This window comes from Vibrio sp. QJM3NY_15, assembly GCF_057785995.1.
The window spans coordinates 173,015-403,700 of record NZ_CM173518.1; the positions used below are offsets into that span (position 1 = coordinate 173,015).

Below are 230,686 nucleotides of genomic sequence, written 5' to 3' on the forward strand. Positions count from 1 at the left end.
GCTTCAATATTGGTAGACACAAACTGAGGTAAGAACATCACAAAGAAAATCAGAGCCTTAGGGTTAAGTAAGTTACTAATCAATGCTCTTTGGTAGTAGGTTTTCGCAGCGGAGTTATCACTGAGCTCAGGCGCATTCCCCTGTTCGGTTCGCAGGCAATCCCAACCCATCTTTAACAGATAAGCACCACCCAACAAGTTCAAGGCTTTTAAGGCAATAGGACTCATGGCGATCAACGCTGACACGCCCATAGCTGCCAATGCCGTCAGAATAATCCCTGAGGTTGCATTGCCTAGACTTGCAAACACACCGACTTTTCGGCCATAACTCATGCTAGAGCTGGCAATAAGCAGCATATCTGGGCCAGGTAAAAGAAGAAGTGCAACAACGGCAGTAAGGTAGACAGGTAATATTGCTAAATCGATCATGGGTTTCAGTATTGATAAAAACGGAGGCGGATTTTATATCAATTACCGACACCCTTCCAGATGCAATCAGTTGTCATGAGTTATTTATTTCGAATTAAACACCACCAATCAACAATAAAGCCAATTTATTAACTTTGGAAATTAGGCTAATTAGCTCGCTACCCACTCAATTTCAATCAATGTAACTTCACCGCACTTTAGGCGACCAAGGAATATATCACCTCGATGAACTTCACCAACGCCCTTAGGAGTGCCCGTCATCACTACATCACCGTCTAGCAGCGTAGTGTAAGAAGATAACTCTTCGAGGATAGTTTGAGGAGCATAAAGCATTTGTTCAACATGCCCTTTTTGCACACGGACACAGTTGATAAATAGCTCTAGATTTAAATCCGAGAGATCCAAGTTAGTGGTGGGAACAAAACGACTTAGAACAGCCGAACCGTCGAAGGCTTTGGCTCTCTCCCAAGGTAAACCTTTGGCTTTCAAAGTACTTTGCAGTTCACGCTTAGTCAGGTCTAAACCTAACCCTACTGCGGAGTATTCACCATTTTCAACAATGAAACAGATTTCCGCTTCGTAATGCAGAGCTTCTTGGTGGAAGGAACTTAGAGAGGAGGTGACGCTCGTACTCGGCTTGTTGAAAACAACCATAGCGTCAGGGATAGCATTGTTGAGTTCTTCAATATGATCCACGTAATTGCGCCCAACACATAATACTTTTGTTGGTACTGCCGTTCGTTTGGAGTTCATCAACTGTTCTTGATCTACAACGCTGCTCATAGTTTATCCCTGAACTATTTTTAGGAATTCAGAGTTTAGCGCATCATAAAATGAGAGTCTTCGACAAGATGGTTACCAATATCTAAATTCTGATCTTTAGCTCAATTAAATGATTTAAATACTTTTATCCGAAGATCGCGACATATATGAACTGATGACAAGAGCCATAGCTTCGTAGATCATAACTACGTAGATAAAATGAATAGCTGGGGAACATGAAGGAAAAGCTAAAACAGATGCGTATAGAACGAAAGAAGCCCTCTCAAACCAAAAGGCTGGAGAGGGCTTAGCATGGTGTCTAGGACAGTATCCGAAAAGGTAAATTTAAGGAGTAAACACTATGCTAAATAAGTCTGCGACTTATAGGTAGTAACGAGCACCCATTAACCATTGGTCGTCAGCTTTTTCTTTGTACACGCCAGAACCTTGTAGGTCGAACTGGTAACCAGCAAAGCCTACGAACTGAGATGTGAAGTTGTATTCAGCTTGTAGAGCAGTTGTAGCAAATACTGTTTCGCTCATCTTGTCGTCTTCTACAGCTTCGTAGTTAACGCTTAGGTTAAGGCTGTTTGAAAGTGCGTAAGAAGCTAGCAATTCAACTGCAACTGACTCTTCAAGAATCTGGCCTTTACCAGAGTTCATGTAGTTATTCATTGCGTATACACCAGCAAGGTAAAGACCTTCCGCGCCGTATGAACCGTAAGTTGCACTCAATACGTGAGAGTCAGCAGTTTGTGAGCCAGCACCAAAGTACTTAACATCACCGGTGTTGTAAGCGTAGTTTGCAGTAACGTCAGCAATCGCGTAGTTCAATGCAACTTGACCACGGTTACCGTATGTAGTTGCGCCATCAACCTTACGACCTTGCCAAGCAACAGCTGCGCTTAGAGAGCCTGCGTTACCGAAATCGATAGCGTTGCCGTAGCTCACCATCTCTTCACCACGACCAGTACCTAGGTTACCGTGATCTTCGTAGATGAAGTCATTCGCGAATGCGATTGGCATATCTGCTACGCCAGCAACGTTGTAGTAAGGTGCCCATTGAGTACCTACTGCTGCACGACCGTAATCGTCGTGAGAAAGACCAACGTAGCCAAGACGAGTTGTGAATGACTCTTCACCACCGTCAAGCATGTTTAGCGCCCATTCACCTTTAGCGTCAGCAGTAAAGCCGTTGCCAAGCTCGTGAGTTGCACCGAAGTTGATACGTGGAGAAACAGACTCTACACCGATGTCATCGCTGTTTTGACGCTCATCACTGTTTACGTCACCAACTGCAACTGAAACGTGGCCGCCAACTGAGAATGTTGTGCCGTCTTCGTTGTAAAGTTCTACTGCAACTGCCTGTGTACCAAATACTGCACCAGAAATTGCTAGCGCTAAAAGTTTCTTATTCATTGTCATATCCATTATGTAACTGGGTGAGTTATTCACTAACAACCTCGTGCTTACGGAGAAGTTGTTACCTGCATTTAACAAGTAGGCAAACCCTAATATACGAATGACAAGAAAGTTGCATTAAAATATATAAAATAAAAAAAATCGCACCATAAAAAACAAAAAATCATTTAAAAACAATGAAATAATACAGTAATCACTGGAAGTTCTTTTCATCTTTTGAGATAAGTGCTTTGATTATTTTTGATTTTATAGTCACTAAAAAAGCATTAAAAATCTAAAGACAAGATAACTCATCAGACCATCTAGAGGTAAGCTTTTAGTCCTGAAACATTTTGTAACATGCAGAACTCAACTGAAATATTTAGCTTTGTGAAACAAATCCCAGTTTGAGCTAGGAAAAATCGCTTAATTGAAAGTTCACTAGAGAAAAGACCAAAAAAGGGCAACCAATCAGCGACTGGTTGCCCTTCGGTTGCCCTTCATAACTCATCATTGGACTCTTATTTAAAGCAAACCTCGGCCCAACGTGCCAAACCTGCCGTTACCGAACCAAAATAGTTTCCACTTACGATTGGAACATTCGGCACCGCTTGCTCTACAGCTTCACGTAATATTGGAGAACGAGCAGACCCCCCCGTCATATAGATAACGTCTGGTTTTTTCTGACCTTGTTGGATTGCTTCTTTTACCAACTCAATCATTTTTGATTTCGGAGTTTCGATAGCATCCACCATCTGCTCAACTGAGATGTCGACTTCAACTAACTCAGAAGCGACATTAATCGCAGCTCGATACTGAGCACACTCCGCCAACGCAATCTTAGCTTCTTCCGCTCTGCGCACAATGCTATAGCCTAACGTGTCGTGATAAACCTTCATCAAGCGATCCAACTTTTGGGGCTCTGCCGCTTCCTTACGAAGTAGCTTCAAAGCTGCAAGGTTTTCTCGAGAATAGAAGTTCTTCTGAGCTTCAACGTTATTGATTGCGATCGGATTCCAGAACTGGGTCAACGGCATATCGATACCAGAAGTCCCTTTACTGCCAATGCCAAAAGGTGACATCAATTGTTTGAAAGCAAGATAGATATCGAGGTCATTACCACCAACTCGCTGGCCACTGTGTGCCAATAGACTCTGAGTTCGATCCGATTTACCCGACCACGTCGGTCCCATTTCAAGTAATGAGCAATCCGTCGTACCACCACCAATATCGACAACTAAGACGGTTTGGTCTTGAGTCAGTGTACTTTCATAATCAAGTCCCGCAGCAACCGGTTCAAACTGAAACGCGATATCTTGAAAGCCAGCACGCTTAGCTGCGCGAGACAAAATATGTTCAGCTTGTCTGTTTGCTTCTTCCCCGCCACGACCGTGGAAGTTGATTGGTCGGCCGATAACGGCTTGTTTGATTTGCTCTTGAGTCGTCAGCTCAGCCTGATTTTTAATATTCGCCATCATGGCACATACTAAATCTTCGAAGAAGCTCACCTGAACATCATGTAAGCCGCTAGCACCAAGGAAAGACTTAGGGGACTTAACGTAATAAACGTCACGTGGATCTTCTAAATAGAGGTTCAACGCTGCCTGACCAAATGCCATGTCTTCCGGCACCAAGTCGATACTCTCTTCACGGTTCAATGCAATCGCGCGACGCAACACTTGTTCACCAATAGCATCACTGGGCTTGATATTTAGATGACGAAATAGATGCTCAGAAACGCTTTCTCTAGTCGGTGCAAACACGGTTGAGGGAATATAATGACTCTTACCTTCTAGCGGTAACAAGCTAGGTTCTCCATTAACCATAGCTGCAACGGAACAGTTAGCTGTTCCATAATCAAATCCAATAAACATAATATCCCCCACTCAACAAAAGGGGCGAGATGCTACATGAAAAGCCTAAAAATTACGAGGTCATTTCTAAATTTAACTGAGTAATTTCTTAGCCTAACGGCTCTTCAAGAAGAAACAAATGTGCTACATTTCAGCACAAATGAATGACGGGTCTGATAGATGAAAACACCTTGCTTAGCGGCTTGTAAAAATAATGGTGGCATATGCAGCGGCTGCCACAGAACAATGGATGAGATTATAGGTTGGAAAGGCTTATCTGAAAGCGAAAGAGATTCAGTAATGGATAGCCTTAGCGGAGCGAGTTCAACTCACCAGTGTCCACAATGTAATGCGCCAGCTCAGTGTGATATCAGCGCGGGTAAAGAAACCTGTTGGTGCTTTGAGCTAGAAAAACGTGATACGAGTAGTATCCCTAAAGGCGATGTTTGCATGTGTCGCAAGTGCTTGTCTGCATTACCTATTCAGTAATGAGTAAACCTGTCTCAACATCTAAAACATCAAAAGAAGCGAGATATCACTTTCTCGCTTCAAATAGTAATGATTCCGAGTTCTAGTTCTAGTTCTAGTTCTAGTGCTTCAGAATACATATGTCAGTCTGGTCAGTGTTTACTTCGCTTTTGCAATCAGCGCCGGCTGAGAAAACTGTACACCACTCCAACCATGAACCATAAAGTTACGAATATTTTGATGGTCGGTATTCTCGGGAAAGCCTAATACATCATTGCGATAAAACTGACCAAAACAAGCCAGTGTTTGCTCGGGAGAAAGCTCTTGAGCTAAACCAAAAGCAAAAATCTTACACGAACCATTGTTCTGTCCCGCGACATTCACTACATCACCATTACGAAATTCACTCTCAGAAAAGTCATAGTTCGCCTCAATCACCTGCATTGTATCTTCAAATTGAATGCTTTCTGGGGCTTGAATCAGCGTATTTAGTAAAGTTTCCAGTTCCATTTAATATTTCTCCATCAGTACATGATTAACGACAGCAGTGTATCGTGTTTTGAGATAAGAGTAAGCTGAGTTTTGGTTTTGGAAAGCCATTCACTTTTTGACCCAACTTTTACAATTACTTAAATGAAACTAATGACATACATTTATCAGGACGTTATATTATTTGAACAGATGATTAACATTGTTCATTGAAGAATATGCATAAAGATAAAAACTTAGAACTGTTCAGATACCTGAAACCCGGTACAAGAACAGCAGGTGTGTTGGAATTTGGCCCAGATGACTCTATTCAGATAAGCACGCTGTATATCGGACACAAACAAGATCAGTACCTGATTCTGGAGCTTTCACAAAAAGCAACGGAAGCACTGACGCTAAGAAAGCTTAATAATGTCGACGTCATTATTCGAGCGATTACCGATACAGAGCTTGGTCACATTGTCGCGTTTAAAACCAATGTACTGGCTCACATCACCTCGCCTGCACATCTCATATTTCTTCGCCCACCCTCTAGCTTTGCGACAAAACCTATTCGCGAGCACGAAAGGTACAAAGTACGTCTCGAGTGTGAAGTCACCTTTGACACCTTGTCATTGGATGCAACCTTGGTGGACTTTTCTGCATCAGGTTGCGGCATCTATATTACCCAGCAATCGGATATCGATATCGGCTGGAAGATCAAGGTGGACTCGATGCTGACTGAGTATTTAGATAGCGAACTTGTCTACAAGGTTGTGAGTAAAAAAAGACAAGGCCAAGGTTGGTTGTTGGGGGTACAGTTCCCTAAACATATAGAGATGAATGACGAATTGAAAACGTTGCTGTTGGAGCAAGCCTTTACAGCGGGTTCTTTATAAAGACAAGAACGCTCTGTTAGCCCGGTTGCTCCATGTCGCCTGAGTAAACGTTTTTGAAATGCACAAAAGCTTGGTGCAACGATTCCTCTTTGATCGGCTTAACTATCACATAATTGGCTCCAGCGGCCATGAAGTTGTCTCGCGTCGACTGTTGTGCATCGGCTGTACAGGCATAAATCGGTGTTGATATTCCAATTTCACTTCTTAATTGCAGAGTCGTTTCTACGCCGCCTAAATTCGGGAGCTGGTTATCCATCAAAATAAGATCAAACGCCTCGGCTTTCGCCAACTCTATCGCTTCTAAGCCATCTTTAGCCCAAACGACAACCATCCCATACTTCTTACAAAAAGCTTGTGCGATAAACGCGTTCGTGTGGTTGTCTTCCACCAGCAATACTTTAAGGGAATGACTAAACAGCGCTTGAGGGTCAATCTGAGGTTGCAGAGGCGATCCTAATAATGGTTGTGAAGATAGCTCTACAGGGATCTCGATAACAAACTCAGATCCTTCACCTTTAGCGCTTCGCACTTGGATATCACCTTCCAGCATATCAACTAGGTTCTTAACGATGGTAAGTCCTAAACCGGTTCCGCCATACTCGCGAGTTGTGGTTTCTTCTTCTTGCACGAAAGGTTCAAACACGGCGTCTATCTTGCTCTCATCAATGCCGATACCGGTATCTTGAACTCGAATGATCAAACCAGCGTTGTCTGAATTAAAGATACTCTCCAATTCGAAACTTACTGAGATGCTGCCTTGATGAGTAAACTTGAGAGCATTACTCAGTAGGTTAAACATTATCTGGTTCAATCGAACTTGGTCTGTATAGAGTTCAATATCATTAACTAGATTGTTCACGATGCTAAAGTCGACCGATTTATCTTTACACAGCGGACGATAGATACTGTCGAGCGTATTGATAAGCTCGACTAAGCGAAAATCTTTCTTCTGAATGTTGAACTGTCCCTGCTCAATTTTAGAGAAGTCCAAAATATCGTTGAGTACCGCGAGTAGATGTTCGGCACTGTTACAAAGTACATCAACCTGCTCTCGGTTATCTTCGCTCTGAATCGAACGTTTAAGCAGCTGAGAAACGCCGAGAATGCCGTTTAGCGGAGTCCGAATCTCGTGGCTCATCTTTGCTAAGAAATCGGCGCGAACGTTAGCAAGATGCTCGGCTTCTTCACGAGCGCGATCGGCCTGTCGCTCAGCTTCAATGAGCTTCGTAATATCTTGACCTTGTACCACCACCCCTGTAATACCGTGTTCTACTCGGATTGCAGACATATTCCATCGAAATACCTTCTCTCCGATCGGCACATTGATACCCGTGAGCTTTGATCCTTGAACCACCATTTGAATATTAGGCAGCATTCGTTGTTCGAACTCCTGAGCTATCACACCATAGCTATCATCTTCATCATACAGCGCCATACGTGCAGCCGGATTCATCTGGATCAAGTCGCCTTTGTCAGACCAAACCAATATCGGTGAATGAGCAAAGTTAAACAGGTCTTGGAATTTTTGATTTTGTTCAGACAATCGTTCAAAAGTATCTTCTAACGTGCATCCAATATGATGAAATTCGAAGATATTAGAACCATCAAACTTGTTGTAGTCTTCATTATCGCCACTCGCAGAGCGAGTAAAGTCCATTAACTTATCGAGTTCAGCCGCGACCTTTCTCTGTATCCAAGCTTTAGCAAAGAAGGACATGAGTATGATCACGACAATCACAACAATGATTGCGCGTTCATAGTTTTCTTCTAACGCAATAAAGTTGGTGTTCTTTTGAACCGCTCGGATAATGAGTGGTGTATCGACCGCATTGATCTTAATCGTCGCGATAGTCACAAAATGACTGGGAAGTTGATCATGTTGTTTGTAGTTGAGGATATCCGTTATCGTATAACTTTCATCCCCACTGAATGTAGAAGTCACTGGCGTACCGTGAGCCTCTATAACAATGTTTTCGCAGTTACTGCCCTGTTGAATAGATTCAGCAAGAGAGAAGTTGTTATCCAAGACAATGGCGATGTATAACTGACCAAGCACCTCTCCAGTTTCATTATCAACAATCGGCGTACGTCGAGCTAATAAATGGCGATCTCCAATCTCCGTCACCAGCTTTAAAAAATGCCAGTTACTGCTGAATGCGACTTCACCAGAAATGTTTTCCAGATTGGACTGATCCAAACCGTAAAACCGACCATTACCATCATCCCAAACGACACCGTCATGAGTAGAAACGAAACGCAAGTCCGGTGCATGATCTGGCTCTCGCTGGTCAACACCAAAGAAAAAGTAACTCAGCGCTTCTTCATCATCATTGCTGTTAAAGTATTCTCTTAATACCGCACTGTGCGAACTGCTATCTTGGTGAATTTGTAACACCGACAAGCGGTAATCAAACATGTTCTGTATCAAGCTAGATGTCTGCTGAACCGTACGGTTCGTCTCTTGCTTTACAATGCTACTGCTGGTTTCATAATTATGAATAAGCACGCCAAGTGCCATAACCCCTATCACTAAAATAATGATACGGGTAATCAGTTTGGCTAAGGTGTTCCTAGGTGTACTGGCGTAGCTTTTCTTCATTATTGACCTGAGTACCTAAATGCTCGCTGTTTGAGTTCAGAAATTCGTTCGGGGGAATCTTCTTTGGTGACTAATTCAAAATCGCCAGAATATACGGTCGGTACAGCTAAACCCGTCAGATCCCATTTAATGGCTTCTGCCATGGCAATACCTGTGTCGTCATTCATCCGCATCACAGTCACGTCTAAATCACCTCTTTCGATGGCTTCAAGCTCGGCAGAACCGCCTCCCCAACCATTAAGAAGAATATCTCGCCCTGATTCACGAATGGCATCTGCGGCACCCAATGCCACATCAGTTGCACATGCATAAATAAAGTCTAGGTCTTTATCTTTCGCTATGCTGATTTTCGCCGCTTGATAACCGCTTTCTTTATCCGATTTAGTGTAAAAAGAAGACTTAAGTGCAAAGTTAGTATCGGTGTTCACGTCATGGATAAAAGTGTCTCCACGAGCATCACTGATATAGCCTTCTGAACGATACAAAACCGAATATTGGCTGTCTGATTTACTGTTACTTTTAAAGTACTCGGCCAGCTTCAAGCTGCCTGTCGCATGGTCGAAACCCACATACATAAATGGCTGTCTGTCAGCCCATGATCGAACTGGGGTAGTAATATTTTGGAGAATCAGCTTAGTATCCGTTGACGTCAAAACGTGTTCAATAAATTTACGATGACGAGTGGTGTCAAGAGTGAAAATTAAGTAGTCCGTTTTGTTTTCAATGGCTTCTTGTAGTGAAATACTTTGCTGGGCGATATCCGCGTTAACTCGCGTAAATACCTGATTTATCTGATAGTTAATTCTCAGCTTATCGAGCCTTTTTTCGAAAGCTTCGATATTGCGAACCCAATAGTCTGAGATCTGTTGTCCTGGATACACCACTGAGATTGTGATGGGTTCGTCTTGGATTTTTCTCAAGGGAACGGGGTGATTTTGCACAGCCTCGATCATTTTGTCGGTCAGTGCTTTTTGCTCTGGAAATTTAGAAAGGTAATCTTGGTATTCCCAATAACCATTGAGGACATGGGTACCATGGGAGAGAGCGGGCGCAGAAAATACGGCAAGTCCCAACAACATCAGTAAACGTTTCATATTTTTCTCGTTTCATATGAGCTACTTTGGCTCACTTTTTAACCTAGCATGACACCATATCTTTGTATGGCTACAAGATATTATGTAGGACAACGATGATAAATGATAGCGTCTAACGCTAATTAGAACGACATTCTAAATGTGCAATATGTCAATTTGGAAATGAGACTGTAATGAGTGAGTTCTATGATGAGATCGAGCCGATCAAATAAGATTAAATTACCCTTTACATTCAGTAATTTAAGTTATTTACATAGAGAGAATTGCATTATTAAGATTCAATCAATAACGAATATTTTAGCTATGAATTATGAGACTTCGATATATTGAATTTGGTCTTCTTGCCACTCAATAATTAGTTTGAGTGATACCAATTTTTCTTTGCGAGGCTTAGGTAATTGTTTGATAGCGTATTCGGTTTTCAATGCCTCACTTTTTGACCCAACATCAAAACTCCAAACTAGCTCAAGAGGGCCTTTGCCTTTAAGGGCTTTTGCACCTTTACCGGTTTGATGTTGCTCAAATCGGCGTTCTAAATTATTCGTTACACCGCAATAAAGAGCGTTGTGACGATTGCGGATCAAGTACACCACCCAACCCGCATTTTTATCTAACGTAGACATCTAAAGTAGTGATTCAACCATTTCTTTAAGCTCAGCAACTTCCGCCTTTAGGCTCGCCACTTCGGTTTCCAACTCTTCAAGTCTTCCGCTATTCGCAGTTGGTTGAGAAGCTCCTACAGACGCAGTTGCAAATGACTCAACATCCACTTCACCACTCAATAAATGTTGGTAACGCGATTCACGTTTACCCGCTTCACGTGGCAGCTTCACCACTAAAGCACCCGCTTCTCTTACGGCTAATTTGTCTAGCGTAGCTTCCACTTCCTTAACATCGCTGAAATTTGCAAGACGACCTGTTCTTGTGCGCAGTTCACCAGGCGTTTGTGCGCCACGAAGAAGCATACAGCAGATTATCGCACGCTCTTGCTCAGTAAATTGCAAATCACCAAATTCAGTATTACAGAAACGGTGCTGATACTTATTCACGCGACTATTGAAGCTGCTTTCGTCACTGACAAGACGACGCGCTATTAATCCATCAACAGCGTCTAATACTTCAGACTCAGAAAGAGAGAGCACAGGCTCACGGTTACTCTTTTGGTTACATGCAGTGGTTAAGCTGTTCAACGTTAACGGGTAATGATCAGGAGTGGTAACTTCTTTCTCGATCAAACAACCGATAATTCTCGCTTCAATTGGGGAAAGTACTGTGTTCATCATTTTTCCTTTTTATTATTTTGATTACTCCGTCTCAACACTGAAGAATGCAGCCAATGATGACTAGTGCTCAGACAAAATAGGTACTCTTTTCTTTCTGCCTTGTTCATCAATCATTATGATTTTAGAACGGTTCAGCTCTATTTCCACGACTTCCAGATAAGTACGCTCTTTGACATACGCCTCTCGAAGCTTGCTTTGTTCTGCTGAAGATTCGGTAACACCCTCTACCAGATCGTCTGTTTCTAATTGTTGTTGATTCATTTCACATTTCGTATCAATGAAGTATCTATACTGGATACTAACTTGAACTCTTAGATAAAAACAATCGCACTTGAGCGAGAGTGTCGAATAATTATACAACCTTACTTTTGCTTTGATCTAAAGACTGTTACAACACCAACTGATGTGCTTTAATCAGAACCAGACAACGTATTTGACGATTAGGAAAAGGAATCTATGAGCAGCGTATTTGAAATTGTTAACCAAGCACGACGTAAGAACAAACTTAAGCGTGAACTTTTAGACAACGAAAAGAAAGTTCGTGACAACCGTAAGCGTGTCGACCTTCTTGATAACCTACTTGACTACGTCAAGCCAGAAATGACTCATGACGAGATCCTAGGCATTATCAAAAACATGAAAGCTGACTACGAAGACCGCGTTGATGATCACATCATCAAAAGCGCTGAGATCTCAAAAGCTCGTCGCGACATCAGCCGCCGTATTCGTGAACTAACAGAAGAAGACAAGCAAATCCAAGGTAAGAAGTAATCTAACCTAGCGAATTTACTTGCAACAATGTTAGTAACCCACTCTTTGTAGTGGGTTTTTTTATACCCAAATACTACCGTCTATACTTAAGCGAACGTAAATAACTGAGTGAATATAAGTAGCTGAGTGAACCTAAGCAATGGAGTGACCTTATGTATGCGAGTATTCTGATTACCTTAGCGCTATCAACGGCACAACCCTACCCTGAAGAATTTGAGAAGCTTTATACCGAAGAACAAGAAATCACTTATGACGACCTCGTGGTCGATGTTCATGGTTACAAAGTTCCCACGAGATCAGCATTCCGAGGCTGGATGCTTCTTAATCATGCACAGGACAAAGTCAAAGCAGTCGGACAACAATTCAAAGACAACGGCATCACACAAAGCATGCCTCTGCACTTAGTTCTGTTGCAAGGAACCGACTGGGCGATGAGCAACACCACGCTGTTTACCCTTCCCAATAAAAAGCACGTTCCCAACATGATTAACACCCTCAAATACATCCAACAATATATTGAACCAGAAATCGGGGTTGTTATCCCTGTGTCAGGGGAGCGAACCGATATCTATAATCAACAAGCGGGGGGTGCGCTACGAAGTAAACACTTGGAATTTTGTGCCTTAGACTTAGTGCCCGCGAATGATATTACTCGCGAAGATCTCCACGTGAAGCTTAAAAAAATTCATGCTGAATTTGGGCAAAAGAATAACGTTGGACTGGGTTTATATTCTGGTGTTCGATTCCATATTGATACTTGTGGATTCAGACAATGGTAAATACACACAATAGAGTCAAAATGACAATAATAAACACCATGTCAATTTGACATTAAAATAAAAGATAAAACGATAACAAATTGATTTAAAACAATAAATAAAAATGGAACGCTAATTGCTATTGATAAGTATCATCATTATTAATAGCAATTAGGAATTCACATGAAGACGATGACTCAACGCTTTCAAACTCTACTTTCTGTTTCAAACTTCAGTTTAGCAATAACGGCTCTGCTTATGCTTCTTAGCATCATAGTGGCTTATCCTATGGCAGACCATTTCTCACTGCCAATTCAAGTCGTTGCGCACATCAGTACGATATTGGTGGCTGCCTTGCTAAAGATTAGTTATGTCGGTCGATGTCTTGCTCAATATAACCTAGGGCTAGAAGTTAGGTAGAAATAGAACAACCATTAATAACAGCACCATTTACATTCCACGCACCTCGGATCATTGAAGTACGCTCAACGTCTTCATCAAAGAGGTGTTCGTTGGCTTAAACGATATCTAAGTTGCTAAAAAGGTCATAAAGTTGGTGGGATTTATAAGGTTTAGGTAAGTAAGCATTCATACCGGCTTCAAAGCAATCTTTGATGTCCTCGTCCAGCACGCTGGCTGTAAGGGCAATGATCGGTAATGGCGTAACGCCCTGCTCTGTTTCCCAATCTCGGATCGCTCTAGTTGCGGTAATACCATCCATGACAGGCATCATACAGTCCATTAGAATCGCATCAAACTGAGCGCCTTGAGTAATCACATCTACCGCTTCTTGACCATTGCTGGCAATCAGATATTCATAGCCAGCTTTCTCAAGAAAGAAGCTCGCTATCTTTTGATTCATCAAGTTATCTTCGACAATCAATATACGTCGATTCAACGAGCGAATTTCTTCCGTCTCAAGTTCCTCTTGCTCAACTTCTTCTTCACCGATATCGAGCGACAATAAACTATTTAAAAATCGTTTACCTAAGAAAGGTAAAGTGTGAGAGGAGTGAACAGGTTCCGTGATCAAGTTCGTTTTAAATAGGTGATGTTGACACACGATCACACGAGAAAGAGGATAGAGCTCCTTCAGCACAGCAAGATCTTTGTCCATGGAGTGATGTAACGTATGGCAATAAAGTATCAAGTCACTCTCGGTAATACTTGCATCCAGTTCAGAGATCGATGGAACCACCTGCGCTCGGATATTAAAACGCTCACACTCTTTTACCATCTGATCTAAGTAATTAAAGGAATTTGAGATTATCGTTGCATGACTCAAATTTTCGAACGTTTGAACGTGGCTTTCTATAATATCAACATACAGACAAAACGAGAACGTGGAACCTTCGCCTTTCACCGATTGGGCGCTGATATACCCTCCCATCAAATCAACAAGCTGTCGACAAATCGCTAGCCCTAAACCTGTGCCTCCAAACTGTCGAGTGATACTGCCATCTTCTTGTGTGAAAGGTTCGAAGATCGACTCTAGTTTCTCTGGTTCAATCCCTATACCTGTGTCAGTCACAGTGCAATCCAGCTTACCTCGACCTAACGACATGGGCGTATAGGCAATATCTGTGGTGATTGATCCTTTAGACGTAAACTTAATCGCATTCGATAGTAAGTTGGTGAGCACCTGCCTAACACGATACTCATCAAAGAAGAGCTGTGGTGGCGTTTGGGGGTCAATATTAATGTCGAGTTCAATATCTTTACTCATCGCTTTCGACAGAATCACACTCACAGAGTCATAGACAGCCTCTCTCAAGTCGGCATTATGCGGCGACAACATCAAGTTACCCGACTCAATTTTTGAAAGATCGAGAATGTCATTGAGTAGAACCAGCAAGGAGTGGGAAGACGATTCGATATCCCCAAGCACTTCTTGCTGATTAGCGCTCAGTTGGCTCTGAGATAAAATCTCCGCCATACCAATAATTCCATTGAGCGGCGTACGTATTTCATGAGACATGTTTGCTAGAAAAGCACTTTTGGCTTTGTTTGCTGAAACCGCATCTTCTTTTGCTTCAATCAACTCTTGGTTGTGATGATAATTACGCTCCATCACACGGTTTAGCGTTTCAGTGAATTCAGAAAGCTCGTCGCTCCCTTGAGTGTGAATCATCTTAGGCTTGCCATAGCTATCTGCGCACTCCGACACCCCTTTTAGAATCAGCGATAAGTTTCGATTCAAACGCAAAGAAGTAGCGATACCGAGCCACAGCAAAACACCTGAAGCAACCAAAATCAGCAGCGTCATGACCAAGGTCTGCCGTTTTTGCAATGCGATGTTCTTTGTCAGATCTGATTGCAATTGCTTGGTGTAAGCACCAATCGCTTGTGAAATAGCCCTTTTTTTCAGCTCTAAACCTTTCAAATGGTCATAGATTTCGGGTGACGAGAAGTCCCCTTTGAGGATTCGTGAGGTGAAGTTGTCTTGAAGTTTATCTTTGGCGACAGTGTTTAACAGTTGTCTAATATTTGAAGAGCGAGTGCCCGAACGAAAAAACGTGTCTAATAACTGTTGTTGTCTTTCCAAAGCACCAACATAACTCAGTAGATATTGGTCTTTCAATTCTGGAGAGCGATACAAACTGTAGCTTAACCACGCCTCTCTCTGAGTCCAGAACACGTAATTAGTCAAATGGACAAACATCGCCTCTGCTTGGCCGATATCTTGATCTACCAAGGTCATTTGATATTCAGACAGCTCCATCAACACGGCTTTTAGCAAATCGAAGGCGCGTTCTGTGAGCTGTGTGTTGTCGGTGCTTTCTGTCGCTTGAGCAAGGCTCATCAAAACTTTTTTAAGTTCGACCAACTGTGGTTCTACACTCCAGTTAGTATCGAACTGTTGAAGTCTTATCTCATACTGAGTGAGCCGATCCAGTTCTGATTGCAACTTTAAAAGCAGCTGACCTTTCTCAGGAGAGTCATTAGACAGAACCAACCATCGATAGGCATTACTTGAAATAGTATTGAAAGATTGAAGCGCTTCGACCTTAATACGTGTTGTTTCAAGGTAGTTCATCTTCTTATCGTTCTTTAGCACTTCATTGACTGTAAACCCAAACATAATGAATACAGAAACCGTGGAAAGAAAAATAAGACGCCATCTAATTGACATGTTTATCATTTTTATAACGACTCCCTTCCCGACAGTAATTTTACCTAGCCCACGTTAAGGATAGGACATTAACAGAGGTTATTGATCAAATTGGATATGAACTGACGATACTCTGAGCCCAGAATAGACATTTATATCAACTGGCATCGCTTTCGGTGATCCAAGAGTGGGAGGTATTTATTTGAGTCAGTGAGGTGTAAACCCATGAGGTCTACTCAAGAGAGGTACAAACAAGTTAAGTGAAGCTAGATTTATCTAGTTATTATCACTCGCATAACAAGTGAAAAAGAAAGCCTATCGGTCCCACAAGGCAGTGAGTAACAACTCTAGACATTAATAAAGTCGACAATTAGGTGAAATTTGTGAGATCTAATCGTTTGCGTCATGCACTTTTCGCACTCTACCTAAGCTTATGCCAAGGTCGAACAGGAAAAACGGTCGGTTTGCTTATCTGTTGTTTACCATTTACGTGTAACTTGAGTTAATGATCACATCTTTAATGATCACTATGACCTTTATTACATATCATATTTTGATTTGAGTATTTTTTGGCGAAAATTAAGTGCTACAGATTGTTAAAGTCAATAGCCTTTATTAACGCTAAAAGCTTGATTTATGACTAATATAAAGCCAGGTTTCAGATAATTTATCTGCATTTATTTTTCCTAGCAGAATAACCCGTCGTACCTTACAATCCTGCCACATAAAAATTACAAGTTACACACAAGGCATATCAAGCGCATTTAAAGTGGCGTTAAAGACCACAAAAGCTTAGATAGCTCAACTCCCCCATGCACTCATGGCTACCCTACATTCGCTATGATTGCAGAAATTAACGTGAAAGGTCCCGAGTAAAGATGAGTCCCGAAAAGCACCTCCTAGACTGGCAAACTAGTCAAACTATTGCTGAATCAATCGCTCCTACTTTAGGTCAGTTGTACCGCCAAAAAGGCGTTGAAGTTATCCTGTTCGGTAAAACACTGGTTAACGCAACAACTATCGACATCATCAAAGCTCACCGCATCGCAAAACGTTACACAGGTTCTCCGCTTACCGCAGAACAGACTCAACCAATCATTCAACACCTTCTCTCTATGGACTTATCTCCATGTCGTATCGATGTTGGTCGCCTTGCTCATACATTCTGGCAAGATCGCGAAGACACACACGGGTTGGATGATTTCCTACAAACTGCGCTTTTAGAATCGCTTGAAGGCGATGCGATGACAGAACCTCGCGATGTTGTCTTGTACGGTTTTGGTCGTATTGGCCGTTTGCTCACTCGTCTATTGATCGAGAAAAGTGGCCCAGGTTACCCACTGCGTTTACGTGCAATTGTTGTTCGTGGCGGCAAAGACGGTGACTTAGAAAAACGTGCAAGCTTGCTACGTCGTGACTCTGTTCATGGCCAATTCAACGGCAGCATCGTTGTAGACCAAGAACGTAAAGCGATCATCGTTAACGGTAACTTCATCCAAGTTATCTACGCAAACAAGCCAGCAGAAGTGGATTACACATCTTACGGTATCGAGAATGCACTTGTGGTTGATAACACAGGTGTGTGGCGTGACGCTGAAGGCCTGAGCCAGCACGTTGCGTGTAATGGTGCGAAGAAGGCTCTACTGACTGCGCCAGGCAAAGGTGAAATCAAGAACGTTGTATTTGGTGTAAACCAAAATGACATTCAACCAGAAGATACGATCATCTCTGCTGCAAGCTGTACAACCAACGCCATTACGCCAGTATTAAAAGCGGTTCACGACAAGTTTGGTGTCCTATCAGGTCACATCGAAACGGTTCACTCATTTACCAATGACCAAAACCTAATCGACAACTTCCACTCAGGTGATCGTCGTGGTCGTGCTGCATCATTGAACATGGTACTGACATCGACTGGCGCTGCTAAAGCGGTATCAAAAGCGATGCCAGAAATGGAAGGTAAGCTAACAGGTAATGCGATTCGCGTACCTACGCCAAACGTTTCAATGGCAGTAGCAAACCTAAACCTTGAGAAAGGCACAAACAAAGAAGAGTTGAACGAATACCTGCGTGAGATGGCGCTATCTTCGGCTTTATCTGCACAGATTGATTACACCGACTCAACCGAGATTGTATCTACCGATTTGGTTGGTTCTCGCCACCCAGGTGTGGTTGACGGTGTTGCAACTATCGCGCAAGACAACCGTGCTGTTCTGTACATTTGGTACGACAACGAGTTTGGCTACAGCTGTCAGGTTGTTCACTGTATGGAACAGATGATGGGCGTACGCTACAAGACTTACCCTGAAGTTTAAACGATTTCAATCTTGTAACTAACTCAGCGCAAACGGCTCCACAACATAATAATTATATCTGCGAAGTCTGTAATGGGCTTTGCAACCCTTCTTGTTTTACTCCCCCGTATAAACAGGAAGGTTGCCACTTAGATCTGCTCTCTCTATCTGATCTAAGTGGCCTTTTTACATCTGTTACTTTAATTTTGGTCTCTATTACGCCAACTTTGTTTTTACCGTTCTAACAAAGCTCGACTTCACATCTGTTACAGCTCAACCTCAACATCCGACTGAATCGTACTCGAACACGCAAGGACATAACCTTGCTCAATCTGTTCTGGCGTCAATGTTTCTTGGCTGCTTGATTCCACTGAACCTTTGGTTACTTTGCACTTGCATGAACCACAAATCCCACTGCGACAGGCAATAATAATCGGAACACCAGCTTTCTCTAATGAATCAGCCAGTGGTGTACCCGCTTCCGCTTCTACTTCTGCGCCAAATGCAGGTACAAACACCTTAACGGCACCATTTGAATCTGCAGACGCTTCCGCTTGTGACTCTTCTGAAGCTGTATTGCTATTGGCTAGTGAATCCGTGTTTGGGTTCGCTGGCGTGAAACTTTCTTGATAGAAATTTTCCATGTTGAATTCTAGTTCTTTCAGGTAGCTTTCTATGTTTTGCATAAAGCCAACTGGGCCGCACAGATAAACAGTTCGGTCTAAAATATCTGGGCTTAGTTTTACTAACCAATTCTTATCTAATCGACCTTGAGGAGCTAATGTTCCTTCACTGTCTTTTAGCAGCAATTTAAGATTGAAGTTGCTGTGCGCCTCATCTAATTGATGCAGTTCTTGAAAGTAAATGGTCTCACGCTTATTGCGTGCCATGTGGACGAAGTCGATCTCAATATCACTGCCTTGAGCCAGCCAATATTTTGCCATCGCCATCACAGGTGTAATACCACAACCTGCACTCACTAGCGTCACTTTTTTCGTTGCTGTCGGCATGCAATCAATACAGTTAAACGCGCCAGCAGGCTTCAATACTGAAACCTCATCACCTTCATCAAGCTCATCAACAATAAAGTTCGAAACCAAGCCACCTTCCACACGTTTCACCGTGAGCTTCAGGCGATTATCTTCAGGACAAGAAGCCACAGAATAGGCGCGATAATCGGTTTTCGTCGGCATATCTAAACCCAGAGTAATGAATTGCCCTGGCTTAAAATTGAAATGTAAGTCTTGTGGAATACTGCCAAGCTCAAAACTGACCGTATCTGGCGTCTCGTGCCATTTCTTTAAACACACTAAATTGATTGAATCGCTATCCGACCATGCATACATAGTTCACGCACCTTACTGATGATTAAATGACTAAAGATTTAAATCTAAAAAGCCCCGCAGCTGTTTGTTTTATTAAAACGTCACAACAACGAGGCTTCAGGTTGGCTTAAATTAAGCCGCTAAGATTGTTTTAAGATCTTGTTCTGGCGTTGAAATAGAACGCATATCGAACTCGTCTTGCATAATCTTAAGTAGATTTTCAGTTAGGAACGCAGGTGCTGTAGGGCCTGTGTAAATACCTTTCACACCTAGAGCGAACAGAGTAAGCAAGATAACGATCGCTTTTTGCTCGAACCAAGATAGAACCAGCGTTAACGGAAGTTCGTTGATACCACAATCAAACTCTTGAGACAGTGCGATAGCAAGTTGAATCGCAGAGTAAGCATCGTTACATTGGCCAACATCTAACAGACGTGGGATACCGTTAATGTCACCAAATTGGTTTTTGTTGAAACGGAATTTACCACATGCCAATGTCAGGATTACTGAATCTTCTGGCGCTTGAGCTGTGAAATCTGTGTAGTAGCTACGTTCAGATTTGTCACCGTCACAACCACCCACTAGGAAGAAGTGTTTGATGTTACCTTCTTTAACTTGCTCAACAACTGCAGGTGCCGCTTCCATCAAGGCGTTACGACCAAAACCGACAGTGATCATTTGCTCGATCTCGTCGTGTTTGAAACCTTCTTGCGCTAGTGCACAATCAATTACTGCGCTGAAATCGTCGCCTTCAAGGTGATCAACACCCGGCCAGCCTACGATGCTGCGCGTAAATAGACGGTCTGCGTAAGAACCTACATCAGGGTTAAGCAGGCAGTTAGACGTCATTACAATTGCGCCAGGGAAGTTAGCGAATTCTTTTTGCTGGTTCTGCCAAGCGCTGCCGTAGTTACCCGCAAGGTGTGGGTACTTGTTCAGTTCTGGGTAACCGTGTGCTGGTAGCATCTCACCGTTAGTGTAAACGTTGATGCCCTTGCCTTCAGTTTGTTGAAGAATCTTTTCTAGATCATGCAAGTCGTGACCAGAAACAAGAATACAGTGACCTTTTTTAGTCTTCACATTCACGGTTGTTGGTTGCGGGTGACCGAAGGTATCTGTCTCGCCTTTGTCTAGCATTTCCATTACTTTGTAGTTCATCAAGCCAATCTGCATTGATGTATCAAGTAACTGTTTTAGATCTGATGGATCTGTACCTAGGAACGCCATGATTTCATGGTATTCAGCAAAAATAGCGTCATCAGTTTGACCAAGAACACGAGCGTGCTCCATGTAGGCTGCCGCACCTTTTAAGCCGTATAGGCAAAGAAGACGAAGACCAATCACATCTTCGTGTTGAGAGTCGTGACCACGGTTTACAGCAGCTTGAGGCGCAAGTGCCAATAGCTCTGAAGAATCTGTTGGAAGATCGAACTGTGCTGCTGCAGAAAGCTCTGGAATTTCAAAACCAATCAATGTTGCTGCTGCACGAACTTTTTGCTCTAAACGCTGCTTGAATTCATGAGACTGTTGTGCGAATTCGATAATACGAGCAGGGTCGAAGTTAACGTTAGTCAGTGTTGCGAAGAACGCTTTTGGCGCCCACTCATCAACTTCTGTATCAATAACATCGCAAGCGCGACCTAGGCTTGCCCAAAAAGAAACACCTTGAAGAGAATGCACCAACACGTCTTGAAGGTCGGATACTTCCGAGGTTTTTCCACACATGCCTTGTGCGAAAGAACAGCCTTTTACGGTTGGGGTTTGAATCGTTTGTTCACATTGAATACAGAACATAAAGGGGCTCCAGTAATTTTTTATTAGCTGTAAGTGCTTTGCTTACAGTGACTTATTCCAAACCCTATACAGCATCAAGCGTGCCAACTTTTAAGTTATTGATTTTTATAAACTTAAGTAAATTCCATATTTTTAGTGCGTGAATATGACTACATATAAACCCGAAAACCACACACACCTGTGTCATAGTGACTCTTGAAGAATATTTTACGGTGTTCATGTTTCGTTCAGAATAGAAGCGATAAAGTAACAACATAGAAAGAGAGGAATGAATATGAAAAATATATTAGTTACGATTGTTGCATTGTTTACCGGCCTTTTGGCACTATTCACAAGCTTGATTCTTGCTATTCCTTTGGCTATCGCAGCTTTAATTACTGGCAAGCGCATTCAGAATCAAATGAAGAAACAAGGTTTCGCAGCTCATATGCACACTCGTCAGTCATCAACCAATGATGCCGGTGTTATTGAAGGTGAATACGAAGACCTTTCGAGCAGAAAGTAATCTAAACTTTAGTTTCAGACATAGTGAAAGCACAACAGAGACAACATTACATAATGCAAAGAAAACCCCTCCTAGCACTGCTAGCCTTAACGACTTTAAGTCTCGTTGGTTGCTCCAACGAGACCATCGCTCCCGCTTACGAAACGTCTCCTAACTTGCCTGAATATCAGCAAGACAGCTTTGATGCTTACGTCAACGATACTCAAGATTGGTTACTGAAAAACCGTGTGTTCATGACCAAAGACAAGCAGCTAGAGATTCAACTCAATTCACCTACCGAATATCAACCTGCGAAACCTAACGGTAAGGCAGTTTTATTGGTTCATGGGTTAGGTGATTCACCCTACTCGTTTAAAGACATCGCAACGCACTTAGCAGAACAAGGCTACCTAGTGAGAACGGTATTGCTACCGGGCCACGGCAGTCGTGTTGGCGACTTAATGCAGCCAAACTTAGAAGATTGGCAGGGCGTGGTGGCTCATCATACGAAGCTATTGGAGCAAGAGTATGATTCTGTTTGGCTTGGCGGTTATTCAACAGGTGCGAACCTCGTGACTTCACAGGCGATGAACGATCCTAAGATCTCTGGGTTGCTGTTGTTCTCTCCTGCGTTCCAACCGAGTTCGTCTGCGGTTCAATATGCAGGGCTAGCAAGCTACTTCGTTACGTGGGCGGATCAAGATCCTGAAGACAATGTATTGCGTTACAACTCGTTGCCAATGAACGGCGCCTCTGTTTACTACGAGACATCAGAAGTGGTTCGCGAAGACTTACAAGATAAACACTTCGATAAGCCCGTATTTATTATGATGAGTGAAGGCGACAGTGTGATTGACACCAACTTCGTTCAGCAGGCATTTACTGAGTCTATGCCAAACCCAAACAATGTCTTAGTTTGGCAAGGGGAAACCACACTTGACGATCCTCGCGCTGTTCAATACAGCATGAAGATCCCAGAGCAACGTATCTCGAACGGCTCTCATATGGGCTTACTGTTCTCACCAAGCAATCCTTACTACGGGATCAATGGGAGCGAGAAGATCTGCTCCAATGGTCAAGAGGAAGGTTTAGAAGCACAGTGCAACGCAACAAGTGAAGTGTGGTACTCAGCGTGGGGATATCGTGAAGAAGGTAAAAACCATGCGCGTTTGACCTACAACCCGTACTTTTCAGACTCGATGGAAAAGCTCGATGCGGTTCTGAATTCAGAAGGCTAACAAGCTCAAGACTGTCGAAGCCAATCCATAGAAGTCAAAAAGGCTCAATAGATAACGTCTAGTGAGCCTTTTTAATGGATGTCGTTTCTGGCCAGTATATGAACTGCCGCTATATCGTCCACACCACACGCACAGCAAGCAGAATCAACACCACGCCAGACAATCGATCGATCAACTGCGCTTTTGCTCGAATGCGCTCTACAATCAAGGGGCTGGAGAGCACCAAAGTAATAAAGGTATACCAAAGGCCGTCAACAATCAGTGGCGTTGAGACAATAATCACTTGATTGCTCAGTTCGTTACCTAACGCCACAAATTGGCTAAATAGAGCGATAAAAAACAGCGCGATCTTTGGGCTCAAGATAGAGATCAAGAAAGCCTCGCGAGCAGACTGCATGTAGCTCATCTGTTCGCCCGCTTCCAATTTCGCGGCAACTCCACCTTTTGAGCGTAAGGCATTCACGCCAAGGTAAAGTAGATAAGCTGCACCCGCCAAGCTGATGCCTTTAAATATCATTGGCGATTGCTCAAGTAACACCGCTAAACCGACAATGGTTGCGAACGCGTAAATACCTATGCCCGCCGCGTGTGACCAAGCTGCGATAAGTCCGTTCATACGGCCACCAGCCAAACTGTGCTTAGCGATCATCGCCAAGCTTGGGCCCGGAGACATTGCACCCAACAAGCAGATAGCTAATAAAGAAAACCAAATTGTTACTGTCATCATTCCATTCCTAGTAAAACAAAGCGTTCCAGCTGAACACTCTACAATTAATACTCAATACTTAGCGCTTACAATAAGCCGCAGTAGGTATTATTTGAAATCAAAGATTATCATCACTGGTATGATTTGAAATCATACTGATATTATAACTCGACTTTTGGATGGCTTTAAACGCTTTCTCTCGAGCCCATTTATGGGCAGAGTCGTTGTCATACTTAGGATGCCACATAAGCCAATAGGTATGCATTTCTGTCTCAAACGGCAGCGAAAAGTAAGCGACATCGAGATGTCGACCCAAGTTGTAAGCAATATGCTCCGGTACAATCATCAAGTAATCGTCTTGCATTAACACGTTTCCCGCCGATGAAAAGAACGGTACCTGCAATGCGATTCTGCGTTTGTGTCCCTGTTTCTTTAACGCAATATCCGAATAGCTGTCTTTGTCTCCCCCACCCGTTACTTTGATATGTGAGTAACTCACGATGTCTTCCGCGCTTATGGCTGATTGCTTAGCCAACGGATGAGAGGCTCTCATCAAACACACGGACTTATCCTCTCCGAGCTTGATACTTGAGACATGATCCGGCTTTTTGGGGAACATACTCGACGCCAAGTGAATACCTGATTCATTGAGCGTTTCAAGGAAGTTAGGCTGCCATAAACGATAAGCCAAGTTGATATGAGGCGCGTCCTTCGACACCTCGGACACAACAATGGGCAAGATATACTGAGCAACATAATCACTCGAAGCCAACACCAATTCACCTTGCCAGTCTTGTGGATCAAATGGCTTATCATCTAAGAGGTGGTCAAACTCGCCCAGCAAGTCATCGAGCTTGCCTTTAAGCAACAAAGCACGGTTGGTTGGAACCAGTTTGTTCCCATCACGAACCAGAAGAGGATCACCACATAGATCTCTAAGCTGAGCCAGTTGACGGCTCACCGCCGACTGCGTGATGTGCAGACGCTGAGCGGCTCGGCTTACATGGCACTCTTCAAGAAGCACATGCAGCGACCGCAGTAAATTTAAATTGATATTACCTAACATCAGCAACCTTAGAGTGAATAAGAATAAGTTGAGTAATTACGGACAAATGACGACACAGTGAAGGTAAGCGGCACTCACTCAAGACATATTAAAAGACGAAGTTTGCTTGTTGAAGAATTCCGTTAAGACAGTATGAGTCATAAGATGTCGAAGTTCAGGATAGCCTTGCAGCTGGTCGCGAATTTGGTTCAAACGCTCCATGCTTTCAACTTCAACATAAAGCATCATGTCGGTCTCACCGCTAATAGAGTGGCACCACTGCACACCATCAATGGCGTAGATATTTTTAGCGTAAGACTCACAATTATGATTGCTGCTCGACATGTCAAACTTCAAAGAGATATAAGCGCCAACGTTCTTCGGTAAATCAGGCTCGGTCACCTGTGCACAATATCCTGTAATGATCTTATCGTTTTCCAGCTTCTTGATCCTGGCGTTCACCGCAGAGCGAGACAGGCTGACATCTCTGGCGATATCGCTCACTGAGCATCGAGCGTTAATTTTTAGAATATCTAAAATTTGGCGATCAAATTTATCCATACTTCTGATTCTTTCCAGTTATTGTTCTATTTATAACACCTAATTTGACACAACTTTCTTACTTATAACAGCCATTATGACAGCCGACACTTTCACGCTTAATCAAATTAATACCGTTAAATTGACGGTGTCTTAAGACGTTTCGCTAGCTGTATTATTGATGTCGACAATGTATGCTTTCAATCTCAGCCTCACAAGACTGCACCATAAAGCCGATATCAAAGCCAATAGCAAGGACAGCGAATGACACAACTCAAACAAGAAATCACGCTTATTTCAGGAATCGGACAACTCTCTACGACCTTGCTTGGCACAGGATTGTTTATGATCCCAGCTATCGCGGCAGGCATTGCAGGACAGTTATCGCTACTAGCATGGTTAATCCTGTTTATTGCTATTTGCCCGATTGCACTAACCTTTGCTGCATTAGGGAAACGCTACCCCAATGCAGGGGGCACGGCCTATTTTGTGCGCCAAGCATTCAGCGAGCGATTAGAAACCAGTGTGGCTTGGTTGTTTGTGAGTGTTATTCCTGTCGGTATTCCGGCGGCGATTGCATTGGCAGGTGGCTTTGCTCAACAACTGTTACCCGCACCACTCGACACACCATTAGGTGCTCAGTCCTTTACCGTCGCTCTGCTTATTGCCGTCAATTTGATGGGCAGTAAGTCTTCAGGCCGCTTGCAAACCGTGATTGCATTATCGATTTTTGCTTTAGTCAGCGCCTTTGTCTGGAAAGCCGACATCACTGCTGCTGACATCGCAGTTCCGACTATGACATCCGATTCAATGTGGTCTATTGGTGCTGCACTGGCGGTTATGTTTTGGTGCTTTGTAGGAATCGAAGCCTTTGCTCACATGGGAGAGGAATTTAAGAATCCACAGCGTGACTTCCCCATCGCCATCATTGCCGGGTGTTTTGTCGCAGGCCTAGTGTATTGGGCTTGTTCAGTGGTTATTATCAAGCTAGGCGCTTATGGTTCACCAGAATTTGATGCTGCCTCTATCCCGTGGGTGACAGAGCAGCTGTTTGGCAATGGCTTTAAAACCGTCATCAGTGTACTTGGCTTCTTTGCTTGCTTTGCTAGCCTAAACCTTTACACCCAAAGCTTGTCTCGCATGATTTGGGCTCAAGCTCGCCAACACACTCCGACCAGTAAAATGGCGCAGCTTAATAGCCGTGGCGTACCACTTTATCCAACCTTAGCAATTGGCTTTATTGCGCTTATTTCGTGTGTAATCGGCGAGTTGTCTAATTTGGATCTCGAATTCTTTCTTAAACTCGCCAATGGCATTTTTGTTCTAGTTTATCTGCTTGCGATGTTAGCGGCCTGCCGATTACTGACTGGCGCATCGAGATACACAGCCATGATTTCACTGGTCATCTGTACCTTGGTGTTTATCTGCCTAAGTTGGTCTATGCTCTATGCTGTGACTGTTTTTGTGACATTGTCACTCCCTTGGCGCAAGTGGCTGGGCAAACCCACCGTCTCTATCGACAAGTTGTAATCCAGCCCATAAATATTATTGATAAAAAAGCCGAGCGATCTGTTTGATCTTCGGCTTTATGTCAGCCAGTCGGATATTACCAAACCCCAAAACTGCACCACTCCAATCACGAGCATCACTTGATCCATATTCATAAAAGTCAAAAGGACGAATGATGATATTTTCAAGCTCTGCTCTACGGCTCCACTCATGTTCAGATATACCTTGATACCACTTCACTGTCACATGTAGCCCAGCAGCCTGACTGATCACTTCAAGATCGCCATGAAACTCACTTTTAATCGCTTCTATCATCGCTTCATGCTTGAGTTTGTATGAACGACGCATCTTTCTGATATGACGCAATAAATCGCCTTCGCGAACAAAATCCGCCAGCGCTTCTTGTGTATGTGACGCCGTGTCTCCAGTGAGCGCATCTTTAATCTCAAGACACTTCGCCACCAGACTTTCTGGCACCACCAAATAACCTAGTCGCAAGCCATTGAACATCACCTTACTCAGGGATCCGACATAGATGATGCGATCATCGAACCCTAACTTTCCCGCTAACCCTTGCATGCTGGTATAAGGACGATGAGCAAACTGGAACTCACTGTCGTAGTCATCTTCAATGATCCATGACTGATGTTTGTTAGCCCAATCGATCAACTTGAGGCGTTGCTCAGTATTGAGGGTCGTGCCCATTGGGTATTGATTGCTTGGGGTGACGTACAATGCCTTAGCATTACTGGACAACACTTTTTCAATATCTAACCCAACCTTTTCACGCACACTCACACCGTCTAACTCTAACCTCAACAGATCGATAATTTTATGCACTTGTCGATAGCCGGGCTCTTCCACAAGGATTTTGTCGCCCATAGCTAACGTCGCCATCAAACCAATTGAGATGGCTTGCTGCGCACCTGCGGTGATGATGATTCTATCGGCACTGCAGTGAACCGAGCGACTACTCGCAAGATACCCGCTCAATGCTTCCCTCAAGGCCAAGCTTCCCTGAACCTCTTGATTACCCGCAATGTTCTGACGTGTAGAGTGGCGTTGCAGCAGCCTCTGCCATTTCGCAAAAGGGAACGCTTCTAAGTCAGGAACTCCAGGGGCAAAGCTACGGTTAATGCCGTTAGGTTTCGCTATGTTTGCACTCGGTTTACTGACGGTTTGTTGAATCTTCGCATCCTGAACACACTTCGGTTGAGACAAACTTAGAAAGTGTTCTGGTTGTTCAACCGAGACATAAAACCCTGAGCCTTGCTTGCTCTCGATATAGCCTTCGGTGACCAGTTGCTCGTACGCATAAATCACTGTATTTCGACTCACCGATAACTCGACGGCTAGCTTACGTGTTGAAGGTAACTTACTGCCCTTACTCCATAAATCTTGAACAATCTTTTCTCTGATCGCGTGAAACAAGGCGGTTTGGCGCGTGTCGTGTTGTTCATCTAACCGTAGGTCACCGACATCAATAGGCTGCATAACTGGATCCAAGTAGCGTTTAAAAGTGGCTCTATTTAGTAGACCAGTTAATCGCTACATTAATCAAAAGGCAATGATTAAGGAGCGATTATGTTATCTAACACGAAAAGAACCACGATTAAAAAAGGGGCTCACAAAGCCGTATTTGAACAAGAGAAACTTCATCAAATCATAGATGAGAGCTTAATCGCACACATTGCATTACAAGGCGAACATGGACCAATGGTTATTCCAATGCTCGCGTGGCGAGTGGATGACAAGGTCTACATTCATGGCGCTAAAAACAGCCGCTTATTGAAAGGCTTAAAAAAAGGAGAGCCAACCTGTTTAACGTTCACTTTGTTTGATGGTTGGGTGTTAGCTCGCTCTGCATTTCATCACAGCGCGCATTATCGTTCTGCTGTGGTGTTGGGGTCATTTTCAGTCATCGATGACAACCAAGAAAAGGATCGTTTGTTGAATATCTTTATTGAGCAAATCGCGCCGGGCAGAACCGACGAAGTCAGGCTCAGTAATGAAAAAGAACTCACCGCGACCGAGTTATTGGCGATACCTTTAACGGAAGCATCCGTGAAGATTGGTAAGCATGGCGTGAATGATGATAAAACTGATATGGATATTCCAGTATGGGCTGGCGTATTACCTTATCGAACGGTCGTAGGGCCATTAGAAACGGTGCCAGAGCAAGAAGGCGTTATCGATAAGCCTGATTATCAAGCAGCCTATGGCGAACGTTGGTATCAGAATTAGCACGACAAGGTGGTCAGTAAAGGATAATTGTATACAATCTGGTTTATCAAATTTTTAACATAACTAAATAGTTAATCAGACAATGCAGAAGAATAAGGAAACTCTCCCACTTCAAGGCTTGCTCAATGGTATTGGGCAAGTCTATTTCACGTCATCTGTCATGACGTCCTTTCTGCTATTGCTCGCCATTTCAATTGAGTCACTGTCACTGGCTTTTCTTACCTTATTCGGTGCGAGTTGCAGCTACGGATTTGCCTTACTGACCAATAAACCGTCTCATGATATTGAGAATGGCATGTATGCGCTAAATGGCGCACTGATTGCTTTGTTCATCGGGAATTTTTTTGAAGTAAATGGGTGGCTGATTATAGTAGTAGCCCTCGGCTCGCTGATAACCGTACCCATCGCCAAGATCGTGTTTAGCTTTAAGAAGTATCGCGGTTACACAAGTGCCTTTATTGTCACCTCTTGGTTTATCTACATGCTTCAATCAGGCTTGAACCTCCCTTTTTTCACACCCTCAAACACTACGCTACAGTCGACAGCGTTTTTAACATTCAACGATTGGTTGAACCTACCAAGCATGGCCATAACGTTGTTAAAAGGCATCAGCCAAGTCAGCTTCATCAACAATGAGTTATCGGGGTTAGTTATCTTGGCTGCGATTGCGTTCAACAATATCAAGCATGCGCTATGGGTCGTGCTTGCGGTGACCGTCGGTACCGCTTTCAGCTATTTAATCGGTGTCTCCGACGAACTGATCAAACAAGGCCTGTATGGTTACAATGCTGTGCTTGCGACCTTAGCACTTGTGCTATATCAACGCGTCCCTTGGCCACTGATTATTCTATCCATGCTTCTAACCTGCTTGGTCACTTTGGGCTTTCACAAATTACAGCTCGTTCCCCTTACCGCACCATTCATTTTAAGCACGTGGGGCATGGTTTATTTTGCCAGTCTGCTTAGAAAGAAAGGTTCGAACAGTACAAACTCTACTCCAGCTAAATAATCATGGTTATGGTTATGGTTAACGATGCTTATTACTGATAACGAAGCTAACTATCCAACTGAAAGCGCTCTGTATATTGCTTAGGCGTCAAACCTCGATGCTTTTTGAACATACAATTGAAGCTCGCCACGTTGGTATAGCCTAAACGTTTTGCTACCTCTTCAATGGGCAATGAATACCTCAACAACTCAACCGCGATATTGCTGAGCACGTAACCAGTGATGGTTGAAAAGTTAACGCCGAGATCGTGTAACCGACGCTGAAACTGCTGCTCAGACAACCCCAATAAGCTGGATACCTTATTTAAAGTGGGCAAGCCAAAGTGGCGGCTGTAATTAATCATTTCATAGGTGACTTTATGGTCATCGGCGGCATCAGGCATATTTAGATAGTTATCCAAATCATGAAAATTCATGGCCAGGCTCATTTTACTGACGGACGGAGATTGGTTAGTAGAGAGCCTTAACTTACTTGGTAACCACACCTCGGTTCTCGGTTTGTCCCACTGGATATTGCAACCAAAGTACTCATGATAAAGTGCAACATTCTCTCGACGCCCCGCAATTGTCACGGCTGCAGGCTTAAAGTCCTCGCCTAGGTAACAACGCAATATCTTCATCATAAAGATAGCGACTCGAACCGAGTCATGAACCTTCCCCGCCTCGGAGTAAGATGGGTTGTGATAACACCACTTGATAAGGTTCCCCACTTGAGCCCCATACAGGTAAGCCCCAGACTGTAAGCAGTGTAGCCCGGTGTTCACTCGACGGATCGTCGAGGCCAAATCGTGACCAGAGAAAATCCAATTCGATAGTGGGCCAAGCTTCTCAATTTCTACACGGTCAGCAAGCTTTAATATGATGTCAGGATCGTTGGTTTGTTGCTCAAGGCCCACAAACCAACGGTCTACTTCACGTACAGGAATGAGGTTCATCGGGTTCTTAAATACCGAGCTTGGAATACCCAATTGTTCGGCATCAACACCATCGTAAGCAACTGCGTACTGGTATATTCCCCAAATACCTAATGCTCTCAGGAAGTTAGAATTATTCATATGAGCGTCTTTCCTTACATATCAAATACTAATCACGTCATTTAATATCGATTATTAACGTAATCTGTGAAATTACAACCTGTAAATTTGCATTCCATCACACTCGGCGTTCAAATTTTACTTAGGGTTGATCAATGAGTTTACTAAGTGTCCCATTCGTTGGAACAGGCGCAGATACCGCATTACACGTTGTAGCAGGCGTTGTGTTGGTCGCAACAATCGCAGCAGCCTGTTACGGCTTTTGGCGTATTCATGAATTACCAATCAATAAAGCTCACAGTAAAGAGCACCACCAGCTCGGTTTAATCACCGCTTTAACGTGGATTGGCTTCATATGGCACTGGGTATGGGTACTCGCAGTAATCGTGTCGTTTGTTGATATGGAAAAAGCCATTATCAACCTTAGAGATACATGGCGTGCGCCAAGCAACAGCAGCGCAGAAAGTACGAGTAATAACAATGCGAATACTGTCGGCAACGTAAACAGCACTCAATCGGTTGATAATAAGGAGAACCCAGCATGTTAGAAGGTTTGGCTGTATGGGCACTCTTTATTTATTTGCTGCGCTTAGTGGGCATGCCGTGGAACAAAGGTACTAAGGCGTTTGCTTACTTAGGTGGCACGTCTTGGTTACTGTTCGTCTGGGTTGGATTGGTCAACTTTACCCCTATGGATCTGTCTGGCGGGTCGGTTGTTCAGTCTCCCCATATTCAGCTGCGTCCAGACTCAACATCGGTCAGCGGCAAAACCACCAAGGTTCACATCAGTCCAAACCAAGACGTGACGAAAGGTGAGTTAATCTACGAGATTGATGACACCAAATATGTCATCGCGAGAGACAAAGCGAGCGTTCAACTTGAATCTGCTCACGTAGCCTTAGATACCGCTCGACAAGAAGTCAGCATCGCAGAGATCAGTCATCAGTCTGCGCTTGAAGACATCAAAGCGTCTATCGCACAAATTGAATCAGCAAAAACAGACTTAGTCCTTCAATCGAAGACTCTCTCTCGTTACCAGCGACAAAACAATGTTGTTGAACATACGATTACTGAGACCGACATAGACCAGCAAACGGCCAAGGTAGACTTAGCAACACATAACGTCACCACTTTGGAATCTCAACTGAGTAAAAAAGAAGTCGACGCCGAGAACGCGAAGTTAAACATCCACAAAGCAGAAACGAACGTCAGTAAAAAGCAAACTGAAGTCGACTCTGCAAAGGCAACCTTAGCCCAAGCGCAATGGGACCTTAACAGCACCAAAGTCACTGCCCCGACAGATGGTTTTGTGACTAACTTTATTCTTCGTGAAGGGCAACGAGTCTCAATGATGCCTCGTATCCAGATGTATACAGAAGAGAAGTACGTGCTAATGCGGGTTAATCACCAAGCGATTCGTAACGTAAAAGTGGGCCAACCTGCTGAATTTGCGACACCGGTTTATCCAGGAAAGGTTTTCTCTGCAACCGTCGAAGGCATTGTTGAAGCGACAGGTGAAGCACAAGCCAGTTTACTTGGTATTGATGAACAGGTCCGAGTCACAACCGGACGGAATCTTCAAAACAAACACCACTTCGTGAGACTGAAGATCGAAGAAACAGAAGGCTATGATATCCCAGTAGGCTCTGTTGGACTGGCATGGGTGAGTGGCGAAAAGCCAATCAGCTTTATGGCATTCTTAGATGTTATCCGTGGAATCATTATCAGAATGAAGTCGCAACTGTACTTCTTCTATTCGATATAACACGACTTCAATAGATTAGAACCAATAGTAAGCCCACATAGACTGATGTCATGTGGGCTTTTTTTAGTGCTTACGTTGGCTTTAGTCTCTGTCTTGGTTTGAGTATCAGCTGGCTTCTTGTCTTTATCGCCTACTTACCACACTTGAAAATACTCAAATTCCCTTACTGATAAAATGTAAAATTGGTTGCAGAGCATCAACAATTAGCAAAATGCATTTTCATAATGCAAAAACACCATTCAAATACGCACCAAATTGCTGTAAAACAGCCCAATTCGTAGGTTTAAAAGTTGGCACGCTATCTGCAATGTATATATTGACCCTTCTTAAGCCGAGGGTCACCTAGCCAACTGACGTTGTTAGTGAACCTTTCTTGTTCACGATATATATAGGCCAATTGCGAATATTGCGATTGGCCATTTTTTTGCCTGCAATTTAAGAAATATCGCCCGCCCAATATACAGACACCCATTCACAGCTATAATCGCTAGCATTCATAGTGAAGTTCAATCCTGACTCATCATCTACGTCATAGAAAACGTTTTCTAATTATTTTTAAAAAATAAATTTAAAAAGTAACCTTATGTTTTAAATATCTATTTTTAACAAAGCTGCTTCAATAGCTGACTTATTGACAAAACCAGCATTGACTATGTGATTTATATCACCATAATGCGCTCGTTTGCCTGCAATACGGCGACCGTTATTTTTAATTTTGATCAATTGCGGAGGTAAAAAATGGCTGCGGATAATAACTACAGTCTTGGGCCGGTTCCAACATCGGCTAGGAAAGGAGTTGCTTCACTCACCATGGTAATGCTTGGACTCACTTTCTTCTCTGCAAGTATGTGGACAGGTGGTTCACTCGGGACAGGTCTTTCTTTCAACGATTTCTTCCTCGCCGTTCTCATCGGCAACCTAATTCTTGGTATTTACACTTCTTTTCTTGGCTACATCGGCTCATCTACTGGCCTCTCTACTCACCTCCTTGCTCGTTTCTCTTTCGGTACTAAAGGCTCATGGCTTCCTTCTGCTCTACTTGGTGGTACACAAGTCGGTTGGTTTGGTGTGGGCGTTGCCATGTTTGCGATTCCGGTACAGAAAGCCACGGGCATTGATACCAACACCTTGATTGTTGTATCAGGCTTATTGATGACAGGTACGGTGTACTTCGGTATTAAAGCGCTAATGGTACTCTCAGCAGTTGCCGTTCCTGCGATTGCCATTCTAGGTGGTTACTCAGTGCTGACCGCGGTAGACAGTGTTGGCGGGCTAGAACAGCTACAACTCATCGAGCCGGAAACACCAATGGACTTCTCAATGGCGTTAGCAATGGTTGTCGGTTCATTCGTGAGTGCAGGTACTTTAACTGCCGATTTCGTTCGCTTTGGTAAAAAGCCAGCGAGCGCAGTATTAATTACAATGGTCGCGTTCTTCATCGGTAACTCACTGATGTTTATCTTTGGCGCAGCCGGTGCAGCAGCAACGGGTCTCTCTGACATTTCAGATGTGATGATTGCGCAAGGACTACTTCTTCCTGCCATCATCGTTCTAGGCTTGAACATCTGGACAACCAATGAAAACGCACTTTATGCGTCAGGTCTTGGTTTATCCAACATCACTGGTCGCTCAAGTACTACAATGTCTATCATTAACGGCATCGTAGGTACGATTTTCGCGCTTTGGTTATACAACAACTTCGTCGGCTGGTTAACCTTCCTTTCGCTGGCAATTCCACCGATTGGTGGCGTAATCATCGCCGACTTCTTTGCGAACCGTAAACGTTACAAAGATTTTGCAAAAGCAGAGTTCCAAACCGTTAACTGGGCTGGCATTATCGCGGTAGCAACAGGCGTAGCCGCTGGTCACTTCCTTCCTGGCATCGTTCCTTTAAACGCCGTGTTTGGTGGTGCGATCAGTTACCTCGTGCTTAACCCTCTATTGAATAAAAACGCTCTGAAATCTCAGGCCGCTTAAGGACACACTATGACAACCTTATTAATCAAGAACGCGAAGCTTCAAGACCAAGATGGCTTGAAACAAATCCTGATTGAAAATGGTCAATTTTCTCGCATTCTCGATAATGACGCGCCAATCAATCATCAAGGTGAGATCCTTGATGCTGAAGGTGGCATTGCAGTTTCTCCTTTCTGTGAACCGCATATTCACCTAGATACTACACAAACCGCTGGTGAGCCTAACTGGAACATCTCTGGCACTTTGTTTGAAGGTATTGAGCGTTGGGCTGAGCGTAAAGAATTGTTATCAATCGAAGACGTAAAGTCTCGTGCGAAACAAACACTAAAATGGCAGATTGCTAACGGTGTTCAACACGTGCGTACTCACGTTGATGTATCGGATCCAACGTTAGTTGCGTTACGAGCAATGGTTGAAGTTCGTGAAGAGATGAAAGAGTGGGTCGACATCCAGATCGTAGCATTTCCTCAAGAAGGCATTCTTTCATACCCTAACGGCAAAGAATTGCTTGAAGAAGCCGTGAAGATCGGTGCTGACGTTATTGGTGCTATCCCTCACTTCGAATTTACTCGTGAGTACGGTATTGAATCTCTGCACTATGCGTTCGAGCTTGCACGCAAGTACGACTGCCTGATCGACGTTCACTGTGATGAAATCGATGACGAGCAATCTCGCTTTGTTGAAACACTGGCGGCTCTTGCTCATAAATTCGACATGGGTGAAAAAGTAACGGCAAGCCATACTACAGCAATGGGCTCTTACAATGGTGCTTACGCATCTCGCCTATTCCGCTTGCTAAAAATGTCGGGGATTAACTTCGTCGCGAACCCGTTAGTAAACATTCACTTACAAGGTCGTTTCGATGACTATCCGAAGCGCCGTGGCGTGACTCGCGTTAAAGAGATGCTAGCGGCTAATATCAATGTGTGTTTCGGCCATGATGATGTGTTTGACCCATGGTACCCACTAGGTACAGCGAATATGCTGCAAGTTCTGCACATGGGACTGCACGTAACACAAGTTATGGGCTACGACCAAATCAACACCTCACTTGATTTGATCAGCAAGAACTCAGCTCGTACTTTGAACATTCAAGACAACTACGGTATTGAAGAAGGTAAGCCTGGTAGCCTACTGATCTTACCTGCGGACAATGGTTTTGATGCTGTTCGTCGCCAAGTGCCAGTTCAATACTCGGTACGACACGGTAAGGTGATCGCTGAAACGCAACCTGCGAAAACAAAAATTAACTTAGATCAGACAGAAGATATCAACTTCAAGCGTTAATATCGTCTATACTGATGAAGAAAAGGAAGCTACAGGCTTCCTTTTTACTTTGTCATAACGTGTAACTTTATAAAACTATCAACTATTAAGGGTGGTTTTGTTAACGAGCACAACATGACAAAAAAACTCGCTGATTTCTCAATCAATGAGTGTACAACCGGAAAGACTGTGTTAACATGCACTCGCTCTGTTAGCCGGAGTTATTTAAGTTAGATAAATAGTAAAAAATGACATGTAAAATCGTTACCCGTTTTTGTAAGTAGTTTTTCCTTATTTCTTAGCAATATTAAATAATTCAATTATCAGCGCATTGCAGTAATGCAATCAACAATTAAAAAATTTATGAATAAGGGACAAATTATGTCTAACACAAATACTGGCACTGTAAAATGGTTTAACGAAGAGAAAGGTTTCGGTTTCATTTCTCAAGACAACGGCGGTGCTGACGTATTCGTACACTTCCGTGCAATCGCTTCAGAAGGTTTCAAAACTCTGAAAGAAGGCCAAAAGGTTTCTTTCGAAGTTGAAAACGGTCAAAAAGGCCTACAAGCAGCAAACGTTGTTGCTCAATAATTAGCTTTTAGCTAAAAAGAATTTTAAAGCGCTGATTTTTATCGGCGCTTTTTTATGCCTGCAGCAAAACTTATTACCTGAAATAAAGCCTCTGTCCCCGTTATCATCACCTCCACACTGCGTCATATTACCTACTTTTCAGCTACCTGCTTTCCCCAAACTCTCTCGACTCAACCTACCTATCTAAGCTCATCTTCTATTGATTCTCAAAGCACGTAGAAGACAGCCAATCAATCTATCAAAAACATAGCGATTCTTCTTAGCAGTTACCAACTTTATGCTAAACCCTCATCAATCGACTTAGTGAAACTCCAAATCTAACCTTCTCCTCTTTGGTCAAAGAACAATCGATTTAATGTTCTATATAAATATGCAATCGATTTCCATAATAAAAATGATTGATTTATCCAACCCTTATCCATTAATTATATAATTTTTAAAGCAAATACACGTAAAATCCGCTAACCTAGCGACAAGTGGCTTTAGTTGGTTTGGTATCTGTAGTAAAAATAATGAACAAAGATGAATTTCAGAAATCCACCGCTAATTTGAAAAAAGCGGTGCCTCTTATGATGAAGAATAGAGTGTCGACAACACCTGCAAATTACGCACTTTGGTACACCTATGTCGACAACGCTATCCCGCAGCTCACCAAAGATATGGATGGTGTGTTAGAGCACTACGGTATCTGCCCTCCTGCGGTAGGTGAACAGCTCTACAACAACTACGTTGCTAGCAAATCCGAAACGAATATCAATGACTTACGAGCAAACCTAGAACTGTTAGTTTCTGAGGTTTCTAACTCAATGAACGATACTCTCACCGACACTTCAGCTTTCTCTGAGATGATCGATAAGAGCTTCGAAGACTTATCTCGCGTCGACAATGAGAGTTTGTCTATCGATGAAGTGATGTCGTTGGTTCGTCAGCTGGTTTCAGAATCTCGCAACATTCGACACTCGACTCAGTTCTTAAGCTCTCAACTGAACTCTGCAACGTCAGAAATCAGCAAACTCAAGACACAACTTGTCGAAGTACAGAAAGACGCGCTATTTGATAGCACGACCACGCTTTATAACCGACGCTCTCTGGATCGTGATTTAGAGACGTTGTGCGAAGCTAAGCAGTCGTTATGCCTCATTCTTCTCGATATCGACCATTTTAAAAACTTCAACGACACCTATGGCCACTTGTTTGGCGATATGGTTCTTAAGGGCATTGCTCGTAAGTTAAAGCAAATGTGTCGCGAAGGGATTTCCGCTTACCGATTCGGTGGCGAAGAGTTCGCTCTCATTGTACCGAACAAATCATTACGCATTGCACGTCAACTTGCTGATACTAATAGACGATCTCTGGAAAAACTGTCGATCAAAGATCGCCGCAGTGGACAACAGGTCGGTAGCATCACCGCATCGTTTGGCGTTGCTGAACTTGAACCTGGTGAATCAGCGGAATCACTGATCGAGCGTGCTGATAAGCTACTTTACGAAGCAAAATCTCTCGGCCGCAATAGAGTGATGCCGCTGTAGTCTGCAGTCACCTAAACAAATTTACAGTTAAACGGCGTACTTACTAAGCCCTGAGCTCTAGGCTCTAGGCTCTAGGCTCTAGGCTCTAGGCTCTAAAATAGACTCGCAGTTAACATCGAAAAGCAAAAAGCCCCAATCAATAACCAGTAGGTTAATCATTGGGGCTTTGTCGTTTAAGCACAGTCGTAAAGACAACCAAAATCGCTAACTCATGACTCAGCATCTTTCATGAGTACGAAAGACTAAAGTGCGTAGCAGTAATTAAGGCAATAATCTTCACCGCTCTTAGCTCTGAACTCTTTGTCTTCGCTGCATGCTTTTGGTTTACCTTTCTCATCACCTTGAACTAGGCTGATCCAGTGACGTATTGCTGTCGTGATTCCTTGACGCTCAGTATTCGCTTGTACCGATTCCATTGGTGACTGGCCAAAAGTAGTGCATGACTCTAGCTGAATATCATCGATATCAACCAGTTCAATACAACCTGTCCCTTTATGACAACCAAACATCACTTCTAAATGGCTTCCACTGCTATCTCGGAACAAGATTGAGTCTGGGTCACACTTCTCACCCATGTAAGCCACAAACTGCTTAGGATGCTTTAGACCGCTGTGTTGGCCATCTTTGAAATAAGCCATGATATGGCGGTAATCAACTACGTAGCTCGTTACATCTTGATGTGAACCGTTCTCTAGTGGGAATAATCGGTCTAGCAGTTGCTTCGCTTTTAGTTGCTTCTCAGTTTGCTGTTTGGCACTGATAGTCTCCACGGCAAAGACAGCTTCAGCGATAAATGGTTTTGTTTGTTTTTGGATTTCTGTTTTATCGAATGTAAGCATATTCATAGTCTTTCCCTCTTGACTAACCCGGTGAACATTCACCGATTTTTAAAGCAAAAATGTGTCCTAGAGCAATTATTCCAAACTAACGTTTAACTTATTTGTCATTTTGTGAATTGCTTAGTTTGTAGATTAGCGCTTTTTTACATACAATTTCACAACAAAAATTTTACAATGTGAATTTTACAAATATGGCCTTGTCAAAAAGTTTAGTTCGTCAGTCACATTTCCTAGGTACTAAGATCCGTAACCTAAGGAAGCGTAACCATTTAACCATGGAAGATCTGTCTGCGCGTTGTATAAGAATCAACCCAGAATACGCACCTTCCGTTTCTTACCTTTCAATGATTGAACGTGGAAAGCGAGTTCCAAGCATCGATATGCTGGAAGTCATTGCGCAGGTCTTTCAGAAGAACCCCACGTGGTTTCTTGACGATGAATCAGAACAACAAGCCATTGCGCCTGACAAAGGGAATCGTGGCGGGATAAGTGGCATGGCACTCGAGCCGAGCTTTCTTTTCTCTAACGACATCCTGCAAATTGCGATACCAGAGATGTTGTCGCAAACCGGTATCTCTGGTCGTCAATTTGCCCACCTCTTGATTCGAGCTCACCAAGAGAGCAATCAAAACCACTTCCCTGATCTAGAACGAGCAGCAGAAGAAGTTGGCTTGAAACGCCTTAACCTTGGCGTCGAAGACCTTATCGACATCGCGAGAAACTTAGGTATTCAAATTCGCTGGGTAACACGCACGCCTCAAGACGTGGTGGATGAGCTTGGAATCAATGCTAAGCAATTGGTGACTTCGTTCTTCGAACCACCCGGTACGATTTTCTTGAACGAAATCCTCAAAGAGTACCCGACTCGACTGAAATACGATTTGTCGGTTTATATCGGCCATTGCATTTTGCACAGCAAGGAAGGGCTTAAGAGTGTGTTGTCGGTTGGGAACAACAACACATGGGACGATAACCAGATATCGGGATCTTCTCAGCTCAACTCTCAAGACATTCTTCAAGCATGGCGAGACTTCGAATCTAGCTTCTTTGCTGGCGCATTGCTGTGTCCAAAAGTTCCATTTAGACAACTGCTAGATCGTACTGGTTACGAAATCGACGTTCATAAAAGAGCGGGGGTTTCCCCCTCTGTTGCGATGCGCCGAATGACGGTAGTATCGCCCTACCCTCACTGGCATTACTTTGATGCTTATGGGCCGGGGAAACTCAAGGCGGTATACCGCGGGAACGGGATTCCACTGCCTTGGGGGAATATGAGAACGGTCGCCGACCCATGTCAACATTGGGCTGTGTTCCGTCGATTATCTGAACCTAGAGCAGGTAGCTCAGCTCAAATATCTATTTTGAATGTGGGCGATGAGCCAAGAATCTACTGCTGTGAATCCATCAATATGACGGATCCTGCGGGTAACAATCGTGTGTTGTGTGCTGGTATAGATTTAAACCCGGCGATTGATGCCCAAGGTGGTAATTCAAGAGATATCGCAGAGCAGCTTAAGGCTTCATGTGTCAGCAATGGTGGCTCGGTAGCAATACCACGTAACATCAAGAAAGATCTCACGACAGTAGCCAAGATTCTAAATATAAATTGGATTGAACGCGGGATCGAAACAGAGGCGAGGCTTATCTGCTCCAGAGGAGGAGAATGCCCACGCCAACCAAGCTGCTATTCAAAGTGTGGTGGGGATTAGCGACCTTTTAGCGAGTCTAATGCAGCAAAGCAACAATATGCTCTCAAATAAGAACACGCTCTCAGATAAAAACATAGTGAATTCGTTTGCTATGTTCGATTCACGAGCTTAGTAAAAATAACCAATAGAACTCAAAATTCAGGCAAAAAAAAACCAATCACAATAAAGGTGATTGGTCATATATTTTGTGTGAACAATATGGGTTCACTAACAACGTCAGTTGGCTAGGTGACCCTCGGCTTAAGAAGGGTCACCATTACTAATGCAGTATGCGTGCCAACTTTTCACCTACGTATTTACTACGCATCTGGACACGTATTAGACACGCATTGCTGTTTATTTTGCAAAGTGGAATTGCAAATTGCAAATTAAAACAAAAACGCTAGTGATTATGTTGTTATTAAATAATAATTAACGTTTGATTAATCCTCTCAGAGCCTGCCATCTTCCATTTCCTCAGCCTATTTTTAAACTAACTACCCATAAAAATTCCATATAACACGCATAAAAAAACGCGAACATTGAATATCAACATTCGCGTTTCATTGGGTTCGACTCAAAGCTTCTAACGTATCGCTTCTAGTTTCTAACTGCTAATTGCTAATTGCAGAAGGTAGCTTTCTAAAAAAGCGACCTTCGCAGTAATCAACTTAAACTGAACTCGTCTTTATTTTTGAGCAGCAGGCTTAGAGCGATTTCTAGATGGCTTGTTACCAGACGGTTTGTTAGACGCCGATTGGTTTGATGAACGGCCAGGGCCATAGCTACCACCGTAACCTGATTTCTTCGGCTTACCAGCACCGTTTTGGCCGCCTGAATTGGTGTTCTTCTCAGCGCCTCCAGCAGAATTACCGCGCTTGTAGTTGCTACCATTGTTTCTTACAGACTTATCATCACCAGCAACTGCAGAGTTGCTGTCAGAGCCTTTGTTACCTGAATTAGGCTTGTTCGTATTTGGCTTACGCTTAGGAGCAGAGCCTGAACCAGAAACATGACGCTTGTTCTTGCCTGCTGGTTTGTGCCCGCGAGCATTCTCACCAGAACGTTGACCATCAGAGTGTTCACGTGTCTTTTTCGGCTTCTTAGGCTTAATCGGACGCGAATCCAAACGAGATTCAGGCAGTTTGTTTACAGGTGCAAAACCTTCAAGTTCACGGCGCTCCAGCACTTGCTGAATAAGGCGCTCGATACCAAATAGCTCACCCACTTCATCAGCACATACCAATGAAATTGCTTTACCCACTTCACCAGCACGGCCAGTACGACCAATACGGTGAACGTAATCTTCTGATACGTTTGGAAGATCGAAGTTCACTACTTGAGGCAGTTGCGGAATATCGATACCACGCGCTGCAATATCTGTTGCCACTAATACTCGTACTTTACCCGTTTTGAAGTTCTCTAGGGCTTTAGTACGCGCGCCTTGGCTCTTGTTGCCATGAATAGGTGCCGCAGAGATGCCTTGCTCATCAAGGAAGTGAGAAAGCTTGTTCGCACCGTGTTTCGTTTTGCTGAACACGAGCACTTGTCGCCAATCATTATCTTTGATCAGCTTAGCGAGCATTGGTGCTTTTTTCTTTTTATCTACTGGATAAATGCTCTGTTCAACGGTTGGTGCCGTTGAGTTTGCAGGGCTTACCGAGATTTCAACTGGGTTGTTTACTAAGCCTTTAGCCAAGCCACGAATATCATCAGAAAACGTTGCCGAGAACAGTAGGTTCTGACGTTTCTTAGGCAAGAAAGCCAAGATCTTACGGATGTCGCGAATGAAACCCATGTCTAGCATGCGGTCGGCTTCATCTAACACAAGGATCTCTAGCTGATCAAAACGCACTGCATTTTGATTGTATAGGTCAAGTAGGCGACCCGGTGTTGCCACCAGTACATCACTACCTTTACGCAGTTTTTGCATCTGAGGATTAATTTTCACGCCACCAAATACAACCGTAGAAGTCAAAGGTAGATTGATACCATACTTAACTACGCTGCCATTCACTTGCGCAGCAAGCTCACGAGTCGGTGTTAGTACTAACGCACGAACTTGATTCTGACGTACGCGAGGACCTTTTGATAACATTTCAAGAATAGGTAGCGTGAAGCCAGCAGTTTTACCTGTACCTGTTTGAGCAGCGGCCATTACATCTTTGCCCGTTAGGACAGCTGGTACGGCTTTCTCTTGGATTGGTGATGGCTTATCGTAACCTTGTGCTTCAATAGCTTTAAGGATCGGTTCAGAAAGGCCAAGGGAGGTAAAACTCATAGATTATTTTCTCAGTTGAATAACATTTAGTATGAGCAACGCGCAGAAAGAAGTCGTTGCTACAGCTTTCGCTCATCAATAGAATTGATAAGGAGCAAAGCGCGGTATTCTGAGGCTTTTCCCCACATTCAGCAACTAAATTCTAATCACAGTTCTAATTCAACCTACATAACTTGTCGCTTCTGTTCGTACATTTTTTCATCAGCCGCTTTCAAGAGCGCATCGACATCATCGTAGTTATTGTCATGAATAACCCAACCAACACTAATTCTAAGGTAAATTGAGTGTGTCTCGTAGACAACTGGCGTCGTACATATCGCCTTTCGAAGTTTAGCCACAATCGACGATACATGTTGATCATCGATGATGCGTGGCAACAAGACTAAGAACTCGTCCCCTCCTATCCTTGCGACGATATCTGAACCGCGCAATTCACTCTTTATACGCTTAGCACATTCAACTAACACCTGATCGCCAGCCGCATGACCAAACGTGTCGTTAATTGCTTTAAACCCATCGAGATCGATATTTACAACCGCAAAAGTTCTCGCTCTCTGCTTTTGAGTGGTGGTAAATGCCTGCCTAAGGCTGTACATGAAGTATCGACGATTCGGTAGCATGGTTAGCTCATCATGCATAGAACGGCTGTCTGCAATGCGGTACAGACGATAAATAGTAAAGAATGCAATCGCTAACACAAGCATGATGGAATAACCCACCAGCCTAACCCCGTGTATTCGATACCAAGGCACGTCCATCAACACATGTTCGTTCCCGGATAGCGCCAAGAACCACCCTCCATAAGGGAAGTTAACTTGCTCAGTGGCAAACGCATTGGCAAATACGTGTTGTTCACCATAGAAGATAGGGCCATCTTTGCCTGAACTATTCGCACCCCGAATCGCGAGTTCGTACTTGTTCTCGATTTTCCCAATTCCGACATCTTCAAACAGTTCAGCTAAGTCAATAACAGCGCTAGATACACCCCAATAGTCCTGATTAAAAGGCGGATCTCGAAAGATAGGAGTGCGCGTGATGAGGGCTTGGCCACCTTGAAGCAATTCAAAAGGCCCAGCAATAAAGGTGTTGCCAATATTTCGAGCTATCTCAACAGATTCCCATTGGTTGGGATAATCACGATAATTAATACCGAGAATCTGCTCATTACCTTCCATTGGGTAAACGAAATTAAGGATGTCATCTTTGGCGAGTCCGATAATGCGAATGTGGAATCCATCTCGAATGATGTTTTCGGCTATCTTGTCCCAGCTTTTCATATCGCTTTCCGGGTTTATCGTCACAAGCGTGGAGAAATTATTGAGGATATACATATCCGATACGATCGCGGCTTCTATACGAGATCGAATGATGGAAAGCTGCTTTTTTGCCTCAGAATATGATTCATTTTTGAGGAAAGTTAATTGCTTGGCGTGAAAAACCTCTATGGCTGTCACGACAACCAAGAACAACAACAAAGATAATAATTTGGCAGGCCACTGCTTACTCGAACCACTTGGCATTTACGAACCTCTAACACATTTGTTCTGTTTACTGCCTTGAATCGGCTCATTTCTGGCTAATTCTTTCAGTATGCCGACAAGCTATTAAAAATCCACACTTTGCGTCGGGTCTCATTTCATTATTGAGCGATTCATCACTTCATAGTTAGTTAACTACACTGATTATTAAATCAAAAAACCTTAATGAACCTTATAAAGCTTACATTGTATTGACCCAAACCTTACACTGAAGGATTCATCAGTGTTATTTTATACTTACGATCAATCAGCTTGGTACCTTACGAACATGAAGCTAAAAACGCTAACTCTGTGCACATTGTTATCAGCCTCCGCTACAGTTGCGGTTCACGCACAAGCGACTTCTGATACGCAAACGGCTTTTGACACACAACAGACTGTTAACATACAAGAGAACAAACAAGCAACAAGCGTACCAAGTGTTCAATCACAAGCTGATGACCTCTACTCTCAAGAACAATCTTTTAAACAGTCTGCCGATCTGATACGCACAACCTACGAAAGCCAACTTTACACTCTGGCTGCATTCAAAGAGGGTCACTATGGTTTACGTATGTATCGACAAACATTAGACGATAAGTATTCCGCCGCCGTATGGAGCGACATGGCACGTGTTGCTAGTAAGCTTAGCGGCCTGTCGAATGACGTTCAAACCATGGAACAAATCGTACTCTACTCAGAAAAGCGCGTAGCTTCGTATGTGGGCGACAACGATGAACGCAGTGTGCGCCGTTACAACATCACTAAACATATGCCTGAATACCTTTATCTCGGTGTTGACCTACTCGGCTCTATGGCACGAGCCAATGAATACGGTTTAGAGCACAAGAACGATGCCAAGCTTCGTGAGATTATTCGTCGTTACGACTTTTCACGATACGTGACCAATGAAGATATGGTGAAAGCGTGGGCAGCCCAACTCGCTAATCAAGTTTACTGGCTACGCCAATTGGGTGAGCAAGATGTGGTTGATGAGTTTGTCGAAACCTTCAAAAAAGCCTACCCAGATTTGCAAGACAGGAAGCTTTCAAGCCAGCAATACGGCAATAAGATCTATGGTATGACACATGTAATCTTTGGTGATTCAGAATATTACCAACATCAAGTAAGTGAGCAAGAACACCAATGGATCTACGATTACTTCAGAGAAAACATTGATACCATTCTGCTGCGCGCTAAAGAAGATGTGATTGCAGAGGTTGGATTAACCTTCTTATTGGCTGGCTTAGAAGATGACCCTGTTGTCGAAAAAACACGACTCGCTATCCAAGCTTCTATCGACAAAGACCACGGCATGATCCCTTCTATCACAGGCGATTTTGACCTTGAGTACGGCGAACATCGCAACGTGTTGGCGATCATGTTACTCGATTGGCAACAAGTGAACGAAGCACCGACGTTAAAAGGTAACCCTAAGGTGTTTACTACGATTCCGTATGGGCTAATTGAAAACCAGCCATTGAGTAAATAGAAACTCCGGAGTTCATCTATAAAACCTAAAAAGCCGCAAACCTCTCAAGGTCTGCGGCTTTTTAATTCTTACCACACCAACACTTCATTCTGGCTTAGGTTTAAGTTCAGGGGCAAACTTTGTTCATCACTATCGTGAAATCCCCTTCTGCATATCCTTCTATCAAGGAAACATCGTCACAGAGTGTTTTACAGAATCGATATACGCCTTGAGGGTGATAACTCATCAAGGTATTGCGTGATGGATAATAACTTGAGTTCAACAGGTTGAAGATCACCGTATGATTCGCAAGATCAAACATGCGGGTGATCATATCAGTAAGGTAATCTGAATCGCGTGAGTTGTAATTGAGCGAACCACTGGCGATGACTACATCGTGTGCTTCGAGGCTCATCTTACTCATGTCACCCGATAAAAACTGGCAGCGTTGTTCTGTGTAGTTTTGCTTGGCGTTTTTGAGGAAGTCTGCGTGTTGATCAACGCCGGTGTACGATTGAATTCGATAGATGCTGTCGAGCAGTTCAAACAGCTCGCCATAGCCACAACCCAAATCTAAGACACTCTTCCTTTCGAAATCAGCCGAACGAGCGATCACTTCAAAGCGACACAATTGACTCTCTTCGCTCGTCCAACCTAGAGCTTTAGCCTTGTCACCATTAGAGCGGCTAGTCTGTTTTCGATGATACCAGTACACCTTAAAACGATCACGCCAGTGCATTACGTAAAGTCCACCTGAACTTTTCGACCACCAGCCTGTTCTTGATTGTGGTATTGCCAATCATATTGTGCGAGTAGCCTTTCTGTTAATTCTAAGCCGAGGCCAAAACCTAATTCATTATCTTCGATTGAGCCATCCGTATTGCAATTAACAATAACGACTCTTGAACCCTTTTGGACAATATACACAGTACCATTCCCTGTGTGCTGATAGGCGTTCCGAATCAAATTGGTCAGCACAATGCGTGTTAGGCCGGCTGGTAGCTGATATTGTGATTCATCACTCACTAAGCTAACCGTAACTGGTTTCCCATTGAGTAAGTAGGTTAAGTCGTGGTTTATCTGTTGCAACATATCGCCAAGATGAATGTTATCAAGAGGCAGGTCTTTGTCTTGTTGTCGAGTGAGCCATAATAAGGTTTCCGTCAAATCTGTCATGGTAAAGCCCGCACGCTTGATTCGGTCGACAACTTCTAATTGCTTTTCCGGACTCTTACCCTTTTGAATCAGCTTCTCTAACAGTTCACTATTGGTTCTTGTGACTGCAATGGGCGTTCGTAGCTCATGGCTCGCGTAACCCAGAAATTTCTGCTCTCGCTCTAAGCTGCTTTGAACCGAACTCAAGCTATCACGAATGATACTAGCCAAGGTGTTCAACTCACTAAAATGAAAATCTGGAGTGGGTTCATTGAGGTTATCTTTATCTAACGACTTAGCCCAATTCTTTAACTGTTCAACAGGCGATGCCACTTTACGTAATATCAAAACTAAAATAGCGAAAAACAGAACAATCGCGGCTAATGCCGTCAGAAAAATTGTCACAAAATGAGGCAGTGCTTTGTCTTCTAAGAAGTGGTCTTGTGTTTGGTCAAACACAGCCGAAACGTAACGCACTTCATCTCCTTTCATCACTTTCATGACAAAGTAACCTTCTTTTGGCGGAGCAAAGATTGACTTACCAAGAACCTTTTTTGAGATGACATTTAACTCAACGTTACTCTGTTCAATATAAGTTTGAATGCCTTGTGGTAAATCGCCCCATTGCGTTGCAACCGTAAACTCTTGATTGGTCACAGGCTTGCCCGGCTTGACAACATCTTGTTGAGCTTGAGCAATCATAGAGCCACGCATAGCTACGTCCATACCTGAAATAAAGTAATTTATACTCAATGCTGATAGAACCAAAATCGTCGTTACGCCCGTAACCAGAATCGCCAACAAAACATAGATTCTTAAACTTGGTCTAATCTTCATCCTTCTGGTAACTCCTTAATCGCAAACCCTTTGCCCGCAATGGTATGCAGCAGTTTGTTGGCTTGTTCTGCATCCACTTGTTTACGTAGATTGAAGATATGCACTTTTAAGCTATTGCTGTCTGGTTGATCATCGCCCCACACTCCCTGCATGATGGTTTCTCGTGATACCGGATTGGGACTAGAACGCATCAGGATTTCTAATATTTTCAGAGCCGTAGGTGAAAGTTTTAGGGGAGTATTCGCTCGAGACGCTTGATGTTGCTTCAGGTCGATTTCTAGATCGCTCACCGATAAGCGGCTCACTTGACCACTGCGACGTTTTGCCAGAACTTGAGAGCGAACAATAAGCTCTTCCATTGCAAAGGGCTTCACCAAATAATCATCAGCCCCTTTTGAAAAACCGGTCAGCTTATCATCGAGGGTGTCTCGTGCTGTGAGCATCAATACTGGCGTATCAATACCTTGCGCTCTGAGATTCTCGCACACCTGCAATCCGTTCATTTTAGGTAAGTTAAGATCGAGGATCACTGCGTCATATCGATTACTCTCGATTAAGTTGAGCCCTGCTAATCCATTAGCAGCATGATCACATTGGATGTCTTCTAAATCGAGGTAATCAATAACAGCAGTGGCTAAATCAAGGTCGTCTTCAACCAAAAGTAATTGAAGCTTGTCTGTGAGTTTATTGGTGACGGATTCTGCCATCATGACGACCTCTATTTTTAGTTAAATTGTGGCTTGTACTGCGCGCTTCTGTAATGCGCTAGCCTATAGAGCCTTAACTGTAATGAACCTAGACCGAGGTTGCTGAGCCTCACTCAGCAATCATCAACCTAGATATCATTAGCTTAGCCATTATTAAGCCGTTTGCTCAACGCCTTTGACTCGATTCGATACTTTAAGGATAAGCGACTTAATCTCACACTGAATCATCAATAACGATGGAGTAAGAATCAGCGTAATGAAGGTCGCAAACAAAATACCGTAGCCTAGCGCTGCTGCCGCTGGAATCAGGAACTGAGCCTGCAAAGACGTTTCACTTAATAGTGGCGTCAAACCTGCGAACGTTGTTACCGATGTGAGTAGTACGGCTCTTAGTCGACCAGAACACGCTTCAACAATCGCATCGTGAACCGACTTACCCTGCTCTTTGATTAGCTCGTTAAAACGAGAAACCAACAACAAGCTGTCATTCACTACCACACCGCTCAACGCTAGAATACCGTTTAACGATAGGATACTGATTGTTAAGTCATTCCACCAGTGCCCTAAGATTGCGCCAACAATACCAAATGGAATCGCCGTCATGATGATCATTGGCTGTATGTAAGACTTCAGCGGGATAGCAAGCAGTGTGTAAATAGCGATCATCGCAAGCACAAACATACTCATCATGGAACTGGCCGTCTCTTCTTGCTCTTCCGTTTCGCCTGCAAAGTCGACCGTTAACCCTGGGTATTGCGCTTCTAAATTAGGTACTAAATCCTGTTGTAATTGATGCACAAGTTCAGCAGGAGCCACTAAGTCTTTATCTAATACCGCGCTGATGTAAACCGCGCGCTGACTATCAATACGAGTAATCTCTGATACTTGGTAATCTGAATGTACTTCGGCAACCGAACTCAAAGGCACAACCGTACCATCGTTGGTTCTCACGCTCGATTGCTTAATATCCGCAATGGTTTGACGATCGGACTCTGGGTATCGAACTCGAACTTTCACCTCATCTTTACCGCGTTGGAACTGCTGAACAATGTCGCCACCAAACGCTTGTAACACTTGTTGTGAAAGGCTTGCCGTGTCAAAACCTAATGCGCGACCCTGTTGTGTTAATTCAAAGCGATACTGAGGTTCACCGAGGTCCAAGTTGTGATCAATGCCACTCACACCATCAATGGTTTGCAGTTTTGCTAAGAACTCATTGCCCGCAGCCGTTACTGATTCTTCATTCCACGCTTTCAGTTCAACTTTGAAGTTGTCGACCATCTCCATTTTAGACAAGACTTTAAGCTTCTTAACGCCCTCCATTTGGCCAACGGTTTCTTCCCACAAATCTGCAAATTCATTGGATGTGTAAACACTGTTGCTATCGAGCTCAATTCTTACCTGACCCGTATCATCGGCATCAGCGATAACTTGAAGGCTAAGCAGTTCAGATGGTTCAGCTTGAGCACCGTATTGCGCTCTCAGAGTTTCATCCGTTTTTGCTGCCGCTGCTTCAAGCACCAACAAGTTTTGTTGTGTTTGACCAAAGCTCGCGTCGTTTTGCATCGACATGTCGGCAGTTACCGTATCGCCCGGCATATCAGGGAAGAAAGCCACACGAACCGCGCCTGTCATTGGTAATCCAGCTACTAAGATTAGTAGTGACAAGAAAACCATCACCACGGCATAACGCAGTTTCAGCGCCCATTCGATCACAGGGCAGTAGATGCGCTTATTGAACCAACCTAATCCTGTATCGGCAGCATGTTGAACACGAGCCCACAGCCCCTTCTTATCACTACGCTTGGTATTAATGTGTGCGAGGTGCGATGGCAGAATGAACTTAGATTCAACTAAAGACAGCAACAAACAGATAGTCACAACCGTTCCGAATTGAGCATAAATCTGCCCCATTTTGCCTTCAACATTAGCGAGTGCTAAGAAGGCAACAACCGTCGTTAACACACCAAATATGGTCGGTGATGCCACCTTCATGGTGCCTCGAACCGTACTGCCTATCGAATCCCCTTCTTCCTTACGCGTGGAGTAAATGCTTTCCCCGACGACCACCGCATCATCAACGACTATTCCGAGCGCCATAATGAAACCAAAGGTGGTCATTTCATTAATGGTTAACCCCATAAAGGTGTCGGTCATGAAAAACATGGTGCCAAAAAAGACAAACGGTAAGCCCGCAGCTACCCAGAAAGCGACGCGCACGTTTAAGAATACCGCTAACACGATGAATACCAGAGCAATACCCGTTAACGCATTCTTTACCAATAGGCTCAAGCGATCTTTGATCATGGTACTTTTATCGTACCAAGTTTCGATTTCGACATCGCTAGGCAGCATGTTGCTATTTTCCCAGCGATCTACCACTTGTTGAGCCTGTTCAACGATGCTGACGACGTCTCCGTATTCATCCATCACGATCTGAATCGCCATCGCATTCTGTTGGTTATAACGAGAAAGCATGAAGGTATCATCGGCAAACATGTCTTCAACGTTGGCAATGTCACCCAGTGTAATTTGCGTACCATCAGTCGTCGTCATCACCGGAATCGCGTTGAAATCTTGGATCTCGTACGCCTGCTCAGACACCTTCAAACGAACCGTTTTTTCGCCATTACGAAGGCTCGTCGAAATAGCCGCAGAAGATTCCGCATTGATCGCTTCAGAGACGTCAGTCAGGGTTAATCCATAAGCTTGAAGTTTATTCTCATCAACCTCGACCGAGATCATAGGATCGGCTTTAGCCTTAATCTCTAAGTCACGAATCGCCGATTGGCTCAGTAAATCCGACTTAAGTTGCTCGGCTAAGCTCTGTAACGTTGCTCGATCTGCATCCCCATAAAGCTGCACCCATAAGGCGTGGTCTTGCATGCGAGCCTTATCAATCACAGGATTGTCAGCGCCCGCAGGCAAGTTATTGATCGCATCAACCTTAGTTTTAACGTCGGTTAACAGGGTATCAAGGTCATAGGTGCTCGTTTTCTCAATCGAGACGTGGCTGCCGTTCGCATCAGAAGTAGACGTAATACGCTTAATGCCCGGCACAGTTTCTAACGCGTCTTCGATCTTGATTGCTAACCCTTCTTCCGCTTGAACTGGGTCACCACTGTCATAAGTGACTGAAACTGAGACAACATCGGGTTCAAGACTTGGGAAGGCCTCTTTTCGTAACGTGTTAAGCGATAACATGCCAATAATAATCACACCCACTAACAATAAGTTCGCTGCCACAGAGTTGTTAGCAAACCATGCAATAGCGCCTGTATGCTGCTTGTTTGACATGATTAACCCTCCACCTTAGCCAGAACGACCATGCCCGCTTTAAAGCTGCTTAACGGACGCTTTACCACTTGCACACTGTCGCCAAGTTCCACGTTCAGTTTGGTAGGATCGATGTAAATCAAACCGCCCTTTTCAAATTCAACATCCGCGTTGGATTTAGAGAGCTGACTGTTGTTATCTACGAACCACAGGTCGCCTTGCTGAGAAAGAGCTGAAGCCGGAAGCTCCCACAATTGAGTGAGTTGCTTGCCCGAAATAGTGGCTTGCACGAAAGTGCCAGGATAAAGATCTTTCTCTTGCTCCAAAGGGCTATCGACTTTCACGATCAATGAGCGCTGACGCGTGTCTTGTTGTAAGTGCTGCTCTACTCGCTCGACATAGCCTTGCCACTGGTATTGGCCATCAGAACTCGACAGAGTTACTGGCCACGGCTGCTCTTTCAATTGCGTGTTATCGCTGTTGGGTAGGCTCAACCATTGGTTTTCAGACAGGGGAACAGAAACTTCAACCTCATCAACGCTGTATAACGTGGCTATCTGAGCGCCCGTTTGTGCGTAGCTTCCCGGCTGAACATCACGGCTCACGACCAACGAATCAAAAGGGGCAACCAAGGTTGTTTTTTCGAGGTCTTGCTGAGCCTTGACCAATTCAAGCTTGGCGTTCTCTAAGGCTGCTGTTACTTGTGCCAGTTGTGGTTCGCGTAATACTAAAGGTGAATCCGGCTCTCCAGACAAACCCGAACGCTGCCACTCAGACTTAGCTTGCTCGCCTTGTCTCTGCTCTTCCAATAAATCCAGTTGAGCTTGAGCAACATTCGCCTTTGCTTGCGTCACCGCTTGTTGGTAACTGGTCGAATCGATATTGGCGATCACTTCACCTTGGCTTATCACTTGCCCTGTTTCAAACTGCGAGCTTATTGTTTCTACTCGGCCGCCAACTTCCGTCGAAAACATCAATTCATAACGTGACTTCGCTTCCCCGTAACCCACAACCTCTGCTTGGTAGTCACCAAGAGTGGCAAGTACCACTGACACTTGTTGCTGTTGCGATGCAGCAGGCAAAGTTGTCGTTTCAATAGAATTAGTGTCAACAACCTTAGCTTGAGGTTCTGAAACCGTGAGTTCATTGGCTTTTTCTGGAGCAGGAGCCACCTGAGAACCGTTGTAAGCTAGGGCTGCAAAGATGCTTGAACCAGCCACTAGAGTGATGGCGATTGTGATGGTATTCAGTTTCATGAAGATACTCCCAAGCCCAGAGCTAGGCCTAAATCAATTCGGTTTACGAGACGGTTATAAATGGTTTGTGTTAGCTGCGCTTCAAGGTCATAGGTTTGTTGCTGAACAGAAAGTAGATCAAAAATGTCGACCAAACCCTGACGGTATTTCTCTTCATAACTGGTGAAGCTGCGTTGTGCGCTCACCAAGGCGTTCGTTAGGTGTTGCTGTTGAAGTGTTAGTGACGACTCTTGTCCCATCGCGTTTTCCACTTCATTCACCGCATTGAGCAGTGTTTCTTGGTAAGCCCAGTAGCTGGTTTCTGTGGTTAGGTCAGCAATCTCTGCTTGAGCTTTCAGCTTGCCACCTTGAAACAATGGTGCCGACACTTGGCCAAGTGCGCTCCACAGAGGCCCAGTCAGCAAGGCTTCACTTGGTGAGTCCGCCATGTCAATTAGGCTCGCTGATAAGCTGATAGACGGTAGCATCGCCTTATATGCAGCATCAGTGCGCAAAGTTTCCGCTTCGATATTGAAGAAAGCCGCTTGAAGATCGGGACGACCTGCCAGATCTTGTGTCGGCATGTTATCTAGCGGGTTAATGATGGTTGGGAAAGAACCAAGTTCAGTAAGCGATAACTCGTCAGATTCGCCACTCCACTGCCCGGTTAACAAAACCAACTCACGTCGACTTTGTGCAAGCTGCTCGCGGTAATCGGCTAAGGTTGCTTGAGTCGATGCACTGCTGGTTTTTGCATTATCTAAATCTTCAAGGCTACCTAGCCCTGCTCGGTATCGTTCTAGAACAAGTTCTTCGTTGTTTTCTAGAATCACTAAGCGCTGCGATTCGATATCGACAAGCTGCTGCTTCAAGCTGATATCAAGCCAACCTCTCATCACACTCGCGGCCAAAAGATCTTGAGCGCCCTGAAGGTTAGCTTGAGATGTCGCAATGTCTTTTAAAGCGGCGTTGTTTGTGTCTGCTAGTTTCTGCCATAAATCCAACTCCCAACCAACCGTCACATCTGTGGTGTAGGTTTCAGTGGTGCTTGAACCGTTGGTACCTTCGTCAGCTTTTCCTGAAAAGCTCGCATCGACGGTTGGTAAGCGATCGCCAGACGTCACACCTTGCTGTGCATAGGCTATTTTGAGTGCTGTGATGCTTTGTTGGAGGCTTGGACTGTTCTGCAGAGCGCGCTCGATATAGAGGTCAAGCTCCGGCGCATTCACTAAATCGGTGAGTTGCAGGCTCTCAGCGTCTGAGTTCTTGTTGAGTAGACGCTTGATCACTAGAAGCCTGTTGGATCAGATCTGAGAGTAAGCTTTGCTGTGTCTGATTAGTATTTTGTTCGGCTAGCGATACGTAATCAGCCTGACTGGTTGAAGTACAACCGATCAAACCAATTAGAGCGAGCGCGATAACGGAATGTTTTAAAGGAAGATTCAATTTCATCTTCTTGTCTCCTGTAAGAATGGAGACAAGATAACGAGCTGGAGGTTAAGAGAGGGTTAAGGCGAACGTTAACCTAAAAGAAAATGCAAAGAGCTTATGTTAGTACTTCTGATTTACGCTTGTGACTTGCTAGAAAAGAGCCCACCGATTTTATAACCGATCGCATAGCTAACCACCGCGACAGTCACAAACACCAAAGCTGAGAAGACATAAGCCACCGATGCTGCGACGCCAGCGCCCCATACTACGCTAAACACCAAACCGAGATACGCTTCTTGCGGCCACTGATAGATAGGAAACTGAGTACCACCAGCAATAAGATAAACCATCGCAAACAAGCCAATGAAGGTAGCAATAAGACCGATGAGAACGCGCATGTTCATGGAGAGACCCTTGGTTAATTTAATCTTGGTTGCCGTACTATTAGTCGGAACGGAATATTCTTAATCGAAACCGAGTGTTCTTAATAGAAACCGGATTTTCTTAATTGAAGCCGAATGCTATTAATCGCAACCTAATGATATTCAAGTATATCGGATAAAAGGCACTGGCTCTATTACTCTTCAGAGTGAGCCTGAAACGTAATAGAAATAATGAGAGAAGTGGTTAAGTCCGAATAAGCTTAACGAGTAGGCACAAAAAAGCGGACACCCTTCTTACGTAAACTCCGTAAGTAAGGTGCCCGCTTTTAGTGAATCTAACTGTTTTTGCTAAATCTAGATTAAAGCAGGATGAAGATACCCGCTAAACATGCACTCATTAGGTTTGCAAGCGTACCAGCAGCGACTGCTTTCAAGCCTAAGTTTGCCACTTCAGCACGACGCTCTGGTGCCATAACACCGATTGAACCCAGCTGAATTGCGATAGAGCCAATGTTAGCAAAGCCACATAGAGCAAACGTCACGATGACTTGGCTGTGTTCAGATAGCAGCGCTTTGTTCTCAACGAAATCGATGAAAGCAACAAACTCGTTCATTACGATCTTCTGACCAATGTAAGAACCCGCCATTAATACTTCATCACTCGGGATACCAATCAGCCATGCTAAAGGCGAGAACAAGTAACCGAAGATAGCTTGTAGCGTGATACCCGCAAAACCGAACGTCTCACCTAAACTTTCTAGGCCAGTGTTGACCATTGCAATCACACTCACAAATGCAATCAACATAGTACCAACTGCTACCGCTACCTTCATACCGTTCATCGCGCCACTTGCCAGTGCATCGATCACGTTGCTTTGGTCAGCTTTATCGAGTTCGATATGGTCGTAGTCACTTGGTGTGCTGCGCTCAGGAACGATGATTTTCGCCATTAACAGACTACCCGGAGCAGCCATGAAGCTTGCTGCGATAAGGTATTTAAGTTCAACACCTAAACCAGCATAACCACCAAGCACACTGCCCGCTACCGACGCCATACCGCCCGCCATTACAGCAAACAATTCAGAACGAGTCATAGACTTTAAAAATGGACGAATAAGAAGAGGAGACTCACCCTGAGAAAGGAAGATATTACCTGTCGCAACCAAAGATTCAGCTTTACTGGTGCCCAGCAGTTTTTGCACCGCCCCACCAAGAACTTGAATCACTTTCTGCATGATGCCTAAGTAATAAAGTGCCGAGATCAAAGCGCTAAAGAAGATGATAATAGGAAGTACGCGAATCGCGAAAATGAAACCATCAGTAGCAAGGTCACCGAAAAGGAAAGCGATACCAGCGTCCGCAAAACCAAGCAGGCTTGAAACACCATTGCTCATGCTCGTTAGTGCCAATTGTCCCCATGGGAAATACAACACTAAGGCTGCAAAACCAATTTGAAGTAACAATGCACGAGACACGGTTTTCCAGTTAATAGAAGAGCGACTCTCAGATAACAGACATGCGCAAGCAATCAGTGCAATAACACCGACAAGACCAAATAGAATATTCATAATGTGTCCTAGTAATCCTTAAAGAGTGAACATGAGCCAAACAAATGACATCAAAGGAATAGGACAAAGAACCGCAAGCAAAACGCTACGCGATGAAGGAGCTAACAAGGTTAGCGAGTGTGACAACGAGTTGTTCATGTAAAAATCACCTTATACAAGCAGTGGAACGTAGCTGGTCCGGTCCGTGGGGTCATTCACATATCCATGTGACGGCTTGTATTGGCTAAGCACCGGCTTAAAACCGGAAAAGAAGTATAAACAGTTAAGTGAGACTTTCATCACATTTCTTAACGCAAACGTTCGCGCGGTCAAGGATTAAACAAAACGCGGTGTTTATCATCATCTACGTGCTTCAAAAGCTGTAAACAATCTGTATGAGATTGATTTTGGAATGTTAAATCTTTAAGAGTAATCGAGTAATCACTCGGTTAATTCTGTGTCATTCTTTAAGCTTTTCTGTGCTCTACCTCATTTCCGAACACTTCAATATTCATCTTGAGTTTAGATACGTATATACTTTGTTTGATCTCACAAAATAATTATCTATAAAATTCCAATAGAGCTGATTAGATATAACGGCCTTCGAGACTAAGAGAGGAAACACGTGAAGAAAATGGACGCTCCACACGACATGACGAACGGAGCTAAATTCAAAACAAATAGACATGGCTATGTGACAGTAGTTGAATATTATAATACCCATACTGTTATTGTCGCGTTTGAAAACACCGGAAATATCCGCGCTATCAGTGCGGCGAAATTACGTACAGGTCAACTTACCGATCGTTCTATTGCGCCTGAATCAATTATGATTGGTGAAAAAGTTGAATCCGTTAAACATGGCATTCTTACAATCACTCAAGTTGAATCTGAAAATATTGTCGTACTCACAAATGCTAATAACGAAGAAATTAGAATGTTATTACCCGCTGTGCAAAAAATGAAAGATAAAGTAGAAGAAATCGACAATGAGAAAACCGAGACGCCAAAACCAACCTCTCTGAGTCAATTAACCAAAAGAAATAAAAAGACCAAAGACGTTAATAATATGCTTAAGAAGATGCTTACCGACTATGGTCGATACGATTAGTGCATTAATTCCGCTATAAACTCCACAATATTCACATTCCGATAGACAAATAAAATAAGCCCTGCCTTTCTCAATAAAATACGTTGCATATTCGAGTGAAAAGTTAAATTTGATCAAAGTCTCACTCTGGATCTTTGCTGCAAATTAACGAGACTTGCATCACAATCTCATTTTGACTTTGTGATGCAAGTCTTATTGGAATCTCAATATTTCCATTACTATGCTCTCACACAATAAGAGAACGAAGCTTCTCAACCCTTAAAATCCAATTGAGACAAATATTATGAAAAAGATTCTTGTAGTTTGCGGTAACGGCCTTGGTACTTCACTTATGATGGAAATGGCAGTAAAAGAAGTAGCTAAAAAAATCGGTTTCGAAGCAGAAGTTGATCACGAAGATCTATCATCTGCAGCATCAAGCAATGCTGATATTTGGGTAGCAGCAACAGACGTTGCAAACCAACTAAAAGAAGGCGGAAAAGAGAACATCATCAGCCTTAAAAATATTTTTGACAAAGCATCAATCGAAGAACAACTAAAAACTTTCATGTAAGGTCAAAATTATGCAAAACTTTTTCGAGTTCATGCTCGGCTTATTAAAAGAGCCAGCGATCATGGTAGGTTTAATTGCTTTCATTGGTCTTGTTGCACAGAAAGCAGATATTTCTACCATTCTAAAAGGCACAATTAAAACCGTAATGGGTTTCCTAATTTTAGGTTTTGGTGCTGGCGCTCTTGTTGGCGCTCTAAATAACTTCTCAGTTGTATTTACAGAAGCATTCGGTGTACATGGTGTTATTCCAAATAACGAAGCGATTGTGGCATTAGCACAAGAAGCATTCGGTTATGAAATGGCTCTAATCATGTTCTTTGCATTCGTTGTGAATATTTTATTGGCTCGTTTAACTCCTTTAAAATATATTTTCTTAACGGGTCATCACACCATGTTTATGTCGATGCTAGTGGCAGTTATTCTGTCTTCAGCTGGCATCGAAGGAACCGTCTTAGTCGCTATTGGTGCAATTCTTGTCGGCACACTGATGGTTGTGATGCCTGCACTGGGCCAGAAGTACACTGAAAAAGTAATGGGTACAGACCAACTGGCTATCGGTCACTTCTCTACCCTTTCTTACATCGTGTCTGGTTTCATTGGTAGCAAGTTCGGTGACACATCGAAAACAACGGAAGACATTCAAGTTCCTAAAAGCCTGATGTTCCTACGTGACACGCCAGTTGCAGTGGCAACAACCATGGCTATCTTCTTCATGCTTGCGTCTATTATTGCTGGCGGTGAGTTTGTAGAAACAGTATCAAGCGGTCAAAACTGGGTTGTATTTACCTTCATGCAATCTCTCATCTTTGCGGGTGGTGTTTACATCGTACTGCAAGGTGTGAAGATGCTAATTGCTGAAATCGTTCCTGCATTTAAAGGTATTTCGGACAAACTAGTACCGGGTGCAAAACCTGCTCTTGATTGCCCTATGGTATTCCCAGTAGCGCCAAACGCAGTACTTATTGGCTTCTTATGTTCTTTCGGTGCTGGTCTACTCGCAATGGCAGTACAAGGCGCACTTGGTTGGACAATCATTGTAGCGGGCGTGGTTCCTCACTTCTTCGTTGGTGGCGCGGCTGGTGTTTACGGTAACGCAACAGGCGGTTTACGCGGTGCAATCCTAGGTTCATTTACGCAAGGTCTGTGTATCTCTTTCCTACCGATGCTGCTACTTCCAGTACTGGGTGGCCTTGGCCTTGAAGCAACAACGTTTGCTGACTTCGACTTCGGTGTGGTTGGTCTGATTCTAGGGTGGATTGTTTCATGAGCCTGTTTGATTTAGTGGGTAACCAAGGCGTTATCATCAACTCTGAAGAAAACCTAACGGTTGATGCGGCTATTGATGTGACATGTTCAACACTGCTAGCGAGCAAGAAAATCGAAGCAAGCTATGTTGAAGCTATCAAGCAAAAGCATAAGGATATTGGCGCGTACTATGTTCTTGCACCAAAGATTGCGATGCCTCATGCTCGCCCTGAAGATGGTGTAAACGAAGCATCACTGCAAGTAACAGTATTTAAGAAGGGTGTTGATTTAGAGTCGGAAGACAACGGTGACGTTTATCTTTCAATCACTCTGGCGGCCATGGATTCAGATAGCCATATTCATACCATTATGGCGCTGTCTGAATTGTTCCAAAATGATGATGACATCGATGCCATTATCGCAGCGGAAACAGAGCAAGCGATCATCGAGATCTTAAAGCGATACTAGCTTCAATTTTTAGGTCTTAACCTTTAGCTCCTGCTGATGTTTATCTCCTAAAAGCCCCATTAAAAAAGCGATAGCCTCGGCTATCGCTTTTCTGGTTCTGGTGCTTAGTCATTTATCTTCTAACATGACTTGCCAATACGTGGTTTACAAAAATACATGGTTTACAATTACACGACTAACAAGTGCATCACAGCAACGCTTCACAACCAATAAGCATTCACTAGCGTTAAAACGCAAACATTCTTTTATCGGTCGATAATTCAAAGCAGTATTGCGCGTGTTTTTCAAGGCATTCAAACACTTCTCTATCTAACTTATAGTTTTCAACATGGTCTCTCAAAATCGCCATCGTCTGTTCTAACGTCATACCAGCACGATACGGACGTGACTGAGATAATGCTTGGAATACATCTACCACAGCGACGATCCGACTCGGTTGATCCAACTCTTCTGCCGTTTTGCCCATCGGATAACCTGAACCATCTAATCTTTCATGATGATTGGATGCCCACTGGCACACCTGAGGAGAACTAAACAACTCTTGCAGTGCAAATCGAGTATCCGTTGCATGTCGCTTAATACAACAGTACTCCTCTTCGGTCAGCAAATCCGGCTTATGAAGAATGTCATTAGGTGTTTGCAGTTTGCCGATGTCATGAACTAGCCCTGCTAAATAGAGTTTGCGCTGAGTTGTGTATGAATAACCCAACTGCTTGGCGAGATATTCTGAAAGTTGCCCAACCTTCAAAGAGTGCTTAAAGGTAAATGAACTCTTGGTATCAACCACATTGGCAATGAATTCGGCAAAAGCCACGGTTTCATCCAGAGACATTTGTTGAGAGAAGAACGGCACAGGCTCAAAGTTATCTCTCATGTTTTCAATGTAAGGGATCTCCATCGAAAACCAGAAATCGTCCAGATCGACCAACTCACACATATGTTGCACGAGATTGGTTTCGAACATCTCGTCCGCTTGTTCAGTTAAACGTTCAATAATGCTCGCTTTACCATCCGGTGTTAGGTTTCCATACCGATCTGAAGAAGTGATGCCGTAAAGGTAGTCCACTCGATCTGCGAGCATGACAATCGCAGCCAACTCTTTTTCTAACTCACTGATCGGCATCGCTTTTAATTCAACCCAAGGGGTATGGTGATAAAGCACCGGCTTAGCGAATATAGAAAGAACTGGGCACTCTTTTAGGATTTGGTAGCCCTTTTGACAATGGTGATAGCTCGCATCAGGAACAAACCCAGAAGTCAGGCTGAGCTGCTCATCAATTTGCGATACGCCACAGTCGTGAATTAACCCCAATGAGAACGCAAGTTGCGCCTGCTCTTCTTCCCACCCGACACTCAGAGCACATCGATACGCGATGTAACCCACCCTCTGTCCATGATTCTTGCTTTCAAAACCGACGTTATCAAGCGCCTTCGCAATACCAAATAGAGCCTTTCTAAGGTCTACGGTTACATTCTGGCAATGTTGATTCATTATTTAAGCCTAGCATTTTTATAGTTTTTATATATTTAGGTTGCCAATACTAATGCATAGTTAATGATTATATACACAACTATTGTAAGGTTTAATGAGTTTCGTGATAGAACTAACGTATCACGTAATATTCGTGCTACAAGTTGTTGCATATTGTTTATTATGCGACATTATATCCTGCTGTTAATCGTACATTTTCAAACCAACCGAGGACAAAAACACGTATGTTCGAAACTGTTATAGACGAAGAACTCTCCATCGCATTGGTCGAAGAAAGCTTCGCTACCCATTACGCTGACTATTCACAAAGCCAAAATGAGTATCTTAGCCAGTGGTTAGCATGGCCACCGCACTGTAAAACAGAGCAAGATTTTAGGATTTTCATCCAACGCTCATTACACGATTATGCTGAAGGGAAAAGCATGACATGTGCCATCGTGTATCAAGGAAAGATCGTCGGTAACTGCAGTTTCAATACCATCGACCACAATACCAAAAAGGTAACGATTGGTTATTGGTTGTCACAGTCTCAACAAGGCAAAGGCATCGTCACTCGCGTGGTTCAAAAACTGATTGATATTGCTTTCAATGAGTTAGATATGGAAAAGATTGAAATATCAGCCGCTACTGAGAACATGAGTAGTCGTAAAGTTTGTGAGCGCTTACATTTAACATTGGAAGGCATCATCACTTGTAACGAGAACTTGAATGGTCGCATCATCGACCACGCTATTTATGGCCTGCATCGTTCAAAAAGATAAACGATAGCTATTTGAAAGTTCTAGAGAGTCGCTAGCAAGTTCACGACAAACACCTGTAGATTAAAAATAACAAAGCCACGGCATTCGACAGTGGCTTTGTTATTTTACGAGCCTAAGTAGAGCTTAGAGTACCCAGTTATACGACCTTAGGAATCACGATACTAAATTTAGCGCCACCGTGATTGCTGTCATCGATCTTGATATCCCAAGCAAGCTTCTTAGCCGCCGAAATGGCAATCGCAAGGCCTAACCCCGAGCCTCCCGTACTCGACGTTCTGCTTGAATCTAGGCGAGAAAATGGCAGAAAGACTTCATCGCGTCTATCTTCTGGAATCCCAGAACCGTTGTCTTCAATAACCACCAGCCAACTCTCCGAGTTTTCATCCAGAGTCATCCAGATTTTATCTTGTGTGTAGTTACCCGCGTTCTTGAGAATGTTATCGAACACCAAACGAGCCATCATGCAATCGCACTTAATATTGAAGTCTCGCGTTATCTTAGATTCAAAGATGATGTTGTCTAATTCCGAGTAACGAATCCTATCCAAGCAATACTCAGCAAGATCCGCTCTCACTTTCACCAACTCAAAGAAAGAGTTATCCATCACGTTCAACTTCGACAGCATGATAATTTCTGAGGTCAGCTCGTTGATATCTTCAATATAACCATCAATGTCATCAAACAAGGCTTGATGATGACTTGGTGCCCCTCTCCTCAATAGGTCCGTTGCTAGTTGTATACGGCTCAACGGCGTACGAACTTCATGTGGGATGGCTTGGGCGAAGATATGACTTTGCTTAACTTTACTTTCGATCTCTTCAGCCATGACGTTAAAGCTGCAAGCAAGATCAGACACTGGATGTATCTCATCCATACTAGAACGGGTACTCAACTTACCTCGACCAAACTGCTTCTGCTTCTCAACGAGTAACTCGATTCTTTCCTGAAAGCGTCTCACAGGTAAGTAAACACTTGCACCAATTGCCACGATAACCGCCAGCAGTAGCCCTAATAGGAAATGCCTTTCAGAATCCTCATACCATTCAATATCAGGCGAGAAGAAATCCCCTACCTCACTGAATGCAAAGCTAAATTTAGAGTTCGGTAGTTGAAATACAGCCGAATAGAGATTGTTCTCGCTGAGGTAAATCGGAACACCATTTAACCTTGTATATAACTCGCATTTTTGGCAAGGAGCCTCTCCCGACCAATTTTCTAACAGGCGTAAATTGAAGATATAAAATTGTTGGTAGCCTGTTTTATCGAGTTCTTGGTATAGCGAGTTCTCTTGATTGCGCTGGCGGATATATTGTTCAACAAAGTAAGAACCATCGTTAAGAAACGTTTCTATCTCGGTTCTTCGCATGTGCCCTTCACCAAGATTTAAGAACAAGAAGATCGTCGCCGACATCCCAATGACTATACCGAGGTATAAACGAGCGAACATAGAAACCGAACGAAACTTGGTAACAATAAACTTACGCAACCAGCATGTACCCCTTGTTACGAACCGTACGAATCAACTGTTTGTCTTTTGCATGTATACGAAGCTTGCGACGTAATCCTGAAACTCGCATATCAATCGAACGGTCATTAAACGCGTAATCAATCCCTCTGAATAGCTGACAGCACTGATCGCGAGTCACGACCTGACAGATGTTATTGACAAGAAGGTTGAGAATTTCAAATTCAGCAGAGGTTAACTTGAGATTTTGACCATATAACGTGGCACTTTGAGCCGTATTATTAATGACAATATCACACTGTTTTTCAGTACCGGTATCCATTGTTTCAACCGCAGGTGAAGCTCTACGCAACAAAGCTTCAATGCGAGCTAACAGCGCGTGTCCACGAATAGGCTTAGTCACGTAATCGTCTGCGCCAAATTTAAATAAGCTAACTTCACTCATCTCATCTGCTGAAGCGGTAAGCACCAAAATGATTCCGTTGTAAAATTCACGAGCCTGGCGGCAAATTTGAGCACCACTCAAGCCTGGTAACATCAGATCCAACAGAACAAGATCAGGTTCAGTATTACGAATCGCTTCAAGTGCTAAATTCCCATCATGAACAACGCTGACATTGTAACCTTCCGCTTCGAGATAAAGCGTCGTTAAACGAGCGATCTCTTGGTCATCTTCGACAATGAGCACTTTGGTTTTCGACATTCCTATCACCAGTATTTATTAAAAGCGAAGGCAGTATATATACTGGTCATATATCATCAATGTTGTTATTAGAGCCTTGAGTTTACCGTACGCAAAATATTGTAATCACTTTTGTACATACACGTTTACAAAACACGTCGTTCAACAACCCGTACGCCTGAGTTTATGAAGGCTCAGTTCAACTGGAAGAATCACTCTTAGAGTTTTACATACTCATCCAATGCTTACATTTGCTTTATTTTCTTACGCGTACTTACATTTAAGGCATTTACAAATCACAATCAAATCAACCATCTGCGCGCTTCCCACCCATCAGTTGATATTACTGGTAATGAACCAAAAAGCAGCCTAAAAAACCACTACATCAATAATTAATTCAAAAGAAATCGATTACCTTTTCGGGTCACCAGTACTTTCCATTTTTAAACACATGACAAATCCTGTTAAGCGACGGGCTCTTAACGTAACATTCACCCAACTAATAATTCGAACCGATATTAGCCATTAATCACTTCTTCACAGGGCTCACGTTAAGATGAATAAATCGCTTTCACTGTTACTTACAACCACAGCATTAATGTCAACACCGCTTATGGCTGATGCCAATAAACATGAAATGGTAACTAAAATTCAAGAACAGGTAAGCGCTTGGATAGATATTCAAGTCACACCACAAAACAGCATTATTCAGAAGATGGTTTTTAACTGTGAGTTTTACAGTGCCACCCCTTACATCAAATCGCCAGACGGCAATGAGAGCAGCAGTGGCTCATACCTCTTTTACTCACACAAAGGCGTATTAGGAACCGTGACAGAACCTTATACCACTCAACCTTTGCCTGAGTTGACCATGTGCCTTAAAGAAGACTTCGTCATCACCAACCAAGATGAAGCGCAACTGTTGTTCGAAGCCATCGAAACTGTCTATCCAAATTATTCGATGTTCGATGATAATTTCCCTAAAGAGATCACCAAGACGACCAATGGATGGCAATTAATTGATGGTGAGATATTTGATGATAAAAAAGGTTATGTCATCGAAACAACACCGCAAGGTAAAGTGACAAAGATCATCCGCTCACTGAACCTGTAACACGTTGTTTTCACTTTAATGCATCGCTTCTTCTTTAACACAGTCTTTTACTGACTGTTAAAAGCCAGATTCCAATTTGATCAGCGGTCTACTGAATGCATGAGTTCAGTAGGCATCGATCGCCCCAAATATCAGTTCACCGAGTTCAATATGATGACAAGTTATCAACCTTTCGAGTATCTCCAGTGTCCAATTTGGATATATGACATTGATAATAAGAGAATAACTTGGGCAAATAGCAGCGCCCTCCCTCTCTGGGAGTCTGAGTCCTTATTTGAACTGACATCGCGCGATTTTAGTGTCGAGATGTCCAAGGCGATAGAAGCCACTCTTGAAGAGTATCAAAGACAGTTTTTACGAGATGAAAGCATCAAGACATGGTGGAACTTCACACCCAAGTACATTGCTAAGCGGGCACTGTGTTTGTTCTCTGGGATCCCATTGCCAGACGGCCGTACCGGAATGCTGGTACAGGTCATCGCTGAAGAAGGCAGCCTAAAGCACGATCTCGCTTGCTCTGATGGCTCAAACCTCTCCCTTCTATTTGATAGATCGGGAGCGGTAGTGAGTGCTAACTCTGCATTTTGCCAAAACTATGGTTCACCGTTTACCACCCTCTCCGATTTCGTTTCAAGTGAAGAAATAGCCGACCAATGGTTATTCTCAGCACGTAAAGGCCGGGAGATTTTAGAAGAAGTTAGCTGTCAGATTGGTGATAAAGCTCATCATTTTGATGTACAGGGAAAGTGGTTATTTGATAAGAGTGAACTGCTGTTAGAGCTGACTTGCACAACCAAACAAAAAGAGAAGCTGATAAAGGCCAGATACAACGCGGAGCACGACTGCTTAACTGAGCTTTATAACCGTCGTGGCATCACCAACCTTCTGGAAACCAGTATCGCCTATCGCTCCCCCTTTGAGTTGATGTTCGTTGACCTTGATGGCTTCAAACTGGTTAACGACACGTATGGACACAATGTCGGCGACCAACTACTCAAACAAGTGGGTGAACGTCTCAAACAGCTCGTTGATGAAACCTGCATGATTGGTCGATTTGGCGGCGACGAATTCATCGTGATCGCCCACACCTGTCGAAACCACAACATCCCGTTACTTTGCTCGCGTATTATCGATGCCTTAAACCGCAGTTTCCATATTAGAGGGATTGGCACCTTGTCTGTGGGTTGCAGCATTGGTACGGCACACTTCCCAGACAATGCCGTCGATCAAGAGTCATTGCTGAAACAAGCAGGGATGGCAATGCACATTGCCAAAGCGAATGGTCGAAATCGTTTCCAAACTTTCACCCCTAACTTAGCTCAGATCCTTCATCGGAAAGTAGAAATCCGCCATCGATTGACTCAAGCCTTAGAAAACGACGATCTTAATCTGCATTATCAACCGATCATGAATATCAACAATGACAAGGTGAAAGGGTTTGAAGCGCTACTCCGATGGTCAGACAAAGAGCTGGGTAACATTGGCCCTGATGAATTCATCACATTAGCGGAAGAAACGGGTCAAATCGTACCGCTAGGAAAATGGGTGCTCAATTCAGCACTCAAGCAGTTATCGATATGGCATCGGGAGTTTGATAGTGAATTGATGATGAGTATAAATATCTCGAGTATTCAGATGCATGCAACCTTTGCTGAACAGCTGTCTGCAATGCTTAACTTCTACAATATCAACCCTCAAAGCATTGCCCTTGAAATCACGGAATCTTCAATGATTTTCAAACACGGTGAAGTTAGGCAAGCGCTGAACGATATATCGAAACTGGGTGTTGAGCTTCACCTCGACGATTTCGGGACCGGCTATTCTTCTCTCTCTATGTTGCACGACCTGCCAATTAGCACTGTTAAGCTCGATAAAAGCTTTGTCCACGGTTCACACAAAGGGAGTAAAGCGATCGTCCGAGCAGCTCATGCGATCTGTGACAAATTGGGGTTAAAAGTGGTGGCAGAAGGCGTCGAGACAGAACAACAAAAAGCGTTCCTTATCGACTGTGGCTACCGCTACCTTCAAGGTTTTTTGTTCAGTAAGCCTATTCCCTCAAATGAAGTCGAAAGTCGATTTTTATCCGCTTGATAAATAGACAACTAAAGATTTATTTATCAATACGTTAGATCTTTGGTTGCTTAGTGAACAACATAGCGCTGTCTTTGTTAACGCTTACGCAAGCTTACATTGCACCAACCAAGAAAGGAAACAATATAACCTATTGTTTATTATGAACTTAAATAACATCACCCGTTAATATAGTAGTACGCACTTATACCTACTAACTGTAATGATATCAGTATTTCGTTTACCCTACGCCAACACTTGCATAAGGCTCTAAAGCTACCAATATGAGAACACAACGCGGCTTTACTATTTTGGAACTGATCACTTGTTTAGTTATTCTAGGACTGGTTTCTGCTACCGCAATGGTAAAGTTCTTAGATGTTCAAGGAAACGCACGAGCAAGTAAAATACACGACGTGGCAGGTAACCTTCGTACTGGTATAGACATGATCTACGCTAAATCAGCAATCGCGGGCGTCGAGGGTGAATGTAACTACGTGGAAAAAACTGAAATCGAGACCTACTACGTGTGCCATGGTTACCCAATCGCTTATGTCGATTCGTTAAGGCGCTTGCTTAGCATTGACCCAACGGAGCTATACGTAAACAACAAAGAAGTCGAGGATGGCAGCAATGCAGAAAGGGTCGCCGTTATCTCTTTTGATACGGAAAGTTACACCTATTCACCTATAGGGGACTTTTGTCAGGTGCTGTATCAACCAGAAAAAGAACCACAAATCGTCGTGCTTGATGGCGCATGTTAATCACCATTCACAGCTTTCTGCCTAGCCATAAAACTTGGCCTTAATCGCCATTTTTGGGTGAGTATTGTTCGCTTTATGTCAGTTCTTCTTTAGCTCATTCTTGACTCTGTCACGACTCATATTTGAGTCTCGTTCTTTTGTAAACTTTTTCCATCTTAACCAAATGAGAAAGAGAATCATGAAAAAGAACACCTTCGTTTTACCAGCCATCGTAATTTCAACGGTATGTATGTCATTGTCTGCATTCGCAAATAGCCGTGACAACTCTATCGAAGCTGGTGTGACCTTCATCGGAAATCAAGAACTGGCAAGCTTCGGCTATAGTAAAGAGTTGTCGAACAACATCGTTGTCGGTGGCGGTTTCTCATTAGGAACGGAAGCGGTAGATTTAGATGAGCCAAACTCACAAGATGCATGGGGCTTATACTCCAACATTGGCTACAAATTTGAAATCGCTGAGTTCGATATTATCCCTAAGATCGGTATTAACTATCTGAATGCGGATGTGAGATTTGACGACTCAGCATCTAACGACATCAATATCGACAATGTCTATGGCTCAATAGGCACAACGGTTAACTGGCGCATGATAGGCTTAACGGTGGATTACGGTAAGATCAATGATTCGGCAATGGTGCCAATGGGTACAAGCCCTAACTCTAGCACAACACCATTTGAAGAAGACGTAGTACGTGTTACCGCAAGCTTCAATTTTTAGCCTTTAGCTTTCTACCTCTCACCAATAGAAAGCAATCGAGAGCTCCTATTAGTCACTAATTAGGAGCTTTATTTTTAACCTTATACGGAAATCTACGTCTTTTCCCCTAGGGGGATTTATGATGGTGTTTGTTAAATAATCAAAAGCCAATTTCACTTCTAATTATAACTGACTAAAAAGTAACACTAATTGAGTCAAGTCGTTAATATATCTACGTTTAATTAGAGATCTAAGCATTTAACCAACCTAACTCATATCAAATCACAATATTCATCAACAAAATAGAGTTCAAACACTAACCAAAAACAGGTTAACTATGGAATAAAAATCACAATTAAAACAACGTATCGCTTTAGATTTAATCCTTCCAGGTAAAATAAATCGATTAGGTTCTTATCCGAACAGGTTAATTTATAAACCCAAATTAAAAACCTTTTTAAAATCCCACTATTGATGATTTAATTAATTTAAATTCATATTCAATAATAAAAAATAGTATCTATATTAAATGATATTAATATCACCTAAGTTCTTGTAATTAAATTTCATCCTGAAAAATCCTGATAAATCTGCCTCATCAATAGCTACCACAAATACTACGACCATCTACATTAGCAACTGCTAAACTTACGATTAAAACCGCTAGTATAGAAGCTTATAATTGGATAAATACCAAAACAAATGGATAAATCCCCCTTCTCTCTTGTAAAAAATCGCCTTTCATTTATAAATTCAAGTTTTGGGTGAACATCTCGATAACCTTTCATTACAGCCCAGATTCTGCGATTAGTATCAATATCTTGAGAGGAAATGGTGACATTTTAGTTATGTTATTTTGAAAGGACTCTTGGGTTGAATGACAATCTCAGCCACCACATATCAATTACACGAATATAATAACTATCGCTTAGGAGTTGAGCTATGCACTGTTCTTTCAATATAAATAACAATAATGAGAGCTTGCAACTTATTTATAATGAAGAAAAAATATACATCAAAAGAAACAGTAATAAAATATCAGAGGAAAGTCTAAATAGTAAAGAGAGTTTTGTACTTAAATATCTTGTTGAGCACTCTTCAATATCGAACCCTCAATCAGCACGAGACGTTGAAGAATCGTTTAAATTACACTTTGATGAAGAGTTTAGTTTGTACGCATTAAAAAACATTATCGCTTCGATAAGAAAGAAGTATCGAAGTTTATGTAAAAAAGCAAAGATTGATAATAATAACGAGCTGATCACCAACTTATATAAGGTCGGCTACTTTATTGATTTAGATAAAAGTCCGACAGATCGCATCAAACCTAAGCACAACATCAACCAATTCAAGCCCAGCCATATCGATGTGCTAAAGCTGATGTACCGCTCTTACCACAAAGAACTGATACGCTCTTTCATACTCATGCTGACTGTTTCTTCGTTTATCTTATTCGTTATCTACTTTTCCCAAATCTTTTACACAACGAAGATTGCCGATGAATACAGCCTCAACACTAAGCAGGTCGCAGAAGAAGTGATGAGTGATGGTTGTTACAGCGACGTCGCTGTCTACGCGCTAAGGCACTCTCTAAACTTTGACTCCGTCATCATGACAACACCAGATGGCTCATGTTACATATCCAAGAGCCGCTCCAAGTTCATAGAGCCAAACCAAGTTGATGAGTTCTACGACAGCCTAGATTTTGCTTACTCACGTTTTACGTTGCCTGAAAACGGCGTTTACCTTACCGCTCGCATTTCCAAGAACTCAATAGAAGCTCGCTATAGAAACTCATTATTACCGCTGTTCATAGATTCAGTCTCGATACAAAAAAATGGCTATTACATTCTGAATCTCGGAGAGCAAAGCCAGCCCATTTACCAACACTCACTGCCAAGCGGTGCGACTATCACTTTTTATAGTCACAATATAATCGCATTCTGGATCGGGTTAACTTTACTGTTAACTCTAATATTTTATCGTTCTTACCTGTTGGGCTTTGTCGTTTATCTGTTTCGCTGGAAGAACATCTCCTTTGAAGAAGAGCCTATCATCAACACGGAAGACAGCAGCGTCTTGTACTATGAACTGTTGTCCAGAGTGCGCAATGTCGGCGTGCTAGATTTCATCAATGCCATGAGACGCACCAACCTATTGACCTTCCATACCATTTTGCTGATTGAGACGGTTAAAAACGCCAAATCAAACAATAGCCATGAGATCTATGGCGTCAACGTATGCCCGAGTGCGTTAGTGGGTACTAACTTTGCTAAAATTCAGTACCATTTAGCGGCAATGGAAGCGAACGAATTTGTTGTCGAGATCACCGAATACTCGAACATCGGGTATGGGTGTGAGGTGATTGATAACATCAAAGAAATTAAAAAGTTGGGGATTACTATCGCGCTGGATGACTTCGGTACCGGGAACAATAATATCGAAATTATTAGCGTTATTTCTCCGACGTACCTGAAGTTAGATCGCTGCTTTGTCAAAGACATTGAATCAGGAGAACATCATCAAGGAGTGTTGCTCAACATATCCGAAATTGGACGCTTATCTAACATCACTATGATTTACGAAGGTGTCGAAACTCGCCGACAACAATACATCTTGTGTCAACTCGGCTACAACCTGCAACAAGGCTACTTGTACAGCAGGCCTCAAAGCACCACGACTTGATCACCCTATAGACATTTAACTACCTGTGAGCTCATTTATCCTGAATGACATTAGGCTCAAAAAGACAATCATGTCAGAGCTCACAGGGAAAAGATTACCTACCCTAAAATCAAACAGACAACAGCTTATCGAAGTAATCACCAAGTGATCAGCCGAAGTGAAATAACCACTATTTCAGTACCTTATCTATGTTTCACGCCTCTACCTTAAAGCACTTCTATTCCGTCGATAATAATTATTTCCAATAAAAACCTTGCCAATCTGAATAAAAAGGTTAGTGTTATACATATGTATATCACCATGCAGTTTTAATTATGACCGAATGGAAAGACGACCAACCGATCTTTAGGCAGCTAGCTGCAAAGATCAGTGACCAAATTCTTCAAGGTGTTTGGTTAGAACAACAAGCATTGCCCTCAGTGCGTGCTGTTGCCGCCGATCTTAAAATCAACCACCTTACTGTCATGAAAAGCTATCAGTTACTGGTTGATGAAGACCTAGTCGAGAAAAAACGCGGCCAAGGTATGTATGTCGCAGAAGGGGCTCTTCAAAAATTGAAAGAGTCCGCACATCAATCATTCATCAACACACAGATCCCAGCCATCGCTGAGACGCTAGGCATCATTGATATGAGTGTCGAAGAACTCGTGAAACAGCTAGAACAACATATAAAGGACAAGTCATGAGTACTTTACTTTCAGTGAAAAACGTAACCAAAACCTATTCAAATCAAGTGGGTGTCGAGAACATCAGCTTTGAGTTAAAGCCGGGGCAAGTGCTTGGGCTGCTAGGTCACAATGGCGCAGGTAAATCGACCTTGATCAAATCACTGCTTGGTGGGCACAACTATCAAGGTGAGATTGAAGTAAATGGCTACCACCCTATCCACCAGCACGCTGAACTCATGCTGCACTTATCGTACATTTCAGATGTGAACGTATTGCCTGAGTGGATGACAGTAAAGCAACTGCTTCGATACACACAAGGCGTTCACCCAAGCTTCAATAAGCAAAAAGCAGAACAGACGTTAAGTAGCACCAACATTAAGCTATCTTCAACGATCAAACAGCTTTCTAAAGGGATGAAGGTACAGCTTCACCTTGCAATCATTATCGCGACTGACACTCAAGTGTTGATCTTAGATGAGCCAACGCTAGGTCTAGATCTGCTCTACCGCGATACTTTTTATCGCCACCTCCTAGAGTGGTTCCACGATGGCAAACGCGCGATGATCATTGCTAGCCACGAGGTTTCAGAGATTGAACACCTATTAACGGATGTACTGATTTTAAAGCAAGGCCATTGTGTACTGCAAAAGAGCATGGAAGACATCGAGAACGACTATTTCATTATCGATGTCGCAAACAACCACTCAAACGAAATCCAGAAACTCAATCCACTGACCTCACAGCCTGGGCTAGGAACCACTAAGTGGTTATTGGAAGGCCAATATAAAGCGCAAGTTGAATCATTGGGTAACATCTACAACGTTGGTCTCGCAGACCTATTCCTTGCAACACAGACGGAGAAGGCATAATGCACCCAACTTTTTATATGCTAGAAAAAGAACTGATCGAGCACAAAATTAACACTCGATTACCTCTATTTATCGCGTTATGTGGTTTCTTGCTGTTCGTTAGTTTGTTTTTCAATGGCGCAGCGCAGCATGAGTTTTTCTTCCAAATGGAAGTCAACGGCGACGTGAGTGACATCCACAGAGAGTTCGCACAAGACCTCAACTCAGTGATCTACTTTGGCGCTGGCCTTATTTCACTCATACTTTCGACGCTTTACATCCCTAAAACACTGCGTAAAGAGCGCCAAGAAGGCAGTTCGATGTTTTGGAGAAGTATGCCAGTATCCAATGCCATGACTCACAGCGTGAAGCTAGGCTTCGGTCTAGTGGTTATTCCGGCTATCTGCGCGCTATTAGTTCTATTCGCTGACTTCTTGTTTTGGGTACTGAACGTTTCAAGCGAACAACAATTGGCATTGATAGTAGAGCAGCAATCACTGTTTTATGTGCTGAGCAATTGGTTGGTGTTCTTTGGACGAATGATGTTAATTGCGTTAGTTCTGCTGCCATTAGCAACGGTTACTCTGGCGATTTCACAGCTGGTGAACTCTCCATTACTTGTCATTTTCATCTCAAGCTATGCGATTAAGTTTCTGTCTGTCGCCGTGTTTGGATTTTATGGCATCAATGACTTCTTCTCTCTCATCGCTTCACTGCCGATGAATCTACTCACAGCAAGCAATCCATTCAGCGTGATTGCAGAAGCGCCGGTTTTGTCTTTGGGTATTTATGTACTGATTGGTGTTGGCGGCTATCTGCTGAGCCTAAAGCTAAATAGAACGGACGATGTGAGCTTGAAGACGCTGTTCCAACGATAGAGTCACTTATTCTGAGGCCTCAACGGGTAACCAAATCAGATATCTAAATCAAAGCTTCTGAGAAATCAGGAGCTTTTTTATTGGCTGCTGTTTTATTGTTAGGTGCTTTGAATTCTAACAACGGTTTTCGTGATAGAGGCAAAGATACGGATTGGTGGTTGGTTTTGGTTTTGCTTCAGGGAGCTGAGTACTGAGTGAGGTAAGGATAATCTAGGAGGTATTAATGAGCTGACATTGAATTGCATTATTGTTAATGCCTGCCAGCTCTTTGGGGGATGATTTCTTTAGTCGCTGACCAGATGAAGGTCCTTGAGAGCGCTATTGAAATCGGTTTGTTGCGTTTTACATTTGATTAAGCTGTTCAGCTTTTTTAAAGCTTTACGATTTAAAGCTTATTTCTTTGAAGCTTCTTTCGCTGTGTCTTTCCAGTATTGGATGCGAACGCGATGAAGCTGTGCTCTTCTCATTTTTTTCATAAGGGATATTTCCTTTTCTTTAACTGCTCTTCATGAGCTATTTTTATTGCCAACTATTCGAATCTAACGGTGTTTGACGGCCAGATCAATGATACAAATCACAAAATATATAGAGTTTTGAGTACCATTTACATCAAAGTATGACCTAGTTATCAACTATGGCTCAATTCAATCTCTTAAGCCGTTGTTCGAAATTTAGATTAGTTATCTCAGATGACAAATTCATTTCAGTATCAATACAGTTCAGTGATACGTATGTAATAGACCGGACTAACACAGATTTAGTTCCCAATAATTTGCCTTTCCTACTCCTGCCATTAACTGGCCTTTCTCGCGTAATACTTGTTTTCCTCCCGACCTGAGTTACAGTGTAACTAGCGTGCTTTTTGTATTGACTATTTTTTATTCACATAAGCCTATACGACACAAACTCAAAATGGGATTATGTTTGTAACGGAAGAGCTTTTAATAGAAAAAGACAGTAATGGATAAAATCAAATGGACGTGATCATGAGTAAAGTCATTCTACAAGGGCATATTCTTGTGCCAGACAACGACCTAGAAGCCGTCACACAAGCACTGGTTGTTCATAAGGAACTCACACTCTCAGAGCCCGGTTGTATCGTGTTTCGAGTCAGTCAAAGCTCACTTCAACCTAATCGTTTTGAAGTTTATGAAGAATTCACTAGCCGTGAGGCGTTTGAAGCGCACCAACAGCGAGTAAAAACTTCTGAGTGGGGTGAAACCTCCAAGAACGTGACACGTCATTACCAAATCACCGATATTCCGACACCATAATGATTGACCCGCTAGCCAACCGTATCATCACATTGATCAAACAAGATCCCTTGCGAATGAGGGTTTTAGACTGTGTCGCTCAACTGAATTTACCGCAGTGCTATGTTTCTGCGGGCTTTGTGCGAAATCTCGTTTGGGATCAAATACATAACTATGCCTCCCCGACTCCACTTAATGATATTGATGTGATCTACTTTGATCCCAACGATACCTCTTACGAATCGGATCTTCGATACGAGGCTCAGCTTCAAGAGTGGTTACCTGAATTGAATTGGCAAGTTCGCAATCAAGCCAGCATGCATGCTCGAAATGGGGATGAGCCTTACCAAGGTTCATTGGATGCGATGAGTTACTGGCCAGAGAAAGAAACCGCCGTCGCCGTAAAGCAAAGCCCGACAGGAGAAATCGAGTGTATTTCCGCTTTTGGTTTAGAGAGTTTGTTTGATTTGAAGATCACACCGAACCCCAATCGCAGCAAAGACGTGTTTGACCAACGAGTTCAGTCTAAGAACTGGTTAACTCATTGGCCCAAATTAACGATTGATCACAGTTAACGATTAGCCACAGTGAGTTAATGAGCGGCTACAGTCAACTAGCGGCCAGATTCAAAATGAAAACCATTGACTAAAAGCCCAATCAGATCGAACATGCCCCCACTTGCTTAGCTTATTAATTTATTAGCCTAGTAAGTTTGTAACTAACTCATCAACCGCGCCTGGCGACTAACTGCTGCGCTCTCTCGTCATACTGAGTAACGACTATGAACCAACAATACATGCTGCAAGCTCTTGAAGCTTCGCGCCAAGCCCTACCCAATTGCCAACCAAACCCACCAGTGGGCTGTGTTTTGGTTAGGAACGATAAAGTGGTGTCTGTTGGATATACGCAAAAGGTCGGTGGAAACCACGCCGAGATTGAAGCACTGAATGGCTATGACAGCGAAACGGACGGAGAAATGGAAGGCGTTACCGCTTACGTAACTTTAGAGCCATGTTCATTTGTTGGCAGAACACCCGCTTGTGCCAATACATTGGTTAAAGCAGGTGTAAAACACGTAGTAGTGGCGATGCTAGACCCAGACCCTCGCAATAATGGTCGTGGTGTGGCGATACTCGAGTCGCACGGCGTGAAAGTCGATGTAGGGCTATGCCAAGAACAAGTGAGCGCTTTTCTAACCCCGTATCTTGGTAAATCTTAGTTCTTAAACAGCCAACGCTAGCTCAATTTGACTCGATAAAGCGGATTGACTGACTTATCGACAAAATACGACCAAATATGATCGTAGACGGCATGTTGGTTGGGGAACGGTGCAAGTGCTTTCGCTTCCTCTAAATCGCACCAGCGGTACTCTGTATGTTCGTCATTCAGTTCAATCGTTTGGTTGGGCGAGCATAGCACCGCAAACACTGGGATTAGCTGAATCACATTAACGTGAGCCTCGTAAAACTGCTCCAGAAACTGCGCGTTATACAAAGCTTCCACTTTAATTTGGGTCTCTTCTTCAAACTCGCGCACGATAGCCTGCCAACCTGTTTCACCCGCTTCAATCGAGCCTGCGACATGGCACCAAAACTCGCCTTTCACACGTTTCATTAATAGCATTTTCGTTTGTCCGTCGATCTCAGAAATTGCGACACCGGATACAATCGAAGTATTGAGTGGAATCATAACGTTACCTTAGATTGAGCAAGAGGGCGGCAAGGCTACCACCCTTCGTTTGTGAAGTTGTCTTCTTTGATTAAAAACGAGAGGCCACTCATCAATTTGTAAACATCAAGCGCAACTCTTGAGGTTTGTATATCTAATAACAACCTTTGTACCCAGTCATTGAGCGATTCTTATTTGAGGCGTATTTCGATAAAGAGTAGAATCGCCGCCTTGTACTGTGTTTCTTCACTTTTGTTTTTAGCGCATCAGTTTTTAGACTCTCACACAGTAGACTCACAACCATTTATCACCACGATATAAGTATTAATACGACTATGCACTCATCAAAATCAACGCACGACTCAGAAAACAGCCATACTCCTGAGCATTGCTTCACTCGTTTTCAACAGCCGATCGAGTCATATTCGTTGCCTGAGCGTTTCACATTCCCGTTCTACTACGAACCGCACCCACTGTGTGAAATCGCCTCTCATCAGCTTCAACAATATCTAGAAACTCAAACCGACTGGCAGCATGACTTCGGACTGGATTCTGACGCTGGCCGCGGCAAAATGTTTGGTGTGTTACTGGTGAAAAGCCCAGAAAGTGAGCTTGGTTACTTCTCTGCTTTCTCTGGAAAAATCGCCGACCAAAACCTACTGCCTCACTTTGTGCCACCCGTATTCGACATGTTGAGCAGCGACAGCTTTTTCCATCAAGACACAGCCGACATGATGGCTGTGAATGCGAAATTTAAAGCGCTGCAAGCAAACGCTGATTACCTTGAACTGTGCGAGCAACTGGCACAACAAAAAGCACAAGCTGAACAAGAGATTGAAGCTCAGCGTTTATTAATTATAGAAGGCCGAAAAACACGTAAAGAACAGCGTGAACAAGGTAAAGAAAAACTTGATGAGCAAGCCTTCGAACAGCTAAATAACGAGTTAAACAAGGCCAGTGTTGCCGACAAAAATCAGCACAAATATCTTAAGCTCAACTGGGAACAGATCCTAAACGAGTTACAAATCAAAGTTGATGTGTTCACTAATCAATTAGCTGAACTAAAAGAGCAAAGAGCGCACCTTTCTCATCAGCTTCAGCACAAACTGTTTTCACAATACGCTTTCCAGAATGCGGAAGGTAACATTGAGGATCTCAACCAGATCTTTGAAGACACGCCAAACAAGATACCACCAGCAGGTTCTGGCGAGTGTGCCGCACCCAAACTTCTGCAATACGCGTATTTAAACGGTTACACACCATTGGCACTGGCTGAATTTTGGTGGGGTCGTTCACCGAAATCGGAGATCCGTAAACACAAAAAATACTACGCCTCTTGCCAAAGTAAGTGTGTACCGATTTTAGGCCACATGATGAAAGGCTTAGAAGTCGATCCCAACCCATTGCTAGAGAACCCAGCAGAAGGCAAAGAGCTGGATATCTTATTCCAAGACGATCACATCGTTGTGGTACACAAACCAGCAGGTTTTCTATCCGTTCCGGGTAAAACCATAAAAGATTCGGCCTACACTCGCGTTCAAGAAATGCATCCCGATGTTGAAGGGCCATTTGTTATCCACCGCTTGGATATGGCGACCTCTGGCATTCTAATATTTGCGCTTACACGACGTGCGAACAAAAGCTTACAGAAGCAGTTCATTACTCGTGAAGTTGAGAAGCGTTACGTGGCAATGATAGAAGGCGTTTTAGAGCAAGATGAAGGCTATGTTCGCTTACCACTGCGTGGAGACTTATACGATCGTCCTCGTCAGATTGTCTGCTTCGAACACGGCAAGCCTGCTGAAACGAAATGGGAAGTGATTGAGCGAAACCAAGACACCACTAAGGTTTATCTGCACCCTAAAACAGGCCGCACACACCAATTACGTGTTCACTGTTCACATGAAGAAGGGCTTAACATGCCTATCGTGGGTGATGGCTTATACGGCAACAAAGCCGACCGACTACACCTACACGCAGAAAGGCTAGCACTGCACCACCCAGTCACCAAAGAGTGGATGGAGTTCCAGTTCGACGCTGAATTCTAAGCGTTAAGCCTATTTTCTACGTTAAGATTATTTTCTGCGTTAAGCCTAAGAGATAAACCAGAGTCACAAACCATTTGTGACTCTGCCTCCCTCTTTCTACTACCCCTTTCGGATAATTCTCCACGCTTATTGCACTACATCAAGGTTCACTTTCTTGTGACGAGTAGCATTCGCCTCTTCTTCTTTCCTTGAGGCCTTTGATATGTCATCAGCTGCTTTGAATATACAACCCAACACAACGACTTCTTCCGTGATCGCTTCGCAAGCACTAAGCTTGAAACCACTCACAGACAAAAAGCCAGACTTAAACTCGGCAATGCTCAATCTGATTGAAGAAGTTAAAAACGAACTCCCTCTTTATGAGTCGGAGACGTTTATCTGTGGACCGAAAGGAAACTGCTCTGGTTGCTCTAAGAAATTATTGGAGATGGTCGACAGTGAATTGATGTACTGGGAACACAGTATTTCAATCGGCCAAGGCCCTAACTTCGAAGAATTACGCCGTTTTGGTAAGCTATGCAGTAGTGTTAGACGCGGCCTAGAACGCAACGGCTTGGTAGAAAAGCGCCCAAAGAAAAGATAACCAGCTAGCTCACAGCCACTACAAGCTTTCGATAAGCATTACAAACTATCGATCCGCATTACAACCTATCAATCATCATTGCAATCCAGCCTAGCCACTAACAGGTTGAACTCGTTCACTATAAGAGTGATAATGTTTTGTAATACAATAAGTACCAAGACAAACCATTAGAGATTTTCCGCCAAGTTCTTGAGCGAATCCATCCTTCATGTCTAGCGTGTCTTAAACCTTCTGAAAGCCAACATCACATCCATTAAGAACCTTTATTGGATAGCGGGGAAATACCTTGAAGAAACCACAACCAATACTGGGTAAGACCGGTATGCTATTTTTCCTCGTCATCATCAGTGCGTTTCCTCCATTGACCATCGACTTGTATTTGCCAGCCCTTCCACAAATGGTCGAGGTGTTCAATACCGACCAATCGATGGTCAACCTAACCCTGAGCAGCTACTTCGTGACCTATGCGGTTGGCCTGTTGTTCTGGGGACCACTCAGCGAAAAGTTCGGGCGTAAGCCGATTCTACTCATTGGCATCGCGAGCTATATGGTGGCGAGCATCTTATGTGCTATGACCAATAGCATCGAGCAGTTGATTGGTGCCCGTATATTTCAAGCCTTTGCGGGCAGTGCTATCACCGTTATCGCAACCGCCATTGTGAAAGACCTTTATGACGGCCGAGAACGTGAAAAGATCATGGCAACTATCATGTCGTTGGTGATCATCGCACCGATGGTCGCGCCTGTATTTGGTGCTTTCCTGCTGAAAATAGCGTCTTGGCGAATGATGTTCGTCACTCTCGCTATTTTTGGCTCATTCGCATCAGTATTGGCGCTTTGCTACCGAGAGACGCTTGAAAGCAAATACCAAGGCTCCATTTTCCGCTCATGGGGAAGACTGGCCGTGGTCATGAAAAACCGCTCATTCATAAAACTGCTGGTTATTTTTTCTATCACACCAATGGCGCTAATGGGCTTTCTTGCCGCAGGTTCTTATATCTACATCAATGACTTCGGGTTGACCGAGCAGCAATTCAGTTACGCTTTCGCGTTCAATGCATTATGTGCCTCATTTGGGCCAACGCTTTATATGAAGTTGTCCTACCGAGTGTCGGTTCAAAAAGTGATTTCAGCGTGTTTTGCTCTACTGGCGATTGCCGGAATCTTTACGCTGACAGTCGGTGGTTTGTCACCTTGGTTCTTTATGTTTATCGCAGCACCAGCGACGCTGATGGTTATCATCATGCGAGTACCGGGCACCAACTTAATGTTGAACCAGCAAGATCATGACACAGGATCTGCCGTCGCATTGATTCAGTTCTTCAGCATGATTTGTGGTTCACTTGGTATGGTTTTGGTTTCAATCCGCCCAGATTCGTTAATTGAAAACCTAGGCTTTATCCAATTATCGGTGGGAATCCTAGGCGGCTTGATGTGGCTGATGGTCAGAAACAAAGAGTGCGTGACTAAGAAACTGAATTAGGCACATCCAAAATAGCTAAGTTTTGTACTCAAACACGATTTAGGGCGTCCTCGATCGTGTTTGAGGTCTCGCCCTCACTGGCTTTAGCGCATATTGGCTCCAATTCCCTCAATTAGAGTAAACCTCATGAAATGGGCACATTTACTGTTCGCATCCCTGCTTTCCTTTTGTACTTCTGCCATCGCTTCCGATGTCGGATTCACTCAAGTCACCCTAACTGACGATCCTAACCGCCCGCTAAACACTTCCATTTGGTATCCCACACAAGATGCATCAGACACAACCTTGATTGGCGATAACCCAGCCTTCATCGGTACGCAAGTCATCAAAGATGGAGAGATTCAATCCGGCACTTTTCCAATAGTACTGTTATCACACGGTTACCGAGGAAACTGGCGAAACCAAAACTGGTTGGCGACCGAACTTGCGAGTCGTGGCTACATCGTAGCGGCCACTGACCATCTGGGAAGCACTTCTTTCGACCAATCTCCAGAGCAAGCGGCGAAATGGTGGGAAAGGCCAAGAGATGTGTCACGAATTCTGGACTACTTGTTATCCGAAACCCCGTGGAAGCAATTTGCTAACGCTGAAAATGTTACCGCAATCGGACACTCTCTAGGTGGCTGGACCGTAATGCAATTAGCTGGCGCTAAATTGGATAGACCAACCTTTGAAGCTAATTGTTTGGTATACCCGAACCCACGAACTTGTGGACTATCTGATGAATTAGGGCTATCACAAGTCCAACCCTCAGAACCAAGCAATAAAGACCTTTCAGACCCTCGAATTCAACGTGTAGTTAGCCTTGATCTAGGGCTTGCACGGAGCTTCTCAGTCGGCAGCTTAAATGACATTACAGTGCCAATCTTAATATTGGCGGCTGGGATTGATATTGGAGACCTACCTCAGGCATTAGAATCTGGCTACATGGCGGAGCATATACCTATTAGTTCGAGACAATACAAAGTCTACGAAAACGCCACTCACTTCAGTTTCATTCAACAATGCAAACCTGGGGCAGTACCGATGCTTGAAGAGGAAGTGCCGGGTGATGGCATTATTTGTAAAGATGGCGTTGGCACATCACGCGACCAGCTGCATCAATTGATCTTAAACGACATCGTTAGCTTTCTGAATTGATAAACGGAAAGCAAACACACTCAATCTAACACTTGTGGCGAACTTCGATACTCACTCGGAGTTTGCCCAGTTATCCTTGAAAACTCGCGATTGAAATTGGACTTGGTCTGAAAGCCGGAACTAAGGAAGATATCAGTTACCGCTTCATCACTTTGCATCAGGAGAGTCTTAGCGTGCTCTATTCGATAGGCGTTAATCACCTTTGAAATGTTCTGGTGGTGAGTTTGATTAACCGCAGACGATATTTTTCGAGCTGGGATACCTAGCTTTCTCGCCACTCGATTCAGGGACAAATCTGGATCTTTAAACACCTGATGATCCTTCATTAATGCATCAAACTTAGCGACTATCTGCGTGACTTCTTCATCTACTTTTTGGCTTGTCGACGATATCGCAGATACATCAATTACTTCAGGATAATGGTTTGGCGCTGTCAGTTCACTCTGCTGTTGGGTTTGTTCCTGAATTGGTGCCGAGCTAGTACTCACAACGACTACAGCCCCAACAATTGCGGGAATAAGAACTAGGTAACCAATAGACAGAATTAAGTCGGTGTGTTGTGCGTTAAGCAGCAAAATATCATACGAGATAATACCGTCCACGAGAGCTGAAAACAGCAAAGCAAAACCAGCAACACGTTCAGCAAGCAAAACATTCGATACATCACTCAGCCTGACGTGCTCTGGGAAGTTAAACGATGATTTCAACAACAAGCAGCCATAGCCGAGATATAGCGAGATCAACAATAGATCAATCGTTCCCCCCCAAATATACGAATAAGAAAAGGAGCTAACCAGAACAACCACTGGGCCTAAGCAATGCAAAAGAGACAAAGGTTTACTTCGATGAGCTCCCGTAAAGCAGAGCCATGCAGCCACCGGTACACTTGCCCCTAGAACCGGTTGTAAGAAACGGAACAGTGCAATATCAAACGTCCAACGTAACCCAACAACAGTAATCATCAACGCACACAACATAATAAACCAAAACGGTTTTTGGCTTGTTTGTGGGTAACGATATCGAAGCAAAACAGCCGTGATAAATAACAACAGCGCAGCAACAAATGGCAAGGGAATGGCAAGCATCAAAATTCCATTTATGTTCGAGAAAAGATCATTTCAATATCACGTCACCTATTCCGTAAGTAAACCATTGAATCAATGCGAGTGATAAGTAATGAATATCAATCTATGGTAAATCATTCCTCAGAGAGAAATCTAGAACGAAATCTTGATGGTGTTAAGCCAATGATTTTCATGAAGACCTTACGAAAGCTATTTACGTCCTCATAACCAACTAGGTAGCTGATCTGCTCAACCGATTTATGGGAGCTTTCCAATAACTCACATGCACTTTGAATACGTACGTGTTGGATATAGTTAATCGGCGTAAAACTGGTCGCCTTGGTAAATTGACGAATAAAGGTTCTTCGAGTCATAAACGCTTCTTCAGCCAATTGATCAAGAGACAACGAAAGGTGATGGTTCTTTTGAATAAAACGCTGCACCGAGACAATCTTATCATTGCCGTGAGCATAGTTCGGCACAAAGCTCTGATAGTAACGTTGCTCTCTCAACCCCGTATCAAGCACCAAATATTTACCTAGATTACGAGTGTTGGTCGGTGTCGTGTATTTGGTCAGGATAAACAAAGCGAGATCCATCCACGACATCAAACCACCAGCGGTCATCACATCCGTATCATCAATCAAGATTTTGTCGATATCGACTGCGATCTGTGGGTAAAGCTCCGTAAACTTCTGCTGCGCTTGCCAGTGTGTGGTCACGGTTCGCCCTTCTAACAAACCTGTTTTTGCCAAAATGAACACGCCTGCACAAGCTGAACAAAGTATCGCCCCCCTTTGGTGAGACTCAATCAGGTACTCAAGCAAGGTGTCACTCGGCTCTAGATAGTAACAACCATCTAAATTCGGTGGGAGTATGATGATATCGGCGTTCGACACGCTAACACTGTCATGCGCTTGGATCTGAACGTTGAATTGAGTCTTCTTAGCCGAAGGTTCAAGAGAATTTGCCATCTGCAGAAACTCTTTCACGCCAAACACGGCACTTTGCAGAGAGCCTGGATAGTCGATGATTTCGACCATTACTGATTTTGTCACTATTGCCATAGAGTCTGTCATTTTTGACGTGCGATAAAAACTACAGAGTATTCATAATATCCCTACACCGCAACACACTAAATACAAAGGTATAGACTATGAAGAACACAGCCCTGCTACTTATCGACTTTCAAAATGACTATTTCCCTTCATACGAAGGTGCAAAATGGGCGCTGTCTAAAACAGAGAAAGCAGCCGAAAAAGGTGCACAGTTATTATCCGCTTTCAGAGACAAGCAATTTCCTGTGGTTCATGTACGTCATGAGTTTCCGACGAATGATGCTCCTTTCTTCTTGCCAGAATCAGACGGTGCTCAAATCCACAGCAGCGTGACTCCGCTAGAAAGCGAGCCAGTCATCGTAAAGCATCAAATCAATAGCTTTAGAGACACCGAACTGAACAAGGTGCTAAAAGAGCAAGGCGTTGAAAAGCTGATCATCGTTGGCGCAATGAGCCACATGTGTATCGATGCTGTAACTCGTGCAGCAACCGACTTAGGCTATGAATGCCACGTAGCGCATGACGCTTGCACAACCTTAGACATGGAGTTCAATGGCGTTAAGGTTCCAGCAGCGCATGTCCATGCCGCATTCATGGCAGCGCTTAGCTTTGGTTACTGCAATGTCGCAACGGCCAGTGAGCTTGAAAGTATTCTTTAACAAGTACGCCGAAATTTTCAATCTGTTCATTACAAACACAAAAAAGGCTCCTATTAAGGAGCCTTCTTATCGAAGCCAGTTACGACTGAGTTTGGACAATTACAACTAAGCGTTAGCCACTTGGCGTGCCGGGTGTTTGATAAACACAGCAACCACAGCCACGATTGCAAGAGCAAAACAGTAGTACGAGTTAGCTACAATATCCAAAGGCGATAGGTTAAATACCGAACCTAATAGCAATACCTGCGCACCGTAAGGCAACACGCCTTGAATCACACAAGAGAAGATATCCAACAAACTTGCAGAACGACGTGGAGACACATTGTTCTCTTCAGCCAACTGACGAGCCACACTACCAGACACAATAATCGCTACTGTGTTGTTTGCAGTACACACGTTAACCATAGATACCAAGCCAGCAATGCCTAGCTCACTCGCACGGCCATTCGCTTGCTTAGAGTGTGAAGAGCCAAACGCACGAATCACACCGCTTACCAAGTTAGTCAGAAACGCCAATCCACCTTGACGACGCATTAGCTCACTCAAACCACCAATTAGCATCGACAGTAGGAAGATTTCCTGCATATTACCGAAGCCTGCATAGATATCTTGAGCGTAATCAGTCATACCGTAGTTCTCAACAGAACCTAGGCTCACACCACCCGCCAGCAAGATACCAATCGTCAGCACAACGAACACATTCATGCCCGATACCGCAAGAATCAGGATGGTGATGTACGGCAGTACTTTTAGCCACTCAATTGGACCCGTTTCAGGCACTTGAGTTGCCGTGCTGTTGAAAGCAAAGATAACGATCGCGATAAGAGCAGCAGGCAGTGCAATGCGGATGTTCTCTTTAAACTTGTCTCTCATCTCACAGCCTTGCGAACGGGTCGCGGCAATCGTGGTATCAGAGATAATAGACAGGTTGTCACCAAACATCGCGCCACTTAAAACAACACCAGCCGTCAGTGGAATGCTCATGCCTGCTGAATCTGCAATGCCTAACGCAACAGGGGCAACCGCAGCGATAGTACCCATCGACGTACCCATTGCTGTCGCGATGAAAGCTGAAATTAGGAAGATACCCGGTAGAATCATGCTTGTCGGAATCGCCGATAGACCTAGGTTTACGGTCGCGTCAACGCCACCAGACGCTTTAGCCACAGCCGCAAAAGCACCCGCCAATAGGTAGATCATACACATTGCGATAATGTCTTTGTGACCTACTCCACCTAAGAACTGTTCGATAGCACGGTTCAATTTATCTTTGCTTAGCAACAACGCTAGCATCACTGCAGGCAAAGCCGCAATCGGAGCTGGAAGCTGATAGAAAGCAAAATCGACGCCTTGCAGTGACAAGTACGTACCTACACCAATAAACAGCGCTAGGAACACGATCAGAGGGATAAGCGCAACTGCCGAAGGGGCAATTACCGCATTAGAATTTTTCGAATTGGACATGGAACATCAACGCAATAGAACAGGAAGGTGAGCAGACTAATGTCACACTTAGAGCTTGTCAACGTCTAGACGTCTAAACGCCCAATTTAATGCAAAGTAATAAGCACGCCATTGAACATCACATAATAGAAAAGGCTACTTACTAACCAAGTAAGCAGCCTTTAGATAACAGATCATGTAGATAACAAGCTTTACAACTTTTGCTTGAACGTCACTTGGTATTCACCAATGCCTTCGTAATGGAAGGTCGTTGGCTTATCGAATCCCATCTCTACGATACCGCAGTAAGAACCCGTTATGATTGCTTCACCTGCTTGGAAATCTACGCCACGACGAGTCATATAGTTAATCAGCCAGTAAATTGGGCTTGGCGGTAATGTATTTGGGTGCTTACCTGCGAACGCTTGAACTTGTTCGCCTTGGGTCACTTCAATGTTGATCTCAGCAGAAGTGAACGCTTTTTCACGGTCAATCTCTGGGCCAATGAACAGACCTTGGTTTACTAGGCCATCGGCAAGCTTTTCGTAGAACTCAGCACCGCTGTCATCAGCAAAGCGAGACTGCATCAGCTCAAGTGCCATATGGCAAGAACCAATAGCGTCATTGATTTGCGCTTCGCTGTAACCTTCTTGGTTTGCTGGTAGGCTCTTAGCAAGCGTAAATGCAATTTCAGGCTCAACACGTACTACGTCGTTGTCTGCAAACAGTTCACAAACTTCGCCTTGTTGAACGCTGCCCGAGAAGATTGGCGCAACAATGAACTTGTCTTCAGCTAAAGGAAGCAAACACTTCCAACCACCGACCTTGTCGCTCTTGAGATCGATCATTGATGATTGGATCTTTAGCGCATCTTCCAAGTTATTCGGACGGTACTGTTCGTCCAATCTTGGTGCTTTGGTTCCCGCAACGCGGCGACTTAGCAGTTCTTCAGCTGCTTGCCTAAATACATTTGTCATATAATACCACCTTTATTTTTATGACCAGTATAGTATCGGATTTCTTGAAGCTTGAATAGACAATTAAGCAACGAAGCAACACCGCAAATTCAGCCATTAATTTCCGCATATTCTAGACGCAAACAACTGAAACTATGTTGATTTAAGCCAGTAAATTCATTACTGGTTTTTCGGTGTGTTACTGATGATTAGGCTTTACTGCCCTTTCAACGTCTTCTTGAGGTTTTGCATGAAGTTTCTAAAGTGAGGCATGAAATCAACAAACAGAGGGTGCTTTCTATCTTGCATCATCATTGGGCCAAGTAAGCGAATGCTCACCCCTAATCGCGCTGCAGATTGCTCGTCTAAACCGCTGTCTTGTTTGATCTTCTCAACAATCGCGAACATGTTTTCTCTGTCTTCAACTTCAAACTGCATGGTTTGCAGTTCACGATCTTCTTTGATGTTCACTTCTTCGATAGTGATGCGGTAGTTGTTATGTTTGCCTGTGAATGCTGTCATGTGGATCTCCTACAATGCTTAAAAAGTGTGTTGGCTAGCTCTTCATGAATCGTTCGAGCTTAGGTTTAACCGTCATCGACATCACGACCATGATCGTAAGGCCAATAGGAAGCGCTGCAATAAATCCATTAAACCATCCACTGGTAAACGCCGATGTATCCGAAAATCCAATGTTATTTGCCGCTGTTACAAATGCCATGATGGACTCCATGATAAAAGCCATAATCAATCCCACGATTAGGTTGCGAGCTTTCTCACCATAATTGGGTAATACCTTGGCGACCAACTTAGTCACCAAAGTCATCATCACCATGCCAATTGGCATCATAATCACGACAACTAGGGCTAACGAAGAGAGCCATTTGCCGATGAATGCCTCACCGAATCCGACATTCATGTAGGTCATCACGGCCGTTAAGCTGCCGCCAATGGTTAGCATTAAGCTCATCATGACCATAATTTTGTATAAAACGGGTGTGCCTTTTTGCTCAGGAAGAGTTGGCGTTAGTGTTGCTTGAATCGTCATATCTATTTCCTGCCTTGAATTTACGAACAATTAAGTTGATAATGTCAACTATAAATATAGTGGTTGATAATGTCAACTACTTTCCTGAGGATCGTTTATGTCTGATAACACATCACTAGAGTCTATCTTTCGCTTAGTGCACTCTTTGAAACGTCAAATGAGCGAGCAGATTGAGAGCTTGGACTCTGAGATCGCACCAATGAACATTCGCGTCATGAAGATCATTACCAAGAAGTCTCCATGTACGGCTATCGATATCGCACACTTCCTAAATCGCGATAAAGCACAGGTCACTCGATTGATTAACGCTTTGATCAGTCAGGAACTTGTGAAGAAATCTCCGAACCCAGAAGACAAGCGCAGCCAGTTATTGGTTCTGACCGATAAGGGTCAAGAGATCATGAGTAAGGTATCGAATATTGATCGAGAGATGCTGCAGAGAATGACCAAAGGCATGGCCGACGATGAGTTAGAACAGTTCCGAAAAATCGCGAACAAAATGGCTAAGAATCTCGAAAGTTGCTCTAAGTAGAAGAAGCCCTTTCGAATAAGCCACTCGTGTCAAAAAGCAAAAACGCCACCGAATCGTAAGACGGTGGCGTTTTGTGTATAAGCTGGGTTTGTCCAGCTTAACGGTTTAGCTATGTCTATCTGGATACAAGCTTTAATTCGATGCTAGTTTCCACCATGCTTGAACAGGTACTGGTTCTGAAATCACCAAACGCTCACCCATCACAGGGCTCACCATCTGCACATCTCGCTCTTTGCTTATCGCGAGAGCTTGTTCCATTGGGTCTTGCCAATCGTGCATAGAAAGATCAAACGTACTGTTGTGAATTGGCATCATCACCTTACCTTGCAGGTCGATGTGTGCTTGAACGCTCTGTTCTGGGAACATATGAATATCCGCCCAAAGTGAATTGTATGCGCCCGTTTCGACCATGGTTAAATCAAACGGCCCGTAGCGCTCACCAATCTCTTTGAAGCCATTGAAGTAACCAGAGTCACCACTAAAGAATACTTTCTTATCTGAAGCCTTGATAACCCAACTCCCCCACAGTGTTTGGTCACGATCAAGTAAGCCACGACCAGAGAAGTGCTGTGTCGGCGTCAAAGTAAACTCGATATCGGCGGCTGTTGCTGATTCCCACCAGTTCAACTCAATGATCTTTGCTTTATCCACGCCCCACTTTTCAAGTAGCGCACCGACTCTGAGTGGCACCAAAAACGTACCTACTTTATCGGCTAATACCTTAACCGCGCCTTTGTCTAAATGGTCGTAGTGATCATGGCTGATCACCACCACATCAATATCAGGCAGTTCTTGCAGTGAGATTGGTGTTGGATGGAAGCGCTTTGGCCCCATCCATTGCACTGGCGATGCGCGATCACTGAACACAGGATCGGTCATCACTAGCTTGCCATCCAGCTTCATCATCACACTTGAGTGACCCAAGCGGTAAGCAACGTCGTCTTGTTCTTCGATCAGTTGCTCGGCTGTCATCGGTATCAGAGGCAATGCAGCACGCGGCACCGGCTCATTCCTTTCCACTGTCACATAAGCTTTCAGGATTGAAAAAATATCAGACATACCCGATTTGTATTCCAGCTCACTGTTAACAAATTTCTTCGGAAGCTTATCTAGATTGTCGTTTGATTGTGAACCTGTGCTTACGATAGCGACCACGGCAAGTACTCCTAAAATCGGTAATAGATATTTTTTCATTGGTATCTCTTTAATCATTGGGTCTATCCCAACGCAAAAACTACACTGTATAGTTTACATATCAAAATTAAAAAGTAAACCAATGAGTGTAATTTTTAATTTGCGAGACGAGAATGTATAGAACTCGGCTTCGAAAGTACGAATAAGAATGATCTTCCATATTTGTACAAATATCGTTCAACTCTCACTTCTATAATTCGTTTATTGACCAAAGAGTCAGGTTTTATTTAACATTATATTTACAAATGAACATTAAACGTTTTTAGAAGGGACTCTAAATTGCAATTTACTATACGAACTAAGGCAATATTGGCGACGATCATCGCAGCTCTCGCCATTATCAGCGTGATGGGGATTTATTCTTTTCAATCGAGCCGAGCCATTTTAATTGATAGAACCTTTGAAAGAGAGCTACCTGCTTCGCTTGGCGAGGTGAGTAATGAAATCAACCTTAAGTTAGAAACCCCTATTCTTGCATCAAAGATGATGACGCTGTCTCCTTTGATGAAGCAAGCCTCACTCTCAGAGAAAAACCTCCGCGCCTATCTTGAGTCGGTCAAAAACGAATTCAATGCCATCAGTGCCTATTACGTATCAAACGAAGCAAGTACTTACTACACACACAATGGCGTTCTAAAAACTATCTCAGCCAACGAACAAAGTGACCAATGGTTCTACCGTTTCATCCAGTCAGATAAAGCGTTTGAGCTCTCTTTAGATATTGATGCCGGCACTGGAATCCCAGCGCTATTTGTCAACTATGTGGTTACTCGAAACGGCGAGCGTATCGGTGTAACTGGCATCGGCTTGACCTTGGAAAGTATTACCCAATTGATCAGCAACTACAGTGTGGGTAAAAGCGGTATTGTTTTACTAGTCGATAAACAAGGGACCATCAAGGTTCACCCTGACAAAAACCTAATTGGTCAGTCACTGAACTCTGTCGGGATTGAAAGTAGCCTGCTACTCGGTAGTCAGCAAACCATTGTTCATGAGGGTATTGTTGACGGGCAGCCTCAAATTCTAGGCTCCAAAGCGATGCCGGGGATTGGTTGGACTCTGATTACTCAGATCCCCAAGCAAGATGTATTAAGTGAATTAAACGGCTTCAGTCAAACCATTATCTTTATGGCTTTACTCATCGCTGCAATCTACACACCAATCGCAGCGTGGGCGACCAACAAACTGTTGCTGCCTTTCGTTGAAGTTGCTGAACTATTGCAGCAGATAGGAAAAGGCGGTGGCGATCTAACACTTCGCTTGGATGACTCCCGTCATGATGAAATAGGCCAGATTGCGAAAGGATATAACCAATTTGTTCAATACCTTAGCGACCTGCTTAAAGACGTGTCGAATACGGGTCAGCAAATATCAGAATCCATTCAGAGCGTGGATCGAATGGCTCAATCGATGGAACAAGACATCAAACAACAAACTAGCCAAATAGAACAAGTCGCCACAGCCATTCACGAGATGGGAGCCAGCTCTGACGAAATCGCCCAAAACGCTAACGGTGCAGCCGATAGTGCGAGCAGAGCTTCAGGTGCAATAAACATCGGCCAAAAATCGGTTACTGTCACCTCAGAAAGTATCGAACACATGAACCAACAACTCGACGACACCACGGCCATCGTTAATCAACTCGCTCAAGATGCTAACTCTATCGACACTGTGTTGGATGTGATCAGCGGTGTTTCTGAACAAACGAACTTATTAGCACTGAATGCCGCAATCGAAGCCGCTCGGGCAGGAGAACAGGGCCGAGGGTTTGCGGTGGTTGCAGATGAAGTAAGAACACTCGCCTCACGAAGCCAAGCATCAACTGAAGAGATACGCGGCATCATCGAGCAACTTCAACAACGCACGCAACAAGCTGTGGCAGCGATAGAAACGAGCACCACATTAGGAACTAACTGCCGAGTAGAGGCTTCCAATTCAGAGCAACAGCTATCGAGCATTTCTCATAGCGTCGATGAGATGAATGCTATGAACATGCAGATTGCCTCTGCGACAGGGCAACAATCTAATGTGATCAACGAGATATCACCGCACATCTCCGGTATTTCTGAAATAGCCAGAGAGAGCGATAACATGATTGAGCGAACGGCGCAGGAGTGTCAGCACTTACGCACCAAAGCGATGCATTTAACGAATCTGGTTTCTCAGTTCAAATGCTGATCTCACAATTTAAGACTTCCTAGAAAAACTAGTGATCTAAGCTTTGTCAGTAAAACTTAAAGCTAATCAGCAGACCATACATTCTTGAAATCTGGCCATCCCCAGTTGGTGATGGCTACGTTTTTCAAAATGCCTTGGAAACGCACGGTTTGTAGGTGATGGAACATGGGCACTAACCAATAATCAGAAATCAACGTCGATGCAACGGGCTCCAACTCTGCCAAGTAATTCGGCAGTTCAACCGAAGCTTTGTGATGATCTAAGCGCTGTTTGAGCCAATCACTGTTCATCTCACCTAGTGCCGAGTGTAAAACAGGATCGTTCATCATCCACGAAAACAGTGAAGAAGGGGCATTGTCATCGAGATTGAGGTTGCACAACACCAAGTCTTCTTTTAAATCACCACTCTGAGAAAGTTGTGCCAGTTCTCGGAAGCTGTAGGTATTCACCTCCACTTCAACACCATACCGTTTGAGTATGTCTGATACGCAAATAGCACATCTATAGAGCGCATAGTAATTGTAAACGGCGATGCTCATCTTTTTCGGCAATTGTGTTTCTTTCGAAGGCGTTCGATACAATTTCTGCCAACTTGGCAGTATATTTTGAGCAAAAGAGACGCTGAACAACCCCTTGTTATGTTCCAATTGAGACAAGATATCTTGTGGATTAGCAAGCCCTGAAACGTACTTGCGTTGTTCGTCGCTTAACGGGTTCGCCGCAGAGTTTTGATTGAAAAGGATAAACAGACACCCATCCTCGACTCGGCTACGAAGGCCATCAGTTTCAGCCGACACCAGCTTCGCGTCGCTTTTTCCGAGTTGATGAAAACAAGACGAATCTTCATAAGGTGACACCTGCATTTGGCTGTCATCAAAGCGAGCATTGCCCGTCATCGACTCTTCGAATTGCCAAATCGTCACTTCATCCGTCAGGGAACGACAACCGTAATAATGTTCGAATGCGGTAAGTTTAATACGTTCGTTATTAGTCTCAACCACTTTGAAAGGGCCTGTTCCAATCACGGCATGAGACACCGAGTTTAATGGCGATGGCTCACGAGTCACTTGCGCAGCAGGTTGAATCGAATACTTAACGCCTGCCAATAAGCCCGCAAAGCCGGTGTCTGCTTTGGTCAATTGGAAGCTGATCCTTAACGGCTGTTCACTGTAAACCGAAGCAACATGGGCTAACTCTGTCTGATAGAAAGGTAGCGGTTGTAAGGCGGTAAATAACGACACGAGTTGCTTGGCGTCGACGGGTTGACCATCGTGGAAGGTTAAGCCAGGGCGCAAATAGAAAGTCCAAACTAATTTTTCAGCATCATATTCCCAATGGTGCGCCAGTTCAGGCTTCAACTTGCCCTTGCCATTACAAGTGACTAAGCAACTGAACACTTGCCTGATCAAAAATCGTTCGCTACTGCGGTGAATATGATGCGGAAATAGGTCTTCAAACTTACGTTTATAGGTTAATTGAACGTGCAGCAGCCCTTCACGCATCGTCGCACCAGAGGTTTCTTGGAGGAGAGAGCCAAATATCGCGCGGTCGTTGTCTAGAATTGAGAGTGCTTTTTCGTATTTGCCCTGCTCTATCAGTTTACTAGCAACATGTTGAGTCAACTCTTGATTGCTAAAACGTAAAGTCAGATTAGAACGTTGATTCCTGCCGACTTTTGGCTCCCACACCAACCATTCAGCCTGATGCATCTTGCCTAACAAGGTTCGTGCATGGCGCAAGCTGGTGAACAGCTTGTCTGCCACCTCAGTTAAGGTAACTGAATGTGAGAGGTTAGGCTCAAACGAATCTAGCCTTGTGTAGTAACGCATCATGTTTAGATCAGACAAATAATGAACCTTTTTAGAAACAACCCTTCCTGATTAAGCCCATTATAAAACACATCAGCCCAAAAGTAGCGCTAAAAGACAAAAACAGGAACAACTTAGTAAAAACCCATCTGTTTATTACTTCCTATTAATTAACCATAATTAATGGGTCAACAAGGAACTTTGAGTTCCCACCAAAGCCTAATACAAGAGAAGTAATCATCATGAGAAAATACTATCTTAATAAGCTTAAAAGCACCTGTAGCAAGCTCGAAAGAGAAGCACTACGAACACTTATAGAGCTATGTAACTGGCGTTATTAGTACACTTTTAAGCACCGAGTTAACGCGAGTTGAGTACTACCTAATATGCTCCTACCCCCAATATGAGTTAGGTCTCAACTCGCTTTTCCATTCAAAACGTCTTCTAAACCCTGCTGTACCAATCACTCACACATACGATAAATTTCTGTTGTCGACTCGACAAATTTAATTCGTTTTCTTAGTTAAACGAAAAGCCTTAAGGTTCGCCCCGAAGCAAGCAAGGAGCCTCAGAAAAACTGAAAGCTCAGCTAACAACTAATTTATTTGCAGTTACCAATCAGGTATTAACTAAGGAAACGCCATGCGTATCGCAATTCTTTCTCGCAACGAAAATCTATACTCTACTTCTCGCTTAAAAGCGGCAGGAGAAGCTCGTGGTCACCAGGTCGATGTTATCGACACGCTGCACTGTGATATAGATATCGCGAGTAACAATCCGAAGATTCGCTACATGGGTGAAGAGCTACCTCAATACGATGCTGTTATTCCACGTATTGGCGCTTCCATTACCTTTTACGGCACTGCGGTTGTTCGCCAATTCGAAATGATGGGCACTTTTTGTATCAATGAGTCAGTAGCAATCAGTCGTTCTCGCGACAAACTGCGCTCACTACAATTGTTGTCTCGTAAAGGTATTGGCTTACCAAAAACAGGTTTCGCTAGCCGCCCAGACAAAATTCAAGACTTGATCAAAAACGTAGGTGGTGCGCCACTGGTTATCAAGCTTCTTGAAGGTACTCAAGGTATCGGCGTGGTTCTAGCAGAAACAAACAAAGCAGCTGAAAGCGTTATCGAAGCATTCATGGGCCTAAAAGCGAACATCTTGGTTCAAGAGTTCATTGAAGAAGCTAATGGCGCAGACATCCGTTGTTTTGTTGTGGGTAACAAAGTTATTGCAGCAATGAAACGCCAAGCTGGTGAGGGTGAATTCCGCTCTAACCTACACCGTGGCGGTACAGCTCAATTGGTTAAACTAACCAAAGAAGAGCGCGCTACAGCGATCAATGCAGCTAAAATCATGGGTTTAAACCTATGTGGTGTCGATATTCTACAATCTAAGAATGGCCCTGTTGTAATGGAAGTGAACTCTTCTCCAGGCCTAGAAGGTATCGAGAAATCAACAGGCAAAGATGTGGCAGACATGATTTTCGAGTTCATCGAAAAAAATGCAAAACCAAACGCTAACCGTACTCGTGGCAAAGGCTGATTAAACGCCGTTTACTCATGATTGGAAAAAACATGAACAATAAAATGATCATAGGGAATACAGAAGCACTTTGCTTACCAGAGTTAGGGATAACTGGACTACATACGCGTGTTGATACAGGGGCTCAAACCTCTTCTCTACACGTAGACAATCTACTATGTGTAAAAACAGATGGTGAAAACTTCGTTGAGTTCGATCTTCACCCAGACGTTTACCACTTAGAAGAGACAGTGCGCTGCAAGGCGAAACTGAAAACGAGTAAAAGAATCAAATCATCGAACGGCGAAGTTGAACACCGTTGTGTGATTGAAACCATGCTAAAAATTGGTGGTCAGGAATGGCCTATCGATATCACACTAAGCAACCGTCAGGATATGACTTATATGATGCTGCTTGGTCGTCAAGGCATGAGTGACAAAGTGATTGTTGACCCTGCGGGCGAATTTCTAATTTCTCACTAATTGAACTGCTCCACAGCTCAAATAGTGAGTCAACAACACGTATTAATTAAGGCCAGTCTTTGAGACTGGCCTTTATTATTTATGGCGATTTTTTTTATCTTTAAACCCAAATCGCCAAACAGATTTAACCAAACCTTTGAGTTTGATTTTAGTCACTCGCCAATGTGTCACTGGTCTTCTTGGCGCACTCATCAACAGATGTTCAAAGGCTTGCTCACTCAAATTCACTTGTCCCCCATGCGCCACCAGCAAGGTGTCAAGCTGCATGTCATAGATACGAGATACCGACTCTCAGTACTTGTTAGGATGAAAGATAGGGAAAGGCGGGATCAGCTTCTTTTTCACTTCTACCATTAGGTCTGCCACATAGGCGACACTGTGTGATGGGCAATAGACGGAAAGATCTCTGTCAGTGTGACCTGGTGTTTCTAGAACTAACCAGTCATCAAAGCCAGGAATGCTATCACCATCAGACAACTTGTAGTCCGGCTTTAATTTTCTTGAATACCATAGGTTTGCTTTGGGCTTGCCCAATCGATTTGCCATCCATCGTGCCAATGCCAGATCGGTCAAGTGCATCAATATGCCATCGATGCCGTGATACCAGTCTTTGTCTCGGTTTGCTGCAACCAAATTACAATTTGTCAGCTTTCTGAGCTTGTGCGCTGCCCCTGCGTGATCTGGATGCATGTGCGTAACCACAACCGTATGTAGATCAGCAAAATCACGCATAAGCTCTGTTTCGATGAAATCTTTCAAATGCGGGATGTCGGCTCGACACGCACCATCAAGCAAGAGCAACCTGTCAGGGTACTCTACGAGATACATGTCTTGGATATAGCCTTTGATGGTATGCAGCTGCAAACCCACTCCTTGTGATAAACCAACTGGTCAGACCTATACCATAGCAAACTCACCATCAATTGTGATCATTTTGTTAAAAGCAACAATCTAAAACCAGATAGATAGCTCGAATCAAGATTTCCATTGGTATCTACTAAGATTACTCAAATCCAACGTTACTCAAAATCAATGTTACTCAAGTCCAATTTAACTCAGAATAATGAGGGCACATTCCAAAGATGATCATCAATTTCATCCGATATTTTTCAGCATTATCGAATGCTCACATAACCGAAAACCTTGCTCAACAAGCCTTGCGCTTTAAGCACTGAGCATCATTTGTCGTGACGACAAAATACGTGATTTGGTGACTTGAGTTATTCGGACTATATATGCGCCTCTAATTTATTGTCTGAGTGCTATACATGAACCAACTTATCGATGCTCTTTCTACCCAAGGTTACTTTGTTTGGGATGACTTCTTAACTCACGAAGAAGTAGTGGCATTGAGGGATTGCATTCCAGAGAACTGGAAAAAGGCTAGGATCGGCCGTAACGATGACGTAGCACGAGAAGCAACGATTCGTAGTGACAAAATTCAGTGGGTACGCCGTGATATGGGCGAACCAGCATCTCTGTTCCTAGACAAAATGGAACAAATTCGTTTAGAAGCAAACCAAGCATTCTTTTTAGGTCTATTCGAATACGAAGCGCACTTTGCAAAATACGAAAAAGGCGACTTCTACCAGAAGCACTTAGACTGCTTCAAAGGCAACGAGAATCGCCGCCTGACCACCGTATTCTACATGAATGACGAATGGTCTGAGGAAGACGCTGGTGAGCTTGTGGTTTACGATCTAAAAGACAATCACATCGCAACCATTCCGCCAAAGGGTGGTCGACTGTTGGTATTCTTGTCTGAACAGTTCCCACACGAGGTTCTGCCAACCAACACAGAGCGATTCAGTATCGCAGGTTGGTTCCGTATTAACGGCGTGAAAGATAACCAATTGGACATCGCGCACTAAGCTAAACCAATCTTTATCTTATCTAGAGCCTATTTCATCGAAAGCCTCTCCATCGAGAGGCTTTTTCGTAGATGAGAATCACTAGACGTGACAAGTCTAATCGACCGCTTTCATTAGCAGAGTCACAACACGGCTATTTGGCTTCACGATTGCTCTGGCGTAATAGAGAAAACTGATATTTAATAAATATTTACGATGCGTCTTAAAGAAGGATTAATTATGTCGTCTATCATCGTAGGTCATCGTGGTGTAGCGGGTACTCACCCAGAAAACACCAAAGTAAGCATTGAACAAGCCGCTAATCTTGGCTTGAAGTGGGTCGAAGTCGATATTCAAGTGACTCTCGACGACCAACTTGTCGTTTGTCACGATCACACACTAGAACGCTGTAGTGATGGTAAAGGCCGTGTTGATGAACACACCTTGGCAGAGCTGCGCCTGTTAGATTTTGGTCGCTGGAAATCAGAACAGTTCACCGGTGAAAAAATACTGACTCTCACTGAGTTGTTGAGCTTGGTTGAAGCCCATGATCTGAGTGTTAATCTGGAAATTAAAGTCGATAGCAAACACCAAGCGCCTCATGTGGTCGATCTTCTGCACACTGAACTGATCCGCTCAACGCTGGATACCGACAGGATCTTACTTTCAAGCTTCAGTCACCAAGTCGTTGCTGAAATGGCTCACCACTTACCGAGATACCGAGTTGGTGTGATAACAGAGCAACTGACCCAAGCCGATCTTATGCTTATTAATGAGGTAAAAGCGTTCAGTTGTCACATGAACTATGAACATGTCGATCAGAACGATCTCGACACGTTAAAAGAAGCGAATATTCAAACGTGGTGCTACACCGTCAATGATCCGTCTCAGTTCAAATTTCTCTCAAAAGTAGACGCTGTATTCACTGATTTTCCGAATCAATTTAGCTCTATAAATTGACCGGGCGAATACCGAAAAAGCACGCCTCAAGAGACATTAAAATTAACCCCAATAAACCTGAAAATTAGGTAGCAAACACAAGTGAGTAGGAGTACATTCCGCTACTCACTTGGTTTCATTAGCTCGCTCTATACAGACAGCTTCATTGGTTACTTAATTTATGGATCTCATTTTTAGTCCAACTTACCCAATTTTGGGTGCAATCTTCATTTTCGCCGCTATTGTTCGTGGTTTTTCAGGTTTCGGTTTCACCTTAGTGGCATTGCCGTTAAGCGCGCTATTCGTGCCTGTTATCGAACTGGTTCCTGTTTTCATGTTGATCGACCTACTCGGCAATATTCAATTGCTGCCTAAAGTTCGAAAGCACGTTAACTGGCGCTGGGTTTCAAAGGTGTTTATCCCTTGTTTGGCCTTCACTCCAGTCGGCTTACTCTTACTCAAATCGGTTAGCCAAGACACGATCATCTTGATCATCAGCGCTTTTATCTTTGCGTCTGCACTTATGATCTACAAAGGCTTTCAATATCGAAGTGAACCTAGATTTGCGCCTTATATTCTCGGCAGCCTTGCTGGGGTAATGAATGGTGCGGCTTCAATGTCTGGGCCTCCAGTTGGCACGCATGCATTAGCAAGCCCAGTCGAACCTCACATTGCCAGAGCGGGTCTTATCGCGTTCTTTGTGTTGGCTGATTCCAGTGCGTTTGTCTCGGCATCGATAGCGGGATTAGTCGACCGTGATGTGGTCTGGCTTACAATTATACTTTTACCAAGCAGCATGTTTGGTGGCTATGTCGGGTCTAAATTGTTCGAGAGATTTGGCGGAGAGAAATTCAAGCCAGTCACTATTGCCCTGCTGGTAGTGATAGCCATATTCAGTGCAGGGCGAGTACTCGTCTAAATTGGGTAAGTGAACACCTAAACTCGGTAAGTGAAACATAATCTGGGTAAGTAAAAATCTAAACTGAACGAGTAAAAACAATCTGGGGGCTACCATTCGATATGGATAGGAGTGCCCATTTTAACTAGTTCAATAAACGCATCCATATCTTGATTCGTTAAAGCAATACAACCATCCGTCCAATCAAAACTTTGAATAAAACTAGGTGAACGACGCTCACCATTTTTGATGCCGTGGATTTTGATATTTCCTCCCGGACTCAGATCATGTTTTTCGGCCCACTCTCTGTCGGCGGATTGTGGGTAGTTGATATGTACTGAACGATAAAAATCAGACTCTTCCATAATATAATCGAGCTTGTATTGCCCTTCTGGGGTTCGATTATCCCCTTCAAATCGCTTATGCCCTTTGGGCTGCTTACCCAAGGCTATCCGAAACTCTTGTACGACCTCATCGTCTTTAAATAAGTACATTCGACGTTTCGATTTATCGACCTTAACCAAAGTGACTACTTGAAGTAGCGGGTCTATCTCTGAAGCAATATTAGGTACGTTGTAAAACTGTTGAGATGAGCTTTGAGGTGGGCGCTTCGATGAACCTTGAGAAAGCTGAGCAACCTTATTCTTATTGTCGTTAGAATTGTCGTCAGAGCCACTTTCAAGAACGTCACCCACAACAACCACATTGTTTGAGTTCGCGCTCGTAGGAGACGTTGAGAGAGCTTGGGAATGAGAAGGAGCCGACTCAAACACGATGGTTTCTATCGCCGTTGCATCGGAAACGATTTTCTCGACTACAAGCTTCTGTGCTTCTGATTTCGGTACTACTGGCGGCTTTACATATTGCGGCGTATCAGTAGCAAAGGAAGTCGCTGAATAGACTAGAGAACTAGCAAAGAGTAAGTACAGTGATAAAGGCAAAAACAACCGCACTCCTAAATCCCCTCTAAGCTCATAGACATGGTTCGAGACTGAGTTTCCATTCCTAACGATTCATAGAAACTCTGAGCTTGCTGGTTAAACTCCATCACTTCCAAACGAAGCTCTATCGCTCCTCTGGCCTGCGACCATTGGTTGAATGATTTCATCAACGCCTTACCGACACCTTGGCTTTGAATCTGATCGTTGACCACAATCGTATTCACCCGCGCGACTTTATGCGGTTGAATAAAGCTCACCCCTTTGTTCTGCGTCACTTTGCCGGCAAGAAAGCCAACGACCTGTTCGTCTTGAACCGCAACAAAGAAGGAACCGAGCGGGTCTATCATCAACCCTAACCAATACTCTTCGCTGTCGCCAAGGCTTCGTGACGGTGGTGCAAACACCATAGGTGCACCAAGATGATGTTGACGGTTTATCTGCTCAGAAAGCGCTAAAATAGAGCGGATGTCAGTTACCTTTGCGGTACGAATTTGCATATCATCACCTTGTTTGAATTCCATAATACCTTAGCAAAAATGACTTACTTGTGCACCGTTGTCCTAGCCAACTCAGGTATGTTTTTGACGGCGAAAATGGATATTAGGCTGCATTTAAACGGGAATTGTTCCGCAAATCTAAGGCACATTAGCGACCTTTGAATGCTACTATCTCTGCAGAATCAATACACTAACGACTGGATACCTATATGATTAAGTTTGCTGTAATTGGAACCAATTGGATTACACAAAAGTTTGTTCAAGCTGCCCATGAAACTCAATCGATGCAACTTGCTGCGGTTTATTCACGAAACTTAGATAGCGCGGCACAGTTCGCCCAAGAATTTGACGTTGAAACGACTTATGACTCTCTCGAAGCATTAGCCAGTGACAGTACAATAACAGCGGTTTACATCGCATCTCCAAACTCAATGCACTGTGAGCAATCGATCTTGATGATGAAGCACGGCAAGCATGTAATTTGTGAAAAGCCTGTCGCGTCAAATATTGATGAAGCCATTCGAATGTTTGAAGTCGCAAAACAAAACGGCGTGGTGTTGTTTGAAGCGTACAAATCCCAGTTCCTACCGAACTTTAAACAAATCCAACTTGGGTTAGAAAAGATTGGCAAGGTACATAAAGCACACATCAACTACTGCCAGTATTCATCGCGCTACCAAAAGTACCTCAACGGTGAAAATCCAAATACGTTCAACCCTGCCTTCTCAAACGGCTCAATGGTCGACATTGGTTTCTATTGTGTCGCCGCTTCCGTGGCACTGTTTGGCAAGCCTCAAGCAGCTCACGCTTCTGCTAAATTGCTTGATTCTGGCGTGGATGCTCATGGCTGTGCGATCTTCCAGTACCCTGAGTTCGATGCCACTCTCGCGCACTCTAAGGTCAGTGATTCCTATGCGCCTAGTGAGATCCAAGGTGAACAAGGGGCGATCATTATCGATCACATCGCTGAATGTACGGATGTTAAGATCCGCTATCGCGATGGTTCGGTAGAAAGCCTCACGCAACATCAAAGTGAGAACTCAATGAGTTATGAAGCGCAAGCCTTTGCCGATTGTATTCATGGCGATCAAGCAACCAAAGCTCAAACAACACAGCGCGCTTTAACCGTTTGCAAGCTAATTACAGAGATGCGTCAGCAAGTTGGTGTCGTTTACCCTGCAGACAAATAGGCACCACAAATACGCTAATGGTCTGATAACTAAGAAATAGTCATTTATACATAACCAAATTTAATCTTTACGACAAACAACTGGATTAGTTGATTAGAGAGTCATCTGTTTAAATCCGCGTTCGATATCTATCGTACTTATTTAATTTATTGAAGGTGTGTAAAGTGTTTTCAGTTGATGATCGCGTTGTAGCAACAAAAGGTGTTGAACTTGGTGAAATGGTAGTGACTGGCCTAAGCGCTGGTGGCGGCTACGTTCACGTTACAACTGTAGAAGGCGCAATGACGCTTACTTACCCAGTGCAAGATCTTAAAAAAGCATAGTTTAACCACTTTGCTCTTTTAGTAGACCATCTGCTAAAGGTAACAAAATACAGGCTTTGGCTGATCTCACTCTTCTGCATTAGAGGGGATTGCCAGAGCCTTTTTTGTACCTGCTATTTCCCAGTAACCTTCCCATTAGTTTACTCATTGCAGTAAAGCCGAATCCAACAGACAATAGAACTAATAAAATAGTATTAATACCAAGTGCTTATTGTCGGTTGATGCTCACTATTTTGAATCTTAGGGTTTATTGACACTTAACGTTATCGACGCTTAATGTTCGCAATACTTTCTGATATATTAGCATTAACTTATATTTATAATGACCTGAACTAAGGGAAGCTATGAAGCTTTACATTTACGACCACTGCCCTTTCTGTGCAAGAGTGGCCTACATCGCTCAATCTCTAGGCTTGAACATCGAACTTGTTTCTGTGGATTATGATGATGCCCAAACCCTTATCGATTTGATCGGTAAAAAGATGGTACCAGTCTTACAGAAAGACGACGGTTCTATCATGGCTGAAAGCTTAGATATCATCGCTTACTTCATGGACTTGAAATCAAGTGATGAACAACGTGTACCATCAGAACAAGTTACTCTGTTCCAAAGCCGCGCATTCCCGCTAAGCCAACGCATTGGTCTGCCGCGTTGGTCGAAACTGGACCTTGCTGAATACCAATCAGAAGCCAGTAAAGCAGCATGGCGCGCAGCCAAAGAAACCGAAGAGCTCAACTTCGACAAACTGATTGAGCAAACGCCGCAGTTCGTTGAACAGATTAATCCGCTATTGAAAGACGCCGAGCTTCTACTGAACCTAGAAAATGGTGAGTCGGCACTGCCGCTTATCGATCAAGCGGTGTACTTCTCTATGTTGCGCGGTTTCTGTGTTGAACCAAGCATCACATGGCCACCAGCGCTTGAACGTTGGTTAGAGAAGCAAAGTGAAACGCTAAAGCTGTCTTTACTTCGTTAGAAAGCCGCCTCAATTTCGCTAAAACGCTTTTCCTAAAAGAAGCTAGGAGCTGTGACCAGCTTTTAGCTTCTATTTCGTTCTATTCTCTATCTTAATCAATTCCAACAATACCATTCACAATTCATTCATACTGACACCCGTACGATATATGCAATCCTGTATTGTTAGAGCCCTGTATGAGCACATTAAAAACCACACTGCTAACCCTATTCGTATCACTATCTATCTGGTTCATATTGCCTGTTGAGCTCGAACTAGCACGAAAAGTCCCTGCATTTTTTGCCGCAGTCTCAATGTTAAGTATGGCGATGGCAATGCTCATTAGCTGTCGAACTAAATGGCTAGACCGCCTGATTGGTGGGATAGATAAGGCTTATGTTTGGCACAAATGGCTAGGCATTTCAGGTGTACTTGGTGCTAGCTTCCACTGGTTATTGGTTCCAGGCCCCGCAGGTAATGGTATTGATCCAACCTTTGCTGATTTTGGAGAAGAAGTGGGACAGTGGGCGATGTATGGCCTCATTTTATTAGGAGCTATTAGCATGGTCCGTCAGATCCCATACCGAATTTGGTATTACACCCATATGCTAATGGGGCCGATTTTTATGATCTCGGTTTATCATACTTTCTTCTCAGACGTGCCGTTTAGCCTAACCAGCGTAACTGGTATCACTCTGCTAATGGTTTCCGCTATCGGCATTGTAAGTTGGGTCTACAAAATCATCTTTAAGAAGCGAAATTTCTGCGCCTACACGGTTAGCGATATTAAACAGATAGACAACGCTGTTGAGGTAACCCTTGAAGCTGAATCCAAAACAATTGATTACCAAGTAGGACAATTTGCTTACCTCGACTTTAATTTGGATAAAGTATCCCACTTTCATCCTTTTACTATTACGTCTCATCCCAGTGAGCAACAATTGAGCTTTATTATTAGAAACTTAGGCAAGCATACTCAGGCGCTACAAACACAGCTAGCCATAGGCCAAAAGGTAACCGTTGATGGTGGTTATGGACAACTCATGCGTAAAAAGAAGGCAAGTCAGCCACAAGTATGGTTAGCAGGAGGTATAGGCATCACACCTTTTATTTCTTGGATAAAGGCAACGGCTAGTCCAGAGCAAGAGGTTCACCTATTTTTTGTTGGCCGAGGAAAGTTTTACCGCTTAATGGTTCAAAAGGTGACGGAGATAATTGGAACTAAGAACATTCAATTACACATACAAGATAGTGAACAAGAGCGCCTGACTGCTGATGGTATTAGTGAGAAACTATCTTTGCCACTGTCCATGTATCAAGTGTTCGGTTGTGGGCCGACCCCAATGCTCAGCTCATTAAAAAAGCAACTGGTAAGTAAAGGATTAAAGCCTAGCCATTGGCACAATGAAAACTTTGTTATGAGATGATAAGACGCCAATCAACAAGGCTCGTTGTTGGTCACAAGTGGTAAAACCAACAACGAGTAGCTCTCGGCAGTTAGAATCAAAGCAAGCGGCGTCGCAACCCTGTACGTTCCAAGATTCGTGTCGAAATCTCTTCAACAGACAGTGACGAGGTGTTGATGTATGGAATGGCTTCACGTCTGAACAAACCTTCTACCGTTTGCAGCTCATACAAACATTGTGAGTCACTTGCGTACTCACTGCCTGCCAATCGATTTTCACGGATCTCGGTCAGCCTTTCCGCATCAATCGTCAAACCAAACAGCTTATGACGATATATCTCAAATTCCGGTAGCAACCTTAAGCGAGCAATATCATCATGGATAAACGGATAGTTTGCGACGCGTAAACCAAACTGCATTGCCATGTACAAGCTCGTTGGCGTTTTACCGCTGCGAGAGACTCCCAACAAGATAATGTCTGCCTCTTCCAAGCCTTTTAAAGTAATGCCGTCGTCGTGCGCTAACGTGTATTCGATAGCAGCAATACGGTCGAAGTATTTGTCCGAGTCTTTATTAACGCTACGAGAACGCTGCAGCTTCGGCTTAGGCGCCATTTTCGTATCATCTTGCACTTTCTGCACGATACTCTCTAACACGTCATAACAATGCGCAGGCGCATCTAACAGCTTGAGTTTTATCTCCGGAATCACAATCGAGAAAAAGACCAAAGGTTCATGACCTGTTGCTCGATATGAAATCTCGATCTCTTTCAATAAATCAGAAAGTTTGTCTTCACTTTCGACAAACGGGAAGGTTTTTTCATTAGCTTCGAATGGGAATTGACCTAGAACAACATGCCCTAAAGTCTCACATGTTATGGCCGTTCCATCAGAAACATAGAATACATCACGACTTTGGATATCAATTTGCATTTTTTATTTAATGTTTAAAATTATTTTGAGTAGGATGGGAACCATAATATATATAACGAAACCCTGCTGACTATTACGTCCCCCACAGCTTTAGAAAATAATTTACATTTTTTTAAACTGATACGTAATCGTTTGCCTTTAAATCCCTACAATGCTTGCTATGTTTCTGGAGAAATAAATGCAAAATAACACCCTATGGTTCAATGGCCTTTCCATGGAAGATGTCGACAAAGTCGGCGGTAAGAATGCTTCACTTGGCGAGATGGTTTCTAACCTAGCCAACGCTGGCGTATCAGTACCTAATGGTTTTGCTACCACATCTTATGCGTTTAACAACTTTCTTGACTACAAAGGTCTTGATGAGCGCATTCACCAACTCCTTGATGAACTTGATGTTGAAGACGTTGACGCACTGCGTAAGACAGGTGCAACAATTCGACAATGGGTTCTAGACGCACCCTTCCCAGAATCACTAGAGCAAGATATCCGTGATAACTACCGCGAACTGATTGAAGGCAACGAAGAATTGTCTGTTGCGGTTCGCTCATCGGCAACAGCTGAAGACCTTCCAGATGCTTCTTTTGCAGGCCAACAAGAAACCTTCCTTAATGTGAAAGGTATCGATGCGGTTATCGAAGCAACGAAACACGTATTCGCTTCACTGTTTAACGATCGCGCTATCTCTTACCGAGTACACCAAGGCTTTGATCACCGTGGCATTTCATTGTCTGCGGGCATCCAGCGTATGGTTCGCTCAGACAAAGCTTCTTCAGGTGTGATGTTCACGCTTGATACTGAATCAGGCTTCGACCAAGTGGTATTCATCACCTCTTCTTGGGGCTTAGGTGAAATGGTCGTACAAGGCGCGGTGAACCCAGATGAGTTCTACGTTCATAAGCCAATGCTAGAAGCAGATCACTACCCAGTAGTTAAAAAGACGTTTGGTTCTAAGTTGATCAAGATGATCTACTCAACCAACCAAGAGATCGGCAAGCAAGTTGATATCATCGATACGGATACTCAAGAGCGTAACGAGTTCTCACTGAACGATGAAGAGATCAAAGAATTAGCAAAACAAGCGATGATCATCGAGAAGCACTACCAACGTCCGATGGACATTGAGTGGGCAAAAGATGGCATCGACGGCAAGCTTTACATCGTTCAAGCTCGCCCTGAAACAGTATGTTCTCAAAGCGACCAAAACGTTATCGAACGTTACGAACTAAACAACAAGGCAGATGTCTTAGTTGAAGGCCGTGCTATCGGTCAACGTATCGGTTCTGGCCCGGTTCGTTTGGTTGACTCTCTAGACCAAATGTCACTGGTTCAAGAAGGCGACGTGCTGGTAACTGACATGACAGACCCGGACTGGGAACCTGTGATGAAGAAAGCCTCTGCGATTGTTACTAACCGTGGCGGCCGTACTTGTCACGCAGCAATCATTGCTCGTGAACTAGGCATTCCTGCCATTGTTGGTTGTGGTACCGCGACAAGCAGCCTAAATGACGGCGACACCGTAACAGTGTCATGTTCAGAAGGCGAAACAGGCTACGTTTACAACGGCGAACTCGACTTTGAGATCAAACGTTCTGAAGTTGATGAGCTACCAATGCTGCCAACTAAAGTAATGATGAACGTGGGTAACCCAGATCGTGCCTTCGACTTTGCTCAAATCCCGAATGAAGGTGTTGGCCTTGCTCGTCTTGAATTCATCATCAACAAGATGATTGGTATTCACCCTAAAGCTCTGTTGAACTTCGATGAGCAAACGGATGAGATCAAAGCAGAAATCAACCAGCGTATTCGTGGCTACAAAGATCCTATCGATTTCTACGTAAGCAAGCTAACAGAAGGCATTGCTACAATCGCTTCTGCATTCTGGCCTAAACGTGTGATCGTACGTATGTCTGACTTCAAGTCGAACGAGTACAGCAACCTTGTTGGCGGTAAAACGTTTGAACCACATGAAGAGAACCCAATGCTGGGCTTCCGTGGTGCATCTCGTTACATCTCTCCAGTATTTGAAGACTGCTTCGAGCTTGAAACTCAAGCGCTAAAACGTGTTCGTAACGAGATGGGACTGAAGAACGTTGAAATCATGATCCCATTCGTTCGTACTCCGAGCGAAGCAGCATCGGTTATCGATATTCTGGCTAAGTTTAACCTACGCCGTGGCGACCAAGGTCTGAAAGTCATCATGATGTGTGAGCTTCCATCGAATGCGATTTTGGCTGAGGAATTCTTGAAGTACTTCGATGGCTTCTCTATCGGTTCAAACGACATGACACAGCTGACACTTGGCCTAGACCGGGATTCAGGTGACGTTGCTCACTTATTCGACGAGCGTAACCCAGCGGTTAAAGCGATGCTGAAAATGGCTATCGATGCAGCGGCTAAAGCCGGTAAATACGTGGGTATCTGTGGCCAAGGCCCATCTGACCATGACGACCTAGCGGAGTGGTTAATGGAGCAAGGCATCAGCTCTGTTTCACTAAACCCAGATACGGTTATCGACACGTGGTTGAAGCTTGGTAACGTTACGAATAAGTAACGGTTAGCGTCAACAAGTAGATATAGAGTCAACAAAGCCAGTCATCGCGACTGGCTTTTTATTTACTGCATTTTAGGACGAGACATCGAACACTTTAGAAGTAGTATCTAACGCCTACCCAAGCTTCGGTCTGCCACTCACTTGGCATAGATAAACCGTTCACATCGATATCGCCTTTGGTGATGTCGTAACGAGTATTCAACCACCAAGTACGCGCACTGTTCATTGGTACATTCAAAGATGTTTTCAATGAGAAGTTTTGCATGTTGATATCGCTACCAGATAAGTCTTGCCACTCAGGAACCAAAGAAACATAAGCGCCTGAATCACCCAAGTGTTTTGCCGTGATAAGCCCAAGTGAATATCCCGTTAAGTCGTCTTTAGACGAGCTGACACCTGAAATTTCCATGCTTCCTGTCATCAGCCCAGCTCTTGGAAAGACTAAGAATCCTCCTGTGTAAGCCGGATTGATGGCAACAACACCACCGACCGAGAGCAAATCATTCTTAATGTTGGTGCGAGTATTAATATAATCTAGCGACACGCCAATTTTTGGAGTCGCCTCTAGCCCCGGCTCAAAAACATGAAAATACTGGAGTCGGGAGTTACTGTAATCCGAACCAAATTTATTTGGGTCACGTTGTGTCACATCATTATCATCAACAAAGGTCGCCTCTGCGAGTAACGCAAACTGCTGACCATTGTCCATCCCACCAGAAACCTGTCCCTGAAATTGAATATCGGAGCTACCGCTGAACATCAGTGCGGATTGTGTGTACACCTTGGTTACGTCTGCAGGATCGATAACACGTTCTGATTCGGCATGCACAGGGATCGACAAACCTAAGCTCAATGGAATAATAAGGGCAAACTTTTTCATTGTATCTCTCGAAAGTAGTTTGCTTCTTCCTTGAAGCGAGAAAGTCCTTCTGTCTCAAACGGGCTGTTATTTATCAGCAAGTAATTTTGCAGCTGAACGCATCAACGCAGGGCCTTTGTTTTCACCAAAACCAGAGTGGTAAGGGTTGTTCGAGAACATCACGCCAACAAAATCACGCTCTGGGTCGATGTAAATGAATTGACCAAGGTTGCCACTTTTCGACATTGCACCGTCATTGAAGATGAAGTCGAATTGATATGCGTTGTAATCCGCTTTTTCATTGTATGCATGCAATGAACTGCTCTCCTTGCTCGTGCCGACAAAGGCTTTTGGATCGCCGCCATTGCGAATACGATCAATCACGGCTTGAGAGATAACAGGTTCATCCGCTACCGCTTTCCAGCTTGGCGTAAACAGAGTGCCCCAGCGTGCCATGTCTTCGACTGTTGTAGACACCAAACCAACGGCGATCGCCATGCCATCAGGCGTTAGGTTAAATTCCATCGATTGGCGAGCATGTACTTTCGACCAAACACGATCTTCAAACACTTGAGTCCATGTTTTGTTTTCGATGTTCTCAACCATTTTGGTTAGTACCATAGTGTTGATAGAGGCATAACGGAAATGGTCGCCCGCTTTCTCGCCATCTAGCTTCTGAGCGCCTTTAGCCACATTCATCCATGTTTCCATTTCACCGGTTTTGGCTCTTGGCGAGTTAAATGATGCAGCAAAGAAACGTACAACGTCAGAGTCTGGGTTCAGGATCGATTTAAGCGTCTCTTCGTTATCTAACGCCGTAGACATATTGAGCACCTGATGCACAGTAATGCCTTCCCAGTTGGTTCCTTTGAGTTCTGGAACATAGTGAGTAATGCCTTTCTCTGGGTCGACTTTGCCCTCTTCGACCAGCATTGCCACAACTGTACCGACGGTAGTTTTGGCCGTTGAAGCCCATACATGACTGTCTGTCGGGCTCATGCCTGGATACGCTTCGTAAACAATCTCGCCTTTATGAATCAGCATAAAGCCTTGAGTTCTAAATTGTTCATCAGCAAGGTACGCTGCCATTGTCATTTCACCCTTGCTTTCCGTCTCAACCTTCAACTTCGTAAGGCGTGGATCAAGGTTTTTAACCAGTGGCTTGTAGTCCTCATTCGGTGCAGCAAAAGCCGTTGGCATAAACTCACTCATATGCAGGTTGTAGTAAACGCTGTGGTCACCACCCATTTGCCAATGGAAGTTATTGAAGTTTTCTCGCGCTGAAGCAACAAACGAGGGAGTAAAAGATTGTTGAGCATCTTTCACGGTCAGTGTTACCTGAGCGCCTTCTACTTGAAGTGCAGCCTCTACTGGGTTTTCTGCAAAAGCCATCGATGAAATGGTAAGTGATGAAATCGTGAGTGATGAAATAATTAGAGCAAGGGGTTTAAGTTTCATGTTCTTCTCCTCATTTGGGTTGGAAGAAGTATATGAAGTTGCGCTACACTTAATTAGGTCATTTGGTGACATTTAAAGGCAGACTCATAGAACTATGAAAGCATCATCGAACACCACCAACATACTGCTCAGCTCTACCAGTAACATTGCACCGTATATTCAATATTGCCAAACACGTTCTTTAGACTGGCGTTCGGTGGCCATCGAATGTGGGTTGCCAATTGAGCTGACACACTCTAACCAGTGGCTTCCTACTCAGGATTTGGTTCGCTTTATTCATAGCTTGGAGCGTAAATTTGGTTATTCAATTGGGATTGAGGTTGGACGAAAAGCATCTCTAGAACAACTGTCGCCAGAGCTAAGTCGAAAGATCGACCAATGCACATCACTTGAGCAAGCAATCCGTTGTTTAACTGTTGAGATATCAACCTTGAGCAATCACGTCACCATGTGGACAGAAAACCGCGATGGAATGTGGTGGCTATGTCATCGCAGCTGCTATCACCCATCGACATCGGGTTTTGAGCAATCTGAGTGGTTTCGCACACTGACCGTAATTAGCTTGTGTCGTAAATTCATAGAAAGCACATGGCAACCATCACACGCTAAGCTAATCTCGGCAAACAACCGTGAGCGTAAGTTACCCAAACACTTCTTCAATTCTGATATTCAGTTTGAGCAACAATATGGCGCGATCGCCATTCCCTTGCCGGGTGACTATCGCGCAATCTCCGAACAAGACACAACCCAAGATTGGCATCAAGCTGTTGAGGTACTCATAAGCACTTACTCGACCTTGCCTTGGTTCAATATTGAATGGTTCGCTACCATGCTCGGCATGACAAAGCGAACGCTGCAACGAAATCTGAAGAGTAACGGGATCCTCTTTAAGCAGGCCAAAGAACAAGTTAGGAAGAGTAAAGCCAAGCAGTTACTCGATGAGACCGATCTTTCAGTGCAAGAGATCAGCTGGCAAGTGGGTTACAGTGATTTGAGTAACTTTAACCGCGCCTTTAAGGGTTGGACTGGCACTACAGCGCCAAGTTATCGAAATACGAGCAAAGAAACAAAAAGGTAGTTATCAAAATAAAAAGTCCGGTCAAATAACCGGACTTAATCGAAGATGTTGATATCAGTTCACTACTCTAATAAAGCTCTCGCGTTATCACCCTGCTCGTAAATATAGAGGCTGACACGAGACAGTATGGTTATCTCTTCTAAGCTGACTTGGAGCGAGTTTTGCCCTCTTCCTAGATTAGCTCTCAAGCGATCGACTAGCTGTTGAACTGCCTGCAAATCATCTCTCGCTTTAGGAACACGAGTATTCATAAAGGTGAACCACTTTTCACTCATGTTACGGCTTATCTTGGCAAGTACTTCGGTATTGGTAATGGTAAATGCCTTATCAAGATTGCCTCCGTCTCGGAGGATGTCATAAATGATGTGACCGTTCTTTTTCGCCACCATCATGTTCTTGGTATTGAGCTGCAATTCACCAATATGTCCATTAGCCATTTTTAAGAAGAACTTAATGTCTTTGTAGCCAGCGTCTGTTGCGCCACAGTTGAATTTGGCGTTGTCGCCTTGGCTGGTGCCATAGCGATCTTTCATCGCAGATTGATGGTGTTTCAGCTCGACAAACTCTTTAGTCAAAATGATCATCGCTTTGGCCACGATCATATCGTCCATACTCTCAAACACGATGGTCATGCGGGCTGCATCTTTAAGGTCGCCAATATCATAATGACGTTTTCGATTGGTGATTTTATCCAACGCACCATGAAAATCTTTTACGCCCAAATAAGCACCGGGAGGCTGTTTGAGCGTTCCGTTACACACTGAAGCGACTTGCACAGCGAACTCTCTAAGCGCCTCTTGAGCCTCGACCGTCTCCATAAACATCATGAACAGCTGCTTTTTCTTTAGCGTGGCATTCGCGACCTGATTTCGAGAACCAAAATCTAGATTGCTATTCGCCAACTTCTGACTTGATGATTCATCCAGATAGTTATGAATCTTTTCTTTCTGAGTCATGATGTCGAGAATGACCTGATCTTGCTGCTTGTTAGCGGCATTCATGTAATCGAAATTTTCGACCTTTTGTTTCAATGCTTGCAACTTCTGTTGGTAATCTTTGACGTTAACCAAACGAAAGCCCTGAGACATGATGCCTTGTTGGTTTATCTTAGCGAGTACCTTCGCCTTGTTCTTTCTAACCTGTTCTTGGCTGATCTGAATTTCTTCTGTCGTCGGCATATTTAGGTTCCCTCTCCAATATGCAGTTAAAACGGTGCTTGCTGACTCGCAATTCCTTTCCCTTTGACGATATTAGTTTATGGATTTGATAATTACATTAGCCAACAACGATAACCCTATAAAATAAATAAGGTTTGAGAGGTACTTCCATAAAGCCACAGGACAGAGTGCAACAACTACTCTGAACTCAAAGTTAGGGAATATGCCGAGATCTGTTAACAGTTATTGGTATCGGGCTGACCTTACGTTATCCTTTACGCAATTCTTCATTGAGAGGTTTGTCACCAATACAAACCTAACTTCAAGACCGATAAGAGCGTTATGAATTCTACTACCGCAACTCCCTCGCCTTCTCTTGGCCGACAACTCTATACAATGACATGGCCAATGCTGTTTGGGGTGCTTTCCCTAATGAGCTTCCAGCTTGTAGACAGTGCTTTTATTGGCCAACTGGGCGTGCTGCCGCTCGCTGTTCAAGGTTTCACGCTTCCAATACAGATGATCATCATTGGTATTCAGGTCGGGTTAGGTATCGCGACAACCGCGGTAATCGCTAGAGCCATTGGCGCGAATGAAACGCGCTACGCCAAGCAACTAGGTGGATTAGTGATTGCGATGGGCAGCGTGAGTGTTGCGCTTTTCTCCGTCATCATCTACCTATTGCGTGGGCCAATTTTACAGTTGTTGGATGCGCCACCGACGGTATTGCCAATCATTGATTCTTATTGGATCTATTGGCTAGTCAGCTCTTGGACAGGTGCGCTGCTCTACTTCTTCTACAGTGTGTGTCGTGCCAATGGTAATACCATGCTACCCGGTTCAATGATGATCGCGACCAGTATCATCAACTTGATATTGGACCCGATTTTCATCTTTACGCTCGACATGGGTATCAATGGAGCCGCCATTGCGACCATCTTAGCGTTCGGTGCGGGTATATTTTTCGTTGCTCCTAAGGTGACTAAGAAGCATTGGATGACGTTCGACTGGCACGATCTCGACATTGGTAAGAGTGTTCGCTCCATTGGTAACATTATGGGGCCTGCGATGATCAGTCAGCTGCTGCCACCTGTTTCATCCATGTTCGCCACTAAGCTGCTTGCTGGCTATGGCACTGCTGCCGTTGCAGCTTGGGCGCTGGGTTCACGTTTTGAATTCTTCTCGATTGTCGCTGTACTGGCATTAACGATGTCGATGCCTCCAATGATTGGTCGCATGTTGGGAGAGAACAACCTCGAAAACATACGTAAGCTCGTTAAGATTGCGGTGATGTTCGTATTGGGTTTCCAGTTGGTGATTGCACTGGTGACATGGTTATTCTCAGGCGGACTGGCAAACCTAATGACTAGTGAAAGCGAAGTCTCAACGATTTTAAACTACCACCTACTGATCGTGCCTATTAGCTTAGGGCCATTGGGAATCTGTATGCTGATGGTTTCTATCTCTAACGCATTAGGCAAGTCTTACACCGCATTGACGATTTCAGCGCTGCGCCTGTTCGCCTTCTTCTTGCCTTGCTTATGGGTTGGCTCTCAACTTGCGGGTATTGAAGGCCTATTCTGGGGCGCAATGGTAGGTAATGTGCTTGCCGGAACCTGTGCATGGTTTATGTATCAACGCGCACTCGGGCAAGTCGAGGCTAAGTTTGCTAATTAACTAGCGAGAAAGTTATTAAATACAAAAAAGCAGCCACTTGGGCTGCTTTTTTTGGACTTCTGTTATGCCCCACCATTGGCAAGAACTTGGGACATATTAAACGTGGCAGGCAATGTAGCGAAATAAGCAATTAGAAGTCGCAAAGACATCTAGTTAAAACGCCAAAGCAGAACATAAACACTCTGCCTTTTATTACCTCAGATCGACTTACCCTCTCACTAAAATAAATAATGATGTATCCAAGATATTTCAGTTTTATTTTTGCAAATTCAAAACGAAAAAAGCCTCGTGCGAGTAACAAGAGGCTTTAATTATTAGTGAATTCTAGGTTAGTAGAACAGCACCATGAACATACCGATAAGTGTCAGTAGTGTGTTTGATACAGCGTAAGGTACGGTGTAACCAAGCATTGGGATATTACTTTTCGCTTTTTCTCCAACCATTGCAACCGAAGCTGTACTGGTACGAGCGCCACCACAAATACCTAGGTTCAGTGCTGGATGGAACTTAAAGATGTATTTACCAATCAATGGTGCCAGTAGCATTGGGATTGCTGTCGCTGCAGCACCAATTACGAATAGACCTGCGCCAGCGTTTTTAAGGCCTGCAACAAAGCCAGGACCGGCAGAAATACCAACAATAGCAATGAAGATGTTTAGGCCGACAGAGTTCATAAACCATTGTGTCGGTTGTGGCAGACGAGCAAACGTTGGGTGTACCGAGCGCAACCAACCTAATATCAGACCACCGATTAACACACCACCTGATACTGACAAGGTCACAGGTGCGCCGTCAACATTAACCACCAATGCGCCAAGCAGACCAAAGATAACGATGAATAAACCAACCCATACCATATCTGTTTCTGTCGTTGTTCTATCAACGTGACCTACCGCTTTTTCCATACGCTCGGTATGAAGAGTGGTACCAGTCACTGACAGTACATCGCCACGATGAATATCCGTTTGAGCAAGCATCGGGATTTCTTGACTCGCCGCGCCACGAGTAATTTTGTTTAGGTAAACACCACGAGTGTAATCTTCTTTTGCTAGTTCAACCAAAGTGCGGTTAGCAAATTTTTTGTTGGTGACAACAATATCGACCGTTTCAAGAGGCAGATTATCTAGCTCATCATCAACGACTTCTGTCAAATACTGCTGAGCATGAACCAATGCGTCTGTGTGACCAGTTAATGCAATCACATCTTTTGCCATCAGTGGGCTGGCTGCATCAAACTCAATCATCTGACCATTGCGTTTAATTTTCTCTATGAACAAACGTTCTTCTTGGTGCTGAGCTTCAAAGTCAGCTACCGTTTTGTTGTTGATGTTGTCTTGAACTTCATAAGTACGAGACTCTGTGCGATGCCAAACTCGTGCAATACCTTCTTCAGGTGTGCCTTCTGACATTTTTTGTTCGTAATCTTTGCAGGCTTCTTCTAGATCAACGCCCAACAGTTTTGGCCCCACGTACGCTAGAATCATACCAGTACCAATAGTACCGAACAGGTAACAAATTGCGTAAGCCACCGGAATTTGATCGAGTAACTCTTGAGTATTAGTAGCGCCAGATGAGTTAATCGCATCGGTTGCAAGACCAATTGAAGCTGAAATCGTTTGTGCGCCAGCCCAAAGACCAGCGGCCAGACCTACGTCGTAACCGGCCATTTTTGCGCCAGCATAAGTTACAGCAAAGCACAGAAGTGAAATAACCACGGCAAAGATAGCTTGTGGAGCACCATTTTTTGCGACACCTCGAACAAACTGTGGACCAACGCCATAGCCGACAGCAAACAAAAAGAGCGTGAAGAAAATTGATTTAACTTGCGATGATATCGAAATATCAAGCTGACCAATTAATACGCCAGCAATCAAAGTGCCTGTTACTGCACCAAGACTAAAGTGACCAAATTTGATAGCTCCTATCCAGTAACCCACTGCGAGAGTCAGGAAAATAGCCAGTGCTTGGTGCTCTCGGAATACTTTCACAATCCACATTGGTTCTGCTTTTACAGATGCTTTCACAGCGGATTTTACAGCAGTGGTATCTGTTTTTTGCGTAGATGCTTGTTCTTGTGCTTGCGCCGAATTAATGAGATTGAAAGAAGGCGTCGCTTGCGTCGCATCAATATTAATGGTGCCAGCGAGCATGAATATGGCAAGCAAGCTTAGAAATACATGTCTGACAAATTTTGTCGGGCACAGTTTGGATAAGAATGTCATGAAAACCTCAAAGATGTTGATGGTAATTTAGTTTGTTATTAATTAAGTGATGACTGGGGCTAAGTGAATAGCCCCAAATTGCGTTCGGATTAACCGTGGTTGAATGAGCTTGCGCTGTCTTCATCAACAGAGTTCACAACAGGGAATTTGTTGAACTTTTCAATCGTACGCTTAAGGTCTTGAACCAATAGATCAACCATGTCACGACTCACACCGTGGCGAATAAGTACACGCATGATGACCAAGTCTTCACGGTTAGAAGGCATTGAGTATGCTGCGATCTGCCAGCCGCGAGCACGAATTGCATCGCTTAAGTCAAACAGGTTGAAGCCTGCATCAACGTCGTTTTTCAAGCTAAAGCTCATTGCAGGGATACCGCCACGACCATCATAAATAATGTCAAATAACCCTAATTTCGCGACTTCGTCCGATAGATATTGTGCTGAGTGGTAACAAGCATCGTGGATGCGTTTGTAGCCTTCTTTACCTAGGCGTAGGAAGTTGTAGTACTGAGCTACGATCTGGCCGCCAGGACGAGAGAAGTTGAGAGCAAACGTTGGCATGTCGCCGCCAAGATAGTTCACACGGAAAATCAAATCTTCCGGAAGGTCACTTGCTTCACGGAAAACAACCCAGCCCACACCAAGAGGTGCTAGACCGTATTTATGGCCAGATGCATTGATAGATTTCACTCGAGGAATACGGAAATCCCACTCCAGCTCTGGGTCACAGAATGGTGCGATGAATGCGCCACTTGCGCCATCGACATGCATCGGAATATCAAGACCTGTTTCTGCTTCTAGTTTGTCTAGGGCATCTGCGATCGCTTTTACAGGTTCGTACTGACAAGTGAATGTCACGCCCAGTGTCGGTACCACACCAATGGTATTTTCATCAGCAAGAGCTAGAACTTCTTCAGGTGTCATCAGAAGGCGGTCACCTTCCATAGGGATTTCACGAAGCTCAACATCCCAGTATTTTGCAAATTTATGCCAGCACACTTGAACAGGACCACAAATCAGGTTTGGTTTATCTGTTGATTTACCTTCTTTGCGACGCTTTTCACGCCAGCGCCATTTCATAGCCATGCCACCTAACATTGCAGCTTCACTTGAACCTGTTGTTGAACAGCCCATCGTGTTTTCTGCATCGGGTGAGTTCCAAAGGTCAGCTAGCATGCGAACACAACGGTCTTCAATTTCTGCAGTTTGTGGGTACTCGTCTTTATCAATCATGTTTTTGTCGATGCACTCATCCATGATCTTATGGATATTGCCATCCACCCAGGTTTGACAAAAAGTCGCTAGGTTCTGACGAGAGTTTCCATCTAGGATTAATTCATCAGAAACCAATTGATAAGCAGCGTCTGGATTTGATTCATCACTTGGAAAAACGTGATTGTTAATAGTGCTATCAAGTAATTGATCCGCAAATACGTCATCAGCAGCTTGGTTGTTTTGTTTGTTGTTTAGCATGTTTTTCTCCGTTACATAATTAATAATCAATGACAGGTTTGTTTACTATTTAAAACCAGTCTTGGTTGGGACGAGATGAATTATTACCGAATCGGAATATAAAACCATCAATTAAAAATAAAAGAGTCATAATTAAAGAATCAGGAAAAACATAATGGAGGAAAAATGATAAAGAAATAATTACTTGAGTTATTTCTTTGAAATGACAATTTTTCAATTTTTAGGGAAATAGTCATGGAGGTACTATTTAAAAGTCGCGCCAGAACCAAAAACACAGTTCCCTCCTTTGCCTACTAAAGTTAAAGAAGCTCTTAAAAATCAACATCAAGAAAATATAATACATATAAATCAACAATTTAATGTTTTTGTGCATGTTAAAATTATGAATTAATGATGTAAGTGTAATTATTTAATCTTTCCGAATAGATATACTTCTTGGCAACTTATCGAGAGTGGTCAGCAGAGTTATCTAATATTTAATATCAGTAACAAGTATTAATTACGTTTGTCCGCTCAATATCAAAACCATTATTAATGGGTGTTAAAATGAAAGACCAACTATTATTTGGCAACGTTTATATACCGAGTTTTATGATACTTGTTATTGTTAGCTTGTTTGCTCTAATGTTAGTTAAGTACTTTCTTGGCAATGTACTAAGAAAGAATAAAATCATGAACCCTTCTTTATGTGAACTATGCCTAGTAATCATTGTTGCTGGGCAGTTTTTATTATTACAGGTAAAATAAAATGAATGTATTTAAAGTATTATTGCCCACAGCTCTTGTTATTGGTGCCGGCTTGACTTGTTATACCTCTTGGGTGGCATACACAGATTCTTTGTGGACTCGTGATGCCAAAATACACGTGGAGATTGCGCAAATCTCGCCGAAGGTATCTGGGGAAATTACTCGCATCGCGGTGACAGACAATCAGTTTGTCCATGCAGGTGACTTGCTATTTACCATTGACGATACGGATTATAACAATAACGTCTCTGATGCCACGTTCTCAATGCTAAAAGCAGAATCTGAGCTCAATCAAGCGAAGAATGTGTATCGTCGTGACTCGAAATTATTGTCTGCACGATTGATTTCACCTGAGCAGGTAATGTCAGAAAAATTGCAAGTTGATGCCAACAGAGCTGAGTATAAAAAGGCAAAACTAGACCTAGCTAAAGCGCAGTTGGACTTGAGTCGTACCCAAGTGGTTGCACCGCAAGATGGTTATGTCACTAACCTTCAACAACGCCAAGGTAACTTTATTAATACTGGCGAAACCTTTGTAGCATTGGTGGAAAGCAACACTTATTACATTCAAGCTTATTTTACCGAAAACAAAATCAAAGAAATTAAAGAAGGGGCGATTGCAACCATCACACCTTACTCCTCTGGGGACACCTTTGAAGGTACAGTGGACGGAATTGGACGTGCTATCACCGACCAAAGTGCCGACAGCTCTGGCTTGGTATCAAATGTAGATCCCACCGTCCCTTGGGTGCGTTTAGCGCAACGTGTGCCTGTTCGTATTAGCATTCCACATGAAGTCATCGTAAATGAGAGACTGATTGCGGGCACCACTGTCTCGGTTACGATTCAATGATGTTACTTAATTGGGCACGGCAGTGGCTCGATCCTGACTCTGCCATTTTTGGTTTTCGTTTTGCTGTTGCCGTAGTGTTGACTTGGGTTTTGTCACAGCTGTTTGATTCCGACTCCACTGGAACGGCAATGATGACGACAGCCATTATTCAAATCACAGGTACTCGGGGAGCTAGCATCCGAAAAGCCATGGCGCGTCTTGCAGGCACTTTTATGGGGGGCGCTTATGTGTTGCTCATCGCAAGTGTGACTTTGATTGATGCATGGCTTTTTAACAGCTTCATTATTTTGGGCATTGTAGTTAGTCTTGGCATCGCTTCTTATTTTCATCACCGAGTTTCTTACATGTTTGCCATTGTGGGCGTAACGTTATCATTGGTTGGATTTCCAGTGGCAGCGGATCCGAATATGGCAAACCTCTTCGACCACGTCCAACTACGATGTGTCGGTATCTCGTTTGGGATCGTGATGTCTATGGTAGCGAGTCTCATGATCCCGTATCCGGATGATAAGCGTGAGCTAACGTTTGTCAAAAAACAGACAATTCATTTTATCAAGACACTTTTTCAATCGGATGCGTCCTCTGTCACTAAATCAATCCGAATTTTTTTGACTATGATTGGCCGAAAATGGCTGGCAGTGGATGATGAAATCTTTGGTAGTCAAAGCGATATGGCTGCCAAAATATCAAGCCGTACAAGTTTTTACGATTGTATCAACATTGCCATAATGGGTATTGAACTGCGTAACATGGGTGATTCTGCTGGTATGACCCAAGATGCATGGCAAGCATTACAAGAGAATGACTTCATACTTGAAGCAAGTTTTGCACAAGAGTGGTCACTGACAGAAAGTGACTTTTTCTCACTTTTTCACTTTCAAGTTAAGCAATTTGCCGCCCAACTTGACAACTTTTCGCAGCAAAACGGCCTAGAAAAAACTAGCGAGACACAATTTGTAGATAAAATTAGCGATTTTACCGATGGTTATTTGGTGCTAATCAATATGTTCAGAGCTGCACTAGCACTTTTTCTATTGTCATTTATGTGGATTGAACTGCAGTGGCAAGATGGAATGGGTGCAATGATCATGGCTGGTATGGTGGTATCGGTCTTTGCGGCAAACCCTGGTGCAGAAAAAGCATTTAGTCCAAACATTTATGCCCAGTTTTTGGCCGGAGGATTTGCCTTCTTAGTCAACTTTATTGTCATGCCCATAGGCTCACCAATCATTGTTTATACAGTGGGGTTTGTGGGGATTTACATCATGGCGTATTGGTTTAACCAAAGTAAATCGCTATTAAAAATCATCATGATGGTCTCGTTGTTCTCTTGGAGTAATCTTGTACCGACAACCAGTATACCTACTTTTGATTTTGCTCATTTCTTAAATACATTGGTGGCGAATATGGTGGGATTAATTGTGCTTTGGCTTTCTTACCAATTAATACCTTCTAGAACGGCAGTAGATATTGTTAAACGTCGTGTTGAACAACTGGTGCGTAAGGTCAAATACAAGCATAAGAGTGCCATTAACCAATTGAATTTGAACAATCTGTTTTTATCATTTTATCCTCACGTATTAGGTGAGAATGAAGATGATACGGTATTTCGGTTGCTCTACACCAAGTCCATTGTTCGTGTGCTAACAAACGAAATGCTTGATAGCGTGGAGCGCGACGTGCTCCTTTCTTCTTTGGACAGTGATAAAGAGCAACTCCTGAAAAACCAAGCGTTGCTGAAGCTTGTGAGTAGCAGGGTTAGTGATCAAGCACAGTTAAATTACAATTGGTTTGCGCTAATGAAGTTATGCAATAGCACACCTTAACCGTGGCAACCTATATAGAGATTGGTTCGCCAATCTCTATATAGGGTAGGAGTAGCTCGCAATGTAAAGGCGCTGACCATTCACATTGGTTCGATAATCGTATTTGCTTCTTATAAAGAGTCACACACCGAAGCAAACTAACCTGCCATGACTGTTTTATCTCCATTTTATTTTTTCGGCCAAACTGTTCGACTCAATATAGCACCCATCATAAGCGTCTGATTTTATTTGCTTAAAATGTATATTTTATATTTTTGATAGGTTTTATTTTTGTATAGCGAAGAGAAAATCATCAATGATTTAAAGGTTACGAGAAAATGAAATTTACTTTATTTATTCGCTGACGGTATCGCGCATTATTCATATCGAAACTTACTTAACGATATGAAAGGTAGCGAACGATGAACACTTACATAAACCGTATTAATCAACCTTCTCCGCAGTCTAAAGCTTTACTGCTACTTCTTTCCTTAGCTGCGTCACCGGTTATGGCTGATGATACCCGTACCAACTCTGAACAAACGTTTGATAATTGTGTATTACGTCAAATCCATATGGATGTTGAGCAAGACAGCCTAGAAAAAATCAAAGCTCAGTGTGAGCAAGAAAAAACAGCGGGCCATGCTAAAACCACAACCCGACATGAACTAGAAAAAGAAACGGCAGAGAACCCTTTTGTTATTACGCCTTATCGTCAGAACTACCTACTACCGATCACTCATATGAAATCGGTCAATAAGAATCCATACAATTCTGAGGTATTCGGCGATGCAGCCGATGGTTTGAGCGATGAAGAAATCAAATTCCAGATAAGCTTTAAAGTGCCTTTGATTACCGACGATATCTTCAATGAAAGTGACGAGTTGTACTTTGGTTTTACATTGAAATCATTTTGGCAGGCGTACTCGTCTGATATCTCAGCGCCCTTTCGTGATACGAATTATCGCCCAGAAGTGTTTTATGAAACTAAATTACCTATCGAAGCGGGTGATGGTGTGTGGTTTTCTCGAGTTGGTTATGAGCACGAATCAAACGGTCGTACTGATGAGTTAAGCCGAAGCTGGAACCGAATTTATGCGGGTGTGGGTTACGAGGAAGATAATTTTATGATGTACGTTGAACCTTGGTACAACCTGGGCGGAATGGACAGTGATAACACCGATATTGAAGACTACCTTGGTCACTATGAAGTGACGACAGCGTACAAATATGACGTACTAGAGTTCACTGGCGTGGGTCACTACAACTTCAGAACAGGCTACGGCGGTCTTGAAGCGGGCGTCAGCTTCCCACTCTTAGAACACGTGCGTGGGTACGTGCAGTATTTTAATGGTTACGGTGAAAGCTTGATTGATTATGACTATCACAACCAACGTATTGGTGTCGGCATCTTGTTGACTGATATTATCTAATAAACTGAATTTAAAAGAGAAGCTTTCGATGACAAATATTATATCAATTCAATCACACGTTGTTTTTGGTCATGCCGGTAACAGCTCCGCCGTTTTTCCAATGCAAAGAATGGGCGTTGAAGTTTTGCCGATTCATACCGTTCAGTATTCTAACCATACTCAATATCAGCAAGGTTGGACGGGGCGAGCGTTTGACGCCTCAGACATTGACCAATTGATTTCGGGCTTAAACAATATCGGGCAGCTTGATCAGTGTTTTGCCTTAGTCTCAGGCTATCAAGGAAGTGCAGCTCAATGTGATTCCGTTGTAACGGCGGTGAACACCCTTAAAACGCGTAACTCACAAGCTTTGTATGTATGCGACCCTGTAATGGGTGACCCTGAGAAAGGGTGTATAGTACCGGATGAAGTCACCGATAAACTGGTCAACAATCTGATGCCGATCGCTGATGTGATTGTTCCTAATCAATTTGAACTGACTCAATTTACTGGGATGAAAATTGAATCACTTGATGATGCAGTGAAGGCGTGCACATTGGCCTTGAGTAAAGGTCCGAAAGTGGTGTTAGTGAAACACTTGCATAGCTTGTCAGATGAAAATTTCTCGATGATGTTAGCAACATCGGAAGGCACTTACTTAGCTCAGCGCCCTAAATTAGAGTTTGCCAAGCAACCGGTAGGCGTTGGTGATTTGATCACGGGCTTGTTTTCTGCTGGCCTATCAAAAGGTTTATCGGCAGTCGATGCTTTTGGGCATGCTCACAACGCAGCGTTTGGGGTATTAAAAGAGACTCAAGATCGCGGGGAATGGGAGTTGCAAACCATTAAAGCGCAAAATGAATTTGTCCAGCCTACTTACGATTATCCTGTACAAAAAGTAGGTTAACACTCTAAAAATCCAGTGGCGGTGAGTACGCAAATCAATGGCGGATATTACCAATGAAACGCGAGACAAATTGGGTGCTCTCACTACCACACTTCGATGAAAAGAGGCTAACACAACCAATTGTGAGTGAAGACGTTAGAAGGTTACTCCGAAGCGTATTTAAGCGCAAAATAAGCTATTGATTCTAAAGAGCCTCGATAATGAAAATTATCGAGGTTTTTTTGTTTTTTGTACAATTCTATCCTATAGTTTTTAACTAAATACAATAAGTTATAAAGAGTCTCGATAGAATTTATGAAGAATCAAAAAGTGCAGTATAAGTTCGACGAATGGTTGTTTGTTCCCTACGAGGATAAGTTTATCCTAGATGGAGAGACCATTGTTATTGATAATAGACTTTCCAAACTATTTCATTTCCTTTGTGAATACCCAGATACTGTCTTTTCAAGAGACGAGCTGATTGACGAAGTGTGGAATGGTTCGATTCTTTCTGATCAAGTTATCACACAGGCTATTTTTGAGCTTCGTAAAATTCTCAAACAGCATGGGAATCACCCTCATGGATATATTGTTACGGTACCCAAACGAGGTTATAAATTAGACGCTACTGTTGATCGGACAATCGAAGCTCCGAAAGTATTGATTGATAGTGTTTTTAGAAGTGAATCGCTAGAAACTGAAACATCGGACTATTCAAATGAAGGCGAAGTGCAACCTGAAACCGAATCTACAGAGTCTGTTATCGCAGAGACTAAAGAAGTTGAACAATCTGAGGCTTTCAATGAAGACCCGGTTGCTGAAGAGCAGGCGCAGACGTCAACACCTTTAGTCGAGCCTACTAAACCCAGTCATCCGCCAGTACAGCCACCAAAGACACAGACAAAGGAGCCCAAATCAACTAACGTAAAAAAAGCACCTTTGTTGATTATCGTTGCTGTGCTCTTTGCCGTGATAGTCTCTTGGTTTTTTATTAATCAGAACCAAGCCCCAAGCACACATGTAGCGACAAAAAATATCGCTGAAACACCAAGTTATTTATCTCTTGAGCCTAGATACATTCATGTGATTATTGATGATGAGATAAGAAAAGATGATTTGAAAGTCGGAGTCATCAAAACGTTATTAGACTTTTTAAAAACATATCAAGATTTTCGGATTATCTATGATGGCCCCGCTGCCAAGTTAGCGGCAAATGAGATTCACTTTAAAAGCAGTACAAATCAAAGTAAAGAACGGTTAGAGATAGAGTATTTCAATCGTATATCGAAACATAAGCATTTAGATCGCAATTATGACGTATCTAATCAAGCATTGAAAAGATCGATAAAATCGTCGTTAGATGATTTACTGGATTCATTCAATCTTGATATCGATAAACAACAGATAGCGAAATTAGTTAATGAATTACCTGATGATAGCGTCGCATTAAATTCAATCTTGACCGCCCACTCAGCTACCTACCATGGTACTTCAGAGCTAGAAGCTCTTGAACTGATAAAACAAGCCGAGATTTACGCACCAGAAAATCCTTACATTGTGGCTTCGGGTTATATCTATAACCTTTCTTATCTGTATTTGAATCCCAAGCAAGATAATACAACGTTAATTGCAGAGCAAAATGAAAGAGCACTAAGGAAATTTTCGTCATTCTCCGAAGAAGGACGTAATACTCCAAGAGTAATAGAGGCTATGGTAATGATGGCCTTATCACAGGATGATACTGTAGCAGCCAATTCATTACTTAATGCGATACCTCCAAATCGCCGTTCGGTTCTTTTTTATATTCTAAGTGCTAAAAAAGCAGAGTTAACGGGTAATCGAGATGCAGCAGAAGAGCTTTATTACTATGCGGTATTAGAGGCTTCGACCACTTTAGTACTCGATCTATCTGAAGTCTTATTTTTCAACAGTGATTTATCGGATATAAAGACCAAAATAGAACTGAGCTCTCGTTAGAAACTAGCAACCAGATACACAAAAGGCACGGTAACTGAGGTTACCGTGCCTTTTGTGTTTGAGTTCATTCACCTTGTGTTCGCTTTACCTTAGTTAAGGATGGTATAACCACGTTCAGTCATACAGTTTCTCATCACTTTGTCTTTTTCTCCTGAATATTGCATAGAAGCTTGTTCTTTTTGCGCTGAACCGCCTAAAAACCCCGTCACCAGTCCAATGCCCGCGCCTATCTCTGCGCCTGTTGAACCTGAGCCACCGCCGATTGCAGCTGCGCCAGCACCTAGAGCCGCTCCTCTGCCAACATGCCTAATTGTCGTTCTGCCTGTGCTCTGTGTTTGTTGCAACTGCACCTGGCCACTCAATTGTTCACATTGATACATATCAGCACTGTATTTTTCCTGATCTAAACCTTTGGTGTCGATGATTAAGTTTTGAGAGAAAGCTTGCGGGGCAACCGCAATTGCCATTAGTGATAGTAAAAGTAGTTTTTTCATTTTCTTATCCGTTAGTTGATTAATTAAGATGATCATAACGGATGACAAATCTGAATAAATAAAGGCCGTATAAACCATATCTAATAATCTTCTACTGCAAAGCCACCATCAGATTATTATTAATTTCAGGATAAAAACCAGATAAAAACCAGATAAAAACCCAATAAAAATTAATTCTAAATTGTTGTTTTAAATGGATTATATAAAAAATAGCATAGTGTAATTAATTGATGATAACAAAGCTTGCTTAGTACCTTAATATTCTCACCACGTTAACCACACCCTATCTAGGAGAGAATATGCCAACTCCAACAAAACTATACCATTCAGACACATTGAATAAGCTTCGTGATCTGATCACTCCAGCCGCTTTAGTTACTTTTTAATGAAAAACTTCATATTTAATACGGTATCAAAATGAAAAATAAGACAAAAATTACTCCTCTGATCTTGTTGGCGATGAGTGGAGCGGTAAAAGCGGATTCACTGAGTGAAATCTATGGTTTAGCCAAACAACATGATCCTGAACTGCTTGAAGCGGCTGCTCAACGTGACAGCGCATTTGAGGCGATCAACTCAACAAGAAGTGACTTGTTACCACAAATTGACCTAACTGCAGGGTACGTCTATCAAGATACAGATCGTCATGAGGCTGACGGTAGTTCTGGGAACGTTAATCTTGGATTAGTCCAGTCGATATACGATCGCGGCAGTTGGATATCTCTCAGTATTTCTGAAAAAACGGCACGTGAAGCAGATGCTCGTTATGCGGTTACTCAGCAATCTGTTATTTACAATATAACAGAAGCTTATTTTGATGTTTTATCTGCAAAAGATAATCTTCGTTTTGTGCAGTCAGAGAGAGAGGCTCTAGCTAAACAACTCAATCAAACGGAACAACGTTTTGCCGTGGGCAGTGCTCCCATCACGGATGTTCAGGATGCACAAGCGCAATATGACAATGTTGTAGCGCAAGAAATACAGGCTCAAAACTCGGTAGAAAATGCCTTGGAAGAATTACGCGCGATTACCGGACAGCCCGCTTCAAACCTTTCTGTTCTTGATATCAATCGATTCTCGACTTCAATGCCTGAACTCTCTGCAAATGATCTTGTTCAAAAGGCAAGTAATGAGAACCTACAAATTTTAGCCGGACGTATTCAAAAGGATATTGCTAAAGAGCAAATCTCACTTGCAGGTTCTGGCCATTTACCGACAATTTCATTGACGACTGGTTATGAATACACAAAGAATTTTGATGAACCGAACAACCCAGTAACAGGTTATCCGCAAGATGACGATGAGAACCTATTCAACATTGGAGTATCTATCGATCTGCCAGTGTATTCCGGCGGACGTGTCACTTCAGAGGGTAAACAAGCTCAATATCAATATGTTGCTGCAAGCCAGGATCTAGAGAGTACTTATCGCGACGTAGAGAAGAATATTAGAGCAATCAATAACAACATTCGCTCAGCGATTGGGTCGATAAAGGCTTATGAACAATCATTGGTGTCCGCAAAGTCAGCATTAGAGGCGACAGAGCAAGGCTTTATGGTGGGAACACGAACCATGGTAGATGTTTTGGATAGTACGCAAAACGTATATCAAGCACAAAAGAACCTATCGGATGCTCGTTATCAATACATTTTATCAAGAGTTCAGCTGAAACAGGCTACTGGTTCATTAAGTGAACAAGACATTTTTGATGTGGACGCTGGATTAACTCGAATCTATTAATTGCGCTTTAAGAATACTATCCATGAGCTCCCAAAGCTTGGGAGCAATACAAATTACTATGGTGCAAGTGCCATTGAATAGGCAAACAAAATGAAAAATTTAACTCGAAATGTAGTTATCACGCCACAAACGCAATCAATGATTAATGAACAGTTATCAACTTTAATGCAGTTAACCGAAGGCGCTTTACACGTTGAGTATGAAGCTAAATTCAATATTGTATTCCAAGATTATGAAATTAAAGTATCTGCGTTCCTGCCAAGCCAAACCTTTTATCTAAACAGCACTGATTGTGATTTGGGCAAGGGACTAGAAGATGCATTTCTTGGACTCCAACATAAACTACAGAAATATGATGATAAAAAGGCAGTTAAACAAGCCATAGCAACTAAGATAAGTCAGGTGGTTCATGCTCTGAATGGTAATAGACAAGCTTTGCTTGCCAAGATTCGTTAACCCAAATCAAAAGCATCATTGCGACAGAATTAAATTTACTTACGTCCAATCTACATTACGAATAAGAGCTGTTTGAAACTTTCTTTCGAGAGTTTTATGCGGCTCTTTTTACGTCTGTATTTATGTTATGGCATGAGTTCGTTGTCGTGCTCTCAGCCTCTTAGATACCACTAAAATTCTGAACAGCACAGTGGCTCTATGGTACGTAGGAGACCACTTTATGACAACGCAGAGCATTCTTAAGTCTATTACTTCGGCTAGCCTAAGGGGACTTTATGATGGCTGATTATTAGAGCTAATAAGAACACAACTCTCTACTGAAGCGGAATATACTTCCGTGCGAAATAGACGCTGGCTTACCTCTTTGTTTCTAAGCAAGTTTCAAGTGCTACATATGCAAAAAAGCCCGCTGATTTCTCAGCGGGCTTTTCAATGGTGGTGGAGGGATAGGGATTTGAACCCTAGAAACTCCGATATTCATTCATTCATTAAATAACCTGATATCAATAACTTAATCATAACGCAGACTAAATTTGCTAATTATTGACTTACTAAATTGACTATAGTTTGTTATTCGTAAGTCCGTCAAGAAACGCTTCTAAAATATCCTATATTTGTTCACTTTAGACTAAAGATCACTCTCCCTCACAGGCCGCGTTTACACTAAATCATCTATAGTTGAAACTTGGTCAAACAGACACTTACTGAAATTACATATCCAATCGGCGCACTGCGCCGATTATTAAGCATAAATATATTTTGGTTAGAGCTTAATGTCTTCTTACTACTTCAATAATAACTGTATACGACATTAACTATCAAAGATCGATAAACTGGGAGTAGTTTCATTTTGTATCCCGACTCTGTAAGACAAGAGTCCCAAGATAAATACCCACAATGATACTCAACACAGAAAAAACGCCCGCCAGAGAAAGTACTGGCATCGCCACTAACAGCTGAGTATCGTTCCCTCCACCAGCCATCACAGCGCCAAGCCCCATAAGCACACCAGCAACCAAATGTTTACCCAATCGACGTATAGAGCTTAACCTCAGTGAAAACGACCCAGTAAATAACGCGGCGCTAACCATTCCAACTATCAGAGAAATCATTAAGATAAAACGCTCGCTGCTTGGCCAATCTTCAGCTCTTCCATGCCAGAGTGAAGTACCCATAGATTTCAATAAACCACTTGGCGTCCAGTGTTGTTCATAAAGGAATACAAAACCTGCCGTTAAGCCAATTCCCAGCATTGATAACCATAACTTACGATTTACCGCATTCATGAAATAGCAACTCACCACAATAATGAACGAAATGCTCCCAAGGAATGCATAGCGAGAAAAATCAGACAATACCAACTTATCTCCCTTTAACTCGTTAGGTAAAACGGGAGCAAATAACAACCAAGCAACGAACCACCCTAATATCGTCGCCAGCATCACAACTTCACCACGAGCTAAACGGCTAACCGTCGATACCCCGCAACCACTATTAATTGCCGCTCCAATACCAAACAGAAAACCACCAAACAGAGAAAACAGACTCGGCCAAAAAGCGGTGGATAAAAGCCGCCCTTCTACGACAGAGCCTAGAGCCATAGAAACCCAAGCCAGCGAACCACTAAACACAATCGCAACGATGAACATCGGTGATCCGTTTATTGCCTCCTTCACTCCTCTCACCATACAAAGGCCCGTAGTTTGTGCAAGATACCCCAACAAGAAGATGCAGAGTAAAGCGAGAATAAACAACATACATAGCCCCCGAATTGCATTGATTTTACTGCTGTCGTTCGTTAAATATAGTAGCAACCTAGAACCCTAAGGACAGAATATGCACCACAAGCTTATTGATTGGCATAAGTCTCGACACCCTAATTACTTAGGAGACAACAAGGTTAATAAACTTTCTGCCACTGAGCTTCAGTGTTTAACGGTTCAAATTTTACAGCCTATCGAACACTCACTAGGGGAGGTAACAGTGACCTATGGTTATACAAGCCATCCTCTTTTAAGGTGGATATTGAAAAATAGCCCTGGAGATATGGCGCCCGATATTGACCAACATGCCTCTATGGAACTCAACACCCGGGATAGTCGTATCTGTAAGCGCAGTGGGGCTGCGTGTGATATTTATGTTGAAGGGTATGAGCAACGTATGAATGAGGTCGCTCGATTTATCTGCACGCATTTAGAGTTCGACCGCCTCTATTTTTATGGCAAAGATAAACCTCTGCATATTAGCGTTGGGGCTGATAATTCAAAATACGCCCTTATCCGACAATGCCGAAGTGACGGGCTTCGCGTAAACACAAAAAGTGCAAAAGGTAGCGCCACACAGGCATTGTTTGATGATTTATAATCTTCAAAAACACCTAAGGAATAGGAATGAACGAAGAGCTATTTGCTGAACTGACCTCTCAAATAAAAGTTGGAAAACAACTTCCCGATGCCATTTATCTTCATAAAGACGCATTCAGCGCATTGCCTAAAGTATTAACACAGTTCATTCCTGCCGTAGCAAAAGCCGTTAACTTAGATGAAGAAGAGTGGAACCTCGTTAAGCTGTTTAAAAAAGAGTTCCGTTTATCTCTTCTTCATTACCCTGATTTTTATACTGATTCCTATCCCGCATTAGAACAAAGCCTCAATGTCGACCTCTCTAAACTAAGCCACAAAATTACAGGCTATCGCGAATCTGAAAACCCGCCGATCTTACATCGAAAAGAAGCCATGGTTTTGCCAACGAGTGAATATTACGAGCACTTCATTTCACTCACACAAGAAGGCGAGAATGCAGGACTATACGAAAACAGCCGTTTGATTGGTTTTAAACGTTCTTGGGAAAACCTAATAGCACGCCATGGTTACGAGCTTGTCGATGGTCGACTATTCCGATGCTCCTCTGTGACAACGCAAGAAGAGGCTGGGATTGATAGGCACAGAACAGCCATCGTGCGTCATGAACTCTCCGCACCAATGAAGACTCTCGTTAAACATGGTTACTTAAAAGGCGAGCACTCAATTTTCGATTACGGCTGCGGCCGCGGAGACGATTTAAGAGAGCTCGAAGCACATGGCCTCGACGCTCTGGGTTGGGATCCGAACTTTCAACCCGACAACGACAAATCCAATTCTGATATCGTAAACATAGGGTTTGTTCTTAACGTAATAGAAGATCAAGATGAAAGACTCGATGCCCTACTAGGCGCATGGGAGCTAGCAGATAAATTTCTGGTGGTTTCTGTCATGCTGGCCAACGAAAACTACATTGCTCAGTTCAAACCTTATAAAGATGGGGTGATTACCTCTCGTAACACCTTCCAAAAATACTATGCGCAATCAGAAATCAAAGCGTACATAGAGAGAAGCCTACAAGAAGACGCCATTACCGTCGCACCCGGTATTTTCTATATTTTCAAAGACAAACTCGAAGAGCAGCAATACCTTCAAAGTAAATACAAACGACACCATAAATGGAAACAACTGACTTCACCAGAACCTATTGAAGCCAAAGACAAAGCCAAACTGCTTATCACTCGGCATCAAGACTTGTTTAATGACTTTTGGAACACCTGCTTAGAACTCGGCCGCATTCCTGCCAACGATGAATTTGAACAATCAGACAAAATAAGAGAGCTGGTTGGCTCACACAGAAAAATCTTTAACTTACTGCAAGAGATGTTTGATACCCAAGAGTTTGAACAAGCAGAAAAAAGCCGAAAAGAAGATCTTCTCCTCTACTTTGCTATGGGACTGTTTGAGAAAAGAAAACCCTATACGCAGCAACCAGAGCCCCTAAAGCGCGACATCAAAGTCTTGTTTGATGATTACAAAACCGCAATCAACCTGGCTGCGGAATTACTGTTCGCAATTGCAGACACCGACTTAATTCATCAGCAATGCGAGAAAGCACATTGCCTGTTACCAGCAAGCCTTCTTAATAAAGGGCATTCATTGATTCTACATCGAGACTTTATCGATGATTTACCGCTACTGCTACGAGTATACGTGGGTGCTGGGTTACAAATGTACGGCGAACTGGATGAAGAAATAGACCTAATTAAAATTCATATCACATCAGGAAAACTCACCGTCACCGCCTATGATGACTTTGAAAAATCGGTGCCTTTCTTAGTAGAGCGCATAAAAATCAAGATGGCAGAACAAGACGTCGACTTCTTCGATTACGTTAATGAAGATCGCAGGCCACCACTGCTTAATAAGCACCTTTACATGCCAACCGAGCACGAGAACTACAAGAAACAACAGAGCTTTGATAAACGATTAGCAAAGCTTATGGAGTTTGAAGCAAGTGAAGAAACACAGATGATCAGAACAGAATTTGAGGTTCTATTAGAGAAGGAACATAAAGAGATCAAAGGGTTTACGCTAAGTTCAAAATAACGCTTTTTTAGTACTATAAAAACCTATGGTTACCATAGATATCTGGCCTACATACCTGTAAAATATTCAGCCTATTTTGGCATACCTATGTGATAATTCACATAGATTAGACTAAAGCATAACAAACTAAAAGCTTAGTTTGTCAAAATATGACATACCAACTATGGTTTATGTCATAGACAAATAACATAACTTAGAGTTCACTATGCAAAATCAAGATTCAGGCTATTGCTATTCATTTCCAGCTGTCAGAGGTATTCAAGCAGGACGTCCATTTTACATTGCGACATGTCCTCTTCGAATCATCCCTAAGATTTTCAGTTATAACGAAGATGATGTTCCACCAGAGCTTAGAGCTCAAAGAACATTAAACAAGACTCGTATACCTGAAATGGTCAAATACCTACTCGACAACCCTAAAGAGTACGTATTCTCAGCATTAACAGCATCGGTTGGAGTTGATATATCTTTCCACGATCATGAAGGTGCGCCTAATTTAGGTACGCTTCAAATCCCGATGGATGCGCAGATTCTAATTAACGATGGCCAACACCGTCGTAAAGCGATAGAAGAAGCACTAAGAGAAAATCCAGACCTTGGGCAAGACAACATTCCAGTATTGTTCTTCATCGATGAAGGTTTAGGGAGAAGCCAACAAATGTTTGCTGACTTAAACAAGTACGCAGTAAAACCTAGTCCATCTCTTGGCACTCTCTACGATCACCGAGACGAAAGCTCTGAATTAGCGCGTGAATTAGCAGCTAAAGTGAAACCATTCATTGGAATGACTGAAATGGAAAAATCCAACATCAGTCCAAAGTCGAATAAGCTATTTACTTTAAGCAGCATTAAACAATCAACACGAGCACTTTTAAGTAAAGGGCCAAAAGATGGTTTCACTGAAGAAGAGAAGCAGTTAGCGTCTGAGTTTTGGGAAGAGGTCACTCGCCATATTAAAGATTGGCAAATGGTGATCGACAAACAGATATCCCCTGCACAGCTTCGACAAGAATACATTCACGCACATGGTGTCGGGCTGCATGCGATTGGCGTCTTGGGTAAACACCTGTTGTGCCAAGAACCAAAACAATGGAAAGAAAAGCTTCAGTTACTAGGGAAGGTTAATTGGTTGAAAACCAACCCTGAATGGATAAAGCGCAGCATGAACCACGGCAAGTTGAGTAAATCGAATATCAATATTCAGCTCACAGCAAACGCACTTAAAATTGAACTTGGGTTACCACTAACCCCAGAAGAAAAAGCTCTAGAGAAGCAGTTATCATGATACACGAGCTAAAATTGGCAGAAGATCTCGCCGAAGAATACCAAGAATTCATCAACGCTGAAGAGTTCGCAAATAACAAACTCAGCTACTATGTTGCTGACGTTCAACGCGTCTATTGTGCAGACAACCGCCCATGGGTGATTGGCTACAGTGGTGGTAAAGACTCCTCCGCTATCATGTCTTTAATCTATATGGCACTACTTGGCTTAGAAAAAGAACAACGCCACAAACCCGTATTTGTCGTTTCATCAGACACACTGGTCGAGACACCTGTTGTTGTTAACCACATTAAAGACTCCTTAGCTGCGATACAAAAAGGCGCCAAGCGCGACGACTTGCCAATCAGCTGTCACAAAGTTGTACCAGAGTCAGACCAAACGTTCTGGTCAAGTCTTCTTGGTAAAGGCTACCCAGCACCGACACGTTCATTTCGCTGGTGTACAGAGCGAATGAAGATCGATCCGGTTAGTGACTTCATCAAAAGCAAGGTATCTCAATTTGATGAGGTGATTGTTGTATTGGGCTCACGTAGCCAAGAAAGTGCCTCGCGTGCTCAGGTTATCGCTAAACACAAAATTGATGGCTCTCGTCTAGCTCGCCATACAACGCTAGCCAATGCATTCATTTACACCCCTATTGATACATGGGCTGTTGATGATGTTTGGAAGATCTTGCGTTTATGTCACCTAGAGACAAAAGAAACGCCACTAGGTATTAGAAACATCTGGAAAGATGACTATGACCTAGAATGGGAAAACCCTTGGGGCGGTAAAAACCTAGTACTTTGGAATCTATATAAAGACTCTTCAGGCCAAGGTGAATGCCCAATGGTGATTGACGAAACTACCCCCTCTTGTGGTAATTCTCGTTTTGGTTGCTGGACATGTACCGTAGTAACCAAAGACCGTGCGATGGAAAGCCTTATCCAAAACGGTGAAGAGTGGATGGCACCTCTTCTTGAGTTCCGTAATAAGTTAGCAATGACGACAGACCCAGCTAACAAAGCAGAATTCAGAAACCATAAACGTCGTACAGGTCGCGTGAGCTACCAATACGCGAAAGAAGGCGAAGATATTGCTAGCGAGCGTAAACACGTCCCGGGCCCTTACTGGCTTAAATACCGCCGCCAATGGCTTCGTGAATTACTAGAGCTAGATAATAAATTTAAAGCTGAAGGCCGAGAGATTGAGTTAATCACAGTGCCAGAGCTGCATGCTATTCGCCAAGAGTGGATCCATGATCCAAACGAGCCAGATTGGGATGATTCTCTACCAACTATTTTTAAAGATGTTTATGGCTACGACCTTGATTGGGTGTATGACGATAACGCAAGTTTTGGTAAAGATGACGCACAGCTAATCCATGAGCTTTGCAATAATTTCGATGTCGAACCTGAAATGATCATGAAGCTCATCGAGCTAGAGGTCTCTATGGAAGGTTTAAGCCGTCGTAGTGGTATCTCGAACAAAATCGCATCGCTATTGAAACGAGACTGGGGAAGCTTGGAAGAGATCAAACAAAAGCATGCTTCACTGCAAAGCAAAGCCGAGTTTGATATTCACCAACAAGAAATTGAGCGCTATAACGAACAGCTTGCTGACCTAGATAAACAGCTTCAAAAAGAGTTTTAAATACTGAAATGTTGATTACAAAACTAACTTTAAACAACTTTCGCGTGTTTCGCGGTGTGCATGAAATTGACTTGCGCCCTGCTCCAGCTCGTTTAAGTAAAAGTGGCCCTATCGAAGGGACCGAACGACCTATTATTTTATTTGGCGGCTTAAATGGTGCCGGTAAAACATCAATACTGACAGCCGTTCGCTTAGCGCTTTTCGGGCGTCAATCATTTAGTCAATTACTTTCAAATGGTGACTACGTTGACGCTTTATCGGAACTGATTCACAAAGGTGTCGGCCATGGTGGTGTTCAAGATAATGCATCGATCGAGCTTGAGTTTAAATACAGCCAGAACGGCGAAGAAAACACCTATAAAGTAATTCGCGGCTGGAAACGAGGCAAGAAAGACAACCTTTGCCTTGAGAAAGATGGTATCCAAATTCCAGAGCTCAATTACGAACAGTGCCAAGGTTTTCTTAATGAACTGATTCCAACAGGCATCGCTGACTTATTCTTCTTTGACGGTGAGAAAATCGCAGAGCTAGCTGAAGACGAATCTGGAACAGTTTTAAAAACCGCGGTTCGCCGACTACTAGGGTTAGATGTCATAGCTAAGCTTAAGAGCGACCTAAACATCTTCCTAAAAAAGCAAGGGGCTGCAGCTTTAAATCAATCCCTGAAAGAAGAAATGGATAACCTCGAGAACACTCGAATTAAACATGAAAGAGAATCAGAAAAACTCCGCTTTGAAGCTGACCATGAAGTCTACAAACAGATTGTTAGCATTAATTCTGATATCCAAGTTTTAGAAAACAAACTTGCGCAAAACGGCGGTGCTTGGGCAAAAACCAGAGAAGATGAACAACAAAAAGCTGAAAGCTTGCTGAAAGAGAAAGTGGAGCTTGAGAAGCAGATTCGTATGGAAATGGAAACCAGCCTTTCATTTTCACTTGCTCCGAAAGCAATGCAAAGGCTTCAAACTCAGATCAAACAAGAGCAACAAGTTAAGAAGAAGCAGAACTTTGGTAATGAGCTAGATTCATTCTTAGAAACACTATGCTCAAAATATCCAAGCTTTGATACCGAGATGGCGCAAACCGCAATCGCAGACAGTTTTAAAGCACACGTCGGTGAATTCGATTCAACCGAACTTCTTTTGGATATCTCTGATCGCCAAGCGAACACTATCGATTACCAGTTATCCAACCTATCGCAAGATTCTTTCTCTCGCTTTGACAAAGCACGAGTACGCCTCCAAAAAGTCGAAGAAGAGATCGACAACGCTTCAAATAATATCGCGCGAGCCCCTGAGCAGGAGCAAGTACAGGAGCTATTTGCAGATGTTCGTGCTTTAGATAAGAAGAAAGAAACACTGATAATCGAATATCATAAGTTACTAGAAAAGGCGAAACGAGAACTTCGATTAGCACTGGAAACAGCTCGTCAAATTCAAAAGCTACACGATAAGCACAAAGATCAGTCCAACAAAGATCAAAGCGTTAGCAACGCCCAAAACTCTATCTTATTGCTAGAGAAATTTGGTGAACAGTTAACCAAAGCGCGTGTAAATCAGTTAGAAAATGAGTTCGTACAATCATACAAAAAGCTAGCTCGTAAAGAGGATTTACAACTAACAGCTTCAATTAACTCTACGTCATTTGATGTAGAGTTAATTGATGAACACGGTATTAAGATAAACCGCAAAGCAATGTCTGCTGGTGAAAAGCAGATCTACGCTATATCAATTCTAGAAGCACTTGGTCGTACATCTGGTCGTAAGCTACCAATTATCATTGATACTCCACTTGGTCGATTAGATTCGCACCATCGTGACAAGCTGGTAGAAAGTTACTTTCCTTTCGCAAGTCACCAAGTAGTCATATTGTCTACTGATACAGAAATCGATAAAAAATATTTTATGGGTAGACTTCAAGATGATTTGGCTCGTACTTACGAAATCTGTTTTGACGGTACAACTAAGTCTTCAACGTTGAAGGAAGGTTACTTCTGGAAAGAATCGATTAAGGAGGCTGTGTAATGCTACCTAACCGTATGAACTTAACCCGCTCGACTGAAGAGCAGCTTAAAAAGCTGAAGGGGTACACAGGTATCACTCCAAACGTATCGGCTCGTATCGCTTTCTTCCGCTCTATTGAAAGTGACTTTCGATACCAAGGTCAAGAAGCGAAGTTAGATGGTTCACTTGTACTAGATAAGTACACTTGGCTTGGTGAAACTAGTGATGTGACTGAGCTAATGCTGAAGATGTACTACCCAGCACTTGATATTAAAGAGTACCAACAAGCTTGGGCAGCACACGTTGAAGATGGGATTGCTTCAATTCGAAACCATTCGAGCTTAACAAAGTTATCAAATAATATTTAATTAGATCCGCCTGCAGTGGCAGGCGGACGCTCTAATCAATCATTCTATAAAAAATGCTTCTTATATTTATCGTGTAAACCATCGAAATTATATTTAATATTAGATTTGTAGTTATGATTTCTTTCAAACGCTAACAATAAAACATTTCTCAAAGTACTCTTAGATTTTGTTACCTTTTCATTTGGCAAAGAATTAAAGTTAACTAATTTGAGAGAATCATTCATATTTATTTCGATACCTTCGAACGCTTCCCCAGACTCTAGTAATACCCTGAGAGCATCTAAAGCTGCGGTGATACCAATACTAGAGTGAAAGGCAGAATCAGCAGGTAATCTATTAAAAAGGCACTTCATAAAATTCGTAAGATTTTGGTAAACCTCTCTATCCTTGTTGGTTAAATATAAATTTCGCCAAGCAGACCCATCCTCACTCAGATCCGTCCTTTGTTTCACTTCCATTTTCTTCGAATAAAAAACATCTCTATCATTAATTGGTTTCTTAGATATTAGTTTTAGTATCCCCTCGACTAAAGAAGATAAGGAAACACTCCAATCACGTGAAGCTGGAATAGTAGTGTCGTCTTTGTCTATAGCTAACACTACTCTTCCATGAAGTGGCGAATTTTTATCCAAACCAAAAGCTCTAGACAAATACACAGAGAGTACTTCTGGGCTCCAGTATTTAGGTTTACTTTCATCCATATCTATTTGATATAATTGATATATAAGATTTTTAGGAACCTTTCTCTGCGTCGAGTTAATAGTAGAAAATAATTGCGCGTGATATGTTATAGGTAAATTTAAATAAACAGAACACACCAGTTCATCTTCTAATGAGGCTCCGCCTTCTTCTTGAATAAGCTTATACCCCTCAAGTCTATGCTGCCCATCAATTATAGCGGCTACCAGAGAATTATCCTTAATTTTCAAATGGCCGTCTTCGAAAGTCCACTGCTGATCGTCGCCTTCAAGCAAGTAGCCTTCCTCAGATATATTAGCACCAATAATAATAGAGTTTGGAAATGCTGCAACACCAGTTTTTATATACTGAGCAATTTGTTCTGGCCTTTTATTACCTATTGTTCTCTGATGACCTAATGGCTTATTTAAACCAATATCTAATGGATCATTTTCTATTTCACCATCGAGAACTTCAGCACGTACAGGCTGACAAATATTAAGCAAATCTTTAGCCTTGATAGCACAAACATAGAACTCACCAAAGCCTTGTGTAACTTTAATTGATGGAACCGGCTTAAAGCTATTAATGCGATTTCTATTCATGATTCACCTGTTTGGAAAAAGTTTGCATCTAGTTCAGCACCTTGGTCATTATCATTAGGGATGATCGGTTCAGCTTCCTGTTTATCTTTTACGTCTTCAATCTTAGTTTTATCTTGCACATCTGATACTGAACTTACAAAATAAAGACATAGTGCCATTAAGAAACCTAGCCAACCAATCCAAGAATCTTCATTATAAAAGTAAGAATAAGAAAACGAAACAAGAAGTAGAATAGTGGCACCGACCATTATTCCCCATGCTGATAATACAGAATGCTTTTCAAATTCTACGAAAATATTATCAATATCTTCTGGCGCGCGCTTTTCGCTAATCATCTGTTTTACTTCCCTTAATTGAGACGTATAGAAGTACAACCTATTGCACATCATTGTTCCCAGTAAAGCAAAGACATAAGTAAAAACAGTACTGCCGGGTAACCATGCACTAAAGCCAGTTGACCTAACCCAAGGCATCCAAACACCTGCACCACCAATAAGCAACACTGAAACAAATAGATAAGAGACCACTTTTATATTAAATAAAGCAGGTTTTACGCTCTTGGATAGGTACTCAATAAGTACATTGTAGTGGTCACTCTTCATTGACATATACTCGTTCCATGTTTTAACAAATCTTCTGTTCTCATAAATTAACCAGCAAAAATAGACAACTATAACCAAGCTTTTCTTTCCTTTATCAACAAGAGCACTATTGACACAACTACTCTACCAATGGAGTAACAAATCATTCTATAAACTCTTACAGACCTCTCTAAAGTGCCATTCAAGAAACAACTCAGCTGGATATAAAAGAGGGTCTCTTGGTAACGCAATCTTCTTGCTTTCATAGCCCCAAATCAAAACCACATACAGCACATCGATAGTTGTAAGCACGTAGAACATTCTTACGGAAACTGGGATCTCGTAGCTTAGTCGACGTATCCACTTCAAAGCCAAAACGAACAAACAACTCTTCTTGTAATGTACCAGGGAAGTTGTCTTGGCTTAACTTAGAAGCTATCTTTTCTGTCAATGTGGGATTAGAAATTAAGCTCTGATTTTTTTCGGGTCTGTATTACTCTTACGGGGAATACACTCTTCACTATTCTTTAATTCCCAAAATGGATATTTCTCATTGGCTAACCGCCAAAATGGAACAAGCGCTCATGACCTTGTTTATATTGAGATAAAGCATATAGCAACATTAGGGTTTATGTGGAGCGCGTTGATCTCCACGTCGCCATCGAGAAATCATTTGAATTTTGTCGAGTAGATCCATCAATAGCTTCCACAATAATAGCCCAACACGATTATACATACTGAATCATATATTAGTATTGATGAGATCAAAAAAACGCCCTTAAAGGGCGTTTAAAATCATATGTTTATTGTAAAAGTTCCCAGAATGCCTTGTCTCTCATTGGGAGTATCTTCTTTGCCCCATCAATGTATAAGCTGTAGTGCTTCTCTAGCTTATTGATGGTTTCCATTAGCTTTTCTTGTTCTGCTTTTTCGTTGACACCAAACATGGCTTTCAGCTCTTGTGGGCGAATCTTCGCTACGCGATGAATTACCCAAGTAAGTACATAGCTTGAGTAGTCATTCTCACCAGTTTGGAAATGGGTAATGTCTTGTGTAGAAAGAATCACACCCACGCCGTATTCACGGCCTTCCTTCAAGATCTTACGTAAACTTGGGAAGTTCTGAGACATGAAGTTATCGGCTTCATCTACCAAAATCATCTTAGTAATTTGGCGGAAGTCGCCTTGGACTTCTGGCTTACCTTTCTTCTGCATCTGCGAGTAGAAAAGATCTAACGTCAGTGCCACAACAAGGTTTTGGATCTCTGATGGGTAACCCGCCAGTTCAACCACCGTGATGCCATCAACCAAGTCATAAAGGCTCATGCACTTAGTGTTGTCGTCTTCAAAGATCTCTAGTTCATATAAGCTTTCAAGTGCCGCATATAGTGAATCTTCATCTGGCTCTGTTTCAATGAACAAGTCCCACACCTGTGAGATTGTCGGCGCTGCTTTTGACCAAGTACTTGGGTCCGCTTTGCGAATACCTGCTAACTCATACGCTTCACCCACAAGCTTACGCAAACGCAGTTGTTGTTTTTGCCCTAAGCCAAACGCTTTACCCATGGTTTCAGAGAAACCACGTGCGGTATGCACTGGCAACATTGGCGTATCACCAAACAAGCTCAGTGGGTTGTACGGCAGTTTATGAAGGTTAAACTTCTTACCCGCAGTCGCTTGTTGGAACTTATCGTCTACATAATCGGATTTGTAGTCAAAAATAAGCATGCCAATAGGTGCGCCGTTTACGTTGTCTACTTGATTGCGGTAAAGCTGAGTGATCACCGACTTGGTAAACTGAGTTTTTCCTGTACCCATGGTTCCAATAATACCGGTATTGGTATTCATGAATTTGGCGGTATTCGTTGGCTCCCAGTTCAGTGGTGCTTGTGTTAGAGCATTGTGGCCAAATAGCACGTTTAGGTTGCTGTTAGACTCGACCTTCAGAGGCTCAACGACAGGCTGTTCAGGCTGCACTAATTCTGTAGTTTCAACCTCATCAGATACCACCACTGTTGGCTGTGATTCAGCTTCAGGGAGTTTTTCTAATCGAGTTTCACCATTCAGCACATACTCACTTGGTACATGGCAAAGTTTCACTACATCTAATTCGTTCAACACTTCTTGCAGCGGAGTTTCCACCAAGCCAGGAAGCAACCCCATTGGTAGATCGACTTTTAACACCCCTTCCATCATTTGGTAGTCGGGTTGTAAACAGCCAGCCCCTTCAAGGTGGCTAACCACAAAGCCTTCTGGGTAGTCTGCGATTTGACCAAGTGAATAGTCACCTCTTAGCCACTCTTCTTTGTTAGCAAGTAAGCTATCGAAGTAATCATCAGCGAACACCTTGTATAAGCGATATTTATCAACTTGCATCAAAACTTGGCGCATGAACAAACCACGGTATAACTTGCTCGCCAAGTCTTTGTTGCCTAGTAAGTCTTGGCTTAAGTAACGCAATAGCTCTTTCGATTGTTTAACGGCTTTATTGTAATTCGGCACCGAGCCCGTTTTCACTTCAACAGGTAATAAATACATGTCTTGGTCTTTGAAACCAACCAGCAATACATCGTCAGAAATTTCGCCTTTTTTGTAACCTTGGACATTACGAGAAAACTCGCTGTCAGACATCTTCAGGCCAATATTACCCGATACTCGAATCATCTCGGCGACAGACAGGGGAACCCATGTAATGTCTGAATCATGCACTAGGCTAGTCACAAATTTGTAGGCACCAATCACGCCTTTACGTTCTTTATTGATGGTCGGCGCGCAGGTCATCATTTTCAACAGCCAATCACCGTTGAACGCGTTGAATTCATTGATTTGGCCACCATCACCTTGCTTAATAACCTTTTCAAACAAACCGCGCTGCGCAGTAACCGTGATTGCATCGTAGCTTGATGAGCTGGTGTACTGATCTGAATAGTGAATCAATACTACGTCTTCATTACTGTGGAAGAAGTCCAACGTAACCTTAGGATCAATAATGGTCGTCCAGATAGAACTCTCGTACGAACGTTCTAGTAAACCTTTAAAGTCTTCACTGACTGCTAAAGCAACCGCGTTTGCACCGTGATATTGAGTATTCGGCTTGAGCGCAGGTTTTAACAAAGCACCGACGTATTTAGCCATCATCAAATGTGGGTAGTCTTGGAAATCCGTTCCCTTCAAGCCAAAACCCGTAAAGTATGAGCCAGATTTACTTTCAGAAGCATCACCCGTTAGTAGGCCGTCACAAGCTATGCCTGATGCCATATCTTCAATCGCAATGTCTGAGCAATCGACTTTGTCGTTATTACGGAAAAAGGAAAGATGCGCATAAGACTGACCATCTTTTTCAACTTGGGCATTAGTGAACTTACTGTAAGTTAGACGCGTGCGAAGAATATCGATAATAGTATCGGCAACCTCACGCACTTTACCTTTGTTTAGCTCTAGCCACTCTTTCAGCTCATCGTAGTTCGCCGTTTCTGCGAATCGGTCAAACGCATTAAACGCTAACTTGTCATCATACAGATTGATATGAATCGACGCAGCCTGATCTTGGTTACTGCGGACATAATCCACCAGCCCCATAAATAACTCTTCAGCGCTGTCTTGGTTCACCGCATTAACGATAATGCTCCTCTCAGAGCCTGTGAACAGTTGGCTGAATGCCGTTTGGAACTCATCGATTTTCTCTTTTACTAACTTGCGAACGAACGTAAGAGAGCTTTTCTCTTGAGGTACACTCTTGATCCAGAACGCGTTCTCTTTGACCTGTTGGTTATAAGAGAACTCATGTTTTGGATGGTAAACGTATGGCAATAAACCTTTTGGCGACAAGCGTTCAAACGTAACATCAGGAAGCTGAGTAAAGCTCTTGTCATTACGAATCGAATTTCTTAGGTTGAGGTAATAAGCCAAAATCAGCGGGTGGAAGGGTGAGTAGTACTCTTCACCTTCAGATTGTACCAAACCGATTTTCAACGCTGATTTTTGCTCTTTGGTCAGCATGCTACCCGTTGGGATCGCTGCAAAATACGCTAAGCAAGCATCAACTGTGTTTTGGACAAGTGTTGTAAACTCATCGCCCCAAGATGCCAATGATGGCGTACTACGGCGTTGTTCTAGGTAATCAAAAAGCTCAACGTAAGATCCATGAATAGCATCATCAATCACTTGTAGGTCATCGAGCTTGATCGCCCCTGAATCAGCAATAGACACTACTTTGTTGTTAATGAACTCTTCTTCCCAACGCAGTAGCTTTAAACGAACACCCGGAACAACGAACTCACTGTTATCGATGCCTACTTTGCCTTTTTGAGAATAAAACTCGCCGTTATATTCATCTTTGAAAAGCTTGTGATAACGGCCTCTATTAAGCAGTAAAGGCAAACTCAATGAATCAGTCGCTACCGCACCTTCAACATTAAACTTAAGCTGGTTATCACCTGATTTAACGGCAAAATCTATTTCATCAGCTTCATTGGCTAACGCTTCAAAATCCACGACGGCGTAATCTGCTGCATCGACAATCTGTTTAGCATCAAGTAGTGAACATGCGCTGCCTTCGTTAGCTCTGATTTGCAGTTTGTTCTCTTCCATGTTCAAGGTTAAGCGCTGCTTCGCTGGTGCAGGTTCTACCAAGAAGATGTTCTTGAACGGTTCAATATAGAACTCGCCTTTACGAACCACTAAACAACGGAAGTTATAAACTTCAGATTTGTTTTCACGCTTTAGAGCCAAGTTAAAAAACAGTGGCTCATGCTTGTACGTACCTTTCAAGCTAGCTCGTGTCGTTTTTAGACCATTCAGTGTGGTAATCACTTCTTCATTATTGAACGCTTTTGCTGGCTGGATTTTGAATTGGCTTTTATCAAGATTGCTCGCACCTTGGAAGATCAGCTTCAGTTCAAACTCATTTACATCTTCATCTAATTCGATGATTAAGTGGCGATCACGCATGCCAGCTTTGGTCTCAGCACGGTTACGAGCCGTGATGGTCATACCGTCACTAGCTTGCTCCTCTTCAAGAACAAGCTGCTGCTGAGCATTGCGCTTTTTCTCTTGTAGGAATGCTTCAAACTCAACGTCTTTCCATGCATCCGTTTCTGAGAAGTTCTCTTTAACAAACTTCTCGCCGAATGACTTTAAGCGATCTTGAAGCTGCCCGCCAAAGTGTTCAACTTCGAAAGTGAGCTCTTCGTATAACGCGCGGTTGTCTTCTAGACGCTTTTTGATTTGCTTAGGGTTACCACTCATTTCAGCTACAAGCGGATCTTCAAACATGCCCAACTCATTGAAGCGCAAGTCACCGTCTTCAACGGCCTTGTATAGAGACTCAAAACCAAACATGGTTGCGCCATCTTCTAAAATGGCATCAAATTGATCATCAAGCAGGCAGTTTGACACATCGCGCCCTTTGTCTTGCTGATCGATTAACCCTTTCATTGCCGCTTTGATCTTTGATGCGCTCCAAACTTGTCCCACTTGAGCCAAGTCTTCTGCAGAATTAATCAAGGTATCAAGCAAGCTGTTGTGGATCACCACTAGTGCGCAACCTTTTAAGTAGCCTGATTGACTCGCCACTTCGTCACGCAGATGAGAGATGTAGTTTTCAGTGAAACCATCAAACTCTGCTGGGTTTTCGCTATGAATCATAGGAACGATTTTACAGCCTGACAGTTCAATGAATGGCAACTTGATATCGTTAGTTGCATCAATAATATTTTCAGAATGAGCCGTCATCGCCTGATACAAGCGCATGCTATTTTCATTGTCTGGCGACTTAAACTGATAGCGGAAACCTGCCTTAATATGTGTTTCAGCATCCGCTAAAAACTGTTCTACTAGAAAGGTCTCAAATTGTTTTACGGACATATACTGCGTCTCCACTATCACTCATGCGCTCTACGTTACCAATGCGCTCATAGAATTTAATTAGTTCTTGTTCTGTTTGTTTATCAACGAAAATGCCACGTTGCTCAAAGGCTGTGATCAGTTCGTGGAAACGGAGTTTATCCTTTTCTCCAACAACAAGGTTGGTCAATAAGATGATGTAGTCTTGGTTGAGCACTAATACTCGACCACTGCGGCCTCGACTTTGAATGAAGTGAGACGCTAAGTACTTTTCTACTTCTGACACATACTTCTTGTTGATATTGAAACGTTCGCCGACGCTAAACTGTGCGGATGCGAGCTTCATTATGTTACCGAGCCAGTCGAGCGCCAGTTCAGATTCATCTAGAGCTGTGTCGAGATTACGCTGTGACTTAAACGCTCTGGCAAAGTTTTCTAGTTGTTCTTTTAAATGCGTCGATTTCGACTCTTGAATACCCTTCGATATCTCCCACAGGGGTACTTTTATCGCGCTCTTATCTCCAACACCCGGCTGAATTAGCTCAAGCATAGTCAGCATAGGGAACAGTCGAGTGGCTGACTCATTAAACAACTTATAGCCATGATTCTTAATATGAGTACGCTCATTACTGGCACGCTCATGATCCATAATGAAATAGAGAGGCTTAGCCACTGGCTCTTGACCACTGCGCCAATCTGTTAGTGCTAAACTCAGCTGCGCAGTGTATGCGAAACCATAAAAAGACAGGAACGACTCTATTTCACTAAGCAGATACTTAGGGCGACTTGCCAAGAATTTCAGGTCGTCACGGAATGCTTTCGAAAGATAAGGTAGATACGGTTTCTCGCTCGCTTGCAATGACGAGTCAGACTTCATTTTTCCACGAAGCGTAGAAAGCATTTCACGTTCAATAAAGTTTAATTTGGCATCAAACTCTTCTACACGCATGTTCTGAAGTAAATTGGTGTACATAGAAGCAACACGTGAATCACCTGCTGCAAATTCACCTTTTTGAGCACGGAACAGAAGGAGCTCAGGGCTCACAGTAAAGATGTCTTTGTTTTCAAAATACATCTCTTTTAGCACTTGCCAAAACTCTTCTTCACCAAGCTTTTCTTCAAACGCACTTTGGCAATCGGCCACAAACTGTTCGTAGCTATAACCTTCTACCTTTTTACGCAGAAGCCCACGTAGAACCAAGCCGATGACAGCATCAAAATCAAAGTCATTACCCTTGGTTCGAATAGGTAAATAGCTGCTTAGGCTGTTTTTATTCGGCACGCCTTCCGCAGTTTGTGGCAACGATTGATTAAATGGTTGGGTGTAATTATCCATTGTCATTTTATAAGCCACTCACTTCGAAATATTCATCATCTTCATTCACGATCTTGTAGCGTTTGTCGTTTTTCAGAATAAACAGAGTATTCTTTTCGTTCGCTACCGTGATGATCTGCTCTATTACTTCATCCAACAAAAGCACCGCATTTTTGTCATGCTTATTCGGACGGTACCCTTGGTTGATTTTTTCCAATAACTCCAACAAGTTAATACTTATCGGCATTGGCAGAAGCGAATGATCGTCGACTCGAATATGAGCGTTAAATGAGCCTATCTTGCTCACCGCTTGTGTTTTAATCGATGAAAAATCAGGTTTCACTTCTAGTTCAGCCGCTGTTTTAAAGCCGTTGTATTCAGAGACAAAGAATTGGTCTTTATCGAGTGATGGCGAATTGCGATTACAATAGCGATGTACAGCTGCAATGAGAGTGTCTTTATAAAACTTATTCAGTTCTTTTTTCTGCTTTCCAGAAAACTCGCTATGAAGTATCCAGATGTTTGCGTATTGCTCAACCAAAGAGTTATCAAAGTCTGCTTTCAGCTCATTGATGTAATCATTCGCAAATTGCTCTTCGTCTTTTAACAGATAAACCATGCGCAAGTATGAAGCAGCAGTGAGCACATCAAATACACCCTGTGCTTTCACCTGATCTTTAAGTTGTGTAAAGCCTTCATCTTCAATTCCCAAACCAAACTGAAGAACAAACTCATCTACTTTGCGAGTGTGGATGTTGCTTGGATCAAAACTTTGAATATGCTCTAAAAGCTCGTTATCTGAGCCAGAGAATAGGTTATCGAACAGGTAGTCATCGCCCGCTAAGATCTGGTACACAAAGTCCAGTAGCGCTCGTGCGGTTAGGAATTGATCTTTGATTAAGCGAGCTTTCAGAAGCAAGGAAATAATATTCTTCTGCACAGATTCAAGCCCTAGCAAAGCATAGTTTGCCGTGAGCTTGCTGTGACCTAACTTTTGCACTTCACTGTCATACAGTGCGTAAAACGGATTATCTAGCGTTGGCTCAGTTAAGCGAGCGAGAAACTTAGCAGCAAAGTCGGATGTGCTAACTTCATGGCCCAGAGTAAATTTAGGGTATTGCTCGAAATCTAAGAAAATATGGTTCGTTGGAATATCGTCCGTTTTGTTTTCCAAAAACGCTTTTATCGAAGCTTTAATATCGTCGTGTTGTTCAGCACCTTCCTCAGCATAGTTGCCTAACATTCCGATATTAATGCCAACAACAAGTGGCTTATCATTTCCTTTGAACTGTGAGAATCGTTCATCCAACGCATTGATTGCCGTCTGATTTGGGTTAAAGCTGTGTGTCGCATCCAGATGAAATTCATGTGTCGCTTTATGCTTCTGGCTGTACTGAGTCAGAATCTCAGATTTACCATCACCACTACTGCCACACAAAAAAATGATGTCACTTTTCTTAGAAGACAAAAGCGACTTTTTAAAGTCCACTTCGATGTTTGTAGTGATGTACACATGGCTTTTATAATCAGCCAGAAGATCTTGATTTTGCTCTCTTTCTGTACTTACCGCGTAGGGCGATGATTTAGAAAGTATGCTGAGGGCTTTTTCTAAGTTCAAAGGAATCTCTTCAAAATTTGATTAAACGGACTTTTTTTGTGGAGATAAATAGTATCAAACACGGAAAAGTAACGGTACTTATAACCATAAAAAAATGGAATGAGTGGATGAGCTAACATCGCCATATGCAAATTGTTTATCTTACTCGCTTTACTAACAAATATTGTGTTTAGTATTAGAAAAGTATGATTTAGCTTACATTGCGTTACGTAACACTCCGCAATTTTAACCGTTGAGTGTGTACTATACCCATGTAAAAAATGTACGTATATTCTGTACACATCAACATGTATCATTTTCAGGCATTAGATAATTGTTATGACAATAAAGTGGGATCAGTTACTGCGCTTCAAATTAATCGAAGTTGTTGCATTGTGGGAGGGTCGCGTTACGACTAATCACCTATGTAACTCTTTCAACATTAAGCGACAGCAAGCCTCTAGAGACATCAAAGCTTATCAAGAGCACTTTTCTGCTCCACCACTTGTTCATGATCGTAGTATTAAAGGCTACCGACTTACTGATCATTTTGCGCCAAAGTTTACAAAAGGCACTCCGAATGAGTATTTGTCACTACTACACAAATACAACAGTGACCATGTAGACGGCTTTGATTTAAAAGATCTGGGGTTCGCAGACTCTATCGTCCTCTCGGTACCTGACAGGCAGATAGCCCCCATAATCGTTCGTAGACTCCTTCAAGCAGCACGAGAAAGACGCAGAGTTGATATAGAGTATGTATCAATGGATAACCCTGAAGGGCGAGGTAGAAATATTGTCCCGCACACTATCGTATTTGATGGGTTTCGCTGGCACGTGAGAGCATATTGCGAAGAAAGAAAGATGTTCTTAGACTTTGTATTGAGCCGATTTAGAGGTGAGCCTGAGCTGCTCAACCAATCGGAGATTAACATCGAAGACGATGAAGATTGGGCAACAGAAGAAATAATCGAAATCATCCCAAATCCACATCTTTCACCAGCACAACAGCAAATAGTGAAAGTCGACTACGGGATGCATGATGCGCCATTTACAATTGACTGTCGACGAGCATTGATTAAGTATTTGCTCAAACGTTTGGATGTCTGCGTAGATACTAAGAAGCTCTCTTCAGCTCCCAAAAAGTACCAATTAACCCTAGCGAATCCAAAGAATATAAAACGTTGGTTGCTATAGTGGTATAACAAGACATTCCCCATAGGTAAATACTCACTACCTTTACCTCGATAATTCAGAAATGGTTCAAAATTGACAGTTAACACATACTCACACATAGATACCCCATTCAACCTGCGCCACACCTGTTGGTTTTGTGGTGAACCTTCCAGTAACCTTGTTGAATTTCCTAAGACAGCGCAGGCAGTTGCCAAGATTGGCTATTCACCGATAGCACTGCCGGCTTGTAATGAGTGTGCGAGAATTAACTATTCAAAGAATCTGACCTCAATTTGGTCTGTATGCGATCAGATAAAACACACTCTGATAGACAAGTACGCTAAGCACATTGGCATCGGTGAGAACTGGACGGAGCAAGAACTTATTGATTCTGATTTCTCGGGTTCGACGCTTGGTGGGTTTGGGCGCAGCGCTTTCTACAATATGATCGATGTTCAATCTCGCACTCTATAAAACAAGGTAACAACGTGTTAGAAGTAAGTGACTAACCATTGTAGTTTATTATCTCCATATAGGGCATCATTACATTTGTCATTCTGTAATGCTTTACATACTCCCAGAGCTTCCCTTGATCTAATCTGTTAGCTCTTTTTGCCTCTGTAAGTGCTTCAATAGCAACATCAATCCCGATCTTGTTGCGGAACTTAAAGCAATCAACAATCGTCCGTTCAACGTCGGTTACTAAAACAGGGATGCCATCAACTTGTGTTGAGATCACCCCCAAATCCGTCACGTCCCTGGTACGAACAATCTTAATGCTTGGGTACTCAATATTGGGAGCTCTATCATTTTTTTTAATGCTGAGCCATATCTGAAAAGGTGCTTGGGTAGTGAGATTGTGGTAACTGAGTGCTGATAGAAGGCAGATAACCCCTTTTTTCGCTCTGACACTGACCTCAGCAAAAGAGTGCATCTCCGATTCTTCTCTACCTATATACCCGTAGAGTCCTCGCTGTAGTTTTTCTATGTCACCTTTTTCCACAGCGCGAGAAAGAGCGGCACGAGTTACATTGAATTTTGCAGCGTCTGAGGTGGTGAATATGGATAGCTTTTTAAGCTTATCGAGTTGTGATGGATTCATTTTTAATGATACGTTTTGTCATACTTAATTTGTACTATATGCCAAAACGTAACATTTTTCTTTCATTCCTTAGATGGTGCAAACAACACTGCTATTGAGCGGAAATAGCTAAACCCATTAAAAATAGCCAACTTCCTATATATCAAAGTGATTCAGATAAACAAAAAATTATGAATTTCATATTTCAATAGATCATGTTTAAAAAGATAACCAATTCAACATCATTAACTAATTAGAGTGGTTAATGATGGTGGTTTTTGCTGATTCAAATTCACTAATAAGTTAAATAGATTGGTTGGTTATATTGTGCGATATCGCTTAATTACTTTTTTAAGCGATTGTTATTTAAGCAATAATGTTGGGGTGTGTATTTATTTTATAGTAAAATCATGCACTTATGATTTACCAATGTTATTGACGGTTTTTTTTTAAATCTGTAGCGTAGATCTCAAATAAAAATGAGGTTTGCATCATGAAATGCAGAGATAAGTTTTTGTTTCGCACGGTAGCAGAAACAATGTTCGAACTTGAAAAAGGAACTTACGCTAACTCAACAATAAAAGCATGGAGATCTAAGTTAAAACGTATCGTAACGTTTTTCGGAGAACTCGACATACGAGATATCGTACGAAGCTGTATTCTTCGCTACTTACATGTACACAATGATCTTACAAACAAAACACTAAATGAAGACCTGACACTTATCCGAAAAGTATTCACGTTTGCAGTTGGGGATCGGCTTATTACACAATCTCCAGTTGATGGTATCCATAACTTACAAAATGCTCCCATTAGCTGTAATCCATTCACACTGAATGATATAACCCGTTTAACTCACCAAGCAGCAGCTTGCTCAAGTGTTAAAAATGGGGTCCTTCTGGCTTGCCATACAGGGCTTCGAAGAAGTGAGTGGTTGGCACTAGTTGTTGATGATTATGACCCAGTAAAAAGAGAGCTTAAAGTCGAGAGAGCTTGCGTAGTTAATCACTTTAAAAGGCCAAAAACTACGGGATCAAAGCGTAGGATTCAATTGTCTAAGACAGCCCAAAAGATAATTGAAAACCAGTTAAGTTTAATCTTTGGCTTAGCGGCTCAAGAAATCCATATCACCGAAAATGATCAAAAGACCCGAACCAAACTTACCGCAAAACCTCTATTCCCTAATCTTGATACAGGGAAATTTTACCAAAAAGATAAAGCAATAGATCGCACCTTTAAAAACTGGCTCGTTACAGCCAACGTAGCTCATCGAGGTGCGAGTCAGGCCCGTCATACATTCGCATCTCAAGCTATTTTGAGTGGGGCAAATCTTTATTGGATAAGGTCTCAACTAGGGCACAACACTCTAGATATGCTTTATAAGCATTACTCAAAGTGGATTGAAGAAGACGCAAAAGACTACCCCAACCTGATTGATTTGCACTTTCAGAAAGCTGCAAATTCGGTCGACAAACCCATCCTTTAATTTGCCTCATTCCGGTGTCTCGACACCGGCTTTCAAAAAGATAACGACATCGTAACCAAGGACACTTTCGCAACACTTTTACTGCGTAAAAGATGAACGAAAGCTTCTTGGTGGGGGCTACGCCCCTCAACCCCAACAACACACAAACCGAGGACTACACAATGAAAAATAAAGCCATCACATGTTTTTTCTCTACGCTTCCGTATTCCGGCACAGCAGAAAAACAGGCCAAGCTTAAGAAGTCAGCAGGACATAGTATCCGAGATGAAAATTCGAAATCTGAAACCATTGAATGGAATCCGGACCTAAGTCATCTAAACCAAGTGTATATCAATAACCAATGGACGAAGCTTGATAATTTAAACAATGACGATAAGTCTGAGTTTATCGATTCTCTAAGGCTGCCTCAAAAGCCCAGCGAAGGGCTGACCAAATGTAAACAAAAAAAGAGAGCATACAAGAAAAAGCTAAAAGACGCTCTGCAATCAGAAAAGGGAAATACCGAGGGGTCTAATTTTATCGCTAAGATTTTAGGCACACCTGAACATGTCCCGCTTAAACTTGACTCTTTGCTCGACGAAGCTAGGAATATTGATTTCTCTCGCAAGAAGCAAAGACTGAACGCTTTTGAGAGGTATATTTCAGTTCATAACAAACTGGTTTCGTTCCCTAAAAATTTGAACTCAAACTTGGTAGAAGAGTCGATTTTTGTCATTCCACACCGAAATGAAGTTTCTCAGGACCTTGTTTGCGGCCGTGAAATGGCTGAAGCACTGATGAACTACTACCGCAACTACTTCAAAGATTATGAAATAGCCGCCGTGTTTGTTCATAGTGATGAGAGAGGTCTTGATGAAGATACTGGGGAGCATGTCCACCTCTTCCTTAACGCGCAAAATAGCCGAACTAATGAATGGGATCTTAGAGTCGCCAAAGCAAATCTAGCTCAAAGGATGAAGGGCGCCTTGAACCGTTCATACTCGCCAATTAAATACAGCAGAGGAGCATGCTTTACGAGAAAGGAACAATCAGAGCATGGAGAACTATTGCAGGAACTTTTCCGTCAATTTATGAATAGAGACCTCTTCAGGCCAAAAGGACTGAGCATGGAGTTCAATCAAGAACTTCAGAAAGATAAACAAAAAGTAAAAGAAATGCGTCGGCAAGCACAACGACCTAAAAATGAAAGGGAGTTCAATTACTACACTAGAGAGCTTGAAAAAGAACTGCAAGAGGCCAAGCTGCAACTCTCATCGAAGGGTGAAGAGTTGAACCAACTGAATCAACACCTCAACAACATTAGGAATACAGAAAAAGAGAAGCAAGACAAAATCAAAAGATTACATGTAGATATAGACTTACTACGATCGACCACAAGCACTGCTACCAATCAACTGGAGACAACCTTAACCGCTCTATCAACAGTTAAAGAACAGCTCAAAACGACAGAATCAAAAGTTCTACACAATGAAGAAAAAAATGAACAGTTAGAGAAATCGAACTCATATCTAAAAAAGGTGATCGCTAAACTGACTCATACCGTGGTTGATACGTTAGCTCCCATCTTTCAAGATCTAATGAAATCATTTGTCTTTGAACAAAGGGATGAGAAAGAACTACTGACTTTATTAGAAAGAAGGATGTCAGCTCACATGACAAAATTGGATGGAAACCCAATACAGCAGGCACTTGTATGTGGGATGAAAGACGCCCTCCTAGATAATAGGGAAAACCTGAACACTGCTTCCCCCAAAAAACGGAGAATGAGTGCCGACCGAGAGTTCGATTGATAAGGTCTTCATAATAATATAAAAGGTAAATCTCGTGAGCTCTAAGGTGTTCACGAGATTTGGTTTTTCAAAATGACATTGAGATTCAGCGCTTTATATTAACTTGAATTTCTACTCCTGACACACGATGTACGAAAGTAAAATGCTCTTGGCTTCTAGTACTAATAAGAACAATCCCTTTCTTTGACATAATGGTCCAATAAGGTAGAACAAAGGCATCAAAACACTCTACGTGTGACATGGGTGGAGGGCTTACGAGGCCTGCAATTTCTCTCAGTGTTTCAAAGTCACCAAACAGTGCCTGCTGTGTTTGCCAATCTATTCCTAATGCCATTAATGACATAGATGTTGTGCTTGGTTTATCTTCGAGGCGCTCAAAAAGCTGATAGAGGCAGTGGATATCTTGATAGTTATACTGTTTCGATAAAGCAAGCAACGAGGTTTCATCCCCTTCAAAATAGCTTTGCTTGAACGCCTTATAAACAGTGTGCAACTCATCATAGTTGAACTTACTCATGTGAGCCTCCCAGTTGAAGTGAGAACTGGTTAACCGCACTAAGCATAAGTTTCAGTTTTGTTTGCTTACCATATCGGCCAAATGTCATTGAGGGGTGATGATGGCCAACGATATCAGCGACTGTAGACTCAGCCACTTCCTTTTGCTTAAGAACATCAATGAAAGTGTGACGGAGGGAGTACGCAGTAGGGCGTTGCCCTGCTTTCAATCCGATCTTAGATAGGAGTCTGCCGAATTGTTGGCAATATTGTTGGCTCCAGTCCTTGTTGAGACCCAGTGGCTTGTAATCGAATAGACCGGTTTTGCTATTGTTCTTACGAAGCTCAACATACTCAAGAAAGCCATGTTTGATTAGACTCTGATGAATGGGGACTTGTCGCAGAGCATAACGATTCTTGATCCGCTGTCCGTGACCTCCATCTGTTACGTTTAAGTAAGGGACTGGACCGCTAACGACCACGTCTTCTGTACGTAGCTGACACACTTCATTCGGCCTCATACCCATATACGTGAGCAATAAAGTAACCCAGTAGAAACCATTATCCACTTGCTGAAACTGCTCAGATGAGAAGAGTGTTGAAAGCTGACTCTCTGACCACCTTGAGCGCTGCTTATCAGCTTTTATAGACTTCTTGAAAGTCGCTTTGATATCTGCAGACACGTTTCTTTCAATCAAAGACATGGTCGCACACCAACGTATAAATTGACTTAACGCCGCGTAATAATCTTTACAGCTTTTCGCTGAAAGACTAGAGCTATTGAGAGTCTTAATGTACTCCATCAGTGTCATCGCAGTTATTGTTGATAAACCAGATAGCGCTGTGCTCTCAAAGAAAAAGGTAATGCGCTGTTTCAACTGATGGACAGTCAATGCACTGACCCCTTGAACCTCTTTGAACTCTAGAAAGTGTTCTAACGCTTCACTCCAATGCTTTTCTTCACTCAAACGCTTAGAAGTATGACTTATGGAAGGTATACAACCTAAATGTAAGCGATCATCCTGCTTCTGTGATTGTAAGTTCAGATGGTGGGACAAGATGCCTTTTAGATGCAACTGAAACTCTGAAAAGCACAGAGAATCTGTAGTACGAAAGGCCTCTTTGACAGCACTGACAAGGCTTAAGCCAATGACTTTAGCTAGCTTAGGGTCTTTTGTTCGAAGGCTGATTTTTAGATCGAATGGGAATCCCAACGCTTTCAACTGTGCTGGAGTACAAATCCGTGCGTAATAGACGCCGTGGGGAGATTTTTGTATATACATTGACTTACCTCGTTGTTTCGAAGCAAATTCAAGTCTTACAGATACAAAAAAAGCCTTTGATAATCAAAGGCTTTTTTTGATGAATAGTGGTGGAGGGATAGGGATTTGAACCCTAGAACCGCTATTAACGGTTGCCGGTTTTCAAGACCGGTGCTTTCGACCACTCAGCCATCCCTCCAACAAATTGTCATCAATAGATTAGTACACTAATGATGCTGTTAATTGCTAATGCAAGTAACGATATTTAAAGCCTGGCGATGTCCTACTCTCACATGGGGAAACCCCACACTACCATCGGCGCTATTGTGTTTCACTTCTGAGTTCGGCATGGAATCAGGTGGGTCCACAATGCTATGGTCGCCAAGCAAATTTTGCTTTTACTTTCAGTTTTTTAAAAACTGAAGGCAAAATAATCTGGAAAACTGATTTAAAAGTCTCTTTCAAACTCATTCAAGCGTTTGGTATTTCTATTGAGTCCACAAAACCCCTTGGGTGTTGTATGGTTAAGCCTCACGGGCAATTAGTACAGGTTAGCTCAATGCCTCGCAGCACTTACACACCCTGCCTATCAACGTCGTAGTCTACGACAACCCTTTAGGACGCTTATAGCGCCAGGGAAAACTCATCTCAAGGCTCGCTTCCCGCTTAGATGCTTTCAGCGGTTATCGATTCCGAACTTAGCTACCGGGCAATGCCATTGGCATGACAACCCGAACACCAGAGGTTCGTCCACTCCGGTCCTCTCGTACTAGGAGCAGCCCCTTTCAATTTTCCAACGCCCACGGCAGATAGGGACCGAACTGTCTCACGACGTTCTAAACCCAGCTCGCGTACCACTTTAAATGGCGAACAGCCATACCCTTGGGACCGACTTCAGCCCCAGGATGTGATGAGCCGACATCGAGGTGCCAAACACCGCCGTCGATATGAACTCTTGGGCGGTATCAGCCTGTTATCCCCGGAGTACCTTTTATCCGTTGAGCGATGGCCCTTCCATTCAGAACCACCGGATCACTATGACCTGCTTTCGCACCTGCTCGAATTGTCATTCTCGCAGTCAAGCGGGCTTATGCCATTGCACTAACCACACGATGTCCAACCGTGTTTAGCCCACCTTCGTGCTCCTCCGTTACTCTTTGGGAGGAGACCGCCCCAGTCAAACTACCCACCAGGCACTGTCCGTAATCCCGATTCAGGGACCGACGTTAGAACATCAAAACTACAAGGGTGGTATTTCAAGGACGACTCCACCACATCTAGCGACGCGGTTTCATAGTCTCCCACCTATCCTACACATGTAGGTTCAATGTTCAGTGCCAAGCTGTAGTAAAGGTTCACGGGGTCTTTCCGTCTAGCCGCGGGTACACTGCATCTTCACAGCGATTTCAATTTCACTGAGTCTCGGGTGGAGACAGCGTGGCCATCATTACGCCATTCGTGCAGGTCGGAACTTACCCGACAAGGAATTTCGCTACCTTAGGACCGTTATAGTTACGGCCGCCGTTTACCGGGGCTTCGATCAAGAGCTTCGACCGAAGTCTAACCCCATCAATTAACCTTCCGGCACCGGGCAGGCGTCACACCGTATACGTCATCTTACGATTTTGCACAGTGCTGTGTTTTTAATAAACAGTTGCAGCCACCTGGTATCTGCGACTCTCGTCTGCTCCATCCGCAAGGGACTTCACTGATAAGAGCGTACCTTCTCCCGAAGTTACGGTACCATTTTGCCTAGTTCCTTCACCCGAGTTCTCTCAAGCGCCTTGGTATTCTCTACCCGACCACCTGTGTCGGTTTGGGGTACGATTCCTTACAATCTGAAGCTTAGAGGCTTTTCCTGGAAGCATGGCATCAATGACTTCACTACCGTAGTAGCTCGACATCGTATCTCAGCGTTAATGAAAGTCCGGATTTACCTAAACTTTCCGCCTACGTACTTGAACCTGGACAACCGTCGCCAGGCCCACCTAGCCTTCTCCGTCCCCCCATCGCAATTGTAAGAAGTACGGGAATATTAACCCGTTTCCCATCGACTACGCCTTTCGGCCTCGCCTTAGGAGTCGACTTACCCTGCCCCGATTAACGTTGGACAGGAACCCTTGGTCTTCCGGCGAGGGAGTTTTTCACTCCCTTTATCGTTACTCATGTCAGCATTCGCACTTCTGATACCTCCAGCAGCCCTTACAGACCACCTTCAACGGCTTACAGAACGCTCCCCTACCCCACATACCCTAAGGTACGTAGCCGCAGCTTCGGTGTATAGCTTAGCCCCGTTACATCTTCCGCGCAGGCCGACTCGACCAGTGAGCTATTACGCTTTCTTTAAATGATGGCTGCTTCTAAGCCAACATCCTGGCTGTCTGAGCCTTCCCACATCGTTTCCCACTTAGCTATACTTTGGGACCTTAGCTGGCGGTCTGGGTTGTTTCCCTCTCCACGACGGACGTTAGCACCCGCCGTGTGTCTCCCGGATAGTACTTACTGGTATTCGGAGTTTGCAAAGGGTTGGTAAGTCGGGATGACCCCCTAGCCTTAACAGTGCTCTACCCCCAGTAGTATTCGTCCGAGGCGCTACCTAAATAGCTTTCGGGGAGAACCAGCTATCTCCAGGTTTGATTGGCCTTTCACCCCTAGCCACAAGTCATCCGCTAATTTTTCAACATTAGTCGGTTCGGTCCTCCAGTTGATGTTACTCAACCTTCAACCTGCCCATGGCTAGATCACCTGGTTTCGGGTCTAATCCTAGCAACTGTACGCCCAGTTAAGACTCGGTTTCCCTACGGCTCCCCTAAACGGTTAACCTTGCTACTAAAATTAAGTCGCTGACCCATTATACAAAAGGTACGCAGTCACACCACGAAGGTGCTCCTACTGCTTGTACGTACACGGTTTCAGGTTCTATTTCACTCCCCTCACAGGGGTTCTTTTCGCCTTTCCCTCACGGTACTGGTTCACTATCGGTCAGTCAGTAGTATTTAGCCTTGGAGGATGGTCCCCCCATATTCAGACAGGATATCACGTGTCCCGCCCTACTCGATTTCACTGATTATGATGTGTCGGTTACGGGGCTATCACCCTTTATTGCGAGACTTTCCAGACTCTTCACCTGCATCATTAAAAGCTTAAGGGCTAATCCAATTTCGCTCGCCGCTACTTTCGGAATCTCGGTTGATTTCTCTTCCTCGGGGTACTTAGATGTTTCAGTTCCCCCGGTTTGCCTCCTGTTGCTATGTATTCACAACAGGATACGTGCTTATGCACGTGGGTTTCCCCATTCAGAAATCCCAGACTCAAAAGGTTATTACTACCTAATCTGGGCTTATCGCAAGTTATTACGTCTTTCATCGCCTCTGACTGCCAAGGCATCCACCGTGTACGCTTAGTCACTTAACCATACAACCCGAAAGGGTCTCTGTTTTACTTTCACTTTTGAAAAGTGAAAACAAACTAGTATGGCAACTAACCAAGGTTTTTGGTTGTCATCAAGAAGGGTTAATTCTTGATAACTGTTTGCCGGACTCAATTGTGATTCAAACAAGTTTGAATCGAATACAAGACACTTGAATGTGTTTGTTGTGTTTATCTAATGAAAGATAAACATTGAGAACTTTTAAATTTGATTAACATGACTCGTAAGTCAGTTAATCAGTCAGCTTTCCAAATTGTTAAAGAGCAAGAGTTTTTAAAGTGTTAAACTTTCAAAACCATTTTTAAATACACTCAGCTTTCTATTACTAAGAAAAGTGTGCTTAAAGATGGTGGGCGATACCGGGCTCGAACCAGTGCCCCCCTGCTTGTAAGGCAGGTGCTCTCCCAACTGAGCTAATCGCCCACGAAAGTTTTAATTCCTTCGTGAGAAAGAATGGTGGAGCTATGCGGGATCGAACCGCAGACCTCCTGCGTGCAAGGCAGGCGCTCTCCCAGCTGAGCTATAGCCCCATATTTTTATTTCCTTGGGAGGAAATGGTGGGCGATACCGGGCTCGAACCAGTGACCCCCTGCTTGTAAGGCAGGTGCTCTCCCAACTGAGCTAATCGCCCCAAATTTTTATTTCCTTGGGAGGAAATGGTGGGTCGTGCAGGATTCGAACCTGCGACCAATTGATTAAAAGTCAACTGCTCTACCAACTGAGCTAACGACCCAATGGTATCCCGTAGGGGAGTCGAACCCCTGTTACCGCCGTGAAAGGGCGGTGTCCTAGGCCTCTAGACGAACGGGACACTGCTAATTCATCTCCACTTTAAAAGTAGAAACAAACTTCGAAGAACCTTGGGAGTTCTTCTTCTCTTTGCTTTTCTAAACCTAATCAATCTGTGTGGACACTCATCGTAAGTATCTTCGTATAAGGAGGTGATCCAGCCCCAGGTTCCCCTAGGGCTACCTTGTTACGACTTCACCCCAGTCATGAACCACAAAGTGGTGAGCGTCCTCCCCGAAAGGTTAAACTACCCACTTCTTTTGCAGCCCACTCCCATGGTGTGACGGGCGGTGTGTACAAGGCCCGGGAACGTATTCACCGTGACATTCTGATTCACGATTACTAGCGATTCCGACTTCATGGAGTCGAGTTGCAGACTCCAATCCGGACTACGACGCACTTTTTGGGATTCGCTCACTATCGCTAGCTTGCTGCCCTCTGTATGCGCCATTGTAGCACGTGTGTAGCCCTACTCGTAAGGGCCATGATGACTTGACGTCGTCCCCACCTTCCTCCGGTTTATCACCGGCAGTCTCCCTGGAGTTCCCGACATTACTCGCTGGCAAACAAGGATAAGGGTTGCGCTCGTTGCGGGACTTAACCCAACATTTCACAACACGAGCTGACGACAGCCATGCAGCACCTGTCTCAGAGTTCCCGAAGGCACACCTGCGTCTCCGCTGGCTTCTCTGGATGTCAAGAGTAGGTAAGGTTCTTCGCGTTGCATCGAATTAAACCACATGCTCCACCGCTTGTGCGGGCCCCCGTCAATTCATTTGAGTTTTAATCTTGCGACCGTACTCCCCAGGCGGTCTACTTAACGCGTTAGCTCCGAAAGCCACGGCTCAAGGCCACAACCTCCAAGTAGACATCGTTTACGGCGTGGACTACCAGGGTATCTAATCCTGTTTGCTCCCCACGCTTTCGCATCTGAGTGTCAGTGTCTGTCCAGGGGGCCGCCTTCGCCACTGGTATTCCTTCAGATCTCTACGCATTTCACCGCTACACCTGAAATTCTACCCCCCTCTACAGCACTCTAGTTCACCAGTTTCAAATGCAGTTCCGAGGTTGAGCCCCGGGCTTTCACATCTGACTTAATGAACCACCTGCATGCGCTTTACGCCCAGTAATTCCGATTAACGCTCGCACCCTCCGTATTACCGCGGCTGCTGGCACGGAGTTAGCCGGTGCTTCTTCTGTTGCTAACGTCAAGATGTGCAGCTATTAACTACACACCCTTCCTCACAACTGAAAGTACTTTACAACCCGAAGGCCTTCTTCATACACGCGGCATGGCTGCATCAGGCTTTCGCCCATTGTGCAATATTCCCCACTGCTGCCTCCCGTAGGAGTCTGGACCGTGTCTCAGTTCCAGTGTGGCTGATCATCCTCTCAGACCAGCTAGGGATCGTCGCCTTGGTGAGCCATTACCTCACCAACTAGCTAATCCCACCTAGGCATATCTTGACGCGAGAGGTCCGAAGATCCCCCTCTTTGGCCCGTAGGTATTATGCGGTATTAGCCATCGTTTCCAATGGTTATCCCCCACATCAAGGCAATTTCCTAGGCATTACTCACCCGTCCGCCGCTCGACGCCCATTAAATCCTCCGAAGATTCAATAATGTCGTTTCCGCTCGACTTGCATGTGTTAGGCCTGCCGCCAGCGTTCAATCTGAGCCATGATCAAACTCTTCAATTTAAGATTTTGTGACTCAACGAATACTGACTTCAAAACTACTATGTAATTTTAAAGCTATTACCATTCCAACAGAATGGTAATGAATTGACTGTGCCGAATAATTTCTTTCTACAAGAGAAAGTCGTTAAACGTATTGGTCACTCAGTTCATTGAAATCAAGTTTGTTACCGAAGTAACTGTCATTACCTAAGTAATAACGTTTTGATATTCATCAACGAGTGCCCACACAGATTGATAGGTTTAAATTGTTAAAGAGCTTTGCTTATCGAAACTTTCTTTTTACAAAGAAACCTTTGAAAGCGGACGTGAATTCTAGCGATTTAATTTTAAGTGTCAAACACTTTTTAAAATTAATTCCTTTCGAACTTTCCGTCTTACTGATTACCGCTGAAGCCTTGTAGCCTCTGCCGTGTCAGTGAGGCGGCATTATAGAGATCATCGAAAACATGGCAACCCCTTTTTTGATAAAAATTCAAAAAAGTTGCTTAAGCGTCTACTTTTACGTCAAAACCCTCTTTCATAGGCCAAAGCTCATACAATCAAGAGCATACAACTTAGAATTTCGCGACTAGATCTTTCGAGAATGTCTCTATATCCAGTTCTATACTCCACTTTTCACTCAGCTCCACTATGTTATCTAGCGATTTCTGAACCGTTTTTATCGTCAATGTATTGTTATCTAGGTCGTATACCTGTTTTTGCGTAGTGTAATAGAAGTAAAGGATACTTAATGCTTCTCGATCGCCTTGCTCAGCTTTTGGTTGAATACGTTTAAGCTTACGATAGATTTGATTGTGAATTTGTTTCAGGTTCCACACATAAAGCGCTTCTTTAAAGTAATTATACCCTTTCACACGGCTCGCAATAAACGCATTCAAGGCGACTGACAAAATCACCCCGAGTACATTCAAATGGAAATTACCCGTCGCTTCCCCAGTAACGGAGCCAACTGAACCAAAAAGCTCAATCAGAATGCTACCGAATACGATAGCAAACAAGGCGAGTGACCCAACCAATGAAACCAACAGTAGGTTCATCTTCTTTCTATATTCTTCTTTATTAATCTTCTGTAACTTCATCGACTACTTCCTTATGTAAGTCACCTAATAATTTGCGCATACTATCTATGTAAACCTTGGGTCACTTCAACCTTTACCATCTTGTAATGTGGTCACTCTCTATTTAATACATAGAGTTCTTCTGGTCAGTACTATACATAACTCCATTTGACTTCATTAATAGAAAAGAGTTACATACCGCCATAATTTTGGTTATTCATCAATTCATGTTGATAACGTCTGTTTCGTTTTATCACATACTGACAAGGTACATTCCATGCGTTCATTTGTATTACGCGCTCGCGCAGCCCCTACAGAGAGCAAACTTATCTTAGAAGGTGTTGGGCAAGACGCTCATACTGAGATTCTGGCTCATACTCTGATGAACACGATCTTCGTTGCTCAATCTCACCGTGAGAATGTCACCGTGCACCTTGTGTTAGAAAGTACTAAAGACTTTTCACGTACCATTACATTCAATTCAAACGAGATCACTAACATTGGGGGCTTCCATGAGTCTGCATTGTTATCTGCGGTAGTAAGAGCGGTTGACGCTTCTCAAGGCATGACAAAAGAACAGACACGTCAGGTTGAACCGGGCATCACTGTTCGTACTATGAGCTTTGAAAAGTTGGTTAAGGAACTGGCAGAAGACCACCAGCTTTACATGATGGATAAGAAAGGCGACTTTATCCGTGATGCAGAGATTGCAGAAAACCCATGTTTCCTTCTAACTGACCATATCCCTATGCCGAAGAAAAGCTACAACAGCTTGAAGCGTTTAGGGACGGAGAAAATCAGCTTAGGTCCAAACATGTTGTTTGCTTCTCAGTGTGTTGTGTTGATCAACAATGAGCTTGATCTAAGAGATTTCTGATTCTCTGACACCAACTTATTAAGTGACATCCCTTAAAACCCAGCCTTCCGTTGGGTTTTTTATTGTATTACCTTCCGTACGCCAGCCCTTTCGTTACTACTTCTTTACTACATAGTGACCTGTAATCATTTCGCTATTTTCAGCTTTGTTGCATTAAACCTCGGAGCAATGCCTCTCTCTAACTCATTCAATCTTATAAATTTCTCATATCACTTCTATACTGATTCCAATCTTAATTAATCGTGTTAAAGGCAAAGGATGAGCGTATTAACCGTATTCTTCTGTGGTACAGGCTCAAACTCAGAAGACAACAACCACAAAAACTATGTTTCTGGCGAATTGATTTCGACGCTAGCAAAGAACACAACCGGCAGAGACATGATTGACTACATTCAAGTGGATGGAGTTGGTAGTGGGAATCAGAACGAGTGGTTGAAGCAAGGCAAAGATGACACGTACTCTGGTGTTAAGGGAACATTGTTAGGTAAAGGTATCGATAGCAACATGCGTCATGTATTGAATATCTTGCGCGGAAGCCAACAAGATCAGAATGACTACATGAAGCGAGCCAAAGGACTGCTCAGTGAATCGCGTCCAGCAAAATCAGCTTGGCCTTTCGCAACCAACCAGAGATATCAAGATTGGTTGAAAGATTCGCAAGCACTCGCTGCAGATTTAAAACAAGGAATCGCCGCTCGCCAGCAAAACATCGCGATTGAACGCCAAACTAAACCGATTAGCCAAGTTAACATCGTAGGCTGGAGCCGAGGTGGTGTCAGTTGCTTTGAATTGGCGAACCGAATGCTCAAAGATCCCAAGCTAAGCCATATTCCTGTCAACATTTTTGCGTGTGACCCCGTTCCCGGTGGGATGAACGCATTCAAGGATTACAAATTACTGGGCAAAAACGTCAAACAGATCGTGTGTGTTTTTGCTGAAGACGAACGTTCATTGGCTTTCAAAGCGAGAATGCCACGCTTGTCCCCTTCCACTAAATATTACACTACCTACATGCCAGGCCGACACGGTACTTTGGTGGGTAATGCCAATACCTCAGGCGGAAGTAAAGGTGCAGGTTTACTTACTGGCCCCGGGCTCGTTACCCGTGATTTCATGGAAAAGGTATTAATGGGTTGGGGAACGCAACTTAAGGCGAACTCGACGTTGAACTTTTCTAGGCAGCGCATCATCGAGTTATACGAGCAAATGCGCAGTAATGAAGAGCACTTCAATAAAATGCACGGCATGACTTACACGGCAAAGAACCGACTGTTATGGACAAGTAAAGATCGAATCGGTCAGCAGAGGGAGCGTCGTTATGGGATTCCGATGTATCGCTTTCAGTTCCCCGGAATCACTAACAACTACGGCGATGCCATTAATCGTCATCACTGTGATGTGTTAGCCACCAATGCTTTCGCTGCATACGGAACTTCGGCTGCGCTGCCAAACCCAGTCTGATACGTATGGTTTGTTAAACTCATTTTAGGACGGACAATCTAAGCAAAAAAAAGAGCTCAACTAAGTGAGCTCTTTTTTATTATCTATATCTTGCTATCAATGGAGTTATCTAGGAATCAGACCTGATTAACCAAAGATAAAGCTGTATAGGAAGCCTGCACCCATCGCCATGCTTAGGATAACGAATAGGAATGCTGCAATCATTTGGTTCTTGAAGATTGATTTAAGCAGGATAACTTCTGTCAAACTTGCACCTGCACTACCAATGATCAATGCCATTACCGAACCTAGCGCCATACCTTTTTGTACCAGAGCTGCACTTAATGGGATTACCGCTTCAGCACGAATGTACAATGGGATACCAATCACAGCTGCTACTGGAATCGCATACCACATACCTTCGCCAGCATACTGTGCAATTAGGTCTGTAGGAATGAAGCCGTAGATGAATGAACCAATCGCAATACCCATCATTAGGTAAGGGAAAACTTGTTTGAAGTCTTTCCAAGTTGAGAACCAAATTCTCATCCAACGGCTAGGCTCTTTCTTCTCTACGATTTCAGCCGTTGCGCTTCCATCCGCTGAACAGCATGAAACCGTTACTTGTGGCTCTTCATTTTTCGAATCACAGCAAGATGTTTCTTTTGCCATTACTGGTGCAGGTTCACCACATGCACTTGTACCACATGAAGATTCTGTTTTAGCAGGTGCTGCTTTCTTAGGAGCAGAATCACCACAGCTAGTGCCACAGTTTGAAGCAGAACCTGTCGATTCATACGCTTCAGGTTTTACGTAACGCTCAAAGCCAAGCTTCTCAAGTGCGTAACCTGCTACTACCGATACTGTCATTGCGACTAAGAAGTAGAACACAGCCACTTGCCAACCAAACGTAATCACGAACAAACCAATGATCACTGGGTTTAATAGTGGGCTACCAAATAGGAACACCATCATTGGACCGAAACCCGCTCGTGCACGCAGCAATCCTTTTAAGAAAGGAATGGTCGAACATGAACAGAAAGGCGTAATCGCACCCAGTAGCGCAGCAACCACATAGCCCTTACCGTTACGCGAGCTCAGAATCGATTGAATCTTTTCTGGCGTAAGAAACTCTTGCAGAATCCCAACAATGTAGCTGATCGCCAAGAAAAGGATGATTAGCTCTACTGCTAAGAAGGCGAACATATCAAGTGCGTCTTTTAGCATTGTTAACATTTCATTGCTCATAATTAACTCCAAACTGGATTGAAGGCCGGACTCTATGAGAAAAGTAACCAACCCTTAATTTCGAATATTCTCGAATTATAGAAATATCTCGTAACAGATCAAGTTTTATTTCGATGAAAATCGAAATAATTTTCAAAAAGTTTATTTTTCAATGACTTAATAAATTACGGTCTTTACATTTGTATTTAGACTACATTTCGACTAATATCGAAATTAAATCTTGAGGAGTTAATATGAACTTAGAAGTCGTAGCGAAAGCACTTAAAGAGTTGGGACACCCTATTCGCCTAACTATTTATAAGAGTGTCGTTAAAGCTGGCTACCAAGGCATTGCAGTTGGCGGCCTACAAGAAGAGCTAGGTATCCCTGGTTCCACCTTGTCTCACCACATTTCAAGCCTAGCGTCTGCTGGCCTCATCAGCCAAAGACGAGAAGGAAGAACCCTATTCTGTGTAGCAGAGTATGAGTGCCTAGAAGGTGTGATTGATTTCTTACAAGACGAGTGTTGCGTAAATGAACAGTGTAACTGATGCACCTTTGAACGAGGCTCCTTTGAATAAGGCATCTTTGAACTTAGAACAGGTTTGGGCTGAGTATCAGCAAGCGTTAAAGTCATTCTTGCATTCTAAGGTCAACAACACCGCCGATGTAGACGACTTGCTTCAAGAGATCTTGATTAAAACTTATCAAAACTTAGATAAGGTACAAGATGCGAGCAGCGTAAAGTCGTGGCTATTCCAATTAGCCAATCACACGATCATCGACTTTTACCGTAAGCACGCTCGACAACAACGTGATAGCCAAATTGATGCTGAAGATCTTTGGTTTACCGATTTAGACCACAATTCTGAGTTCAAGCAGAAGCTTTCATTATGTATTGAACCCTTTATTCAGGCGTTACCAGAACAAAGTTCATCATTACTGCTTGCTGTCGACATCAAAGGCCAAAGCCAGAAAGAGATCGCAGAGGCGCAAAACATCAGCTACTCAACGGTTAAGTCTCGTGTTCAGAAAAGCCGCGGGGATCTTAAGAACTTGTTTGAAGAGTGCTGTAACTTGTCACTTGATAAACAAGGCAATGTGATTGACTGCGAGCTCAAACCAAACAACGATTGCAATAAGTGCTAATAGCCATCCAAAAAATAGAACAAAGCCAGCAATTAATGCTGGCTTTGTTGTTTTCATAATCTGCAAATCACTTTGATTAAGTGAACCTAACTACTCTGCTTCCACTTACTACGCCGCTTCCGCTTTTACGACCGGTTGATAGCGTCCCGGTTTATGGTTCATCGCCAGAATCAAGTTGGTGACTATCGCACCAAGTACAGACAGAAGAACCAGTGACACATCAACGATAAACAGTGAAAGCACAACAATCGTACAATCTAGTGCCATCTGAACCTTGCCCGCACGAATCCCAAAACGTTCTTGTAAGAACAGCGCCAGAATGTTGAAGCCACCTAAGCTCATCTTATGACGGAAGATCACCAACATGCCGGTGCCAATTAAGCCACCACCAAGTAAGGCTGCATACAATGCATGAATTTCAGCAATCTGAATCACGTGATACAAATGATCCACTGCGAACGAAACAATCGAAACTGCAATAAAGGTGTTGATGGTGAAGCGCCAGCCCATACGAGCGACCGACAAAATATAGAAAGGTAAGTTAAGTGCGAAGAACACTTGGCCAAAGCTCAAATCTGTCACTTTGGTAATGAAGATCGCTAGACCAGCCGTGCCCCCAGTGAGCAAACCGACTTGATTGAAAAAGATAACGCCGAGTGACACTAGCGCACTACCTAAGATCAGTGCCAGTAAGTTTTCGCGAAGGTTATGATCTTTATCCATGTGAATGACTCTCCCTGAATCTTTTAACATCGCGTTTCAGTAGTTTTGAAACGATTTACGCCCAAATTTACGATGTTTGACAGATAAGTCGAGTGAACGAGCAATGTTGCTTAGTGATTAGTTTGTATATTAGTTTTTACAGTTTTGTGAATTCGTCAATTAAACAGATAGTTAAAAACCTGTAGTTAGGCTTTCATTATTAACTGCATGCTTCTATCACAGAATGAGTGAACTTCGAGTTTTCCTATTTATTGGTCACATTTCGCCCTGATTATAGCGATGCTTAAATCTATGCATAAAACGCATAGACTAAATCACAAAAGGTCATTTGATACATACCCTACTCGTCATTATGATGCGCGACTTCTTACAACATTGAGCGCATGTAAACACCTTATGTTTTCACAATCTCTTTTTGCCCAATTGGCCAGAATGACGCTATTCCTCGTCATTAGTTTGGTTATTGTGCATCACAGTCAGCCATTGATTGATCTCTTGGCTCAGCATGCCGTAAGCAGTGGTTGCCACCAGCAGTCAGGGCATGATCATTCTGGGCACGAACACCACCATGAGATGACTGACCAACACATGTCAGCGCAAGACCACTCACATCACCACCATTAATTTAAGAGTATTAGAATGAGCATTTTCCGTTTTCCTTTACTGGTATGGCTTGGGATCGGCACACTTATTATCAGTCTAGGGATCAGACAATCATTCGGCATTTTCATGATGCCAATTTCAGAGCATTTCGGCACTGGCCGTGAGTTTTTCAGCTTCGCTATTGCTCTACAAAACCTGCTGTTCGGTGTGTTCCAACCTTTTGTGGGCATGGCCGCTGACAAATGGGGAGCAAGACGCATAATTATTGCAGGCGCGTGTGCTTACGGTTTGGGTTTACTTCTTACCTCTATTTCTACCGAATCAAGCATGCTTTACGTTTCACTAGGCGCATTAGTTGGCCTTGGATTGAGTGCGACGAGCTATGTGATCGTGTTGGGCGCGGTAGCAAAAGTAGTACCTGCAGAGCACGCGGCGAAGGCATTTGGTTTAACCACAGCAGCAGGTTCATTTGGTATGTTCGCGGTGATTCCGGGCGCGCAATACATGTTGAACGAATTTGATTGGCAAAGTGCAATGCAAGTCTTTGGCGTGCTTTGTTGTTTGATGATCTCATTTGCACTGTTTATGCGAGCACCGAAGTCAGCAACCAATAAACAAGTAGAAGACACCCAGACACTGAAAGAAGCACTGTCTGAAGCGTTTTCGAACAAAAGTTATTGGTTGATTCACGCGGGCTTCTTCGTGTGCGGTTTCCACGTGATGTTCATTGCGACGCACTTACCAAGTTACTTAGCAGACAAAAACTTACCTGCGAGTAGTGCAGCGATGGCACTGGCTTATGTGGGTATCTTCAATATCTTCGGATCTTACTTCTGGGGTGTGATGGGCGATAAGTTCAGCAAACGTCATGTAATGTCGGCACTGTATTTAGTACGTACTGTGGTTATTGGTGCGTTTGTGACTTTGCCAGTGACTGAGTCAACCGCGGCTATCTTCGGTGCGGCGATTGGTTTCTGCTGGTTGGGTACGGTTCCGCTAACGTCTGGTTTAGTTCGTCAGATCTTCGGTGCTCGTTACCTGTCGACGTTGTACGGCTTGGTATTCTTTACTCACCAAGTGGGTAGCTTTTTAGGCGCTTGGGTTGGTGGTCGTATTTACGATTACTACGGATCTTACGAGCCAATCTGGTGGTCAACGGTGGTACTGGCATTTGCAGCAGCGCTTATCCATTTGCCTATCAATGACAAGCCGATTGAGCGACTGAAATTGGCAATGGCTTAACGTTTTATGCTGACTCCCCCACTAGCGTAAGCAACAAGTCGTTCCAATAAGCGAGTGAGTATTGAAAGGAAGTATCCTGATATGCTCACTCGCTTTTTTGTTGGTCGTTATTATCTAAATGTTAACTAACGAAACTTGCATAAACCTCACTGAATAATAAGACTATTCTTTTCGTTTTAATTTATAGTATCCACTCGCTCCTTTAAAACTAATTCGCAGGCTTATGGAATACCTAGATCAGACCGCCCTTATCGCGATGGCACTCATTTTTGTCGGCTCGTTTGTACAAACAGCAATCGGCTTTGGCTTGGCTATTGTGGCAGCCCCATTGTTGTTTTTAGTCTCACCCGATTATGTACCCGCGCCTATCTGTCTCGTTGGCCTGTTCATTTCTATATTCAATGCGTTTAAACACCGAGCAAACATTTCTATCGGCGGATTAAAAATCGCACTGCTTGGCCGTATTCCAGGTTCGATTGCAGGTGGTGCTTTATTAGTGATGGTTTCAACGAGCGTATTATCACTGTGGTTAGGTTTATTGGTGGTGTTTGCGGTGATTGTCAGCTTGCTTCCGTTTAGGTTAGAGCCGACACCTGCGAAAATGGGCATCGCAGGCTTCTTCTCAGGATTCTTTGGCACCAGTTCCGGTATTGGGGGTCCACCGATGGCACTGCTGCTGCAACACCAAGATGCCAATCAGCTTCGTGGTAACCTTTCTGCGTTTTTCGTGTTTAGTTCTATCATTTCATTACTGGTACAGATCCCAATTGGCTTCTTCACGATGCACCATTTGATCATCACAATCCCGTTACTGCCTGCGGCTTGGTTGGGTTACAAAGTGGCGTTAATGACCACGCAAAGCATTCCTAAAGAGAAAATACGCATTGGTTCTTTGTTGCTATGTTCTATCAGTGGCTTTACGGCAATCTGGCAGGGTTTAGCTGGCTAGTTATTGGCGATAAAGACGAGAAGAAGAAAGACATCTTAGAAAACCAACACAAACACCCAATCGATAAAAGGACATTCTATGACTTACGACGAATTCAATGCCTTCTGCGAGTCACAACCTGCCACCAGCTATGTAATGCAGTGGAATAACTCTCACGTTTGGAAAGTGGGTGGGAAAGTGTTTGCGATTGGTGGTTGGGGGCCGAACGACGAGCCTGCATTTATCTTCAAGGCGTCCGATCAGAATTTCGATTTTCTCAAAGAAGAGCCAGGCTATAAACCTGCGCCCTACTTTGCTTCGCGTGGTATGAAGTGGATTCAACTTTTTGAAAGCACATCAGAAAGGGATGAGGAGCTGAGATACTACCTCACTGAATCACATCGAATAGTGTCTTTAGGGCTAACCAAAAAGAAACAAGCAGAACTCGGGCTCAATCAGTAGCCAGAATTTCTGCTTGTTAAAGGCTTACTTCAGATTCAAATGCAGCTTAAGAGCTAGGCAGATATTAAAACTAGTACTGCTCTTTGAAACTTAGGTCGATCTTAAGAACTCAGGCAGTAAAGGCTCTATTTTTTGCGTTGGAACCACAGGCACCAATAGATAGATAAGACCTGCAAAGGCGATAGACGCCGCCAAGTCTTCAGGTCGATGCATGCCAAGCCAAACTCGGCTATAAGCAACGCCACCAGCCCAAACCAGCAAACCGCCCACTAAGTAAAAACGTTTCGCTTCTAGGAACAAGCCGCCAAAGAACGCCAGACACACGCCAACGAAAATCATGTGCCCAGATGGGAAAGAATAGTCAGTTTCACCCAACCAGTGACGCGTTCGCCACTCACTCACCTTGTCTTGCACAGATGCAATCGCTGCGTTCTTTTCTACCAATGGCAGTTCGTAAAACAGCTCTGGCATTTCAACCACTTCTTGCGTCACCAAATACTCAGAATAAGGACGGGGGCTTTCTGTAGAATGCTTCAAGAAGGTTTTTGCTGCAAAGCTAAGAACCAACAGCAAGCCGAGCTGCAAACAAAGGCTGACCAGCTTAGCTTTGGAAAATTTCATCATGAGTAAAACTAAAGACAAAACAGCGAGCGTTACCAAGAAACCTTGATTACCAGCTGAGTAAGTCACGAACGTCATAAAGGCGCCATAGAAAGGCAAAACCGCACTTCCTAGGTCGAAGTCGGATCCAAAGATCAAAAATGGTACGAGGGAATACAAGCTTAGAACAAGCAGTAATAAGCCTTTGGATTTGTTAGAGAACAGAGAAGTCATGGCTAAAATCTTTTAGATGAAGTGGTCGGATGCTATCGTAGCTTAGCATCACCAATATCAATTTTATGTCAAAACGGTCAGTCAGCCGTCATGGTGTAACAATATTCGATTGATGGACCTCTTGAGTATTGATTAGCTGAACAGGCGCGCTAACACCAATAACATTCAACATCCACTTATGTTCATAGAGAAAGCAAAGGCCACTGAAAACAGACGAGACAAAAGCATCACCCCACTAAAGACTGTCTGACACGTTCTGCTGATAAAATGAACACTTACCGAGTTATACGGCCAGAATCTTAAAAACTTTGCTGTCAGTCCTTTAAATCCACTATTGAAAGGATTACCATCTGGTCTGCTTTCAAAAGCAAAACAGATTATTAATTTTTATTCTCAGGGCGGGGCGAAATTCCCCACCGGCGGTATGTCCTTAGCAAAATCTAAAGATAAGCCCGCGAGCGCTCGATTCGTCGAGGTCAGCAGATCTGGTGAGATGCCAGAGCCGACGGTCATAGTCCGGATGAGAGAGAATGAAAACACACTCGTTTAAGTTGGAAAGGCGTGCCCATTTATTGGGTTCATGCCTCCAACTTAGACGGGTGCATTTCGTTTTGGATAAAACCATAATGAGCTAATACCAATCACAGTAAATAAATGATCAGAGATAGCGCAGGAAAAACGCTTGAGAACAAGGCAAAATTTTTCGATAAGTAGTTATTCTACAGTCAAAAATTCTAACGCCGTTATCAAGGGTTTTAACCAGCTAAAATGACCAGTTGTTTACTACGATTGGTACAAGTTACTTGTAATGAGTAGGCTTTGTTGTGCTCGGTTGAGATCCCTCATACAGCCCTGATTCTGGTGATATTTTAGGAGTTTAACCATGAATCAGTCTTCACTACTTGCCGAATTTGGCGAACCAATCACTCGCGTTGAAAACGCACTGCAAGCTCTACGCGAAGGTCGTGGCGTGCTTCTACTTGACGATGAAGATCGCGAGAACGAAGGCGACATCATCTACTCAGTAGAACACCTAACGAATGCTCAAATGGCGCTTATGATCCGCGAATGCAGCGGCATTGTGTGCCTGTGTCTAACCGACGAGCAAGCAAACCAACTTGAACTTCCACCTATGGTTGTTGATAACAACAGCGCAAACCAAACTGCGTTTACCGTAACTATCGAAGCAAAAGTTGGCGTAACAACAGGTGTTTCTGCCGCTGACCGTGTAACAACGATCAAGACAGCTGCAAACCCAACAGCTAAGCCTACTGACCTTGCGCGCCCTGGCCACGTATTCCCACTACGCGCTCGTAAAGGTGGCGTACTTGCTCGCCGCGGCCACACAGAAGGCACTGTGGATCTTATGCAAATGGCAGGTCTACAATCAGCAGGCGTACTATGTGAAGTAACCAACCCAGACGGCACGATGGCAAAAGCGCCAGAGATCGTGGCTTTCGGTAAAATGCACAACATGCCAGTACTGACCATTGAAGATATGGTGATGTACCGCACTGAGTTCGACCTTAAGCTTGCTTAACGTTTAATCTTCAATGCTAAACACTTAGCACTGAAGGTAAAGAAACTCAGAAATGAATATTGAAAGGCTTCATTCTTACTGCTTTTTCTAGTTAAAAGCATAAAGGGTGAGGCCTTTTTCATTTCCGTATTTTGAGACGAGTCAGCGATGGCTATCTCTACTTATCGAAACCTTCCCAGCTTAATCACTTAGAAAAGCGTAACCTCTCAAAAAATCCTGCAAAATATGAGAGACATTCACTCAAATGGTGAAGTCATGCACCATTATTGGTCATTCATAATTACACTAAAAACATAACCCATTGAAATATAACACCTATCCATTTTGGCACGGTGCCTGCACTACCACTAAGTAGGTGTGCGGGTATTAGGAGTTGAATATGTTTGTAGTTATTTCAGTGGGTTTATCGATTGCAGTGCTTACTGCACTGTTTCACTTTTCAAAAAAGAGACAAACAGCGCTATCACATAGGTTTGAAACCTTGGTTCTGCTCAGAGAGTTATTGTTGTTATCACGCAAACACCGTGCAGCAACGCATTATGCTCTGGCCTATAAATTGTCTAGCGACTCGATTCGTAAAGTGAATAAGATTTACGACAACATACTTGAGGTGTCTGAATTGCTTCAATCCCATGTGTCGTTCGATAGCCGCCCTATGTATCGCATCTATCACCTCAAGCTCATCGCCATGCACAGCGACTGGCAAAACCGTAGCTTGGTACGTAACCAATCAATTCATGGCAAAACGATTCGTCACAGCATGTTTTTGATGGATGAGGTGATGATCATTTGGTTGATTCAGTCTGAACGAGAAGACATGAGCCGTGAGTACCACATGAACTGGCAACAGATCTTAGACTGCATGGATATTCTGACCAAGCTTAGAATGTCTATCCCTGGAATAGAAAAGGCAGATATGGAGAAACCAGAGGAGTATTTGAGATTCAAATTCTACGCCTCTCAGACACACAGAAAACTCAACCAATTATCGATTATCTGCCCGATTAGCAGTGGCTCACCGATTTGTACACGTGCGATGCATGCACTCACAGAGATCGCATCAAGCAACGAAGCGACCCAACCGGCAGATAGTATGTACGAGTTAACCAGTGATATCTCTAGCGTCGTATCGCAAGTCTACGACCAAGTATTATCCGACATTACTAGAAGCTTGTATCAGCCTTTACCAGACACCAACGAAAAGGTGATAAATACCCGATTATCCGTACATCATTACATTTAAAGACTTCGTGAGAGGAGAGCGTGCTGGAACTCTAAATTATTGAGTTCAAATCCGATATCACCTTTGATATCGGATTTTTGTATTTATATGTTTATGCCTTGTGTACTTAAGATATATAAACTCAGACATCACCAGACTTAATATTGCTAGACCAAGCTTCTGCCGCAAAATCAATGAACTGACGAACAATAGGAAGCTGATAACTGCGAGATAAATACACAGCCCAAAGCACGCTACTTGGTGAAACAAAATCATCCAAAACTCTTTTCAATTTACCATCCGCTATCAATGGATTCGCTAAGTCACAAGGTAAGCGAACAATCCCTTTTCCATTCTGTGCAGCGCGAGTTAATACCCCAACATCGTTAGCCTTAATGGTGCCAGACACCTCAACCGAATAGTGCTGGTTATCCTTAACGAAATCCCACTTAGAAACACTCAAATGGCGAAAGCAGTTATGTTGTCGAAGTGCTTCGACCGTTTCAGGTTCTCCGTGCTTGTCTAGGTAGACTTGAGAGGCACACACCACTGAATCAATTTCCATTAGCTTTCGAGCAATCAAGCTATCGTCAGGTTGGTCAGTATAGCGAAGGGCAATATCGATTCTTTCATCTACCAGCTGCGCAAAACGGTCTGAGGCAAACAACTCGACCGTGATATTAGGATGACGCTCAGTAAACTGTTCAACCACATCCAACAACATGTTTTGAGTTAAGCCAATCGGCGCTGCAATTCGAATTACCCCTGAAAGATCGTCGGTTTGATTGAGTGAAGTGACTTCTAGCTCTGCGGTTTCATGGAGAATTTTTTCGCAACGTTGTAACGCAATCTCTCCTGCCGCAGTCAAACTTACCTTACGAGTGGTCCTGTGCAGTAGCCTTTGTTTTAGCCACCCTTCGATCTCTTGAACATGACGTGAAACCTGTAATCGGCTCATGTCCAAATGCTCTGCTGCTTGAGTGAAACTGGCACAATTTGCGACTTCAACAAAACTGCGCATCGCCGTCAATCTATCCATCACACTTTCCCTTATCCACTGAACCAAGCCTATTAGTTAACTATATAGATACAATCTACATCATTTTGCGATATTTATCGCAACCTAGTGAGCTATTAGACTGCAATGGCTGTCGAGAAAACGACTCAATAAATTAGATAATTGGAGAGACATTATGAAAATTGCAGTATTAGGCGCATCAGGTTGGATTGGTAATCACATTGCTCAAGAAGCTCAATTTCGCGGTCACGACGTGGTTGCTGTCGTAAGAGATGCAAGCCGTGTAGAAATCAACAATGTTGAGGTTCGTTCATTTGATTTACAAGATGAAACAGCAAGCCTTGCAACCGCACTATCCGGCGTTGATGCAGTAATCACTTCGATTGGCGGACGTGCTTTGGGTAATCACGACATCGTAAAAAACACAGCAACTAAGCTGCTTGAGACACTACCAAGCATTGGTATCGAGCGCCTACTTTGGGTAGGTGGTGCGGGTTCATTGGAGGTAGCGCCAAACGTACCGTTAGTTACCGTTCCGGACTTCCCAGCAGATTACAAAAACGAAGCGCTAGCACAGGGTGAAGCTCTTGAAGTGTTCAAGCAATCGAACAGCGAGGTTAACTGGACGTTTGTTAGCCCTGCAGCAGAAATTTTCCCGGGTGATAAGCTATCAACCTACCGCACAGGTGGTGATCAACTGCTCACCGACGAAGATGGCAACAGCAAAATATCAGTCAGCGACTACGCGATTGCGATGATTGATGAGCTCGAAGCTAGTAAGTTCCCACGTCAACGTATTGGTGTCGCTTACTAGTCAATTCATATACAAAAACTAAAAAAGCCGCTTGTTCACAACAATGCGGCTTTCTCATCTTTATATTGCGCATTCCTTTAATCCAATGGCAAGTGACCCGTTTTCACTAGGATAACCGTCTCTTCTTCCACATAAGGGAAATGCTCACTCATATGAGGGCTACGCATCCAAGTATGTTTTGGATACTCGCCATGTTCATCTTTAAAAGTGCCTGACAACACAAAGATCTCTTCACCACCAAAATGACGGTGTGGCTGAAAGCGCTCACCAACGGGCCATTTCACCAAGGCCACATTTTCGTGCTCAAAACCATGCAGCGGCATCACTTGTAAGCCACCGATGCCCGGAAGCCATTCCGTTTCTAGAGTATTGATACGAACTTGAGTTAAGTCTCTCGCATCAAACTGGTTGAGCTTCACCAAGATCGTGCAGCCATCTTTGCTTGATGGAGAATGCGCACTGCCCGGAGGATTACGGATATAAGTGCCTGCAGGGAAATCTCCAGTTTCATCAGAGAACACACCCTCTAATACGAAGATCTCTTCGCCTTGCGGATGCGGGTGCTCAGAAAACGAAGATTCAGGATCGTACTTCACCACGCTGGTTGTGTGACCCGATTCCTTCTCTTCTCTTTCTAGCGGCTTACGCCACACCCCTTTAGCAGGGCTTGCAATCCAATCTAATGATTCGGTTTCAATAACCAGCTTTTTTGAAAAGTCCATGTTGAACATAATGGCGACCTTACTCTTGTTATCGTTTTAATTATTCTTATTATCTTTCTAGCTTTTATTCTACGCGAATACTCATCAAGGAGGGCATCTCGCTGCTATTTTTCCTACGCGACAGCCACCTAAAAGAATCCTAATTAATTGCGGCCAGCAATCACACCGCCATCAACATCCCAGATTGCGCCCGTTACCCAATCTGCACTGTCTGACAGTAAGAAAGAGATGCTATTGGCGATGTCTTTCGGCAAACCTACGCGACCAATTGGGTGGAACGCATTGAAACCTTCTAGCGCTTGATCCACTTCTTCCGGTTTAATGAAAGATTCGTAAATCGGCGTTTTAACCACAGCCGGAGACACCGCATTTACACGAATGTTATGTTCAGCCAATTCCATTGCCATGTGCTGTGTTAATGCGTGCAAGCCAGCTTTAGCCATTGAATAGGCAGAAGATGGCGTCGCTTTGATTGCTTGCTTACCCCACATAGAACCAACGTTAACCACACTGCCGCCGCTGTTCTTGATCATCAACTTACTTATCGCTTGAGTGATGAAGAATGTTGCTTTATTGAGCTGCATGTATTGCTCGTAATCAGATTCTTGATGCTCGATAAACGCTTTAGGGTTGAAGTAGCCAGCCGCATTAACAAGGTAACCAATACCCTCTTCAAGCGACTCTAGATGCGCAATAAGATTAGCTACACTCGCATCATCATAAAGGTTAGCTTGCCAGCCTGAAGCGTGACCTAACGATTGCAGTTCTGACACCGCTTTATCTAACTTAGTTGGGTTATTGCCGACAACCAACACATGGATGTTTTGAGCGACTAACTGCTTCGCTGTTTCAAATCCCATACCACTTGTGCCACCGATTACTACTGCAATACCATTTTTAGTGAAGTTCATTTTGTTATCTCCTAAGTCATGTGAACGTGGTAATCTTAGGCTTTGAACTAACACTATGAATAGTAAGTACAAATCGGTTAGGTAGGTACTTATTGGTACATCTTTATGAAAAATCAGGAAAACTTTTTTTCAAGAAAATCAGCACCCGAGCGTTCCGCTCGCATGGTCGAAACCATCTACGGCTGTAAATGGTCGCTAACGGTTTACCAATTATTGGCAAATGGCATTAATCGCCCCGGTGAAATGGTGCGCTCAGTAGAAGGGCTATCGACCAAGGTGTTGAATGAATGTTTGAAGCGAAATATAGAATTCGGGATTTTAGATAAGCAAATGTTCAACGAACTGCCACCAAGAGTTGAGTACCAAGTGACACCGTTCGGTGAGAAGTTCTTGTTGATTCTAGACCAGCTGGAAAACCTACAAAACGAAATCGACGAGATGTAGCCCAAACAAGTCAAACGAATAGCAGAGACAACAAGCACGCTTAGCTCACTGGCATTTGCTCAAAGCGACCTTTTACGAAATCAATGAAGGTTCGAATTCGGCTTGGTTGATAGCGGTCTCGATGGTAGATCGCTGAAAAATCGACTTTAGGCACCACCCACTCATCAAACACTTGCAGCAATTGCCCGTCGTTCAGTTCTTGTAAGCAATAGATGGTTGGAACACGAATAATCCCATTACCCGACTTCGCGCCTTGCACCAACACTCGGCCATTTTTACATTGCAGTCTGCCCGTCACATGCACATCGACGGTTTTCTTGGTGTCATCTAGCGCTTGAAAGCTCCACTTACGCACCGAGCCGGTTAAGCAATCATGATGGATGAGGTCTTTGGGGTGACTAGGCTTTCCTTTACGAGCAAAGTACTCTGGGCTCGCGAGTGTTCCCATTTCAATATCCAATAGTTTTCTTGCGATAAAACCAGCATCTTCAAGGCTCCCCATACGAAAAGCGATATCAAACGCGTCTTCAATCAAGTCGACTCGGTTACTACTGAAATCAAGGCTAATACTGATGTCTGGGTAGAGCTGCATAAACTCATTCACCAAATCCGCTATGATCACTTCACCAAGATAACCACCGACACAGTTTACTTTTATGTCGCCACGTACTTCTTCGACATCATCCACAGCAGCAATCAGAGCTTGGTCTATATTATCTAAGGCTTGTTCACATCTCGCGTACAGATCTTGCCCTGCGTGCGTCAGTCTTAAGGTTCGAGTGGTGCGGATAAACAACGTCACGCCCATCTGCTTTTCTAAACTACTCACTTGGCGCGATACGTGGGAGCGCGACACATCAAGCTCCTCTGCCGCTTTAGTGAAGTTACCTAAACGCGCGATAAGTACGAAGGAGCGAATATCAGACAGGTTAATTTGATTGAGCATGGTCGCCAGCTTACTTGTGAAATTTAAAAAGTGATGAAGTAATAAAGTGAACACCTTTATTGTTGCACCACGGCAACAGTGTTTCAAGTAAAGCGCTATATATCAACAATGCTGTTTTCCTTAATATACCTCCATCGCAACGAAGCAAGGCAACAAGCACTTGATTCGAATGCACTTAAACAATACGTCGTAGCCAACCGACGCAATAAAAGTACAGAGGAAATAAAATGAAAAAACTAATCGTAATTACAGGTGCAAGCTCTGGTATTGGTGAAGCAATCGCTCGTCGTCTAAGCGATGAAGGCCACCCTCTGCTACTTTTAGCTCGTCGTGTTGACCGCCTTAAAGCTCTTAACCTACCAAACTCACTATCAGTGAAAGTAGACGTAACAGACAAAGCGTCTTTTGATGCAGCAATCGCACAAGGTGAAGAGAAATTTGGCCCTGTAGATGCGCTTATCAACAACGCTGGTGCAATGCTTCTTGGTCAAATCGATACTCAAGACGCTCAAGAGTGGAAGACAATGTTCGATGTGAACGTGATTGGCCTTCTAAACGGCATGCAATCTGTTCTTGCTCCTATGATGGAGCGCAACACAGGTACTATCATCAACATCAGCTCAATCGCGGGTAAGAAAACTTTCCCAAGCCACGCAGCTTACTGTGGTACTAAGTTCGCGGTACACGCTATTTCTGAAAACGTTCGTGAAGAAGTTGCTGCTTCAAATGTTCGTGTTACGACTATCGCACCGGGTGCTGTAGAAACAGAACTTCTGTCTCACACTACATCTCAAGAGATCAAAGACGGTTACGATTCTTGGAAAGAAGACATGGGCGGCGTATTGGCAGCTGACGATATCGCTCGCGCTGTATCATTCGCTTACCAACAACCACAGAACGTATGTATCCGTGAGATTGCTCTAGCACCAACTAAGCAACAACCATAGAAGTTAATTATCACGCATACCTTTGTGATGCATAAATAGAAAGCGTCACTACTTATTCAGTAGTGGCGCTTTTGTTTGTATTGAGTCTAGCTACAAGCAGTAACCGTGATTAAAACTCAACCCGGTAAACTGATGTGCTACCACTTACTTCGTTACCAACCGCAATAAAGTAGTTGCCAGAACGAGTGAAATACTTGATTGACTCTGGGCCTAGGTCACCCGCTTTCGAGTTGTACGTATCGTTGTCGCAATCACCATCTTCATCAACCTTGCTACACACTGGCTGAGTAAAGTCGCGGTTGTTTAGATAGCTGATGAAACTTGCACTCTTAGGCTGCGTTACGTCGTAAACCATAATGCCACCTTGGCGCTCAAGTCCAATAAAGGCATACTGCTTGCCGTTAATCTCAGCCACTTCGATAGCCTCAGGTTCTACACCTTTGTCATCGCTACGATCGTCACCACTTTGGTTGTTATCATTGGTGCTGTTGAAATTTTCAGGATCTTGATCAAGAACGATTCGAGCAAAGTCATCACCACTATCAAACACTAACTCGCCTGACTCATCCCAGATAGAGAAAGAGCGGCTACCGAATGCTTGAACCTTTTGGTCGGCGGCAAGTGTCCCTTGTGGCTTAATCACCTTAAGGCGAGCCAATTGATTATTGTCTTTCAATGCACCCGCCAATGGGTGGTTAGCATCAACGTCTAACTTCTTGCCGCGCACTTCATCGACATAAGCGATACAAAAGTCTTTTTCTGTTGTGTAGTGCTCGGTGCCTTTATAGTCATCACCATCCCACTCAAAGCCTTTGTCGTCACACATTTTTTGCGTCGTCTTGATGCCATACTCACGGCCGTCACCTTCATTCGCAGTCACGATGTAAGTGTTGCCATCAACACTGTAACTGGTAATGCTATCTGGCATATAAAGGCCTTCTAACATTGCGTAGCTTTGTAGGTTACCGATGTTTTTGTCTTTATTTGACGCATCCAACTGAGCGGTATCCCAAGGCTTCCCGCCTAGTCCCAGAATCGCATCGACTTCTGCACTCGCCACGTCAATCGCAGCTAATGCATTGTTCTCTTGAAGGGCTACGTAGAGTTTTCCGTTATCAGCAAACGTTAGATATTCAGGTTCTAGATCTTGAGCAACCGTTGCATTAGGCGCCGAGATTCGAACCTTATCGGTCAGTTCTGCATGGCGACGCTCACCTTGATTGAATGCCTTGAAATCAATTTGATTGATTGTCGCTTGCAAAGGACCATTGGTTAAATCCACCAGCGTGACTGAACCTTCAGGGTCAATGCTGTAATCCGCATTCGGCTCACCTTCGTTTGCTGATGCAATGTAACGGCCATCCTTAGAAAAGCTCACCATGTCTGGCAGTGCACCAGCTGTGTAAGTGGTGACCAACTCTAGTGTGTCTGAACGATAAAGAGCAATGATGCCGTTTTGTTGTTTGTCGGCGTTTTCGATCGCGACCGCAACTAAGCCTTGATGAGTAGACACACTGTTTGCTGCACCTATATCAATACCAGAAGCTACGGCTGCTGATTGAAGATCGATAGAGCCCTCAGATGTGGGTGCGCTGTCAGAGTTCATCGATAGCACATCAACTTTCTGTGCTTGAGCGTTAACCACATAAAGCTTGTCGGTACATGAATCGTAGCTGACGATTTCGGCTGCAGAAGTATCAAACGGGGCGTCAGCAATAGCACGACCAACCAGACTAATCCCAGTAACAGTGGCATCTGTCTTGTTCGGTTGCTGGATGGATTGGCATTGAAGGCTAAAAGCATCAAGTGATGTTTGAGATGATGCTGCAGTCGTTGAAGTTGACTGAGAACACCCAACCAGAGCAGAACTTACCGCGATAGGCACTAATAAAGTCAGCTTATTAAATTTACGATTCATATATCCTCCATAATTAGAACCGCGATCATAGAGGGCTGTTATGACAGTTATCTTTCTCTTTTATTAACAATAAATGACGACAATCAGTTCGCTTTACCTATAACAACAGTAAGTTGGATTAAGTATTTCATTAACAAGCAAGCAAAAAAAAGCGCTCAAGCTGGCTGGTGCTTGAGCGCCTTTAGTAAATGAATAAAGAGGGTTAGAAGTTGTAACCACCACCGATCATGAATACCCATGGGTCAATATCAACGTCTGTTGAGTACTGTGTTGTCGTCCCATTAACAGTCTGCTTGTACTTAGCTGTAGTACCAATATCTGCATACCAAACTGATGCGTTTAGGAACCAATCTTCATTGATCATGTAATCAATACCGATGTTAGCCGCCAAGCCCCAAGAATCGTCAAGAGATAGGTCACTTAAACCTGCACTTTTACCCGTGCCATTCAAACTTTCATCGAAAAATACCGTGTAGTTGATACCCGCACCCACATAAGGACGGAAGTCGCTGTTCGCTTGACCGAAGTAGTACTGAACCATAAATGTTGGTGGAAGGTGCTTAGTGTCAGCAACTTTACCTAAGCCATTTACAGAAATATTGTGTGAGAATGGGCTCGCTGCTAATACTTCAAAACTGATGTTGTCAGTGAACATGTAGCCGAAAGTAAGACCAAGTTGAGTATTTGAATCTACTGAAAACCCAAGGTCTGAGTTGTCTAGAACAGCGCCACTGCTGTCGTTTGGAGACACTGTTGCTGCACCTGCACGGATGATGAAATCACCTTCTTTATGAGCAAGAACATTGGTTGACATAAGAGCCGCAATAACCGCAATACCACATACTGTTTTTTTCATTATAATTTCCTTTTGAGGGCTTCATTTCATTGGTGAATGAGTAATCATTTCTTATTTTGCGTGCAAGGTAGCATAGAATAACCCTACTTTATTGATGGAAATCAATTTGTGAAAAGTTGTGATTATTTATGTAAATTTATATCGACCTGATCACTTTATTCCTTCATTTTATTGACAGTTTTGTAATGCAGCTTTTCCGTGCATCATTTTGTTAAGCTAAGCCCCTCCACTTTGAACCGATCTCTTTGGATCAAAATAGAGCAAGCCAATATCCCGTACGCATCAATTTGGTGCATTCCCACAATAATCACCCTCTCCTCGTTTAATATTCAATGAGTTACATTTGGCTTAGTGCTTGCAAGTCTCTGTTCATAATCATAAATACATTGAGGTTCTGACTATGCAAGACACTCTAACAATCGTTCTGGCCGGCGGTGTTGGCTCTCGGCTTTCTCCTCTCACCGATAACCGCGCAAAACCTGCGGTACCTTTTGGTGGCAAATATCGAATCATCGATTTCACTCTCGCGAACTGCCTGCACTCTGAGCTTCGCCAGATTTTGGTACTGACTCAGTACAAGTCGCACTCTTTGCAAAAACATTTAAGGGATGGTTGGTCAGTGCTTAACCCCGAGCTCGGCGAATACATCACCAATGTTCCCCCACAAATGCGCACCGGTGATAGCTGGTATAGCGGTACAGCCGATGCGATTTATCAAAACTTGTATTTACTGTCTCGTAGTGAAGCTAAGCATGTGGTGGTGTTGTCTGGCGACCATATCTATCGCATGGATTACGCCCCAATGCTCAAGCAACACAAACAGAATGAAGCCCACTTAACGGTAGCGTGTATGGAGGTTTCGATTGATGAAGCCAAAGAGTTTGGTGTGATGGAGATAGACGAATCTCTGCAGATCAATAACTTTACCGAGAAGCCACGTTACCCTGCGTGTGTACCTGGTAGGCCGACTCGAAGCATGGCTTCAATGGGGATTTACATCTTTGATAAAGAAATACTTACACAGGCATTATTGGCAGACGCAGAAGATCCAGATTCAAGCCACGATTTTGGTAAAGACATCATTCCGAAGTTGGTCGGTAACAACAGTGTTTACGCGTATAAGTTTGGTGATGAAGAAGGACGCGTAACACAAGATGCTTACTGGAGAGATGTGGGTACGATCGACTCATATTACCAATCGAATATGGACTTGTTGAAACCAGCCTCGCCTATCGATTTATACCAACCGGATTGGGCGATTCGCACCTATGATCCGCAACTGCCACCAGCACGAACCATCGCTTCGGTAGAAGGTAACCAAGGGATATTCATCAACTCGATGATCGCGAATGGGGTGGTAATTGAAGGCGGTTCAGCGCAAAACTCTATCTTCTTCCCTAAGGTCAAAGTCAGCAATGCCGCGATTGTGATTGATAGTATTCTGTTTGAGGACGTTGAGATTGGGCGAAACTGCCATATTCAGAACTGCATCATCGATAAGAACGTTAAGGTGCCTGATGGAACCCAAATCGGCATTGATAGTCTTGCCGATGCCAAACGCTTCCACATATCAAAACAAGGCGTGATTGTAGTGCCGTCTTCTTACGAGTTTAATGATTCTTAACCTCGAATACTGGTCACTCAGTATTCATCAGTAACACCCTCTTTACTCACAAAAAAGCGCCCCATAAAAACAGGGCGCTTTTCTAAAATTGAATCGAACTACTTAGGTGCTAATTCGTAGTTCTCTTGCATCTCGTGAGGGGCGATTCCGTATTCATAATCCGCTAAGTAACCATCCTTATAAACCTTCATCCCCTTCTCATCCCAGCTAACTTTGATCATCGCTGTGTTGCCATCTTCACTGCCTAACAGCTTAAGCATTTCTGTATCAATCTTAATGGCTTTGATGGTTTTAATGCGCTTAAACGGCTTAAATTCGGTGGTCGAGGTTGGCAAAGATCCGTAGCTGCTGATCCATGTCTCATTAGGTACTAGCCATTGGTTGAAAACATCATCAACAATCGCTTTCGGCATGCTCGCAATAACCACATCGCCCGTCATTACGTTGTTTGTTTCTAAGCTGTAACCGCCCTGACCGTCTGAAACATAAGTAGGGAAATCAATGCCAATCTCAGACTCTGCTGGTAAACGACCTAGAGTGACTGACTTTTTAATGTACAGTTCTGCAGTTTCAAATTGCTGCATGATCTCAGGGATCTTCTGAAATTCAACAGGGCCTGCAAAGGCATTAAAAGCAAAAGAAAGGGAAGCTGCAATTGCAGCGAATTTAACAGGCATTTTCATGATAACGGTCCAAATAGAAGATAGCTGTTAGAGTATCCCGTACTAGACCGTATCTCAATCAGTCATTGTTCTTTATATCAGTAATTGTGATAGCGAGGTAAAGATTGGAATTTGCAGGGAATAACAGGCGATTTATAAATTCAAGACTAGAATAAGTCATTGAGGTGCAGCTTGATTAAGGCGATAAAATCTAAGTGAGCGAAGTCAACTGGAGCAATATTTCGAGAATGAGGTTTTTTTAAACACGTTTGAAATTCACGAAACATAATATGCGATCAGTTCATCGGACTTTCAAGGGAGTAACAAGAGAATATTTGATAACACTGAAGTGAATCACACATGTGCTAATTCTCAGTTGGTTAATCTATGCGATGTTTGCTACGTTTAAATGACACAGTCATTGGAAAGGTATGATTTATGAAAATAAATGTTCAAACACATCATGTATCAATTAACGACGAGTCACGCAAAGACATCGAAGGTAAATTCGAGAAGATATCTAACCATTTCCCATCACTGATTAGCTGCGACATCATCATTACTAAAGAACACGGTCAACATCAGGTTGAAGTATTCACAAACTACGAAGGTGTACGAGTAACAGCAAAATCTACAGACGATGTTATGTACCCAGCTATCGCTGCAGCGCTTAAGAAACTTGAAGCAGGCCTAAGTAACCGTAAGGGACAATTGAAATCGGATCTACACGAGAAGCCAACCAGTACGAAGCCAGAAATCGCTTCAGATATCATCCAAGAGATGAAGTTGGTATAACTCCACAGTAGAAGCGCGCTAACGAATAGCAGCGCACAAGAATTGCAAAGCCAGCACATGTTGCTGGCTTTTTCGATCTTTAAACGGAGCAATCCCCTCTCGCTATCAAACCTCAGATTCGGCTCAAATTCATGTCTTCTTTAAATACCTTAAGTATCTGGTTGCTATAACAATCACAGATAGTATTTGGTACAGTTATACCCAGAAACTTAGACCAAAACGGAATATTTGTTATGAAGAAAGTCGCGTTGATACTTTTCCTAGCCACTCAATTAATGGCTTGTACCGAGGTTGGTAGTGAAGCTTGGTGTGCGGATATAAAAGAGAAGCCTAAAGGTGACTGGACCGCTAATGAAGCCGGTGATTTTGCCAAGCATTGTATTTTCTAAAAAAGCACTCACCACTCCAACCATTTGCTTTATAGATAAAAAAACGACCGCTAGGTAGACCGAAGTACCTAGGGTCGTTTGAGCTTCAAAATGCTAGATAAGCTCTTAACTTTCACACAACACATTGTCTATATGAGTTTATTACGGATGTGGATCACCACCGCCTCTGCAACGATAACCACTGCAAAAATACTCACCAACACCATTGATACTTTTTGCCACTCAAAAAGGTTCTGCGCATCGTTGAGCACCACGCCAATACCACCAGCGCCCACTAATCCCAATACCGCAGATTCACGTACATTGATGTCCCAACGGAACAACACAATGGAATAGAACGCTGGCATAACTTGTGGCCAATAACCTTTAAGTAAAATGCTCATCCAAGAAGCGCCTGTCGCGCGTAAAGCTTCAATAGGCCCCATGTTCACTTCAGCAATTGCTTCCGCCAACAGCTTCCCTACAAAGCCGATACTACGAATAGCAATTGCCATAATGCCTGCGAGAACACCGGGGCCAAACAGTGCGATGAACAACAATGCCCAAACCAATGAGTTCACAGAACGTGAAGACACGAGAAAGAATTGAGCAATCCAATTCAAAGCTTTATTCGGAGTGATATTTGGCGCGTTCATCAGCGCCAAAGGGATAGCAAATACCAAGGTAAACAAGGTACCTAACGTCGCGATGTGCAGTGTCTCAATCATCGCTGCGTGAATCGACTCAGGATAGAACGCGTAATCCATTGGCACCATTCGTTCGAACATGTCAGCAAACTGGGCTGGCGCGTCGTATAGGAACTCAGGAATCACTTCAACGGTTTGCCAAGACCAAACAATCGCACACACTAAGCTCAGGTAAACGGCAAATCGAGCCACGCGTTCGTTGGGTGTAAAGCGCTGCCACTCTCTATCGATAGATGCAGTTGTCATTAGAAGATTCTCCTAACAATATTGGAAAGAAATTCACCGACAAGAATCAGTGCGATAATGGTGATTAAAATAGCGGCAACGAAGTCGTAATCGAAGCGTTGGAATGCAGAGAAAAGCGTACCGCCAAGGCCACCAGCACCCACGATGCCAACCATGGTTGAGTTACGTAAGTTTGAGTCCAATTGGTAGCTTGCAAAGCCTATGAAACGCGTGAATACCTGTGGCATCACCGCGTATAGAATGACACTGACAAAGCTCGCCCCCGTCGCTTTAATCGCTTCAACCGGTTTAAAAGAAATCTCTTCAATCGCTTCTGCAAAAAGCTTGGCAATAAAACCAATCGATGCGAAGACCAAAGTCAGAATCCCCGCCAGAGCACCGAAGCCCACCGCTTTCACGAATAGAATTGCGATGATCACTGGATGAAAAGAACGACACAGTGCGATGAAGCCACGAATCGGTGTCGATACAATCGAAGGCATCATGTTTCTTGCAGCAAGTAAGCCAAGAAACAGTGAGATGACGATGCCGAAGAAACTCGAAATGATCGCTATCTGTAAGCTCTCCGCTAAGCCACTTAGCAATAGATTAGTACGCGAGAAATCTGGCGGGAACATTCTTGATAGTAACCGCTCACTTTCACCAAAACCGATGACTAAACGATCAAAGGTCAGTCCTAACGTCGCAAAACTGTAAAACAGGTAGCCAATGATTGCAGCGATAATTGCACGGTTAGTCCATGAGGTTTTGAACGGATTTTCATGCTTCGCTGGCGATGTGCTTGATGGAACGCTTGGCGACGAGCTTGGATTTAATCCAGCCATGACTCACCCCCGTAAATGATTCTTAGGTCTTCTTCTGAAATACCTTCAGGGCTGCCATCGTAATGCACCTTGCCATTACACATACCGATGATGCGCTTGGCATAACGCTTGGCTAAGTTCACATCGTGGATATTCACCAACACTGGGATGTTTTTCTGTTCTGCGAATGTCTCCATCAACTCCATGATCTCAACCGCGGTTTTCGGGTCGAGTGATGACGTTGGTTCATCCGCCAATAAGATATATGGGTCTTGCATGACTGCGCGAGCGATACCGACACGCTGTCTTTGGCCGCCCGATAAACTATCGGCACGTTGGTTTGCAAAGTCTTGTAAGCCTACAAATTCAAGTAGCTCGAACGCTTTTGCTAAGTCTTCAGCTGAGTAGTTACGACGCCACGCATTCCAAGCCGTCATGTAACCCAAACGGCCACTCAACACGTTCTCGATAACCGTTAAACGTTCGACGAGGTTATATTCTTGGAACACCATGCCGATGTGTCGACGCTGTTTACGTAGCGCTTGGCCTTTTAGTTGAGTCAGGTCTGCGCCATCAAAAATGATTTCACCTTGGCTTGGGTCGTTGAGGCGGTTGATACAGCGCAGAAGCGTACTTTTACCGGTACCAGATGGACCAATGATCGCGATGATGCCTGGCTCATCGATATCAATATTAATGCCTTTAAGGATTGGCTTGCCTGCCACGTATTCGTGGAAAAGGTTGTTTATCTTTATTCCTTCATAGCTTGCTACGGCCATACTGCATTTCCTTGTGCGAATTTTCGAATGATCTATGCCCTACCCGCGAGGGCATAGATATTTAGTTGAAGTAGGTGTTTTTAAAGGGCTAAGTCTTTCTAAAACTTAGCCTTCCAACAGAACTAAGAACTAGCCGTTGTTTGCTTGTTTTGCTAGCTCAGCGGCTTTTTTCTTTGCGCGTTTAGCCGCATCTTTCTCAGCTAACTTCTTAAGGCCAGTTTTGGTGTAAGCCGTACCTGTCGCATGAGCAATATCACGAATCACATCCCACTCTTCTTTGTAGCTGATTGGCGAGAAACGGTCGGCACCTTTGAATGATGCGCTCATCTCTGGTGTAAAACGGTAGCTAAAGAAAGCTTCGTTGATCTTCTCAACCAGTTCTGGTTTTAGGTTGTAAGCATACCCAAATGCAGACGTTGGGAAACGTGGGCTACGGTAAATGATCTTCAGTTCAGAATCGTCGACACGACCTGCAGCGACCATGCGGTCATAAACGTCAGATGCCACAGGTGCCGCATCATAGTCTCCGTTGAACACTCCAAGAATCGATTGGTCATGCTTACCTGAGTAAAGCACTTTGTAATCTTCATCTGGCACTAGGCCTTTCGCTGGGAATAACGCACGTGGAGCTAGGTTGCCAGAGTTGGAAGATGCAGAAGTGTGTGCAACCTTTTTGCCTTTCAGATCAGACATTTTGTTAATGCCGCTGTCTTTACGCACAATCGTGATTAGGTTGTAGCCTTGGAAGCCAGACTCATCGCCCTTCACCGCAATTGGAACGTAACCTGCTAAGTTAACTGCGTAGCCTGTTGGGCCCGTAGAGAAACCTGCAACGTGCAATCGACCAGAACGCATCGCTTCTACTTGTGCAGAGTTTGAGTGCACCGTGTAGTAAATCACTCGCTTACCTGTAATTTTACTTAGGTGAGCTTGGAAGTCGGCGAAAGCATCTTTGTATAGCGCAGGGTCTTCTACCGGAGTATAAGTAAACACAAGCGTACTTGGGTCATTCCACTCGTCTGGGTTCTTTGGTGAATCGGCCACCAAATCTTGGTTTTCATCACAGTATCGATCGTCTAACACACCACGGCTAGAGCAGTCGCTTGCCATAGCCATTGAAGGAAGTAGTAATGAGCTAGCGATTAACAGTCCTTTAACACTGATTTTCATATTCAAACCTTACTTTTACTTATTGTTGAAAGTCACCTTCGCTATTGCAGCCTTTGTGCCACCTTTTAATTTATTTAATTTCAAAAACTTAAATGAAAGCCTAAATTGGAAAATTACTTTTGTGTCATTACTGTCCAACCGAGAAGTCTCTATTTGGGTCATTTATGCCCCACCAATTTCGGTGGTAAAAAAAGAGCCCGAAGGCTCTTTGGTTCACTGCTTTTTCTCTTATTATTCTTTGGCTAAGTGCTCTCTATACAAACGCTATGATTAGCGATGTAACAGCGCTCTCAGAATCGCCTATGCGTCACTGTCCATGCAGTTAGCGTAATAAGTTACCGTTGCTGGCCAGTCGCTGAATACACCCATAACACCAACATCTTGCGCCAGTACATCAAGCATTTTCATCATGTCGCCATCATTGTTGATACCATCTTTCACGCTTTGGTAATACCAACCGCCGCCTTGCGCTAGCGGTCCTGAACGCTCAAGCGTCCATGCAATAATCTCAAGATCAGCGTCTTTTGCCAGTTTTGCGTAGTTAGACGCAACCAATTCGTTGTTCTCACCTAGCTCAACCAAAGCAAACAGAGGTGGTGCGATGATATTCACGCCCGCATCATGAAGCTCCTTCATGTTTTCAACAGACGCGACAAAGTCCGCTTGCTCATAGACACGATCGTCAAGATAAACGGCTTGCTTGCCGAACTTAGGTGTCTCATTAACCCAATACTTCACATCATCCAAATTGAATGACTGTAGGTAAGTCTCTGAAGGCTCAAAGCCCGCCTCTTTCAGCTCGTCCACTAACTTCTGTGCGTACATCTCTTGACTAAAACCATTGAAAGGCATTTCTACCGCCGCTGATTTCAGCTCAGGAGTCACCTTCACGCCGTGCTCTTTAAACAATGCCGCACTTTCGGCGTGTGTCATCAGTGTGCCACTTTGGCTGTAAAGATCGGTTCTCCAACCGGGCGTGCCATTCATGTACTCTTCGACAGTGGTTGCTTTTGGATTCGCACCATCCATTTTCCCTTTCAGGGTCTTAAACTCCGCCAACGTGAAATCAGAGGTACGACACTCAACCTGTGCATCTTCGCCTGTCGCGGGGTTTGCTGGCGTAAACGATGTCGAACACTTCTTAGCAAGATCGGGATGCGCTAAAACATCGGTTGTGGTGTGCAGATCACTTTGCGAGTGACGACATACCAACGCCTTATCTTTAGTGAAAGTCACATCTCACTCGACAACACCTGCGCCCATTTGAATCGCCGCTAAATAAGATTCCTTAGTGTGCTCAGGAAACTGCATCGCAGCTCCGCGATGTCCAATAGAAAAATCACTACGATGAAAAGGTCCTTCACTGCAACTCACAGCTTGGTTTTCAAAGGGCTCTCATCCATATTGTTCACTAAAAAGAGGGGACGAGGACCTAAGTCGGCTGATTCTGCTGCGGCCCATGCCGTCATCGAGCTCACGCCTAGTATCAGAGCAATCGAACCTTTCAGTATTTGCTTCATGTTTGTATCTCCTTGCAACAAGCAATTATTTTTCTAACTTCCTTTATTCGATCATTCGGTGTTGGATAGCTGTCATATATAGATAGCTGTCATATGTATTTTGACTCAGCACCGAATAACCTCATGTGAACGTATGCCACAATGTAGTGATTGCACGCATTGTGCCAAATGTTAAAGCCCTTTTATTACAATTACTTGAAACGGTTAACCATTCGACTAAAAGTTAAATGGGTCATTGTTGTCTTGTGCTTTTATTGAGCGAATGAATGAACCAGTTAGGCCTTGAAGCTCTCTTTGTCCAATTGGTGTTTCTTCATTTTTCGATAAAGCGTTTTGCGTGGCAGGTTCAGCTTGCTTGAGACCTCATTGATGTTGCCTGCGCTTTCTATTAGCGCTTCCGTCAGTACATTCCTTTCGTACTGTTCCATCTGTTTTTCAAAGGCGAAATCTTCTCCGGACGCTTCACAAATTGGTGATTGAAGATCAAAGCCATCACCGACAATACCCAATACAAAACGATCAGCGACATTACGCAGTTCGCGCACGTTACCCGGCCATTCGTATCGACATAATTGCTGAATTTGCTCAGGATAAATCGTTGATGGACGCGTCTTGTATTTGTGGCTCGCTTGAATCACAAAGTGACGGAACAGCACCTGAATGTCCTCTTTGCGTTGACGCAATGCGGGAAGGTTTAAGCTAGCAATATTAAGACGATAGAAGAGATCGGCTCTGAACTCCCCCTTTTCACTCAAGCTCGCAAGATCGGCTTTGCTGGCGGCTACCACCACAATATCGACCGGGATTAACTCGTTACCACCAACACGCTCAATCACTCGTTCTTGAATGACGCGCAGCAGTTTAATTTGCACCGCAATTGGCATACTTTCTATTTCATCAAGAAACAGAGTACCGCCATTGGCTTGTTCTATTTTGCCAATGCGCTTCTTGTTGGCATTAGTAAACGAGCCCGCTTCATGACCAAACAACTCACTTTCGATAATGCTTTCTGTCATACCGCCACAGTTGATCGCGACAAAGGGCTTCGCCTTACGACGGCTAAATTGATGCAACGCGCGAGCAATGACTTCTTTGCCCGTTCCTGTTTCGCCGTTGATGATGGTATCAACACCAGTATGAGACAGCGCAAGCACTTGCTTACGTATCGTATCCATAGCTTTTGATTGGCCAATAACCACCGTTTCAATCGGTAACTCCGTTTCCTCCTCGCCGCCTATAATTGCTGGGCAGTTGTGCTGAGATTGAGCCAACGCCAAGTCGAGCTTCTCTACCAGCTCACTCGCATTCAGTGGCTTTTCTAAAAAGTCGAACGCCCCTAGCTTCATTGCCTCTATCGCCATGGGAATATCGCCATGGCCACTCATCAACAATACAGGGACGTTAGCGGCTCTATGTTGAATTGAACTCAGTAACGTAAGCCCATCCACCTGTGGCATTCGTACATCACACAATACAACCGACTGGCTGTTTGCTTTGAGCGATTTAAGGCCAAGGTTAGGGTCGGTAAAAGTGGTAACGCTAAACCCTTCTAGCTCCAACATTTCACTCACGGCTTCAACGACATCGATTTCATCATCGATAAGAACTATGTGTTTTTCTGCAGTCATGAGGCTATGCCTTTTGGTAGAGTGACGATAAAAGTAGTGCCATGGTGTTCAACTGATTCCACGTGAATCGAGCCGCCAAAGTCTTTTATGATGTTGTATGCGATAGACAAACCGAGCCCAAGCCCCTTACCTGTTGTCTTGCGGGTATAGAATGGATCAAACAGATGCGGAATATCCTCTTCAGGTATCCCTAACCCGTTGTCCATCACCAAAATCTGAATGGTATTCGAATGCTCTTGAGTAGAGATGCTGAGCTCTGGTTGCTCTCTGTGTTCGATGGCATCCAGAGCATTGCTGATCAAATTCACCAGTACCTGTTCTAAGCGAATGTTGTTAGCTCGAACCATCTGGTCGCTTTGTGGTGAATACTGAATCGAGACAGCGCTCTGTCGGGTTTCAAACAGATCAATCGCATCACCAATCACCTTATTCAATTCAACGTTATCAATCTTGCCATCACTCTTACGTGAGAAGGCCTTTAGGTGACGAGTAATCGCAGCGACTTTATCTAACAAGACCTCGATTTTTTTCAGATTCTCTTCTGCCCTGTCAGGCCTTTGCTTGCCTAACCATAATTGAGCACTTCGAACGTGACTGTTTACTGCGGTCAGAGGTTGATTGATCTCGTGCGTGATCCCAACACTGAGTTGCCCCAATGCAGCCAGTTTTCCTGCTTGGATCAACTCGTCTTGAGTCACTCGTAATTTGGCTTCGGCTAAGGTGCGCTCTTCAACCTCTGCCTCTAATTTACGATTGGTTTGCTTAACAACTTTGGCCGTGGTCTGGAACACCTTTAGGTACTTAGCCATTTGTGTCACTTCGTCTCTACCCCGAATAGAAACCTCGGTATCTAAATGGCCAGTAGAAATCGCGAACATGTTGTCTTTGAGCTGTAGAAGCCTTTCTAAAATACTCTTACGTACGTAGAACCATGAAATGGCAGCGGCAGCCAACACGCTAAACAAGGAAAGAAAAAGAGAGAGTTGCTGATTCGATTGTAAAGACAACTGCGCTTGCTGAATCGATTGATCAATATTGCTATTCACCTTGCTGGTGTTGCTTTCGATCTGCACGGTTAATTGGTTCAAATGCTCGCGGCTGTTTTGCAGAAAGTATTGCTCTTGATAAAGATGATCGAGCGCTTTGTTTTTCATCCCATACAGGCTGCTATCGCTTGAGGCAAGGTTATAAATCACAGTGAGTTGATGATCTAATTGAGGAAAATCACTTCTTAAATCACCACTGACCCAAAGTTTCCACCACTCTTCCCCTACCTGCTCTAATCGCAAACTGGTGTAATCCAGTTCATTAAAGCTTGAGTCGTTATACAGCTTTTCGACCAAGCCTAATTGGTAATAAAGCAGAGATTTCAACTGAGTATATTGGATTTGATCTTTAGCTGATTCAGGTAAACTATCGAGAGAATCACTGGCTTGTTGCAATAGAGGATAAAAGCCCTCAAGTAAATTACGAAGTTCTTGATTGAGTTGTTCTGACTCAATCTCACTTTGATATAACAGGCTCAGACTATTATTAACTTGGGCGATAAGATCTTTAAAATAGGCGTGATAATCAGGAAACTGAACCATAACGCTATTCATCACTGAAATGGCCTCTTCAATTTTAAGCATCGCCTGTTTACGCTCTATATTCGATTCAGCATCACTGAGTTGAGATGAAGTCGTGATAATCACACGCACCATATCATTGAGGCGTGCAGCGTTATCTAAGGCGGGGATTTCACTCTCTTTTAATTCGACAAGGCGTTGGTTTAAATCGTCAAAGGTGAAGCTAGAGACAACTGAGAGGAAGATGGTTGTCATCGATAACATAGCCAATGCCAACACCAAGCGCAGTTCAATACCTTTCCAACCAAACCACTTGCGACGCGGGATTTTGATCGTAAACGGACGTTCAAAACTGTCTTTGTTTTCTATCACCTCGGAGACATGACTACTCACTCGCTCCACCTTCTTCTCATCATAAAATCAACAGGATCCGTCAATGATTCAATCAGTTAGGTGGTTTACCTATTTAATCTTACCTCTAATAGCTTTAGTGAAACTATTAAATGAAGAGTAATCATTAACATTTCACATAAGATATCATAACAATTATTTTATAAAGCTTAAGCTGTCTGTTTTGCGATAATAGAAAGTGACCTCACCGACAGAAACGTGATTACTTTATCAATACCAGTCGAGTAAAGTGAATTCATCAGTCTCAATTAAGCAGTAAAACTCACGTAATATTAATCAGTTAAGGTTTATTGATACCAACAAAAAATCGCACAAGCTTTCACTCATGCGATTTCATTGATGTCATGTCAAACTACTAGCTGAGACTAAAGGATCTTAGATAATGATCATTCCATCTCGATAAGTCAGTGCTGGCGAAACATCTTGCCCAAGTAATACAGGGCCATCAAGGTCGACTATTTCAGATTGAACCGCAATAGGCAGCGCCGCTCGCATCGCCAATGAGGTGCCTAGCATACAACCAGACATCAGAGTAAATCCTAGCCTTTGAGCTTCTTCAGCAAGTACCAATGCTTCGGTCAAACCGCCCGTTTTATCGAGCTTGATGTTGACCATTTCATACTTGCCTAACAAAGATGAAAGTTGCGAAGTGGTATGACAGCTTTCATCCGCACACAGTGGGATCGGGTGATTGATGTGTGCCAGTGACGCATCATGTTGCTGGGGCAACGGCTGTTCGATCATCGCGATATCAAACTCAGTAAGTTGATTGAACAACTCTTCGAGATTCAACCCTGTCCAGGCTTCATTGGCATCCAGCACAATCTGAACATCCTGCGCCGCTTCTCGCACTGCACGAACGCGCTCTACTACCTGCTCGCCATCAAGCTTCACTTTTAGAAGTTTCGCCCCATTCGCCACATAATCTCGAGCTTGTGTCGCCATCGCTTCCGGTGTGCCAATGGAGACTGTCATTGCAGTAACGATTTGAGCAGGTAACTCAAACAAGCTATTTGGAAACGTCTGTTCGTTCTGCTGCGCTTCAAAATCCCAAAGCGCACAATCGATCGCATTTCGCGCTGCTCCTCCAGTCAATAAAGACTGAAGATGATCTCTTAGCTCTGCGGGATCGGTAACGCCTCGTTCAAACATAGCTTCAAGGGCACTAGACGCTTGTTGAATTTGCGCTAACACAGACTCCGATGACTCGCCGTATCGTGGGTAAGGCGTACATTCGCCCTGAGCTTGTTTGCCACCATGTTCAATGTAAACACGAACAACGTGACACTCAGTTCGGCTGCCACGAGAGATGCGAAAAGGCGTTTGCATCGCGATAGTAATGGGTTCTGCTGTAATCTTCATAATTTCACTCGGTTGATGTTCGCTTTAACAAATGGAAACGTAGAAATGATGAAGTCGTTAAAGTGAATGTCGCAAATGATCAGTAATGTGTTGTACACCAAAGCGCACCGGGTCCGTCACTGGTACTTGATAAAGTGTGGTCCATTCTTGGCACAATGTCTCAGCATCTTCAATGCTAATCGCCGATGTGTTTAAACAGATACCGACCAGTTTCACGTCTGGATTCGTCAATCGCGCGGCTTGCAAGTTAGCTTCAATGGTCTGTTCTATGCTTGGCAATCGCGCATGAGGAAGGTTGCGGATATGTGGTCGCCCGACTTCATGACACAACACCAAAGCGTCAGCTTGTGCGCCATGCAATAACCCTAAACTCACGCCTGCAAAAGACGGATTGAACAACGAACCTTGGCCTTCAATGATGTCCCAATCGTGGTCAGTAAAATCTGGGCTAATCGCTTCAACCGCGCCGGAAATGAAATCCGCCACCACAGCATCAATCGAAATCCCGCTACCTTCAATCAAGATACCCGTCTGCCCTGTCGCTTTAAACTGAACTGACGTCCCCGCTTGTTTGAGGGATTTCTCTAACGCCAGTGCCGAGAACATTTTGCCTACTGAGCAATCGGTTCCGACCGTAAGAAGGCGCTTACCCTGACGAGGCTTACCATTACCAACGTTTAGATCACCATCAAAATGGCGTACATCATGAAGCTTAGTCAATCCTCGCTGCTGCATGTCAGCAAGCGGTGAAAATTCATTCATGCGCTGGTGCATACCCGATGCAATCTCAAATCCCATTTCTGCAGCCGCCATTATGGTTGACTGCCAAGAGTCCGGGATAACGCCACCTGGGTTTGCTGTGCCAATCACTAGTGTTTTCGCACCCTCTGCATGCGCCTCTTGCAAGGTCATGTCCGTTAAGCCAAGTGAAACAGTATCGTCTGTTAAACGAAGCTGACCTAGGCAAATTTCTGGTCGCCATTGATGAATACCACGAGCTGTTTTTGCTGCAAGTGGGTCGGTAACATCCCCAAGAAAAAGAAGGTAAGGTTGAGCGATAGACATGAGCATTCCTAATTAATAAGTCCTTGTATGGATTTACTTTAATTAAGAACTTAGAAGCTGCCGAATACCTATTTATGGCGAGCCTATAACCTTAAGTTATAGCGTGAGTATGGCTCTTCAATGAAGCTATAAATAGCTTAACGGAAATCGACTGAGGGGTGTGCTCTGCACAAAGCGTCGATACCGAGAATTGGATATCCGGCTGCAGTGAAAGCACACAAACCGAGTCGTCATGTTGATACTGCTCTGCCGTCCACGGATCGACAATCGCAAACCCCGCTTGGTGCTTCACCAGTTCCGCCGCCGCGCTATATCCACGCACAGATATCGGATGGTGATAATGCTCATCTCGCGCAATCAAGCTTTGATGTAACAGGAGGCCTAATGGATCGCGGCTATCAAGCCCGATGATTGGTAATGGATAATTGATCAGGTCATCAAGGGTTAATTCCGTCGGTAACTGTTCAACGGTGTGAGATGGAACCAGAACCTTGAGTGATTCAGTTAAGAGTGTTTCACTTAATATGGCAGGCGGCGTTTCATCGCCAAACGCGATAGCAATATCAAGCTCATGCTTTAACAGCCCAGCACACAGCTCATCACGGTTTGCAGTCAGCAACTCAAAAGAAAGCTCTTGTTCGCGAGACATTTGGGCTATCACCGGAGTCAGCAACTTGGTCGCCAGAATCGGTGGTGCACCAATACGTAAATGCTGATGGCCTTGCTTCACTTTGTTGGTCAGAGATCGAAATTGACCCAGCTGTTGATAGACCTTTTCTGCTTCTGGTAATAAGGTTTTTGCTTCGACCGTTGGCACTAATCGACCTTTGACACGCTCGAACAATCCAAACCCAAGTTGTTGCTCTGTATGCGCCAAAATACGAGTCACATTAGGTTGTGACACATGCAGATTACGAGCGGCTCCAGATACGGTTCCGGTCTGCATAATGGCGTAGAAGACTTCCAACTGTCTTAGGTTCAAATTGATGTCCTTATGGTTCGCGAAACAAATCTAGGGTTTGGCTTTTCTTGTATTAGTTAAGCTGCTTATCGGTCTAGCTATCTATTTAGCTTTTTTCGTGAGTCTATTTCAGTAGCTCAGTTACCGTAGGTTGAAGAACCTCAGCCCAAGCTTGGTAAGCCTTCGCATTCAAGTGCAAATCATCACACGAGTACTCATTCGACAAAAGTTGATTTGGTGACAAGACTGAATTCACATCTAAGAACGCAATGCCTTGTTGGGAACAGTATTCACTTATTTTTCTATTAAGCAGTTCCACCGAAGGGTTTAAGCCTTGCAGTTTAGAGCCAACATAAAGCGTTGATTGCACCAAGATTCGGATATCATTTCCTTGCCACACCTTAAGCATATCAATGTAGTTCTGGTAGATATGTTCGACATCATAACCTTGCGCTAAATCGTTTATCCCTGCCATAAAGCACACCAGCTTTGGCTTCACATTCAACGTGGTATCAATGCGGCGCAACATGCCAGTTGTGGTGTCACCCGCTAAGCCACGGTTGACCATCGAAACATCCCGAAAAATATCCGCCCAAGGTGCCCACTCGGTGATCGAATCACCAAACATGACTAAGTCTGCATTTGGAGAGAAATGGCGATGATTGTCCGATGTCATGATGTAACGACTCATACTGTGACCTCGCTGTTGAATCTCAGACTGAATAGCGACCGCTTTGAGGATCTCGTCATTCTGTGTGGTGCTATCGAATTGAGAAAGTACACCTTCGATATGCGGTCTTAATGGGCTAAGGCTAGTGCTCAGTTGGTGATGCTCTTTCAGGGAAGATAACCTCTCTAATAGAGTATACAGAGAGCGATTTTGACCAACTTCTTGGAATAACTGATATAAATCGAGGACAGGGTGCTGTTGCAGCGCCGCAAGTAATTGCTTGTCTTCCATGGTGTTATCTAGCCCTTCAATTCTCTGATGATGAGCTCAGATAATATCCGATTGCTTACGGGATAGATAACACTATAAATCGAGAATTACTTTTCTTTAATCAACAAATGATTACGGTTATCACGGCTTTTCTTAATCAACTCGTTGCTCTCGTCCATTTCATCTGACTTTGCAAGGCGATCGTAAAGCAGCACGTTAACGGTCGCGGCTAAATTCATGCAACCAACCGTTGGTACGTACACAACGTGATCCGCTCTATCTGCAACATCTTGAGAAATAGAACCGTCTTCAGGGCCAAAGATATAGATAGCGTTTTCTGGGTGTTTAAAACGCGGCAGCGGTGTTGCACCTTCTGCTAGTTCCACACAAACGATCTTGGTTTCTGAATCAAGGTTATCCAAAAACGACTCAACACCCGTTAGTGGGATGGTGCGCGTTGCACTCTTGGTATCGGTATGGAATTTAGCCGCTTTTTCGTAGCGTTGCCCTGTGTATTTAACTTCGTCGACTTGGTAACAGCCAGCCGCGCGCATAACAGCACCAACGTTAGTAGGGCTCTTTGGGTTAGTTAAACCAATAGTCACATGGCTTTTGTTCATGAATCTTTCTCACTTAACGAATAGACATAGCAGGGTGCTACAAAGCGTCGCATTCTAACAAAGCAGCGCCGAATTCAAAAGCATCGAAGTAATCTCACTTTTTCTTTCTTAAGCCCCTAGTTGCAAGGCATCTCTCATTAAAAACCTAACCACTATCATATTTATAAAACAAAAACATTCTAGGGTAACAATTAGACAACAAGTCCATTTACATTTTTAAATCACATTAATAATGTGGTCAAAACCGCATTGAACAATTGCACAGGAAGCGCTAAATGACCCTAACCATCAAGAACCGCCTTTATATTCTCTCTTTTATTCCCCTGCTACTAATGGCAATTGGGATGATGAGCGTGACGTATATGAAGAGCACCGAGCTAACCGCACAACAAGTAGAATCGACGCGTAGCAATATGATGGCGATGAAAGAAAAGGAACTCAAAGCGTACCTACAAATGGCCTACTCCTCGATCAGTCCATTTTTAGATAAAGGAGCGACACTGGAAGAAGCTCTGCCTACATTACGAACGTTAGAATATGGCGAGTCTGGTTATATTTTCGGTTATAACTCAAAAGGCGTTCGAGTTGTTGTTGGCCAAAACAGTGATGGTATTGGTAAAAACTACTACGACCTTCAAGATAAAAAAGGCAACTATCTAATCCGCGACCTTATCAAGAACTCAAAGCTTGGTGAATTCACTACCTACTACTTTCCAAAACTTGGCCAATCGGAAGCTCTACCTAAGCTTAGCTACTCGATATTCATTCCGCAGTGGGACTTAATGCTCGGCACGGGTTTTTATACCGATGATATCGACGCGGTGATTGCTGAAATGAAAGAGAGTTCAAATGTCGCACTGCAAAGCTCACTCACTGCCATCGCAATTTTCTGTGGTTTGATTGCACTTGTAGTGGCGGTTTTCGCTGTCGCCGTGAACCGTACCATCATGCAACCACTCGAACAATTTGATCGCTCGATTAGCGCTTTTGCTAGCGGTGAGGCCGATTTAACGGCTCGTATGGAACATTTCAAAGCGCCAGAGTTCACCAAACTGAGTGAGAACTTCAATGCCTTTGTTGCCAGCCTGCAAACCATCATTCGAAGTGTTAGTGATGTTGGCCAGCAAGTTGTATCCGAGACCACCAGCATGTCTTCTCGTGCCGCACAAGTTGATGAAATTGCGACAGGTCAGCGCGAAGAAACGGAGCAAGTGGCAACCGCTATGACGGAGATGACCACGACAGCGCAAGAGATCTCAAGCAATGCTAGCCAAGCAGCTGATTCAGCTAAACAGGCAGAAACTAACGCTAAAGAAGCTCAACAGATTGTTAATGCTGCTGCAAACTCGGTTGCAGGCCTTGCTAGTGAAGTATCAGAAGCAAACACCGTGGTATCAAGACTCGAAGGTGATGTACAAAATATCTCGTCTTCACTGACAGTCATTCAAGACATTGCAGAACAAACGAACTTATTGGCACTGAATGCTGCAATTGAAGCCGCACGTGCAGGTGAACAAGGGCGTGGATTTGCGGTGGTAGCCGATGAGGTTCGTAAGCTGGCAAGCCGTACTCAAGAAAGTACGGGTGACATTCACAAGATGATTCAGCAGTTAAAAGCCGCTTCAGATGCCGCCGTAAAAGCCATGGATTCGAGCCAAAATCGAAGTGCTCAAACCGTGGAAGAAGCGAATGCCGCAGCTGCAGCACTGGCGAAGATCCAAGCATCAATTGATACCATCATGGACATGAACTCGTTAATTGCTACTGCGACGGAGCAACAAAATATTGTTGGGCAAGAGATCTCGCAGCGCATTGTAGTTATATCCGATCAAAGCTCGCAATCGGCATCACTCGCAAATCAGAACCGTACAGGCAGCCAAAACCTAAACAGCCGCGCCAATGAGCTATACCACTTGGTAGATCGCTTCACGGTTTAGTGCAATTGCGGTCGATTAAATAGCAAGTAAACGCTAAAAAACGTTCAAAACTTTTCGAATCAAATGCAATAGGGCTTCAGAATCATCATTCTGAAGCCCGATTTTTTATCTAAGGGTGTTTGAGTAAAAAGGAATCACGCTAAGTAGAACCTAAGGCCCAACCCCAGCCTTAACGCAATCTTGATTCAGTGGGCAATGTTCACACTTTGGTTTAGGGTTACAAAACTGCTGGCCATGTTCGACGAGTAAGCCATGATAATAACCGTACCTTTTTGTATCCAGAGGAATCACGTTTTCCATTAAAACTCGAAATTTTTCATACGATTTAGGGACATCCAACCCATTGCGAATGAAGATCCTTCTTGCGTACGCATCAATCACAAAAGATGGCTTACCTATCGCATACACCAGAATCGCGTCAGCCGTTTCGCCACCAATTCCTTTGACTTCCAGTAGCTCTTTACGCAGTTGATCCTTATCCTGAGCGCGAACGGCAGAAATATCGTAGTGGTATTTTGCAAACCATTCAGTCACGGCCTTAAGCTTAATGGCTTTCTGATTGTAGTAACCACTGGAGCGAATCTTTTGAGCAAGGTCATCGATCTCCATATCTGCAACTGATCTTGGATTACACTTATCGCCTAAGTTAATCAGTGCTTTCTCCGCATTCTTCCAATTAGTGTTCTGAACTAGAATAGCGCCTAGAACTATCTCGTAAGGGTCATTCCTTCGCCACCAATCAAAATAGCCAAAGTGCTGCTCAAGTGTATCGAACACACGGAGTATCAGTTCATTTTGGCTGACTAAATTATGATGATTTGGCGTCATAGAACTAATCCAATTGCTCAGATAGAAAATCGACTAACAAACGAACCTTTGAAGACAAGTTACGGTTCTGCGGATATAGCGCCCAGATCCCTTCTTTATCATCTCGGTAATCAGACAACACCTCAACCAACTCTCCCGAATCAAGATCTTCGCTTACGTAGTATTCAGGTAATTGAACCAAGCCTATGCTCTGCTTAGCCGCATCCAATAAAGCTAGACCACTATTACACTTGATTCGACCATTAACACGAACCGAGCGAGGGCGACCATTTTCTTTAAAACGCCAATGCTCAAAACCACCCACTAAACATTGGTGATTAGTCAGCTCAGACAGCGTATGCGGCTCGCCATAACGTTCAATATATTCAGGGCTAGCACATACATAGAGTTGGCGTTGAGAGAGCTTCTTAGCCACAAGGCTTGAGTCTTCTAGACGACCAAGACGAATCGCCACATCAACACCGGAATCAATAAGGTCGAGCTTTTGGTTAGTCAGCATCAGCTCTAACTCTACTTGTGGGTGAAGCTTTAAGAACTGGTGAAGTATCGGTGCAAGTTGGCGCTCTCCATAAGTCACGGGGGCCGTCACTTTCAACAAGCCTTTCGGTGTGGATTGCATCTGCGTGACTGCAAGCTCAGCAATTTCTAAGCCCTCAACCAGCAACTTACACTGTTGATAATAGAGTTGCCCCGCCTCTGTTAGAGAAACCTTACGAGTCGTTCGATTGAGTAGCTTCACTGCGAGGCGCTCTTCGAGGTTTGCGACTCTGCGACTGATTTGAGCCACCGACGTAGCGAGCTTCTGCGCGGCACCAGTAAAGCTTTCACGCTCTGCCACTGCAACAAACTCACTTACCCCTTCCCAATTGGCCATGCCTTTACCTTATGCTGAACTTTGGTTACCCATACAGTGTATTGAAGATAGATATCAGTGTCACCTTGCTTGATATGCGCTGCTCATAAATATTCGCCACCTACAATCGGCCAAAATCATTCCAACCAACTGCTGACATTTCTCATTATTCCTTACCGAACACTAACAAAATCGTCGTTTCCCCTGACACTCCTCCTACCACTTCATTGATATGTTGGTTCTGTACCGGAACACAGGTACTTTAACAAAGTAAGGTACTCCTATGAAAAAATTAATCATACTTGCATCAACTCTTGTACTCAGCACCACGGCGTTTGCAGCAACCAAAACAACGATTCAAGAAACAACGCTAAAATCTGATACATTTGTTACTGAAGCGGAAGCATACGATGCAGGAACAAACCTTATGGATGAGCTAAGCGCAAAGACACCTTTTGAGCTTTCTAGAGAACTGCCACAGTTCCAACAAACAACAAAATACGATTCGTTTAAGATTGATGACGCGAATATGGAAGTGAAAAAAATCACTAACATGAGCGGCGACATCCATTACCAAGCGAACGTAAAAGTTGACTACCGTTACACATACAAAGACGGTCGTAGCAGCTAACACCGAATGATTGATCAGTTCTAAAAACCGATCGCGCATCCAAAAAGAAAGCCCGTACTCATTGAGTACGGGCTTTTTTGTTCAGTGCTAGTTAATAGAATCCAGAACGAGCAACCATTAGCAGATCATGTTTATCTGCTTATTTTAAAGATTAAACTTCAAATTGAGAAACAAGGCTATCAAGCGCTTCACATTGCTCCGCCAGTGCCATGCAAGCATTCTCAGCGCTGCTCGCCATTTCAACCATTTGCATCGTGCTTTCTGCTATGCGTTGAACATTCTTATTCACTTCTTCAGACACTTGGGACTGTTGAGAAGCCGCAGTCGCGATTTGAGTGTTCATTTCGTTCATCATGCCAATAGAATTACGAATCTCGCTCAAAGAAGACGCCGCAGTACCCGCTTGAACAATGGTTTTCTCGCCGCTAACTTTGCTTTCGTTCATCACGCCAACCGCTTGCTTTGCGCCCACTTCAAGACGCTCGATCATCGATTGAATTTCACCCGTACTGTCTTGCGTTTTACTTGCTAAGGCTCTTACTTCATCCGCAACAACCGCAAAGCCACGGCCTTGTTCGCCCGCACGTGCAGCTTCAATAGCCGCATTCAATGCCAATAAGTTAGTTTGCTCGGCAATACCTCGGATTACGCCTAAGATTGACGCTATATTCTTCACATCACTATCGAGTTCATGAACCACACCACTCGCGTTTTCAATGTCATGTGCTAGACGTTCAATTGAGCTCACTGTTAAGCCCAAGGTTTTATCCGCTGATTCCACTTCACGATTAGCCGTGTTGCTCGCTGAAGCCGCTTCTAATGCATTGCCACTTACCGCTTCACTGGTCGCTTGCATTTCATGAACAGCCGCAGCCACCACCTCGCTCTCTTTCTGTTGGTTCGATGAGAACTCAGCAACGCCTTGTGTTAGAGATTTGATGTTTTCCATCTCTGCACGTACAGCATTAGAGGTGATAATAACCTGCTCGATTGTCACATGGATTTTGCCAACGAATTGGTTAAATGCAGAGCTAAGACGCGCAATTTCATCACTGCCTTCCACGTTCATACGCTGAGAAAGGTCGCCATCACCGGATGCAATTTCAGCCATGGCTTTTTCTACATTTTGAATCGGCTTAACGATAAAACGATTCGACAACCACAGCGCAAAAATAGCCGCTAAGATCGCAACACCCATGCCTATTTCGATGATCATCTTGCTTGATTCAATCGACTCGTTGGCTTGCTTGCGTAGCTCAATTTGCTTAGCTTCAATCAAGCTACGTACTGAACGAAGCTGTTCACGAATGATCGCAAATTCTGCATCCAAAGCTGGCGAATAGTCGATATTGTATTGGTGAGCATTCTCTGGGTCAGCAAACAGCGGTTCGTGTAACGCAACCCATTTGCTCATCGCATCCACTAACTTAGTAACCTCTCCTCGTGAAGAAGGATCGAGCACTCCTGCAGAATAAAGCGTTAACACACTTTCAAAACGAGGAACGGCCTTGTAAGCGTTGTCTTTAAACTCAAACTTTTGGTAATCAATCGCGGCTTGGTCTTTTGCCAACAACAGGCCTTGAGCAGACGAAATGACTTGGTAGATATCGCGATAACCATCTTCCAGATTATCCAATACCGGCTGAACCACATTATTCAACTCGTGGTTAATAGCAGCTTGAGCGTTAGATTTGATAACGTTCAAAACCGTAACTGTAGAAAACACAATAACAATCACCATTAGCGGGATCGCAATTTTACTCTTAATAGAAAGGTTGTTGATACTCATAGGGGTTAATAACCACACAATAGATAGGGACTCCCGCATAATATACCGTACAAATATTAAGACACGCTATGAATTTGTGAAGCCTCTCTCAAAGCAAACGATGTCGCCCAATTGGTTGACGTTTACTTAACGAACAACCAACGATGTGGATACAGTACACGCGTTTTTTATGTACTTATTTGCTACTTAGGAACGCTATTACTGGAGAAGTGTGAGAAATAGCACCATAATGTACGGCTCAAAAGTAAATAGGTATAAACATGAAAATTTGTGGCGTTGAAATCAAAGGTAATGATGCAATCATTTGTCTACTTTCTCTTTCTGATGGCGTATTTAACATTCCTGATTGTCGCGTTTCAAAAGTCGCAATTGGCGATGCAAACGACACGCAAAACATGAAAGATTTTCAATTCTCTTTCGCAAAACTGATGGAAGATTACCAAGTAGATAAAGTGGTTATTCGTCAGCGCCAAACTAAAGGCAAATTTGCTGGCGGCGGCTTCGGCTTCAAACTAGAAGCAGCAATTCAGTTGATCGATGGCCTAGACGTAACGGTTGTGTCACCAGCTGACATCAAAGAAAGCCTTAAGCGCAACCCTCTAATGATGAAGTTCAAAGAGACTGGCCTTAAGCAATACCAAGAAGCACCGTTTACAACGGCATACGCTTGCTTAATGCAACGCTAATCCATAGTCGCTAAAACGCTATTGATAGAGAAAGAGCCTGTTATTACAGGCTCTTTTTTATATTCTGTTTCGGTAAGCGTTACACAATGATAACCGTAATTAAGGTGCCTAAAGCCGCTAGGCTAAACGAAGTCAGAGCCACTCCACCACCTATCACGGTACCGATGACAGGAATGACGCTAGCTACTACAATAATGGGGCGCAGTAATAGAAAAAAGCCCGCCCACATAAACACAAACCCTCCCAAACGCAGAGCCCAAGTCGCAAACGTGTTTTCGCTATGAGCCTTTTCAAACATCTCATCTTTAGTTTTCACACCATATTGCAGCAAACTCAATGGGCCATTTTTAGTATTCCAAGCACGAAACCCGTCCTCAATCTGCTGAGCCACAATGGAGACGACTGCAGGCTCAACAATATGAAAAGTGACCTTCATATCTCCGATATTTGGTGCATCCGGATCACTACCTATGTAGTACCCTTGTTTATCTTTAGTTACTTGACCATATACTTGCTCACCAACCAACAAGTCTGAATCAGCCTTAATTTCCACGTATCGACTCATCATACGAGAGAGCTCATACGGAAATTCGAAACCACCAAAACGCATATTCTCAGCATTATAAATTGTGGTTTTGAAAGCCACTGATTCAGGATTACGATACTGTTTTTGCTTAAAAACCGTCGAGTCTCGCAAACGTTCTGACCAAACTTTGCGATAAGTGTAAGTTGTAACCTCTTTCTCTGTCCCATCAGACAATTTTTGCATGTAATTTCGACGAGACTCTTTCCATTGATACACCTGAACTCTTCGTTTTAAATGGATACCAACGGCTTTAATACCGAATTCGGGGTCCACCAAGGTGTCCTTTGTAGTAGCTAAACCATGAGTATGAACCAAGTTCTGATTGTTGTTCCAATCACGCTGATCAGATGCAATAGAAATAGCGGCTTTCTCTCCTTGCTTAAGCACTTTTTCACGATGGTCAGAACGATGCTCATTGGCATATAGAATAAATAGAGCAAAAGAAATCAGAAATACACCAAAACCCAAATCACTAATAGAAGCCTTCACTCTTTGGCTCCAGGTTCGTTCTTTGATTACCGAATACTCTTGTCCATCACCGTCATAGCATTGTGATTCGGAATACATATCCTCATTAGTGTCAAAGCTTGGCTCTTCGCTATTGGAGCTATCATGGTCAGTCATTGGTTCCCCTAGTCATTAATGCAACACACTATTGAGTACTAGTACTCAATAGTGTCAAAAAAATGCCCATATCAACATCCTGGATATGGGCACCCATTCGCATTATAGAGTATTAACACATAAGAACAAGGTTAAATAACGAACAAACTATTACTATAACTTATTGTTCATATACGAAATAAGACTACGACCTAAGGCTAGATCCACCGTATCTTGTGCTTCCACTTTACCGATATTATTCGCGAGTACACCAGTTAAACGAGTCACCGCTTTTGTAGTCGCTTCGGCAGAAACAGGTGCTAATGCATTGGTCATAATAATATGCAGGCATTCACGGAAAATCTGATTATCATTCAGCGACTGCTTCCATGAATCGAGAAAAGAACCCCTGTCAGTAAAGTCCAACAACTTAGTTGCCTGCTGGAATACTTGCCCTTCTAACGCATAGGCAAATTGCATCTTATTAGCGTAATAACGTTGCAGAGATGACTTGGTTATCCCCATTTCTTTGGCAATTCGATCATAGGTCACTGCATTCCAACCTTCTGTCAAAAACAGGTTGAGGATGCATTCATCGTACATCTTTCGCTTACGTTGTATCTCTTCAGCACTGACCCTTGCCATATGTCCTCTTGATATTAATTAGCTCGCTAGCGCTACTTTACACCGGATCTTATCCACACTGTTAACCTTGGTGATTAGCGCGATCTATTTAAAGCCGCTTGTCGTCGAAACTTAATCAGTTCAGGTTTCTTCACCACCAGGTAAACCGCAGCGGCTGATAATGCGAAACCCATTGCACCATAGATATCGAACGACTCTCCGAAGATAAGCCAAGCTTGAATTGCAGTCGTCGGGGGAACCAAGTAAAACACCGATGCCACACTTGAAGATGCGCCGTGCTCTACCATGTAAAGCAGCAATAAGATGGCGATACACGATAGAACAATCACTAACCAAGCAAGGGTTAACGTGAATTCGAGAGTCCAGTTCACTTGCATGGTTTCGTAACGCATAGCAAAAGGAAGGAACAATGCCGCCGATGCTAAATATTGAACCATCGCGCCACCTACCATATCTGTGCCTTTACAAAAGCGCTTCTGATACAAAGTACCGACCGTAATACCCACCAAAGAAACCAAACACAATAACGTTGCCAAGCCTTTTTGGTCGTCAGACTGCCATTCAATATTGCCCATCAATACCAAGCTAATTCCAGCAAAACCAAGCGCTAAGCCCAGCCATTGTGCGAAGTTAAAACGCTGTGAAGTACAGCTAATCATAATCAAGGCCGTCAGAATCGGTTGTAAGCCAACAAGTAACGAACTCAATCCGGCAGGCATACCCATATCAATCGCCAGATAAGTGCCACCAAGGTAGAAACCATGAATCAAAATTCCGACCACACAAGCATGAAAGAATGCGCGACCACGAGGGATACGACGTTTAAGAATGGTAATTAAAACTAAGAACAGCGCCACGTTGGCCACCATCCTAAGTGAAAGCAATGTTGCGGGTTCGGCGTATTCCACGCCAAGACGTGCGCCAACAAAGCCTGACGACCACAATATTACAAACACGAACGGAATCATTTTAATCAGCATTACAAACCTCTGGTCAACTCTTCATCAATGCTGTTACCTTAGTTGGGTACAGATAACTAATAAAGATACAGATATAACACTTTAAATGGTTACAGATTAAAAATGAGCAACGAGGGAAAACAACGTGGAAGCAGAACTCAGCGGCAATAAATATCTCGCCACAGAGCAACATATTAAGGCTCAGATCGATAAAGGACTCTTTCATCCAGACGATCGCCTTCCCTCAATTCGTCAATTGAGCGAACAGCTTGGCGTGAGCAAGAACACCGTGATTCGCGCCTATCAAGAATTGGAAGCGACAGGTTGGGTGTACTCAGTTCCCAAGTCGGGTTATCGTGTTAAAGCACCCAACACTACAAGTTGGGATGCGCCCAGCCAGCCTCAAAAAGTCGACCTCTTGTCTGTCACCAAATCTGTACTCTCTCGTCCGAAAGGTCGCTTGAAGCTGCTTGCTGGTTCTGCACACCCGAACATCAACAATCCTGCGATTCGTAGCTTGTACGCTGAAATCGGTCGCCATAGCCGTTTGCAAACTCAACTTCCGGGCTACTATCAACTCCCTCCCGGTGACGAGCAATTAGTAAAGCAATTGTTAAAGATCACCCATGATCTAGGTGTTCCCGCGGGATCGAAAGAGATTGCGATTACTCACGGTGCTCAACAGGCGATCAGTTTGGCTTTACGTGCACTCACCAAACCGGGTGACATCGTGGCGGTAGAGTCACCGTGTTACTTCGGCAATTTATTGTTACTCGAATCACTTGGTTTGCAAGCCCTAGAAATACCAAGCAGTGTTAGTCACGGAATCGATATTCCATCACTACAGAGTGCGTTGGACAAATGGGAAGTGAAGACTCTACTTCTGACGCCAAACTTTACCAATCCAACCGGCTCACGGATGCCATTGGCTAATCGAAAGGCGTTACTGGAGATCACAGGATCTTTGCCGATTATCGAAGACGATGTATTCGGTAGCTTGGCATTCGATACACCAATCGCGAGCCTCAAAGAGCTTGATAACCAAGATCGCGTCATCTACGTGAACTCGCTATCTAAGACTTTAGACTCACGCTTGCGAATCGGTTGGTTACTGTCAGGGCGCTATCAGCCCTTAGTCGAGAAGTATCTACTTTGCGACAACATGGGCAGTTCTAACCTTATGCAATCAGCGGTCGGACAGTTTCTCACGACAGGTAAATACCGCAGCCATTTATCTAAGATGAAACGACTCTATCAAACCAATCAAAAACAATTCCAAAGTCTATTAATACAAGCTCTGGATAGCTACCCACACCTTGTTGGGCGCTACCACTTGTCAAAACCGGAGGGCTCATTTCTCAACTGGATAACACTGCCAGAATCGGTCGACAGCTATGCCGTCTATCAAGATTGTTTGAAGCATAAGCTCGGGATCTTACCCGGCACCGTGTTTGGGACGAATGACCAATATAAAAATTGTTTGCGTTTCACCGTAGCAAACATAGAAGAGAGCAAAGAGTGGAAAGAAGGCGTGGTGACACTAGCGAAGATAATCGCTAAACATACACATTAACCAGATTAGACCCACATAACCCAAACAACAAAGCCCCACCAAACCAAGCGGGGCTTTCATAATTATCAGGTTTTGATTTGCTTAACGGTAATTAACCTTGCCAAGCGAACTGTTCAAATACTTTGTCTACTGGTGTTTTGGCAACGTGGTTTACGTAGTTACTGATCACTTTCTGAGACAAACCAAGAATCACTTCTAACACCTGTTGCTGACCATAGCCCGCTTCGAAAAATGCTGCCATTTCACTTTCAGGTACATTACCGCGGTTGCGTACCATGCTCAGCGTAAAGTCATGCAGTGCTTGCAGCTTTTCAGTGGGTAGAGCCGTGCGATTGCGAAGTGCTTCGGTGATTGCAGGATCAACCTTCATTGAATGTGCAATGCCAGTGTGTGCAGGAACACAGTAATGACATTCGTGTTCAACGTTGATGGTTTGCCAAACAACCGTCAGCTCTTCAGCATCGAAAGATGAGTCACTAAACGCCTGATGAAGCTGAGTGTAAGCCTTAAGTGTGTTTGGAGATTCAGCCAACACACCGAAAAGACCCGGTACTCTGCCCATCTGCTTTTTAGCCCCTTCAAGAATAGGTTGGCTTTGCTCTGGCGCTGATTCTACTGAATGAATTTTGAAGTTGCTCATTGTTTTATCCCTATCAATTTATGATTCTAAAGTTATTCAATCACGGAGCAATTAGTGACTGTTCTCCGTTTGTGTGAAAACAATATAGATCAAATTAGAACGATCGTTCAAGTTTTATTTTGAACACTCGTTCAGCACCATTTTATTTATCGAATCAAAAATTAAGAAAAAACCGCCAGATAACACCTGACTGGCTCGCTTATAAGTCAGTATTCTTATTCCAATCAACGATCAATATTAACGGTACAAGCCTTCAGAACATCGAATCTCATCACAAGGTTAGATGCTTTTCCCTTCAAATTGGTAAAGCTCTCTGAGCGTGTCTTTTAACCATAGAACGATTGGGTTGTAGGCATTGCGTTTGTGCCAAATCATGGTGAACGGGATCAGCAGTTTTTTGATATGTTCTTCATCTAAAGGGATGGGTAAACAGGTAAGATTAGGGTGAAGTTGTTCTACGTAACGTCGGCAGTAATTCGGCGCAACCGTAGTCATGGTGTGATTTGACTGGGCAGTCATAAATAACGATTGTTCGAAGCCCGCTAATGTCAGTGCTATGTTTCGGTCGAGCTGCAAGTCGGTAAGCACTTCATCTAATGCCCATGTTTCGCTTTTCTCCCACACAATATTGATGTGAGGATATTGAAGGAAAGCCTCAAGATTCCACTCTTCTTGTAACGCTGGGTGGTCTTTTCTCAGGTACACCACAGGCAAGTCGTGAAACAGAACCTCAAAATCGATGAAGTATGGCAGCGCGTCTAAGGACTCTTTCGAACGCGGGTGGCTTTCTCGCCCAGAAAACCCAATGTCAGATTCCCCACGAACAATGGCATCAATCGAATCATAATCCCAATTACGCATTTTGATTTTTGCATCTGGGTAGCGTTGATACACGCTTTGTGTCAGCTCATTGAGCATAATTAGCGACAGAGGAGATTCTGCTTCTAGATTCAAACGCAGATCTTTTGGGGCATCGTCGCCACGAGTCGTCAATATTTGGCTACCGATCTGCAGCCAGTCTTGAAGATCTTTCGCCATGCTCAGCGCAAGTGGTGTTGGCGTTAAACCTCTTGGTGTCTTTACAAATAGAGGATCATCGAACCAGTCTCGAAGTTTAGTAAGTGATTTGCTTACCGTTGAAGGCGTGACGTTGAGCTTTTTGGCAGCTTTCGAAACACTCTGCTCTTGCAGCAGCAATTGCAGAGTGAACAACAGATTCAGATCAAGACGGGCTAGTGGCTTCTTCATAATCACTTTTAACTTGGGAAGGACCTACCCATAGTATTAGAGCAATACTGATAACTCCACCAGCAGCCAATATAAATACCAACATATTCAATGCACTTAGCCCGATAACACCCATCAACCAGATAAACAGTGCCGAAGTACACACCTGAGAAACGCCCAGTATCGAACTTGCTACGCCTGCTCGCTGTGAGTAACAGCTCAATGCTTGGCTCATCGCAACACCAAAACCCAGTGAGAAACCGCCGCACACGAAAGCAAAACCCAACAACGTGACGTAATGGCCTAAGCCGCCATCAATCGACGCAAGCAACAAAATAGCGGCAATAACGAAGCACGCTTGTGAAGTCAGCATCAGGTTCTTTTGTTTAAACACATTCAAAGCAAACGGGGCTAAGAAGGAAACCAACATGCTCACCAAAGCGGTGAGTGCCATGATGTAAGAATACTGACCTCGGTCGAAACCAAGCTCTGTCATGATCAGCATTGGAGACACATTCACGTAAGTCAGAATAGCCGTCACGCCTAAGCTGGTCATGATCACACGACTGATAAACAACGGGTCTCTAAACGTTTCGGTTGAAGTTGATTGAGATGTCTCAGATAAGGAAGCTTTTGCTAACACCGACTCTGTAACCTTCGGTTTAGTCTCTTTTAGCATGAGCACCGACAACAAACACACCACCACTCCCATGCTCGCCATTGTCGTGAACAAAGTGGGCCACGGGTAAACCGTCATGATTAAGTGGCCAATCACAGGCGCAAGTACTGGTACGATGCAGGTAATGCCATTCATCATCGACAACACCTTAGCGCGTTTTTGATCGTCTAACACATCTCGCAGTATGGCGAATGCCACCACATAACAAGACCCCGCGCCAACACCTTGGAAAAAACGTACCGCAAGAAACGGTTCCGCACTGGTCACGATTCCGCCTAACATCGAAGAGATCGCAAAGACAATTGCACCGAAAATCGCGACAGGTTTTCTGCCTACACTGTCGGCAAATTTACCCGCAAACAACATCGTAGCTGCCATGCCCGCGAGATAGATGGAGAACGCGACATGAAGCTGCGCCTCAGAGGCATTTAAGTCCGCTGCGATTTGAGGTAAGCCAACCAGATACAAATCAATGGCTGTTGGATACAAGAGAACAAGCGCAAAACTACAAAACAGAAAACGATACATAAAATCCTCACATAATTGGTGTGAGGATAATAAGAGCGAAACGCCAAACTACCGAGTGGCTTCTGCGACAACGGATATTTCCATTTACGACAAACCATCAGTATTTGGATAAAGCGACAGCCAAGAATTAACGAAATAGCAAGGTTTTGACTCAATTCGGCTGAAATTAAGACACCGATTTATCAGCTATAAACCGCAGACTATTAAGCAGCGAACAATTTCTAAAAGTTATCAGAACGATAAATTAAATCATCGCATAAATACTTAAATTGACCACTCATATCCACCACAAATCCATACTTAAATTTTTTAGAAAAATTCAAAAATTATTAGAATTTAACCCCTAACTTTGCTGAGTAATTTGTTAGTCTTGGCAACAAATATTTACAATCCAACTAAAAATTAATTGGATACCTCGAGGTTGTTTTCTTGAATATGAAATTATTCGGCAGTTCTTTGATTCTTTCAGGAACTGCATTAGGGGCTGGTATGCTTGCCATTCCCATGGTGTTGGCCCAATTTGGCTTCATGATCAGCTCAGTGCTGATGCTACTTATCTTTATCGGCACCACTTACTCTGCACTCCTACTGGCAGAAGCGTGTACCAAAACTAAAGACAACAGTGGCATGAGCAGTGTTGCTTACCTAACTCTAGGCAGCAAAGGTAAACACTTTATCAATGCACTCTTTTACCTGCTGCTGGTCTGCATGCTCATCGCTTATATCTTGGGTGTTGGCGACATCATTCATAAGCTATTGCTCGATGTGGGCGTAGACATCTCTGCATCCGCTGCTTATACCGTTTTCAGCCTATTGATGGGTGTGATTGTGGTGGCGGGTAAGTCGTATATCGACAAATTAAATCGCGGTTTATTCATCATGATGGTGGTGATGCTGTTTATTGTTATCGCCTCTTTGTTTAGTAATATTCGCCTTGATTACCTGACTCAAGCCAGCAAGTACACGGCTAATGACGTAGTACAATACAGCGCGGTTATCTTTACCAGTTTTGCCTCTATGGTAGTTATCCCGTCACTGGTTATCTACAACCGAGAAGCGACTCAAAAGCAGATCCGCAATATGATTCTGCTGGGCTCGGTGATTCCACTAATCTGCTACCTAACTTGGTTGTTCGCGATTATCGGTAACCTTGGCACAGACGCTATCAGCCAGTTCCATAACATTTCAGAACTGATCTCAGCGTTTAGCGGCCAATCTTCCTGGTTAAAGGTAGTTATTGCGCTGTTCTCAGCATTGGCATTGGTAACCTCTTTCCTTGGTGTGTCCATGGCGCTGTATGACCAAAATAAAGACGCAGTCACCAACAACAAAGCATTAGCTTACGCTCTGACCTTTGTTTTGCCTTTGGTACTCGCTGAACTGTTCGCGAGCCAGTTTGTGAGCATGCTGGATTATGCGGGCATGGTATTGGTGTTCTTAGCTATCTGGGGGCCTCTGGCGATGGTAGTTAAGGTTCGTAGACCTGATTTCCCTCACCTACAAACCGAAGGCAGCTACACAGCAGCTGGTGGCGATACGGCACTGATGGCAACATTCGGTTTTGGCGCGTTGATTTTTATCTCTTGGTTTATGGGGTAGAGCCCAATTGAGTAGACTATCTGTTGCCATTTAGAAGGCAGCAGATACAAGAAGCCCGTTAGTCCGATTATTAGCAGCCGGACTAACGGGCTTTTTTATTTTCTGATTACCATGGCCAAAACTAAAGTGCTTACTTGGTCAAATTGCCAAGCAACTGCTCACACTGTGCTTTTAGCGATTTAAGCTCATCTTCATTCATCTTAGAAAGACACAGCATTTCTACTGGCACGGTCTGCGCTTGCTCTTTGAGCTCTACCCCTGCAGGCGTCAGTGTAATAACTCGAACTCGTTCATCTTCAGCACTGCGAGTTCTAAGCACGTAACCTTTCGTTTCCAAACGCTTGAGTAATGGCGTCAACGTACCTGAATCTAAATGCGTTTTTGCGCCTAGGGCTTTGACATTTATCTCTTTTTCGTCCCACAGCACCATCATCACAATGTACTGCAAGTAAGTAAGGTCAAGCGCTTTCAGTAAAGGTTGATACGCTCTACTCATTGCATTCGATGCACTATACAGCGCAAAACACACCTGATTATCCAGTTTTAGATAGTCATCTTGGTCGCTCATGATCACCTCACCAATAAATTAAATTGTGCACAATATACTTGCGCGCTCGAATTTTATCAATTAAGCTAGCTTTAAAATTAAGTTGCACGCAATCTAATTTTGCACAATTCAAATAAGGACTAAGACAATGACAACACTCTACACAACTTCTGCTACAGCTACTGCAGGTCGTAACGGCCAAGTTTCTACTGATGACAACCTGCTTTCAGTGGCGTTGAGCTACCCTAAAGAGATGGGCGGAACAGGTGAAGCGACCAACCCTGAGCAACTGTTTGCTGCGGGCTATTCTGCGTGTTTCTCAAATGCGCTGCTTCACGTTGCAAAAGAGATGAAAATCAAAATCGCATCGGCGCCAACGACTGCAACAGTGGGTATCGGACCAAATGAAAACGGTGGCTTTGCTTTAACTGTTGCTCTATCGATTGAACTGGATCTAGAGCAAGAACAAGCTGTGACGCTTGTGAAAACGGCGCACCAAGTTTGCCCTTACTCAAACGCGGTTCGTGGCAACATTGATGTGAAATTGTCGGTTAACGGACAAGCGCTTTAGTCTCAAGTCAAAGCCTGAAAGATACGCCAATAGAGATGTCTGTAGACGCCTAAAATTGAGCCTTATCCCTAAGTTACTTTGCTTTGAGCGAGTAACTTGGGGATTGTTCATTAGTTAATAGCGAATAAGCTTTACCAAAACAAATCGATACTCAGATACCGTAACGCCGGATTGGCAGACACCGAAAATAGACATCGACATATTGCGATATCCTAATTTCGAGGGTATATTTCACTTAAATCAGAAATAGCAGTCAAACACCATGTCAGACGTGAACGAAATTTTAAAATCCATCAACAACCCTGTACGCCGAGATATTCTTCATTGGCTTAAGTCGCCTCAAGAGCACTTTAACCTAGAGAAGCAACTCGTTGATACCGATGTTGAGGGGGTATGCGTTAGCATTATTCAGGAGAAGAGTGGCTTATCTCAATCTACCGTTTCTTCTTACCTCTCGAACCTACAGCGTGCAAAGTTAGTGACATCAAAACGCATTGGCTCGTGGACTTACTACAAGCGTAATGACGAATACATCGAGAAATTCCTAAAAGCGCTGTCTGATTCCCTATAGTTGAAAAGAACAAAAATCAACAGAACAACAGAACAACAGTTAGATAGCACGATGAAAACTGGATGGATTCACGCCATCCTTTATAACGAATATCATTTATTAAAAACCAACATATCGAGATTTTTAGATATCTAGTTATCGAACTATTCAATAATAATGCAGATACTAAAAATGCAGCGGAGCCGACAAACATGAGCAAGTCCATTCAATCCTTTGACCCAAGTAACGGTGAACTCCTTGGCGAGGTAAACCAAACTTCAGCTGAAGAAGTCACTCAAACCATTCACAAAGCAAAAGCTGCGCAAAAAGCATGGCGTCAACTCTCAATGAACGAGCGAGTGCGGATAATTATCAAAGCCTATCAACAACTTGATAAGTACGAAGAGTCCCTCTCACAGTTACTTGCTCGTGAAATGGGTAAAGACATTCGTCGCGCGACCGGAGAAGCAACCGGTGCGATCTACATGGGTCAGCACTATGCAGAGGATGCTCAACGTGCACTCAACACACGAAAATTGTCCGGTTCAACAGAACTTCAATACCGCCCACTTGGCGTTGTCGGAGTTATATCTCCTTGGAACTACCCTGTGATGATGGCAAACAACCTCATTGTGCCAGCACTGGTCGCGGGCAATAGCGTGATTCTAAAACCTTCAGAAGAGACACCTCTCATCGCTGAAGCATTCTTTGGTGAACTGCAAAAGCACTTACCAGAGAATGTCTTGACCGTGATGCAAGGCGATGGTGAAACAGGCAAGGCATTAGTCGAAGGCGACATCCAAATGATCGCGTTCACTGGCTCAAAAGCAACAGGCCAAGACATCATGAGACGTGCCGCGAGCAAGGTAAAACGCTTGGTCATGGAGCTAGGTGGCAAAGACCCAATGATTGTGATGCGTGATGCCAACCTAGAACAGGCCGCTCGCTTTGCCGTCGCGGGCAGCTTTGAGAACTCAGGGCAAATGTGTACTTCGATTGAACGTATTTATGTTGATGATCGTATCGCTGAAAAATTTGAACAACGTGTCACCGAGATCGCTAACATGTACCAAATTGGCCCGTGGGATATGCCGAACGTCAATATCGGACCAATCATCAACGCGACACAACACGCTAAGATTGTCGACCAGCTAAAAGACGCGCAACAGAAAGGAGCCACTTTCCTTTTAGGCAGCTCCGAACAACCCGAGCGTTATATCCGCCCTACGGTTATCACCGGAATGACTCCAGAAATGAAACTGGAAACAGAAGAAACCTTTGGTCCGGTTGTTGCTATCAGTCGTTACTCAAACATTGATGATGCCATTGAGCGCGCTAATGACAGCGAGTATGGGTTGGGTGCCGTGGTGTTCGGAAATCAAGGCGTCAATGACGTAGCTGACGAACTTGATGCTGGCATGGTTGGCATTAATCAAGGACAAGGCGGCAGTGGCGATGCTCCATGGGTTGGTGCGAAACAGAGTGGCCTTGGTTACCACGGCTCGGTTGACGGGCACCGTCAGTTTGCACAAGTAAAAGTGGTTTCAAGATAGAGGTTGATGATGAATAACAAAGAAAACTTTTATGTCGTTCGACGCGAGTCAGGTACTCAGCGCAGTGACCTTCCCGTTTGGGCACCAAAGTCTGCAAACCCATTTGCACTTGATAAGAACGTTAACGCGGTATCCCGCGCTGAAGTAAACAATGTACCGGGAGCTTTTCAGTTACTAGATGTGCTACTCCCTGAAGAAGTTCAGCGCATACTAAATGGAGCCAATCAACTTGGCTTTACGGAAGATGCGGCCGTATCTCTACCAAGAGAAGTTCGCCACAATCAGAATCTCAACTTGATCGCTGATACTGAAACGCTCGACGTAATTTGGAAACGTTGCCAAGATCATTTCGTCGATAAGTACAATCACTTTGCTGGTGTAAAGCCTCTAGGCATTAATGGTCGTTTTCGCTTTTATCGTTACGATGAAGGGGATTTCTTTAAGATGCACACTGATGGGTCGTGGCCCGGCAGTCAGGTGGTTAATGAACAGCTGGTCGATGACGCGTATGGTGACCGTTGGAGCATGTATACCTTCTTGATTCTGTTGAGTGATGACTTTGTTGGCGGCGAAACTCAATTTATGGTTAACCGTAATGACCCGAGTAAACCTGCTCGTCGTCAAGGGCATCATCAGGAGAACGCGAATATAGAATCGGTTAAAACACCAAGTGGCAGCGTGCTTTGTTTTCCTCACGGTACGCACCCCGCCCATTGTATTCACGGTTCTGCGCCGATACTTTCTGGGACGAAATACATTATTCGCACAGATGTACTATTCGAGCTCTAAGCGACTCTACTGATCGTTTCACTCCAAAAAAATGTCCCGCGCTAGGCGGGACATTTTTTATATAAGATAGAAAGCTTCTAGCTCTGAGATGCTAACTCTTAAACGTATTCGAGAGCTCTTTCAGCGATGTTGCCAATTCAGCTTGTTCTTTCGCTGTCGCCGCAATTTGCGTTGCACCGGTCGTAGACTCTGTCGACTTCTGCTCGACCGCCATAACGTTTTGAGCAATGTCTTGAGTGACCACTGCTTGCTCTTCCGTTGCGGTTGCGATCTGCTCTGTCATGCTGAATATCTCGCTCACCGCACCTGAAATATCTTGCAGCGTCTGCTCTACTCCTCGTGAATCTTCAACCGCTCTTGAAGACATCTTCTTGCTGTTATCAATCACATTGAACGCGGTTTGCACATCTGATTGTAGAGAGCTAATGAAGCCTTCAATTTCCAAAGTAGACTCTTGAGTACGTTGTGCCAGAGTACGAACTTCATCGGCAACGACGGCAAAACCACGACCTTGTTCACCTGCACGAGCCGCCTCGATCGCCGCATTCAATGCCAACAAGTTGGTTTGGTCAGCAACCGACTTAATCACATCAATCACGCTGTTAATGTTATTGCTGCTTTCGTGTAAATGAGTGATTTTCTCGGCAAGGCCGTTAATCTCAGATGCCAAAGTTTCAATCGATTGGTAAGAGTGCTGAACGGTATTCAAGCCGGCTTGTGATTGCTCATCAGCCAACTTAGCTGAACTTGCTGTTTGCTGTGTTTTAGCCGCGACTTCGCTCACCGTTGCCGATAGCTCTTCTGTTGCCGTAGCAATCAAGCCGATTTGGTCTTGTTGCTCGACCAAGGTGTTAGAGTTGTATTGGCAAGTTTGCGCCGTCTCTTCTGCTGCTGAGGCAAGTGTCAGGCTAGATTGAGATAAACTATCAATAACCCCAGAGAACTTCTCTAGTGTTTCATTAAGCGATGAAGATATCTGACCCAATTCACTGTTGCCTGCATAAGTCGCACGAACGGTTAAGTCATTGTCATTACGAACTTTAGATAGCACTCGCGTTAGATCTTTAACCCTCGTCGTTAGGTCAGTGATCGCTTTAAAGCTCACAAACGTGGCAAACAGGGTGATCACCACAAACATCGCAATGCTGCCCATCATCGCTGATTGAGCGTCCTGAGTTTTTTGCTCAGTCAGAGCAATCAATGAGTCCGCAAGTTGATTCTCTGTTTTCTTTAACTGAACAATTCGAGCCGTTGATTGAGAGAACCAGTAAACAGGGTCCACATCAAAACCACTCATTTTCGATTCAGCGAGATCACGAAGTTTTTCCACTTCTGCCACCGAGCGATCATTCAGTTGCTGTTTAAAGAAATCAACATTGGCTTGGTTACTAAGCACTTCAAAGTTGGCGAAATACGTGTTTTGCTCGGTTACCAAAGAGATGAATTTCACCAACATACCTGGGCCAAACTCGTTTTTGGAAAAGGTATTGTTTAACACTGCACGTTCGATACCTGCGCGTTCCTTTCCTTGCAAGAAGTTGTAGTAAGCGATGGTTTCTGTGGTGATGGCGGCATCAGAACTCAGCTCTGCAATAAGTGCAGAGACACTGAGCAGCTTGGCGTTAAGTTTTGTGTAATAGCCTAGCGCTTCAGAAAGCGGAATCGATTGAGAATCCACTCGATTACGAATAGAAGTGATTTGATTTAAGCTTTGGCTTATTTCATTATTCAAGCGATTGATCTGAGGTAGTTCGATCTCAGCAGACTGCCAGTATTCTGTTCTCTGAGTGCGTCTTTTATCTGCGCTAACTCGTTGTGATCTCAATTCACTCACAAACTTTGTACCCTGTGAGCCAATAAAGCCAGCCGTCATACCACGTTCTTTTTGCAACTCATGCACAAGTTCACTGTACACAACCGACAAACGCGTAAGTTGGTTTAATGACGACATTTCACTGGTGGTTTCTACGCCTTTCGAAATAGCAGAAACACTAAGCCATAGAAAACCTAAGATCGGTAAAATAAGCAAAGCGATGATTTTTTGCTTAAAAGACATATCGGTTAAATTCATTATTATTTCCCTAGCAGCTAACAAGTCTTTCTCAGCCATCGAACTCGGCACACTTCTAGTGGGCGCGCCTTAGTGGTGACTGGATAATTATTCAACTTAATCAATGGAGTTCAATTACCGATCCACACAAATCGGTAGCCGGTGAAAATAACATTTAACCTTATAAAATACATTGGATTATCGACAAAACTGTTAGCTAACCGACTTAACTGTGCGAAAAGTACGTGCAACAACATTTTATTGACGTAAGCGTCTGAAAATTGACATCTTTTTTATAATCCAAAAGGGGTAGGATTGCACCAATTATGTGCTCACGGCTAACACATATTCGTCAATAATTGTTCGTTCAGTGCTAAAACGGTATCTATTTCTGCGTTAACTGGCTGTCTATTCCTTGCTAACGATTTGTCTACTCTATACGGACTAACTATCTACTCCTTACTCACTAAATATGTATAATGCCGAACTTGTTAAATTGAGACTCGCAGCAAATATGCGACAACAACTGAGAGATATTTTATGAATTGTCCCGCTTGCGAAGAGCAAATCGGTTGGGAATGGGTAGAAGAGGCAGCAATCGAACCGAATGAGGAATTCGATTGCCCAGAGTGTGAAGAAACCTTGATGTATACCATCGATGAAGGCACCTATTATGGCGCGCAACACAAGACAGTAGAAGTGGTCGATCACTAACCTTTATTAGACTCCTTATTAAGCTGGGAAAAGTGATCACTTAAGTGATACTTTCCTACACAAGGTGCAATGGCATCCACTTCCATTGCACTCAAGAAAAACTCCGCAGGCCCAACTCGATTTTCCGGTAGTCTTCGTATCACGCTCAAAGCCAACTTTCTCACCCAATCGGGAATGTAAGTGATCCGCGCCATTTTACCCTGAGATTGAAAAGCAAACTCTGCTATTTGGGTTGCACTGAGGATCTCAGGGCCGCCCACATCCAATTCTTTTTCGTCATTAGGCAATGAAGCCAAGATAAAGCCTGCCAAATCTGCACCATGAATCGGATTCAAACGCACATCACCCGAACCAAACAAGTACACCCTTCCCGACTGAGCCATGTTGTAGAACTCTTCGATGTCGGCAAAAAATCCATTCGGACGAATCACACAAGGTGCTAAATATTCAGATGCCAATAAGCGGTATGCAAACCGTTCTTTGGCCTCAAGTAAGCGAACGCGTTTGATGACATTAGCTCTAAACGCCGAGACATAGACAAACTTTTTAACGCCAGCTCGTTCAGCTTCTTCCAATAGGTTTAGATTGGCTTGATAGTCGACATCTATGTAACTCAGTCCCTCTTTTTGACGTGTGATACCAACACAAGAGATGACGATATCCACTCCATCGCAGCAACCTTTTAGGCTATCGGCATCGGTCACTTGTGCGATCTGAATTTGAGAATCGTTTAGGCTGAGATCCTTCAATTTATCAGCACTGCGAGCCTGCGCTTTGAAATCAGCATCACACGCTTGGAGCGCTTCGATAAGATGACGACCTAAGTATCCTGTCGCGCCTGCTACCAAAACTCGGTTTTTGAGCTCATTCGTTACGTTCATTTATATACAGCCTCATTTATTAAAAAGCCTCATTGGATTAAACAGCCTCATTTTCCGGACGGTAAGGTTCTTCTCTTAGAATATGGCTGATCAATAACTTCAAATAAAACACAGGTAAGAACCACTCTAAGCCAGTAGGTGATTCGACGACATAAAGCGATATGATTAAGCTCACTGTATACAGGATCAAAGCAACTGGACGTTGTAGATAGAGTGCAGTTTTCAGTACCAAGGCACACGCCAACATCATGTAGCCACCCGTCACTGCTACCCACATCAGATTCAAATCCAAGAACAGCCAACTGAATACCGTCAACTGAATGAAGTGAATAGCGATAAAGGTCATGTGTTGCTTAAAGCCTTCCCCTTCTCTGTGAAACCAACGCTTAGCGCTTGATGTCGCATTGGTGATCACGCCACCCAACATGTCGATGGTCAACAAAACCGCCGCTAAGTACTGCCCCCAAGACCAGCCCAACTCTGCGTGATTAGCATAAGCTGCAATAAGCACACCCGCTATGAATGGAACGTACAGTTGCAAGTTCTTCTCTGCTGATGTGGCGCCGGGGCCAATAAACTTATCAAGTCCACCTAAGAAGCCTGCTCTGAATGGGGGTAGGTTCCAATCAATTCTCATAGTTACCTCGAATAATCGTCGTTTAATTTTTATTTAGAACACTTGGTCTTTTTAAATTAGATCGAACTTTAACCACTGTAAAGAATTATTTTGACCACTTGGACTAATTTAAACTAAGATGACACTCATCAGTTGCATTAAGCTATTGCTTCAGTTGCCTAAATTGACTGAACCTACAACTATTGAATTCCGAGGAAGACTCATGCCAAAGATCGTCGATCATGACAAAAGACGCGAAGAGATCGCACTGAAAGCTGCTGGTGTGTTTTTGGAGTTTGGTTATAAAGAATTGGGAATGAGACAACTCTGCTCACACCTCAACATGAGCAAAAGCGCGGTTTATCACTACTACAAAAGTAAAGACGAACTATTTAAGGCAGCAACCGAAGCCATTGTGAGACACGATGACGGAAACCTCGCAGAACTGCCACTTGCAGTTGAGGCAACTAAAGAACAGAAAATTGAAAACTTCGTTCAGATCTTTCAAGCGATAGAGTCGCGTCACTTCCAAGAAATGAAATTGGTCTTTGATTACATTGATGTGATTGGTCAGGACGCTGTCGCCCAAGATCCGAGCATGGCCATTGCCAACGAAAAGTATCAGCAATTGATTGCTCGATACGTTGATGAAAAGAACGCACTACCGCTGTTCTCTGTTCTTATCGGACTACTCACTCACCAAGCCCTGTGTGGAGGTACATTGGAAACCGATCACGTTCGCTCTGTGGTGAGCAAGCAAATAGACAAATAAGAACTTGAGCACAAAGCCATTTAATCAATGGGTTTCAACCAATTAATGCGAATTTCATTCATATTGGTTTACCTTGGTTTGAGCGACAATAAACACCCCTTTACTAGAACGAACGTTCAGCATAAAATATTAAATATATATTCAGACCGATGAAGTAGATGTTATGGCCAAAACCGCAAAGTTCGATAGACAAGATGTTGTAGACAGAGCCACCAACCTGTATTGGGAAAAAGGTTTTCACGCAACTTCTATGCGCAACTTACAGGACGTAATTGATATGCGTCCGGGCAGCATTTACGCGACTTTTGGTAGCAAAGAAGGCTTGTTTAAAGAGACATTGGCTCGCTATACCGAACTCGGCATTCTCAATCTGAACCGCTTCCGCAGTGAGACAGGCTCTCCGATTAAAGCGCTTGAAAGCTTTATCAAACGCGCAGTAGTTGAATCTAAACAGAGTGCGCCTAACGGCATGTGTATGCTGGCTAAAACCGTAGCTGAACTGACGGATGAACACGCGGAATTATTGGGCGAAGCAAAGAAATCACTCAAAATCATGGAAGGCGAGTTCGCCAAACTGATTGCCGAAGCGCAAGATTTAGGTGAGATAAGTAAAGATCGAGAACCCACTCAACTTGCTCGCCACGTTCAGGTTCAAATTGCAGGGCTACGCACTTATGCAAAAACCTGCGATGACACAGAACTACTCAACTCAATGGTTGAAGACATCTTCAAGTACCACCCTTTTTAGCAGCTGAGCTTATATAAGCTCAGACCTACAAAAAGACGCCCAAGTATTACTACCAATACTTGGGCGTCTTTTTATTTATCGCTTTTCAGCCAATCTTAAAGCCGATTACTTTTATACTTTCCTCATAATCAACGCCTGCGCATTGAGCATGGCTTCTTTGGTGCTGACATCTAAGGTTTTGACGTTCGCAAAACGTTCTACTTCTTTAATCGCCACGTCGTGAGCGAAGATCACCAACCTCGCCCGTTCAATATCTTTTTGTGTGATGCGATTGCCTATCCCGCTGGCGCCCTGCGTTTCAACTTTTATTCTAACCCCGAGATGATGAGCTGCCTTTTCCAAAGACTTCGCTGCTAGAAACGTATGGGCAACACCAGATGGACAAGAAGTAACAGCCAGCACATCAGCTAATCCTTCTTCCGTGACTGAACCACCTGTCGTTCGATTCAATCGCGACTCGTCTTCAACGACATTCTTTTTCAGTAGTATCACAATAAGGGCTGTTGTCAGCGCGCCCGCTAATGTTCCAACAATGTAGCCAATTTTGCCATCAACCACAGGCAGCACGATCCAACCGCCCCATGGTGCATGGTTGATAACATGGAACATAAAGCCAACTACATTACCGACAATGCCACCAGCAACAACCGCAGGCAGAACACGTGCAGGGTCTGCGGCTGCAAAAGGAATAGCACCTTCACTGATGCCGATCATTCCCATAATACCCGCTGCTTTTCCGGCTTCGCGTTCGTCTCGTTTGAATTTCTTAGGTGATATGAAAGTGGCAAGAGCCATGCCTAATGGTGGCGTACAAATGGCAATACCGACGCCCCCCATCAGCCAAGGTTGAGTGTTCACCTGCGTTTGAGCAAACAGCGTCGCCACTTTGTTGATTGGGCCGCCCATATCAAAGGCCGTCATCGCCCCTAAAATACTGCCCAACACCACTTTCCCTGAGCCCGCCATGCCAGTGAGCATTTGGTTCATCTCAAGCATCACATACGCGATAGGAGAGCCAATCACCCACATCACAGCGCCACAGGTAATGAAGGTGCCTACTAAGGGATAGATAAAGATAGAGCTCAGCGAGATCATGCTGTCTGGTAACTTGATCTTCTTAAGTAGATTAACCACAAAGCCTGCGAAAAAGCCGACCACAATCGCACCAAGGAAACCAGTGTTGTATTGATTGACCGCCACCCAAGAACCAATCATGCCCGGTGCTAAACCCGGCTTATCTGCCATCGAGTAAGCGATGTAGCCACCAAGTACTGCTGTAAACAGGGTTAAGCCCGCGATGCCCATCTGTGCGATATCAGCAAGCACACCACTTTCTGGTACTGCGCCGTGGCCAGACATCATCACAGACAAAGACAAGAGCACACCGCCTGCGACCACGAATGGGATCATGTGCGAAGTGCCGTACAACAAGTGTTCTTTGAGACGATTAAGAGATTGTGCCCAAGGGCTTAATGGTTCGCTGTGCACTTCATGATGACTAGAAGCGTAGCTATCGAAAGATTCAGAATTCGCTTCAATGAACAGTTGTTGCGCTTCTTCAACTGACTCAGCCGCCTTCAATTTTGTAACAAAGCCATCTTCAATCAATCGAGTCGAGATCTGAGCCAACACCTCAATATGATGGTCATCGCTATTGTCTGGCGATGCGAGCATGAAAAACACATCCGACAGTTCACCGCCGTCTGCGCCATAATCAATACCCGACCGGCTAACTCCCACCGCCACTGCTGGTTTAGCGACAGCAGAACTTTTCGCATGTGGTATCGCAATACCATCATCAAAGCCTGTATTACCTATGGTTTCTCGCTTCCACAAATCAACAAGGAAATCACTTTTACTGGAGAGCTTTCCCGCTGAATCAAGCATCTCAGCAAGCTCTTCAAATACCGCTTGCTTAGAGTCTGCCTTCAAATCTAAGCAGATAATCTCAGGCTCTATGATGTTAGTGATGTCCATGTGCTGCCTCGTCCGAGTACCAATTTGAGTAAATGAGATAAAGAGGTTAATGATATGAAAAGATTAACGATGCAAGCCCGCTCAATATATAGGACGAAAGGTGCATTAACTGGATTATTGTAACCAAGAATCTAGAGTGTGACGTCCACCTTTGAATTAAAAACGGGAATCCATAAAATTCACAGATTCAGATAGCCCTATCGATCCAAGTAAACTGTCGATCTAAGTACACCGAGAATAATAATGAGAATTGTAGCGGTAACTGCGTGCCCTACAGGCATTGCGCATACATACATGGCAGCTGATGCACTAAATAAAACAGCCCCTAAGTTCAACGTTTCAATCAAGGTTGAAACGCAAGGTGCTATGGGTATTGAAAATTTACTAACAGCCCAAGATATTACCCTCGCGGACAAAGTGTTGATCGTCTCAGATATCGACATCGAACAACCAAGCCGATTCGACCCAACTAAAATCGTATTCATTCCTATGGAAGAAGTGTTGTTGAGTGTGGATAAAGTCTTTATCAAGCATTGTCGGGCTTGATCCTTTCATGAACGAATACCAGATCACCTTCTTCGTTGACGATCCTGCCGCGAACTCACACGTCGCGCAGCCGCTTACTCGCTTAGCGAAGAAGTTCAAAAGTACCATCCGCATTATCAACATCACTCAAAACCGAACGGCTGATCTCTCCAAATCTGTTGCGATGTTGCAAGTGGGTTTACTTCGTGGTGATTTATGTCAGATCACCGCGGTCGGTATTGATGCAGAGCTGGCCTGTTTCGTTCTCAAAGACGTAATTGCCGAGCATTACGCCATGGTTGGCTCGCAAGTAAACCATGAATTCTCTAGAGATTTAGTCCAACGCATGCCGCAGATATGTCCACCGTGTGACATCAAATGGCACCATGCCAAAGCACAAACTCAGCTAACCAAATTTGAGTGCTTGAAAGGGCTCGCTCACCTCGTTTATCCTGAAGATCCAGATGAGCTGATTCTGGCGTTTATTAAGCGAGAAGAGCGCTCTTCGACCTGCGTGTCACCGGGCATCGCACTGCCTCATGTGATGTTTGAATCGACTCAAGATCTCTCAATTGCGGTGATCGTCAGCGACGAAGCGATTGACTGGGCATCTCAAATTGGCCAAGTACACGTTGCCATCGCACTCGTTCTGCCAACTAAACCACAACGAGAACATATTGTGGCAGCCACCAATTTAACGCGAAACCTGCTCCACGATCAGGTCAATGAACGTCTGCAAAAAACCAGAAGCAGTGTCGATCTGCAAGCACTGTTGATGTACATATCATCTCGCCTGCTTTAAGGCTACTCACTCCAAAATACGGCTCAACAAAAAAATACGCTCCGACTTTAAAAGACGGCTTAATTAAATAGAGCCTCGATATTCAGTCGGCGTTCTTCCTGTACGATTCTTAAATACTCGACAGAAGTAGTTCACATCCTTAAAGCCACAACGTACAGCCACTTCATTGAGCTTGA

195 protein-coding genes, 6 tRNA genes, 3 rRNA genes, 5 pseudogenes and 1 riboswitch (2 of these 210 cut by a window edge) are annotated in these 230,686 nt (G+C 43.6%); of the genes and pseudogenes, 100 read left to right on the forward strand and 109 right to left on the reverse strand.

Annotation, left to right across the window (positions count from 1 at the left end):
- The 4 genes from AC3CKG_RS17250 to yegD form a co-directional block, all read right to left on the reverse strand.
- Positions 1-428: the 5' portion of a LysE family translocator gene (locus AC3CKG_RS17250; RefSeq protein WP_488529637.1), read on the reverse strand. 202 nt of this gene lie to the left of the window's left edge; only the first 428 of its 630 coding nucleotides appear in the window; it begins with the start codon at positions 426-428; its stop codon lies off the left edge, out of view.
- 150 nt (positions 429-578) lie between these two features.
- Positions 579-1,211: a fumarylacetoacetate hydrolase family protein gene (locus AC3CKG_RS17255; protein ID WP_102360953.1), complete on the reverse strand. Its 633-nt coding sequence runs from the start codon at positions 1,209-1,211 to the stop codon at positions 579-581.
- 360 nt (positions 1,212-1,571) lie between these two features.
- A complete protein-coding gene (locus AC3CKG_RS17260; RefSeq protein ID WP_488529638.1) occupies positions 1,572-2,609 on the reverse strand; it encodes a porin in 1,038 nt (345 codons plus the stop codon).
- Between the two features lie 503 nt (positions 2,610-3,112).
- Positions 3,113-4,465, reverse strand: a complete 1,353-nt coding sequence (gene yegD / locus AC3CKG_RS17265; RefSeq protein ID WP_076667886.1) for a molecular chaperone — start codon at positions 4,463-4,465, stop codon at positions 3,113-3,115.
- A gap of 159 nt (positions 4,466-4,624) precedes the next feature.
- Between yegD and AC3CKG_RS17270 the strand changes: the two genes are divergently transcribed.
- Complete coding sequence (locus AC3CKG_RS17270) at positions 4,625-4,933, forward strand: cysteine-rich CWC family protein (RefSeq protein WP_102360950.1); 309 nt, start codon at positions 4,625-4,627, stop codon at positions 4,931-4,933.
- Between the two features lie 138 nt (positions 4,934-5,071).
- On the opposite strand, the gene AC3CKG_RS17275 is transcribed toward AC3CKG_RS17270, so the two are convergent.
- Positions 5,072-5,422, reverse strand: coding sequence for a HopJ type III effector protein (locus AC3CKG_RS17275; protein WP_102518120.1), 351 nt, complete (start codon positions 5,420-5,422; stop codon positions 5,072-5,074).
- Positions 5,423-5,619: 197 nt separating this feature from the next.
- Here AC3CKG_RS17275 and AC3CKG_RS17280 point away from each other — a divergent pair, with 197 nt between their 5' ends.
- Positions 5,620-6,279, forward strand: coding sequence for a PilZ domain-containing protein (locus AC3CKG_RS17280; protein ID WP_488529639.1), 660 nt, complete (start codon positions 5,620-5,622; stop codon positions 6,277-6,279).
- 16 nt (positions 6,280-6,295) lie between these two features.
- On the opposite strand, the gene luxQ is transcribed toward AC3CKG_RS17280, so the two are convergent.
- The 5 genes from luxQ to AC3CKG_RS17305 form a co-directional block, all read right to left on the reverse strand.
- The gene (luxQ, locus tag AC3CKG_RS17285; RefSeq protein WP_372137742.1) at positions 6,296-8,878 is read right to left on the reverse strand and encodes a quorum-sensing autoinducer 2 sensor kinase/phosphatase LuxQ; all 2,583 of its coding nucleotides are present in this window, start codon (positions 8,876-8,878) and stop codon (positions 6,296-6,298) included.
- Complete coding sequence (locus AC3CKG_RS17290) at positions 8,878-9,972, reverse strand: substrate-binding domain-containing protein (protein WP_488529640.1); 1,095 nt, start codon at positions 9,970-9,972, stop codon at positions 8,878-8,880. Before AC3CKG_RS17290 ends, luxQ begins: the two co-directional genes overlap by 1 nt.
- A gap of 308 nt (positions 9,973-10,280) precedes the next feature.
- On the reverse strand, positions 10,281-10,595 hold the full coding sequence (locus tag AC3CKG_RS17295; RefSeq protein ID WP_372137740.1) for a GIY-YIG nuclease family protein: 315 nt from the start codon (positions 10,593-10,595) through the stop codon (positions 10,281-10,283).
- The gene (locus tag AC3CKG_RS17300) at positions 10,596-11,252 is read right to left on the reverse strand and encodes a YceH family protein (RefSeq protein ID WP_065112737.1); all 657 of its coding nucleotides are present in this window, start codon (positions 11,250-11,252) and stop codon (positions 10,596-10,598) included. It abuts the gene before it with no gap.
- 63 nt (positions 11,253-11,315) lie between these two features.
- A complete protein-coding gene (locus tag AC3CKG_RS17305) occupies positions 11,316-11,516 on the reverse strand; it encodes a hypothetical protein (protein ID WP_065105353.1) in 201 nt (66 codons plus the stop codon).
- 195 nt (positions 11,517-11,711) lie between these two features.
- On the opposite strand from AC3CKG_RS17305, the gene AC3CKG_RS17310 reads away from it, so the two are divergent.
- From AC3CKG_RS17310 to AC3CKG_RS17320, 3 genes are all read left to right on the forward strand, one after another.
- Positions 11,712-12,026 (forward strand): DUF496 family protein, encoded by a 315-nt coding sequence (locus AC3CKG_RS17310; RefSeq protein WP_017105326.1) that lies wholly within the window; start codon positions 11,712-11,714, stop codon positions 12,024-12,026.
- A 152-nt stretch (positions 12,027-12,178) separates the two neighbouring features.
- On the forward strand, positions 12,179-12,805 hold the full coding sequence (locus tag AC3CKG_RS17315; protein WP_102282051.1) for a D-Ala-D-Ala carboxypeptidase family metallohydrolase: 627 nt from the start codon (positions 12,179-12,181) through the stop codon (positions 12,803-12,805).
- Positions 12,806-12,967: 162 nt separating this feature from the next.
- Complete coding sequence (locus AC3CKG_RS17320; protein ID WP_017110768.1) at positions 12,968-13,204, forward strand: SMP domain-containing protein; 237 nt, start codon at positions 12,968-12,970, stop codon at positions 13,202-13,204.
- Between the two features lie 97 nt (positions 13,205-13,301).
- Here AC3CKG_RS17320 and AC3CKG_RS17325 read toward each other — a convergent pair whose 3' ends face one another.
- Positions 13,302-15,866 (reverse strand): ATP-binding protein, encoded by a 2,565-nt coding sequence (locus tag AC3CKG_RS17325; RefSeq protein WP_488529978.1) that lies wholly within the window; start codon positions 15,864-15,866, stop codon positions 13,302-13,304.
- 908 nt (positions 15,867-16,774) lie between these two features.
- Here AC3CKG_RS17325 and AC3CKG_RS17330 point away from each other — a divergent pair.
- On the forward strand, positions 16,775-18,211 hold the full coding sequence (locus AC3CKG_RS17330; RefSeq protein ID WP_488529641.1) for a glyceraldehyde-3-phosphate dehydrogenase: 1,437 nt from the start codon (positions 16,775-16,777) through the stop codon (positions 18,209-18,211).
- Positions 18,212-18,456: 245 nt separating this feature from the next.
- Here AC3CKG_RS17330 and AC3CKG_RS17335 read toward each other — a convergent pair whose 3' ends face one another.
- Together AC3CKG_RS17335 and hcp are read right to left on the reverse strand one after the other, a co-directional pair.
- Complete coding sequence (locus tag AC3CKG_RS17335; RefSeq protein ID WP_065112734.1) at positions 18,457-19,536, reverse strand: FAD-binding oxidoreductase; 1,080 nt, start codon at positions 19,534-19,536, stop codon at positions 18,457-18,459.
- Between the two features lie 111 nt (positions 19,537-19,647).
- Positions 19,648-21,309 (reverse strand): hydroxylamine reductase, encoded by a 1,662-nt coding sequence (gene hcp, locus AC3CKG_RS17340; RefSeq protein WP_012600311.1) that lies wholly within the window; start codon positions 21,307-21,309, stop codon positions 19,648-19,650.
- 274 nt (positions 21,310-21,583) lie between these two features.
- Here hcp and AC3CKG_RS17345 point away from each other — a divergent pair, with 274 nt between their 5' ends.
- The gene (locus AC3CKG_RS17345) at positions 21,584-21,814 is read left to right on the forward strand and encodes a hypothetical protein (protein ID WP_065105507.1); all 231 of its coding nucleotides are present in this window, start codon (positions 21,584-21,586) and stop codon (positions 21,812-21,814) included.
- A gap of 53 nt (positions 21,815-21,867) precedes the next feature.
- Positions 21,868-23,031, forward strand: coding sequence for an alpha/beta hydrolase (locus tag AC3CKG_RS17350; protein WP_488529642.1), 1,164 nt, complete (start codon positions 21,868-21,870; stop codon positions 23,029-23,031).
- Positions 23,032-23,140: 109 nt separating this feature from the next.
- On the opposite strand, the gene AC3CKG_RS17355 is transcribed toward AC3CKG_RS17350, so the two are convergent.
- The 3 genes from AC3CKG_RS17355 to AC3CKG_RS17365 all read right to left on the reverse strand — a co-directional run bounded on the left by AC3CKG_RS17355 (position 23,141) and on the right by AC3CKG_RS17365 (position 25,343).
- Positions 23,141-23,755, reverse strand: a complete 615-nt coding sequence (locus AC3CKG_RS17355) for a LysE family translocator (RefSeq protein ID WP_029223519.1) — start codon at positions 23,753-23,755, stop codon at positions 23,141-23,143.
- Between the two features lie 100 nt (positions 23,756-23,855).
- Positions 23,856-24,803: a LysR family transcriptional regulator gene (locus AC3CKG_RS17360; RefSeq protein ID WP_488529643.1), complete on the reverse strand. Its 948-nt coding sequence runs from the start codon at positions 24,801-24,803 to the stop codon at positions 23,856-23,858.
- 78 nt (positions 24,804-24,881) lie between these two features.
- On the reverse strand, positions 24,882-25,343 hold the full coding sequence (locus tag AC3CKG_RS17365) for an Lrp/AsnC family transcriptional regulator (RefSeq protein WP_065112731.1): 462 nt from the start codon (positions 25,341-25,343) through the stop codon (positions 24,882-24,884).
- Positions 25,344-25,586: 243 nt separating this feature from the next.
- On the opposite strand from AC3CKG_RS17365, the gene yjeH reads away from it, so the two are divergent.
- Positions 25,587-26,852, forward strand: a complete 1,266-nt coding sequence (gene yjeH / locus AC3CKG_RS17370) for an L-methionine/branched-chain amino acid transporter (protein ID WP_102300374.1) — start codon at positions 25,587-25,589, stop codon at positions 26,850-26,852.
- A 15-nt stretch (positions 26,853-26,867) separates the two neighbouring features.
- Here the strand turns inward: yjeH and pdxR are convergent, their stop codons facing one another.
- Positions 26,868-28,325: a MocR-like pyridoxine biosynthesis transcription factor PdxR gene (pdxR, locus tag AC3CKG_RS17375; protein ID WP_488529644.1), complete on the reverse strand. Its 1,458-nt coding sequence runs from the start codon at positions 28,323-28,325 to the stop codon at positions 26,868-26,870.
- A 90-nt stretch (positions 28,326-28,415) separates the two neighbouring features.
- Between pdxR and AC3CKG_RS17380 the strand changes: the two genes are divergently transcribed.
- The gene (locus AC3CKG_RS17380) at positions 28,416-29,075 is read left to right on the forward strand and encodes a pyridoxamine 5'-phosphate oxidase family protein (protein ID WP_488529645.1); all 660 of its coding nucleotides are present in this window, start codon (positions 28,416-28,418) and stop codon (positions 29,073-29,075) included.
- Between the two features lie 82 nt (positions 29,076-29,157).
- The gene (locus AC3CKG_RS17385) at positions 29,158-30,084 is read left to right on the forward strand and encodes an urea transporter (protein ID WP_488529646.1); all 927 of its coding nucleotides are present in this window, start codon (positions 29,158-29,160) and stop codon (positions 30,082-30,084) included.
- Between the two features lie 46 nt (positions 30,085-30,130).
- Here AC3CKG_RS17385 and AC3CKG_RS17390 read toward each other — a convergent pair whose 3' ends face one another.
- Positions 30,131-31,138 (reverse strand): AraC family transcriptional regulator, encoded by a 1,008-nt coding sequence (locus AC3CKG_RS17390; RefSeq protein WP_488529647.1) that lies wholly within the window; start codon positions 31,136-31,138, stop codon positions 30,131-30,133.
- Positions 31,139-31,272: 134 nt separating this feature from the next.
- On the opposite strand from AC3CKG_RS17390, the gene AC3CKG_RS17395 reads away from it, so the two are divergent.
- The 6 genes from AC3CKG_RS17395 (at position 31,273) to AC3CKG_RS17420 (ending at position 38,248) form a co-directional block, all read left to right on the forward strand.
- Positions 31,273-31,665, forward strand: a complete 393-nt coding sequence (locus tag AC3CKG_RS17395; RefSeq protein WP_102314591.1) for an MFS transporter — start codon at positions 31,273-31,275, stop codon at positions 31,663-31,665.
- Positions 31,659-32,882, forward strand: a complete 1,224-nt coding sequence (locus AC3CKG_RS17400; protein ID WP_102312818.1) for an HlyD family secretion protein — start codon at positions 31,659-31,661, stop codon at positions 32,880-32,882. The genes AC3CKG_RS17395 and AC3CKG_RS17400 overlap by 7 nt, the downstream gene beginning before the upstream one ends.
- 738 nt (positions 32,883-33,620) lie before the next feature.
- Complete coding sequence (gene codB / locus AC3CKG_RS17405) at positions 33,621-34,859, forward strand: cytosine permease (protein ID WP_076667865.1); 1,239 nt, start codon at positions 33,621-33,623, stop codon at positions 34,857-34,859.
- 9 nt (positions 34,860-34,868) lie between these two features.
- Positions 34,869-36,146, forward strand: coding sequence for a cytosine deaminase (locus tag AC3CKG_RS17410; RefSeq protein ID WP_065112724.1), 1,278 nt, complete (start codon positions 34,869-34,871; stop codon positions 36,144-36,146).
- Between the two features lie 360 nt (positions 36,147-36,506).
- Complete coding sequence (gene cspE, locus AC3CKG_RS17415; RefSeq protein WP_004730009.1) at positions 36,507-36,719, forward strand: transcription antiterminator/RNA stability regulator CspE; 213 nt, start codon at positions 36,507-36,509, stop codon at positions 36,717-36,719.
- A gap of 512 nt (positions 36,720-37,231) precedes the next feature.
- Positions 37,232-38,248 carry a GGDEF domain-containing protein gene (locus tag AC3CKG_RS17420; protein WP_102353660.1) on the forward strand — a complete coding sequence of 339 codons (1,017 nt, stop codon included), beginning with the start codon at positions 37,232-37,234 and terminating at the stop codon, positions 38,246-38,248.
- 242 nt (positions 38,249-38,490) lie between these two features.
- Here AC3CKG_RS17420 and AC3CKG_RS17425 read toward each other — a convergent pair whose 3' ends face one another.
- The gene (locus tag AC3CKG_RS17425; RefSeq protein ID WP_102300366.1) at positions 38,491-39,093 is read right to left on the reverse strand and encodes an aldolase/citrate lyase/malate synthase family protein; all 603 of its coding nucleotides are present in this window, start codon (positions 39,091-39,093) and stop codon (positions 38,491-38,493) included.
- A 170-nt stretch (positions 39,094-39,263) separates the two neighbouring features.
- Between AC3CKG_RS17425 and AC3CKG_RS17430 the strand changes: the two genes are divergently transcribed.
- A complete protein-coding gene (locus tag AC3CKG_RS17430) occupies positions 39,264-40,796 on the forward strand; it encodes a DUF3612 domain-containing protein (protein ID WP_017110788.1) in 1,533 nt (510 codons plus the stop codon).
- 667 nt (positions 40,797-41,463) lie between these two features.
- Here the strand turns inward: AC3CKG_RS17430 and AC3CKG_RS17435 are convergent.
- A complete protein-coding gene (locus AC3CKG_RS17435) occupies positions 41,464-43,056 on the reverse strand; it encodes a DEAD/DEAH box helicase (protein ID WP_488529648.1) in 1,593 nt (530 codons plus the stop codon).
- A 164-nt stretch (positions 43,057-43,220) separates the two neighbouring features.
- Positions 43,221-44,576: a diguanylate cyclase gene (locus tag AC3CKG_RS17440; protein WP_102360930.1), complete on the reverse strand. Its 1,356-nt coding sequence runs from the start codon at positions 44,574-44,576 to the stop codon at positions 43,221-43,223.
- A 286-nt stretch (positions 44,577-44,862) separates the two neighbouring features.
- On the opposite strand from AC3CKG_RS17440, the gene AC3CKG_RS17445 reads away from it, so the two are divergent.
- Positions 44,863-46,065: a DUF3541 domain-containing protein gene (locus tag AC3CKG_RS17445; RefSeq protein ID WP_488529979.1), complete on the forward strand. Its 1,203-nt coding sequence runs from the start codon at positions 44,863-44,865 to the stop codon at positions 46,063-46,065.
- 106 nt (positions 46,066-46,171) lie between these two features.
- Here the strand turns inward: AC3CKG_RS17445 and AC3CKG_RS17450 are convergent, their stop codons facing one another.
- The 8 genes and pseudogenes from AC3CKG_RS17450 to AC3CKG_RS17485 form a co-directional block, all read right to left on the reverse strand.
- On the reverse strand, positions 46,172-46,783 hold the full coding sequence (locus tag AC3CKG_RS17450) for a class I SAM-dependent methyltransferase (protein WP_488529649.1): 612 nt from the start codon (positions 46,781-46,783) through the stop codon (positions 46,172-46,174).
- Positions 46,783-48,036: a sensor histidine kinase gene (locus AC3CKG_RS17455; protein WP_488529650.1), complete on the reverse strand. Its 1,254-nt coding sequence runs from the start codon at positions 48,034-48,036 to the stop codon at positions 46,783-46,785. Before AC3CKG_RS17455 ends, AC3CKG_RS17450 begins: the two co-directional genes overlap by 1 nt.
- The gene (locus AC3CKG_RS17460; RefSeq protein WP_065113083.1) at positions 48,033-48,743 is read right to left on the reverse strand and encodes a response regulator transcription factor; all 711 of its coding nucleotides are present in this window, start codon (positions 48,741-48,743) and stop codon (positions 48,033-48,035) included. Before AC3CKG_RS17460 ends, AC3CKG_RS17455 begins: the two co-directional genes overlap by 4 nt.
- A 153-nt stretch (positions 48,744-48,896) precedes the next feature.
- Positions 48,897-52,040, reverse strand: coding sequence for an efflux RND transporter permease subunit (locus AC3CKG_RS17465; RefSeq protein WP_488529651.1), 3,144 nt, complete (start codon positions 52,038-52,040; stop codon positions 48,897-48,899).
- Between the two features lie 2 nt (positions 52,041-52,042).
- The gene (locus AC3CKG_RS17470; RefSeq protein ID WP_488529652.1) at positions 52,043-53,275 is read right to left on the reverse strand and encodes an efflux RND transporter periplasmic adaptor subunit; all 1,233 of its coding nucleotides are present in this window, start codon (positions 53,273-53,275) and stop codon (positions 52,043-52,045) included.
- Positions 53,272-54,706, reverse strand: a pseudogene (locus AC3CKG_RS17475) (TolC family protein). The gene AC3CKG_RS17470 and the pseudogene AC3CKG_RS17475 overlap by 4 nt, the downstream one beginning before the upstream one ends.
- 113 nt (positions 54,707-54,819) lie before the next feature.
- Positions 54,820-55,089 (reverse strand): hypothetical protein, encoded by a 270-nt coding sequence (locus AC3CKG_RS17480; RefSeq protein ID WP_102559192.1) that lies wholly within the window; start codon positions 55,087-55,089, stop codon positions 54,820-54,822.
- Positions 55,090-55,427: 338 nt separating this feature from the next.
- The gene (locus tag AC3CKG_RS17485) at positions 55,428-56,636 is read right to left on the reverse strand and encodes a NupC/NupG family nucleoside CNT transporter (protein WP_017110799.1); all 1,209 of its coding nucleotides are present in this window, start codon (positions 56,634-56,636) and stop codon (positions 55,428-55,430) included.
- Between the two features lie 613 nt (positions 56,637-57,249).
- Here AC3CKG_RS17485 and AC3CKG_RS17490 point away from each other — a divergent pair.
- The 4 genes from AC3CKG_RS17490 (at position 57,250) to AC3CKG_RS17505 (ending at position 59,992) form a co-directional block, all read left to right on the forward strand.
- A complete protein-coding gene (locus tag AC3CKG_RS17490) occupies positions 57,250-57,726 on the forward strand; it encodes a hypothetical protein (protein WP_488529980.1) in 477 nt (158 codons plus the stop codon).
- Positions 57,727-58,009: 283 nt separating this feature from the next.
- Positions 58,010-58,279: a PTS sugar transporter subunit IIB gene (locus AC3CKG_RS17495; protein ID WP_009845707.1), complete on the forward strand. Its 270-nt coding sequence runs from the start codon at positions 58,010-58,012 to the stop codon at positions 58,277-58,279.
- Between the two features lie 10 nt (positions 58,280-58,289).
- On the forward strand, positions 58,290-59,546 hold the full coding sequence (gene ulaA / locus AC3CKG_RS17500; protein WP_017110802.1) for a PTS ascorbate transporter subunit IIC: 1,257 nt from the start codon (positions 58,290-58,292) through the stop codon (positions 59,544-59,546).
- Positions 59,543-59,992, forward strand: a complete 450-nt coding sequence (locus AC3CKG_RS17505; protein WP_076644898.1) for a PTS sugar transporter subunit IIA — start codon at positions 59,543-59,545, stop codon at positions 59,990-59,992. The genes ulaA and AC3CKG_RS17505 overlap by 4 nt, the downstream gene beginning before the upstream one ends.
- Positions 59,993-60,218: 226 nt before the next feature.
- Here the strand turns inward: AC3CKG_RS17505 and AC3CKG_RS17510 are convergent, their stop codons facing one another.
- On the reverse strand, positions 60,219-61,484 hold the full coding sequence (locus tag AC3CKG_RS17510) for an HD-GYP domain-containing protein (RefSeq protein WP_017110805.1): 1,266 nt from the start codon (positions 61,482-61,484) through the stop codon (positions 60,219-60,221).
- Between the two features lie 224 nt (positions 61,485-61,708).
- Between AC3CKG_RS17510 and AC3CKG_RS17515 the strand changes: the two genes are divergently transcribed.
- Positions 61,709-62,245, forward strand: a complete 537-nt coding sequence (locus AC3CKG_RS17515; protein ID WP_488529653.1) for a GNAT family N-acetyltransferase — start codon at positions 61,709-61,711, stop codon at positions 62,243-62,245.
- Positions 62,246-62,381: 136 nt separating this feature from the next.
- Here AC3CKG_RS17515 and AC3CKG_RS17520 read toward each other — a convergent pair whose 3' ends face one another.
- Positions 62,382-63,731 (reverse strand): sensor histidine kinase, encoded by a 1,350-nt coding sequence (locus AC3CKG_RS17520; RefSeq protein ID WP_102312806.1) that lies wholly within the window; start codon positions 63,729-63,731, stop codon positions 62,382-62,384.
- Complete coding sequence (locus AC3CKG_RS17525) at positions 63,724-64,413, reverse strand: response regulator transcription factor (RefSeq protein WP_102291884.1); 690 nt, start codon at positions 64,411-64,413, stop codon at positions 63,724-63,726. The genes AC3CKG_RS17520 and AC3CKG_RS17525 overlap by 8 nt, the downstream gene beginning before the upstream one ends.
- 535 nt (positions 64,414-64,948) lie before the next feature.
- Here AC3CKG_RS17525 and AC3CKG_RS17530 point away from each other — a divergent pair.
- From AC3CKG_RS17530 to AC3CKG_RS17580, 11 genes are all read left to right on the forward strand, one after another.
- The gene (locus AC3CKG_RS17530; RefSeq protein ID WP_488529654.1) at positions 64,949-65,506 is read left to right on the forward strand and encodes a hypothetical protein; all 558 of its coding nucleotides are present in this window, start codon (positions 64,949-64,951) and stop codon (positions 65,504-65,506) included.
- 99 nt (positions 65,507-65,605) lie between these two features.
- Positions 65,606-67,597: a putative bifunctional diguanylate cyclase/phosphodiesterase gene (locus AC3CKG_RS17535; protein ID WP_488529655.1), complete on the forward strand. Its 1,992-nt coding sequence runs from the start codon at positions 65,606-65,608 to the stop codon at positions 67,595-67,597.
- A 263-nt stretch (positions 67,598-67,860) separates the two neighbouring features.
- The gene (locus AC3CKG_RS17540) at positions 67,861-68,340 is read left to right on the forward strand and encodes a type II secretion system protein (RefSeq protein WP_192852996.1); all 480 of its coding nucleotides are present in this window, start codon (positions 67,861-67,863) and stop codon (positions 68,338-68,340) included.
- A gap of 178 nt (positions 68,341-68,518) precedes the next feature.
- Positions 68,519-69,058, forward strand: a complete 540-nt coding sequence (locus AC3CKG_RS17545; RefSeq protein WP_488529656.1) for a hypothetical protein — start codon at positions 68,519-68,521, stop codon at positions 69,056-69,058.
- 921 nt (positions 69,059-69,979) lie between these two features.
- Positions 69,980-71,722 (forward strand): EAL domain-containing protein, encoded by a 1,743-nt coding sequence (locus AC3CKG_RS17550; RefSeq protein ID WP_488529657.1) that lies wholly within the window; start codon positions 69,980-69,982, stop codon positions 71,720-71,722.
- Between the two features lie 314 nt (positions 71,723-72,036).
- The gene (locus AC3CKG_RS17555; RefSeq protein WP_017111621.1) at positions 72,037-72,408 is read left to right on the forward strand and encodes a GntR family transcriptional regulator; all 372 of its coding nucleotides are present in this window, start codon (positions 72,037-72,039) and stop codon (positions 72,406-72,408) included.
- Positions 72,405-73,259 (forward strand): ABC transporter ATP-binding protein, encoded by an 855-nt coding sequence (locus AC3CKG_RS17560; protein WP_488529658.1) that lies wholly within the window; start codon positions 72,405-72,407, stop codon positions 73,257-73,259. The genes AC3CKG_RS17555 and AC3CKG_RS17560 overlap by 4 nt, the downstream gene beginning before the upstream one ends.
- A complete protein-coding gene (locus AC3CKG_RS17565; RefSeq protein WP_488529659.1) occupies positions 73,259-74,116 on the forward strand; it encodes a hypothetical protein in 858 nt (285 codons plus the stop codon). The genes AC3CKG_RS17560 and AC3CKG_RS17565 overlap by 1 nt, the downstream gene beginning before the upstream one ends.
- Positions 74,117-75,102: 986 nt before the next feature.
- Complete coding sequence (locus AC3CKG_RS17570; RefSeq protein ID WP_488529660.1) at positions 75,103-75,390, forward strand: putative quinol monooxygenase; 288 nt, start codon at positions 75,103-75,105, stop codon at positions 75,388-75,390.
- On the forward strand, positions 75,390-75,944 hold the full coding sequence (locus AC3CKG_RS17575) for a nucleotidyltransferase family protein (protein ID WP_488529661.1): 555 nt from the start codon (positions 75,390-75,392) through the stop codon (positions 75,942-75,944). The genes AC3CKG_RS17570 and AC3CKG_RS17575 overlap by 1 nt, the downstream gene beginning before the upstream one ends.
- Before the next feature lie 206 nt (positions 75,945-76,150).
- Entirely contained in the window at positions 76,151-76,588 is a 438-nt protein-coding gene (locus tag AC3CKG_RS17580; protein ID WP_488529662.1) for a bifunctional diaminohydroxyphosphoribosylaminopyrimidine deaminase/5-amino-6-(5-phosphoribosylamino)uracil reductase RibD, read from the forward strand.
- Between the two features lie 17 nt (positions 76,589-76,605).
- On the opposite strand, the gene AC3CKG_RS17585 is transcribed toward AC3CKG_RS17580, so the two are convergent.
- A complete protein-coding gene (locus tag AC3CKG_RS17585) occupies positions 76,606-77,058 on the reverse strand; it encodes an NUDIX hydrolase (RefSeq protein WP_488529663.1) in 453 nt (150 codons plus the stop codon).
- A gap of 314 nt (positions 77,059-77,372) precedes the next feature.
- Between AC3CKG_RS17585 and AC3CKG_RS17590 the strand changes: the two genes are divergently transcribed.
- The 4 genes from AC3CKG_RS17590 to AC3CKG_RS17605 all read left to right on the forward strand — a co-directional run bounded on the left by AC3CKG_RS17590 (position 77,373) and on the right by AC3CKG_RS17605 (position 82,291).
- The gene (locus AC3CKG_RS17590; protein WP_488529664.1) at positions 77,373-79,085 is read left to right on the forward strand and encodes an RluA family pseudouridine synthase; all 1,713 of its coding nucleotides are present in this window, start codon (positions 77,373-77,375) and stop codon (positions 79,083-79,085) included.
- A gap of 202 nt (positions 79,086-79,287) precedes the next feature.
- Positions 79,288-79,668 carry a hypothetical protein gene (locus tag AC3CKG_RS17595; protein ID WP_065105314.1) on the forward strand — a complete coding sequence of 127 codons (381 nt, stop codon included), beginning with the start codon at positions 79,288-79,290 and terminating at the stop codon, positions 79,666-79,668.
- Positions 79,669-79,954: 286 nt separating this feature from the next.
- Positions 79,955-81,151: a multidrug effflux MFS transporter gene (locus tag AC3CKG_RS17600; RefSeq protein ID WP_488529665.1), complete on the forward strand. Its 1,197-nt coding sequence runs from the start codon at positions 79,955-79,957 to the stop codon at positions 81,149-81,151.
- A 126-nt stretch (positions 81,152-81,277) separates the two neighbouring features.
- The gene (locus AC3CKG_RS17605) at positions 81,278-82,291 is read left to right on the forward strand and encodes an alpha/beta hydrolase family protein (protein WP_488529666.1); all 1,014 of its coding nucleotides are present in this window, start codon (positions 81,278-81,280) and stop codon (positions 82,289-82,291) included.
- 20 nt (positions 82,292-82,311) lie between these two features.
- Here AC3CKG_RS17605 and AC3CKG_RS17610 read toward each other — a convergent pair whose 3' ends face one another.
- Positions 82,312-83,379, reverse strand: a complete 1,068-nt coding sequence (locus tag AC3CKG_RS17610) for a helix-turn-helix domain-containing protein (RefSeq protein WP_488529667.1) — start codon at positions 83,377-83,379, stop codon at positions 82,312-82,314.
- A 110-nt stretch (positions 83,380-83,489) separates the two neighbouring features.
- Positions 83,490-84,422: a GlxA family transcriptional regulator gene (locus tag AC3CKG_RS17615; protein ID WP_488529668.1), complete on the reverse strand. Its 933-nt coding sequence runs from the start codon at positions 84,420-84,422 to the stop codon at positions 83,490-83,492.
- A gap of 89 nt (positions 84,423-84,511) precedes the next feature.
- Here AC3CKG_RS17615 and AC3CKG_RS17620 point away from each other — a divergent pair, with 89 nt between their 5' ends.
- Entirely contained in the window at positions 84,512-85,072 is a 561-nt protein-coding gene (locus AC3CKG_RS17620; RefSeq protein ID WP_488529669.1) for a cysteine hydrolase family protein, read from the forward strand.
- A 105-nt stretch (positions 85,073-85,177) separates the two neighbouring features.
- Here the strand turns inward: AC3CKG_RS17620 and AC3CKG_RS17625 are convergent, their stop codons facing one another.
- From AC3CKG_RS17625 to AC3CKG_RS17640, 4 genes are all read right to left on the reverse strand, one after another.
- Complete coding sequence (locus tag AC3CKG_RS17625) at positions 85,178-86,536, reverse strand: Na+/H+ antiporter NhaC family protein (protein WP_488529670.1); 1,359 nt, start codon at positions 86,534-86,536, stop codon at positions 85,178-85,180.
- 191 nt (positions 86,537-86,727) lie between these two features.
- Complete coding sequence (locus tag AC3CKG_RS17630; protein ID WP_488529671.1) at positions 86,728-87,492, reverse strand: hydratase; 765 nt, start codon at positions 87,490-87,492, stop codon at positions 86,728-86,730.
- A gap of 195 nt (positions 87,493-87,687) precedes the next feature.
- Positions 87,688-87,993 (reverse strand): DUF3861 domain-containing protein, encoded by a 306-nt coding sequence (locus AC3CKG_RS17635; protein ID WP_102559173.1) that lies wholly within the window; start codon positions 87,991-87,993, stop codon positions 87,688-87,690.
- Positions 87,994-88,027: 34 nt separating this feature from the next.
- The gene (locus AC3CKG_RS17640; protein WP_102579576.1) at positions 88,028-88,519 is read right to left on the reverse strand and encodes a DUF2798 domain-containing protein; all 492 of its coding nucleotides are present in this window, start codon (positions 88,517-88,519) and stop codon (positions 88,028-88,030) included.
- A 97-nt stretch (positions 88,520-88,616) separates the two neighbouring features.
- Here AC3CKG_RS17640 and AC3CKG_RS17645 point away from each other — a divergent pair, with 97 nt between their 5' ends.
- Positions 88,617-89,051, forward strand: coding sequence for a MarR family winged helix-turn-helix transcriptional regulator (locus AC3CKG_RS17645; RefSeq protein WP_004729905.1), 435 nt, complete (start codon positions 88,617-88,619; stop codon positions 89,049-89,051).
- A gap of 132 nt (positions 89,052-89,183) precedes the next feature.
- Here the strand turns inward: AC3CKG_RS17645 and AC3CKG_RS17650 are convergent, their stop codons facing one another.
- Complete coding sequence (locus AC3CKG_RS17650; RefSeq protein WP_488529672.1) at positions 89,184-90,245, reverse strand: MBL fold metallo-hydrolase; 1,062 nt, start codon at positions 90,243-90,245, stop codon at positions 89,184-89,186.
- A gap of 279 nt (positions 90,246-90,524) precedes the next feature.
- On the opposite strand from AC3CKG_RS17650, the gene AC3CKG_RS17655 reads away from it, so the two are divergent.
- Positions 90,525-92,423, forward strand: a complete 1,899-nt coding sequence (locus tag AC3CKG_RS17655; RefSeq protein WP_241905905.1) for a methyl-accepting chemotaxis protein — start codon at positions 90,525-90,527, stop codon at positions 92,421-92,423.
- A 62-nt stretch (positions 92,424-92,485) separates the two neighbouring features.
- Here AC3CKG_RS17655 and AC3CKG_RS17660 read toward each other — a convergent pair whose 3' ends face one another.
- Positions 92,486-94,270 (reverse strand): SgrR family transcriptional regulator, encoded by a 1,785-nt coding sequence (locus AC3CKG_RS17660; RefSeq protein WP_102312788.1) that lies wholly within the window; start codon positions 94,268-94,270, stop codon positions 92,486-92,488.
- 603 nt (positions 94,271-94,873) lie between these two features.
- On the opposite strand from AC3CKG_RS17660, the gene rimK reads away from it, so the two are divergent.
- On the forward strand, positions 94,874-95,779 hold the full coding sequence (gene rimK, locus AC3CKG_RS17665; RefSeq protein WP_012601042.1) for a 30S ribosomal protein S6--L-glutamate ligase: 906 nt from the start codon (positions 94,874-94,876) through the stop codon (positions 95,777-95,779).
- Positions 95,780-95,811: 32 nt separating this feature from the next.
- Positions 95,812-96,240 carry an ATP-dependent zinc protease family protein gene (locus AC3CKG_RS17670; RefSeq protein WP_004733090.1) on the forward strand — a complete coding sequence of 143 codons (429 nt, stop codon included), beginning with the start codon at positions 95,812-95,814 and terminating at the stop codon, positions 96,238-96,240.
- A gap of 75 nt (positions 96,241-96,315) precedes the next feature.
- Here the strand turns inward: AC3CKG_RS17670 and AC3CKG_RS17675 are convergent.
- A pseudogene (locus tag AC3CKG_RS17675) lies at positions 96,316-97,104 on the reverse strand (MBL fold metallo-hydrolase).
- Positions 97,105-97,508: 404 nt separating this feature from the next.
- Between AC3CKG_RS17675 and AC3CKG_RS17680 the strand changes: the two are divergent.
- From AC3CKG_RS17680 to AC3CKG_RS17690, 3 genes are all read left to right on the forward strand, one after another.
- On the forward strand, positions 97,509-98,111 hold the full coding sequence (locus AC3CKG_RS17680; RefSeq protein WP_009846307.1) for a 2OG-Fe(II) oxygenase: 603 nt from the start codon (positions 97,509-97,511) through the stop codon (positions 98,109-98,111).
- Positions 98,112-98,330: 219 nt separating this feature from the next.
- Complete coding sequence (locus tag AC3CKG_RS17685; protein ID WP_102312786.1) at positions 98,331-99,050, forward strand: glycerophosphodiester phosphodiesterase family protein; 720 nt, start codon at positions 98,331-98,333, stop codon at positions 99,048-99,050.
- Positions 99,051-99,210: 160 nt separating this feature from the next.
- The gene (locus AC3CKG_RS17690; protein WP_102360899.1) at positions 99,211-99,948 is read left to right on the forward strand and encodes a sulfite exporter TauE/SafE family protein; all 738 of its coding nucleotides are present in this window, start codon (positions 99,211-99,213) and stop codon (positions 99,946-99,948) included.
- A gap of 89 nt (positions 99,949-100,037) precedes the next feature.
- Here the strand turns inward: AC3CKG_RS17690 and AC3CKG_RS17695 are convergent, their stop codons facing one another.
- Positions 100,038-100,880: a L,D-transpeptidase family protein gene (locus AC3CKG_RS17695; protein WP_488529673.1), complete on the reverse strand. Its 843-nt coding sequence runs from the start codon at positions 100,878-100,880 to the stop codon at positions 100,038-100,040.
- Positions 100,881-100,882: 2 nt separating this feature from the next.
- On the reverse strand, positions 100,883-101,365 hold the full coding sequence (locus AC3CKG_RS17700) for a GNAT family N-acetyltransferase (protein WP_029223624.1): 483 nt from the start codon (positions 101,363-101,365) through the stop codon (positions 100,883-100,885).
- Positions 101,366-101,574: 209 nt separating this feature from the next.
- On the opposite strand from AC3CKG_RS17700, the gene AC3CKG_RS17705 reads away from it, so the two are divergent.
- From AC3CKG_RS17705 to AC3CKG_RS17720, 4 genes are all read left to right on the forward strand, one after another.
- Positions 101,575-102,555, forward strand: a complete 981-nt coding sequence (locus tag AC3CKG_RS17705) for a Gfo/Idh/MocA family protein (protein WP_488529674.1) — start codon at positions 101,575-101,577, stop codon at positions 102,553-102,555.
- Between the two features lie 164 nt (positions 102,556-102,719).
- Positions 102,720-102,878, forward strand: a complete 159-nt coding sequence (locus tag AC3CKG_RS17710) for a hypothetical protein (protein ID WP_017111595.1) — start codon at positions 102,720-102,722, stop codon at positions 102,876-102,878.
- A gap of 344 nt (positions 102,879-103,222) precedes the next feature.
- Positions 103,223-103,855 carry a glutaredoxin 2 gene (grxB, locus tag AC3CKG_RS17715; RefSeq protein WP_136993275.1) on the forward strand — a complete coding sequence of 211 codons (633 nt, stop codon included), beginning with the start codon at positions 103,223-103,225 and terminating at the stop codon, positions 103,853-103,855.
- A gap of 176 nt (positions 103,856-104,031) precedes the next feature.
- Complete coding sequence (locus AC3CKG_RS17720; RefSeq protein ID WP_488529675.1) at positions 104,032-105,261, forward strand: ferredoxin reductase family protein; 1,230 nt, start codon at positions 104,032-104,034, stop codon at positions 105,259-105,261.
- A gap of 76 nt (positions 105,262-105,337) precedes the next feature.
- Here AC3CKG_RS17720 and ppsR read toward each other — a convergent pair whose 3' ends face one another.
- Positions 105,338-106,171: a posphoenolpyruvate synthetase regulatory kinase/phosphorylase PpsR gene (gene ppsR, locus AC3CKG_RS17725; RefSeq protein ID WP_009846294.1), complete on the reverse strand. Its 834-nt coding sequence runs from the start codon at positions 106,169-106,171 to the stop codon at positions 105,338-105,340.
- A 178-nt stretch (positions 106,172-106,349) separates the two neighbouring features.
- Here ppsR and ppsA point away from each other — a divergent pair, with 178 nt between their 5' ends.
- Positions 106,350-108,722: a phosphoenolpyruvate synthase gene (gene ppsA / locus AC3CKG_RS17730; RefSeq protein ID WP_488529676.1), complete on the forward strand. Its 2,373-nt coding sequence runs from the start codon at positions 106,350-106,352 to the stop codon at positions 108,720-108,722.
- Between the two features lie 94 nt (positions 108,723-108,816).
- Here the strand turns inward: ppsA and AC3CKG_RS17735 are convergent, their stop codons facing one another.
- Together AC3CKG_RS17735 and AC3CKG_RS17740 are read right to left on the reverse strand one after the other, a co-directional pair.
- Entirely contained in the window at positions 108,817-109,602 is a 786-nt protein-coding gene (locus tag AC3CKG_RS17735) for a hypothetical protein (RefSeq protein ID WP_102295895.1), read from the reverse strand.
- Positions 109,603-109,668: 66 nt separating this feature from the next.
- A complete protein-coding gene (locus AC3CKG_RS17740) occupies positions 109,669-111,039 on the reverse strand; it encodes a serine hydrolase domain-containing protein (protein ID WP_192852976.1) in 1,371 nt (456 codons plus the stop codon).
- A gap of 94 nt (positions 111,040-111,133) precedes the next feature.
- On the opposite strand from AC3CKG_RS17740, the gene AC3CKG_RS17745 reads away from it, so the two are divergent.
- Entirely contained in the window at positions 111,134-112,117 is a 984-nt protein-coding gene (locus AC3CKG_RS17745; protein WP_488529677.1) for a helix-turn-helix domain-containing protein, read from the forward strand.
- Positions 112,118-112,179: 62 nt separating this feature from the next.
- Here AC3CKG_RS17745 and AC3CKG_RS17750 read toward each other — a convergent pair whose 3' ends face one another.
- Entirely contained in the window at positions 112,180-113,295 is a 1,116-nt protein-coding gene (locus tag AC3CKG_RS17750; protein WP_065105295.1) for a hypothetical protein, read from the reverse strand.
- 321 nt (positions 113,296-113,616) lie between these two features.
- Here AC3CKG_RS17750 and AC3CKG_RS17755 point away from each other — a divergent pair, with 321 nt between their 5' ends.
- Positions 113,617-114,951 carry an MATE family efflux transporter gene (locus tag AC3CKG_RS17755; RefSeq protein ID WP_488529678.1) on the forward strand — a complete coding sequence of 445 codons (1,335 nt, stop codon included), beginning with the start codon at positions 113,617-113,619 and terminating at the stop codon, positions 114,949-114,951.
- Between the two features lie 329 nt (positions 114,952-115,280).
- Here the strand turns inward: AC3CKG_RS17755 and aspT are convergent, their stop codons facing one another.
- Both aspT and gad read right to left on the reverse strand, forming a co-directional pair.
- Entirely contained in the window at positions 115,281-117,173 is a 1,893-nt protein-coding gene (aspT, locus tag AC3CKG_RS17760; RefSeq protein WP_488529679.1) for an aspartate-alanine antiporter, read from the reverse strand.
- Positions 117,174-117,262: 89 nt separating this feature from the next.
- A complete protein-coding gene (gene gad, locus AC3CKG_RS17765; RefSeq protein ID WP_017110925.1) occupies positions 117,263-118,648 on the reverse strand; it encodes a glutamate decarboxylase in 1,386 nt (461 codons plus the stop codon).
- 748 nt (positions 118,649-119,396) lie between these two features.
- Here gad and AC3CKG_RS17770 point away from each other — a divergent pair.
- The 5 genes from AC3CKG_RS17770 (at position 119,397) to AC3CKG_RS17790 (ending at position 126,328) form a co-directional block, all read left to right on the forward strand.
- Positions 119,397-120,248 (forward strand): efflux RND transporter periplasmic adaptor subunit, encoded by an 852-nt coding sequence (locus tag AC3CKG_RS17770; RefSeq protein WP_102280523.1) that lies wholly within the window; start codon positions 119,397-119,399, stop codon positions 120,246-120,248.
- The gene (locus AC3CKG_RS17775) at positions 120,245-122,074 is read left to right on the forward strand and encodes an FUSC family protein (RefSeq protein WP_488529680.1); all 1,830 of its coding nucleotides are present in this window, start codon (positions 120,245-120,247) and stop codon (positions 122,072-122,074) included. Before AC3CKG_RS17770 ends, AC3CKG_RS17775 begins: the two co-directional genes overlap by 4 nt.
- Positions 122,075-122,475: 401 nt before the next feature.
- Positions 122,476-123,486, forward strand: coding sequence for a phospholipase A (locus AC3CKG_RS17780; protein ID WP_488529681.1), 1,011 nt, complete (start codon positions 122,476-122,478; stop codon positions 123,484-123,486).
- Positions 123,487-123,514: 28 nt separating this feature from the next.
- Complete coding sequence (pdxY, locus tag AC3CKG_RS17785; RefSeq protein WP_488529682.1) at positions 123,515-124,372, forward strand: pyridoxal kinase PdxY; 858 nt, start codon at positions 123,515-123,517, stop codon at positions 124,370-124,372.
- A 294-nt stretch (positions 124,373-124,666) separates the two neighbouring features.
- Positions 124,667-126,328: a winged helix-turn-helix domain-containing protein gene (locus AC3CKG_RS17790; RefSeq protein ID WP_488529683.1), complete on the forward strand. Its 1,662-nt coding sequence runs from the start codon at positions 124,667-124,669 to the stop codon at positions 126,326-126,328.
- A gap of 89 nt (positions 126,329-126,417) precedes the next feature.
- Here AC3CKG_RS17790 and AC3CKG_RS17795 read toward each other — a convergent pair whose 3' ends face one another.
- A complete protein-coding gene (locus tag AC3CKG_RS17795; RefSeq protein ID WP_248384973.1) occupies positions 126,418-126,822 on the reverse strand; it encodes a glycine zipper family protein in 405 nt (134 codons plus the stop codon).
- Positions 126,823-127,239: 417 nt separating this feature from the next.
- Between AC3CKG_RS17795 and tolC the strand changes: the two genes are divergently transcribed.
- Together tolC and AC3CKG_RS17805 are read left to right on the forward strand one after the other, a co-directional pair.
- Positions 127,240-128,562 carry an outer membrane channel protein TolC gene (tolC, locus tag AC3CKG_RS17800; RefSeq protein WP_488529684.1) on the forward strand — a complete coding sequence of 441 codons (1,323 nt, stop codon included), beginning with the start codon at positions 127,240-127,242 and terminating at the stop codon, positions 128,560-128,562.
- Positions 128,563-128,652: 90 nt separating this feature from the next.
- The gene (locus AC3CKG_RS17805; RefSeq protein ID WP_488529685.1) at positions 128,653-129,018 is read left to right on the forward strand and encodes a hypothetical protein; all 366 of its coding nucleotides are present in this window, start codon (positions 128,653-128,655) and stop codon (positions 129,016-129,018) included.
- A gap of 845 nt (positions 129,019-129,863) precedes the next feature.
- Here AC3CKG_RS17805 and AC3CKG_RS17810 read toward each other — a convergent pair.
- The gene (locus tag AC3CKG_RS17810; protein WP_488529981.1) at positions 129,864-130,667 is read right to left on the reverse strand and encodes a YeeE/YedE thiosulfate transporter family protein; all 804 of its coding nucleotides are present in this window, start codon (positions 130,665-130,667) and stop codon (positions 129,864-129,866) included.
- Between the two features lie 187 nt (positions 130,668-130,854).
- On the opposite strand from AC3CKG_RS17810, the gene AC3CKG_RS17815 reads away from it, so the two are divergent.
- The 6 genes from AC3CKG_RS17815 (at position 130,855) to dndE (ending at position 138,714) form a co-directional block, all read left to right on the forward strand.
- Complete coding sequence (locus tag AC3CKG_RS17815) at positions 130,855-131,382, forward strand: hypothetical protein (protein ID WP_488529686.1); 528 nt, start codon at positions 130,855-130,857, stop codon at positions 131,380-131,382.
- Positions 131,383-131,408: 26 nt separating this feature from the next.
- Positions 131,409-133,427 (forward strand): DNA phosphorothioation-associated putative methyltransferase, encoded by a 2,019-nt coding sequence (locus AC3CKG_RS17820; protein WP_488529687.1) that lies wholly within the window; start codon positions 131,409-131,411, stop codon positions 133,425-133,427.
- Positions 133,428-133,632: 205 nt separating this feature from the next.
- On the forward strand, positions 133,633-134,712 hold the full coding sequence (gene dndB / locus AC3CKG_RS17825) for a DNA sulfur modification protein DndB (RefSeq protein ID WP_102488382.1): 1,080 nt from the start codon (positions 133,633-133,635) through the stop codon (positions 134,710-134,712).
- Positions 134,709-136,343 (forward strand): DNA phosphorothioation system sulfurtransferase DndC, encoded by a 1,635-nt coding sequence (locus AC3CKG_RS17830; protein WP_050712508.1) that lies wholly within the window; start codon positions 134,709-134,711, stop codon positions 136,341-136,343. Before dndB ends, AC3CKG_RS17830 begins: the two co-directional genes overlap by 4 nt.
- A gap of 8 nt (positions 136,344-136,351) precedes the next feature.
- Complete coding sequence (gene dndD / locus AC3CKG_RS17835) at positions 136,352-138,367, forward strand: DNA sulfur modification protein DndD (protein ID WP_488529688.1); 2,016 nt, start codon at positions 136,352-136,354, stop codon at positions 138,365-138,367.
- On the forward strand, positions 138,367-138,714 hold the full coding sequence (dndE, locus tag AC3CKG_RS17840) for a DNA sulfur modification protein DndE (RefSeq protein ID WP_280603627.1): 348 nt from the start codon (positions 138,367-138,369) through the stop codon (positions 138,712-138,714). Before dndD ends, dndE begins: the two co-directional genes overlap by 1 nt.
- A 44-nt stretch (positions 138,715-138,758) precedes the next feature.
- Here dndE and AC3CKG_RS17845 read toward each other — a convergent pair whose 3' ends face one another.
- From AC3CKG_RS17845 to dptF, 6 genes and pseudogenes are all read right to left on the reverse strand, one after another.
- Positions 138,759-139,997: a DGQHR domain-containing protein gene (locus AC3CKG_RS17845; protein WP_280603628.1), complete on the reverse strand. Its 1,239-nt coding sequence runs from the start codon at positions 139,995-139,997 to the stop codon at positions 138,759-138,761.
- Positions 139,994-140,605 (reverse strand): hypothetical protein, encoded by a 612-nt coding sequence (locus AC3CKG_RS17850; RefSeq protein WP_280603629.1) that lies wholly within the window; start codon positions 140,603-140,605, stop codon positions 139,994-139,996. Before AC3CKG_RS17850 ends, AC3CKG_RS17845 begins: the two co-directional genes overlap by 4 nt.
- Before the next feature lie 238 nt (positions 140,606-140,843).
- Positions 140,844-141,275, reverse strand: a pseudogene (locus AC3CKG_RS17855) (phosphorothioated DNA-binding restriction endonuclease family protein); the annotation flags it as partial.
- Between the two features lie 106 nt (positions 141,276-141,381).
- Positions 141,382-146,442, reverse strand: a complete 5,061-nt coding sequence (dptH, locus tag AC3CKG_RS17860; protein WP_488529689.1) for a DNA phosphorothioation-dependent restriction protein DptH — start codon at positions 146,440-146,442, stop codon at positions 141,382-141,384.
- Positions 146,423-147,763 carry a DNA phosphorothioation-dependent restriction protein DptG gene (gene dptG, locus AC3CKG_RS17865; protein ID WP_102488388.1) on the reverse strand — a complete coding sequence of 447 codons (1,341 nt, stop codon included), beginning with the start codon at positions 147,761-147,763 and terminating at the stop codon, positions 146,423-146,425. Before dptG ends, dptH begins: the two co-directional genes overlap by 20 nt.
- Position 147,764: 1 nt before the next feature.
- Positions 147,765-149,354 (reverse strand): DNA phosphorothioation-dependent restriction protein DptF, encoded by a 1,590-nt coding sequence (gene dptF, locus AC3CKG_RS17870; protein ID WP_488529690.1) that lies wholly within the window; start codon positions 149,352-149,354, stop codon positions 147,765-147,767.
- Positions 149,355-149,672: 318 nt separating this feature from the next.
- On the opposite strand from dptF, the gene AC3CKG_RS17875 reads away from it, so the two are divergent.
- Positions 149,673-150,530 (forward strand): helix-turn-helix transcriptional regulator, encoded by an 858-nt coding sequence (locus AC3CKG_RS17875; protein ID WP_488529691.1) that lies wholly within the window; start codon positions 149,673-149,675, stop codon positions 150,528-150,530.
- Between the two features lie 72 nt (positions 150,531-150,602).
- Positions 150,603-150,947, forward strand: a pseudogene (locus AC3CKG_RS17880) (hypothetical protein); the annotation flags it as partial.
- A 67-nt stretch (positions 150,948-151,014) separates the two neighbouring features.
- On the opposite strand, the gene AC3CKG_RS17885 reads toward AC3CKG_RS17880, so the two are convergent.
- Entirely contained in the window at positions 151,015-151,611 is a 597-nt protein-coding gene (locus AC3CKG_RS17885) for a type IV toxin-antitoxin system AbiEi family antitoxin domain-containing protein (RefSeq protein WP_488529692.1), read from the reverse strand.
- Between the two features lie 517 nt (positions 151,612-152,128).
- On the opposite strand from AC3CKG_RS17885, the gene AC3CKG_RS17890 reads away from it, so the two are divergent.
- Both AC3CKG_RS17890 and AC3CKG_RS17895 read left to right on the forward strand, forming a co-directional pair.
- Positions 152,129-153,076 (forward strand): tyrosine-type recombinase/integrase, encoded by a 948-nt coding sequence (locus tag AC3CKG_RS17890; RefSeq protein WP_488529693.1) that lies wholly within the window; start codon positions 152,129-152,131, stop codon positions 153,074-153,076.
- A gap of 161 nt (positions 153,077-153,237) precedes the next feature.
- On the forward strand, positions 153,238-154,866 hold the full coding sequence (locus tag AC3CKG_RS17895) for a hypothetical protein (protein WP_488529694.1): 1,629 nt from the start codon (positions 153,238-153,240) through the stop codon (positions 154,864-154,866).
- Between the two features lie 85 nt (positions 154,867-154,951).
- On the opposite strand, the gene AC3CKG_RS17900 is transcribed toward AC3CKG_RS17895, so the two are convergent.
- From AC3CKG_RS17900 to AC3CKG_RS17955, 12 genes are all read right to left on the reverse strand, one after another.
- Positions 154,952-155,383: a hypothetical protein gene (locus AC3CKG_RS17900; protein ID WP_016769068.1), complete on the reverse strand. Its 432-nt coding sequence runs from the start codon at positions 155,381-155,383 to the stop codon at positions 154,952-154,954.
- Positions 155,376-156,644: a tyrosine-type recombinase/integrase gene (locus tag AC3CKG_RS17905; RefSeq protein ID WP_488529695.1), complete on the reverse strand. Its 1,269-nt coding sequence runs from the start codon at positions 156,642-156,644 to the stop codon at positions 155,376-155,378. Before AC3CKG_RS17905 ends, AC3CKG_RS17900 begins: the two co-directional genes overlap by 8 nt.
- 87 nt (positions 156,645-156,731) lie before the next feature.
- Positions 156,732-156,822 (reverse strand) — tRNA-Ser (locus tag AC3CKG_RS17910).
- 71 nt (positions 156,823-156,893) lie between these two features.
- A 5S ribosomal RNA gene (rrf, locus tag AC3CKG_RS17915) occupies positions 156,894-157,009 on the reverse strand.
- 134 nt (positions 157,010-157,143) lie between these two features.
- Positions 157,144-160,037, reverse strand: a 23S ribosomal RNA gene (locus tag AC3CKG_RS17920).
- Between the two features lie 363 nt (positions 160,038-160,400).
- Positions 160,401-160,476, reverse strand: a tRNA-Val gene (locus tag AC3CKG_RS17925).
- 31 nt (positions 160,477-160,507) lie between these two features.
- Positions 160,508-160,583 (reverse strand) — tRNA-Ala (locus tag AC3CKG_RS17930).
- Between the two features lie 25 nt (positions 160,584-160,608).
- Positions 160,609-160,684 (reverse strand) — tRNA-Val (locus AC3CKG_RS17935).
- Positions 160,685-160,710: 26 nt separating this feature from the next.
- Positions 160,711-160,786: transfer RNA gene (locus AC3CKG_RS17940), tRNA-Lys, on the reverse strand.
- 2 nt (positions 160,787-160,788) lie between these two features.
- Positions 160,789-160,864, reverse strand: a tRNA-Glu gene (locus AC3CKG_RS17945).
- Between the two features lie 123 nt (positions 160,865-160,987).
- A 16S ribosomal RNA gene (locus AC3CKG_RS17950) occupies positions 160,988-162,542 on the reverse strand.
- Together the 16S, 23S and 5S rRNA genes with 6 tRNA genes alongside form the textbook arrangement of a ribosomal RNA operon.
- A gap of 554 nt (positions 162,543-163,096) precedes the next feature.
- The gene (locus tag AC3CKG_RS17955; RefSeq protein WP_488529696.1) at positions 163,097-163,621 is read right to left on the reverse strand and encodes a DUF3087 family protein; all 525 of its coding nucleotides are present in this window, start codon (positions 163,619-163,621) and stop codon (positions 163,097-163,099) included.
- A 256-nt stretch (positions 163,622-163,877) separates the two neighbouring features.
- Here AC3CKG_RS17955 and trmY point away from each other — a divergent pair, with 256 nt between their 5' ends.
- Together trmY and AC3CKG_RS17965 are read left to right on the forward strand one after the other, a co-directional pair.
- Positions 163,878-164,477: a tRNA (pseudouridine(54)-N(1))-methyltransferase TrmY gene (trmY, locus tag AC3CKG_RS17960; protein WP_488529697.1), complete on the forward strand. Its 600-nt coding sequence runs from the start codon at positions 163,878-163,880 to the stop codon at positions 164,475-164,477.
- A 258-nt stretch (positions 164,478-164,735) separates the two neighbouring features.
- Positions 164,736-165,938: a hypothetical protein gene (locus AC3CKG_RS17965; protein ID WP_488529698.1), complete on the forward strand. Its 1,203-nt coding sequence runs from the start codon at positions 164,736-164,738 to the stop codon at positions 165,936-165,938.
- Between the two features lie 126 nt (positions 165,939-166,064).
- Here the strand turns inward: AC3CKG_RS17965 and AC3CKG_RS17970 are convergent, their stop codons facing one another.
- Positions 166,065-167,165 carry a permease gene (locus tag AC3CKG_RS17970; protein WP_488529699.1) on the reverse strand — a complete coding sequence of 367 codons (1,101 nt, stop codon included), beginning with the start codon at positions 167,163-167,165 and terminating at the stop codon, positions 166,065-166,067.
- A gap of 233 nt (positions 167,166-167,398) precedes the next feature.
- Between AC3CKG_RS17970 and AC3CKG_RS17975 the strand changes: the two genes are divergently transcribed.
- Together AC3CKG_RS17975 and sigZ are read left to right on the forward strand one after the other, a co-directional pair.
- Positions 167,399-167,695 carry an ArsR/SmtB family transcription factor gene (locus tag AC3CKG_RS17975; protein ID WP_004733042.1) on the forward strand — a complete coding sequence of 99 codons (297 nt, stop codon included), beginning with the start codon at positions 167,399-167,401 and terminating at the stop codon, positions 167,693-167,695.
- The gene (gene sigZ, locus AC3CKG_RS17980) at positions 167,679-168,293 is read left to right on the forward strand and encodes an RNA polymerase sigma factor SigZ (protein ID WP_488529700.1); all 615 of its coding nucleotides are present in this window, start codon (positions 167,679-167,681) and stop codon (positions 168,291-168,293) included. Before AC3CKG_RS17975 ends, sigZ begins: the two co-directional genes overlap by 17 nt.
- Before the next feature lie 108 nt (positions 168,294-168,401).
- On the opposite strand, the gene AC3CKG_RS17985 is transcribed toward sigZ, so the two are convergent.
- Together AC3CKG_RS17985 and AC3CKG_RS17990 are read right to left on the reverse strand one after the other, a co-directional pair.
- Entirely contained in the window at positions 168,402-169,016 is a 615-nt protein-coding gene (locus AC3CKG_RS17985) for a DUF6198 family protein (protein ID WP_017065874.1), read from the reverse strand.
- A gap of 460 nt (positions 169,017-169,476) precedes the next feature.
- Complete coding sequence (locus AC3CKG_RS17990) at positions 169,477-169,626, reverse strand: hypothetical protein (RefSeq protein ID WP_372247079.1); 150 nt, start codon at positions 169,624-169,626, stop codon at positions 169,477-169,479.
- A 29-nt stretch (positions 169,627-169,655) separates the two neighbouring features.
- Between AC3CKG_RS17990 and AC3CKG_RS17995 the strand changes: the two genes are divergently transcribed.
- The 3 genes from AC3CKG_RS17995 to AC3CKG_RS18005 all read left to right on the forward strand — a co-directional run bounded on the left by AC3CKG_RS17995 (position 169,656) and on the right by AC3CKG_RS18005 (position 172,251).
- Positions 169,656-170,861, forward strand: a complete 1,206-nt coding sequence (locus AC3CKG_RS17995; RefSeq protein WP_102279739.1) for an MFS transporter — start codon at positions 169,656-169,658, stop codon at positions 170,859-170,861.
- A gap of 223 nt (positions 170,862-171,084) precedes the next feature.
- Positions 171,085-171,810: a sulfite exporter TauE/SafE family protein gene (locus tag AC3CKG_RS18000; RefSeq protein WP_167346770.1), complete on the forward strand. Its 726-nt coding sequence runs from the start codon at positions 171,085-171,087 to the stop codon at positions 171,808-171,810.
- 78 nt (positions 171,811-171,888) lie between these two features.
- Positions 171,889-172,251, forward strand: coding sequence for an MmcQ/YjbR family DNA-binding protein (locus AC3CKG_RS18005; protein ID WP_017111541.1), 363 nt, complete (start codon positions 171,889-171,891; stop codon positions 172,249-172,251).
- 90 nt (positions 172,252-172,341) lie between these two features.
- Here AC3CKG_RS18005 and AC3CKG_RS18010 read toward each other — a convergent pair whose 3' ends face one another.
- On the reverse strand, positions 172,342-173,085 hold the full coding sequence (locus tag AC3CKG_RS18010; RefSeq protein ID WP_488529701.1) for a phosphatase PAP2 family protein: 744 nt from the start codon (positions 173,083-173,085) through the stop codon (positions 172,342-172,344).
- A gap of 385 nt (positions 173,086-173,470) precedes the next feature.
- Positions 173,471-173,621: riboswitch (FMN riboswitch) on the forward strand.
- A 347-nt stretch (positions 173,622-173,968) separates the two neighbouring features.
- On the opposite strand from AC3CKG_RS18010, the gene ribB reads away from it, so the two are divergent.
- Together ribB and AC3CKG_RS18020 are read left to right on the forward strand one after the other, a co-directional pair.
- Positions 173,969-174,625 (forward strand): 3,4-dihydroxy-2-butanone-4-phosphate synthase, encoded by a 657-nt coding sequence (gene ribB / locus AC3CKG_RS18015; protein ID WP_004733029.1) that lies wholly within the window; start codon positions 173,969-173,971, stop codon positions 174,623-174,625.
- 379 nt (positions 174,626-175,004) lie between these two features.
- The gene (locus AC3CKG_RS18020; protein WP_428782618.1) at positions 175,005-175,868 is read left to right on the forward strand and encodes a hypothetical protein; all 864 of its coding nucleotides are present in this window, start codon (positions 175,005-175,007) and stop codon (positions 175,866-175,868) included.
- A 121-nt stretch (positions 175,869-175,989) separates the two neighbouring features.
- Here the strand turns inward: AC3CKG_RS18020 and AC3CKG_RS18025 are convergent, their stop codons facing one another.
- Positions 175,990-176,886, reverse strand: a complete 897-nt coding sequence (locus tag AC3CKG_RS18025) for a LysR family transcriptional regulator (protein ID WP_102339930.1) — start codon at positions 176,884-176,886, stop codon at positions 175,990-175,992.
- Between the two features lie 154 nt (positions 176,887-177,040).
- Here AC3CKG_RS18025 and AC3CKG_RS18030 point away from each other — a divergent pair, with 154 nt between their 5' ends.
- A complete protein-coding gene (locus AC3CKG_RS18030) occupies positions 177,041-177,679 on the forward strand; it encodes an NAD(P)-dependent oxidoreductase (RefSeq protein WP_102339931.1) in 639 nt (212 codons plus the stop codon).
- Positions 177,680-177,756: 77 nt separating this feature from the next.
- Here the strand turns inward: AC3CKG_RS18030 and AC3CKG_RS18035 are convergent, their stop codons facing one another.
- Positions 177,757-178,410 carry a cupin domain-containing protein gene (locus AC3CKG_RS18035; RefSeq protein ID WP_102339932.1) on the reverse strand — a complete coding sequence of 218 codons (654 nt, stop codon included), beginning with the start codon at positions 178,408-178,410 and terminating at the stop codon, positions 177,757-177,759.
- A 134-nt stretch (positions 178,411-178,544) separates the two neighbouring features.
- Positions 178,545-179,312 (reverse strand): SDR family NAD(P)-dependent oxidoreductase, encoded by a 768-nt coding sequence (locus AC3CKG_RS18040; RefSeq protein ID WP_488529702.1) that lies wholly within the window; start codon positions 179,310-179,312, stop codon positions 178,545-178,547.
- 105 nt (positions 179,313-179,417) lie between these two features.
- Here AC3CKG_RS18040 and AC3CKG_RS18045 point away from each other — a divergent pair, with 105 nt between their 5' ends.
- On the forward strand, positions 179,418-179,756 hold the full coding sequence (locus tag AC3CKG_RS18045) for a winged helix-turn-helix transcriptional regulator (protein ID WP_102339933.1): 339 nt from the start codon (positions 179,418-179,420) through the stop codon (positions 179,754-179,756).
- A 40-nt stretch (positions 179,757-179,796) separates the two neighbouring features.
- Here the strand turns inward: AC3CKG_RS18045 and AC3CKG_RS18050 are convergent, their stop codons facing one another.
- A complete protein-coding gene (locus AC3CKG_RS18050; protein WP_017111536.1) occupies positions 179,797-180,702 on the reverse strand; it encodes a LysR family transcriptional regulator in 906 nt (301 codons plus the stop codon).
- Between the two features lie 227 nt (positions 180,703-180,929).
- Here AC3CKG_RS18050 and AC3CKG_RS18055 point away from each other — a divergent pair, with 227 nt between their 5' ends.
- A complete protein-coding gene (locus AC3CKG_RS18055; protein ID WP_102295551.1) occupies positions 180,930-181,649 on the forward strand; it encodes an SDR family oxidoreductase in 720 nt (239 codons plus the stop codon).
- A gap of 109 nt (positions 181,650-181,758) precedes the next feature.
- Here the strand turns inward: AC3CKG_RS18055 and AC3CKG_RS18060 are convergent, their stop codons facing one another.
- Entirely contained in the window at positions 181,759-183,567 is a 1,809-nt protein-coding gene (locus tag AC3CKG_RS18060) for a choice-of-anchor I family protein (RefSeq protein WP_488529703.1), read from the reverse strand.
- Positions 183,568-183,769: 202 nt separating this feature from the next.
- Positions 183,770-184,423 (reverse strand): outer membrane protein OmpW, encoded by a 654-nt coding sequence (ompW, locus tag AC3CKG_RS18065; protein ID WP_488529704.1) that lies wholly within the window; start codon positions 184,421-184,423, stop codon positions 183,770-183,772.
- 400 nt (positions 184,424-184,823) lie between these two features.
- Between ompW and glgC the strand changes: the two genes are divergently transcribed.
- Entirely contained in the window at positions 184,824-186,047 is a 1,224-nt protein-coding gene (glgC, locus tag AC3CKG_RS18070; protein WP_488529705.1) for a glucose-1-phosphate adenylyltransferase, read from the forward strand.
- A gap of 98 nt (positions 186,048-186,145) precedes the next feature.
- On the opposite strand, the gene AC3CKG_RS18075 is transcribed toward glgC, so the two are convergent.
- Complete coding sequence (locus AC3CKG_RS18075) at positions 186,146-186,730, reverse strand: hypothetical protein (RefSeq protein WP_488529706.1); 585 nt, start codon at positions 186,728-186,730, stop codon at positions 186,146-186,148.
- A gap of 417 nt (positions 186,731-187,147) precedes the next feature.
- On the opposite strand from AC3CKG_RS18075, the gene hpf reads away from it, so the two are divergent.
- Together hpf and AC3CKG_RS18085 are read left to right on the forward strand one after the other, a co-directional pair.
- Complete coding sequence (hpf, locus tag AC3CKG_RS18080) at positions 187,148-187,504, forward strand: ribosome hibernation-promoting factor, HPF/YfiA family (protein WP_017106206.1); 357 nt, start codon at positions 187,148-187,150, stop codon at positions 187,502-187,504.
- Positions 187,505-187,737: 233 nt separating this feature from the next.
- On the forward strand, positions 187,738-187,893 hold the full coding sequence (locus AC3CKG_RS18085) for a DUF3012 domain-containing protein (RefSeq protein WP_488529707.1): 156 nt from the start codon (positions 187,738-187,740) through the stop codon (positions 187,891-187,893).
- A 128-nt stretch (positions 187,894-188,021) separates the two neighbouring features.
- On the opposite strand, the gene phnE (AC3CKG_RS18090) is transcribed toward AC3CKG_RS18085, so the two are convergent.
- The 12 genes and pseudogenes from phnE (AC3CKG_RS18090) to AC3CKG_RS18145 form a co-directional block, all read right to left on the reverse strand.
- Complete coding sequence (gene phnE, locus AC3CKG_RS18090) at positions 188,022-188,825, reverse strand: phosphonate ABC transporter, permease protein PhnE (protein WP_017103529.1); 804 nt, start codon at positions 188,823-188,825, stop codon at positions 188,022-188,024.
- Positions 188,825-189,649 carry a phosphonate ABC transporter, permease protein PhnE gene (gene phnE, locus AC3CKG_RS18095; RefSeq protein ID WP_086051313.1) on the reverse strand — a complete coding sequence of 275 codons (825 nt, stop codon included), beginning with the start codon at positions 189,647-189,649 and terminating at the stop codon, positions 188,825-188,827. Before phnE (AC3CKG_RS18095) ends, phnE (AC3CKG_RS18090) begins: the two co-directional genes overlap by 1 nt.
- A complete protein-coding gene (phnC, locus tag AC3CKG_RS18100; protein WP_488529708.1) occupies positions 189,637-190,407 on the reverse strand; it encodes a phosphonate ABC transporter ATP-binding protein in 771 nt (256 codons plus the stop codon). Before phnC ends, phnE (AC3CKG_RS18095) begins: the two co-directional genes overlap by 13 nt.
- Positions 190,408-190,536: 129 nt before the next feature.
- Positions 190,537-191,577 (reverse strand): phosphate/phosphite/phosphonate ABC transporter substrate-binding protein, encoded by a 1,041-nt coding sequence (gene phnD, locus AC3CKG_RS18105; RefSeq protein WP_004732989.1) that lies wholly within the window; start codon positions 191,575-191,577, stop codon positions 190,537-190,539.
- 300 nt (positions 191,578-191,877) lie between these two features.
- Positions 191,878-193,097, reverse strand: a pseudogene (locus tag AC3CKG_RS18110) (glycerophosphodiester phosphodiesterase family protein).
- A 275-nt stretch (positions 193,098-193,372) separates the two neighbouring features.
- Entirely contained in the window at positions 193,373-194,725 is a 1,353-nt protein-coding gene (locus AC3CKG_RS18115; RefSeq protein WP_488529709.1) for a sigma-54-dependent transcriptional regulator, read from the reverse strand.
- Positions 194,722-196,695 (reverse strand): ATP-binding protein, encoded by a 1,974-nt coding sequence (locus AC3CKG_RS18120; RefSeq protein WP_488529710.1) that lies wholly within the window; start codon positions 196,693-196,695, stop codon positions 194,722-194,724. Before AC3CKG_RS18120 ends, AC3CKG_RS18115 begins: the two co-directional genes overlap by 4 nt.
- A gap of 384 nt (positions 196,696-197,079) precedes the next feature.
- Entirely contained in the window at positions 197,080-198,066 is a 987-nt protein-coding gene (gene dgcA, locus AC3CKG_RS18125) for an N-acetyl-D-Glu racemase DgcA (protein ID WP_488529711.1), read from the reverse strand.
- 57 nt (positions 198,067-198,123) lie between these two features.
- Positions 198,124-199,131 (reverse strand): N-acetyltransferase DgcN, encoded by a 1,008-nt coding sequence (gene dgcN, locus AC3CKG_RS18130; RefSeq protein ID WP_488529712.1) that lies wholly within the window; start codon positions 199,129-199,131, stop codon positions 198,124-198,126.
- A 91-nt stretch (positions 199,132-199,222) separates the two neighbouring features.
- The gene (locus AC3CKG_RS18135) at positions 199,223-200,113 is read right to left on the reverse strand and encodes a LysR family transcriptional regulator (protein WP_488529713.1); all 891 of its coding nucleotides are present in this window, start codon (positions 200,111-200,113) and stop codon (positions 199,223-199,225) included.
- 103 nt (positions 200,114-200,216) lie between these two features.
- Complete coding sequence (locus AC3CKG_RS18140) at positions 200,217-201,053, reverse strand: SGNH/GDSL hydrolase family protein (RefSeq protein ID WP_488529714.1); 837 nt, start codon at positions 201,051-201,053, stop codon at positions 200,217-200,219.
- An 86-nt stretch (positions 201,054-201,139) separates the two neighbouring features.
- On the reverse strand, positions 201,140-201,652 hold the full coding sequence (locus AC3CKG_RS18145; protein WP_099166997.1) for an RNA methyltransferase: 513 nt from the start codon (positions 201,650-201,652) through the stop codon (positions 201,140-201,142).
- A 275-nt stretch (positions 201,653-201,927) separates the two neighbouring features.
- Here AC3CKG_RS18145 and AC3CKG_RS18150 point away from each other — a divergent pair, with 275 nt between their 5' ends.
- Positions 201,928-203,589, forward strand: coding sequence for a methyl-accepting chemotaxis protein (locus AC3CKG_RS18150; protein ID WP_488529715.1), 1,662 nt, complete (start codon positions 201,928-201,930; stop codon positions 203,587-203,589).
- Positions 203,590-203,739: 150 nt separating this feature from the next.
- Here the strand turns inward: AC3CKG_RS18150 and AC3CKG_RS18155 are convergent, their stop codons facing one another.
- On the reverse strand, positions 203,740-204,417 hold the full coding sequence (locus tag AC3CKG_RS18155) for an endonuclease (protein ID WP_488529716.1): 678 nt from the start codon (positions 204,415-204,417) through the stop codon (positions 203,740-203,742).
- A gap of 4 nt (positions 204,418-204,421) precedes the next feature.
- Positions 204,422-205,291: a LysR family transcriptional regulator gene (locus AC3CKG_RS18160; RefSeq protein WP_017108426.1), complete on the reverse strand. Its 870-nt coding sequence runs from the start codon at positions 205,289-205,291 to the stop codon at positions 204,422-204,424.
- A 262-nt stretch (positions 205,292-205,553) separates the two neighbouring features.
- On the opposite strand from AC3CKG_RS18160, the gene AC3CKG_RS18165 reads away from it, so the two are divergent.
- Complete coding sequence (locus AC3CKG_RS18165; RefSeq protein WP_017076504.1) at positions 205,554-205,901, forward strand: DUF3316 domain-containing protein; 348 nt, start codon at positions 205,554-205,556, stop codon at positions 205,899-205,901.
- A 151-nt stretch (positions 205,902-206,052) separates the two neighbouring features.
- Here the strand turns inward: AC3CKG_RS18165 and AC3CKG_RS18170 are convergent, their stop codons facing one another.
- Positions 206,053-207,690, reverse strand: a complete 1,638-nt coding sequence (locus AC3CKG_RS18170; protein ID WP_065111905.1) for a methyl-accepting chemotaxis protein — start codon at positions 207,688-207,690, stop codon at positions 206,053-206,055.
- Between the two features lie 260 nt (positions 207,691-207,950).
- On the opposite strand from AC3CKG_RS18170, the gene AC3CKG_RS18175 reads away from it, so the two are divergent.
- Positions 207,951-208,376: a DUF3010 family protein gene (locus tag AC3CKG_RS18175; RefSeq protein WP_017088295.1), complete on the forward strand. Its 426-nt coding sequence runs from the start codon at positions 207,951-207,953 to the stop codon at positions 208,374-208,376.
- A gap of 79 nt (positions 208,377-208,455) precedes the next feature.
- Here AC3CKG_RS18175 and AC3CKG_RS18180 read toward each other — a convergent pair whose 3' ends face one another.
- From AC3CKG_RS18180 to AC3CKG_RS18190, 3 genes are all read right to left on the reverse strand, one after another.
- Positions 208,456-209,586, reverse strand: a complete 1,131-nt coding sequence (locus AC3CKG_RS18180; protein ID WP_488529717.1) for a TMEM43 family protein — start codon at positions 209,584-209,586, stop codon at positions 208,456-208,458.
- 153 nt (positions 209,587-209,739) lie between these two features.
- Positions 209,740-210,210: a TetR/AcrR family transcriptional regulator gene (locus AC3CKG_RS18185; RefSeq protein ID WP_488529718.1), complete on the reverse strand. Its 471-nt coding sequence runs from the start codon at positions 210,208-210,210 to the stop codon at positions 209,740-209,742.
- 74 nt (positions 210,211-210,284) lie between these two features.
- On the reverse strand, positions 210,285-211,190 hold the full coding sequence (locus AC3CKG_RS18190) for a DMT family transporter (RefSeq protein ID WP_280619402.1): 906 nt from the start codon (positions 211,188-211,190) through the stop codon (positions 210,285-210,287).
- Positions 211,191-211,314: 124 nt separating this feature from the next.
- Between AC3CKG_RS18190 and AC3CKG_RS18195 the strand changes: the two genes are divergently transcribed.
- On the forward strand, positions 211,315-212,742 hold the full coding sequence (locus AC3CKG_RS18195) for an aminotransferase-like domain-containing protein (RefSeq protein ID WP_488529719.1): 1,428 nt from the start codon (positions 211,315-211,317) through the stop codon (positions 212,740-212,742).
- Positions 212,743-212,833: 91 nt separating this feature from the next.
- Here the strand turns inward: AC3CKG_RS18195 and AC3CKG_RS18200 are convergent, their stop codons facing one another.
- The 3 genes from AC3CKG_RS18200 to AC3CKG_RS18210 all read right to left on the reverse strand — a co-directional run bounded on the left by AC3CKG_RS18200 (position 212,834) and on the right by AC3CKG_RS18210 (position 215,816).
- Positions 212,834-213,382, reverse strand: a complete 549-nt coding sequence (locus tag AC3CKG_RS18200) for a carboxymuconolactone decarboxylase family protein (RefSeq protein ID WP_017061666.1) — start codon at positions 213,380-213,382, stop codon at positions 212,834-212,836.
- A 279-nt stretch (positions 213,383-213,661) separates the two neighbouring features.
- Positions 213,662-214,630 (reverse strand): HTH-type transcriptional regulator YidZ, encoded by a 969-nt coding sequence (gene yidZ, locus AC3CKG_RS18205; protein ID WP_488529720.1) that lies wholly within the window; start codon positions 214,628-214,630, stop codon positions 213,662-213,664.
- Positions 214,605-215,816 (reverse strand): MdtL family multidrug efflux MFS transporter, encoded by a 1,212-nt coding sequence (locus AC3CKG_RS18210; RefSeq protein WP_488529721.1) that lies wholly within the window; start codon positions 215,814-215,816, stop codon positions 214,605-214,607. Before AC3CKG_RS18210 ends, yidZ begins: the two co-directional genes overlap by 26 nt.
- Positions 215,817-216,251: 435 nt before the next feature.
- On the opposite strand from AC3CKG_RS18210, the gene AC3CKG_RS18215 reads away from it, so the two are divergent.
- Positions 216,252-217,415, forward strand: a complete 1,164-nt coding sequence (locus tag AC3CKG_RS18215) for an amino acid permease (protein ID WP_102383852.1) — start codon at positions 216,252-216,254, stop codon at positions 217,413-217,415.
- Positions 217,416-217,545: 130 nt separating this feature from the next.
- Here the strand turns inward: AC3CKG_RS18215 and ohrR are convergent, their stop codons facing one another.
- Positions 217,546-217,983 (reverse strand): transcriptional regulator OhrR, encoded by a 438-nt coding sequence (gene ohrR / locus AC3CKG_RS18220; RefSeq protein ID WP_488529722.1) that lies wholly within the window; start codon positions 217,981-217,983, stop codon positions 217,546-217,548.
- Positions 217,984-218,110: 127 nt separating this feature from the next.
- Here ohrR and ohr point away from each other — a divergent pair, with 127 nt between their 5' ends.
- The 4 genes from ohr (at position 218,111) to AC3CKG_RS18240 (ending at position 221,425) form a co-directional block, all read left to right on the forward strand.
- Positions 218,111-218,533 carry an organic hydroperoxide reductase Ohr gene (gene ohr / locus AC3CKG_RS18225; protein ID WP_012601111.1) on the forward strand — a complete coding sequence of 141 codons (423 nt, stop codon included), beginning with the start codon at positions 218,111-218,113 and terminating at the stop codon, positions 218,531-218,533.
- A 262-nt stretch (positions 218,534-218,795) separates the two neighbouring features.
- Positions 218,796-219,104 carry an ArsR/SmtB family transcription factor gene (locus AC3CKG_RS18230; protein WP_004732945.1) on the forward strand — a complete coding sequence of 103 codons (309 nt, stop codon included), beginning with the start codon at positions 218,796-218,798 and terminating at the stop codon, positions 219,102-219,104.
- Positions 219,105-219,295: 191 nt separating this feature from the next.
- Positions 219,296-220,636 (forward strand): aldehyde dehydrogenase family protein, encoded by a 1,341-nt coding sequence (locus AC3CKG_RS18235; RefSeq protein ID WP_488529723.1) that lies wholly within the window; start codon positions 219,296-219,298, stop codon positions 220,634-220,636.
- Positions 220,637-220,645: 9 nt separating this feature from the next.
- Entirely contained in the window at positions 220,646-221,425 is a 780-nt protein-coding gene (locus AC3CKG_RS18240) for a 2OG-Fe(II) oxygenase family protein (protein WP_488529958.1), read from the forward strand.
- 91 nt (positions 221,426-221,516) lie between these two features.
- Here the strand turns inward: AC3CKG_RS18240 and AC3CKG_RS18245 are convergent, their stop codons facing one another.
- The gene (locus tag AC3CKG_RS18245) at positions 221,517-223,496 is read right to left on the reverse strand and encodes a methyl-accepting chemotaxis protein (RefSeq protein WP_488529724.1); all 1,980 of its coding nucleotides are present in this window, start codon (positions 223,494-223,496) and stop codon (positions 221,517-221,519) included.
- Between the two features lie 519 nt (positions 223,497-224,015).
- Here AC3CKG_RS18245 and AC3CKG_RS18250 point away from each other — a divergent pair.
- Positions 224,016-224,189, forward strand: a complete 174-nt coding sequence (locus AC3CKG_RS18250) for a hypothetical protein (RefSeq protein ID WP_017111500.1) — start codon at positions 224,016-224,018, stop codon at positions 224,187-224,189.
- Here AC3CKG_RS18250 and AC3CKG_RS18255 read toward each other — a convergent pair.
- Together AC3CKG_RS18255 and AC3CKG_RS18260 are read right to left on the reverse strand one after the other, a co-directional pair.
- Entirely contained in the window at positions 224,186-225,070 is an 885-nt protein-coding gene (locus AC3CKG_RS18255) for an SDR family oxidoreductase (RefSeq protein WP_488529725.1), read from the reverse strand. The two genes, AC3CKG_RS18250 and AC3CKG_RS18255, sit on opposite strands and share 4 nt — an antisense overlap.
- A gap of 37 nt (positions 225,071-225,107) precedes the next feature.
- Complete coding sequence (locus AC3CKG_RS18260) at positions 225,108-225,707, reverse strand: hypothetical protein (RefSeq protein WP_488529726.1); 600 nt, start codon at positions 225,705-225,707, stop codon at positions 225,108-225,110.
- A gap of 202 nt (positions 225,708-225,909) precedes the next feature.
- On the opposite strand from AC3CKG_RS18260, the gene AC3CKG_RS18265 reads away from it, so the two are divergent.
- Entirely contained in the window at positions 225,910-226,458 is a 549-nt protein-coding gene (locus tag AC3CKG_RS18265) for a TetR/AcrR family transcriptional regulator (RefSeq protein WP_198592748.1), read from the forward strand.
- Between the two features lie 163 nt (positions 226,459-226,621).
- Positions 226,622-227,206: a TetR/AcrR family transcriptional regulator gene (locus AC3CKG_RS18270; RefSeq protein WP_488529727.1), complete on the forward strand. Its 585-nt coding sequence runs from the start codon at positions 226,622-226,624 to the stop codon at positions 227,204-227,206.
- A 111-nt stretch (positions 227,207-227,317) separates the two neighbouring features.
- Here AC3CKG_RS18270 and AC3CKG_RS18275 read toward each other — a convergent pair whose 3' ends face one another.
- Positions 227,318-229,183 (reverse strand): fructose-specific PTS transporter subunit EIIC, encoded by a 1,866-nt coding sequence (locus AC3CKG_RS18275; protein WP_488529728.1) that lies wholly within the window; start codon positions 229,181-229,183, stop codon positions 227,318-227,320.
- Between the two features lie 243 nt (positions 229,184-229,426).
- On the opposite strand from AC3CKG_RS18275, the gene AC3CKG_RS18280 reads away from it, so the two are divergent.
- Positions 229,427-229,729, forward strand: a complete 303-nt coding sequence (locus AC3CKG_RS18280; RefSeq protein ID WP_488529729.1) for a PTS fructose transporter subunit IIB — start codon at positions 229,427-229,429, stop codon at positions 229,727-229,729.
- Between the two features lie 7 nt (positions 229,730-229,736).
- The gene (locus tag AC3CKG_RS18285; RefSeq protein WP_488529730.1) at positions 229,737-230,510 is read left to right on the forward strand and encodes a PTS sugar transporter subunit IIA; all 774 of its coding nucleotides are present in this window, start codon (positions 229,737-229,739) and stop codon (positions 230,508-230,510) included.
- Between the two features lie 63 nt (positions 230,511-230,573).
- Here AC3CKG_RS18285 and AC3CKG_RS18290 read toward each other — a convergent pair whose 3' ends face one another.
- A protein-coding gene (locus AC3CKG_RS18290) for a helix-turn-helix transcriptional regulator (RefSeq protein WP_029223612.1) crosses the window boundary here: on the reverse strand, positions 230,574-230,686 show its final stretch. 727 nt of this gene lie beyond the right edge of the window; 113 of the gene's 840 nt are visible here — the last part of the coding sequence; its start codon lies off the right edge, out of view — the gene reads right to left on this strand; the stop codon is at positions 230,574-230,576.

Bases quoted from the DNA above. Each gene is read 5' to 3' on its own strand.
- AC3CKG_RS17255 (WP_102360953.1), bottom strand. From the start codon at position 1,211: ATGAGCAGCGTTGTAGATCAAGAACAGTTGATGAACTCCAAACGAACG.
- AC3CKG_RS17260 (WP_488529638.1), bottom strand. From the start codon at position 2,609: ATGAATAAGAAACTTTTAGCGCTAGCAATTTCTGGTGCAGTATTTGGT.
- yegD (WP_076667886.1), bottom strand. From the start codon at position 4,465: ATGTTTATTGGATTTGATTATGGAACAGCTAACTGTTCCGTTGCAGCT.
- AC3CKG_RS17270 (WP_102360950.1), top strand. From the start codon at position 4,625: ATGAAAACACCTTGCTTAGCGGCTTGTAAAAATAATGGTGGCATATGC.
- AC3CKG_RS17275 (WP_102518120.1), bottom strand. From the start codon at position 5,422: ATGGAACTGGAAACTTTACTAAATACGCTGATTCAAGCCCCAGAAAGC.
- AC3CKG_RS17280 (WP_488529639.1), top strand. From the start codon at position 5,620: ATGCATAAAGATAAAAACTTAGAACTGTTCAGATACCTGAAACCCGGT.
- luxQ (WP_372137742.1), bottom strand. From the start codon at position 8,878: ATGAAGAAAAGCTACGCCAGTACACCTAGGAACACCTTAGCCAAACTG.
- AC3CKG_RS17290 (WP_488529640.1), bottom strand. From the start codon at position 9,972: ATGAAACGTTTACTGATGTTGTTGGGACTTGCCGTATTTTCTGCGCCC.
- AC3CKG_RS17295 (WP_372137740.1), bottom strand. From the start codon at position 10,595: ATGTCTACGTTAGATAAAAATGCGGGTTGGGTGGTGTACTTGATCCGC.
- AC3CKG_RS17300 (WP_065112737.1), bottom strand. From the start codon at position 11,252: ATGAACACAGTACTTTCCCCAATTGAAGCGAGAATTATCGGTTGTTTG.
- AC3CKG_RS17305 (WP_065105353.1), bottom strand. From the start codon at position 11,516: ATGAATCAACAACAATTAGAAACAGACGATCTGGTAGAGGGTGTTACC.
- AC3CKG_RS17310 (WP_017105326.1), top strand. From the start codon at position 11,712: ATGAGCAGCGTATTTGAAATTGTTAACCAAGCACGACGTAAGAACAAA.
- AC3CKG_RS17315 (WP_102282051.1), top strand. From the start codon at position 12,179: ATGTATGCGAGTATTCTGATTACCTTAGCGCTATCAACGGCACAACCC.
- AC3CKG_RS17320 (WP_017110768.1), top strand. From the start codon at position 12,968: ATGAAGACGATGACTCAACGCTTTCAAACTCTACTTTCTGTTTCAAAC.
- AC3CKG_RS17325 (WP_488529978.1), bottom strand. From the start codon at position 15,866: ATGTTTGGGTTTACAGTCAATGAAGTGCTAAAGAACGATAAGAAGATG.
- AC3CKG_RS17330 (WP_488529641.1), top strand. From the start codon at position 16,775: ATGAGTCCCGAAAAGCACCTCCTAGACTGGCAAACTAGTCAAACTATT.
- AC3CKG_RS17335 (WP_065112734.1), bottom strand. From the start codon at position 19,536: ATGTATGCATGGTCGGATAGCGATTCAATCAATTTAGTGTGTTTAAAG.
- hcp (WP_012600311.1), bottom strand. From the start codon at position 21,309: ATGTTCTGTATTCAATGTGAACAAACGATTCAAACCCCAACCGTAAAA.
- AC3CKG_RS17345 (WP_065105507.1), top strand. From the start codon at position 21,584: ATGAAAAATATATTAGTTACGATTGTTGCATTGTTTACCGGCCTTTTG.
- AC3CKG_RS17350 (WP_488529642.1), top strand. From the start codon at position 21,868: ATGCAAAGAAAACCCCTCCTAGCACTGCTAGCCTTAACGACTTTAAGT.
- AC3CKG_RS17355 (WP_029223519.1), bottom strand. From the start codon at position 23,755: ATGACAGTAACAATTTGGTTTTCTTTATTAGCTATCTGCTTGTTGGGT.
- AC3CKG_RS17360 (WP_488529643.1), bottom strand. From the start codon at position 24,803: ATGTTAGGTAATATCAATTTAAATTTACTGCGGTCGCTGCATGTGCTT.
- AC3CKG_RS17365 (WP_065112731.1), bottom strand. From the start codon at position 25,343: ATGGATAAATTTGATCGCCAAATTTTAGATATTCTAAAAATTAACGCT.
- yjeH (WP_102300374.1), top strand. From the start codon at position 25,587: ATGACACAACTCAAACAAGAAATCACGCTTATTTCAGGAATCGGACAA.
- pdxR (WP_488529644.1), bottom strand. From the start codon at position 28,325: ATGCAGCCTATTGATGTCGGTGACCTACGGTTAGATGAACAACACGAC.
- AC3CKG_RS17380 (WP_488529645.1), top strand. From the start codon at position 28,416: ATGTTATCTAACACGAAAAGAACCACGATTAAAAAAGGGGCTCACAAA.
- AC3CKG_RS17385 (WP_488529646.1), top strand. From the start codon at position 29,158: ATGCAGAAGAATAAGGAAACTCTCCCACTTCAAGGCTTGCTCAATGGT.
- AC3CKG_RS17390 (WP_488529647.1), bottom strand. From the start codon at position 31,138: ATGAATAATTCTAACTTCCTGAGAGCATTAGGTATTTGGGGAATATAC.
- AC3CKG_RS17395 (WP_102314591.1), top strand. From the start codon at position 31,273: ATGAGTTTACTAAGTGTCCCATTCGTTGGAACAGGCGCAGATACCGCA.
- AC3CKG_RS17400 (WP_102312818.1), top strand. From the start codon at position 31,659: ATGTTAGAAGGTTTGGCTGTATGGGCACTCTTTATTTATTTGCTGCGC.
- codB (WP_076667865.1), top strand. From the start codon at position 33,621: ATGGCTGCGGATAATAACTACAGTCTTGGGCCGGTTCCAACATCGGCT.
- AC3CKG_RS17410 (WP_065112724.1), top strand. From the start codon at position 34,869: ATGACAACCTTATTAATCAAGAACGCGAAGCTTCAAGACCAAGATGGC.
- cspE (WP_004730009.1), top strand. From the start codon at position 36,507: ATGTCTAACACAAATACTGGCACTGTAAAATGGTTTAACGAAGAGAAA.
- AC3CKG_RS17420 (WP_102353660.1), top strand. From the start codon at position 37,232: ATGAACAAAGATGAATTTCAGAAATCCACCGCTAATTTGAAAAAAGCG.
- AC3CKG_RS17425 (WP_102300366.1), bottom strand. From the start codon at position 39,093: ATGAATATGCTTACATTCGATAAAACAGAAATCCAAAAACAAACAAAA.
- AC3CKG_RS17435 (WP_488529648.1), bottom strand. From the start codon at position 43,056: ATGAGTTTTACCTCCCTTGGCCTTTCTGAACCGATCCTTAAAGCTATT.
- AC3CKG_RS17440 (WP_102360930.1), bottom strand. From the start codon at position 44,576: ATGCCAAGTGGTTCGAGTAAGCAGTGGCCTGCCAAATTATTATCTTTG.
- AC3CKG_RS17445 (WP_488529979.1), top strand. From the start codon at position 44,863: ATGAAGCTAAAAACGCTAACTCTGTGCACATTGTTATCAGCCTCCGCT.
- AC3CKG_RS17450 (WP_488529649.1), bottom strand. From the start codon at position 46,783: ATGCACTGGCGTGATCGTTTTAAGGTGTACTGGTATCATCGAAAACAG.
- AC3CKG_RS17455 (WP_488529650.1), bottom strand. From the start codon at position 48,036: ATGAAGATTAGACCAAGTTTAAGAATCTATGTTTTGTTGGCGATTCTG.
- AC3CKG_RS17460 (WP_065113083.1), bottom strand. From the start codon at position 48,743: ATGGCAGAATCCGTCACCAATAAACTCACAGACAAGCTTCAATTACTT.
- AC3CKG_RS17465 (WP_488529651.1), bottom strand. From the start codon at position 52,040: ATGTCAAACAAGCAGCATACAGGCGCTATTGCATGGTTTGCTAACAAC.
- AC3CKG_RS17470 (WP_488529652.1), bottom strand. From the start codon at position 53,275: ATGAAACTGAATACCATCACAATCGCCATCACTCTAGTGGCTGGTTCA.
- AC3CKG_RS17480 (WP_102559192.1), bottom strand. From the start codon at position 55,089: ATGAACATGCGCGTTCTCATCGGTCTTATTGCTACCTTCATTGGCTTG.
- AC3CKG_RS17485 (WP_017110799.1), bottom strand. From the start codon at position 56,636: ATGAATATTCTATTTGGTCTTGTCGGTGTTATTGCACTGATTGCTTGC.
- AC3CKG_RS17490 (WP_488529980.1), top strand. From the start codon at position 57,250: ATGGACGCTCCACACGACATGACGAACGGAGCTAAATTCAAAACAAAT.
- AC3CKG_RS17495 (WP_009845707.1), top strand. From the start codon at position 58,010: ATGAAAAAGATTCTTGTAGTTTGCGGTAACGGCCTTGGTACTTCACTT.
- ulaA (WP_017110802.1), top strand. From the start codon at position 58,290: ATGCAAAACTTTTTCGAGTTCATGCTCGGCTTATTAAAAGAGCCAGCG.
- AC3CKG_RS17505 (WP_076644898.1), top strand. From the start codon at position 59,543: ATGAGCCTGTTTGATTTAGTGGGTAACCAAGGCGTTATCATCAACTCT.
- AC3CKG_RS17510 (WP_017110805.1), bottom strand. From the start codon at position 61,484: ATGAATCAACATTGCCAGAATGTAACCGTAGACCTTAGAAAGGCTCTA.
- AC3CKG_RS17515 (WP_488529653.1), top strand. From the start codon at position 61,709: ATGTTCGAAACTGTTATAGACGAAGAACTCTCCATCGCATTGGTCGAA.
- AC3CKG_RS17525 (WP_102291884.1), bottom strand. From the start codon at position 64,413: ATGTCGAAAACCAAAGTGCTCATTGTCGAAGATGACCAAGAGATCGCT.
- AC3CKG_RS17530 (WP_488529654.1), top strand. From the start codon at position 64,949: ATGAATAAATCGCTTTCACTGTTACTTACAACCACAGCATTAATGTCA.
- AC3CKG_RS17535 (WP_488529655.1), top strand. From the start codon at position 65,606: ATGAGTTCAGTAGGCATCGATCGCCCCAAATATCAGTTCACCGAGTTC.
- AC3CKG_RS17540 (WP_192852996.1), top strand. From the start codon at position 67,861: ATGAGAACACAACGCGGCTTTACTATTTTGGAACTGATCACTTGTTTA.
- AC3CKG_RS17545 (WP_488529656.1), top strand. From the start codon at position 68,519: ATGAAAAAGAACACCTTCGTTTTACCAGCCATCGTAATTTCAACGGTA.
- AC3CKG_RS17550 (WP_488529657.1), top strand. From the start codon at position 69,980: ATGCACTGTTCTTTCAATATAAATAACAATAATGAGAGCTTGCAACTT.
- AC3CKG_RS17555 (WP_017111621.1), top strand. From the start codon at position 72,037: ATGACCGAATGGAAAGACGACCAACCGATCTTTAGGCAGCTAGCTGCA.
- AC3CKG_RS17560 (WP_488529658.1), top strand. From the start codon at position 72,405: ATGAGTACTTTACTTTCAGTGAAAAACGTAACCAAAACCTATTCAAAT.
- AC3CKG_RS17565 (WP_488529659.1), top strand. From the start codon at position 73,259: ATGCACCCAACTTTTTATATGCTAGAAAAAGAACTGATCGAGCACAAA.
- AC3CKG_RS17570 (WP_488529660.1), top strand. From the start codon at position 75,103: ATGAGTAAAGTCATTCTACAAGGGCATATTCTTGTGCCAGACAACGAC.
- AC3CKG_RS17575 (WP_488529661.1), top strand. From the start codon at position 75,390: ATGATTGACCCGCTAGCCAACCGTATCATCACATTGATCAAACAAGAT.
- AC3CKG_RS17580 (WP_488529662.1), top strand. From the start codon at position 76,151: ATGAACCAACAATACATGCTGCAAGCTCTTGAAGCTTCGCGCCAAGCC.
- AC3CKG_RS17585 (WP_488529663.1), bottom strand. From the start codon at position 77,058: ATGATTCCACTCAATACTTCGATTGTATCCGGTGTCGCAATTTCTGAG.
- AC3CKG_RS17590 (WP_488529664.1), top strand. From the start codon at position 77,373: ATGCACTCATCAAAATCAACGCACGACTCAGAAAACAGCCATACTCCT.
- AC3CKG_RS17595 (WP_065105314.1), top strand. From the start codon at position 79,288: ATGTCATCAGCTGCTTTGAATATACAACCCAACACAACGACTTCTTCC.
- AC3CKG_RS17605 (WP_488529666.1), top strand. From the start codon at position 81,278: ATGAAATGGGCACATTTACTGTTCGCATCCCTGCTTTCCTTTTGTACT.
- AC3CKG_RS17615 (WP_488529668.1), bottom strand. From the start codon at position 84,422: ATGGCAATAGTGACAAAATCAGTAATGGTCGAAATCATCGACTATCCA.
- AC3CKG_RS17620 (WP_488529669.1), top strand. From the start codon at position 84,512: ATGAAGAACACAGCCCTGCTACTTATCGACTTTCAAAATGACTATTTC.
- AC3CKG_RS17625 (WP_488529670.1), bottom strand. From the start codon at position 86,536: ATGTCCAATTCGAAAAATTCTAATGCGGTAATTGCCCCTTCGGCAGTT.
- AC3CKG_RS17630 (WP_488529671.1), bottom strand. From the start codon at position 87,492: ATGACAAATGTATTTAGGCAAGCAGCTGAAGAACTGCTAAGTCGCCGC.
- AC3CKG_RS17635 (WP_102559173.1), bottom strand. From the start codon at position 87,993: ATGACAGCATTCACAGGCAAACATAACAACTACCGCATCACTATCGAA.
- AC3CKG_RS17640 (WP_102579576.1), bottom strand. From the start codon at position 88,519: ATGACGATTCAAGCAACACTAACGCCAACTCTTCCTGAGCAAAAAGGC.
- AC3CKG_RS17645 (WP_004729905.1), top strand. From the start codon at position 88,617: ATGTCTGATAACACATCACTAGAGTCTATCTTTCGCTTAGTGCACTCT.
- AC3CKG_RS17650 (WP_488529672.1), bottom strand. From the start codon at position 90,245: ATGAAAAAATATCTATTACCGATTTTAGGAGTACTTGCCGTGGTCGCT.
- rimK (WP_012601042.1), top strand. From the start codon at position 94,874: ATGCGTATCGCAATTCTTTCTCGCAACGAAAATCTATACTCTACTTCT.
- AC3CKG_RS17670 (WP_004733090.1), top strand. From the start codon at position 95,812: ATGAACAATAAAATGATCATAGGGAATACAGAAGCACTTTGCTTACCA.
- AC3CKG_RS17680 (WP_009846307.1), top strand. From the start codon at position 97,509: ATGAACCAACTTATCGATGCTCTTTCTACCCAAGGTTACTTTGTTTGG.
- AC3CKG_RS17685 (WP_102312786.1), top strand. From the start codon at position 98,331: ATGTCGTCTATCATCGTAGGTCATCGTGGTGTAGCGGGTACTCACCCA.
- AC3CKG_RS17690 (WP_102360899.1), top strand. From the start codon at position 99,211: ATGGATCTCATTTTTAGTCCAACTTACCCAATTTTGGGTGCAATCTTC.
- AC3CKG_RS17700 (WP_029223624.1), bottom strand. From the start codon at position 101,365: ATGCAAATTCGTACCGCAAAGGTAACTGACATCCGCTCTATTTTAGCG.
- AC3CKG_RS17705 (WP_488529674.1), top strand. From the start codon at position 101,575: ATGATTAAGTTTGCTGTAATTGGAACCAATTGGATTACACAAAAGTTT.
- grxB (WP_136993275.1), top strand. From the start codon at position 103,223: ATGAAGCTTTACATTTACGACCACTGCCCTTTCTGTGCAAGAGTGGCC.
- AC3CKG_RS17720 (WP_488529675.1), top strand. From the start codon at position 104,032: ATGAGCACATTAAAAACCACACTGCTAACCCTATTCGTATCACTATCT.
- ppsR (WP_009846294.1), bottom strand. From the start codon at position 106,171: ATGCAAATTGATATCCAAAGTCGTGATGTATTCTATGTTTCTGATGGA.
- ppsA (WP_488529676.1), top strand. From the start codon at position 106,350: ATGCAAAATAACACCCTATGGTTCAATGGCCTTTCCATGGAAGATGTC.
- AC3CKG_RS17735 (WP_102295895.1), bottom strand. From the start codon at position 109,602: ATGAAAAAGTTTGCCCTTATTATTCCATTGAGCTTAGGTTTGTCGATC.
- AC3CKG_RS17740 (WP_192852976.1), bottom strand. From the start codon at position 111,039: ATGAAACTTAAACCCCTTGCTCTAATTATTTCATCACTCACGATTTCA.
- AC3CKG_RS17745 (WP_488529677.1), top strand. From the start codon at position 111,134: ATGAAAGCATCATCGAACACCACCAACATACTGCTCAGCTCTACCAGT.
- AC3CKG_RS17750 (WP_065105295.1), bottom strand. From the start codon at position 113,295: ATGCCGACGACAGAAGAAATTCAGATCAGCCAAGAACAGGTTAGAAAG.
- AC3CKG_RS17755 (WP_488529678.1), top strand. From the start codon at position 113,617: ATGAATTCTACTACCGCAACTCCCTCGCCTTCTCTTGGCCGACAACTC.
- aspT (WP_488529679.1), bottom strand. From the start codon at position 117,173: ATGACATTCTTATCCAAACTGTGCCCGACAAAATTTGTCAGACATGTA.
- gad (WP_017110925.1), bottom strand. From the start codon at position 118,648: ATGCTAAACAACAAACAAAACAACCAAGCTGCTGATGACGTATTTGCG.
- AC3CKG_RS17770 (WP_102280523.1), top strand. From the start codon at position 119,397: ATGAATGTATTTAAAGTATTATTGCCCACAGCTCTTGTTATTGGTGCC.
- AC3CKG_RS17775 (WP_488529680.1), top strand. From the start codon at position 120,245: ATGATGTTACTTAATTGGGCACGGCAGTGGCTCGATCCTGACTCTGCC.
- AC3CKG_RS17780 (WP_488529681.1), top strand. From the start codon at position 122,476: ATGAACACTTACATAAACCGTATTAATCAACCTTCTCCGCAGTCTAAA.
- pdxY (WP_488529682.1), top strand. From the start codon at position 123,515: ATGACAAATATTATATCAATTCAATCACACGTTGTTTTTGGTCATGCC.
- AC3CKG_RS17790 (WP_488529683.1), top strand. From the start codon at position 124,667: ATGAAGAATCAAAAAGTGCAGTATAAGTTCGACGAATGGTTGTTTGTT.
- AC3CKG_RS17795 (WP_248384973.1), bottom strand. From the start codon at position 126,822: ATGAAAAAACTACTTTTACTATCACTAATGGCAATTGCGGTTGCCCCG.
- tolC (WP_488529684.1), top strand. From the start codon at position 127,240: ATGAAAAATAAGACAAAAATTACTCCTCTGATCTTGTTGGCGATGAGT.
- AC3CKG_RS17805 (WP_488529685.1), top strand. From the start codon at position 128,653: ATGAAAAATTTAACTCGAAATGTAGTTATCACGCCACAAACGCAATCA.
- AC3CKG_RS17810 (WP_488529981.1), bottom strand. From the start codon at position 130,667: ATGTTCATCGTTGCGATTGTGTTTAGTGGTTCGCTGGCTTGGGTTTCT.
- AC3CKG_RS17815 (WP_488529686.1), top strand. From the start codon at position 130,855: ATGCACCACAAGCTTATTGATTGGCATAAGTCTCGACACCCTAATTAC.
- AC3CKG_RS17820 (WP_488529687.1), top strand. From the start codon at position 131,409: ATGAACGAAGAGCTATTTGCTGAACTGACCTCTCAAATAAAAGTTGGA.
- dndB (WP_102488382.1), top strand. From the start codon at position 133,633: ATGCAAAATCAAGATTCAGGCTATTGCTATTCATTTCCAGCTGTCAGA.
- AC3CKG_RS17830 (WP_050712508.1), top strand. From the start codon at position 134,709: ATGATACACGAGCTAAAATTGGCAGAAGATCTCGCCGAAGAATACCAA.
- dndD (WP_488529688.1), top strand. From the start codon at position 136,352: ATGTTGATTACAAAACTAACTTTAAACAACTTTCGCGTGTTTCGCGGT.
- dndE (WP_280603627.1), top strand. From the start codon at position 138,367: ATGCTACCTAACCGTATGAACTTAACCCGCTCGACTGAAGAGCAGCTT.
- AC3CKG_RS17845 (WP_280603628.1), bottom strand. From the start codon at position 139,997: ATGAATAGAAATCGCATTAATAGCTTTAAGCCGGTTCCATCAATTAAA.
- AC3CKG_RS17850 (WP_280603629.1), bottom strand. From the start codon at position 140,605: ATGTCAATGAAGAGTGACCACTACAATGTACTTATTGAGTACCTATCC.
- dptH (WP_488529689.1), bottom strand. From the start codon at position 146,442: ATGTCCGTAAAACAATTTGAGACCTTTCTAGTAGAACAGTTTTTAGCG.
- dptG (WP_102488388.1), bottom strand. From the start codon at position 147,763: ATGACAATGGATAATTACACCCAACCATTTAATCAATCGTTGCCACAA.
- AC3CKG_RS17875 (WP_488529691.1), top strand. From the start codon at position 149,673: ATGACAATAAAGTGGGATCAGTTACTGCGCTTCAAATTAATCGAAGTT.
- AC3CKG_RS17885 (WP_488529692.1), bottom strand. From the start codon at position 151,611: ATGAATCCATCACAACTCGATAAGCTTAAAAAGCTATCCATATTCACC.
- AC3CKG_RS17890 (WP_488529693.1), top strand. From the start codon at position 152,129: ATGTTCGAACTTGAAAAAGGAACTTACGCTAACTCAACAATAAAAGCA.
- AC3CKG_RS17895 (WP_488529694.1), top strand. From the start codon at position 153,238: ATGAAAAATAAAGCCATCACATGTTTTTTCTCTACGCTTCCGTATTCC.
- AC3CKG_RS17900 (WP_016769068.1), bottom strand. From the start codon at position 155,383: ATGAGTAAGTTCAACTATGATGAGTTGCACACTGTTTATAAGGCGTTC.
- AC3CKG_RS17905 (WP_488529695.1), bottom strand. From the start codon at position 156,644: ATGTATATACAAAAATCTCCCCACGGCGTCTATTACGCACGGATTTGT.
- AC3CKG_RS17955 (WP_488529696.1), bottom strand. From the start codon at position 163,621: ATGAAGTTACAGAAGATTAATAAAGAAGAATATAGAAAGAAGATGAAC.
- trmY (WP_488529697.1), top strand. From the start codon at position 163,878: ATGCGTTCATTTGTATTACGCGCTCGCGCAGCCCCTACAGAGAGCAAA.
- AC3CKG_RS17965 (WP_488529698.1), top strand. From the start codon at position 164,736: ATGAGCGTATTAACCGTATTCTTCTGTGGTACAGGCTCAAACTCAGAA.
- AC3CKG_RS17970 (WP_488529699.1), bottom strand. From the start codon at position 167,165: ATGAGCAATGAAATGTTAACAATGCTAAAAGACGCACTTGATATGTTC.
- AC3CKG_RS17975 (WP_004733042.1), top strand. From the start codon at position 167,399: ATGAACTTAGAAGTCGTAGCGAAAGCACTTAAAGAGTTGGGACACCCT.
- sigZ (WP_488529700.1), top strand. From the start codon at position 167,679: ATGAACAGTGTAACTGATGCACCTTTGAACGAGGCTCCTTTGAATAAG.
- AC3CKG_RS17985 (WP_017065874.1), bottom strand. From the start codon at position 169,016: ATGGATAAAGATCATAACCTTCGCGAAAACTTACTGGCACTGATCTTA.
- AC3CKG_RS17995 (WP_102279739.1), top strand. From the start codon at position 169,656: ATGAGCATTTTCCGTTTTCCTTTACTGGTATGGCTTGGGATCGGCACA.
- AC3CKG_RS18000 (WP_167346770.1), top strand. From the start codon at position 171,085: ATGGAATACCTAGATCAGACCGCCCTTATCGCGATGGCACTCATTTTT.
- AC3CKG_RS18005 (WP_017111541.1), top strand. From the start codon at position 171,889: ATGACTTACGACGAATTCAATGCCTTCTGCGAGTCACAACCTGCCACC.
- AC3CKG_RS18010 (WP_488529701.1), bottom strand. From the start codon at position 173,085: ATGACTTCTCTGTTCTCTAACAAATCCAAAGGCTTATTACTGCTTGTT.
- ribB (WP_004733029.1), top strand. From the start codon at position 173,969: ATGAATCAGTCTTCACTACTTGCCGAATTTGGCGAACCAATCACTCGC.
- AC3CKG_RS18020 (WP_428782618.1), top strand. From the start codon at position 175,005: ATGTTTGTAGTTATTTCAGTGGGTTTATCGATTGCAGTGCTTACTGCA.
- AC3CKG_RS18025 (WP_102339930.1), bottom strand. From the start codon at position 176,886: ATGGATAGATTGACGGCGATGCGCAGTTTTGTTGAAGTCGCAAATTGT.
- AC3CKG_RS18030 (WP_102339931.1), top strand. From the start codon at position 177,041: ATGAAAATTGCAGTATTAGGCGCATCAGGTTGGATTGGTAATCACATT.
- AC3CKG_RS18035 (WP_102339932.1), bottom strand. From the start codon at position 178,410: ATGTTCAACATGGACTTTTCAAAAAAGCTGGTTATTGAAACCGAATCA.
- AC3CKG_RS18040 (WP_488529702.1), bottom strand. From the start codon at position 179,312: ATGAACTTCACTAAAAATGGTATTGCAGTAGTAATCGGTGGCACAAGT.
- AC3CKG_RS18045 (WP_102339933.1), top strand. From the start codon at position 179,418: ATGAAAAATCAGGAAAACTTTTTTTCAAGAAAATCAGCACCCGAGCGT.
- AC3CKG_RS18050 (WP_017111536.1), bottom strand. From the start codon at position 180,702: ATGCTCAATCAAATTAACCTGTCTGATATTCGCTCCTTCGTACTTATC.
- AC3CKG_RS18055 (WP_102295551.1), top strand. From the start codon at position 180,930: ATGAAAAAACTAATCGTAATTACAGGTGCAAGCTCTGGTATTGGTGAA.
- AC3CKG_RS18060 (WP_488529703.1), bottom strand. From the start codon at position 183,567: ATGAATCGTAAATTTAATAAGCTGACTTTATTAGTGCCTATCGCGGTA.
- ompW (WP_488529704.1), bottom strand. From the start codon at position 184,423: ATGAAAAAAACAGTATGTGGTATTGCGGTTATTGCGGCTCTTATGTCA.
- glgC (WP_488529705.1), top strand. From the start codon at position 184,824: ATGCAAGACACTCTAACAATCGTTCTGGCCGGCGGTGTTGGCTCTCGG.
- AC3CKG_RS18075 (WP_488529706.1), bottom strand. From the start codon at position 186,730: ATGAAAATGCCTGTTAAATTCGCTGCAATTGCAGCTTCCCTTTCTTTT.
- hpf (WP_017106206.1), top strand. From the start codon at position 187,148: ATGAAAATAAATGTTCAAACACATCATGTATCAATTAACGACGAGTCA.
- AC3CKG_RS18085 (WP_488529707.1), top strand. From the start codon at position 187,738: ATGAAGAAAGTCGCGTTGATACTTTTCCTAGCCACTCAATTAATGGCT.
- phnE (WP_017103529.1), bottom strand. From the start codon at position 188,825: ATGACAACTGCATCTATCGATAGAGAGTGGCAGCGCTTTACACCCAAC.
- phnE (WP_086051313.1), bottom strand. From the start codon at position 189,649: ATGGCTGGATTAAATCCAAGCTCGTCGCCAAGCGTTCCATCAAGCACA.
- phnC (WP_488529708.1), bottom strand. From the start codon at position 190,407: ATGGCCGTAGCAAGCTATGAAGGAATAAAGATAAACAACCTTTTCCAC.
- phnD (WP_004732989.1), bottom strand. From the start codon at position 191,577: ATGAAAATCAGTGTTAAAGGACTGTTAATCGCTAGCTCATTACTACTT.
- AC3CKG_RS18115 (WP_488529709.1), bottom strand. From the start codon at position 194,725: ATGACTGCAGAAAAACACATAGTTCTTATCGATGATGAAATCGATGTC.
- dgcA (WP_488529711.1), bottom strand. From the start codon at position 198,066: ATGAAGATTACAGCAGAACCCATTACTATCGCGATGCAAACGCCTTTT.
- dgcN (WP_488529712.1), bottom strand. From the start codon at position 199,131: ATGTCTATCGCTCAACCTTACCTTCTTTTTCTTGGGGATGTTACCGAC.
- AC3CKG_RS18140 (WP_488529714.1), bottom strand. From the start codon at position 201,053: ATGGAAGACAAGCAATTACTTGCGGCGCTGCAACAGCACCCTGTCCTC.
- AC3CKG_RS18145 (WP_099166997.1), bottom strand. From the start codon at position 201,652: ATGAACAAAAGCCATGTGACTATTGGTTTAACTAACCCAAAGAGCCCT.
- AC3CKG_RS18150 (WP_488529715.1), top strand. From the start codon at position 201,928: ATGACCCTAACCATCAAGAACCGCCTTTATATTCTCTCTTTTATTCCC.
- AC3CKG_RS18155 (WP_488529716.1), bottom strand. From the start codon at position 204,417: ATGACGCCAAATCATCATAATTTAGTCAGCCAAAATGAACTGATACTC.
- AC3CKG_RS18160 (WP_017108426.1), bottom strand. From the start codon at position 205,291: ATGGCCAATTGGGAAGGGGTAAGTGAGTTTGTTGCAGTGGCAGAGCGT.
- AC3CKG_RS18165 (WP_017076504.1), top strand. From the start codon at position 205,554: ATGAAAAAATTAATCATACTTGCATCAACTCTTGTACTCAGCACCACG.
- AC3CKG_RS18170 (WP_065111905.1), bottom strand. From the start codon at position 207,690: ATGAGTATCAACAACCTTTCTATTAAGAGTAAAATTGCGATCCCGCTA.
- AC3CKG_RS18175 (WP_017088295.1), top strand. From the start codon at position 207,951: ATGAAAATTTGTGGCGTTGAAATCAAAGGTAATGATGCAATCATTTGT.
- AC3CKG_RS18180 (WP_488529717.1), bottom strand. From the start codon at position 209,586: ATGACTGACCATGATAGCTCCAATAGCGAAGAGCCAAGCTTTGACACT.
- AC3CKG_RS18185 (WP_488529718.1), bottom strand. From the start codon at position 210,210: ATGGCAAGGGTCAGTGCTGAAGAGATACAACGTAAGCGAAAGATGTAC.
- AC3CKG_RS18190 (WP_280619402.1), bottom strand. From the start codon at position 211,190: ATGCTGATTAAAATGATTCCGTTCGTGTTTGTAATATTGTGGTCGTCA.
- AC3CKG_RS18200 (WP_017061666.1), bottom strand. From the start codon at position 213,382: ATGAGCAACTTCAAAATTCATTCAGTAGAATCAGCGCCAGAGCAAAGC.
- yidZ (WP_488529720.1), bottom strand. From the start codon at position 214,630: ATGAAGAAGCCACTAGCCCGTCTTGATCTGAATCTGTTGTTCACTCTG.
- AC3CKG_RS18210 (WP_488529721.1), bottom strand. From the start codon at position 215,816: ATGTATCGTTTTCTGTTTTGTAGTTTTGCGCTTGTTCTCTTGTATCCA.
- AC3CKG_RS18215 (WP_102383852.1), top strand. From the start codon at position 216,252: ATGAAATTATTCGGCAGTTCTTTGATTCTTTCAGGAACTGCATTAGGG.
- ohrR (WP_488529722.1), bottom strand. From the start codon at position 217,983: ATGAGCGACCAAGATGACTATCTAAAACTGGATAATCAGGTGTGTTTT.
- ohr (WP_012601111.1), top strand. From the start codon at position 218,111: ATGACAACACTCTACACAACTTCTGCTACAGCTACTGCAGGTCGTAAC.
- AC3CKG_RS18230 (WP_004732945.1), top strand. From the start codon at position 218,796: ATGTCAGACGTGAACGAAATTTTAAAATCCATCAACAACCCTGTACGC.
- AC3CKG_RS18235 (WP_488529723.1), top strand. From the start codon at position 219,296: ATGAGCAAGTCCATTCAATCCTTTGACCCAAGTAACGGTGAACTCCTT.
- AC3CKG_RS18240 (WP_488529958.1), top strand. From the start codon at position 220,646: ATGAATAACAAAGAAAACTTTTATGTCGTTCGACGCGAGTCAGGTACT.
- AC3CKG_RS18245 (WP_488529724.1), bottom strand. From the start codon at position 223,496: ATGAATTTAACCGATATGTCTTTTAAGCAAAAAATCATCGCTTTGCTT.
- AC3CKG_RS18250 (WP_017111500.1), top strand. From the start codon at position 224,016: ATGAATTGTCCCGCTTGCGAAGAGCAAATCGGTTGGGAATGGGTAGAA.
- AC3CKG_RS18255 (WP_488529725.1), bottom strand. From the start codon at position 225,070: ATGAACGTAACGAATGAGCTCAAAAACCGAGTTTTGGTAGCAGGCGCG.
- AC3CKG_RS18260 (WP_488529726.1), bottom strand. From the start codon at position 225,707: ATGAGAATTGATTGGAACCTACCCCCATTCAGAGCAGGCTTCTTAGGT.
- AC3CKG_RS18265 (WP_198592748.1), top strand. From the start codon at position 225,910: ATGCCAAAGATCGTCGATCATGACAAAAGACGCGAAGAGATCGCACTG.
- AC3CKG_RS18270 (WP_488529727.1), top strand. From the start codon at position 226,622: ATGGCCAAAACCGCAAAGTTCGATAGACAAGATGTTGTAGACAGAGCC.
- AC3CKG_RS18275 (WP_488529728.1), bottom strand. From the start codon at position 229,183: ATGGACATCACTAACATCATAGAGCCTGAGATTATCTGCTTAGATTTG.
- AC3CKG_RS18280 (WP_488529729.1), top strand. From the start codon at position 229,427: ATGAGAATTGTAGCGGTAACTGCGTGCCCTACAGGCATTGCGCATACA.
- AC3CKG_RS18285 (WP_488529730.1), top strand. From the start codon at position 229,737: ATGAACGAATACCAGATCACCTTCTTCGTTGACGATCCTGCCGCGAAC.